207 protein-coding genes and 2 tRNA genes (2 of these 209 only partly in view) are annotated in these 225,655 nt (G+C 68.2%); 103 read left to right on the top strand and 106 right to left on the bottom strand.

What is annotated here, in order from left to right; translation table 11 throughout:
- A protein-coding gene (gene cphA / locus ACQY9S_RS11235; RefSeq protein ID WP_428419794.1) for a cyanophycin synthetase crosses the window boundary here: on the top strand, nt 1-1,381 show its 3' portion. 1,187 nt of this gene lie to the left of the window's left edge; the window shows 1,381 of its 2,568 coding nt (coding positions 1,188-2,568); its start codon lies beyond the left edge, outside the window; its stop codon occupies nt 1,379-1,381.
- A gap of 106 nt (nt 1,382-1,487) precedes the next feature.
- On the opposite strand, the gene ACQY9S_RS11230 is transcribed toward cphA, so the two are convergent.
- From ACQY9S_RS11230 to ACQY9S_RS11215, 4 genes are all read right to left on the bottom strand, one after another.
- Complete coding sequence (locus tag ACQY9S_RS11230) at nt 1,488-1,706, bottom strand: YbdD/YjiX family protein (RefSeq protein ID WP_428419793.1); 219 nt, start codon at nt 1,704-1,706, stop codon at nt 1,488-1,490.
- A gap of 14 nt (nt 1,707-1,720) precedes the next feature.
- The gene (locus tag ACQY9S_RS11225; protein ID WP_428419792.1) at nt 1,721-3,781 is read right to left on the bottom strand and encodes a carbon starvation CstA family protein; all 2,061 of its coding nucleotides are present in this window, start codon (nt 3,779-3,781) and stop codon (nt 1,721-1,723) included.
- A 224-nt stretch (nt 3,782-4,005) separates the two neighbouring features.
- On the bottom strand, nt 4,006-4,647 hold the full coding sequence (locus tag ACQY9S_RS11220) for a response regulator (protein ID WP_428419791.1): 642 nt from the start codon (nt 4,645-4,647) through the stop codon (nt 4,006-4,008).
- A gap of 5 nt (nt 4,648-4,652) precedes the next feature.
- Complete coding sequence (locus ACQY9S_RS11215; protein ID WP_428419790.1) at nt 4,653-6,032, bottom strand: cache domain-containing protein; 1,380 nt, start codon at nt 6,030-6,032, stop codon at nt 4,653-4,655.
- 271 nt (nt 6,033-6,303) lie between these two features.
- On the opposite strand from ACQY9S_RS11215, the gene ACQY9S_RS11210 reads away from it, so the two are divergent.
- From ACQY9S_RS11210 to ACQY9S_RS11195, 4 genes are all read left to right on the top strand, one after another.
- Complete coding sequence (locus tag ACQY9S_RS11210; RefSeq protein WP_428419789.1) at nt 6,304-6,810, top strand: polyhydroxyalkanoate granule-associated phasin; 507 nt, start codon at nt 6,304-6,306, stop codon at nt 6,808-6,810.
- A 140-nt stretch (nt 6,811-6,950) separates the two neighbouring features.
- Nucleotides 6,951-8,069, top strand: a complete 1,119-nt coding sequence (locus ACQY9S_RS11205; protein WP_428419788.1) for an NAD(P)/FAD-dependent oxidoreductase — start codon at nt 6,951-6,953, stop codon at nt 8,067-8,069.
- Nucleotides 8,070-8,158: 89 nt separating this feature from the next.
- Nucleotides 8,159-9,841, top strand: a complete 1,683-nt coding sequence (locus ACQY9S_RS11200; protein ID WP_428419787.1) for an AAA family ATPase — start codon at nt 8,159-8,161, stop codon at nt 9,839-9,841.
- A 4-nt stretch (nt 9,842-9,845) separates the two neighbouring features.
- Nucleotides 9,846-10,640: a general secretion pathway protein GspB gene (locus ACQY9S_RS11195; RefSeq protein WP_428419786.1), complete on the top strand. Its 795-nt coding sequence runs from the start codon at nt 9,846-9,848 to the stop codon at nt 10,638-10,640.
- Between the two features lie 45 nt (nt 10,641-10,685).
- On the opposite strand, the gene ACQY9S_RS11190 is transcribed toward ACQY9S_RS11195, so the two are convergent.
- The 3 genes from ACQY9S_RS11190 to ACQY9S_RS11180 all read right to left on the bottom strand — a co-directional run bounded on the left by ACQY9S_RS11190 (nt 10,686) and on the right by ACQY9S_RS11180 (nt 12,835).
- The gene (locus ACQY9S_RS11190; RefSeq protein WP_428419785.1) at nt 10,686-11,534 is read right to left on the bottom strand and encodes a PA4780 family RIO1-like protein kinase; all 849 of its coding nucleotides are present in this window, start codon (nt 11,532-11,534) and stop codon (nt 10,686-10,688) included.
- Between the two features lie 160 nt (nt 11,535-11,694).
- Nucleotides 11,695-11,826: a hypothetical protein gene (locus ACQY9S_RS11185; RefSeq protein ID WP_428419784.1), complete on the bottom strand. Its 132-nt coding sequence runs from the start codon at nt 11,824-11,826 to the stop codon at nt 11,695-11,697.
- Between the two features lie 25 nt (nt 11,827-11,851).
- Nucleotides 11,852-12,835, bottom strand: a complete 984-nt coding sequence (locus tag ACQY9S_RS11180) for a zinc-dependent alcohol dehydrogenase family protein (RefSeq protein ID WP_428419783.1) — start codon at nt 12,833-12,835, stop codon at nt 11,852-11,854.
- Between the two features lie 229 nt (nt 12,836-13,064).
- Between ACQY9S_RS11180 and ACQY9S_RS11175 the strand changes: the two genes are divergently transcribed.
- Complete coding sequence (locus tag ACQY9S_RS11175) at nt 13,065-15,146, top strand: ATP-dependent helicase (protein ID WP_428419782.1); 2,082 nt, start codon at nt 13,065-13,067, stop codon at nt 15,144-15,146.
- A gap of 16 nt (nt 15,147-15,162) precedes the next feature.
- On the opposite strand, the gene ACQY9S_RS11170 is transcribed toward ACQY9S_RS11175, so the two are convergent.
- Together ACQY9S_RS11170 and ACQY9S_RS11165 are read right to left on the bottom strand one after the other, a co-directional pair.
- Complete coding sequence (locus tag ACQY9S_RS11170; RefSeq protein WP_428419781.1) at nt 15,163-16,137, bottom strand: MBL fold metallo-hydrolase; 975 nt, start codon at nt 16,135-16,137, stop codon at nt 15,163-15,165.
- 289 nt (nt 16,138-16,426) lie between these two features.
- Nucleotides 16,427-17,383, bottom strand: a complete 957-nt coding sequence (locus ACQY9S_RS11165) for a hypothetical protein (RefSeq protein WP_428419780.1) — start codon at nt 17,381-17,383, stop codon at nt 16,427-16,429.
- 351 nt (nt 17,384-17,734) lie between these two features.
- Here ACQY9S_RS11165 and ACQY9S_RS11160 point away from each other — a divergent pair, with 351 nt between their 5' ends.
- Nucleotides 17,735-20,920, top strand: coding sequence for an EAL domain-containing protein (locus ACQY9S_RS11160; RefSeq protein ID WP_428419779.1), 3,186 nt, complete (start codon nt 17,735-17,737; stop codon nt 20,918-20,920).
- A 384-nt stretch (nt 20,921-21,304) separates the two neighbouring features.
- On the opposite strand, the gene ACQY9S_RS11155 is transcribed toward ACQY9S_RS11160, so the two are convergent.
- The 7 genes from ACQY9S_RS11155 to ACQY9S_RS11125 form a co-directional block, all read right to left on the bottom strand.
- Nucleotides 21,305-21,811, bottom strand: coding sequence for a YgjP-like metallopeptidase domain-containing protein (locus tag ACQY9S_RS11155; RefSeq protein WP_428419778.1), 507 nt, complete (start codon nt 21,809-21,811; stop codon nt 21,305-21,307).
- 13 nt (nt 21,812-21,824) lie between these two features.
- Nucleotides 21,825-22,427, bottom strand: coding sequence for a DUF1415 domain-containing protein (locus ACQY9S_RS11150; RefSeq protein ID WP_428419777.1), 603 nt, complete (start codon nt 22,425-22,427; stop codon nt 21,825-21,827).
- Nucleotides 22,424-23,773 carry a TolC family outer membrane protein gene (locus ACQY9S_RS11145; RefSeq protein WP_428419776.1) on the bottom strand — a complete coding sequence of 450 codons (1,350 nt, stop codon included), beginning with the start codon at nt 23,771-23,773 and terminating at the stop codon, nt 22,424-22,426. The genes ACQY9S_RS11150 and ACQY9S_RS11145 overlap by 4 nt, the downstream gene beginning before the upstream one ends.
- A 64-nt stretch (nt 23,774-23,837) precedes the next feature.
- Entirely contained in the window at nt 23,838-24,491 is a 654-nt protein-coding gene (locus ACQY9S_RS11140; protein WP_428419775.1) for a protein-L-isoaspartate O-methyltransferase family protein, read from the bottom strand.
- 51 nt (nt 24,492-24,542) lie between these two features.
- Complete coding sequence (locus ACQY9S_RS11135) at nt 24,543-27,812, bottom strand: efflux RND transporter permease subunit (RefSeq protein WP_428419774.1); 3,270 nt, start codon at nt 27,810-27,812, stop codon at nt 24,543-24,545.
- A 19-nt stretch (nt 27,813-27,831) separates the two neighbouring features.
- Nucleotides 27,832-29,013, bottom strand: a complete 1,182-nt coding sequence (locus ACQY9S_RS11130; RefSeq protein ID WP_428419773.1) for an efflux RND transporter periplasmic adaptor subunit — start codon at nt 29,011-29,013, stop codon at nt 27,832-27,834.
- Complete coding sequence (locus ACQY9S_RS11125) at nt 29,010-29,690, bottom strand: TetR/AcrR family transcriptional regulator (RefSeq protein WP_428419772.1); 681 nt, start codon at nt 29,688-29,690, stop codon at nt 29,010-29,012. The genes ACQY9S_RS11130 and ACQY9S_RS11125 overlap by 4 nt, the downstream gene beginning before the upstream one ends.
- Before the next feature lie 257 nt (nt 29,691-29,947).
- Between ACQY9S_RS11125 and ACQY9S_RS11120 the strand changes: the two genes are divergently transcribed.
- Complete coding sequence (locus tag ACQY9S_RS11120; protein ID WP_428419771.1) at nt 29,948-30,772, top strand: undecaprenyl-diphosphate phosphatase; 825 nt, start codon at nt 29,948-29,950, stop codon at nt 30,770-30,772.
- Between the two features lie 349 nt (nt 30,773-31,121).
- Here ACQY9S_RS11120 and ACQY9S_RS11115 read toward each other — a convergent pair whose 3' ends face one another.
- Entirely contained in the window at nt 31,122-31,967 is an 846-nt protein-coding gene (locus tag ACQY9S_RS11115) for a ChbG/HpnK family deacetylase (protein ID WP_428419770.1), read from the bottom strand.
- Nucleotides 31,968-32,022: 55 nt separating this feature from the next.
- Here ACQY9S_RS11115 and ACQY9S_RS11110 point away from each other — a divergent pair, with 55 nt between their 5' ends.
- Nucleotides 32,023-33,561: a phospholipid carrier-dependent glycosyltransferase gene (locus tag ACQY9S_RS11110; protein WP_428419769.1), complete on the top strand. Its 1,539-nt coding sequence runs from the start codon at nt 32,023-32,025 to the stop codon at nt 33,559-33,561.
- Here ACQY9S_RS11110 and ACQY9S_RS11105 read toward each other — a convergent pair.
- The 3 genes from ACQY9S_RS11105 to ACQY9S_RS11095 form a co-directional block, all read right to left on the bottom strand.
- Nucleotides 33,526-33,921 (bottom strand): GtrA family protein, encoded by a 396-nt coding sequence (locus ACQY9S_RS11105; protein WP_428419768.1) that lies wholly within the window; start codon nt 33,919-33,921, stop codon nt 33,526-33,528. The two genes, ACQY9S_RS11110 and ACQY9S_RS11105, sit on opposite strands and share 36 nt — an antisense overlap.
- A gap of 11 nt (nt 33,922-33,932) precedes the next feature.
- Nucleotides 33,933-34,940 carry a glycosyltransferase family 2 protein gene (locus ACQY9S_RS11100; RefSeq protein ID WP_428419767.1) on the bottom strand — a complete coding sequence of 336 codons (1,008 nt, stop codon included), beginning with the start codon at nt 34,938-34,940 and terminating at the stop codon, nt 33,933-33,935.
- A gap of 445 nt (nt 34,941-35,385) precedes the next feature.
- Entirely contained in the window at nt 35,386-36,276 is an 891-nt protein-coding gene (locus ACQY9S_RS11095) for a LysR family transcriptional regulator (protein WP_428419766.1), read from the bottom strand.
- A gap of 70 nt (nt 36,277-36,346) precedes the next feature.
- On the opposite strand from ACQY9S_RS11095, the gene ACQY9S_RS11090 reads away from it, so the two are divergent.
- Nucleotides 36,347-36,631 (top strand): DUF1127 domain-containing protein, encoded by a 285-nt coding sequence (locus tag ACQY9S_RS11090; protein WP_428419765.1) that lies wholly within the window; start codon nt 36,347-36,349, stop codon nt 36,629-36,631.
- On the opposite strand, the gene trmB is transcribed toward ACQY9S_RS11090, so the two are convergent.
- The 11 genes from trmB to ACQY9S_RS11035 form a co-directional block, all read right to left on the bottom strand.
- The gene (gene trmB, locus ACQY9S_RS11085) at nt 36,618-37,319 is read right to left on the bottom strand and encodes a tRNA (guanosine(46)-N7)-methyltransferase TrmB (protein ID WP_428419764.1); all 702 of its coding nucleotides are present in this window, start codon (nt 37,317-37,319) and stop codon (nt 36,618-36,620) included. The genes ACQY9S_RS11090 and trmB overlap by 14 nt on opposite strands.
- On the bottom strand, nt 37,316-37,975 hold the full coding sequence (locus tag ACQY9S_RS11080) for an AAA family ATPase (protein ID WP_428419763.1): 660 nt from the start codon (nt 37,973-37,975) through the stop codon (nt 37,316-37,318). The genes trmB and ACQY9S_RS11080 overlap by 4 nt, the downstream gene beginning before the upstream one ends.
- Before the next feature lie 19 nt (nt 37,976-37,994).
- Nucleotides 37,995-38,627 (bottom strand): nicotinamide riboside transporter PnuC, encoded by a 633-nt coding sequence (gene pnuC / locus ACQY9S_RS11075; protein ID WP_428419762.1) that lies wholly within the window; start codon nt 38,625-38,627, stop codon nt 37,995-37,997.
- A 56-nt stretch (nt 38,628-38,683) separates the two neighbouring features.
- Complete coding sequence (ftsB, locus tag ACQY9S_RS11070) at nt 38,684-38,959, bottom strand: cell division protein FtsB (protein ID WP_428419761.1); 276 nt, start codon at nt 38,957-38,959, stop codon at nt 38,684-38,686.
- Between the two features lie 33 nt (nt 38,960-38,992).
- Nucleotides 38,993-40,291, bottom strand: coding sequence for a phosphopyruvate hydratase (gene eno / locus ACQY9S_RS11065; RefSeq protein WP_428419760.1), 1,299 nt, complete (start codon nt 40,289-40,291; stop codon nt 38,993-38,995).
- A gap of 123 nt (nt 40,292-40,414) precedes the next feature.
- A complete protein-coding gene (gene kdsA, locus ACQY9S_RS11060) occupies nt 40,415-41,272 on the bottom strand; it encodes a 3-deoxy-8-phosphooctulonate synthase (protein WP_428419759.1) in 858 nt (285 codons plus the stop codon).
- A complete protein-coding gene (locus tag ACQY9S_RS11055) occupies nt 41,269-42,933 on the bottom strand; it encodes a CTP synthase (protein WP_428419758.1) in 1,665 nt (554 codons plus the stop codon). The genes kdsA and ACQY9S_RS11055 overlap by 4 nt, the downstream gene beginning before the upstream one ends.
- 94 nt (nt 42,934-43,027) lie before the next feature.
- Nucleotides 43,028-43,867, bottom strand: coding sequence for an alpha/beta fold hydrolase (locus tag ACQY9S_RS11050; protein WP_428419757.1), 840 nt, complete (start codon nt 43,865-43,867; stop codon nt 43,028-43,030).
- Between the two features lie 15 nt (nt 43,868-43,882).
- On the bottom strand, nt 43,883-44,710 hold the full coding sequence (locus ACQY9S_RS11045) for a peptidase (protein ID WP_428419756.1): 828 nt from the start codon (nt 44,708-44,710) through the stop codon (nt 43,883-43,885).
- Nucleotide 44,711: 1 nt separating this feature from the next.
- A complete protein-coding gene (gene mutS, locus ACQY9S_RS11040) occupies nt 44,712-47,324 on the bottom strand; it encodes a DNA mismatch repair protein MutS (protein WP_428419755.1) in 2,613 nt (870 codons plus the stop codon).
- A gap of 36 nt (nt 47,325-47,360) precedes the next feature.
- Nucleotides 47,361-48,344, bottom strand: coding sequence for an inositol monophosphatase family protein (locus tag ACQY9S_RS11035; protein ID WP_428419754.1), 984 nt, complete (start codon nt 48,342-48,344; stop codon nt 47,361-47,363).
- Nucleotides 48,345-48,488: 144 nt separating this feature from the next.
- Between ACQY9S_RS11035 and ACQY9S_RS11030 the strand changes: the two genes are divergently transcribed.
- Complete coding sequence (locus tag ACQY9S_RS11030) at nt 48,489-49,208, top strand: RNA methyltransferase (RefSeq protein ID WP_428419753.1); 720 nt, start codon at nt 48,489-48,491, stop codon at nt 49,206-49,208.
- A gap of 213 nt (nt 49,209-49,421) precedes the next feature.
- The gene (gene cysE, locus ACQY9S_RS11025) at nt 49,422-50,198 is read left to right on the top strand and encodes a serine O-acetyltransferase (protein ID WP_428419752.1); all 777 of its coding nucleotides are present in this window, start codon (nt 49,422-49,424) and stop codon (nt 50,196-50,198) included.
- 85 nt (nt 50,199-50,283) lie between these two features.
- Here the strand turns inward: cysE and mog are convergent, their stop codons facing one another.
- Nucleotides 50,284-50,892: a molybdopterin adenylyltransferase gene (mog, locus tag ACQY9S_RS11020; RefSeq protein ID WP_428419751.1), complete on the bottom strand. Its 609-nt coding sequence runs from the start codon at nt 50,890-50,892 to the stop codon at nt 50,284-50,286.
- Nucleotides 50,885-51,439, bottom strand: a complete 555-nt coding sequence (gene yjgA / locus ACQY9S_RS11015) for a ribosome biogenesis factor YjgA (RefSeq protein WP_428419750.1) — start codon at nt 51,437-51,439, stop codon at nt 50,885-50,887. Before yjgA ends, mog begins: the two co-directional genes overlap by 8 nt.
- A gap of 115 nt (nt 51,440-51,554) precedes the next feature.
- Here yjgA and pmbA point away from each other — a divergent pair, with 115 nt between their 5' ends.
- Nucleotides 51,555-52,922 (top strand): metalloprotease PmbA, encoded by a 1,368-nt coding sequence (gene pmbA, locus ACQY9S_RS11010; RefSeq protein ID WP_428419749.1) that lies wholly within the window; start codon nt 51,555-51,557, stop codon nt 52,920-52,922.
- A 116-nt stretch (nt 52,923-53,038) separates the two neighbouring features.
- Nucleotides 53,039-54,121, top strand: coding sequence for a TRAP transporter substrate-binding protein (locus ACQY9S_RS11005; protein WP_428419748.1), 1,083 nt, complete (start codon nt 53,039-53,041; stop codon nt 54,119-54,121).
- A 38-nt stretch (nt 54,122-54,159) separates the two neighbouring features.
- On the opposite strand, the gene ACQY9S_RS11000 is transcribed toward ACQY9S_RS11005, so the two are convergent.
- On the bottom strand, nt 54,160-55,662 hold the full coding sequence (locus ACQY9S_RS11000; protein WP_428419747.1) for a TRAP transporter large permease: 1,503 nt from the start codon (nt 55,660-55,662) through the stop codon (nt 54,160-54,162).
- A gap of 129 nt (nt 55,663-55,791) precedes the next feature.
- A complete protein-coding gene (locus ACQY9S_RS10995; protein WP_428419746.1) occupies nt 55,792-56,331 on the bottom strand; it encodes a TRAP transporter small permease subunit in 540 nt (179 codons plus the stop codon).
- Nucleotides 56,332-56,678: 347 nt separating this feature from the next.
- Here ACQY9S_RS10995 and ACQY9S_RS10990 point away from each other — a divergent pair, with 347 nt between their 5' ends.
- The 3 genes from ACQY9S_RS10990 (at nt 56,679) to ACQY9S_RS10980 (ending at nt 58,707) form a co-directional block, all read left to right on the top strand.
- The gene (locus ACQY9S_RS10990) at nt 56,679-56,936 is read left to right on the top strand and encodes a hypothetical protein (RefSeq protein ID WP_428419745.1); all 258 of its coding nucleotides are present in this window, start codon (nt 56,679-56,681) and stop codon (nt 56,934-56,936) included.
- 86 nt (nt 56,937-57,022) lie between these two features.
- A complete protein-coding gene (locus ACQY9S_RS10985; protein ID WP_428419744.1) occupies nt 57,023-57,892 on the top strand; it encodes a DUF692 domain-containing protein in 870 nt (289 codons plus the stop codon).
- A complete protein-coding gene (locus ACQY9S_RS10980) occupies nt 57,889-58,707 on the top strand; it encodes a putative DNA-binding domain-containing protein (RefSeq protein ID WP_428419743.1) in 819 nt (272 codons plus the stop codon). Before ACQY9S_RS10985 ends, ACQY9S_RS10980 begins: the two co-directional genes overlap by 4 nt.
- A 314-nt stretch (nt 58,708-59,021) precedes the next feature.
- Here the strand turns inward: ACQY9S_RS10980 and ACQY9S_RS10975 are convergent, their stop codons facing one another.
- Nucleotides 59,022-60,167, bottom strand: a complete 1,146-nt coding sequence (locus tag ACQY9S_RS10975; protein ID WP_428419742.1) for an alpha-hydroxy acid oxidase — start codon at nt 60,165-60,167, stop codon at nt 59,022-59,024.
- Nucleotides 60,168-60,623: 456 nt separating this feature from the next.
- Here ACQY9S_RS10975 and ACQY9S_RS10970 point away from each other — a divergent pair, with 456 nt between their 5' ends.
- The 29 genes from ACQY9S_RS10970 (at nt 60,624) to ACQY9S_RS10830 (ending at nt 88,853) form a co-directional block, all read left to right on the top strand.
- A complete protein-coding gene (locus ACQY9S_RS10970; protein ID WP_428419741.1) occupies nt 60,624-61,718 on the top strand; it encodes a hydrogenase small subunit in 1,095 nt (364 codons plus the stop codon).
- 29 nt (nt 61,719-61,747) lie between these two features.
- Nucleotides 61,748-63,604, top strand: coding sequence for a nickel-dependent hydrogenase large subunit (locus ACQY9S_RS10965; RefSeq protein ID WP_428419740.1), 1,857 nt, complete (start codon nt 61,748-61,750; stop codon nt 63,602-63,604).
- 46 nt (nt 63,605-63,650) lie between these two features.
- Nucleotides 63,651-64,241, top strand: a complete 591-nt coding sequence (locus ACQY9S_RS10960; protein ID WP_428419739.1) for a HupE/UreJ family protein — start codon at nt 63,651-63,653, stop codon at nt 64,239-64,241.
- Nucleotides 64,242-64,289: 48 nt separating this feature from the next.
- Nucleotides 64,290-65,024: a Ni/Fe-hydrogenase, b-type cytochrome subunit gene (cybH, locus tag ACQY9S_RS10955; protein WP_428419738.1), complete on the top strand. Its 735-nt coding sequence runs from the start codon at nt 64,290-64,292 to the stop codon at nt 65,022-65,024.
- Nucleotides 65,025-65,225: 201 nt separating this feature from the next.
- Entirely contained in the window at nt 65,226-65,531 is a 306-nt protein-coding gene (locus tag ACQY9S_RS10950) for a HigA family addiction module antitoxin (RefSeq protein ID WP_428419737.1), read from the top strand.
- Between the two features lie 23 nt (nt 65,532-65,554).
- A complete protein-coding gene (locus ACQY9S_RS10945; protein ID WP_428419736.1) occupies nt 65,555-66,229 on the top strand; it encodes a HyaD/HybD family hydrogenase maturation endopeptidase in 675 nt (224 codons plus the stop codon).
- 11 nt (nt 66,230-66,240) lie between these two features.
- A complete protein-coding gene (locus ACQY9S_RS10940) occupies nt 66,241-66,573 on the top strand; it encodes a HypC/HybG/HupF family hydrogenase formation chaperone (protein ID WP_428419735.1) in 333 nt (110 codons plus the stop codon).
- A complete protein-coding gene (locus tag ACQY9S_RS10935) occupies nt 66,570-67,082 on the top strand; it encodes a hydrogenase (protein WP_428419734.1) in 513 nt (170 codons plus the stop codon). The genes ACQY9S_RS10940 and ACQY9S_RS10935 overlap by 4 nt, the downstream gene beginning before the upstream one ends.
- A 25-nt stretch (nt 67,083-67,107) precedes the next feature.
- Complete coding sequence (locus tag ACQY9S_RS10930) at nt 67,108-67,983, top strand: hydrogenase expression/formation protein (protein WP_428419733.1); 876 nt, start codon at nt 67,108-67,110, stop codon at nt 67,981-67,983.
- A gap of 31 nt (nt 67,984-68,014) precedes the next feature.
- Complete coding sequence (locus ACQY9S_RS10925; protein ID WP_428419732.1) at nt 68,015-68,257, top strand: rubredoxin; 243 nt, start codon at nt 68,015-68,017, stop codon at nt 68,255-68,257.
- The gene (gene hybE / locus ACQY9S_RS10920) at nt 68,254-68,790 is read left to right on the top strand and encodes a [NiFe]-hydrogenase assembly chaperone HybE (protein ID WP_428419731.1); all 537 of its coding nucleotides are present in this window, start codon (nt 68,254-68,256) and stop codon (nt 68,788-68,790) included. Before ACQY9S_RS10925 ends, hybE begins: the two co-directional genes overlap by 4 nt.
- 52 nt (nt 68,791-68,842) lie before the next feature.
- Entirely contained in the window at nt 68,843-70,009 is a 1,167-nt protein-coding gene (locus ACQY9S_RS10915) for a hypothetical protein (RefSeq protein WP_428419730.1), read from the top strand.
- Nucleotides 70,002-70,346, top strand: a complete 345-nt coding sequence (locus ACQY9S_RS10910) for a hydrogenase maturation nickel metallochaperone HypA (RefSeq protein ID WP_428419729.1) — start codon at nt 70,002-70,004, stop codon at nt 70,344-70,346. Before ACQY9S_RS10915 ends, ACQY9S_RS10910 begins: the two co-directional genes overlap by 8 nt.
- 11 nt (nt 70,347-70,357) lie before the next feature.
- The gene (gene hypB / locus ACQY9S_RS10905) at nt 70,358-71,425 is read left to right on the top strand and encodes a hydrogenase nickel incorporation protein HypB (protein WP_428419728.1); all 1,068 of its coding nucleotides are present in this window, start codon (nt 70,358-70,360) and stop codon (nt 71,423-71,425) included.
- Between the two features lie 3 nt (nt 71,426-71,428).
- Nucleotides 71,429-72,586: a carbamoyltransferase HypF gene (locus ACQY9S_RS10900; protein WP_428419727.1), complete on the top strand. Its 1,158-nt coding sequence runs from the start codon at nt 71,429-71,431 to the stop codon at nt 72,584-72,586.
- Nucleotides 72,577-72,822 (top strand): HypC/HybG/HupF family hydrogenase formation chaperone, encoded by a 246-nt coding sequence (locus ACQY9S_RS10895; RefSeq protein ID WP_056315715.1) that lies wholly within the window; start codon nt 72,577-72,579, stop codon nt 72,820-72,822. Before ACQY9S_RS10900 ends, ACQY9S_RS10895 begins: the two co-directional genes overlap by 10 nt.
- Nucleotides 72,819-73,961: a hydrogenase formation protein HypD gene (gene hypD / locus ACQY9S_RS10890; protein ID WP_428419726.1), complete on the top strand. Its 1,143-nt coding sequence runs from the start codon at nt 72,819-72,821 to the stop codon at nt 73,959-73,961. The genes ACQY9S_RS10895 and hypD overlap by 4 nt, the downstream gene beginning before the upstream one ends.
- Nucleotides 73,962-74,070: 109 nt before the next feature.
- Nucleotides 74,071-75,126: a hydrogenase expression/formation protein HypE gene (hypE, locus tag ACQY9S_RS10885; RefSeq protein WP_428419725.1), complete on the top strand. Its 1,056-nt coding sequence runs from the start codon at nt 74,071-74,073 to the stop codon at nt 75,124-75,126.
- 23 nt (nt 75,127-75,149) lie between these two features.
- Nucleotides 75,150-75,683, top strand: a complete 534-nt coding sequence (locus tag ACQY9S_RS10880; RefSeq protein WP_428419724.1) for a hypothetical protein — start codon at nt 75,150-75,152, stop codon at nt 75,681-75,683.
- Nucleotides 75,684-75,692: 9 nt separating this feature from the next.
- Nucleotides 75,693-77,492 carry an enoyl-CoA hydratase-related protein gene (locus ACQY9S_RS10875; protein WP_428419723.1) on the top strand — a complete coding sequence of 600 codons (1,800 nt, stop codon included), beginning with the start codon at nt 75,693-75,695 and terminating at the stop codon, nt 77,490-77,492.
- Nucleotides 77,489-78,937, top strand: coding sequence for a sigma-54-dependent transcriptional regulator (locus ACQY9S_RS10870; RefSeq protein WP_428419722.1), 1,449 nt, complete (start codon nt 77,489-77,491; stop codon nt 78,935-78,937). The genes ACQY9S_RS10875 and ACQY9S_RS10870 overlap by 4 nt, the downstream gene beginning before the upstream one ends.
- A 2-nt stretch (nt 78,938-78,939) precedes the next feature.
- Nucleotides 78,940-79,953 (top strand): HupU protein, encoded by a 1,014-nt coding sequence (locus ACQY9S_RS10865; protein ID WP_428419721.1) that lies wholly within the window; start codon nt 78,940-78,942, stop codon nt 79,951-79,953.
- Nucleotides 79,950-81,407: a nickel-dependent hydrogenase large subunit gene (locus ACQY9S_RS10860; protein ID WP_428419720.1), complete on the top strand. Its 1,458-nt coding sequence runs from the start codon at nt 79,950-79,952 to the stop codon at nt 81,405-81,407. The genes ACQY9S_RS10865 and ACQY9S_RS10860 overlap by 4 nt, the downstream gene beginning before the upstream one ends.
- Before the next feature lie 27 nt (nt 81,408-81,434).
- A complete protein-coding gene (gene nikR, locus ACQY9S_RS10855; protein WP_428419719.1) occupies nt 81,435-81,905 on the top strand; it encodes a nickel-responsive transcriptional regulator NikR in 471 nt (156 codons plus the stop codon).
- Between the two features lie 795 nt (nt 81,906-82,700).
- A complete protein-coding gene (locus ACQY9S_RS10850; protein ID WP_428425690.1) occupies nt 82,701-84,770 on the top strand; it encodes a TonB-dependent receptor in 2,070 nt (689 codons plus the stop codon).
- A 101-nt stretch (nt 84,771-84,871) separates the two neighbouring features.
- Entirely contained in the window at nt 84,872-86,251 is a 1,380-nt protein-coding gene (locus tag ACQY9S_RS10845; RefSeq protein WP_428419718.1) for a sensor histidine kinase, read from the top strand.
- A gap of 58 nt (nt 86,252-86,309) precedes the next feature.
- Complete coding sequence (asd, locus tag ACQY9S_RS10840; RefSeq protein WP_428419717.1) at nt 86,310-87,191, top strand: archaetidylserine decarboxylase; 882 nt, start codon at nt 86,310-86,312, stop codon at nt 87,189-87,191.
- 81 nt (nt 87,192-87,272) lie between these two features.
- The gene (locus tag ACQY9S_RS10835) at nt 87,273-88,364 is read left to right on the top strand and encodes an HD-GYP domain-containing protein (RefSeq protein WP_428419716.1); all 1,092 of its coding nucleotides are present in this window, start codon (nt 87,273-87,275) and stop codon (nt 88,362-88,364) included.
- Between the two features lie 24 nt (nt 88,365-88,388).
- Entirely contained in the window at nt 88,389-88,853 is a 465-nt protein-coding gene (locus ACQY9S_RS10830; protein ID WP_428419715.1) for a CreA family protein, read from the top strand.
- A 145-nt stretch (nt 88,854-88,998) separates the two neighbouring features.
- On the opposite strand, the gene fba is transcribed toward ACQY9S_RS10830, so the two are convergent.
- From fba to ACQY9S_RS10770, 12 genes are read right to left on the bottom strand one after another with little or no spacing between them, the layout of a single operon-like run.
- The gene (fba, locus tag ACQY9S_RS10825; protein ID WP_428419714.1) at nt 88,999-90,036 is read right to left on the bottom strand and encodes a class II fructose-bisphosphate aldolase; all 1,038 of its coding nucleotides are present in this window, start codon (nt 90,034-90,036) and stop codon (nt 88,999-89,001) included.
- A gap of 44 nt (nt 90,037-90,080) precedes the next feature.
- Complete coding sequence (locus ACQY9S_RS10820; protein WP_428419713.1) at nt 90,081-91,262, bottom strand: phosphoglycerate kinase; 1,182 nt, start codon at nt 91,260-91,262, stop codon at nt 90,081-90,083.
- A gap of 20 nt (nt 91,263-91,282) precedes the next feature.
- The gene (gene gap / locus ACQY9S_RS10815; protein WP_428419712.1) at nt 91,283-92,302 is read right to left on the bottom strand and encodes a type I glyceraldehyde-3-phosphate dehydrogenase; all 1,020 of its coding nucleotides are present in this window, start codon (nt 92,300-92,302) and stop codon (nt 91,283-91,285) included.
- A gap of 59 nt (nt 92,303-92,361) precedes the next feature.
- Nucleotides 92,362-94,440: a transketolase gene (gene tkt / locus ACQY9S_RS10810; protein ID WP_428419711.1), complete on the bottom strand. Its 2,079-nt coding sequence runs from the start codon at nt 94,438-94,440 to the stop codon at nt 92,362-92,364.
- A gap of 57 nt (nt 94,441-94,497) precedes the next feature.
- The gene (locus ACQY9S_RS10805; RefSeq protein WP_428419710.1) at nt 94,498-95,376 is read right to left on the bottom strand and encodes a phosphoribulokinase; all 879 of its coding nucleotides are present in this window, start codon (nt 95,374-95,376) and stop codon (nt 94,498-94,500) included.
- Between the two features lie 46 nt (nt 95,377-95,422).
- On the bottom strand, nt 95,423-96,496 hold the full coding sequence (locus tag ACQY9S_RS10800) for a class 1 fructose-bisphosphatase (protein WP_428419709.1): 1,074 nt from the start codon (nt 96,494-96,496) through the stop codon (nt 95,423-95,425).
- Between the two features lie 10 nt (nt 96,497-96,506).
- Nucleotides 96,507-97,199, bottom strand: coding sequence for an HAD-IA family hydrolase (locus tag ACQY9S_RS10795; protein ID WP_428419708.1), 693 nt, complete (start codon nt 97,197-97,199; stop codon nt 96,507-96,509).
- On the bottom strand, nt 97,196-97,900 hold the full coding sequence (gene rpe / locus ACQY9S_RS10790) for a ribulose-phosphate 3-epimerase (protein WP_428419707.1): 705 nt from the start codon (nt 97,898-97,900) through the stop codon (nt 97,196-97,198). Before rpe ends, ACQY9S_RS10795 begins: the two co-directional genes overlap by 4 nt.
- Nucleotides 97,897-98,703 (bottom strand): HAD-IA family hydrolase, encoded by an 807-nt coding sequence (locus ACQY9S_RS10785; protein WP_428419706.1) that lies wholly within the window; start codon nt 98,701-98,703, stop codon nt 97,897-97,899. The genes rpe and ACQY9S_RS10785 overlap by 4 nt, the downstream gene beginning before the upstream one ends.
- Before the next feature lies 1 nt (nt 98,704).
- Nucleotides 98,705-99,598: a CbbX protein gene (gene cbbX / locus ACQY9S_RS10780; protein ID WP_428419705.1), complete on the bottom strand. Its 894-nt coding sequence runs from the start codon at nt 99,596-99,598 to the stop codon at nt 98,705-98,707.
- A 21-nt stretch (nt 99,599-99,619) separates the two neighbouring features.
- Nucleotides 99,620-100,039 carry a ribulose bisphosphate carboxylase small subunit gene (locus ACQY9S_RS10775; protein WP_428419704.1) on the bottom strand — a complete coding sequence of 140 codons (420 nt, stop codon included), beginning with the start codon at nt 100,037-100,039 and terminating at the stop codon, nt 99,620-99,622.
- A gap of 24 nt (nt 100,040-100,063) precedes the next feature.
- On the bottom strand, nt 100,064-101,521 hold the full coding sequence (locus tag ACQY9S_RS10770; protein WP_428425688.1) for a form I ribulose bisphosphate carboxylase large subunit: 1,458 nt from the start codon (nt 101,519-101,521) through the stop codon (nt 100,064-100,066).
- 175 nt (nt 101,522-101,696) lie between these two features.
- Here ACQY9S_RS10770 and ACQY9S_RS10765 point away from each other — a divergent pair, with 175 nt between their 5' ends.
- Nucleotides 101,697-102,665, top strand: coding sequence for a LysR family transcriptional regulator (locus ACQY9S_RS10765; RefSeq protein WP_428419703.1), 969 nt, complete (start codon nt 101,697-101,699; stop codon nt 102,663-102,665).
- Nucleotides 102,666-102,869: 204 nt separating this feature from the next.
- On the top strand, nt 102,870-104,480 hold the full coding sequence (locus tag ACQY9S_RS10760; RefSeq protein ID WP_428419702.1) for a methyl-accepting chemotaxis protein: 1,611 nt from the start codon (nt 102,870-102,872) through the stop codon (nt 104,478-104,480).
- Between the two features lie 23 nt (nt 104,481-104,503).
- Here the strand turns inward: ACQY9S_RS10760 and ACQY9S_RS10755 are convergent, their stop codons facing one another.
- Nucleotides 104,504-105,007 (bottom strand): ornithine carbamoyltransferase, encoded by a 504-nt coding sequence (locus ACQY9S_RS10755; RefSeq protein WP_428419701.1) that lies wholly within the window; start codon nt 105,005-105,007, stop codon nt 104,504-104,506.
- 278 nt (nt 105,008-105,285) lie between these two features.
- On the opposite strand from ACQY9S_RS10755, the gene ACQY9S_RS10750 reads away from it, so the two are divergent.
- Nucleotides 105,286-106,029 carry a Crp/Fnr family transcriptional regulator gene (locus ACQY9S_RS10750; RefSeq protein ID WP_428419700.1) on the top strand — a complete coding sequence of 248 codons (744 nt, stop codon included), beginning with the start codon at nt 105,286-105,288 and terminating at the stop codon, nt 106,027-106,029.
- A gap of 39 nt (nt 106,030-106,068) precedes the next feature.
- Here the strand turns inward: ACQY9S_RS10750 and ACQY9S_RS10745 are convergent, their stop codons facing one another.
- Together ACQY9S_RS10745 and ACQY9S_RS10740 are read right to left on the bottom strand one after the other, a co-directional pair.
- Nucleotides 106,069-108,171 carry a PAS domain S-box protein gene (locus ACQY9S_RS10745; RefSeq protein ID WP_428419699.1) on the bottom strand — a complete coding sequence of 701 codons (2,103 nt, stop codon included), beginning with the start codon at nt 108,169-108,171 and terminating at the stop codon, nt 106,069-106,071.
- A gap of 97 nt (nt 108,172-108,268) precedes the next feature.
- Nucleotides 108,269-109,009, bottom strand: coding sequence for a winged helix-turn-helix domain-containing protein (locus ACQY9S_RS10740; protein ID WP_428419698.1), 741 nt, complete (start codon nt 109,007-109,009; stop codon nt 108,269-108,271).
- Nucleotides 109,010-109,279: 270 nt separating this feature from the next.
- Here ACQY9S_RS10740 and ACQY9S_RS10735 point away from each other — a divergent pair, with 270 nt between their 5' ends.
- Entirely contained in the window at nt 109,280-109,501 is a 222-nt protein-coding gene (locus ACQY9S_RS10735) for a hypothetical protein (RefSeq protein ID WP_428419697.1), read from the top strand.
- A 139-nt stretch (nt 109,502-109,640) separates the two neighbouring features.
- Here ACQY9S_RS10735 and ACQY9S_RS10730 read toward each other — a convergent pair.
- The 6 genes from ACQY9S_RS10730 to ACQY9S_RS10705 all read right to left on the bottom strand — a co-directional run bounded on the left by ACQY9S_RS10730 (nt 109,641) and on the right by ACQY9S_RS10705 (nt 117,008).
- Nucleotides 109,641-109,716: transfer RNA gene (locus ACQY9S_RS10730), tRNA-Thr, on the bottom strand.
- A gap of 71 nt (nt 109,717-109,787) precedes the next feature.
- Nucleotides 109,788-111,047 carry a 6-phosphofructokinase gene (locus ACQY9S_RS10725; protein WP_428419696.1) on the bottom strand — a complete coding sequence of 420 codons (1,260 nt, stop codon included), beginning with the start codon at nt 111,045-111,047 and terminating at the stop codon, nt 109,788-109,790.
- Nucleotides 111,048-111,108: 61 nt separating this feature from the next.
- Complete coding sequence (locus ACQY9S_RS10720; RefSeq protein WP_428419695.1) at nt 111,109-112,119, bottom strand: class 1 fructose-bisphosphatase; 1,011 nt, start codon at nt 112,117-112,119, stop codon at nt 111,109-111,111.
- A gap of 26 nt (nt 112,120-112,145) precedes the next feature.
- Nucleotides 112,146-114,836, bottom strand: coding sequence for an aminopeptidase N (gene pepN, locus ACQY9S_RS10715; RefSeq protein ID WP_428419694.1), 2,691 nt, complete (start codon nt 114,834-114,836; stop codon nt 112,146-112,148).
- A 49-nt stretch (nt 114,837-114,885) separates the two neighbouring features.
- A protein-coding gene (prfB, locus tag ACQY9S_RS10710; protein ID WP_428419693.1) for a peptide chain release factor 2 occupies nt 114,886-115,990 on the bottom strand; the annotation gives its coding sequence in 2 pieces (ribosomal slippage) (nt 114,886-115,908 and nt 115,910-115,990; 1,104 coding nt in all).
- Between the two features lie 91 nt (nt 115,991-116,081).
- Nucleotides 116,082-117,008, bottom strand: coding sequence for an alpha/beta fold hydrolase (locus ACQY9S_RS10705; RefSeq protein WP_428419692.1), 927 nt, complete (start codon nt 117,006-117,008; stop codon nt 116,082-116,084).
- A 57-nt stretch (nt 117,009-117,065) separates the two neighbouring features.
- Here ACQY9S_RS10705 and ACQY9S_RS10700 point away from each other — a divergent pair, with 57 nt between their 5' ends.
- The gene (locus tag ACQY9S_RS10700; protein WP_428419691.1) at nt 117,066-117,557 is read left to right on the top strand and encodes an N-acetyltransferase family protein; all 492 of its coding nucleotides are present in this window, start codon (nt 117,066-117,068) and stop codon (nt 117,555-117,557) included.
- A gap of 13 nt (nt 117,558-117,570) precedes the next feature.
- Here the strand turns inward: ACQY9S_RS10700 and ACQY9S_RS10695 are convergent, their stop codons facing one another.
- Nucleotides 117,571-118,332 carry a 2OG-Fe dioxygenase family protein gene (locus tag ACQY9S_RS10695; protein ID WP_428419690.1) on the bottom strand — a complete coding sequence of 254 codons (762 nt, stop codon included), beginning with the start codon at nt 118,330-118,332 and terminating at the stop codon, nt 117,571-117,573.
- Between the two features lie 142 nt (nt 118,333-118,474).
- Here ACQY9S_RS10695 and ybaK point away from each other — a divergent pair, with 142 nt between their 5' ends.
- From ybaK to ACQY9S_RS10680, 3 genes are read left to right on the top strand one after another with little or no spacing between them, the layout of a single operon-like run.
- Nucleotides 118,475-118,960, top strand: coding sequence for a Cys-tRNA(Pro) deacylase (ybaK, locus tag ACQY9S_RS10690; RefSeq protein ID WP_428419689.1), 486 nt, complete (start codon nt 118,475-118,477; stop codon nt 118,958-118,960).
- A 40-nt stretch (nt 118,961-119,000) separates the two neighbouring features.
- Nucleotides 119,001-119,633, top strand: coding sequence for a glycerol-3-phosphate 1-O-acyltransferase PlsY (gene plsY, locus ACQY9S_RS10685; RefSeq protein ID WP_428419688.1), 633 nt, complete (start codon nt 119,001-119,003; stop codon nt 119,631-119,633).
- Nucleotides 119,630-119,989, top strand: coding sequence for a RidA family protein (locus tag ACQY9S_RS10680; protein WP_428419687.1), 360 nt, complete (start codon nt 119,630-119,632; stop codon nt 119,987-119,989). The genes plsY and ACQY9S_RS10680 overlap by 4 nt, the downstream gene beginning before the upstream one ends.
- 50 nt (nt 119,990-120,039) lie before the next feature.
- Here ACQY9S_RS10680 and ACQY9S_RS10675 read toward each other — a convergent pair whose 3' ends face one another.
- Together ACQY9S_RS10675 and ACQY9S_RS10670 are read right to left on the bottom strand one after the other, a co-directional pair.
- Entirely contained in the window at nt 120,040-120,669 is a 630-nt protein-coding gene (locus ACQY9S_RS10675) for an L-threonylcarbamoyladenylate synthase (protein ID WP_428419686.1), read from the bottom strand.
- Between the two features lie 35 nt (nt 120,670-120,704).
- A complete protein-coding gene (locus ACQY9S_RS10670; protein WP_428419685.1) occupies nt 120,705-121,565 on the bottom strand; it encodes a 3',5'-nucleoside bisphosphate phosphatase in 861 nt (286 codons plus the stop codon).
- An 81-nt stretch (nt 121,566-121,646) separates the two neighbouring features.
- On the opposite strand from ACQY9S_RS10670, the gene ACQY9S_RS10665 reads away from it, so the two are divergent.
- Genes ACQY9S_RS10665 through ACQY9S_RS10645 form a run of 5 tightly spaced genes read left to right on the top strand, consistent with a single transcriptional unit; the run spans nt 121,647 to nt 125,964 of the window.
- Nucleotides 121,647-122,297: a thermostable hemolysin gene (locus ACQY9S_RS10665; protein ID WP_428419684.1), complete on the top strand. Its 651-nt coding sequence runs from the start codon at nt 121,647-121,649 to the stop codon at nt 122,295-122,297.
- A complete protein-coding gene (locus tag ACQY9S_RS10660; RefSeq protein ID WP_428419683.1) occupies nt 122,294-123,787 on the top strand; it encodes an AMP-binding protein in 1,494 nt (497 codons plus the stop codon). Before ACQY9S_RS10665 ends, ACQY9S_RS10660 begins: the two co-directional genes overlap by 4 nt.
- Nucleotides 123,784-124,473 carry a TenA family transcriptional regulator gene (locus ACQY9S_RS10655; RefSeq protein WP_428419682.1) on the top strand — a complete coding sequence of 230 codons (690 nt, stop codon included), beginning with the start codon at nt 123,784-123,786 and terminating at the stop codon, nt 124,471-124,473. Before ACQY9S_RS10660 ends, ACQY9S_RS10655 begins: the two co-directional genes overlap by 4 nt.
- On the top strand, nt 124,470-125,270 hold the full coding sequence (locus ACQY9S_RS10650; protein WP_428419681.1) for an SDR family oxidoreductase: 801 nt from the start codon (nt 124,470-124,472) through the stop codon (nt 125,268-125,270). Before ACQY9S_RS10655 ends, ACQY9S_RS10650 begins: the two co-directional genes overlap by 4 nt.
- Nucleotides 125,271-125,310: 40 nt before the next feature.
- On the top strand, nt 125,311-125,964 hold the full coding sequence (locus ACQY9S_RS10645) for a hypothetical protein (RefSeq protein ID WP_428419680.1): 654 nt from the start codon (nt 125,311-125,313) through the stop codon (nt 125,962-125,964).
- 42 nt (nt 125,965-126,006) lie between these two features.
- Here ACQY9S_RS10645 and ACQY9S_RS10640 read toward each other — a convergent pair whose 3' ends face one another.
- The 5 genes from ACQY9S_RS10640 to ACQY9S_RS10620 form a co-directional block, all read right to left on the bottom strand.
- On the bottom strand, nt 126,007-127,356 hold the full coding sequence (locus tag ACQY9S_RS10640; protein WP_428419679.1) for an ATP-binding protein: 1,350 nt from the start codon (nt 127,354-127,356) through the stop codon (nt 126,007-126,009).
- The gene (locus tag ACQY9S_RS10635) at nt 127,353-128,024 is read right to left on the bottom strand and encodes a response regulator (RefSeq protein WP_428419678.1); all 672 of its coding nucleotides are present in this window, start codon (nt 128,022-128,024) and stop codon (nt 127,353-127,355) included. The genes ACQY9S_RS10640 and ACQY9S_RS10635 overlap by 4 nt, the downstream gene beginning before the upstream one ends.
- Before the next feature lie 33 nt (nt 128,025-128,057).
- On the bottom strand, nt 128,058-129,170 hold the full coding sequence (locus ACQY9S_RS10630) for a PQQ-dependent sugar dehydrogenase (protein ID WP_428419677.1): 1,113 nt from the start codon (nt 129,168-129,170) through the stop codon (nt 128,058-128,060).
- A 103-nt stretch (nt 129,171-129,273) separates the two neighbouring features.
- Entirely contained in the window at nt 129,274-131,022 is a 1,749-nt protein-coding gene (gene recJ / locus ACQY9S_RS10625; protein ID WP_428419676.1) for a single-stranded-DNA-specific exonuclease RecJ, read from the bottom strand.
- A gap of 8 nt (nt 131,023-131,030) precedes the next feature.
- Nucleotides 131,031-131,960: a hypothetical protein gene (locus ACQY9S_RS10620; protein ID WP_428419675.1), complete on the bottom strand. Its 930-nt coding sequence runs from the start codon at nt 131,958-131,960 to the stop codon at nt 131,031-131,033.
- A 129-nt stretch (nt 131,961-132,089) separates the two neighbouring features.
- On the opposite strand from ACQY9S_RS10620, the gene soxC reads away from it, so the two are divergent.
- Genes soxC through lolD form a run of 4 tightly spaced genes read left to right on the top strand, consistent with a single transcriptional unit; the run spans nt 132,090 to nt 135,951 of the window.
- On the top strand, nt 132,090-133,418 hold the full coding sequence (soxC, locus tag ACQY9S_RS10615) for a sulfite dehydrogenase (protein WP_428419674.1): 1,329 nt from the start codon (nt 132,090-132,092) through the stop codon (nt 133,416-133,418).
- A complete protein-coding gene (locus tag ACQY9S_RS10610) occupies nt 133,411-133,962 on the top strand; it encodes a c-type cytochrome (RefSeq protein ID WP_428419673.1) in 552 nt (183 codons plus the stop codon). The genes soxC and ACQY9S_RS10610 overlap by 8 nt, the downstream gene beginning before the upstream one ends.
- A gap of 41 nt (nt 133,963-134,003) precedes the next feature.
- Nucleotides 134,004-135,260, top strand: coding sequence for a lipoprotein-releasing ABC transporter permease subunit (locus ACQY9S_RS10605; protein ID WP_428419672.1), 1,257 nt, complete (start codon nt 134,004-134,006; stop codon nt 135,258-135,260).
- Complete coding sequence (lolD, locus tag ACQY9S_RS10600; protein ID WP_428419671.1) at nt 135,253-135,951, top strand: lipoprotein-releasing ABC transporter ATP-binding protein LolD; 699 nt, start codon at nt 135,253-135,255, stop codon at nt 135,949-135,951. The genes ACQY9S_RS10605 and lolD overlap by 8 nt, the downstream gene beginning before the upstream one ends.
- Before the next feature lie 66 nt (nt 135,952-136,017).
- Here lolD and ACQY9S_RS10595 read toward each other — a convergent pair whose 3' ends face one another.
- Nucleotides 136,018-136,998, bottom strand: a complete 981-nt coding sequence (locus tag ACQY9S_RS10595; protein ID WP_428419670.1) for a GlxA family transcriptional regulator — start codon at nt 136,996-136,998, stop codon at nt 136,018-136,020.
- Nucleotides 136,999-137,096: 98 nt separating this feature from the next.
- On the opposite strand from ACQY9S_RS10595, the gene ACQY9S_RS10590 reads away from it, so the two are divergent.
- The gene (locus ACQY9S_RS10590; RefSeq protein ID WP_428419669.1) at nt 137,097-137,399 is read left to right on the top strand and encodes a putative quinol monooxygenase; all 303 of its coding nucleotides are present in this window, start codon (nt 137,097-137,099) and stop codon (nt 137,397-137,399) included.
- A 129-nt stretch (nt 137,400-137,528) separates the two neighbouring features.
- Here the strand turns inward: ACQY9S_RS10590 and ACQY9S_RS10585 are convergent, their stop codons facing one another.
- On the bottom strand, nt 137,529-137,846 hold the full coding sequence (locus tag ACQY9S_RS10585) for a hypothetical protein (protein WP_428419668.1): 318 nt from the start codon (nt 137,844-137,846) through the stop codon (nt 137,529-137,531).
- 17 nt (nt 137,847-137,863) lie between these two features.
- On the opposite strand from ACQY9S_RS10585, the gene ACQY9S_RS10580 reads away from it, so the two are divergent.
- From ACQY9S_RS10580 to argJ, 3 genes are all read left to right on the top strand, one after another.
- Nucleotides 137,864-138,859, top strand: a complete 996-nt coding sequence (locus tag ACQY9S_RS10580; protein ID WP_428419667.1) for a M23 family metallopeptidase — start codon at nt 137,864-137,866, stop codon at nt 138,857-138,859.
- Between the two features lie 223 nt (nt 138,860-139,082).
- Nucleotides 139,083-141,851, top strand: a complete 2,769-nt coding sequence (gene secA, locus ACQY9S_RS10575) for a preprotein translocase subunit SecA (protein ID WP_428419666.1) — start codon at nt 139,083-139,085, stop codon at nt 141,849-141,851.
- Between the two features lie 125 nt (nt 141,852-141,976).
- Complete coding sequence (gene argJ, locus ACQY9S_RS10570) at nt 141,977-143,206, top strand: bifunctional glutamate N-acetyltransferase/amino-acid acetyltransferase ArgJ (RefSeq protein WP_428419665.1); 1,230 nt, start codon at nt 141,977-141,979, stop codon at nt 143,204-143,206.
- 10 nt (nt 143,207-143,216) lie between these two features.
- Here argJ and ACQY9S_RS10565 read toward each other — a convergent pair whose 3' ends face one another.
- Complete coding sequence (locus ACQY9S_RS10565) at nt 143,217-144,812, bottom strand: sensor histidine kinase (RefSeq protein ID WP_428419664.1); 1,596 nt, start codon at nt 144,810-144,812, stop codon at nt 143,217-143,219.
- A 154-nt stretch (nt 144,813-144,966) separates the two neighbouring features.
- A complete protein-coding gene (ugpQ, locus tag ACQY9S_RS10560) occupies nt 144,967-145,716 on the bottom strand; it encodes a glycerophosphodiester phosphodiesterase (RefSeq protein ID WP_428419663.1) in 750 nt (249 codons plus the stop codon).
- 117 nt (nt 145,717-145,833) lie between these two features.
- Between ugpQ and ACQY9S_RS10555 the strand changes: the two genes are divergently transcribed.
- The 10 genes from ACQY9S_RS10555 (at nt 145,834) to ACQY9S_RS10510 (ending at nt 158,803) form a co-directional block, all read left to right on the top strand.
- The gene (locus ACQY9S_RS10555) at nt 145,834-149,748 is read left to right on the top strand and encodes a DUF3683 domain-containing protein (protein ID WP_428419662.1); all 3,915 of its coding nucleotides are present in this window, start codon (nt 145,834-145,836) and stop codon (nt 149,746-149,748) included.
- Nucleotides 149,745-150,200, top strand: a complete 456-nt coding sequence (locus ACQY9S_RS10550) for an HIT family protein (RefSeq protein WP_428419661.1) — start codon at nt 149,745-149,747, stop codon at nt 150,198-150,200. Before ACQY9S_RS10555 ends, ACQY9S_RS10550 begins: the two co-directional genes overlap by 4 nt.
- Nucleotides 150,201-150,231: 31 nt before the next feature.
- Nucleotides 150,232-150,648, top strand: a complete 417-nt coding sequence (locus ACQY9S_RS10545) for a gamma-butyrobetaine hydroxylase-like domain-containing protein (protein WP_428419660.1) — start codon at nt 150,232-150,234, stop codon at nt 150,646-150,648.
- A gap of 8 nt (nt 150,649-150,656) precedes the next feature.
- Nucleotides 150,657-151,388, top strand: a complete 732-nt coding sequence (gene ubiE / locus ACQY9S_RS10540) for a bifunctional demethylmenaquinone methyltransferase/2-methoxy-6-polyprenyl-1,4-benzoquinol methylase UbiE (protein ID WP_428419659.1) — start codon at nt 150,657-150,659, stop codon at nt 151,386-151,388.
- Nucleotides 151,389-151,534: 146 nt separating this feature from the next.
- Entirely contained in the window at nt 151,535-152,491 is a 957-nt protein-coding gene (gene epsE / locus ACQY9S_RS10535; RefSeq protein WP_428419658.1) for a polysaccharide export protein EpsE, read from the top strand.
- Between the two features lie 13 nt (nt 152,492-152,504).
- A complete protein-coding gene (gene epsF, locus ACQY9S_RS10530; protein WP_428419657.1) occupies nt 152,505-153,932 on the top strand; it encodes a chain length determinant protein EpsF in 1,428 nt (475 codons plus the stop codon).
- Between the two features lies 1 nt (nt 153,933).
- The gene (locus ACQY9S_RS10525; RefSeq protein WP_428419656.1) at nt 153,934-154,860 is read left to right on the top strand and encodes a polysaccharide biosynthesis tyrosine autokinase; all 927 of its coding nucleotides are present in this window, start codon (nt 153,934-153,936) and stop codon (nt 154,858-154,860) included.
- A 31-nt stretch (nt 154,861-154,891) separates the two neighbouring features.
- Nucleotides 154,892-156,373 carry a flippase gene (locus ACQY9S_RS10520; protein WP_428419655.1) on the top strand — a complete coding sequence of 494 codons (1,482 nt, stop codon included), beginning with the start codon at nt 154,892-154,894 and terminating at the stop codon, nt 156,371-156,373.
- The gene (locus tag ACQY9S_RS10515; protein WP_428419654.1) at nt 156,370-157,791 is read left to right on the top strand and encodes an O-antigen ligase family protein; all 1,422 of its coding nucleotides are present in this window, start codon (nt 156,370-156,372) and stop codon (nt 157,789-157,791) included. Before ACQY9S_RS10520 ends, ACQY9S_RS10515 begins: the two co-directional genes overlap by 4 nt.
- The gene (locus tag ACQY9S_RS10510; RefSeq protein WP_428419653.1) at nt 157,778-158,803 is read left to right on the top strand and encodes a glycosyltransferase; all 1,026 of its coding nucleotides are present in this window, start codon (nt 157,778-157,780) and stop codon (nt 158,801-158,803) included. Before ACQY9S_RS10515 ends, ACQY9S_RS10510 begins: the two co-directional genes overlap by 14 nt.
- A 48-nt stretch (nt 158,804-158,851) precedes the next feature.
- On the opposite strand, the gene ACQY9S_RS10505 is transcribed toward ACQY9S_RS10510, so the two are convergent.
- Nucleotides 158,852-159,997, bottom strand: a complete 1,146-nt coding sequence (locus ACQY9S_RS10505; RefSeq protein ID WP_428419652.1) for a glycosyltransferase family 4 protein — start codon at nt 159,995-159,997, stop codon at nt 158,852-158,854.
- Between the two features lie 1,193 nt (nt 159,998-161,190).
- Entirely contained in the window at nt 161,191-161,412 is a 222-nt protein-coding gene (locus ACQY9S_RS10500; RefSeq protein WP_428425525.1) for a hypothetical protein, read from the bottom strand.
- Here ACQY9S_RS10500 and ACQY9S_RS10495 point away from each other — a divergent pair.
- Nucleotides 161,405-162,409 (top strand): right-handed parallel beta-helix repeat-containing protein, encoded by a 1,005-nt coding sequence (locus ACQY9S_RS10495; RefSeq protein ID WP_428425523.1) that lies wholly within the window; start codon nt 161,405-161,407, stop codon nt 162,407-162,409. The genes ACQY9S_RS10500 and ACQY9S_RS10495 overlap by 8 nt on opposite strands.
- Here the strand turns inward: ACQY9S_RS10495 and ACQY9S_RS10490 are convergent.
- Both ACQY9S_RS10490 and ACQY9S_RS10485 read right to left on the bottom strand, forming a co-directional pair.
- Entirely contained in the window at nt 162,360-162,488 is a 129-nt protein-coding gene (locus ACQY9S_RS10490; RefSeq protein WP_428425521.1) for a hypothetical protein, read from the bottom strand. The genes ACQY9S_RS10495 and ACQY9S_RS10490 overlap by 50 nt on opposite strands.
- Nucleotides 162,489-163,270: 782 nt before the next feature.
- Nucleotides 163,271-163,537, bottom strand: a complete 267-nt coding sequence (locus tag ACQY9S_RS10485) for a hypothetical protein (RefSeq protein ID WP_428425519.1) — start codon at nt 163,535-163,537, stop codon at nt 163,271-163,273.
- A gap of 7 nt (nt 163,538-163,544) precedes the next feature.
- Between ACQY9S_RS10485 and ACQY9S_RS10480 the strand changes: the two genes are divergently transcribed.
- Nucleotides 163,545-164,495 (top strand): right-handed parallel beta-helix repeat-containing protein, encoded by a 951-nt coding sequence (locus tag ACQY9S_RS10480; protein ID WP_428425517.1) that lies wholly within the window; start codon nt 163,545-163,547, stop codon nt 164,493-164,495.
- Nucleotides 164,496-164,531: 36 nt separating this feature from the next.
- Here ACQY9S_RS10480 and ACQY9S_RS10475 read toward each other — a convergent pair whose 3' ends face one another.
- The 17 genes from ACQY9S_RS10475 to ACQY9S_RS10395 all read right to left on the bottom strand — a co-directional run bounded on the left by ACQY9S_RS10475 (nt 164,532) and on the right by ACQY9S_RS10395 (nt 183,090).
- Complete coding sequence (locus ACQY9S_RS10475) at nt 164,532-165,317, bottom strand: WecB/TagA/CpsF family glycosyltransferase (protein ID WP_428425515.1); 786 nt, start codon at nt 165,315-165,317, stop codon at nt 164,532-164,534.
- A gap of 28 nt (nt 165,318-165,345) precedes the next feature.
- Complete coding sequence (locus ACQY9S_RS10470) at nt 165,346-166,323, bottom strand: aldo/keto reductase (RefSeq protein ID WP_428425513.1); 978 nt, start codon at nt 166,321-166,323, stop codon at nt 165,346-165,348.
- A complete protein-coding gene (locus ACQY9S_RS10465) occupies nt 166,310-167,962 on the bottom strand; it encodes a GMC family oxidoreductase (RefSeq protein ID WP_428425511.1) in 1,653 nt (550 codons plus the stop codon). The genes ACQY9S_RS10470 and ACQY9S_RS10465 overlap by 14 nt, the downstream gene beginning before the upstream one ends.
- A 94-nt stretch (nt 167,963-168,056) precedes the next feature.
- The gene (locus tag ACQY9S_RS10460; RefSeq protein WP_428425509.1) at nt 168,057-169,199 is read right to left on the bottom strand and encodes a glycosyltransferase; all 1,143 of its coding nucleotides are present in this window, start codon (nt 169,197-169,199) and stop codon (nt 168,057-168,059) included.
- A gap of 2 nt (nt 169,200-169,201) precedes the next feature.
- A complete protein-coding gene (locus ACQY9S_RS10455; protein WP_428425507.1) occupies nt 169,202-170,380 on the bottom strand; it encodes a glycosyltransferase family 4 protein in 1,179 nt (392 codons plus the stop codon).
- A 10-nt stretch (nt 170,381-170,390) separates the two neighbouring features.
- The gene (locus tag ACQY9S_RS10450; protein WP_428425505.1) at nt 170,391-171,125 is read right to left on the bottom strand and encodes a polysaccharide deacetylase family protein; all 735 of its coding nucleotides are present in this window, start codon (nt 171,123-171,125) and stop codon (nt 170,391-170,393) included.
- A gap of 1 nt (nt 171,126) precedes the next feature.
- Nucleotides 171,127-172,143 (bottom strand): NAD-dependent epimerase/dehydratase family protein, encoded by a 1,017-nt coding sequence (locus ACQY9S_RS10445; RefSeq protein ID WP_428425503.1) that lies wholly within the window; start codon nt 172,141-172,143, stop codon nt 171,127-171,129.
- Nucleotides 172,144-172,193: 50 nt separating this feature from the next.
- Nucleotides 172,194-173,363, bottom strand: a complete 1,170-nt coding sequence (locus tag ACQY9S_RS10440; RefSeq protein WP_428425501.1) for a glycosyltransferase family 4 protein — start codon at nt 173,361-173,363, stop codon at nt 172,194-172,196.
- Between the two features lie 79 nt (nt 173,364-173,442).
- Nucleotides 173,443-174,579: a DegT/DnrJ/EryC1/StrS family aminotransferase gene (locus ACQY9S_RS10435; protein ID WP_428425499.1), complete on the bottom strand. Its 1,137-nt coding sequence runs from the start codon at nt 174,577-174,579 to the stop codon at nt 173,443-173,445.
- Entirely contained in the window at nt 174,560-175,288 is a 729-nt protein-coding gene (locus tag ACQY9S_RS10430; protein ID WP_428425497.1) for a nucleotidyltransferase family protein, read from the bottom strand. The genes ACQY9S_RS10435 and ACQY9S_RS10430 overlap by 20 nt, the downstream gene beginning before the upstream one ends.
- Before the next feature lie 204 nt (nt 175,289-175,492).
- The gene (locus ACQY9S_RS10425) at nt 175,493-177,178 is read right to left on the bottom strand and encodes an FAD-dependent oxidoreductase (RefSeq protein ID WP_428425495.1); all 1,686 of its coding nucleotides are present in this window, start codon (nt 177,176-177,178) and stop codon (nt 175,493-175,495) included.
- A gap of 126 nt (nt 177,179-177,304) precedes the next feature.
- Nucleotides 177,305-178,312, bottom strand: coding sequence for a GDP-L-fucose synthase family protein (locus ACQY9S_RS10420; RefSeq protein WP_428425493.1), 1,008 nt, complete (start codon nt 178,310-178,312; stop codon nt 177,305-177,307).
- 20 nt (nt 178,313-178,332) lie between these two features.
- Nucleotides 178,333-179,124, bottom strand: coding sequence for a hypothetical protein (locus tag ACQY9S_RS10415; RefSeq protein ID WP_428425491.1), 792 nt, complete (start codon nt 179,122-179,124; stop codon nt 178,333-178,335).
- Between the two features lie 13 nt (nt 179,125-179,137).
- Entirely contained in the window at nt 179,138-180,253 is a 1,116-nt protein-coding gene (gmd, locus tag ACQY9S_RS10410; RefSeq protein ID WP_428425489.1) for a GDP-mannose 4,6-dehydratase, read from the bottom strand.
- A 43-nt stretch (nt 180,254-180,296) separates the two neighbouring features.
- Nucleotides 180,297-180,425, bottom strand: a complete 129-nt coding sequence (locus ACQY9S_RS10405) for a hypothetical protein (protein WP_428425487.1) — start codon at nt 180,423-180,425, stop codon at nt 180,297-180,299.
- Between the two features lie 26 nt (nt 180,426-180,451).
- A complete protein-coding gene (locus tag ACQY9S_RS10400; RefSeq protein WP_428425485.1) occupies nt 180,452-181,654 on the bottom strand; it encodes a hypothetical protein in 1,203 nt (400 codons plus the stop codon).
- Nucleotides 181,655-181,695: 41 nt separating this feature from the next.
- Nucleotides 181,696-183,090 (bottom strand): undecaprenyl-phosphate glucose phosphotransferase, encoded by a 1,395-nt coding sequence (locus tag ACQY9S_RS10395; protein WP_428425483.1) that lies wholly within the window; start codon nt 183,088-183,090, stop codon nt 181,696-181,698.
- 282 nt (nt 183,091-183,372) lie between these two features.
- Here ACQY9S_RS10395 and ACQY9S_RS10390 point away from each other — a divergent pair, with 282 nt between their 5' ends.
- The 12 genes from ACQY9S_RS10390 (at nt 183,373) to ACQY9S_RS10335 (ending at nt 195,822) form a co-directional block, all read left to right on the top strand.
- Complete coding sequence (locus ACQY9S_RS10390; protein WP_428425481.1) at nt 183,373-183,870, top strand: hypothetical protein; 498 nt, start codon at nt 183,373-183,375, stop codon at nt 183,868-183,870.
- On the top strand, nt 183,867-185,444 hold the full coding sequence (ubiB, locus tag ACQY9S_RS10385; RefSeq protein WP_428425479.1) for a ubiquinone biosynthesis regulatory protein kinase UbiB: 1,578 nt from the start codon (nt 183,867-183,869) through the stop codon (nt 185,442-185,444). The genes ACQY9S_RS10390 and ubiB overlap by 4 nt, the downstream gene beginning before the upstream one ends.
- 139 nt (nt 185,445-185,583) lie before the next feature.
- Nucleotides 185,584-185,931, top strand: a complete 348-nt coding sequence (locus ACQY9S_RS10380) for an FmdB family zinc ribbon protein (protein WP_428425686.1) — start codon at nt 185,584-185,586, stop codon at nt 185,929-185,931.
- A 35-nt stretch (nt 185,932-185,966) separates the two neighbouring features.
- The gene (locus tag ACQY9S_RS10375) at nt 185,967-186,617 is read left to right on the top strand and encodes a DUF502 domain-containing protein (protein ID WP_428425477.1); all 651 of its coding nucleotides are present in this window, start codon (nt 185,967-185,969) and stop codon (nt 186,615-186,617) included.
- 103 nt (nt 186,618-186,720) lie between these two features.
- Nucleotides 186,721-188,520 (top strand): aspartate--tRNA ligase, encoded by a 1,800-nt coding sequence (gene aspS, locus ACQY9S_RS10370; RefSeq protein ID WP_428425475.1) that lies wholly within the window; start codon nt 186,721-186,723, stop codon nt 188,518-188,520.
- Nucleotides 188,521-188,672: 152 nt separating this feature from the next.
- Nucleotides 188,673-189,146 (top strand): dihydroneopterin triphosphate diphosphatase, encoded by a 474-nt coding sequence (gene nudB, locus ACQY9S_RS10365; protein WP_428425473.1) that lies wholly within the window; start codon nt 188,673-188,675, stop codon nt 189,144-189,146.
- Complete coding sequence (locus tag ACQY9S_RS10360) at nt 189,143-189,952, top strand: endonuclease/exonuclease/phosphatase family protein (protein ID WP_428425471.1); 810 nt, start codon at nt 189,143-189,145, stop codon at nt 189,950-189,952. Before nudB ends, ACQY9S_RS10360 begins: the two co-directional genes overlap by 4 nt.
- Nucleotides 189,953-189,955: 3 nt before the next feature.
- A complete protein-coding gene (clsB, locus tag ACQY9S_RS10355) occupies nt 189,956-191,269 on the top strand; it encodes a cardiolipin synthase ClsB (RefSeq protein ID WP_428425469.1) in 1,314 nt (437 codons plus the stop codon).
- An 83-nt stretch (nt 191,270-191,352) separates the two neighbouring features.
- Nucleotides 191,353-192,084: a GTP cyclohydrolase I gene (gene folE, locus ACQY9S_RS10350; RefSeq protein ID WP_428425467.1), complete on the top strand. Its 732-nt coding sequence runs from the start codon at nt 191,353-191,355 to the stop codon at nt 192,082-192,084.
- 2 nt (nt 192,085-192,086) lie between these two features.
- A complete protein-coding gene (locus ACQY9S_RS10345) occupies nt 192,087-192,515 on the top strand; it encodes a BLUF domain-containing protein (RefSeq protein WP_428425466.1) in 429 nt (142 codons plus the stop codon).
- A 148-nt stretch (nt 192,516-192,663) separates the two neighbouring features.
- On the top strand, nt 192,664-194,907 hold the full coding sequence (locus ACQY9S_RS10340) for a TonB-dependent receptor family protein (RefSeq protein ID WP_428425464.1): 2,244 nt from the start codon (nt 192,664-192,666) through the stop codon (nt 194,905-194,907).
- 21 nt (nt 194,908-194,928) lie between these two features.
- Nucleotides 194,929-195,822: an EamA family transporter gene (locus ACQY9S_RS10335; RefSeq protein ID WP_428425462.1), complete on the top strand. Its 894-nt coding sequence runs from the start codon at nt 194,929-194,931 to the stop codon at nt 195,820-195,822.
- 36 nt (nt 195,823-195,858) lie between these two features.
- Here ACQY9S_RS10335 and ACQY9S_RS10330 read toward each other — a convergent pair whose 3' ends face one another.
- Entirely contained in the window at nt 195,859-196,959 is a 1,101-nt protein-coding gene (locus tag ACQY9S_RS10330) for a DUF748 domain-containing protein (protein WP_428425460.1), read from the bottom strand.
- 37 nt (nt 196,960-196,996) lie between these two features.
- On the opposite strand from ACQY9S_RS10330, the gene ACQY9S_RS10325 reads away from it, so the two are divergent.
- The 6 genes from ACQY9S_RS10325 to ACQY9S_RS10300 all read left to right on the top strand — a co-directional run bounded on the left by ACQY9S_RS10325 (nt 196,997) and on the right by ACQY9S_RS10300 (nt 201,792).
- On the top strand, nt 196,997-197,866 hold the full coding sequence (locus ACQY9S_RS10325; RefSeq protein ID WP_428425458.1) for a DUF429 domain-containing protein: 870 nt from the start codon (nt 196,997-196,999) through the stop codon (nt 197,864-197,866).
- Complete coding sequence (locus ACQY9S_RS10320) at nt 197,863-198,258, top strand: YkvA family protein (protein WP_428425456.1); 396 nt, start codon at nt 197,863-197,865, stop codon at nt 198,256-198,258. Before ACQY9S_RS10325 ends, ACQY9S_RS10320 begins: the two co-directional genes overlap by 4 nt.
- An 11-nt stretch (nt 198,259-198,269) precedes the next feature.
- Nucleotides 198,270-198,773 carry a thermonuclease family protein gene (locus ACQY9S_RS10315; protein ID WP_428425454.1) on the top strand — a complete coding sequence of 168 codons (504 nt, stop codon included), beginning with the start codon at nt 198,270-198,272 and terminating at the stop codon, nt 198,771-198,773.
- Nucleotides 198,774-198,968: 195 nt separating this feature from the next.
- Nucleotides 198,969-199,340 (top strand): SMR family transporter, encoded by a 372-nt coding sequence (locus ACQY9S_RS10310; RefSeq protein ID WP_428425452.1) that lies wholly within the window; start codon nt 198,969-198,971, stop codon nt 199,338-199,340.
- Nucleotides 199,341-199,382: 42 nt separating this feature from the next.
- Nucleotides 199,383-200,297: an NAD-dependent epimerase/dehydratase family protein gene (locus ACQY9S_RS10305; protein ID WP_428425450.1), complete on the top strand. Its 915-nt coding sequence runs from the start codon at nt 199,383-199,385 to the stop codon at nt 200,295-200,297.
- Nucleotides 200,298-200,361: 64 nt separating this feature from the next.
- Nucleotides 200,362-201,792 carry a UbiA family prenyltransferase gene (locus tag ACQY9S_RS10300; RefSeq protein ID WP_428425448.1) on the top strand — a complete coding sequence of 477 codons (1,431 nt, stop codon included), beginning with the start codon at nt 200,362-200,364 and terminating at the stop codon, nt 201,790-201,792.
- Between the two features lie 29 nt (nt 201,793-201,821).
- Here ACQY9S_RS10300 and ACQY9S_RS10295 read toward each other — a convergent pair whose 3' ends face one another.
- The 6 genes from ACQY9S_RS10295 to ACQY9S_RS10270 all read right to left on the bottom strand — a co-directional run bounded on the left by ACQY9S_RS10295 (nt 201,822) and on the right by ACQY9S_RS10270 (nt 208,553).
- Complete coding sequence (locus ACQY9S_RS10295; protein WP_428425446.1) at nt 201,822-202,883, bottom strand: hypothetical protein; 1,062 nt, start codon at nt 202,881-202,883, stop codon at nt 201,822-201,824.
- Between the two features lie 278 nt (nt 202,884-203,161).
- A complete protein-coding gene (gene rocF / locus ACQY9S_RS10290; protein ID WP_428425444.1) occupies nt 203,162-204,094 on the bottom strand; it encodes an arginase in 933 nt (310 codons plus the stop codon).
- A gap of 14 nt (nt 204,095-204,108) precedes the next feature.
- Nucleotides 204,109-205,014, bottom strand: a complete 906-nt coding sequence (locus ACQY9S_RS10285; protein WP_428425442.1) for an LOG family protein — start codon at nt 205,012-205,014, stop codon at nt 204,109-204,111.
- Between the two features lie 10 nt (nt 205,015-205,024).
- On the bottom strand, nt 205,025-205,789 hold the full coding sequence (locus tag ACQY9S_RS10280; protein ID WP_428425440.1) for a HesA/MoeB/ThiF family protein: 765 nt from the start codon (nt 205,787-205,789) through the stop codon (nt 205,025-205,027).
- 93 nt (nt 205,790-205,882) lie between these two features.
- On the bottom strand, nt 205,883-207,331 hold the full coding sequence (locus tag ACQY9S_RS10275) for a S41 family peptidase (protein WP_428425438.1): 1,449 nt from the start codon (nt 207,329-207,331) through the stop codon (nt 205,883-205,885).
- Nucleotides 207,332-207,458: 127 nt separating this feature from the next.
- Nucleotides 207,459-208,553 carry an ABC transporter ATP-binding protein gene (locus ACQY9S_RS10270; protein ID WP_428425436.1) on the bottom strand — a complete coding sequence of 365 codons (1,095 nt, stop codon included), beginning with the start codon at nt 208,551-208,553 and terminating at the stop codon, nt 207,459-207,461.
- 140 nt (nt 208,554-208,693) lie between these two features.
- Here ACQY9S_RS10270 and ACQY9S_RS10265 point away from each other — a divergent pair, with 140 nt between their 5' ends.
- Nucleotides 208,694-210,307, top strand: coding sequence for an ABC transporter permease (locus ACQY9S_RS10265; RefSeq protein WP_428425434.1), 1,614 nt, complete (start codon nt 208,694-208,696; stop codon nt 210,305-210,307).
- 227 nt (nt 210,308-210,534) lie between these two features.
- Here the strand turns inward: ACQY9S_RS10265 and ACQY9S_RS10260 are convergent, their stop codons facing one another.
- Complete coding sequence (locus ACQY9S_RS10260; RefSeq protein ID WP_428425432.1) at nt 210,535-210,915, bottom strand: tautomerase family protein; 381 nt, start codon at nt 210,913-210,915, stop codon at nt 210,535-210,537.
- Between the two features lie 95 nt (nt 210,916-211,010).
- Here ACQY9S_RS10260 and ACQY9S_RS10255 point away from each other — a divergent pair, with 95 nt between their 5' ends.
- Nucleotides 211,011-211,868 carry a LysR family transcriptional regulator gene (locus ACQY9S_RS10255; RefSeq protein ID WP_428425430.1) on the top strand — a complete coding sequence of 286 codons (858 nt, stop codon included), beginning with the start codon at nt 211,011-211,013 and terminating at the stop codon, nt 211,866-211,868.
- A gap of 64 nt (nt 211,869-211,932) precedes the next feature.
- On the opposite strand, the gene ACQY9S_RS10250 is transcribed toward ACQY9S_RS10255, so the two are convergent.
- The 7 genes from ACQY9S_RS10250 to ACQY9S_RS10220 form a co-directional block, all read right to left on the bottom strand.
- A tRNA-Arg gene (locus ACQY9S_RS10250) sits at nt 211,933-212,007 on the bottom strand.
- Nucleotides 212,008-212,039: 32 nt separating this feature from the next.
- The gene (locus tag ACQY9S_RS10245; RefSeq protein WP_428425428.1) at nt 212,040-216,353 is read right to left on the bottom strand and encodes a translocation/assembly module TamB domain-containing protein; all 4,314 of its coding nucleotides are present in this window, start codon (nt 216,351-216,353) and stop codon (nt 212,040-212,042) included.
- Nucleotides 216,353-218,293 (bottom strand): autotransporter assembly complex protein TamA, encoded by a 1,941-nt coding sequence (locus ACQY9S_RS10240; RefSeq protein WP_428425426.1) that lies wholly within the window; start codon nt 218,291-218,293, stop codon nt 216,353-216,355. Before ACQY9S_RS10240 ends, ACQY9S_RS10245 begins: the two co-directional genes overlap by 1 nt.
- 14 nt (nt 218,294-218,307) lie before the next feature.
- On the bottom strand, nt 218,308-219,489 hold the full coding sequence (locus ACQY9S_RS10235; protein ID WP_428425424.1) for a vWA domain-containing protein: 1,182 nt from the start codon (nt 219,487-219,489) through the stop codon (nt 218,308-218,310).
- Between the two features lie 138 nt (nt 219,490-219,627).
- Nucleotides 219,628-220,227 (bottom strand): GNAT family N-acetyltransferase, encoded by a 600-nt coding sequence (locus ACQY9S_RS10230; protein WP_428425422.1) that lies wholly within the window; start codon nt 220,225-220,227, stop codon nt 219,628-219,630.
- The gene (locus ACQY9S_RS10225; RefSeq protein ID WP_428425420.1) at nt 220,224-220,457 is read right to left on the bottom strand and encodes a hypothetical protein; all 234 of its coding nucleotides are present in this window, start codon (nt 220,455-220,457) and stop codon (nt 220,224-220,226) included. The genes ACQY9S_RS10230 and ACQY9S_RS10225 overlap by 4 nt, the downstream gene beginning before the upstream one ends.
- Nucleotides 220,458-220,465: 8 nt before the next feature.
- On the bottom strand, nt 220,466-221,320 hold the full coding sequence (locus tag ACQY9S_RS10220; protein WP_428425418.1) for an AAA family ATPase: 855 nt from the start codon (nt 221,318-221,320) through the stop codon (nt 220,466-220,468).
- Between the two features lie 83 nt (nt 221,321-221,403).
- Here ACQY9S_RS10220 and ACQY9S_RS10215 point away from each other — a divergent pair, with 83 nt between their 5' ends.
- The 3 genes from ACQY9S_RS10215 to ACQY9S_RS10205 all read left to right on the top strand — a co-directional run bounded on the left by ACQY9S_RS10215 (nt 221,404) and on the right by ACQY9S_RS10205 (nt 225,093).
- On the top strand, nt 221,404-222,066 hold the full coding sequence (locus ACQY9S_RS10215; RefSeq protein WP_428425416.1) for a c-type cytochrome: 663 nt from the start codon (nt 221,404-221,406) through the stop codon (nt 222,064-222,066).
- 154 nt (nt 222,067-222,220) lie between these two features.
- Complete coding sequence (locus ACQY9S_RS10210; protein ID WP_428425414.1) at nt 222,221-223,450, top strand: HD-GYP domain-containing protein; 1,230 nt, start codon at nt 222,221-222,223, stop codon at nt 223,448-223,450.
- A 56-nt stretch (nt 223,451-223,506) separates the two neighbouring features.
- Nucleotides 223,507-225,093, top strand: coding sequence for an ABC transporter substrate-binding protein (locus tag ACQY9S_RS10205; protein WP_428425412.1), 1,587 nt, complete (start codon nt 223,507-223,509; stop codon nt 225,091-225,093).
- A 20-nt stretch (nt 225,094-225,113) separates the two neighbouring features.
- Here ACQY9S_RS10205 and ACQY9S_RS10200 read toward each other — a convergent pair whose 3' ends face one another.
- A complete protein-coding gene (locus ACQY9S_RS10200; protein WP_428425410.1) occupies nt 225,114-225,545 on the bottom strand; it encodes a DUF1841 family protein in 432 nt (143 codons plus the stop codon).
- Nucleotides 225,546-225,604: 59 nt separating this feature from the next.
- On the opposite strand from ACQY9S_RS10200, the gene ACQY9S_RS10195 reads away from it, so the two are divergent.
- Nucleotides 225,605-225,655, top strand: partial view of a sulfite exporter TauE/SafE family protein gene (locus tag ACQY9S_RS10195; protein ID WP_428425684.1) — the 5' end (the start) only. Its footprint extends 705 nt past the window's final position; only the first 51 of its 756 coding nucleotides appear in the window; the start codon lies at nt 225,605-225,607; its stop codon lies beyond the right edge, outside the window.

Raw genomic sequence — 225,655 nt, 5'->3', positions numbered from 1 at the left:
CGCCGTTGCCGCGGCGCAGATGATCGGCCTGCACATCTGCGGCGTCGATGTGGTGTGCGAGACCGTCGGGCGTCCGCTCGAGGAGCAGAGTGGCGGCGTGGTCGAGGTCAACGCCGCGCCCGGGCTGCGCATGCACCTGTCGCCGTCCTTCGGCAAGGGCCGCCACGTCGGCGAGGCGATGATCCATCACCTGTTCAGCCATGGCGACGAGGGGCGCATCCCGGTGGTGGCCGTCACCGGCACCAACGGCAAGACCACCACTGCGCGGCTGATCGCCCACCTGTTCGCGACCAGCGGGCTGCGGGTGGGCATGACCAACACCGACGGCGTCTACGTCGAGGGCCGCCAGACCGACAGCGGCGACTGCAGCGGTCCCAAAAGTGCGCGCAATGTGTTGATGCACCCCGACGTCGACGCCGCGGTGTTCGAGACCGCGCGTGGCGGTGTGCTGCGCGAGGGCCTGGGTTTCGACCGATGCCAGGTGGCGGTGGTCACCAACATCGGCAGCGGCGACCATCTCGGACTCAACTACATCACGACCGTCGAGGACCTCGCGGTGCTCAAGCGCGTGATCGTGCAGAACGTGGCGGCCAGCGGCTATGCCGTGCTCAATGCCGCCGATCCCAACGTGGCAGCGATGGCAGGCACCTGCCCGGGCGACGTGATCTTCTTCGCAACCGACCGCCACCATCCGGTGATGGCCACGCACCGCGCGCAGGGCAAGCGCAGCGTCTATGTCGAAGGCGACGCGCTGATCGCGGTCCAAGGGGCCTGGCGCGAGAAGCTGCTGCTGCGCGACATTCCCGTCACGCGCGGCGGCACGATCGGCTTCCAGATCGAGAACGCGATGGCCGCCGTGGCGGCGGCCTGGGGCGTCGGGCTGGACTGGGACACGGTGCGCCGCGGTCTCGCGAGCTTCGTCAACGACGCCGACAACGCGCCGGGCCGCTTCAACGTGATGGACTACAAGGGCGCCACGGTGATTGCCGACTACGGCCACAACCCGGATGCCATGCGCGCCCTGGTGGCGGCGGTCCAGGCGATGCCGGCGACGCGCCGCTCGGTGGTCATCAGCGGCGCCGGCGACCGACGCGATGACGACATCCGCGAGCAGACCCAGATCCTCGGCGCCGCCTTCGACGACGTGTTGCTCTACCAGGACGCCGCCCAGCGCGGCCGGGCCGACGGCGAAGTGATCGCCCTGCTGCGCGAGGGTCTCGAGGGCGCGATGCGCACGCAGCGCGTCGACGAGATCCACGGCGAGTTCACCGCCATCGACACCGCGCTCGACCGGTTGCAACCCGGCGAACTCTGTCTGGTGCTGGTCGACCAGGTCGAGGAAGCGATGGCGCACCTGGCGCGTCGCGTCGCCGCAGGCTGACGGCTCGCCGCGACCCACCGGACGGCCGGCGCGTCTTGCGCGCCGGCTTCGAGGTCCCGGCTCTCCCGCTCGTGCCGGGAGACCGGGGCAAACCAGGGCGAATGCGTCAGCAGCAGCGGCCGGTGCGCGAGCCGTAGCGGGCCTGCTGGCGCTCGTGGAAGAAGGCCTCGTAGCTCATCACCGGCCGGTCCGGATGGACCGACTTCGCATGGGCCACATAGACCTCGTAGTCGGGCTGGCCGACCATCAGCCGCAGGGCCTGGCCGAGGTAGCGGCCGGCCTTCTCGACGTCGCGCACCAGGCCGGTGAAGCTGCCGTTCGCCATGGCATCGACCCGCTTCAGCCCCGCTGCGGCATCGGTTCGAACGGCGTCTCGCGCACGGTCGGCGACCGGCTGCCCATGGACTTGGAGATGGCCTTGATCGCATAGAACACCGTGCTCACCACCACCAGCATGAACAGCACGCACAGGCTGGCGTTGATGTAGTCGTTGAGCACGATGTGGCGCATCGCGTCGAGCGACTTGGCCGGCGCCAGCACGGTCTCCTGAGACAGCGCGTCGCCGAACTTCTGCGCGTGGGCCAGGAAGCCGACCTTCGCGTCCGGCGAGAACAGCTTCAGCCAGCCGGCGGTCAGCGTGCAGATCAGCAGCCAGGCGGCCGGCGCGATGGTGACCCAGGCGTAGCGCTGGCGCTTCATCTTGAACAGCACCACGGTGCCCAGCGTCAGCGCGACGGCGGCCAGCATCTGGTTGGAGATGCCGAACAGCGGCCACAGCGTGTTGATGCCGCCCAGCGGATCGACCACGCCGGCGTACAGGAAGTAACCCCAGGTCGCGACGCACAGGCCGGTGGCGATCAGGTTGGCCACCAGCGAGTCGGTGCGCTTCATCGCCGGGATGAAGTTGCCCAGCAAGTCCTGCAGCATGAAGCGCCCGGCGCGCGTGCCGGCGTCCACCGCGGTCAGGATGAAGAGCGCCTCGAACAGGATCGCGAAGTGGTACCAGAAGGCCATCATCGTCTGGCCGCCGATCACCTGGTGCAGGATGTGCGCCATGCCGACGGCCAGCGTGGGTGCGCCGCCGGCGCGCGCGAGGATGGTGTTCTCGCCGACGTCCCTGGCGGTCTGGATCAACACGTCGGGCGTGATCACGAAGCCCCAGGTCGACAGCGTCTGCGCCACCGCCTCCGGCGTCGTGCCGACCAGCGCGGCCGGGCTGTTCATCGCGAAGTAGATGCCCGGCTGGATCACCGAGGCCGCCACCAGCGCCATGATCGCGACGAAGGACTCGGCCAGCATGCCACCGTAGCCGATGAAGCGCGCGTGGGTCTCGTTCTCCAGCATCTTCGGCGTCGTGCCCGAGGCGATCAGCGCATGGAAGCCCGACACCGCGCCGCAGGCGATGGTGATGAACAGGAAGGGGAACAGCTTGCCCGACCACACCGGGCCGTTGCCCTGCGCGAACTGGGTCAGCGCCGGCATCTGCAGCGTCGGCGCGACGATCAGGATGCCGATCGCCAGCGCGATGATGGTGCCGATCTTCAGGAAGGTCGACAGGTAGTCGCGTGGCGCCAGCAGCAGCCACACCGGCAGCACCGAGGCGATGAAGCCGTAGCCGATCAGCATCCAGGTCAGGGCCTTGCCGTCGAAGTCGAACAGCGCCGACAGCGCCGGCTGCTCGTGCACCCAGCCGCCCAGCCAGATGGCGGCCATCAGCAGCACGAAGCCGATCACCGACACTTCGCCGATGCGCCCCGGGCGCAGGTAGCGGCTGTAGAGGCCCATGAACAGCGCGACCGGGATCGTCAGCCCGACGGTCACCGCGCCCCACGGCGAGTGCGCCAGCGCCTTGACGACGATCAGCGCCAGCACCGCCAGGATGATGATCATGATCATGAAGGCGCCGAACAGCGTGATGAGCCCCGGCACCGTGCCCATCTCCTGCTTCACCAGCTCGCCCAGCGAGCGGCCGTCGCGCCGTGTCGAGATGAACAGCACGACGAAGTCCTGCACCGCGCCGGCGAACACCACGCCGGCCAGCAGCCACAGCATGCCGGGCAGGTAGCCCATCTGCGCGGCCAGCACCGGGCCGACCAGCGGGCCGGCGCCGGCGATCGCCGCGAAGTGGTGGCCGTAGAGCACGTACTTGTTGGTCGGCACGTAGTCCAGGCCGTCGTTGTGCCGGTAGGCCGGCGTCTGCCGGTTCGCGTCCAGCCCCAGCACCTCGGTGGCGATGAACAGGCTGTAGTAGCGGTAGGCGATGAGGTAGACGCACAGCGCGGCCACCACGACCCACAGGGCGCTGATGGCCTCGCCGCGCTGCAGCGCGATGGTGGCCAGCGCGAACGCGCCGACGATGGCGATGAGCACCCAGACGAGGTGCTTGCGTAGATGGGTCATGGGGTGTCTCCTGAACGCCGGGGATTTGCACCCCGCGGTCGGGCGACCCGGATGCACTGGCATGGGCGTCAGTGTCCGCAGCGGTGCGCACGCAAACAAGCGTCGCACCACGTAGCGGTCTGCGTGAGACCACTTAGGGATCAGACCGGATGGCGACGGTCAACTCCCTCTCCCGCGCCGCGGGAGAGGGGGCAAATCGGCGCGCTGTAGCGGGCCGCCTTTTCTCAGCCGTCGCCGTCTCGGTAGCGCCGGCCGTGCTCGACCGCGTACTTGATCAGCTCGGCCTGGCCTTCGATGCCGAGCTTGCGCTTGATGTTCTGGCGGTGCGTCTCGACGGTGCGCACGCTCAGGCCCAACTGCTCGGCGATCTGCTTGCTCGACAGCCCGTCGGCCAGGCAGGCGAGGATCTCGCTCTCGCGGTTCGAGACCAGCGGCTTCGGTGCCTGGCCGCGGAACAGGCGCTTCGACACCGCCGGGCTCAGGAAGGTGCCGCCGGCACAGACCGCCTCGATCGCCGCGATGATGTCGGCCGACGGCGCGTCCTTCAGCACATAGCCGCGCGCGCCGGCCTGCATCGCCTGCTGCACGTACTCGGGGTTGTCGTACATGCTGAGCACCAGCACCGCGACCGCCGGGTGGCGCTGCGCCAGCATGCGCGTGAGTTCGATGCCGTTGATCTCGCGCATGCCGATGTCCATCAGCACCAGGCCCGGGCGGCATTGCGGTATCAGCTCGAGTGCCTCGCGCGCGCTGCCCGCCTCACCGACGATCTCCAGCCAGGGCATCGCCTGCAGCCGCGCGCGCAGGCCCTCGCGCACCAGCGGGTGGTCGTCGACGATCAGCAGGCGGATCCTTGGCGAGTCCATGGCGCTCAAGCCTCCCGCGGCCGGCGCAGCTGCCGCAGCTGCGTTTCGGACACCTCGGCGACGACCTCGGTCAGGCCGCTGCGCGAGCGGATGGTGAACGAGCCGCCGATCGAGGCCAGGCGTTCACGCATGTTGCGCAGTCCGATGCCGCGGCGCGGGTCGAGCTGCACCGCGGCGAGGTCGAAGCCGCGGCCGTCGTCCAGGATGGCCAGCCGCAGTCCGCTGGGCCGGAACGCCAGCCGGATGCGCACCGACTGCGCCGCGGCATGCTTCTCGATGTTGGTCAGCGCCTCCTGCGTCACGCGGAACAGCACGGTCTTCACGTCGTCCGGCAGATCGGCCGACGGACCGCGCATGCGCATCGAGAACGCCAGACCGCTGTGGTCGCCGAACTCCTGGCCCAGGTGCTGCAGCGCGGCCGGCAGGCCCAGCACGTCCAGCGTCGCCGGGCGCAGCCGGTGCGAGATGCGCCGCACCTCGGTGAGCGCATCGGCCAGCCGTACGGCGGCGCGCTCCAGCGGCTGTGCCGCCTGAGCGGGCTCGCGCTCGATCTGCTCGATCGCCGACTCGATCAGCAGCTTGATCGACACCAGCGTCTGGCTGGTGCCGTCGTGCAGCTCGCGCGACAGGTGGGCGCGCTCCGACTCCTGCGACTGCACCACCTCGTGCGCCAGCTGGCGCAGCTTGGCATCGGCCTCCTTGTGCTCGCTCAGGTTCAGCGCCAGGCCGCACAGCGTGATCAGCGCGATGCCGGACAGCGCGATGCCGGCGATCCACAGGAAGGTGGTCTCGATGTTGGCCGCGACCTGGTGGTCCAGCTGCGCCATCGTGGCCTGCACGTCGTCGAGGTAGAGGCCGGTGCCGAGCATCCAGTTCCAGCGCGGCAGCGCGACCACGTAGCCGAGCTTGGGCGTGGTCTGGCGCGTCGAGGGCTTGCGCCACAGGTAGTCGATGAAGCCGCCGCCGTCGCGCGCCTTGGCGATCAGCTGCTGGATGGTCGGCTGACCGGCGTCGTCGCGCAGTTCCCACAGGTCGTTGCCCACCAGCTCGGGCTGGCGCGGGTGCATCAGGCTCTTGCCCTGCAGGTCGTAGAGGAAGAAGTAGCCGTCGGCGCCGTAGTCCAGCGAGGCCAGCAGCTTCATCGCGGCCTGGCGCGCCGCTTCGCTGTCGTCGCCCGAGTCGTAGAGCGGCGCGATCGTGCTCTGCGCGAGCTCGACATAGTGACGCAGCTCGGTCCGCTTGGAGCTCATGTAGGCGCTCTCGACCAGTTCGCGTTCGCGCACCGCCAGGGCCCGCTCCTGGTGGCGCACGGCCAGGGCGATCAGCACGATCGACGCCAGCAGCGGCGCGACGGCGAGGAGGACGATCTTGCTCTTGAGTCGCATGCTGGGGCAATCGCACCGGGGAAGGACGGCAGGAGACGGCACCCCTGCGATCGATCGCCGGAATGGAGCGTCCGGCACGCCTGCGCGGATGTTAGCCACCGCCGCGCACCCCCAGGCCCGTTTTCGGCACGAGCGAGCCGATCGGCCCGATCCCTTCGCGAAGAACCGGCGCCACCGGCTTTTTTTGCGCGGTGCGTCCCGTTTCCGGTCCGGTGTAAGGTCGGTGTCACGCGGCTCCGCGATACCTGAACCCTCATGCCAGAAAGCGCTCATGAAATCCACCGGCCTTCCGAATTCGATGTTCTTTCCGATCGGCCTGTGGCTGGGCGTGGCCAGCAAGACGCGGGAAATGCTGCTGGCGTCCTCGCAGGTCATCGTGACCCGCAGCGCGCGCCTGGCGACCGCCGGCCCGCTGCCCTCGCAGGCCGACCAGCGCGAGTTCGCGCTGATGAGCAGCGAGAAGGTCGATGCCTTCTCGCAGTCGGCGGCGGCCCTCGGCAGCGCGTGGACGCCGGCGCTGCAGACCCTGGGCGCGCAGACGGTGCAGGGCTGGATGGCAATCATGAACAATGCCTTGTCGCTGGCCGGCAGCCGCACGCCGGCCCAGGCGATGCGCCGCCACAAGGCGCTGGTGAGCACCGTGATGCGGCGCACGCCGACCCTGCAACGCGCCTCCGATGCCGCGGCGCGCGTGACCGACCGCGCCCTCGCGCCGGTGCACCGCACCGCGACCGCCAACGCGCGTCGCCTGGGTGTGCCGAAGAAGACCCGGCGCTGAGCAGCGCCTCCGGCCGCGGCATCCCGCGCCCCCCGTGGGGAGTGGAGGTGGGGCCCGGCGCCCGGCTTGCGGGCGCAACCCGTGTCGGCCTTAGCATCGCGGCTCGGGCCCCGTGGTGAGGGCGATGCGAGGACGGGCGGATGGAACAGGTCGATGCAGTGGTGGTCGGTGCCGGGGTCGTGGGGCTGGCGATCGGCCGCGCGCTGGCGCAGCGCGGGCTCGAGACGCTGGTGCTCGAAGCCGAGACCGCGATCGGCACGGGCACCAGCTCGCGCAACAGCGAGGTCATCCACGCCGGCCTGTACTACCCGACCGGCTCGCTGAAGGCCCGCCTGTGCGTGGCCGGCAATGCGGCGCTGTACGCCTACTGCGCCGAGCGCGGCATCGCGCACCGGCGCTGCGGCAAGCTGATCGTGGCCACCAGCGAGGCGCAGCGCCCGGCGCTGCAGGCGCTGCAGCGCCGCGGCGTCGAGAACGGCGTCGGCGACCTGCAGCCGCTGTCGCGCGCCGAGGCGCTGTCGCTCGAGCCCGCACTGGCCTGCACCGAGGCGCTGCTGTCGCCGTCGACCGGCATCGTCGACAGCCACGGCCTGATGCTCGCGCTGCAGGGCGACCTCGAAGCGGCCGGCGGCGTGGTCGCGCTCGCCTCGCGCGTGGAGCGCATCGAGTGCGGCCGTCCGCACCGCGTGCAGGCGGCCGGCATGACGCTCGGCGCGCGCATCGTCGTCAACGCCGCCGGGCTGTGGGCCCCCGCGCTGACGCAGCGCACCGACGGTCTGCCGGCGGCCTTTCAGCTGCGCGCGCATTTCGCGAAGGGCAACTACTTCAGCCTGCCCGGCCGCGCGCCGTTCTCGCGCCTCGTCTACCCGATGCCCGAGGCCGCCGGTCTCGGCGTGCACCTGACGCTCGATCTCGGTGGCCAGGCGCGCTTCGGCCCCGACGTGCAGTGGATCGAACCCGAAGCGGATGCCGATGCAGAAGGTCAGCTCGACTACCGCGTCGATGCGGCGCGGGCCGAGGTCTTCTATGCCGAGATCCGCCGCTACTGGCCGGCGCTGCCCGACGCCGCATTGCAGCCGGCCTACAGCGGCGTGCGGCCCAAGCTCGCGGGGCCGGGCGCGCCGGCGCCGGACTTCCGCATCGACGGGCCCGCCGAGCACGGCGTCGACGGCCTGGTGAACCTGCTGGGCATCGAGTCGCCCGGCCTGACCTCCTGCCTCGCGCTGGCCGACGAAACGCTGCGGCGCCTGCCGCTGTAGGCAGCGTCGATGCCCGGCGAGCCCGCGCGGCAACTCGCGCCGAAACGGCCCGGGCGCCACCGGGTGGCCCGGAAAGTATCCTCCGCACCATGTACGCGCAATTCTTCGGCCTGAACCAGGAGCCTTTCTCGATCGCGCCCGACCCCCGCTTCCTCTTCATGAGCGAGCGGCACCGGGAGGCGCTGGCGCACCTGCTCTACGGCGTGCGCGGTGGTGGCGGCTTCGTGCTGCTGACCGGCGAGATCGGCGCTGGCAAGACGACGGTGTGCCGCTGCCTGCTCGAGCAGGTTCCGAAGCGCTGCAACGTTGCCTACATCTTCAACCCCAAGCTTACCGCCGAGGAGCTGCTGAAGTCGGTGTGTGACGAGTTCGGCATCCCTTACGCGCACCCGGGGCCGGGCGCGACGACGGTGAAGGACTGTCTCGATCCGCTCAACCAGTTCCTGCTGAAGACCCACGCCGTCGGGCAGAGCAACGTGCTCATCATCGACGAGGCGCAGAACCTCTCGGCCGACGTGCTGGAGCAGTTGCGGCTGCTGACCAACCTCGAGACCAACGAGCGCAAGCTGCTGCAGATCGTGCTGATCGGCCAGCCCGAGCTGCGCGAGATGCTGGCGCGACCCGAGCTCGAGCAGCTGGCGCAGCGCGTGATCGCGCGCTACCACCTGGAAGCGCTGTCGGAGACCGAGACGCTGCAGTACGTGCGGCACCGCCTCACGGTGTCGGGCCTGAACCGCGCGCTGCCCTTCGACCGCGAATCGGTGCAGCGCATCCACCAGCTCTCGCGCGGCGTGCCGCGCCGCATCAACCTGCTGTGCGACCGCGCGCTGCTCGGCGCCTATTCGACCGGCGCGCACCGGGTGCGGCGCGAGATCGTCGACAAGGCCGCGCGCGAGGTGTTCGAGACGCCGTCGCCGATGAATCCCCGGGGTTGGCTGCAGCGGCGAGCGGCGGTGCTGGGCCTGGGCCTGGTCGGCGGCGCGGCGCTGTCCGCGGCGGTGAGCTGGGCCCTCAGCGGTGGGCTGGCGTCGCCGGGGCGTCCCGCTGCGAGCACGATGGCGGCGGCCGCGTCGGCGCCGGCACTACCGGTGTCGAAGCCGGCGGTCCTTGCTGCCGTGGCGGCCTCGGCGGCTGCGCCCGCTGCATCCGCGGCGTCGGCGCTGGTGGCGCTGGCCGCGACCGACCTGGCGGCGCAGTTCAAGACCCTGGTCCGCGATCCGAGCGAGGCGCTGCGCGAGCTCGCCCCGGCGTGGAAGCTGAGCCTCGCCGACGACGGCGACCCCTGCCTGCTCGCGCTGGCGCAGCAGGTGCATTGCCACGCGGGGCGCAGCAACCTCGCGCTGGTGCGGCTGCTCGGCCGGCCCGGCATCGTGAGCCTGAACGATGCGGCCGGGCAGCCGGTCTATGCGCAGCTCACCGGCCTCACGGCACAGAGCGCGACGCTGCGCATGGGCGGCGTTGCGCAGACCGTCACGCTCGGGTCCTTCACGCGGCTGTGGCGTGGCGACTTCACGACCTACTGGCGCGTGCCACCGGGCTATGCCGCGGCGGCAGGCAGGGCCGTCGTGCCGGCCGACTGGCTGGCCGCGCAGATCGCCACCGCGAGCGGCGACCCGGCGCCGGGCGAGACGAGCCCGAGCGCGCTCAAGTCGCGCATCGCCGCCTTCCAGGGCACGCAAGGGTTGGCGCCGGACGGCCTGGCCGGTCCGATCACGCTGATGCAGCTCAACCGCGCCGCCGGCGTCGACGAGCCACGCCTGCAGACCGAGTGAACCGATGTCCTACATCCTCGAAGCCCTCCGAAAAGCCGATGCCGAGCGCGATCGCGATCGCGGGGCCGTGCCCGACCTGCATGCGCAGCCGGTGCCGCTCGACGCGGCCGCGATGGCGGCCGCGTCGCCGGCACGGTCGCGGCCCTGGCTGTGGATCGTCGTCGGCGCATCGGTGGGCCTGATCGGCCCGCTGCTGTGGCAACTGTTCGGTCGCAACCCGGCCGACGTCATGCCCGACGAGGCGGCCCTGCCGCCTGCCGGGATCACCTCGCCGCCGCTGCTGCTGCCGCCGGTCGTGGCCGCCGCGCCCACCGTGGCCGCGCCAGCGGTCGCGCCGCTACCGGCGCCCGCCCCCGTTCCTGCAATGGCGGTGCCGGTCCCGGCTCCACCCCCTCAGGCCGATGCGCGGGCCTTCGCCATCGCGCCGCCCGCACCGGTGGCGCCGCGCAACACGGCACCGACAGCGGTTGCCGAGAAACCGGCTCCGGCGGCCGAGGCCAGGAAGCCACTGCCCGCGGCACCGGCTTCCGCCGCCACGGAGCAGCCCGCCGCCGGCGCGGCAGCGCAGGGCCGCGTCCATGCGATCGCCGAACTGCCCGACGACATCCGCCGCCAGCTGCCGACCATCGCGGTCGGCGGCTCGATCTATTCGGAAGAGGCGGCCAACCGCTTCCTCATCATCAACGGCCAGATCTTTCACGAGAAGGACAAGCTCGGCGCCGATCTCGTGCTCGAGCAGATCAAGCTGAAGGCTGCCGTGCTGCGCTTCAAGGGCTACCGCTACGAGATTACGTACTAGGGGCCGGCAACGCCGTAGCGCAATGCAGCGGCCGACCCGGCCGCACTACCCGACCGTCTGCAGGCGCAGGCGGCGCGCCGCCTCCTCGGCACGGGCGTCGTCGATCTCGCGCAGCACGCTGCCCAGATCCACGGCCGCGGTCTTGCGCTCGAAGCGGCCGGTGAGCATCACCTCGGGGTGCAGCACACCGCGTTGATACAGGTCCCAGATCTCGGGGCCGAAGTCGGTGTGCAGCAGTTCCGGCGCGAAGCGTCCGAAGAAGCCGCTCAGGTTGGCGACATCGCGCAGCAGCATGCGGCTCGCGTGGTTGTTGCCGGCGGCGTCCACTGCCTGGGGCAGATCGATGATGACGGGGCCGTCCGCGCCGAGCAGGATGTTGAACTCCGACAGATCGCCGTGCACGACGCCGGCGCACAGCATGCGCACCACCTCCGTCAACAGCGTCGCGTGGTGCGCGCGCGCCTGCTCGGGCATGAACTCCACATCGTTGAGCCGCGGGGCCGCGTCGCCATGCTCGTCGGTCACCAGCTCCATCAGCAGCACGCCGTCGTGGAAGTTGTGCGGCCGCGGCACGCGCACACCGGCGGCGGCCAGGCGGTAGAGCGCATCGACCTCGGCGCTCTGCCAGGCCGCTTCCTGGGCCTGGCGGCCGAAGCGCGTGCCCTTGGCCATCGCGCGGGCCTGGCGGGTGTTCTTGACCTTGCGGTTCTCGGTGTAGTCCACCGCCTGCCGGAAGCTGCGCTGCGTGGCCTCCTTGTAGACCTTGGCACAGCGGGTCTCGTCGCCGCAGCGCACCACGTAGACCATCGCCTCCTTGCCGCTCATCAGCTGGCGCACCACCGTGTCGATCAAGCCTTCTTCGATCAGCGATTGCAGTCTCTTGGGTGGTTTCATGCTGCCATTTTGCGCCGCAGCCGTTCGCGTGCGTGGGGAGGCAGAGGTTCGAAGGGGCCACCGGCCGCCCGCGCAGGCCTTCAAGCCCCGACAGGCCGCGGTGGTGGCAGCGCTGGATCGGGTCGTTGTATGGCGTGAAGTAAAGACACCGTTGTGCCTGTCAAGCCTGTTGGGGCTTCGGATGGTGGGTGTCGAAGGGTTTGCCCGAGCGCAGGACACCGTACACGATGGCCAGCAGCTTGTGCATGCAGGCCACCACGATCACCTTGCCGGGCCGGTGCTGTGCCTTCATGCGCTCCCACAGGGCGCCCGCCTGCTCAAGGCACGAGAACCGCGGCGCCTTCGAACCGGCCGGCCCGGAGGTCGGCCAGGGCCTGGTTGGCTTCGACCAGCGGATAGCGCGTGGTCTCGGTGTCGATGCCGATCTGCGGCGCCAGCCGCAGGAAATCGATGCCGTCCTGCCGCGTGAGATTGGCCACCGAGACGAGTTGCCGCTCCTCCCACAGCAGCCGGTAGGGGAAGCTCGGAACGTCGCTCATGTGGATGCCCGCGCAGACGACGCGGCCGCCTTTGCGGACCGCCTTCAACGCCAGGGGCACCAGATCGCCGACGGCCGCGAAGAGGATCGCCGCGTCGAGCGGCTGGGGCGGCGGCTCGTCCGAGCCACCCGCCCATGTCGCGCCGAGCCGCCGGGCAAAGGCCTGGGTGGCCCCGTCGCCCGGCCGCGTGAAGGCGAACACCGATCGCCCCTGCCACGCGGCGACCTGCGCCACGATGTGGGCGGCGGCCCCGAAGCCGTAAAGCCCCAGCCGCTTGCCGGCGCCTGCGATCACCAGCGAACGCCAGCCGATCAGGCCGGCGCACAGCAGCGGAGCGAGCGCCTCGTCGCTGCCGGCCTCGCCGAGCGGGAAGGCGTAGCGCGCATCGGCGATGGTCGCCGTCGCGTAGCCGCCGTCGCGCGTGTAGCCGGTGAAGAGCGGGCGGTCGCACAGATTTTCCTGCTGCCCCGCGCAATACGGGCAGACGCCGCAGGTGTGGCCGAGCCAGGGAAGGCCGACGCGCTCGCCGACACGCCGGCCCTCGACGCCGGCCCCGATCGCATCGATGCGGCCGACGATCTCGTGGCCGGGGATGATCGGCAGCTTCGGCTCGGGCAGTTCACCGTCGACGACATGCAGGTCGGTGCGGCACACGCCGCAGGCGGCGACCTTCACCCGGATCTCGCCCGGCCCCGGCCACCGGTCGGCGAGATCGGACCATTCGAGCGCCGCCCCGAGCGTCTTCAGCACCATCGCCTGCATGGCGTTCTCCGGCCCCGCGCGGGAGGCCCGGATTCAGTGTGACACGAGCGAGCAACGGTCGAGGCGTCCTTCATTCGAGGGGTTCGTCCACCCGACTCGAATGCACGGTGCGCGCGGTCGGATCCAGCGCCGGTGCACTGGCGCACTCGGCCGGTGTGCGCTCGGCTTGCCATCGTCCCGGCCCGGAATCCGATCGCCCTGCCGGGCTGGATGAATATACAGTCAGGCGATGCGCCTGCACGATCCTGTCCGCACCGATCCGTTCGCCCTGCTCAACGAGGCGCAGCGCAACGCCGTCGAGCATGGCCTGGAGGGCGATCCGCGGCAATCGGCGCCCTTGCTCGTCATCGCCGGCGCCGGCAGCGGCAAGACCAGGACGCTGGCGGCCCGGGTCGCGCGCCTCGTGACGGCAGGCGCCGACCCGCAGCGCATCCTGTTGCTCACCTTCTCGCGCCGCGCGGCGGCCGAGATGACCCGGCGCGCGGGCGCGCTGGTGCAGGAAGCCCTGGGCCTGCCCGGCGGCGGCCCGCCCCCCGCGCTGCCCTGGGCGGGGACCTTTCATGCCATCGGCGCGCGGCTGCTGCGAGACCATGCCGCCCACATCGGCCTGAGCGAGTCCTTCACCATCCTCGACCGCGGCGACGCCGAGGACTTGATGGGGCTGGTGCGCCAGGAGGGAGGATTCAGCGAGACCGGGAAGCGCTTTCCGCTCAAGGGCACCTGCCTGGGCATCTACTCGCGGGTGGTGAACAGCCAGGCCGCCCTGCGCGAGGTGCTGGACGACAGCTACCCCTGGTGCGCCGACTGGGAAGAACCGCTCCGGCGCCTGTTCCGCGCCTTCGTGGCCGAGAAGCAGAAGCAGCAGGTGCTCGACTACGACGACCTGCTGCTGTACTGGTCGCAGATGATGACCGAGCCCACGCTGGCCCGGCACGTCGGCGCCCGGTTCGACCATGTGCTGGTCGACGAGTACCAGGACACCAACCGGCTGCAGGCGGCCATCCTGCAGGCGCTGAAACCGGACGGCCGCGCGCTCACGGTGGTGGGCGACGACGCGCAGTCCATCTACGCCTTTCGTGCGGCGGAAGTGCGCAACATCCTCGACTTTGCGGGCCGGTTCACGCCACCGGCCCGGGTGGTGACGCTCGATCGCAACTACCGCTCGACGCAACCGATCCTGGCGGCCGCCAATGCCGTGATGGCGCAGGCCGTGGAGCGCCACGTCAAGCTGCTGTGGACAGACCGGGTTTCGTCGCAAAGGCCCCAGCTCGTGACGGTCGAAGACGAGGCCGCCCAGGCGCGCTGGGTCGCCGACCGGGTGCTCGAACACCGCGAGCAAGGGCTCAGGCTGAAGAGCCAGGCGGTGCTGTTCCGCAACTCGCATCACAGCGCCGCGCTGGAGCTCGAGCTGGCGCGGCGCAATATCCCGTTCGTCAAGTTCGGCGGCCTGAAGTTCCTGGAAGCCGCGCACATCAAGGACGTGCTGTCGGTGCTGCGCTGGGCGGAGAACCCCCGCAACCGGCTGGCGGGCTTTCGCGTGGCGCAGCTCGTGCCGGGCATCGGCCCGGCCCGCGCGCGGCGGTTGCTCGACGCGATGGACGCCGCACCCGATCCCGCCACGGCGTTCACCGCTTTCGAGCCGCCGCTGTCGGTGCGCGACGAGTGGCGCGCGCTGCATGCGCTGGTGGACACGCTGCAGGGGACCGGCAGCGATTGGCCCGGCGACCTGGAGCGGGTGCATCGCTGGTACCTCCCGCAGCTCGAGCGTCTGCATGACGATGCGCGCGTGCGGCAGGCCGATCTGCTCCAACTCGTGCGCATCGCCGGCGGCTGTTCGAGCCGCGAGCGCTTCCTGAGCGAGCTGGCGCTGGACCCGCCGGACGCCACCAGCGCCGAGTCGGGGCCGCCGCACCGCGACGAGGACTACCTGGTCCTGTCGACCATCCACTCGGCCAAGGGCCAGGAGTGGCAGTCGGTGCACCTGCTCAACGTGGTCGACGGCTGCATTCCGGCCGACCTGAGCGCCGGCACGCTGCGGCAGATCGAGGAAGAGCGGCGCCTGCTGTACGTGGCCATGACGCGTGCGAAGCAGCATCTGCACCTGCTGGTGCCGCAGCGCTTCTACGTGACGCAGCAAAGCGGTGTCGGCGACCGGCACGTGTACGGGTCGCTGACACGGTTCATTCCGGCTGCCGTCGCCGCTGCGTTCGAGGCGGTGGGGCCGGTGCGGCCGGCGCCAACCGAGCGCATGACCGCCGCGCCGGGCCTGGTCTCGGTGGATGTCGGGGCCCGACTGCGGTCGGCCTGGTGACCGGGCCGGCGCGGCGTCAGGGCACCAGCCGGCGACCGTCCTCTGCGAACACGACCGGCCCCTGGAATGCCTGTGTGATCGACGCCTCGACCGCAGCGCGGGACTGGTCGAGGAACGGCGACAGGTGGCTGAGCAGCAGTTGCTTCGAGCCGCTGTCCCGCGCCACTTCACCGATTGCCTTCGGCGGTGTGTGCAGTGTGTAAAGGATGGCCGGCGACCCGGGCGGGTCGAGCACCACGCTGTTGAAGACGAGCAGGTCGCTACCCTTCGCGATGCGCCGCAAGCCGGGCAGGCCCTCGGCATCGATGTCGCCGCTGAACGTGATGCTCTTGCCGCCGTGGTCGATGCGATAGATCACCGCCGGCGCATCGCGGTGATGGCCGGCCACAGCGCGGATCACGAGGTCGCCCTCGCTGTGGATCACCTTCGGCTGCGGGTTCGGCAGCAGCGCGGTGCCGATGTCTGTCGCCTTGATCGTCAGAGGAGCAGAGAAGTCGCGCAAGTAGCCGAAGGCACCCTGCGGGCCGAACAGCAGATCAATCAGGCGGCGCGTCGACGGAAAGCTGGCATCGCCGCGCTTGGCGGCACGCCGCCCCTCGGGTCCGAAGACCTGCGCGGCGATCGGGCCACGGCTCGACACGGCGCGGGCCTTGAGCAGCCCTGGTAGCTCGCCGACGTGGTCCACATGCAGGTGGGTCAGCAGCACGAGATCGGTTCGGGCGAGCGACAACTTCGCCTCGCCGAGTCGAGCAAAGGAGCCTGGCCCGGCGTCGACCAGAATGCGCGGCACGCCGTCGACCAGCACCATGTAGCACGACGCCGCCCGGCCGGCGGCTCCCGGCCCTCCCGAGCCAAGGACCACCAACTCCAGCGGCGGCGAGACCGCCAGCTCGGTGGCAGTCTGCGCCGCCGCACCGGCGGCACCCAGGCCGAGGCCCGCGCACAGCAGCACGGTCTGGAATCGCAGGAAGAAGCGGCGGTCCGGGTTCATCGGGCGATCCTCGGGGTGTGAGAGCGGGGGGCCTGGGACGGGCAATTCGACCCTCGCACCATGGTCGAAGAAGGGCGGTCGGTCTTACGGCCGGTCAGCCCCGCTTCTTGGCGAGCTTTGCAGCCTCGAGCTTGAGCTCCCGACTGAACTGCCTGCTCGTTCTCTCATCATTCTGCGTGACGCGGCAAAGTGGTTTTGGCAACCAGCACGTGTACGGGTCGCTGACACGGTTCATTCCGGCCGCCGTCGCCGCTGCGCTCGAGGCGACGGGTCCGGCGAGGTCGGCCCGCTACAGGTACAGCGCGACCACCTCGACCACCGCGTCTTCCCACACCACGGGGATCGTCAGCAGCGCCGTCGCCCCGATGGCCACCGCGGCGGCGGCGGGTGCGCCAGGTTCGTCGGCCGGGTAGTCGTTGATGACGGGCATGCCACTGCGCAGTGCCTTGGCGAGCGAGCTGCCGGTCGATGACAGCGGCAGGTGCGCCTCGTCGGACGACCGGCCGCCGTGCAGTTCGCTGAAGGCCTCGACGCGGCGCAGTTGCGCCGTGGCTTCGTCGGGCACCCAGCGCTCGATGCGGCGCGCCAGCGGCAGCCGCGCGCTCGCCAGGAAGGCCACGACATGCCGGTCGGCGAGCCGCGAGCCCACCGGAATCGCCAGGCCGCGCAGCAGGCCGGCCGCGGCAGCCTCTTCGGCGCGCAGGAAGCGGCCGGGCGTGGCCGGCAGGTCAGCAACGAACACCGCTGCGCCACGCTGCCAGGCCAGGCCCGGCAGGCCCACCCCGCGCGGCAGGTAGGTCTGCTGCGAAATCGCTTCGAAGTGCTGCGTGTCATCGCCGTAGGCGCCGTCGACGAGCGTCATGTCGGTGGTGATGCGCGGGTCGTGGTGCCACAGCTCCAGCGCGCCGGACTGACCGGGCACGTGGCCGCAGAAGACCACCAGCACCGAGGTGAGCCGGTCGTGCAGGAACAACGGCAGCGCGAGGGCGCAACTCAGGCCGGCGGCGTGGGCCGCGGCGGTGCGCTGGAAGACCGTCCCCTCGAACTGGCGCAACAGCACGGGGCGCCCCTCTTCCCAGGCGCGGCCGGGCAAGCCTTCGCCGCGGCCGAAGCACATCGAACGGCTGAGGCTCGCAAAGCGACGGGCCGGACCGAAGCCGCCCGAGCCGAACTCGAGCAGCGTGCCGTCGGCGCTGGGCACCCAGACTTCGGCAGCCTTGATGAAGGTGGGGGTCATCGGTGTCATGGGTTGATTCCCGAACTGTGCAAGTTGCAGGCCAAGGGCTGGCCGGCAACGGGCCTTCGAGACGGGGTTGGCGCCCGGCGGCGCCTGGCCCGTGCACCGGCATGCCGCACTTCGGCGCACCAAGACCCGGCGTGAACGCGTCGACAGGCCGACCCGCCCGAGGCGCTCGGGTCCGTCACCGACCGTGCGTCCGACGTGGTGCAGTCAGTGAACGTGGCATGGGTCTTGCCCCGTTTGCGTCAAGTGCGCGCTGCAGGATCAAGTCCACGCCGACGCGGCCGAAAACTGGTCGAGTGCAAGGCCGACGCGACGGCCGAGCACGCCGCCAGCCCGAAGAGTCCACACCGCGACATGACGACCGCCAACCCTTTCAGCCGTCTGCTGGCCCGCCTGAGCGTCGGGCGCAAGCTGATGCTGATCTACCTGCTCGACCTCACGGCGGTGATCTTCGTCAGCAGCATCCTCATCAACGAGAAGTTCATCGCGATCGACTTCGCCCGCAAGGAGATCGCGGGCAATGCCTATGTCGCCGAGATGCGAGACGGCCTGGTCGATGCCGCGCTGTGGGCGGCCGGCGTCGCAGCCACTGCACCGGGCCTCGCCGAGCGGCAGGCGGCGCTCGCTCGCACCGAGGCGGCGCACGGCGCGGGCATGCGGAGCGGCGAGCCCAGCGCCGCGCTGGCCGCCGCCTACGGCACGCTCGCCACGGCGCCGCCGGACCAGCGCCGCGCTGCGTTGTCCGACCTGCTGGCGCGCGGACGCGACCTGATCACGCGCGTCGGCAACCAGTCGAACCTGATCCTCGACCCCGACCTCGACAGCTACTACACGATGTCGTTGATCGTGCTGCGCTACCCGGAGCTGCTCGAGATCGTCGACGGCGTGGGCGTGCAGCTCGCGGCCCGGGTCACGGCCGGCGCCGGGATGGCCGAGGCGCGCACGCAGTACCTCATTCTCGAAGGCAAGCTCGACGCGACGCGGCAGGGCATCGACACCGACCACAGCGAAGCCTATGCGGCAGGAGGCCCGGCGCTGAAAGAACGTTTGGCGCCGTCGCAGCAGCGCCTTCAGACCGCTCTGGAAGACTACCGCCGCAGTGCCCGCGCGCTGATCGACAGCGGCGCCACGCCACGCACGCTCGCGTCGGTGCAGGAGGCGCAAGCCGTGCTGGTGCACGAACTGCGAGGCGCCTGGGCCACGGCCGGGAACGCGCTCGAAGGCTTGCTGCACACCCGTGTGGCGAGCCTGTACCAGCGCATGTGGATCCATCTCGGCACCGCGCTGGGATTGCTGTGCGCGATCCTGGCGATCGTCTACTTCGTGGCCCGCCAGATCGCGATGCCGCTGCGGCACCTGGCCGAGGTCACCGACGCCGTGCGCCGCACCGGCGACCATTCGCGGCGTGCCGAGTGGAACAGCAGCGACGAAATCGGCCGCCTCGTCGTCGGCTTCAACGGCATGCTGGCACAGCTCGACAGCGAGCGCGAGACGCAGAAGGAGCTGGCCGCCAGCGCCCGGGCCGCCGAAGCGCAGCGTGCGCTGGTGGAGGCCACGCCGATCCCGCTGGTCGTGACCTCGATCCCGGGCCACGAGGTGCTGCACGCCAACCCGCCGGCAGAGGCCTGGCTCAACGGCCACCGCGCCGACCCGTGGAGGCACGGCCTCGAATCCGCGGTGCGTGCGCGTTTCTTCCAGCAGCTGTCCGACCGCGGCGCGGTCGACGAGTTCGAAGTCCGCTGGTGTGCCGGCACCGAGCCGGCCTGGGCGGTGCTGTCGGCGCGCCGCGTCCGCTACCAGGGCCAGGACGCGGTCCTGACCGCGTTCGCGCCGATCAACCACCTCAAGCTCATGGAGCGCCGGCTCGAGCTGTGGGCCAAGGTGTTCGAAGCCTCGAGCGAGGGCATCCTGATCGTCGATGCCGAGCGTCGCATCCTCACCGCCAACCAGGCCTTCTCGCGCCACACCGGCTACGAGCTGCAGGAGGTGGTGGGCGAGAAGCCGTCGCTGATGCTGGCCTTCGGCGAGCTCGAGGAACGCACCGGTTCGTTCTGGCAGGTCGTCGCCCAGCGCGGCACCTGGCAGGGCGAGTTGCAGGTGCGCCGACGCAACGGCAGCGAGTACCCCGCGTGGTTGATGGTCAGCGCGGTGCGGCAGTCGCAGGGCGACATCTCGCACTACATCTTCACATCGATCGACATCAGCGACCGCAAGAAGAGCGAGCAGCGCATCCGCTTCCTGGCCGACCACGACGTGCTGACCGAGCTGCCGAACCGATCGCTGTGCACCGAGCGCCTGCGCATGGCGGTGCAGCAGGCGCAGCGCAGCGGGCAGAAGGTGGCGGTGATGTTCATCGACCTCGACCGCTTCAAGGACATCAACGACTCGCTGGGCCACCACATCGGCGACGGCCTGCTGCGGTCGGTCGCGCGCTGCCTGCTCGAAGCGGTGCGGGCCGGTGACACGGTCAGCCGGCTCGGCGGCGACGAGTTCGTCATCGTGCTCAACGGCGTCCAGGACATCGGCGAGATCGCTCACATCGTCGATCAGCGGCTCATCCCGCTGATCCGCCAGCCGCACCTGGTGGAGGGCGCCGAGCTACATGTCTCGTGCAGCGTGGGCATCGCGGTCTTCCCCGACGACGCGATCGACATCGACGAGCTGATGCGCCATGCCGACACGGCGATGTACCAGGCCAAGGCCGGGGGCAGGGATGCGGCGCAGTTCTTCACCGCCGAGATGACCGAGCGCGCGGAGTCGCGCATGCAGCTCGAGGCCCATCTTCGGCGTGCGGTCGAACTCCGCCAGCTCCAGCTCCATTGGCAGCCGCGCGTCAGCGCCGCCACCGGCGCCTTGCTCGGCGTCGAGGGCTTGCTGCGTTGGGAGCATCCGGAGCGCGGCATGGTGTCGCCTGCAAGCTTCATCCCGCTGGCCGAGGAAACCGGGCTCATCGTCCCGATCGGCGCCTGGGTCATCGAAGAGACCTGCCGTCAAGTGGCTGCATGGCGCGCGCAGGGGCTGCCACATTGGGGGGTGTCGATCAACCTGTCGGCCCGTCAGCTGCGCGACGAAGGCCTGACCGACCTCGTGCGCAGCGCCCTGCAGCATCACGGCGTGCCGCCCGGCGTGCTGGAGCTCGAGCTGACCGAGTCGATGGTGATGGAAGACGCCGAACGCAACCTGCGCCAGATGCACACGCTGCGCGCGCTGGGGGTGGGCCTGTCGATCGACGACTTCGGGACGGGCTACTCCAGCCTGGCTTACCTCAACCGCTTTCCGATCGACAAGCTGAAGATCGATCGCTCGTTCGTGCACGACATGCTCGCCGACCCGACCGACCGGGCCATCACGATGGCCATCATCGGTCTCGGCCACACGCTCGGCCTCCAGGTGGTGGCCGAGGGGGTGGAGGAGCCCCGCGCGGCCGCGCTGCTGCGCGAGGCCCGCTGTGACGAACTGCAGGGCTTCCTGTTCGGCCGCCCGATGCCGGCCGACGTGTTCGTGGAATGGGCAGTGCAGCGCGAACAGGATGCTGCCTGATACCGGCCCGCATTCGACCCTCTCGAATCACCCGGCGTCGTTCGGCTCCTTGCAGCCGTTCGTGTGCGTGGGGTTGTCGAGGTTCGAGGCGTCCGCCGGCCAGCCGCTTGCGGGTACCGCGCGGTGCTGGCGAGGCCGCCGGGCGAGCGACTCCGCTCATGTCCCCCGGTGCCGGCCTCACGGCCGCCCCCTCCTCCTTAACTTCGCTACGCCGCTCACCCGACGCCCTCGCCAGCACTCACCATCGCCGCTCGCGCAGGCCGTCGAGCCCCGACGGGCCGCGGTGGTGGCAGCGCTGGGACGGGTCGTTGTGTGGAGTGAAGTAAAGGAGGAGGGCCGGGCGCCAGCCCGGCCCGGGGGACATGAACGCAACACAGCGACCCGTCACAGCGCCCCCGCCGCAGCCTGCTCCATCGTCGTGAGCCACAGCCGCAGATCGAACTCCAGCTGGTGGTAGTCGGGCTCCATGTGCGTGCACAGCGCATAGAAGGCCTTGCCGTGCTCGCGCTCCTTCAGGTGTGCGAGTTCGTGCACGACGATCATCTTCAGGAAGGCGGCCGGTGTTTCCTTGAACAGGCTGGCGACGCGGATCTCGCGCTTGGCCTTGAGCCGGCCGCCCTGCACGCGCGACACCGCGGTGTGCGTGCCCAGCGCGTTGCGGATGATGTGCAGCCGCTGGTCGTAGGCGACCTTGCTCAGCGGCTCGGCGTTGCGCAGGAAGCGGCTCTTCAGCGCGGTGACGTAGTCGTACAGCGCGCGGTCGGTGCGCACGTCGTGCGCTTCGGGGTAGCGTGCGCGCAGCGAGTCGGCCAGGCGGCCCTGCGCGATCGCCTGCCGCGCCTGGGCCTGCAGCGCCTCGGGGTAGTGCGCCAGGTAGGGCAGGGTGGACATGGCGGGCGCCGGCTCAGCGCGCGCTGCCGTCTGCCGTCGGGGCTGCACCGCCGTGCGCGTCGCGCTCGATCGCAGCCTGCACCTCGGCCCAGCCCTCGGCGCCCAGCTCGCGCAGCGTGCGGATGTTGGTCTCGTAGATCGCCTCGGCCTCGGGGAAGGCGGCCACCGCGCGGTCGACGCTCGCTTCGCGCAGCAGGTGCAGCGTCGGGTAGGGCGAGCGGTTGCTGGCGTTCTCGATGTCGTCCGGCGCGCTGCCGGCGAACTGGTACTGCGGGTGGAAGCTTGCCACCTGCAGCACGCCGGCATAGCCCAGGCCTTCGATCGCCGCATCGGCCTGGTCGAGGAAGTCGTTGTAGTCGAGGAAGTCGGTCAGCACCTGCGGGTGGATCAGCAGCGTGGTGTCCAGCTCGTCCGGGTCGGCTTCGGCCAGGCGCGTGAGCTCCTGGCACAGCGTGTCGAGCAGGTCTTCGGGGTGGGTGTCGTCGCAGACCACATAGCGCACCTGGCCCTTGGCCTCGACCGCCTTCGCGAACGGGCAGAGGTTCAGGCCGACGACGGCGCGCTGCAGCCAGGCGCGGGTGCGCGCGATCGCGAGCTCGGGCCCGGGAGTCGTCATGGCACGAGCAGCTGGTTGGCGGCGCTCACGTCCTCGGCCCTCAGCGTGCCGGCCGCCTGGCGCAGGCGCAGGTTGCCGAGCACCACGTCGTAGCGCGCGCGGGCCAGGTCGCGCCGGGTGGTGTAGAGCTGGGTCTGCGCGTTCAGCACGTCGAGGTTGACGCGCACGCCGACCTTGTAGCCGAGCTGGGTGGCCTCGAGCGCGAGCTGGTTCGAGGCCTCGGCGGCCTCCAGTGCCTTCACGGTGGCCAGCCCCGACTGCACGTTGAAGTAGGCCTGGCGCGTGGTCTGCGTGACGCTGCGGCGCGCGAACTCCAGGTCGTTGCGCGACTTCTCCTCCAGCGACAGTGTTTCCTTCACGCGGTTCTGGATCGAGTAGCCGGCGAACAGCGGCAGGTTCATCTGCACGCCGATCTGGGCGCTGGTGGTGTTGCCGGTGAGGCCGGTGCCGGTGGTGCGGCCGGTGTTGCGGTTCTCGCCGACGCCGCCCACCAGGTCGACCGTCGGCAGGTGGCCGGCGCGGGCCTTGGCGGTCTCGAGCTGTGCGATGTCGTAGGCGAGCCGGGCCTTGCGCACGCTGGGCGACTCGATGGCCCGCGTGACCCAGTCCTCCACGTTGGCCGGCAGCACGTCGGGCAACCGGGCCGGGATCGTCAGCGGCCGCGGCTCCACGTCGGTGCGACCCACCAGCTGGTCGAGCGCGATGCGCTTGTTGCGCAGGTCGTTCTCGGCGCCGATCTCCTGCGCGGTGGCGAGGTCGTAGCGGGCCTGGGCCTCGCGGGTGTCGGTGATGGTCGCGGTGCCGACCTCGAAGTTGCGCTTGGCCGAGGCCAACTGCTCGGAGATGGCGGTCTTGTTGGCGCGCGTCGTCGCCAGCGTGTCCTGCGCGGCGAGCACGTCGAAGTAGGCCTGGCTCAGGCGCACGACGAGGTCCTGCTCGGCGGTCTCGAGGTCGGCCATCGAGATCACGTAGTTTTTCTCGGCCTGGTCGATCGAGGTGCTGTTCGTGCGGTTGAACAGCGGCTGCAGTGCCGAGATCTGAGCGCCGGTGCTGCTGCCGCCGGCGCGTCCGATCGGGGTGTCGGTCTCGGTGCGTGTGCTGCTGGCGCTCAGGCTCACGCTCGGGCGGTTGAGCGCCTTGACCTGCTCGTTGCGGTACTGCGCGGAGTCGGCCAGCGCCCGGGCGGCCAGGTAGGTGGCGTCGTAGCCGCGCGCGGCGTCGTACAACGCCTGCAGGCTCTGCGCGCCAGCGGCTGCGCTGCCGAGCATGAGTGCTGCCGCCAGCGCCCGGGCCAGGCGGTGCCGCCGCGGGGCGTGGATCGGGCGAGGCGGGGAGCGCTGCAGCATGAGGGCCTTCCTTCGGGGGTGACCGCCGGGCACGGGCCGGTGGCCGGCGAGCCGCGAGAGCGGCTCAGAAGCTGAACTTCGAGGGCTCGCCGAAGCCCTCGAGTCGCGGGGCGACGGTGTCGAACAGTTCGACGCGGTGGAAGGCGCCGGTCGCGCTGCGCGTGACGAGCACGGCGCGCATCACCGGCTCCTCGCCGACGATGGCGGCGAGCCGGCCGCCGACCTTGAGCTGATCGAGCAGGCCTTGCGGGATCTCGGCCACCGAGCCGGACAGGGCGATCACGTCGAACGGTCCCTCGTCGGCGAGCCCGCGCGACCCATCGGCCTGGCGCACTTCGGCGTTGACGATGGCGGCGCGCTGCAGGTTGATCTTGGCCTGCAAGGCCAGCGCGGGGCGGATCTCGAGACTGATCACCTCGCGTGCCTTGTGCGCCAGCAAGGCGGCCATGAAACCCGAGCCGGTGCCGACCTCGAGCACGCGCTCGTGCTTGTGCACCGCCAGCTCCTGCAGCAGCCGCGCCTCGACCTTGGGCGACAGCATGCACTGCCCTTCGGGCAGTGGCAGGTCCATGTCGGTGAAGGCCATCGCACGGTAGGCCGGCGGCACGAACTCCTCGCGCCGCACGATGGCGAGCAGCGACAGCACCGACGAGTCCAGCACGTCCCAGGGGCGGATCTGCTGTTCGATCATGTTGAAGCGGGCTTGTTCGATGTTCATGAGACTCTCGCAGAAGGAGGTTTCGCAGGGCCGCGCATTCTATTTCGCGGGTCAGCGGGCCGCGGCTTCGATCGGCAATGCACGGCTGCCGAAGCGGCGCCGCGCCCAGTTCGCCAGGTCGTCGAGGTAGCAGTAGATCACCGGCACCACCACCAGCGTCAGCAGCGAGGAGGTGATCACGCCGCCGATCACGGCCTGGCCCATCGGCGCACGCTGCTCCGAGCCCTCGCTGAGCGCGAAGGCCAGCGGCACCATGCCGAAGATCATCGCCAGCGTGGTCATCAGGATCGGCCGCAGCCGCACCCGGGCGGCGTGCAGCAAGGCGTCCTCGCGGCTCATCGGCGCGTGTTCCCCGGCGGCTCCGTGCGTTCCCTCGCGTGAGCGGATCGCGAAGTCGACCAGCAGGATCGCGTTCTTGGTCACCAAGCCCATCAGCATCACGATGCCGATGATGCTGAACATGTTGAGCGTGGAGCGAAAGGCCAGCAGCGCGAGCACCACGCCGATCAGCGTCAGCGGCAGCGAGCTCATCAGCGCCAGCGGCTGCAGGAAGCTCCTGAACTGGCTGGCGAGGATCATGTAGATGAACACGACCGCCAGTGCCAGCGCGCCGATCGCGTAGTTGAACGACTCCTGCATGTTCTTGGTCGAGCCGCCGAAGCTGTAGCGGTAGCCGGGCGGCCAGGCCACGCCGTCGAGCACCTTGCGGATGTCGGCCGACACGTCGCCCGAGCTGCGGCCGAAGGCGTTGGCGTCGATGTTGATCTCGCGGTTCAGGTCGCGGCGGTTGATCTGGTTGGGCCCGGTCGACGGGCTCACCTCGGCCACCTGCGACAGCCGCACGATGCGCGGCGAGCCGTCGGCGGCGGCCGTCACGTTGAGCGGCAGGCGCGCCAGGTCGGCCGGCGAGCGGCGGCTGTCGGGCGTGAGGCGCACGTTGACGTCGTAGTTCTCGCCGTCGGGGGCGCGCCAGTTGCCCACCAGGGTGCCGGCCACCAGCGTGCGCAGGCTGCTGGCCAGCGCATCGACGTTGAGGCCCGCGTCGGCGGCAGCGTCGCGGCGGACTTCGATCGAGACGGTGGGTTTGTCGGGCTTGAGCGTGCTGTCCAGATCCACCAGGCCGGGGATCTCGCGCAGCCTCGCCGAGATGAGCTTGGACAGGCGTTCGAGCTCGGCCAGGTCCGAGCCCTGGATCGAGAACTGCAGGCTCTTGCCGCCGCCGAGGTCGGTCTGGCCGATGTTGGTGACGGTGATGCCGGGGATGCGGGCAAGGCGCTCGCGCAGCGGCACCGCCAGCTGCGCGACGTCGCGCTCGCGGTCCTTGCGGTCGACCAGCCGCACATAGACCGCGCCGTAGATCTTGCCGAGCGCCTGGCCGCTGTTGATGGTGGTGACGGTGTAGCGCACTTCGGGCATCTCGCGCAGTGCCGCGTCGATCTGCCGGGCGCGTTGTTCGGTGAGTTCGAGCGAGGAGCCGACCGGCGTGTAGAAGTTGAGCTGCGTCTCGGAGAAGTCGGCCTTGGGCACGAACTCGGCGCCGAGCAGCGGGATGACGAAGAAGCTGCCCGCGAAGGTGGCGGCGGCCACGCCCAGCGTCGCGAGCCTGTGCGCGAGCGACCAGCGCAGGATGCGCTGGTAGCCGTTCGACAGCCATTCGGTGAAGCGGTCGAAGGCGCCGGTGACACGGCCGATGCTCTTGTCGTACAGCGTGACCGGCGGGTCGCGTTGGACGCCGTGGGCCTGCCGAATGTCGCCCCCTGGGCGCTGCGCGCCGTCCCCCCGAGGGGGAGCGACCCCGCCTTCGGGCGACCGTGCGGCGGGGTCGTTCCACACGCTCGACAGCATGGGGTCCAGCGTGAAGCTGACGAACATCGAGATCAGCACCGCCGCGACGATGGTCAGGCCGAACTCGTGGAAGAACTTGCCCACGATGCCGCCCATGAAGCCGATCGGCAGGAACACCGCGACGATGCTCAGCGTGGTGGCCAGCACCGCGAGGCCGATCTCCTGCGTGCCGTCGAGCGCGGCCTGGTGCGGGCTCTTGCCCATCTGCACGTGGCGCACGATGTTCTCGCGCACGACGATCGCGTCGTCGATCAGCAGGCCCACGCACAGGCTCAGCGCCATCATCGTGATGGTGTTGATCGTGAAGCCGAAGGCGTACATGAACAGGAAGGTGCCGATCAGCGCGATCGGCAGCGTCAGGCCGGTGATGACGGTCGAGCGCCAGGAGTTCAGGAACAGGAACACGATCAGGATCGTCAGCAGCGCGCCCTCGATCAGCGTGCGCTTGACGTTGGCCACCGACACGCGGATGGCGCGCGAGTTGTCGCGGTTGATCTCGGTGCGGATGCCCGGCGGCGTCACGTCCTTCGCGTTCTCCAGCGCCCGCATCAGGCCGTCGACCACCTCGATGGTGTTCTCGCCCTGCGACTTCTGCACCGACAGCAGCACGGTGCGCTGGCCGTTGTAGAGCGCCAGCGTCTCCAGCTCCTGGGGCCCGTCGACCACGTCGGCCAGCTGCCACAGCCGGATCGGCGCGCCGGCGCTCGGGCCGCCGCCGGTGGCGCCCTTGCGCGCGACGACGATGTCCTTGAAGTCCTCGGGCGTCTTCATGCGCGCGTTGATCTGCACCACGCGCTCCTGCTCGCGCGAGCGGATCGCGCCCATCGGCAGTTCCTGGTTCTCGCTCTTCACCGCGGCGACGACCTGGTCGACGCCGACACCGAGCGCTTCCAGCGCGTCGGGTTTCAGGTAGATGTTGATCTCGCGTTCGAGCCCGCCGATCACGGACACCGCGCCGACGCCGCGCACGTTCTCCAGCCGCTTCTGCAGCACCTGGGTGGCCCAGGTGGTCAACTCCTGCGTGCTGCGTTTGCCGTCGTCGGACAGCACCGCCACGTTGAAGACCGGCTGGCTGGCCGGGTCGAAGCGCGAGACGCGCGGCTCCTTGACCTCGTCGCGCAGCAGCGGGCGCACCAGCGCCACCTTCTCGCGCACGTCTTCGGCCGCCTTGCGGCCGTCGACGTCGAGATTGAACTCGATGATGACGACCGAGCTGCCCTCGTAGGAGCGCGAATAGAGCGAGTTGATGCCGGCCACCGTGTTGACCGCTTCCTCGACCTTCTTCGTCACCTCGCTCTCGACGATCTCGGGCGAGGCGCCGGGGTAGTCGAACTGCACCACGACGGTCGGGAAGTCGATGTTCGGGAACTGGTCGACCGACAGGCGCTGGTAGCTGAACAGGCCGAGCACCACGAAGGCGAGCATCACCATCGTGGCCATCACCGGGTTGGCGATCGAGATGCGGGTGAACCACATGGTGCGCGCGGAGCCTCGTTCAGCGGGCTGTCGCGGCCGAGGCCGCGGCGGTGGCCGGCGCTGCCGCGTCAGGCGCCCCCGGCAGGCGCACGCGGGTGCCTTCGCGCACCGCGCCGACCGTGCCGCGCAGCACCGTGCTGCCGTCGGCCAGGCCCGATGTCACCTCGACCAGGGCCTCGTCCCTGTTGCCGGGCTGCGCCGATGCATCGCCGCGCAGGCCCAGGCTCACCACACGCTGCACGACCTTGCCGTCTTCCACGGCCAGCACATAGGGCCGGGCCTGATCGATACGCACCGCGGCGGCCGGCACGCTGGGCGCGGTCTTGCGTGCGAGCTCGATGCGGCCCTTGGCGAACAGGCCCTGGCGCAAGCCCGGCTGCGGCGCAACCTCGAGATAGACCATGACCGAGCGGGTGCCCGCCTGGGCGGCCGGGTTGATGCGTGCCACGCGGGCCAGCACCGGCGCGCCGATGCCGTCGACCTGCAGCCGTGCCGATGCGCCGATGTGCACGGCCCCCACGTCCTCGGGCGCCACCGCCGCCTCGATCTCGATCCGCGACAGGTCGACGATCTCGATCAGCTTCGCGTCGACGGCCACACGCTCGCCGGGTTGCACGGCGCGCTGCGAGACATCACCCGCGATCGGCGCGCGCAGCACGGTGTCGTTCCGGGCCTTGCGTGCCAGCTCGGCAGCCGCATTGGCGGACTGCAGCGCGGCACGGGCCGAGGCCGAATTCGACACCGAGGTGTCGAGCGCGTTCTTCGAGATGAAGCCCTGGTTCACCAGGGCGCGGTTGTTCTCCAGCGCCCGCTCGGCAATGTCGAGCTGGGCGCGGGCCTGAGCCGACTGCTCCTCGGCCTGGCGCAGCTTCCAGTCGTATTCGGTCGCATCGAGCCGGCCCAGCACCTGGCCCGCGGCCACGCGGTCGCCCTCGCGCACCGTCAGCTGCTGGACCTCGGCCGCCACCTTGGCCTTGACGACGGCCGAGTTCACCGCCTTCAGCGCGCCGGTGATCTCGAGCGTGCGCAGCAGCTCGCGCGGTCGCAGCTCGGTCAGGTCGGCCGGGGCCAGTTCGAGCGCCACCGCGGGCCGCGCCGCAGGCGCCTGCTCGGCCTTGCGCGCCAGCAGGCCGCGGCCCAGGAGCAGGCCGAGTGCCAGCACGGCGGCCGTCACGACCGACCACTTCAGCGAGCGTTTCATGGCAGCGTCTTGCGGGCCGGCCGGCCGGTCGGCTTGCGGGCGGTCAGGCCGTTCAGCATCAGGTCGATCTGCACGGCGATCAAGCCCTGCGCATCGATGTGGCGCCCGAGGTTCGGGCAGGCGCCCAGTGAATGCTTGTGCAGCATCAGGTACAGCATCGGCGCCATCAGCGCATGCACGACGTCGTCGACCGGCACCGGCCTGAACTCGCCGCGGCCGATGCCGCGCTGCACGACGCTGCCGATCATGCGTTCCGCGGGCAACACCACCTCGTCGAGGTAGAACTGCGCGATGTCGGGGAAGTTGCGCACTTCCGACAGGATCAGCTTGCAGATGCCCGAGGCGCGCGTCTCGCCGATGCGGCGCCACCATTCGGCCATCAGGTAGGCCAGCAGCTCGGCGGTCGGCCCGTCGAAGCCGCGCACGATGTCCTGGCCCTCGGCGATTTCCCGCGAGATGTTCTCGCGGATCACCGCCTTCAGCAGCTCTTCCTTGCTCGGGTAGTAGAGGTAGAGCGTGCCCTTGGAGACGCCGGCGCGCGCCGCCACCTCTTCCGAGCGTGTCGCGGCGAAGCCTTTCTCGACGAACAGGTCGAGCGCGGCATCGAGCAGTTCCTGGGGACGGGCTTCCTTGCGGCGCTGGCGCGTGGACGGGGCGGGGTCGGCAGATCGGGACATGATTTTACTGACTGATCGGTCATTAATGTAGCGCCAGCCTCCGAGGGGGTCAAACCGCCCGCGGCATTGCCCGACTGCGCTGCACGGCATGCTCAGCGGGGCTGCCGTGCCTGTGCCCCATCATCGACGACGAGGTAAAGACCGGTGAAGTCTGCAGGCACCCCCGCGATCGCGCGGGCCTGTAGCGGACGACCGGTCAGCTCGAGCCGCAGCCCGGCGGCTAAGATCGCCCGCTTTGCTGCACCGGAGGCGAATTCTTGGACATCCTGCTGCTCGTGAAGGCCGCGATCATGGGCATCGTCGAGGGGCTCACCGAGTTTCTGCCGATCTCCAGCACCGGGCACCTGATTCTCGCGGGCTCGTTGCTCGGGTTCACCGACGACAAGAGCAAGGTGTTCGACATCGCGATCCAGACCGGCGCGATCATCGCGGTGATCATCGTCTACAGCCAGCGCCTGCGCGAGACGCTGGCCGGCCTGGGTTCGGATCCGAAAGCACGGCGCTTCACCCTCAACGTCGCCATCGCTTTCGTGCCGGCCGTGGTGCTCGGGCTGCTGTTCGGCAAGGCCATCAAGGAGCACCTGTTCACGCCGGCGGTGGTCGCGACGACCTTCATCGTCGGCGGCCTGATCATCCTGTGGGCCGAAGGCCGGCAGCGAAGCGCGGCGCGCATCGAGTCGATCGACGACATGACGCCGGTCGATGCGCTCAAGGTCGGCCTGGTGCAATGCCTGGCGATGATTCCCGGCACCAGCCGTTCGGGCGCCACCATCATCGGCGGCATGCTGCTGGGCTTGTCGCGCAAGGCCGCCACCGACTTCAGTTTCTTCCTCGCGATCCCGACCCTGATCGGTGCCGGTGCCTACAGCCTCTACAAGGAGCGCGCGCTGCTGAGCCCGGCCGATCTGCCGCTGTTCGGCGTCGGCCTGCTGTTCTCCTTCCTGTCGGCCTGGGTCTGCGTGCGCTGGCTGCTGCGCTACATCGCCAGCCACACCTTCGTGCCGTTCGCCTGGTACCGGATCGTGTTCGGTCTGGTCGTGCTTGCGACCGCCTGGAGCGGTGTCGTGCGCTGGGTCGACTGAGACTCGCTCGCGCCCAAACCTGTCAAATCAGCCGGCGTCCTTCGGCCCGTTGCAGCCGTTCGTGTGGGGGGCTGAGGTTCGAAGGGTCCGGCCGCCTGCAGGTACCGCGCATTGCTGACGAGGCCGCCGGGCGAGCGGCTCCGCTCATGCCCAGCCGCGATACCAGCGGCTGGGCATGAACGCAACACAGCGACCCGGCGCAGCGCCCCCGCCGACCCTCGGACTGTTGGCTTTCCGGACAAGACACCGAACACCGCAACCAGCCCCGACCCCAGCTTCAATCGAATGCGTGTGAATGCAATGCCGTATGAGCCCGCGACTGCATGTCCGAGGCCGGGCCGGCGGGCCGTCACTGCGTGATGCGGTAGAGCTCGCTGCCGCGCACGAGGTGCCGCCCCGCGTGGTGCAGCAAGGCCGCGAACCGGTCGCTCGCGAGCACCCCATGCTCCGCGACACGCGCGGCGGCGATCGGGTCCGCGGCGCCGGCACGGAGCGCCGGGTGCGTCATCAGCAGTGCACCGTCGGGCGCGTCGGCGAGCCAGCGTTGCAGGCGCGCCCGGTAGCCGGCCGCATCCGCCTCGAAGCCATAGACGCCGATCAGGTTCGGGTTGGTCGGACAGCGCGCCTGCTCCGCCAGGCGCGCGAAACGGCGTGCGCCCAGCGCCTCGATGACGCGGGCCTTGGCGCTCGCCCCCGGAGGGGCGAGGGCGCAGCGCAGCCAGGGCCGTTGCGCACCGCGCCACCACGTCTCGATGCAGTCGAACAGCGCCTCGCGAACCTGGGGCAGTTGCTGCACGTGCTGGTGACCATCGACATGATCGGGCAGCCGGCCGGCATGGCGCACGAAGGCGTCGAGCTGCTGGTCGATCGTCGTGCGCAAGGCCTTCGGGTCGAGACGGCGTGCAATGGCACGCAGGAGGAGCGTGCTCAGGCGTGGCGCGGGGCGGCCATCGAAGCGGTGTGTCAGGTTCAGGTGCAGCCCGAGATCGATCGTCGAACACTCGATCAGCGTGCGTGCGTGGCGCGGCCAGTGCGGCGACTCGACCATGGCACTGGTTGCACTCACCCGACCCGCGCGGGCGAGCGCCAGCACGGCGTCGGTCACGCCGTCGTCGAGCGCGGCGTCGTCGACGCAGACGACCAGCGGGCGATCGAGGGCGGCGGGCGGTGAGCCGCCTTCAGCTGGAATGAACATTCGGTTTCTATTATCGGCACCCCTCAACGATGCGCGCACCCCGCGCCGATGCCCGATGGCTTCGATTCCATCCGATCCGAGCGGTTCGCGCCGTCAGGGGCTGCTCGTCGCGGCGCTGTCGATCGTCTGGTGGGTGTGGTCGCTGGGACTGCGTCCGATCTCGCTGCCCGACGAGGGGCGCTACGCCGGCGTGGCGCGCGACATGCTCGCTCATGGCGACTGGCTGGTGCCGCGCCTGAACGGTTTGCCGTTCTTTCACAAGCCGCCGTTGTTCTACTGGATCGATGCCTTGGCGATGGGCGCGTTCGGTGTCGGACCGGTCGCCGCGCGCACGGCTTCGGCGTTCGGTGCGCTGCTGGCCTGTGCCGCGCTGGCCTGGCACGCACGGCGTCTGGCCGGGCCCCGCTTCGCGCTCGCGGCCCTGGCGGCCCTGTCGCTCCAGCCGCTGTTCTTCTTCGGCGGCCAGTTCGCGAACCTCGACATGCTCGTCGCCGGGTGCATCACGGCGACGGTCGTCGCCTGGGCGCACGGACTCGCGGCGCCCGACGGCGAAGGGCGCACGGCGCTGCGCATCGGCTGGGCCGCGGCGGCGTGCGGCGTGCTGGCCAAGGGCCTGATCGGCTGGGTGCTGCCGGCGCTCGTGGTGCTGCCGTGGGCGCTCGTGATGCTCGAGCGGCCGCGCCTGCGCACGCTGATGCGGTGGGCCGATCCGCTGGGCGTGCTGCTGACGCTCGCGATCGCCTTGCCCTGGTTCGTGCTCGTCGCGCGGGCCCACCCCGGCTTCCTCGACTATTTCGTGCTCGAGCAGCATGTGCGCCGCTATGCGACCGCGCATTTCAACAACCGCCAGCCGCCGTGGTTCTACGTCGCCGTGCTGGCGCTCGGCGCCCTGCCTTGGACGCTGGCACTCGCCGGCCTGCGCGGCGCCTGGCGTGCCGCCGAAGCCGCCCAGCGGCGCTGGCTGGTCTTGTGGGCGTGGTGGGCGCTGGCGATCGTGCTGTTCTTTTCGCTGCCGCGCTCCAAGCTGGTGGGCTATGTGCTGCCGGTGCTGCCGCCGCTGGCGCTGCTGGTGGCCTGGGTCCTGATGCACCGTGTGCGTGGCCCGCGGTGGGAGCGCATCGCCGCCGCGCTCGGCGTGATCCTGTGCCTGGGCGGCTTGTGGGGCGCCCGGCAGTTCGACCGCAAGGCACTGCGCTCGATACCGATCGAGGTCGAGACGATGCTGCAGGCCGATCCGGCGTGGCGCGATGCCCAGCCCGTGTACATCGACAGCCCGCGCAGCGAGATCGCGCTGCGCGCGCCGCTGTCGCACCTGCCCTGGATCGTCAGCGACTGGGACGACCCGGCGATCGCCGCCGGCGACAGCTGGCGCAAGGAACTCACCGATGGCGCGCGTTTCGATCCGGACACCGGGGCGCGGCTGCTGCTGCGGCCGGCGCAGCTGCCGGCGCGACTGGCCGAGGTCGAGCGGGCATGGATCGTCGCGAACGCAGCCTGGCAACCACCGCCCGGCAGTCATGGAAGTTTCGAGCCGGTGCTGCGCGAGCGCGAGGTGCAGCTATGGCGCTGGCGGCGCGGGCCGGAAGGCCCATAGCCGGCTCGCGAGGTAGGTGCCGGCGGCGACCGTGAGCAGCACCAGCGCCAGCGCTGCTTCGGGCGGCAGCAGCTGCGCGCTCAACAGCATCTGGTACAGCAGCCCGTTGAGCGAGAACGCCGACAGCGCGACCACCGCGAAGCGCGGCAGCGCGTCGCGGTGGCGCGCGCCGCTGCGAAAGCTGTAGCGCTTGTGACCGGCGTAGCTGACACCGAAGGCGAGCACGAAGCCCGCGAGATTGGCCAGCTGGGGCGGCCAGGCCAGCCCCCGCATCGCCGCACAGGCCAGCAGCCAGTGCACGGTGGCCGCCACTGCCCCGACGATGACGAAGCTCAGCGCCCGTCGGCCGCGGTGGTGCATCGCTCTCGGGCTCAGGCGGCGCGCACGCCGGCACTGCCGGTCGAGGTGAGCCCCTGGCCCCTGCGCTCCTCGACCAGGTAGAGCGGCCGGCGCTTGACCTCCTCGAACACGCGGCCGAGGTATTCGCCGAGGATGCCGATCGAGATCAGCTGCACGCCGCTGAAGAACATCAGCCCGACGGCCAGCGTCGTCCAGCCCGGCAAGGGGTGTCCTTCGATGTAGTGCTCGACCAGCAGGTAGACCGCATACAGCAGCGCGCCGAGCGCGAAGCCGGCGCCGAGCGCGCTCCAGACCCGCAGCGGCAAGGTGGTGAACGCGGTCAGCCCGTCGAATGCGAGCCGCACCAGTCGCGCCATCGGGTAGTGGCTGCTGCCGTGCGAGCGGGCGTCCGGCGTGTAGGGCACGGCCGTGCTGCGAAAGCCCACCCAGGCGTACAGGCCCTTCATGTAGCGATTGCGTTCGGGCAGGTTGCACAAGGCATCCGCGACACAGCGGTCCAGCAGCCGGAAGTCCCCGGCGTCCCGCGGCATGTCGACGCCGCTGAGGGACCGGATTGCCCGGTAGAACAGCGCGCTGCCCAGCCGCTTGAGCGGCCCTTCGTCGTCGCGACGCGTGCGCACCGTGTAGACCATGTCGGCGCCGTCCGACCAGCGCGCCAGCAGTTCGGGGATCAGTTCCGGCGGATGCTGGCCGTCTGCGTCCATCAGGCAGACCACGTCACCTGCGGCCTGATCGAGCCCTGCGGACAGTGCGATCTCCTTGCCGAAATTGCGCGACAGCCGCAGATGCATCACGGCGCCACGCCGCACATAGGGCGCGAGCACGAGTGGCGTGTCGTCGCGGCTCCCGTCGTCGACCACGATCACTTCGTGGGCCGCCGCCGTGCGGCGCAGCACCGGCAGCAAACGCTCCAGCAAGGCCGGCAGGTTGCCGGCCTCGTTGTAGGCGGGCAGCACGACGCTGATGCGCGGTCGTTCCGTGCGGCGGCGCTGGGGTGGAGCAGGGGTCTGGTTCGACATGTCGAATGCGCTAGCCGGTCACTCGCTTTGCGGGCACCGCGGCGGGTGCGATGCAGAGCACCCGGCAGCATGAACCGCCAGTCTTAAGCGCAGATTTCGGCGCGCCGCGCGTCAAACCCGTGCAAGCCGGCGCACCTGACCGCCTCATGCCAGCTCGCGTTCAAACCTGTCAAATCGCCCGGCGTCCTTTGGCTCGTTGCGGCCGTTCGTGTGCGTGGGGTTGCCGAGGTTCGAAGCGTTCACCGGCCAGCCGCCTGCAGGTACCGCGCGGTGCTGGCGAGGCCGCCGGGCGAGCGGCTCCGCTCATGTCCCCCAGGCCGGCACCGGGGGACATGAACGCAACACAGCGCCCCGCCAACGTTTGACGGTCAGCTTTCCGGACAAGACACCGAACACCGCAACCAGCCCTGGCCCGACCTTCCATCTGATGCGTTTGAATGCCGTATCAGTGCTGCCTGAACTGCCCCAGCGCCCCCAGCACGATCCGCGTCGCACCGTCCAGCGACGAGAGTGCTCGGTGAGCGACGCCCAGGCTGCGGGTGAGCGCCGGCCTGAGCGGGATCACCTGCAATTGATCGTGCCCCGCCGGCACTGAAGAGTCCTCCAGCGGCAGGATGGCAGCTCCGTAGCCGGCCGCCACCAGGCTCTTCATCGCTTCGGTGTAGTTCAGCTCGATGCGCGCCCGCGGTGCCTGGCCCGCCGCCGCGAACCACTCCATCGTGAGCCGGTACATGCGGGTCGTCGCGTCGTTGAAGATCAGCGGCTGCGCGGCCAGCCATTTCGGCGTGGCCACCTTCGGTGCCTTCCAGCGCGGCGGCACGAAGGCCCTCATCGGGTCGTTGCGCCAGTGCGTCACCACCAGGTCGCGCACCGGCGACTGCGGCAGCGCCACCAGGCCGATGTCCAGCGTGCCCGCGGCCAGCCGCGCCATCGTGTCGTTCGAGCCCAGGATGCTGACTTCGACGTCGATGCCCGCATGAGCCTGTTCCAGCGCTTTCAACACCTGGGGCAGCAGGTGCACGATCACGCCGGTCGAGGTGCCGAGCCTCACGCGTCCGGCATGCCCCTTGGCGTGGCGCTTCACGGTGTCGATCGCCTCGTCGGCGTCGCGCAACAAATGCCTCGCGCGTTCGATCAGGGCCGCGCCGGCGGCGGTCGGGGCGACCTGCCGGCTGCCGCGCACGACCAGCTGGGCTCCCAGCCGCGATTCCAGTTCGCTGATGTGCAGGCTGACCGTGGGCTGCGCCAGGTGCAGCGCGCGCGCCGCAGCCGAGAAATTGCCCAGGTCGGCGATGGCCACCAGGGTGCGCAGTTGGTCGAGGTTGAGCGAACGCATCAGAAATTCTGATAAGACATCTCAGTAATCTCAATTTCCACGATAGCACGCGCCGTTGCACGATGGCGGCATGAACACCGGAGTGATTGCCATGACACCGATACCCCATATCGAACCGAGCCGCCCGCTGCGGGCCCTGCGCCGGCTGCTTGCTGCGTGGACTTCGATGCGCGCGCGCCGCGCCGCCGCACGCGAACTGCAGGGCATGTCCGAGCACGAGCTCAAGGACCTCGGCATCGGCCGCTCGGAGATCCCGTCGCGGCTGGCGTGCCGGCCCGGGACGCCGGCCGCGGAGAACTGCGAGCGATCGACGCTGCGTGCGCGCTTGGCCGGGCTCGACGTCAGCGGCGCGTGAACACCAGGTCCCAGACGCCGTGGCCGAGCTTCAGGCCGCGGTGCTCGAACTTCGTGAGCGGGCGGTAGTCGGGCTTGGGGGCGTAGCCAGCGGCAGTGTTCCGCAGCGCCGGCTCGGCCCCCAGCACCTCCAGCATCTGTTCGGCATAGGGTTGCCAGTCGGTCGCGCAATGCAGATAGCCGCCGGGCACAAGCCGCGTGACGAGCTGCGTCACGAAGGCCGGCTGGATCAGCCGCCGCTTGTGGTGCTTCTTCTTGTGCCAGGGGTCGGGGAAGAAGAGGTGGATGCCGGCCAGCGAGGCTGGCGCGATCATGTGCTCCAGCACCTCGACCGCGTCGTGCTGCACGATGCGCAGGTTCGTGAGCTCGCGCTCGCCGATCTGCTTGAGCAGCGCCCCGACGCCGGGCGTGTGCACTTCGCAGCCGATGAAGTCGGTGCCAGGCCGGGCGGCGGCGATCTGCGCGGTGGCGTCGCCCATGCCGAAGCCGATCTCGAACACCAGCGGCGCGCGGCGGCCGAACACCGCCTCGGGGTCCAGCCGCGCGGTCTGGAACGGCAGCACGAAGCGCGGGCCCAGTTCGGTCAAGGCACGCGTCTGGCCGCTGCCCATGCGCCCCGCCCGCAACACGAAGCTGCGGATCGGACGCGGCGGGTGGGGCGGCGCGGGTGGCAGGTCGGTGTCGCTCATGGCGGGCGGGTCTTCGCTGCGAGCCTGGAGGCGAGATGTTCGCACTCGGGCAGCAGGCATTCGCGGCAGCGGGCGCGCAGGCGCACGCCATCGCCATCGCCATCGTTGGTGGCGGGTGCCGGGGGCAGCTTCAGCAGCGGGCGCAGCGCGGCCAGGGCCGCAGCCTTGCGCGCCGGGCCTTCGCCGTAGACCACCGAGTAGGGCAGCGCCGCCGACGCCAGCGCGTTGCGGATCAAGCCGTCGACGGGCCCGCGCACCTGGGCGCCGTCGCGCTGCAGGCCGTCGGGCTGCCAGGCCAGGTCGAGCCCGGTCAGCAGCGTGTGGGCGCAGCGGTGCTGGCGTTCGATCGCCTGCGCATAGAGGCTGCGGTCGCCGAACACGAACTCGCTGTAGACCGCGATCATCAGCGGCGTGGTGTCGGCCAGCACGATGCTGCCGTCCTGCGCGGCGGCTTCGATGCGGCGCCATTGCTCGTCGGCGATCGGTCCCTGCTCTTCGGGCCGCGGTGTGCGGCCCTGCGTGTCGCAGAACTCGCGCAGGTACTCCGCGACCCGCGCGGCCGGGCGGCCGAGTGCGCGCAGCTCCAGCGCCAGCGTATGGGCCAGCGTGGTCTTGCCGGTGCTCTCGGCGCCGACGAGGGCGATCACCGGGCCCATGCGCTGGTCCTGGAGGGAATCATGGGGTGCTCACCCGCAGCGCGGCGCGGGCCCAGGCCCGCCAGCCGATCCCCGCCAGCAGCGCGAACAAGGCATAGAGCCCGACGGTGAGCCACAGCCCCTTGTAGGCGAACAGCGTCACGCCGACGACATTGACGATGATCCACACCGCCCAGTTCTCGACGAACTTGCGCCCCAGCAGCGCCTGGCCGACCACGCTGCCGGCGGTGGGAAAGGCATCCCACCAGGGCACGTCGGTGTCGGTGCCGTGGCGCAGCAGCAGCGCGGTGGCGGGCCACAGCAGCGCAAAGGCCAGCAGCGTGCGCGCGCGCCCGCGCGGCGTGAGGTGGCGCACGGTCAGCGCCGTGCCGTCGGCCCGGGTGCCGCGCAGCCACTGCCACCAGCCCCAGAAGGCCACCGCGATGAACAGCAGCTGCAGTGACGCATCGCCGTACAGCCGGGCCTGCCAGAACACCAGCAGATAGAGCAGCGAACTGATGATCGCCAGCGGCCAGGCGAGCGGGTCGACACGCAGGTTGCACAGTACCATCCAGACGCCGAGCAGCGCACCGGCCAGCTCGGCCCAGCTGGCGGCCAGCGGGCCGAGCACGAAGGCCGGGGCATTGAGGAAGTCGATCAAGGAGGTGAGCATCACGAGGCGCGCGCTTGCGCGCCGAGGCGAGGGGCTGGCGGGCGCGGGGCGCGGCCCTAGCGCCGCGGCGCGTACTGGACGTAGATTTCGTCGGGCTTGAGCATGCCCAACTCGGCGCGTGCCTTCTCCTCGACCATCTCGAGGCCTTCCTTCAAATCGCGCACCTCGGCCGAGAGCCGCTCGTTGCGCGTCTGCGCCGTGTCGTTCTTCGCCTGCTGCGCCTGCAACTGAGCCTGCAGGCCGACCACCCGGCCGACCCCGCCCTTGCCGAACCACAGCTCGGCGTGGACCAGGGCCAGCAACGCGACCAGCGCGAAGGTGATCAGGCGCATCGCATCGGCGGTCGGTTCGCGAGACGCCTGGGGTCAGCGCAGGTTGTAGAACGCGGCGCGGCCGGGGTAGACCGCGATGTCGCCCAGGTCTTCCTCGATGCGCAGCAGCTGGTTGTACTTGGCCACGCGGTCGCTGCGCGACAGCGAGCCGGTCTTGATCTGGCCGGCGTTGGTGCCCACCGCGATGTCGGCGATGGTGCTGTCCTCGGTCTCGCCCGAGCGGTGCGAGATCACGGCGGTGTAGCCGGCGCGCTTGGCCATCTCGATCGCGGCGAAGGTCTCGGTCAGCGTGCCGATCTGGTTGATCTTGATCAGGATCGAGTTGGCGATGCCCTTGTCGATGCCTTCCTGCAGGATCTTGGTGTTGGTGACGAACAGGTCGTCACCGACCAGCTGCACCTTCTTGCCCAGCACCTCGGTCAGGTGGGCCCAGCCGGCCCAGTCGCCCTCGGCCATGCCGTCCTCGATGCTGATGATCGGGTACTTGTCGACCCAGCCCGCGAGCATGTCGGTCCATTGCTGGGCCGACAGCGACAGGCCTTCGCCGTCGAGCTGGTAGGCCAGCGAGCCGTTCTTGCCCGGCTTGTAGAACTCGCTGGCGGCGCAGTCCAGGCCCAGCGCGATCTGGGTGCCCGCCGTGTAGCCGGCCTTGTCGATCGCCTCGAGGATCATCTGGATCGCCGCCTCGTGGTTCTCGACGCTGGGCGCGAAGCCGCCCTCGTCGCCGACCGCGGTGCTGATGCCCTTGTCGTGCAGGATCTTCTTCAGCGCGTGGAAGGTCTCGGCGCCCCAGCGCACCGCTTCGCGGAAGCTCGGCGCGCCGACCGGGATGATCATCAGCTCCTGCAGGTCGAGGTTGTTGTTCGCGTGCGCGCCGCCGTTGACGACGTTCATCATCGGCACCGGCAGCATCATGCCGCCCATGCCGCCGAAATAGCGGTACAGCGGCAGGCCCGATTCCTCAGCCGCCGCGCGTGCCACCGCCATGCTGACCGCCAGCGTGGCGTTGGCGCCGAGGCGGGCCTTGTTGTCGGTGCCGTCGAGGTCGATCAGCGTCTTGTCGAGGAAAGCCTGCTCGGAGGCGTCCAGGCCGAGCACCGCTTCCGAGACCTCGGTGTTGACGTGCTCCACCGCCTTCAGCACGCCCTTGCCGAGGTAGCGCGACTTGTCCCCGTCGCGCAGCTCGATGGCTTCTCGCGAGCCGGTCGAGGCGCCGCTCGGCACCGCGGCGCGGCCCATCACGCCGCTCTCGAGCAGCACGTCGCACTCGACGGTGGGGTTGCCGCGGCTGTCTAGGATCTCGCGCCCGACGATGTCAACGATGGCACTCATGGCGTTGCTTTCAATAAGGAAGGGAAGTATTCGAAGAGTGGACGCCGCGGATCCGGCTTCGCCGGTCCGCCAGCGTCGCTCCCTCGAGGGGGAGCGGCGTAGCCGCAACGGGGGTGGTCAACATCAGCAGGAAAAATCGTTCTCGAGCAGCGGCTGCGCCTTGACCACGCGGTCGATGCTGAGCAGCTGCTCGAGCAGCGCCTTCATGTGCTTGAGCGGCACGGCGTTCGGGCCGTCGCTCAGCGCCTTGGCCGGGTCGGGGTGTGTTTCCATGAAGATGCCGGCCACGCCGACCGCGATCGCGGCACGCGACAGCACCGGCACGAACTCGCGCTGGCCGCCCGAGCTGGTGCCTTGGCCGCCCGGCAGCTGCACGCTGTGGGTCGCGTCGAACACGACCGGCGCGCCGGTCTCGCGCATGATGGCCAGGCTGCGCATGTCGGAGACGAGGTTGTTGTAGCCGAAGCTCGCGCCGCGCTCGCAGGCCATGAAGAGGTCTTCGCTCAGGCCCTTCTCGCGGGCCGCGTCGCGCGCCTTCTGGATCACGTTCTTCATGTCGCCGGGCGCCAGGAACTGGCCCTTCTTGATGTTCACCGGCTTGCCGCTCTGCGCGACGGCGCGGATGAAATCGGTCTGGCGGCACAGGAAGGCGGGCGTCTGCAGCACGTCGACATGCCGCGCCACTTCGGGAATCTCGGCTTCGCTGTGCACGTCGGTCAGCACCGGCACGCCGAGCTCCTTTCGGACCTTGGCGAGGATCTCCAGACCCTTGTCCATGCCCGGGCCGCGGAAGGACGTGCCCGAGGACCGGTTGGCCTTGTCGTAGCTCGACTTGAAGATGAACGGGATGCCGAGCGCGGTGGTGATTTCCTTCAGGCGGCCGGCCACGTCCATCTGCAGCTGCTCGCTCTCGACCACGCAGGGGCCGGAGATCAGGAAGAACGGCCGGTCGAGGCCGATCTCGAACCCACACAAGTTCATGCCGCCACCTTCTGCAAACCACCGGATGCGCCGCGCTCTGCCTGATGAGCGAGCGCCGCCTTGACGTAGCTGATGAACAGCGGATGCCCGGCCCAGGGCGTGGACTTGAACTCGGGGTGGAATTGCACGCCGACGTACCAGGGGTGCACGCTCTGCGGCAGCTCGACGATCTCGGTCAGCTTCTCGCGCTGGGTGATCGCGCTGATCACCAGCCCGGCCTGCTGCAGCCGGTCGAGGTAGTGCTCGTTGGCCTCGTAGCGGTGGCGGTGGCGCTCGGTGACGACCGGGCCGTAGATCTGGTAGGCCAGGGTGCCGGGCTTGACGTCGGAGCTCTGGGCGCCCAGGCGCATCGTGCCGCCGAGGTCGGAATGGGCGTCGCGTTTCTGGACCGAGCCGTCGGCGTCCTGCCACTCGTCGATCAGCGCGATCACCGGGTGCTTTGTTTCGGGCTCGAACTCGGTGCTGTTGGCGTCCTTCAGGCCGGCCAGGTGGCGCGCGACTTCGATGGTCGCGACCTGCATGCCCAGGCAAATGCCGAGGTAGGGGATCTTGTGCTCGCGCGCGTACCGGGCGGTGAGGATCTTGCCTTCCACGCCGCGCTTGCCGAAGCCGCCGGGCACCAGGATGGCGTCGAAGTCGGCGAGCTGGTCGATGTTGGATTCGTTCAGCAGTTCGGAGTCGACGTAGACGATCTTGACGCGCGCATGGTGGTGGATTCCCGCGTGCCGCAGCGCCTCGTTGAGCGACTTGTACGAATCCGACAGGTCGGTGTACTTGCCGCACATCGCGATCGTCACCTCGTGCTGCGGATTGGCCACCTCGTGCACCAGGCGGTCCCAGCGGCGCAGGTCGGCCGGCTTGGTGAGCAGTTGCAGCTTCATGCAGATCAGCTCGTCCAGGCGCTGCTCGTGCAGCATGCGCGGGACCTTGTAGATGGTGTCCACGTCCCACATCGAGATCACGCCCTGCAGGCCGACGTTGGTGAACAGCGAGATCTTGTCGCGCTCGTCTTCCGGAATCTCGCGGTCGGCGCGGCACAGCAGCGCATCGGGCTGGATGCCGATCTCGCGCATCTTCTGCACCGTGTGCTGGGTCGGCTTGGTCTTGAGCTCGCCGGCCGCCGCGATCCAGGGCACGTAGGTCAGGTGCACGAAGGCCGAGTTGTTGGGACCGGCGCGCAGCGCCATCTGGCGCACCGCTTCCAGGAAGGGCAGCGACTCGATGTCGCCGACGGTGCCGCCGATCTCGACGATCGCCACGTCGACGTCATTCGCGCCGCGCTTGACGAACTCCTGGATCTCGTTGGTGACGTGCGGGATCACCTGCACCGTCTTGCCGAGGTAGTCGCCGCGGCGCTCCTTCTCGAGCACCGACTTGTAGATCTGGCCGGTCGTGAAGTTGTTGCTGCGCTTCATGCGGGTGCTGATGAAGCGCTCGTAGTGGCCGAGGTCGAGGTCGGTCTCGGCGCCGTCGTCGGTGACGAAGACCTCGCCGTGCTGGAACGGCGACATCGTGCCCGGATCGACGTTCAGATAGGGGTCGAGCTTGATCAGGGTGACCTTGAGGCCGCGCGATTCCAGGATGGCCGCGAGCGATGCCGACGCGATGCCCTTGCCGAGTGAGGACACCACACCGCCGGTGACGAAGACGAACTTGGTCATGACATGCGGCACGTTGTTTCCAAAAGTGCCGTGGTGGTAAAGGGAGAGTATATCGGCCGGGCTGGTGCGTTCCGGCGGCCCGGCGGCCTCGGTGTCAGCCGGTTGCGCGGTGGGCGCAAGCCAGGCTGCGCAACTGGGCGAGTACCGCCTCGGCGGTCTCCTGCGGACGCTCCATCGGGAACAGGTGGCCGCCTTCGATCCAGCTCACCCGGCCCTGGGCGAGGCGCTCGGTCGCGTGCAGGCCCACCTGGCGCACCTCGGCCGATGCCGTGCCGCCGATGAAGGCCACCGGGCAGGCCAGCGGATGCGCTCGCAGCACCCGCGGCAGGTGGTGCGGCAGGGTCCGGTAGATCTCGGTCTCGACTTCGCGCTGGAAGCTCAGCGTGCGCTGCGAACCGGCCGGTTCGGTGCCCGCGGCGATGTAGTCGCGCAGCACCTCGGCTTGCCAGCGCGCGAACACCGGCTTGCTGGCGAAATGCTCGAAGGCCGCCTGCGCGCTCGGCCAGTGTTGACGCCTGCGCTTCGATGCGGCGGCCGGCGTGAAGCGCTCGCCGATGCCGGTCGCCTTGGCGAGTTGCAGTGCGCGCGCCTTCCAGCCGCTGATGATGGGGGAGTCCAGCAGCACCACGCCGCGCGCCAGGTCGGGCCGCCGGGCGGCGGCCAGCACGCTGAGGAAGCCGCCCAGCGAGTGCCCGACGAACCAGCCGGGCGCGTCGAGCGTGCGCTCGGCAAAGTGGATCAGCTCGTCGCGCAGGTGTGGCCAGTTGCTGGTCACGGGGTAGGCAGCCACATGGCCGAATTTCTCCACCGCGTGCACCGCGTAGCCGGCAGCCCGCCAGTGCTCGAACAGCAGCCGGTAGGTGCCGGCCGGGAAGCCGTTGGCGTGCGAGAAGACGATGGCGCCGGGCTTCCTGCGCCCGCGTCCGTCATTCACGCTCGCCACCCATCGTCAGACGATGCGTTCGTTCGGGCGGGTGATCTTGCGCATCGGCTCGCAGCTTTCCCGGCCGGTGCGCAGCGGATGGGTGGCGGCGCCGCCGCTGTCCCACTGCGGCGCGTCGATGCTCTCGAAGGCGGCGCGCAGCTTCTGGCCCCAGCTGCCGCGGATCATGCGGAAGTACTCGTTGTGCTCGTCGATGCAGACGATCTGCTCGGTCTGGAAGCGGCCGTCCTGGTAGACCAGCAGGTCCAGCGGCAGGCCGACCGAGAGGTTGGACTTCAGCGTGGAGTCCATCGACACCAGCGCGCACTTGGCGGCCTCGTCCAGGCTGGTGGCCGGCGTGATCATGCGGTCGAGGATGGGCTTGCCGTACTTGCTCTCGCCGATCTGGAAGTAGCAGGTCTCGCGCGTGGCCTCGATGAAGTTGCCGGCCGAGTAGACCAGGAACAGCCGCATCGCCTCGCCGGCGATCTGGCCGCCGAAGATCATCGAGGCGTTGAAGTCGATGCCGGCCCGCTTGAGCGAGGCGCCGTCCTGCTCGTGCACGCGACGCACCGCGCTGCCGAGTACGCGCACTGCGTCGAACATGCTGGTGGCGTTCCAGATCGTGATCGGCGGCTTGTCGCCGTTGTCGAGCTTCTCGACCTGCAGGATCTCGCGCACCGACTGGCTGATGGAGAGGTTGCCGGCCGACAGCAACACCATGAAGCGGTCGCCGGGCTTCTCGTAGACCATCATCTTGCGGAAGGTGCTGATCTGGTCGAGCCCGGCGTTGGTGCGCGAGTCGGACAGGAACACGAGGCCGGCATTGAGCCGCACGCCGACGCAGTAGGTCATGTCAGTTTTCCTTGGAACGCTCGTGGAGCGATTTGAGGCGGTAGAGCGCGTCGAGCGCTTCCCGCGGTGTCAATGTATCGGGTTCGACGCCGGCCAGGGCCCGCTCGAGCTCGGTGGTTTCGCGCGGTGGCGGGGGCGGCGGCGCGGCGAACAGGTCGATCTGCGAGGAACTCGCCGCCTGCTGGGCCTCCAGCGCCTCCAGCGTCGCGCGCGCCTGGCGCAGCAGCGGCGCCGGCATGCCGGCCAGCCGCGCCACCTGCACCCCGTAGCTGCGGCTGGCCGGGCCGGGCTGGATCTCGTGCAGAAACACGATGTCGTCGCCGTGGCCGGTGTGCGACTCGGCCGCGCTGACGTGCACGTTCAGCGCGCGCGGGTGCTTCTCGGGGAAGGCAGTCAGCTCGAAGTAGTGCGTCGCGAACAGCGTGAAGGCGCGGTTGCGGTCGTGCAGCTGGCTGGCGATCGCGCCCGCCAGCGCCAGGCCGTCGAAGGTGGAGGTGCCGCGGCCGATCTCGTCCATCAGCACCAGCGAGTGCTCGGTGGCGCCGTGGACGATGGCGGCCGCCTCGGTCATCTCGAGCATGAAGGTCGACTGCGCGTTGGCCAGGTCGTCGGCCGCGCCGATGCGGGTGTGGATGGCGTCGACCGGGCCGAGCCGGCAGGCCGTGGCCGGCACGTAGGAGCCCATCGCGGCGAGCAGCACCACCAGCGCCACCTGGCGCATGAAGGTCGACTTGCCGCCCATGTTGGGCCCGGTGATCACCAGCATGCGGCGGCCGGCGTCGAGCCGGCAGTCGTTGGGGATGAAGCCGCCGCCGCCGGTCTCGGCCAGCCGGGCCTCGACGACCGGGTGGCGGCCCTGCTCGATCTCGATGCAGGGCTGGCTCACGAACTCCGGGCAGCACCAATTGAGCACCGCCGCGCGCTCGGCCAGCGCGGCCAGCGCGTCCAGGCTGGCCAGCGCGCGCGCCACGGCACCGAGCGCGGCCAGCTGCGGCTGCAGCGCGTCGAGCACGCCGTCGTACAGCAGCTTCTCTCGCGCCAGTGCACGCTCCTGCGCCGACAGCGCCTTGTCCTCGAAGGTCTTCAGCTCCGGCGTGATGTAGCGCTCGGCGTTCTTCAGCGTCTGGCGGCGCTGGTAGTCGGCCGGCACCTTGTCGACCTGGCCCTGCGTGACCTCGATGTAGAAGCCGTGCACGCGGTTGAACTGCACCCGCAGGTTGGCGATGCCGGTGCGCGTGCGCTCGCGCGCTTCCAGGTCGAGCAGGTAGCTGTCGCAGTTCTGTGCGATGCCGCGCAGCTCGTCGAGCGCCGCGTCGTGGCCCGTCGCGATGACGCCGCCGTCGCGCAGCAGCACTGCCGGCTCGTCGGCGATGGCGCGCAGCAGCAGCTCGGCAATCTCCGGCGGCGGGGCCAGGTGCCGCGCCAGATCGGCCAGCAGGCGGCTGTCTCCGGGCACCGCGTCGCGCAACGCCGGCAGCGCCTGCAGCGTGGCGCGCAGACCCGTCAGCTCGCGCGGGCGCACCTGGCGCAGCGCGATGCGCGCCGTGATGCGCTCGACGTCGCTGACGCCGCGCAGCGCCTCGCGCAAGACCTCGCCGCCGCGTTCCATCAGCGCGCCGATCGCCTCATGGCGAGTGCGGGCCGCGGTGCGCACGCGCGCGGGGTGCGTGAGCCAGTGGCGCAAGGCGCGCGAGCCCATGCCGGTGCGGCACACGTCGAGCAGCGACAGCAGCGTCGGCGCGTCTTCGCCGCGCAGCGTCTGTGTCAGCTCGAGATTGCGGTGGGTGGCCGGCGGCAGTTCCAGCAGGTCGCTCGCGCGCTCCACCACCAGCGTGGCCACGTGGGCCAGCGCCTGGCCCTGGGTGTGTTCGGCGTAGCTCAGCAGCGCGGCCGCGGCGGCCTGCGCGATAGGCAGGTCCTGGGCGTTGAGGCCGGCGAGGCTGGCGACGCGCAGTTGTTCGCACAGCTTGCGCTGGCCCAGCGCGGTGTCGAACTGCCAGGCGGGCCGCCGCGTGAGCGCCGCGTGGGCGGAGGCCAGCGCGACCGACAGCGGCGCGTCGTCGCGGTCGTCGACCAGCACCTCGGCCGGGCCCAGGCGCGCCAGCCAGCCCGCGAGCTCGCGCTCGCCGCATTCGCTGAGGCCCAGCGTGCCGCTGCTCAGGCCCAGCCAAGCCAGACCGTAGCTCGCGCGCTGGCGCGTCACCGCCAGCAGCAGGGTGTCGACGCGCTCCGACAGCAGCTCGGTGTCGGTCACGGTGCCCGGCGTGACGACGCGCACCACCTTGCGTTCGACCGGGCCCTTGGCGGTGGCCACGTCGCCCACCTGCTCGGCGATCGCGACCGATTCGCCGAGCTTGACCAGCTTGCCGAGGTAGTTCTCCAGCGCATGCACCGGCACGCCGGCCATCACGACCGGCTCGCCGGCGCTCTGGCCGCGGCTGGTGAGCGTGATGTCGAGCAGGCGGTGCGCCTTGCGGGCATCGTCGAAGAACAGCTCGTAGAAGTCGCCCATGCGGTAGAGCACCAGCGTGTCGGGGTGCTCGGCCTTGATGCGCAGGTACTGCTGCATCATGGGGGTGTGACCGGGCTCGACGCGGGCGGGGTCGGCGCTCATGCGGGCTCGCGGGCAGGGCGACGCAACGACGGCGTCTCAGAACGGGGTGTCTTCGTCCTTGGCCTTGGCGAGGTCGGCCTTGCGGATGCGCACCGGGGGCTTCTTCGGCGCGGCGGCGGCCGGAGCCTCCGCCTCGGCGCTCGCGACGAAGGCCGCAGTGGCGTCGGGTGCGGCTGCCGCAGCGGCGGTGTGCGAGGCCGGCTCGTCGTCCTTGATGACGCGGGTGTAGGGCGTGAGGATGCTCACCAGCTGCGCATAGATCTTCGGGTTGCCGGCGACGATCTCGCGCTGGTAGAGGTAGTCCGACTCGCCGGTGAAGTTGCCGATCAGGCCACCGGCCTCGGTGATCATCAGCGAGCCGGCCGCGATGTCCCAGGGGTTCAACCCGGTCTCGAAGAAGCCGTCGTACCAGCCCGCAGCCACGTAGCACAGGTCCAGCGCCGCAGCGCCGGGGCGGCGCAGGCCGGCGCAGTGCTGCATGACCTCCTCGAACATCTTCAGGTAGCGCTTGAAGTTGTCGCCCTTGCGGAACGGGAAGCCGGTGCCGATCAGCGACTCCAGCAGGCGGCTGCGCTTGCTGACGCGCAGGCGCTTGTCGTTGAGGAAGGCGCCGCGTCCCTTGGAGGCGTAGAACAGGTCGTTGCGCGACGGGTCGTAGACCACCGCCTGCTGGATCTGGCCGCGAAAGGCCAGTGCGATCGAGACCGCATAGACCGGAAAGCCGTGGATGAAGTTGGTGGTGCCGTCGAGCGGATCGATGATCCAGAGGTAGTCGCTGTCCTTCGCGCCGTGCGCGCGGCCCGATTCCTCGGCGAGGATGCCGTGGCCGGGGTAGGCGCCGAGCAGGATCTCGATGATCGCGGCTTCCGCCGCCTGGTCCACCTCGGTCACGAAGTCGTTGTGCGACTTGGCCGTCACCGTCACGCGGTCGATGTCCAGCGAGGCCCGGTTGATCAGCGCCCCGGCCGCGCGTGCGGCCTTGACGGCGGTGTTGAGCATCGGGTGCAGGGCTTGGGACATGGCGGGCGCTCGCGGCTGACTGGAACGGAGAGAAGGACTGGCGGGGACAAAGAGCGGGAGCACCGGGGCCGCCTCGAACGAGCGGGCCGGTGCGGCGGGCTGCGAGAGCCCGCACCGATAATCGAATTTTAGCCGCGCCTGCCGATGCAGCCTGCCGATCCGACCCGCTTCATCCTCGTGGGAACCAGCCACCCCGGCAATGTGGGAGCCGCGGCGCGCGCCATGAAGGTGATGGGCTTTTGCGAGCTGGTGCTGGTGGCGCCGCGCTACGCCGACGTGCTGGTGCAGGAGGAGACCGTGGCGCTGGCCAGCGGTGCGGCCGACATCCTGGTGCGTGCGCGCGTCGTCGCGACGCTGGCCGAGGCGCTGGACGGCGTGAGCCACGCCTGCGCCACCGCGATGACGCCGCGCGACTTCGGCCCCCCGACCTTCGCGCCGCGCGCGCTGTTTCCCGAGCTCGTGGCCGGCAATCAGCGCGTCGGCTTCGTGTTCGGCTCCGAGCGCTACGGCCTGGCGAACGAGGACGTCTACCGCTGCCACAGCTGCCTGAGCATCCCGACGCCGGCCGACTACGGCTCGCTGAACCTGGCGCAGGCGGTGCAGCTCATCGCCTACGACTGGCGCCAGGCGCTGGGCGGCTACACCGTCACGGCCCGCACGAGTGACCCGGCGCTCGCCGACGGCGCTGCGGTGCAGGGCCTGCTCGAGCACTGGCAGCGCGCGCTGGTGCACATCGGCCACCTCGATCCGGCGGCGCCGAAGAAGCTGCTGCCCCGCGTGAACCAGCTGCTCAACCGCGCGGCGCTGACGCAGGAGGAGGTGCACCTGCTGCGCGGCATCGCGACCACCCTGCTCAAGCGCTGAAGTGGACCACCCCCGTTGCGGCTTCGCCGCTCCCCCTCGAGGGGGCGACGCCAGTGGCCCGGCAGAGCCGGATCCACGGCGTCCGCTGGGGCCTGGTGGGTCGACACACGGCCGGGCCGGCGAGGTCGCTTGGCCCCGCCGCGATGCCCCCGCAGGCCCAAGGCGGCTGGGCGGCTGGCTACACTGACCTGGCCCAACTTGAAGAGCGACGACATGTTCAGCCGTCTCCGCGAAGACATTGCCTGCATCCTCGAGCGCGACCCGGCCGCCCGAACGGCCTTCGAGGTGCTGACCTGCTACCCCGGGCTGCACGCAATCGCCGTGCACCGGCTCGCGCATGGCTGCTGGGCGCGCGGCTGGCGTTGGCTGGGCCGCTTCCTCTCGCAACTGGGGCGCTTCCTGACCGGCATCGAGATCCATCCCGGCGCCAGGATCGGACGGCGCGTCTTCATCGACCATGGCATGGGTGTCGTGATCGGCGAGACGGCCGAGATCGGCGACGACTGCACGATCTACCAGGGCGTGACGCTCGGTGGCACCTCGCTCTACAAGGGCGTCAAGCGCCACCCGACCTTGGGCAACGGCGTCATCGTCGGCGCCAACGCCCAGGTGCTCGGCGGCTTCGTGGTGGGCGATGGCGCCCGGGTCGGTTCGGGCGCCGTCGTCGTCAGGCCGGTGCCGCCGGGCGCGACCGCGGTCGGCAACCCGGCGCGCATCTTGCACGACGCGGTCGACGTGCAGCGCGAGGCGGCGGCCGCGAAGATGGGTTTCTCGGCCTACGGCGTGAGCCAGGGCGACGACCCGGTGGCGCAGGCCATGAAGGGCCTGATCGACAACGCCTCGGGTCACGAGCACCAGATTGCGATGCTGTGGGCGGCGGTCGAGACGCTGTCGCAGCGCGGTGCTGCGGCAGACTGCGTGCCGAGCGACGCACAGAAGCGCGAGGCGTTCGACGCCGAGGCCCTGAGCGAACTGGTCAAGCCGTCCTGAGCCTCCCTGGGGCCGCCGCTTTGCCGCGGCCAGGGGTTTCCTCGAGAGGCGCGCGGCGCGATCGTCGCGCCGTGCGCCGTGGCCGTCAGGGCCGCGTCGGCCGCAGCGCGCTCTTGGGCCGGAAGGCCTTGCACAGCGCCTCGTCGGTTTCCAGGTAAGGTCCACCGATCAGGTCGATGCAGTAGGGCACGGCCGCGAAGATGCCGTGGGCCGGCGGGCTGGCCTCGGGCAGGCCCTGCAAGGTTTCGGCGATGGCTTTCGGCTGCCCCGGCAGATTGATGATCAGTGTCTTGCCGCGGATCACCGCAACCTGGCGCGACAGGATCGCGGTGGGCACGAAGCGCAGCGAGATCTGCCGCATCTGTTCGCCGAAGCCCGGCATCTCCTTGTGCGCGACGGCCAGCGTGGCCTCCGGTGTCACGTCGCGCGGCGCCGGGCCGGTGCCGCCGGTCGTCAGCACCAGATCGCAATGCGCCGCGTCGACCAGCTCGCGCAGTGTGGCGCTGATGCCGTCCTGCTCGTCCGGGATCAGCCGGGTGACCCAGGTGACCGGATTCCTGAGCGCGCGCGCGAGCCAGTCCTGCAGCGCCGGGATGCCCTGGTCCGGGTAGACGCCGCCGGACGCGCGGTCGCTGACCGAGACGAGGCCGATCGTCACCGGATCGCAGGCCGAAGGCGGGTGGGTGTCAGTCATTGCTTTCCTCCTCGCGGCCGGTCTCGGCGAGCGCGCCGCGCAGTTGCTGGAACAGTTCTCGGTAGGCGCGGCCGTGGCGGGCCGCACCGCCGGGCTGCTCCGGCGCGGCCTCCTTGCGCGCGCTGCGGATCAGGCTGCGCAGCTGCTGGAGGTCGCTGTCCGGGTACTGCGCGATCCAGCGGGTGAGCGCGTCGTCGCCGGCCAGCAACTCGGCGCGCCAGCGCTCGGCCTCGTGCAGCGCGAGGGCGTCCTTCGCATGGCCGAGCTGGAACGCCGCCACCGCCTGGCGGATGGGTTCGGCATCGGCCCGGCGCATCAGCTTGCCGAGGTACTGGACCTGGCGCCGGCGGCCCTCGAAGGACTTGGTGCGCTGCGCGGTGCGCACCGCGTCGCGCAGCGATTCACTCAGGCCGAGGGCATCGATGCGCGTGTCGGGCAGGGCCATCAGCGCCTCGCCGAGCGCCTGCAGCTCGTGCATGGCTTTCTTCAGCGCCGTCTTGCTGGGGCGCTCGGACAGGTCGTCCGGATCGTTCGTTTCGGTGTTCAAGCGGCAAGGGTCGAAAGGGAAGGGGGACCCACGAAAGGGTGCTGGCTATCATAGTTGCGCGCCGCACGTCGTGCCCTGGCGCCCCCCACCCCGCAGTTTCCAGGCCCCACCCACCATGTCCCGCACCCCCGAAGGTTTCGCTCACAGCCGCGCCCAGTTCGAACAGCTGATCGACGATACGCTCGCCGTGGCCAGGCAACTCGGGGCCAGCGACGCGGCGGCCGAGGTCAGCGAGGGCGCGGGCCTGTCGGTCTCGGTGCGCAAGGGCGAGATCGAGACAGTCGAGCGCAACCGCGACAAATCGCTCGGCGTCACGGTCTATCTCGGCCAGCGGCGCGGCAACGCCAGCACCTCCGACTTCTCGCGCGCCGCGCTGGAGCAGACGGTGCGCGCCGCGTACGACATCGCCCGCTTCACCGCCGAAGACCCGGCGGCCGGCCTGCCCGACGCCGCCGACGTCGCCACCCCCGAGGAAGCCGCGCGCGACCTCGACCTCTACCACCCCTGGGCCATCGACGCCCAGGCGGCCATTCCGCTGGCGCTGCGCTGCGAAGCGGCGGCCTTCGCGACCGACCGCCGCATCACCAACTCCGACGGCTGCGGCGTCTCGGTCCAGCAGTCGCATTTCGTGGCGGGCAACTCGCAGGGGTTCCGCGGCGGCTATGCGAGTTCGCGGCATTCGCTCTCGGTGGCACCGATCGCCGGTCGGGGCGGCGACATGCAGCGCGACGCCTGGTACACCTCGATGCGCGACGCGGCCGATCTGGCCGCGCCCGAAGCGGTGGGTCGCTATGCGGCCGAGCGCACGCTGGCCCGGCTGAAGGGCCGCAAGATCGCCACCTGCGAGGTGCCGGTGCTGTTCGAGTCCACGCTCGCTGCCGGCCTGCTCGGTGCCTACGTGCAGGCCACCAGCGGCGGTGCGCTGTACCGCAAGTCCACCTTCCTGGCGGACTGCCTGGGCAAGGCGGTGTTCTCCGATCACATCGACATCGACGAGCAGCCCCACGTCCCCAAGGGCAAGGCCAGCGCGCCGTTCGACGACGAAGGCGTACGCACGCGCGCGCGCAAGGTGGTCGTCGCGGGGTGCGCCGAGGGCTATTTCCTGTCGAGCTACTCGGCGCGCAAGCTCGGCATGCACACGACCGGCCATGCCGGTGGTTCGCACAACCTCACGCTGACGAGCCGTCTCACGGCGCCGGGCGACGACCTCGACGCCATGCTGCGCAAGCTCGGCCGCGGCCTGTTCGTCACCGAGCTGATGGGCCAGGGCGTCAACTACGTGACCGGCGACTATTCGCGCGGCGCCGCCGGCTACTGGGTCGAGGGCGGGCGCATCGTGCACCCGGTGCACGAGATCACCATCGCCGGCAGCGTGGGCGAGATGCTGCGCCGGATCGTCGCTGTCGGCGCCGATGCCTACACGCTGGGCGGCAAGACCATCGGCTCGGTGCTGATCGAGCGCATGAAGATCGCCGGCAGCTGAACGCCGCGCGCAGTCGCACAGGTGCCCGACGGGTAAGCCCCACGCCGGGCGTCGGAGGGGCCTCCTAGAATCTTTTTCGATCCCCCGCCGTTCCATTCCCGAGGAGAAGCATTCCCATGCAACGCCGTTCGTTCGTGCAACGCACCGGCCTGGCCGGCGTGCTGGCCGCGGGCGCCGCGCCGGCGCTCGTCCACGCGCAGACCCACCTGCGCTGGCGCCTGGCGTCGAGCTTCCCGAAGTCGCTCGACACCATCTTCGGCACTGCCGAGGTGTTCGCCAGGAAGGTCGGCGAGATGAGCGGTGGCCGCTTCCAGATCTCGGTGCACGCGGCCGGCGAGCTGGTGCCGGCCTTCGGCGTGGTTGACGCGGTGCAGAACGCCACCGTCGACATGGCGCACACGGCGCCCTACTACTTCTATGGCAAGGACCCGACCTTCTGCCTCGGCTGCGCGGTGCCCTTCGGCCTGAACTCGCGCCAGATGACGGCCTGGATGGTCGACGGCAACGGCCTGAAGCTGATGCGAGAGTTCTATGCCAAGTACAACATCGTCAGCTTCCCCGGCGGCAACACCGGTGCGCAGATGGGCGGCTGGTTCCGCAAGGAGATCAAGTCGATCGCCGACATCAAGGGCCTGAAGTTCCGCTGCAATCCCTTCGCCGGCAAGGTGCTCGAGCCCTTCGGCGTGGTGCCCCAGTCGCTGCCGGGCGGCGACATCTATCCGGCGCTGGAGAAGGGCACGATCGATGCCGCCGAGTGGGTCGGCCCCTACGACGACCTCAAGCTCGGCTTCAACAAGGTGGCACCGAACTACTACTACCCGGGCTGGTGGGAGGGCGGTCCGCAGCTCGACTTCTTCATCAACAACAAGGCCTGGGAGGCGCTGACGCCGGACTACAAGGCCATGATCGAGGCCGCCGCGTCGCTGGCCCATGTGGAGATGCAGGCCCGCTACGACGCGCGCAACCCGGCCGCGCTGAAGCAGCTGGTCGGCTCGGGCACCAAGCTCAAGCCTTTTCCTCCCGACGTGATGAATGCGGCGTTCAAGTCGGCCGAGCAGATCTACGCCGACCTGTCGGCCAGGAACCCGGCCTGGAAGAAGGTCTGGGAGGACTACGCCAAGTTCCGCGCCGACCAGAACCTGTGGTTCCGGTTTACCGAAGCGACCTTTGATCGCTTCATGCAGTCGCAAAAGCTCTGACGACGGACCGCGGCGCTCGTTTCGTACGGCATTCGGTATCAGTGCACCGCCGCCGGGTCGGCTGCCGGCGCACCGTTGCGGAACAGCTCGTCGAGGTCGGGCTCCGAGGCCGCCGGATCCGACGCCTCGGTCGGCATCTCGATCTTCACCTTGTCCAGATCGATCTTCTCCTCCTTGTCGAGGAAGACCGTCACCGTCTGCGGCACGAAGATCACGATCACGACCAGCAGCAGCTGCAGCAGCACCCAGGGGATCGCGCCGAGGTAGATGTCGCGCGACTCGACCTGGCGCGGCAGCGTGCCGGTCTTGAACAGCGTGTCGGCGATGCCGCGCAGGTAGAACAGCGCGAAGCCGAACGGCGGGTGCATGAACGAGGTCTGCATGTTCACGCACAGCAGCACACCGAACCACACCAGGTCGATGCCCAGCTTGGCGGCCACCGGCCCGAGCAGCGGCAGGATGATGAAGGCGATCTCGAAGAAGTCGAGAAAGAACGCCAGGAAGAAGATGAAGACGTTGACCGCGATCAGGAAGCCGACCTGGCCGCCGGGCAGGCCGGTGAGCATGTGCTCCACCCACTTCCCGCCGTCGACGCCCTGGAACACCAGCGAGAACACGCGCGAGCCGATCAGGATGAAGACCACCATCGCGGTGATGCGCATCGTGCCCGACAGCGCGTCGCGCAGCAGCGGCCAGCTCAGGCGCCGGTGGAGCGCCGCGAGGACGAAGGCGCCGACCGCGCCCATCGCGCCGGCCTCGGTGGGCGTGGCGATCGCGTGCTCCATGCCGGGCAGGCCGCCCATGCTGCCGAGCACGGCAAAGATCAGGCAGGCCGAAGGAATGATGCCGCGCAGGCACTTGGCCCACAGCGCCCGGCCGCTCAGCGTGCGGGCTTCCTTCGGCACGCCGGGCACGGCCGCCGGCCGCAGGCGGCCCAGCACGAAGGTGTAGGCGGCGAAGAGCAAGGCCTGCAGGATGGCCGGACCCCAGGCGCCCTTGTACATGTCGCCGACCGGCCGGCCCAGCTGGTCGGCCATCACGATCAGCACCAGCGAGGGCGGCACCAGCTGCGTGATCGTGCCCGACGCGGCCAGCACGCCGGTCGAATAGCGCATGTCGTAGCCGTAGCGCATCATCACCGGCAGCGAGATCATCGCCATCGCGATCACCTGGCCGGCCACGGTGCCGGTGATCGCGCCGAGCACGAAGCCGACGATGATCACCGAGTAGCCGAGCCCGCCGCGCACCGGCCCGAACAGCTGGCCCATCGAGTCGAGCATGTCCTCGGCCAGGCCGCACTTCTCGAGCACCGTGCCCATCAGTGTGAAGAAGGGGATGGCCAGCAGCAGGTCGTTGCCGAGGATGCCGAACACGTTGAGCGGCAGTGCCGACATGAACTCGGGCGGGAACCAGCCCGCCTCGATCGCGATGAAGCCGCACAGCAGGCCGAGCGCCGACAGCGAGAACGCCACCGGGAAGCCGAGCAGCAGCGTCACGATCAGCCCCGCGAACATCAGCGGGGCGAAGTTCTCCATGGTCATGACGGCCCCCCGCCCGGCGAATACGCCGGTCGACCCCCCGGGGGGGTGCGGGCCGGCTTGGGAGCGGCCCGGCGCTCGGCCCGCGATGCCGCGCTCGACAACAACGCCCGCCCCGTCACGCGACTCCCTTCATTGCAGCGGCCGCTCGTAGTGCGTGTCCATCTCGTAGCGGTGCATCAGCCAGCCGATGCGCTTGGCGATCTCGGCCAGCCCCTGCAGCGCCAGCAGCGCGAAGCCGAGCGGCAGCATCAGCATCGCCGGCCAGCGGATCAGGCCACCCGCGCTGCCGGACATCTCGCCGCTCATGTAGGTGCGCCAGAACAGCGGCAGCGCCAGCCACAGCATCAGCAGCACAACTGGCATCAGGAAGGCGATCAGTCCGAACAGGTCGACGAAGACCTTGCCGCGCCCGGACAGGCGGCCGTAGAAGACATCGACGCGCACGTGCTCGTTCAGGCGCAGGACCTGGGAGGCGCCCAACATCACGCAGGCGGCGAACAGATACCACTGGATCTCGAGCCAGGCGTTCGAGCTGTAGTCGAGGCCGTAGCGCACGACCGCGTTGCCGGCACTGATCAGGCAACAGGCGAGCACGGCCCACTGCGCCAACCCGGCGAAGCGATCATTCAGGGCGTCGATCCGCTTCACGATGCTGAACAGGGCGCTCATCGGCGATCTCTCGGGGGGAGGGCGGCACGTCCGGTGTGCCGGTGCTGGGGGCGCGCTGGGCGGTGCGATTCTAGGGGGCTGGGGGATGATTCCCCGGCCCCTGCGTGTTTGCCCTGCTGGACGGGCAGGCGCTCGCTGCGACAGTCGAGCGGCTCGGCTGCACGCACGGTCATGGGGCCACGCGCATCCGAACCGAGCCGGGCTGCGTAAAGGCTTTGCGCGCCAAGTTTCGAAGTCGGTGTAAGTAATGGCCGGCAGGCGCGACCGAAGGGAGCCAGCGCACGGACTTCGAGAAGCTAGACGGTCCGGCCTGCATTTCCGCAACCACCCACCCGAAGGAGATCCACATGATGAACCTCAAGTCTGGCCTGGCTATTGCCTCGGCCGCCGCCGCCCTGTTTGCCATGGGCACCGTCAGCACCACCGTGTACGCGGCCGATGCCGCCGCCGTCCACTGTACGGGTGTCAACAGCTGCAAGGGCACCTCGGAGTGCAAGACCGCCTCGAACGAATGCAAGGGCCAGAATTCCTGCAAGGGCCAGGGCTGGGTCAGCAAGAAGTCGGCCAAGGAATGCACCGACGCCGGCGGCAAGGTCGCGAAGTAAAGGCTCGGCCGATTTGATCGACCGGTGCTGCAGGCTCTGCCTGCAGCACCGGTCGGCATTTTTTGTCAAGTTCGAGTCAGCCTCGCATGAACACTTCGCTCGGTGGTTTCGGTCTCGGCCTGCGCACCGACCATTACCGCGATTTCCTCGATACGGCGTCTGCCGGGCCGGCTGTCGACTGGCTGGAAGTCATCTCCGAAAACTACATGCTGCCCGGCGGTGCGCCGCTGCAGCATCTGGACCGCATCCGCCGCGATTACCCGATGGTGATGCACGGCGTGTCGCTGTCGGTCGGCAGTACCGACGCGCTTGATCCGGACTACCTGCGGGATCTGAAGGCCCTGGCCGATCGCATCGAGCCGGCCTGGATCTCGGACCACCTGTGCTGGACCGGTGTCGACCACCACAACCTGCACGACCTGCTGCCGCTGCCCTATACCGAGGCGGCGCTGCGCCATTTGTGCGAGCGCGTGTCGCGCGTGCAGGACGTGCTGGGCCGGCGCCTGCTGCTCGAGAACGTCTCGAGCTATGTCAGCTTCGCAGCCGACGAGATGAGCGAGTGGGAGTTCGTGGCCGAACTGGCGCGGCGCGCCGATTGCGAACTGCTGCTCGACGTCAACAACGTCTACGTCAGCAGCGTGAATCATGGTTTCGACGCGCAGCGCTACATCGATGCGATGCCGCGCGAGCGCGTGCGCCAGATCCATCTGGCCGGCCACGAGAGCCACGCGGGGTATCTGATCGATACCCACGACCACCCGGTGTGCGACGCGGTGTGGCAGCTCTACGCCTACACCACGCGCCGGCTGGGGGCGGTGCCGGCCATGATCGAGCGCGACGACCACATCCCGCCGCTCGCCGAGCTGCTGGCCGAACTCGACGTGGCGCGGCAGGTGCAGGCGCTGGCCCTGCGCGACGCGCGGCTCGAGCCGCGTGCGAGCGAGGTGGCGGCATGAGTGCTCCGGCGCTGACAGGACAGCCGCTGAGCGACCAGCAGTTGCGGCTGCGCGTCGCGATCGTCGGCGACGAAGCCGCCGCCGCGGCAGTGTCCGGCGGCCTGCTGCGCCCGCGCGCCGGCGGGTCCTTGCTGAACATCTACCGTCATGCCTACCGCGCCCGCCTCAAAGCGGCGCTGCGCGAGAACCACGGACGTCTGCCGCAGGTGATGGGCGACGAGGCCTTCGACGCGCTGGCCGAAGCCTATGTGGCGGAGCATCCGTCGCGCCATCCATCGATCCGCTGGTTCGGTGAGCACCTGGCGGCCTTCATGGAGACACGGCCTGAACTGGCACCACACCCGTCGCTGCCGGACCTGGCGCGCCTGGAGTGGGCCTTGCGCACCGCCTTCGACGCGGGCGACGCGTCGCCACTGCGCGCCGAGGCGCTGCAGACGCTGGCGGCACAGGACTGGCCGGCCCTGCGTTTCACGCCGCTGCCGAGCGCGCAGCTGGTGGCGCTGCGCTGGGCGATCGAGCCCTTGTGGCGTGCGCTGCAGGCGCACGATCCGCACGCCGCGGACGAGCCCGAGCTGCCCGAACCCGAACCGCACGATCACCTGCTGCTGGTCTGGCGCCCGCAACTGGAAACGCGCTGGCGTTCGCTCGATGCGCTCGAGGCGGCGCTGCTGCGTTCGGTCTTCGCCTTGGAGCCGTTCGCGGCGCTGTGCGAGACCGCCGCGGCCCAGGTCGGCGAGACCGACGCCGCCACCGCCGTCATCGCTGCGCTGCAGGGCTGGCTGGCCGAAGGGCTGCTCGCCGCCGTACACACCTAGGGCCTGTTCACGCTACCGGAGGGCACACGCCCGGGTTGCACAGGCCGCAGGGGTAGGCGCGAAGGAGGCGGCGTGCTGTTGCACGCAACGACTGAGCAACGCCGCCCTGCGACCTGTGCAACCCGGGCCCGAAGGGTGACCCATGAAACAAACGCCCTCGGCGTTGCAAAGGCTCGCCGGGGCCCGACCCCGGCTGCGCTTTGCGCCTTGATGGCCTTCGTTTCATGGGTCACGTGTGCCCTCCGGTAGCGTGAACAGGCCCTAGCCGGCGTTCGGTCGCTGCGGCGGGGTCGCCGCCAGGCGATCAGGAATGCTCAATAGGTGCCCGGGACCAGGATGCCGGCGTTGACCGCCCTGATGTCCGTATGCCCCGTGAAGGCCATCGTGATGTCGAGCTCATGGCGGATGATCTCCAGGGCGCGGGTCACCCCGGCCTGGCCCATCGCGCCCAGCCCGTACAGGAAGGCCCGCCCGATCATCGTGCCGCGCGCCCCCAGCGCGACCGCCTTCAGCACGTCCTGCCCCGAGCGGATCCCCCCGTCCATCCACACCTCGATCCGATCGCCCACCGCCTCGGCGATCGCCGGCAGCGCCGCGATCGAGGACGGCGCCCCGTCGAGCTGCCGCCCGCCGTGGTTCGACACCACCAGCGCATCGGCCCCGCTGTCGGCCGCCAGCTTCGCGTCGGCCACCTCCATGATCCCCTTCAGGATCAGCTTGCCGCCCCAGCGCTGCTTGATCCACGCCACGTCGTCCCAGCCCAGCCGCGGATCGAACTGCTCCTTCGTCCACGTCCCCAGCGAAGACATGTCGCTCACCCCCTTGGCATGCCCGATCAGGTTGCCGAAGCTGTGGCGCCGCGTCCCGGCCATCCCCAGGCACCAGCGCGGCTTCATCGCCAGGTTCACCAGGTTCGCCAGCGTCGGCTTCGGCGGCGCCGTCATGCCGTTCTTCAGATCCTTGTGGCGCTGCCCCAGCACCTGCAGGTCCAGCGTCAACACCAGCGCCGAGCAGCGCGCCGCCTTGGCGCGCTCGATCAGCCGCTCCATGAAATCGCGGTCCCGCATCCAGTACAGCTGGAACCAGAACGGCGCCTGGGTGTGCGCGGCGATGTCCTCGATCGAGCAGATGCTCATCGTCGACAGCGTGAACGGGATGCCGAAGGCCTCGGCGGCGCGCGCGCCCAGGATCTCGCCGTCGGCGTGCTGCATGCCGGCGAGGCCGGTCGGGGCGACGACCACCGGCATGGCGCAGTCCTGGCCGGCCAGCGTGGTGCGCAGCGAGCGGCCCTCCATGTTCACCGCCACGCGCTGGCGCAGCAGGATGCGGGCGAAGTCGGCCTCGTTGGCGCGGTAGGTGCCCTCGGTCCACGAGCCCGAGTCGGCGTAGTCGTAGAACATCCTCGGCACGCGCTGCTTGGCCAGCACCCTCAGGTCTTCGATGCAGGTGATCACGGGCATGGGGCGGCCAGGCTTTCTTGCGGCGATGACGACAGCCGGATTGTCGGCCACCGGTGCATCGACCCGAAGCGGCTCGCCAGCCGCGGCAGCGCGGCCGTCGGCATGGCGGCGCGGGTGTGATGGTGGGGATAGAAATTTGCGGCGATGCAGCGATGAGCCCCTGCGCAGCAGCGCGGGCGGCCTTCGATCGGAAGGTGTTCTTTCGGCGAGGCCCCGTCGCCGAAAGGAAGTCTTCCATCTGCTTTTCGACGGCCTGCCCGCGATGGCCGTGCGCTCGAAATTGTCCCAATCGTGACAAGCACTTACGCGTGGCTTCTGGGGTTTTCCCGCGAGCGCAAGCGAGCTGGCCCACGACTTGTGTTGTCTTCATCGCCCGGTGCTCCGGGTCCGCTGCCGGTGCAGCGGACCGGCAGCACGGTCTCAATCAAATCCAGAAGCAACCGGAGACCCTCCCCGATGGAAACCTTTTATGAGGTGATGCGCCGCCAAGGCATCTCGCGTCGCAGCTTCCTGAAGTACTGCTCGCTCACGGCCACGTCGTTGGGGCTGGGCCCGGCCTTCGTGCCGCAGATCGCGCATGCCATGGAAAACAAGCCGCGCACACCGGTGCTGTGGCTGCACGGGCTGGAGTGCACCTGCTGCTCCGAGAGTTTCATCCGTTCGGCGCACCCGCTGGCCAAGGACGTGGTGCTGTCGATGATCTCGCTGGACTACGACGACACGCTGATGGCCGCCGCCGGCCACCAAGCCGAGGCCATCCTCGAAGAGATCATGGTCAAGTACAAGGGCAACTACATCCTGGCCGTGGAGGGCAATCCGCCGCTGAACCAGGACGGCATGAGCTGCATCATCGGCGGCAAGCCCTTCATCGATCAGCTCAAGCATGTCGCCAAGGACGCCAAGGCCATCATTTCCTGGGGCTCGTGCGCCTCGTGGGGCTGTGTGCAGGCGGCCAAGCCCAACCCCACGCAGGCCACGCCGATCCACAAGGTGATCTTCGACAAACCGATCATCAAGGTGCCCGGCTGCCCGCCGATCGCCGAGGTCATGACCGGCGTGATCACCTACATGCTGACCTTCGACCGCCTGCCGGAACTCGACCGCCAGGGCCGACCGAAGATGTTCTACAGCCAGCGCATCCACGACAAGTGCTACCGCCGCCCGCACTTCGACGCCGGCCAGTTCGTCGAGCACTTCGACGACGAATCGGCGCGCAAGGGCTACTGCCTCTACAAGGTCGGCTGCAAGGGCCCGACCACCTACAACGCGTGCTCGACGACGCGCTGGAACGAAGGCACCAGCTTCCCGATCCAGGCCGGTCACGGCTGCATCGGCTGCTCCGAGGACGGCTTCTGGGACAAGGGTTCGTTCTACGACCGGCTCACGAACATCCACCAGTTCGGTATCGAAGCCAACGCCGACCAGGTAGGGGGTGCCGCGGCGGGCGCGGTCGGTGCGGCGGCAGCGGCGCACGCGGCCGTGTCGGCGATCAAGCGCGCCACGCAAAAGGCCGATCCGAAGAAGAGCGAAACCGCCCGGACAGGGCAGTGAAGCGCTGAGCACGAACCAAGGAACAAGACATGGGCGCTTACGAAACTCAGGGCTTCAAGATGGACAACACGGGCCGCCGCGTGGTGGTGGACCCGGTGACTCGCATCGAAGGGCACATGCGCTGCGAGGTCAACCTCGACAGCAACAACGTCATCCGCAACGCGGTCTCCACCGGCACCATGTGGCGCGGGCTGGAGGTCATCCTCAAGGGGCGTGACCCGCGCGACGCGTGGGCCTTCGTGGAGCGCATCTGCGGCGTGTGCACCGGCTGCCACGCGCTGACCTCGGTGCGCGCCGTGGAAGACGCGCTCGGTATCGTCATCCCGAAGAACGCCTACCTGATCCGCGAGATCATGGCGAAGACCTTGCAGGAGCACGATCACGCCGTTCACTTCTATCACCTGCACGCGCTCGACTGGGTCGACGTCGTCTCGGCACTGAAGGCCGACCCGAAGAAGACCTCCGAGCTGCAGCAGCTGGTATCGCCCAGCCACCCGCTGTCGTCGCCCGGCTACTTCCGCGACATCCAGAACCGTCTCAAGAAGTTCGTCGAGAGCGGTCAGCTCGGGCCGTTCATGAACGGCTACTGGGGCAGCAAGGCCTATGTGCTGCCGCCCGAAGCCAACCTGATGGCCGTCACGCACTACCTGGAAGCCCTGGACCTGCAGAAGGAATGGGTCAAGGTCCACACGATCTTCGGCGGCAAGAACCCGCACCCGAACTACCTGGTCGGCGGCGTGCCGTGCGCGATCAACATCGACAAGGATGGCGCGGCCGGGGCCCCGGTGAACATGGAGCGCCTGAACTTCGTCGAGGCGCGCATCAAGGAGATGATCGAGTTCAACAACAACGTCTACATCCCCGACGTGCTGGCCATCGGCACCATCTACAAGCAGGCCGGCTGGCTGTACGGCGGTGGCCTGTCGGCGACCAACGTGATCGACTACGGCACCTATGAGAAGGTGATGGGGAACCACAGCACCCAGCAGCTGCCGGGCGGCGCGATCCTCGACGGCAACTGGGACGTGATCCACCCGGTCGACCCGCGCGACCCCGAGCAGGTGCAGGAGTTCGTGCCGCACAGCTGGTACAAGTACGCCGACGAATCCAAGGGCCTGCATCCCTGGGACGGCGTCACCGAGCCGAACTATGTGCTTGGGGCCAACACCAAGGGCACGCGCACCGACATCAAGGAGCTCGACGAGAGCGCGAAGTACTCCTGGATCAAGTCGCCGCGCTGGCGCGGCCATGCGATGGAGACCGGCCCGCTGTCGCGCTACATCCTGGGCTATGCCCATGCGAAGCAAGGCAACAAGTACTGCCAGCGCGTCAAGGAGCAGATCGACACCTCGGCCATGATCATCAACAGCGCCTACCCCAAGGCGCTGGGTCTGCCCGAGACGCAGTACAGCGTCAAACAGCTGCTGCCCACCACGATCGGCCGCACGCTGGCGCGGGCCCTCGAGGCGCAGTACTGCGCCGAGATGATGCTCGAGGACTTCCATGAGCTGGTCGCCAACATCAAGGCCGGCGACACCAGCACCGCCAACGTCGAGAAGTGGGATCCGGCCACCTGGCCGAAGGAAGCCAAGGGCGTGGGCACGGTGGCGGCCCCGCGGGGGACCCTGGGTCATTGGATCAAGATCAAGGACGGCCGGATCGAGAACTACCAGTGCGTCGTCCCGACCACCTGGAACGGCAGTCCGCGTGACAACAAGGGGCAGATCGGCGCCTTCGAGGCCAGCCTGATGAACACACCGATGGCCAACCCCGAGCAGCCCGTGGAGATCCTGCGCACGCTGCACTCCTTCGATCCCTGCCTCGCCTGCTCGACACACGTGATGAGCCCGGACGGGCAGGAACTCATCAGCGTCAAGGTGCGTTGACAGCACCGGCCCCACAACATCCCCCTGCGTTCCGAGGAGACACTCCATGTCGAAAAGCACTTCCCTGCGCTGCGCGCTCGCCGGCGCCCTGCTGATGGTCGCATCCGTCAGCCAAGCACACACCGGTCACGGTGTGCACGGTCTGGCAGACGGTCTGGCCCATCCCTTCATGGGTCTGGACCATCTGCTGGCGATGGTCGCGGTCGGCCTGTGGTCGGCCGCGGTCCTGCCGGCGGGTCGACGGCTCCTCGGGCCGGGCACGTTCGTGGCGATGCTGCCGGTCGGTGCCCTGCTGGCATGGGGCGGGATGCAACTGCCGGCGGTCGAGTCCGGGGTGGCCTTGAGCGTGGTGTTGCTGGGGGCCATGCTGCTCGCGGGCCGGCGCATGCCGGCCTCGCTGGGCCTGGCGGTCACGGGCGTCGCGGCCTTGTTTCACGGCTACGCACATGGCAGCGAGCTGGCTGTCGGCGCGTCGGCGGCTGCCTACGCGGCGGGCTTCATGTTCGCGTCGGTGCTGCTGCACGGCGCGGGCATTGCCGCCGGTGCCGGTCTTCTGCGCCTCCCGGCCCGGGCCGGGCAACTGGCTGCCGCGGTGGTCGGCGGTGCCGGCATGGCGCTGCTGGCCGCGCGTCTGTGACGGCGGCCGAGCGAGCCGCATCACCCCAGCCCGAAGAGGAGACGCCCCATGTCCGCGATACCCGCCAAGAACCTGAACACCCCCGCCGCGGGAACCGACGCCCACGAGCTCGTCCACGCGCAGTCGATCAAGTCGGTCTACGTCTTTGAGGTGCCGGTGCGCATCTGGCACTGGATCAACGCACTCGCCATCACCGTGCTGGCGGTCACCGGCTACTTCATCGGCTCGCCGCTGCCGACGATGCCGGGCGAGGCCAGCGACCACTACGTGATGGGCTACATCCGCTTCGCCCACTTCGCGGCGGGCTACCTGCTGGCGGTCGGGCTGGTGGGCCGCCTGTACTGGGCCGTGGTCGGCAACCACCATGCGCGCGAGCTGTTCTGGGTGCCGGTGTTCCAGCGCGCCTACTGGGTCGAGGTGTGGGGAATGATCAAGTGGTACGCGTTCGTGAGCGCGCGGCCGGGCAAGTACGTCGGGCACAACCCGCTGGCGCGCTTCGCGATGTTCTTCATGTTCTTCCTGACGGCCGTGTTCATGGTCGTCACGGGCTTCGCGCTGTATGCCGAAGGCGCCCAGGCGGGTTCCTGGGCCGCCATCCTGTTCGGCTGGGTGATTCCGCTGTTCGGCCAGTCACAGGACGTGCACACCTGGCACCACCTCGGCATGTGGAGCTTGATCGTCTTCATCATCGTGCACGTGTACGCCGCGATCCGTGAAGACATCATGGGCCGCTCGAGCGTGGTGAGCACGATGATCTCGGGCCACCGCACCTTCAAGGACTGAAGGGCCATGAATCCGCAGGACGTCTCTCGCCGCTCCTCCTGGGGCACGGGCAGGCCCGCCGCAGCGGCGGCCGGGGAGCGTCTTGCGTGGAGCGGCCCGGTGCGGCAGGTCCGTGCGCAGGGGGAACACCTCGCCGCGAGCACGCGTGCGGCGTCGGGTGATGCTGCGGCAGGTCGTGCGCGGTCACTCGCGACCACCACGATGCTGCTGCCCCCCGGCGTGCCGGCGCGCACACCATGGCACCCCGGTCGCTTTCTCCGGCGCAACTACCTGGCGCCGCTCGGACTCTCGCAAACCGAAGCCGCTCGCCTGCTGGGCGTTTCGCGCCGGCGCCTGCATGAAATCGTCCACGGCCAGCGCGGCATCACGGCCGACACGGCCATCCGCTGCGCGCTGGTGTTCGGCAGCGACGCTGCGTTCTGGCTGGCGCTGCAGTCCGCCTGGGACAGCTTTCACACCTGGAAGCTGCTCCGCATCCAGACCCGCCGCACGCGCGGCACCCACTGAAATCCTGACGGAGTGATCACCGCATGAGCGCCATCTCGTCTGAAAACGCCTGTCACGACTCGGGTGACAGTTCCGGGGCCGAGACGATCTGCGTGCTGGGCATCGGCAATGTGCTGTGGGCCGACGAGGGCTTCGGTGTGCGCTGCATCGAGGCCTTGCAGCGGCGCTACGAATTTGCGCCGAACGTGCAGTTGATCGACGGCGGCACGCAGGGGCTCTATCTCATCCAGCATGTGCAGGCGGCCGGGCGGCTGCTGATCTTCGACGCGATCGACTACGGGCTGCCTCCCGGCACGCTGAAACTGATCGAGGACGACGACGTGCCCCGCTTCATGGGCGCCAAGAAGATGAGCCTGCACCAGACCGGCTTCCAGGAGGTGTTGATGCTCGCGCTGCTGACCGAGAAGTACCCGAAGCAGGTGCTGCTGATCGGTTGTCAGCCCGAGGAACTCGAAGACTACGGCGGCAGTCTGCGCCCCAGCGTCAAGCAGGCCCTGGAGGATGCGCTCGCCCACGGCGTGGACACCTTGAGGCGTTGGGGTGCGATGCCCGTTCCGCGCAGCACGCCGCTGAGCGAGTGCGAGTCGGTGACCTTCTCCGAGCTCGATATCGGCCGTTACGAAGGCCAGCGTCCGGCGGAGGAGGTTGCATGCCGCGTCGGTGACGAGCGCTTCTTTCCTCCGGCTGCGACGGCCTGAGCTTCGACACCATGTGCATCGGCCTTCCCATGCAGGTGCTGCTCACCGAGCCCGGTCACGCGCAGTGCCGAGGGCGCGGCGAGTTGCGGCGCGTTCGGACGGCGCTCGTCGGCGACGTCGCCCCCGGTGAGTGGTTGCTGGTTTTCCTCGACAGTGCCCAGGAGCGCCTGACACCGGACCGCGCGCAGGAAATCGAGGCCACGCTCGACCTGCTCGAAGCGGTCATGCGCGGCGACGCCTCTCAGGGTGACGCGGCATTCGTGTTGCCGTCCCAGATGAACCGAGAACAGGTCCTTGCGATGGCAGGGGCTGCAGCCAGTCCACCTTTGGAGAAACTCACATGAGCACCGACACCTCAGACCACGAAACCCTGGTGAAGCTGCCCGTGCAGCCTCCCAAGACCACGATGGCGCTGCCCGAGACCTCGCCCCTGATCGAGCGGCTCGTGAGCGATCACGGCGCCACGTGGGTCGACCAGACCAGCATCGATGCCTGGGCCGCGCAAGGCGGCGATCGCGTCGTGCTGTTCGCCGGCGACCCGGTCCGCTTTCCCGAGGGCCTGGACGTGGCCGTGGTGCTGCCCGAACTGCAACGCAGCTTTCCCGGGCGCTTCGTCGTCGGCGTCGTGCCGCGTCAGAGCGAAGAGGCCGTGGCGCGCCGCTATGGATCGCAGCGCTGGCCGACGCTGCTGTTCCTGCGCGACGGGCAGTACGTGACCACGATCTCCGGCATGCTGGACTGGGACGAGTTCGTCGAGCGTGTCGCGCAGGCGCTCGCCATGCCGGTCTCGCGCGCCCCCACCATCGGCATCCCGGTCGTCAACGCCAGTGCGGCCGGCTCGTCCTGCCACTGAACCAGCTCCTTGCACGGAAGACCCCATGAAAGACTTTCCGATCCCGGTGGTAGGCCTAGGCATCGGCCCTGGCAGCCAACCCGAAGAGGGTGACAACCTTCAGTACATGCCCATGCCACAGGGCATGGAGACCTTCCGCCCTCCGGTGCTCCCGGAACCCGAAGAGATCGCGGCCTGCGTGCAGGCACACCGCGCCTTGCGCGACGCCCTGGTGGCGCTGGACGATGTGCGCCGCAACGGGCTCAACCGCAGCGTCGATCTGGTGGGCCTGTCCGCCGCCGACCTGCAGCTCATCAACCAGGTGCTCGGCGAAGGCGAGGTGAGTGCGCTGGTCAGGAAGGACGGCGATGCCCAGCACGAACTGCGCGTGCAGGAGTCGGTCTTCGCCGGCGTGTGGCGTGTGGTCAGTTCGGTGGACGGGCAGGTCGTGTCCGACACCATCGAACTCGGCCCCGTGCCCCGTGCCCTCAAGGCGGCTGCCAGCGACGACGTGTGGGCCGAAGTGCCGCGCTGGAAGGGCGACCTGCCGCCGAACGTGCAGAACGCACCCTCGTTGCTGGCCGAGATCGAGGACCAGTGGCGCATCTGGCGTGCAGGCCAGCCGGCCCACGTGGTCAACCTCACGCTGTTGCCCATGTCGAACGAGGACATCGGCTTCCTGGACCACCATCTGGGCACGGGGCGGGTGCTGATCCTGTCGCGCGGCTACGGCAACTGCCGCATCACCAACACCTGCATGCCCAACTGCTGGCGCGTCGTGTACTACAACTCGCAGGACGTGGTCATCCTCAACACCGTCGAAGTCGTCGAGCTGCCCGAAGTGGCCCAGGCGGCACAGGAAGACCTCGACGATTCGCACGAGCGACTCAAGGAGGTCCTGGAATGGGTGGAGCACGCATGAAGAACTCGCCGGTCCGGCGCGAGGGGCGGGCGTGAAATCCAGCAGCCCGCCGCGCTTCGAGGGCAGCTACCTGGGCAACAGTGCCAGGCTGCCCGCGGGCGCCCGTCTCGAGTGCAAGATCTGCTGGTGGGTCTACGACCCGGCGCTCGGCGACGCGGTGTGGCAGATCGATGCCGGCACGCCCTTCACCGAACTGCCGTCGCACTGGCGCTGCCCGCAGTGCGACGGAGATGCCGAGCAGTTCATGGTGCTCGACGACAGCGCCGGAGCATGAACACCCTGCCCACGCCGCCCTCCGCCGTGCTGGCGCGACGCGTCCGCGAACTGGTGGATCTGTTTCGCGACATCGAACGCAGCCGCATGGCAGGGGTGCCGGTGCTGCACCCTGGGCTGCACGTGGACGCCGCGGGTTTCGAGCTCGAGTTCGAGCCAGTCGCCGAAGCCGCGGCGACCGGCGACGACGCGCAGGCGATCGGCATCCTGATCACGCCCTGGTTCATGAATCTCGTCGTGTTCCCGCTGGCGCGCCGCGATGACACGGCGGGTGTCGGTCGCTCGCAGGCGCGGGCGGTCGGGTGCGAGAACTTCGACTTCATCGGTGCGCATGAACCGAGCTTCGGCTCCTACGCGGCCTGCTCGCTGTTTTCCCCGATGTTCGAGTTTGCCGACCACGCCGCCGCCAGCGCGACCGCACAGGCTGTGCTGGCGACCCTGCGGGCCCCTGTGGCGGGTGTCGACCGGGCCAAGTCGCCGGCGCGCCGCTCCTTCTTGCTCGGGCGTTCCAGCGCCGCCGGAGCGGCCCCATGAGCGCGATGCCGCGCCGTCCCGATCCGCTCGCGTGCCACCCCGGGGCCTGCCAATGAGCGCCACGCGTCTCGCCGACCTCGGCGGCGCCCTGCTGGTGCGGCCGGGTCGCGCCCGACCGCACAACCTCGTCAGCACCCGCCCCGAGCTGACCGACATGCTCACTCGCGGCAGGCCGGCTGCCGCGGTGGCCGACATCCTGGCCAGCCTGTACAGCCTGTGCGGCCATGCGCATCGCTTGTGCGCGCGCAGGGCGGTGGCGGCAGCGAGCGCAAACGTCGATACCGAACCGTCCGACACCGGGGCCGCCTTGCAGCAAGGCACTTTGCGTGAGCATTTGCGCAGGCTGTGGATGGACTGGCCGCGCCAGTTGGCTGCCGCCCCCCGTTGCGCCGCGTTCTGCGATCAGGCGCTGGGCCAGTTGCAGCACTGCCCGGCGTTCGCCGCACCGTCGTTCCCTGCCGCGCCGGACCAGGGCGAAGCCATTCCCGGCCTGCTGCACTGGTTGCAACAGACCGTGCTGCGCATGCCGCCGGACCAGTGGCTCGCCGCCTGGGAGCGTGATCCGCGTGCCTGGCTGCTTGCATGGGGCCGACAGTCCGAAGGCTGGATGGCCGAACTGCTGCGTGAGATCCAGTCGATCGGCGACAGTGCCGTGCCATCGCGGAACTTGCGTGCCCACGCGGATGCGGCCTCGCTGCGGGAGATCGCCGACTCCCTGCGCTGCGTCGCTGCCTTCACGCGCCAGCCGCAATGGCGCAACGAATGCGCCGACACCGGTCCGTGGAGCCGCCTCAACCAGCCGGCGGGCATGGCCCTCGACACGCCGTGGCTGCGCCTCGGTGCCCGGTTGGCCGAAGCGGTCCGGCTGGCCTTGCCCGACGAGCCCCGGCGTTGCGGAACGCAGTGGCTCGCGAGCGGGGCGCTCGCGCTCGGTCCGGGCGAAGGCCTGGCCTGGGTGGAAATGGCGCGCGGCCTGCTCGTGCACCATGTGCAACTCGATGGCGAAGGGGATGACGCGCGCATCGCCGCGTGCCGCGTGCTCGCGCCGACGGAATGGAACTTTCACCCGCAAGGCGCACTGGCGTTCGCGCTGGAGCGGCTGCCGTCGCGTGTCACGCCGGAGGTCCGGCGCGAAGTCGGTGTGCTGATGGCAGCCTACGATCCCTGCGTGCCGTTCGAGATCGAGCCGGCCAGGCAAGAGGAGACGGCCCATGCATGAAGCCAGTCTGGCCGGTGGCATCCTGAAGCTCGTGGAAGATGCTGCGCAGCGCGAGGGTTTTCGCCGCGTGACGGTGTTGCGGATGGAAGCGGGTCGCCTCGCCGGCGTGGAGGTGCGTGCGCTGCAGTTCGCTCTCGAATCGCTGGCGCCCGGCACCTGCCTGCAGGACGCTCGCTTCGAGTTCGATGAACCCATCGGGCGGGCCTGGTGCCTGAACTGCAGCCAGACTGTCGACATCGCGCAGCGCGGCGACCCGTGTTCCCTGTGCGGCAGCTACCAGCTGCAGGCCACCGGTGGCACCGAACTGCGCGTGCTCGACATGCTGGTAGATGACTAGGAGGACTGAACATGTGTGTCGTTTGTGGGTGCGCCGGTGCCGGCGATTCGAATGCGGCGAACCGAGCCGACGAGCATGCCGCGTCGCATGCTCATGCGCATGAACATGAGCACGGACACGACCAGGGTCATGCCGGCCCGGCCCCGGGTGCGCACGTCCACGTCGACCCGCACAGCGGCGACCTGCACTACGGCGCCGGCGCGGCGCGCGTGTCCGTGCCGGGCATGAGCCAGGCGCGCGCCATCAAGCTCGAGACCGACATCCTCGGCGAGAACAATCGCATCGCCCGCCAGAACCGCCAGCACTTCGAGTCGCACGGCGTGACGGCCCTGAACCTGGTGTCCAGTCCCGGCTCGGGCAAGACCACGCTGCTGTGCGCGACGATCGAGGCCCTGCGCCAGCGCCACCCCGGCCTGAAAGTCGCCGTCATCGAAGGCGACCAGCAAACCAGTTTCGACGCCGAGCGCATCCGCGCCACCGGCGCGCCCGCCATCCAGATCAACACCGGCAAGGGCTGCCACCTCGACGCTCCGATGGTGGCCGAAGGGTTCTCCCGGCTGCACGCGCACGATCACCATCACGAGCACCACCACGACCGTCAAGACGAGCGCAGCCTGCTGTTCATCGAGAACGTCGGCAACCTCGTGTGTCCGGCGGTCTGGGACCTGGGCGAGGCGGCCAAGGTCGCGATCCTGTCGGTGACCGAAGGTGAGGACAAGCCGCTCAAGTACCCCGACATGTTCGCGGCGTCGTCGCTGATGGTGCTGAACAAGATCGACCTGCTGCCGCACCTGAACTTCGACGTGCAGCGTTGCATCCAGGCTGCCCGGCGCGTGAACCCGGCCATCGAAGTGATCCAGTTGTCGGCCACCACCGGCGCCGGCATGGGCGAATGGCTGCACTGGCTGGAGCATGCGCTGTCACCACACGACGACAGCGGGCACCACCACCACGGCGCTGCGCACGCACCGCAGAGTGCGAAGGAGGGGCAGGCCACCGAGGCGATGCTGCGCCGGCGAGTGGCCGAGCTCGAAGCCGCGCTTGCCGCGGCCTCCTCGCGCAAGGCGACGGCCGGCTGAGCCATGCGCACGGAACTGCCGACCATCCTGGCCTGCGGCGCGTGGCTGAAGAACGCCGCGTGCCTGCTGGACGCCGGGGCGCCCGTCTGGTCGGCGGTTCACGGCGATCTGGGCGAGCCGAGCGCCTGCCGGGCGCTCGAAGCCTCGGTGCGGGATCTGGTGCGCCGTGCGCGCCGGCCGGTGGTGGCGGTGGCGCACGATCTGCATCCCGACTTCTTCAGCACCCGCCTCGGCGTCGCGCTGGCCGGCGAGTTCGGCGTTCCCGCGATCGGCGTGCAGCACCACCATGCCCACATCGCCGCGGTGATGGCCGAGCACGGCGTGCACGAAGCCGTGCTCGGTCTGGCGCTGGACGGCGTGGGCCTGGGCACCGACGGCACCGCTTGGGGCGGTGAACTGTTGTGGGTCGATACCACCGCATGGCGGCGCCTCGGCAGCCTCTGGCCGCTGGGGCTGCCTGGCGGCGATGTGGCGGCGCGCGAGCCCTGGCGCATGGCCGCCTCGGCGCTGCACGCGCTGGGTCGCGGGGGCGAGATCGGTGAGCGCTTCGCCGGCGTCGTGGGCGCGAGCGCAGCGCGCCTCGTGCAGCAATTGCTCGCCGGCGGCTTCAACTGCCCGTCGACCAGCAGCGCCGGGCGCTGGTTCGATGCCGCTGCCGCCGCGCTGGGGCTGAGCGTTCGCCAGGCGCACGAAGCCGAGGCCGCGATCGCGCTGGAGCAGCAGGCGCGCACGTGGATCGCCGCGCACGGGCTGCCGGCGCGGACGGGCATCGTCGATGCGAGCCGGATCGATCGCCTCGACCTGCGCCCCTTGCTGGCGCGATTGCTCGATCACGGCGATGCCGCTGCCGGCGTGCCCGCCGAGGCCGCCTGGTTCCATGTGGCGCTGGCCGAAGCGCTGGCGGGCTGGGCCGGTGCGGCAGCCCGCGAGAGCGGCGCGCGCACCGTGTGCCTGGGGGGCGGCTGCTTCTGCAACGCCGTGCTCACCGAACACGTGGTCGCCGGCCTGCAGCGGCAGGGCCTGAAGGTGCTGAGGCCGCAAGCCCACACCTGCGGCGACGCGGCACTGGCGCTCGGGCAGGCCTGGGTGGCCGCACACCAGCTGCACGCCGGCGGCCGGCCCCTTTCCATCGAAGTCAACGAGAGCCTCTCATGTGCCTAGCCATTCCCGCCAAGCTGATCGAACTCAAGCCCGCCGACCAGGCCGTGGTCGACCTCGGCGGCATTCGCAAGGAGATCTCCGTGGCCCTGGTGCCCGGCGTGGCCGTCGGTGACTACGTGATCGTGCACGTCGGCCATGCCATCGGGCAGATCGATCCGGCGGAGGCCGAGCGCACGCTCGCGATGTTCGGCGAAGTCGCCCGCCTGCCGGCGTCCTCGGGAGCCGCGCTGTCATGAAGTACATCGACGAGTTCCGCGACGGCGGCGTCGCCCAGAAGATCGCCGAGCGGCTGCGCCAGGAGGTGCGTCCGAACCGCAGCTACAGCTTCATGGAGTTCTGCGGTGGCCACACCCACGCGATCTCGCGCTACGGCGTCGGCGAACTGCTGCCGGCCAATGTGCGCATGGTGCACGGCCCGGGCTGCCCGGTCTGCGTGCTGCCGATCGGCCGCATCGATCTGGCGATCAAGCTCGCACTCGAACACGGTGCCATCGTCTGCACCTACGGCGACACGATGCGCGTGCCGGCGTCCGACGGCCTGTCGCTGGTGCGCGCCAAGGCGCGCGGCGGCGACATCCGCATGGTGTATTCGGCGGCCGATGCGCTCCAGATCGCGCGCCAGAATCCGCAGCGCGAGGTGGTGTTCTTCGCGATCGGCTTCGAGACCACCACGCCGCCCACTGCACTGGCGATCCGCGATGCGCACAAGGAGGGGCTGGCCAATTTCAGCGTGCTGTGCTGCCACGTGCTCACGCCGTCAGCGATCACGCACATCCTCGAGTCGCCTGAAGTGCGGCAGTTCGGCACCGTGCCGATCGATGGCTTCGTGGGGCCGGCGCACGTCAGCATCGTGATCGGCTCCGGGCCCTACGAACACTTCGCGCAGGAGTACCGCAAGCCGGTGGTCATCGCCGGCTTCGAGCCGCTCGACGTGATGCAGGCGGTGCTGATGCTGGTGCGCCAGGTGAACGAGGGGCGTGCCGAGGTGGAGAACGAGTTCACCCGTGCGGTCAACCGCGACGGCAACCTCAGTGCGCAGGCACTGGTGTCCGACATCTTCGAGCTGCGGCCGAGCTTCGAGTGGCGCGGCCTCGGTGAAGTGCCGTACAGCGCGCTCAAGATCCGTCCCGGCTTCGCCGCCTTCGATGCCGAGCGGCGCTTCCAGCTCGGCTACCAGCCGGTGGCCGACAACAAGGCCTGCGAGTGCGGCGCCATCCTGCGCGGCGTGAAGAAGCCGACCGACTGCAAGATCTTCGGCACCGTGTGCACGCCGGAGAATCCGGTGGGGTCGTGCATGGTGTCCAGCGAGGGCGCCTGCGCGGCGCACTACTCCTACGGGCGGTTCAAGGACATTGCGATCGTGGCGGCAGCATGAGACATCCCGCACCAGCCTGTTTCACACGGGCCGCCGCGCCGGGCCGCCCCAAGCAAGGCACGACCCTCTCGGAGGGTCGCGCGCCGGATACGACGAGCGGGGTGCTGTCATGAGCATCGTCAAGAAGGACTACATCCGCCCGCTCGACATCAAGAACGGCCGCATCGACATGGGGCATGGCGCCGGCGGGCGCGCGGCGATGCAGCTGATCGAGGAGCTCTTCCTCACGGCCTTCGACAACGACTACCTGCGCCAGGGCGACGACGGCGCGGCGTTTGCCATCCCCCAGGGCGAGCGCATGGTGATGGCGGTCGACGGCCATGTGGTGTCGCCGCTGTTCTTCCCGGGCGGCGACGTGGGCTGCCTCAGCGTGCACGGCACGATCAACGACGTGGCGATGTCCGGCGCGCGGCCGCTCTACCTGGCGGCCAGCTTCATCCTCGAGGAGGGCTTCCCGCTCGCCGATCTCAAGCGCATCGTCGAGTCGATGGCCACCGCGGCGCGCGAGGCCGGCGTGCCGGTCGTCACCGGCGACACCAAGGTGGTCGAGCAGGGCAAGGGCGACGGCGTGTTCATCAGCACCACCGGCGTCGGCGTGGTGCCGGCCGGTGTCTGCATCTCCGGCAGGAACGCGCGCCCCGGCGATGTGCTGCTGCTGTCCGGCACGATCGGCGAGCACGGCGTGGCCGTGCTGTCGCAGCGCGAGTCGCTGGAGTTCGAGACCACCATCGAGTCCGACACCGCCGCGCTCCACACCCTGGTGGCCGCGATGCTGCAGGCCGCGCCGGGCGGCGTGCGCGTGCTGCGCGATCCGACCCGCGGCGGCCTGGCCACGACGCTCAACGAGATAGCCCGCCAGTCCGGTGTCGGCATGCTGCTGCAGGAGGAAGCGATCCCGGTGCTGCCGCAGGTCGATGCCGCCTGCGAGCTGCTGGGGCTGGACCCGCTGTACATCGCCAACGAGGGCAAGCTGGTCGCGGTGTGCGCGGCCGAGGCAGCCGACGCGGTGCTGGCGGCGATGCGGGCGCATCCGCTGGGCGCGCAGGCCGTGCGCATCGGCTGCGTCACCGAGGACCCGCACCGTTTCGTGCAGATGGACACCCGCTTCGGCGGGCGCCGCGTCGTCGACTGGCTGAGCGGAGAACAGTTGCCGCGCATTTGTTGAAACCTCCGCGATGAGAGGCTGCGATGGACGATCCCGGAGAGCGCGTGTACCGCAAGACCGGCCAGGGCGCGGCGGAAATCAGATCGCGCTCCGGGGGGCTGTCGGCACGCGCGCGCACGGCGCTGATCCTCGTCAACGGCGTCGACAGCGTCGCCGCGCTGCGCGGCAAGATCGGGCCTGACGCGGACGCGCTGATCGAAGGCCTCGCCGCGCAGGGGCATGCGGAGCGGGTCGAGCCGCGACCGCGGGCCGCGGCTTCGCCGCCTGCGCCCACCCCGCAGCCGGCGGTGGTGGACATCGCCGTGGAGGCGGGGGCGCCGAGCGAGCCAGAACTGTCCGAAGCCGAGGTGCGCGAACGCCTGGCACCGCTGCGCCGCGAGGCGCTGGCGCGGCTGGGACCGCACTACGGCCCCGACGCCGTGGTCGTGGCCGGCCCGCTGCTGCAGGCGGGCACCATCGCGGCCTATTGCGCGGCACTGGACGCGCTGGAAACCAAGGTGTCCGTCTACATGGGGCGCAAGCAGGCCGTGAAGCTGCTGACGGGACTGCGGCCCTGATCGCCTCCGATGCGCATCCTCCTGCTCTGCCACAGCTTCAACAGCCTGACCCAACGACTCTTCGTCGAACTGGAAGGGCAGGGCCACAGCGTGTCGGTCGAGCTCGACGTGGCCGACTCCGTGTGCGAGGAGGCCGTCGCGCTGTTCCGGCCCAACCTGGTGCTCGCGCCGTTCCTGAAGCGGCGCATCCCGGCCTCGGTGTGGCGCGCAGTGGCCTGCTTCATCGTCCATCCCGGCCCGCCCGGGGACCGCGGGCCGTCGGCGCTGGACTGGGCCGTGCTCGAGTCCCGGCCGCAGTGGGGCGTGACGGTGCTCCAGGCCAACGACGACTTCGATGCCGGGCCGGTGTGGGCGCACGCGAGCTTTCCGATGCGCGAGGCCAGCAAGGGCAGCCTGTACCGCGCCGAAGTCACGCAAGCCGCCGTGACCGCCTGTCTGCAAGCCATCGAGCGCTTCGAGCACGGTCGGACCGCCGGCGCAGCGGAGCCGGAGCCGGAGCTGCGCTGCGCCGACGGCGACGGCGACGGCGACGGCGACGGCGACGGCTGGCGCCCGCTGCTGCCGCAGTCGGCGCGGCGCATCGACTGGGCGCGCGACAGCACGGCCCGCGTGCTGGCCAGGCTGCGCAGCGCCGACGGCCAGCCCGGTGTGCGCGACGAGATGTTCGGCCTGGACTGCCACCTGTTCGACGGCCACCCGGCGACGCCGGCCGCGCTTGCCGCCGTGCCCGCCGCGCCGCCGGGCAGCGTGCTGGCGCGCCGCGAGGGCGCGCTGCTGCGCCGCACCGTCGACGGCGGCGTGTGGATCGGCCAGGCCCGCAATCCGCTCGCCTGCGGCGACGGGCCGGCCTTCAAGATGCCGGCGGCGATGGCCTTCGCGGCACAGTCTGCCGAGCTGCCGCTGCTCGACGTGCCGCTGGACCGTGACGCGCAGGAGTGGGGCGAGATCCGCTACCGTGAACTCGGGCCCGCGGGCGCGCGCGTCGGCTGCCTGTCCTTCGACTTCTACAACGGCGCCATGTCCACCGACCAGTGCCGTCGCCTGCTGGCGGCACTGCAGGCCGTGCGGCGCCGCGACACGCAGGTGCTGTTGCTGCTCGGCGGTCGCGACTTCTTCAGCAACGGCATCCACCTGAACTGCATCGAGGCCGCCGCGCACCGTCCCGACGACAGCGCGGCCGACGAGTCCTGGCGCAACATCCAGGCGATGGACGACGTGGCGCTGGAACTGATCACGCTCACCGACCGCCTCACCGTCGCGGCCCTGCGCGGCAACGCCGGGGCCGGCGGCGCCTTCCTGGCGCTGGCGGCCGACGAGGTGTGGGCGCACCAGGGTGTGATCCTGAATCCGCACTACAAGAACATGGGCAACCTCTACGGTTCCGAGTACTGGACCTACCTGCTGCCACGGCGGCTGGGCGCGGCCGGCGCTGCGGCGCTGATGCAGCAACGTCTGCCGGTCTCGGCGGTGGCGGCGCAGCGCTCGGGCCTGATCGACCGCTGCTTCGACACGGGCGCGCTCGCCTTCGAAATCGAGGCAACTACCCATGCGCTCGCGCTCGCGGCGGCCCACAATCTGGCCGAGCGCGTGGCCCGCAAGCGGCACGCGCGAGACACCGACGAGGCCCGGCGGCCGCTGGCCGCCTACCGAGAGCAAGAGCTGTCCCGGATGCACCGCAATTTCTACGGCTTCGACCCCAGCTACCACGTCGCCCGCTATCACTTCGTGCACAAGCTGCCGCATGCCTGGACGCCGAGGCATCTCGCGGTCCATCGCGAGGCCGCTGCCGGCAGCGCGGAGCGCGCATGAGCGAGGTCGCCAGCCTGCCGACCGTCCTGCTGGTGGACGACGAGGTGCGCTCGCAGGACGCGATGCGGCGCACGCTCGACGAGGACTTCACGGTGCTCACCGCGAGCCACGCCGACGACGCCCGCCGGCAGCTCGAGCGGCACGAGGTCAGCGTGATCCTGTGCGACCAGCGCATGCCGGGGCTCACCGGCGTCGAGTTCCTGAAGGAGGTGCGCGAGCGCTGGCCCGACACCGTGCGCATCGTGATCTCCGGCTACACCGATTCCGAGGACATCATCGCCGGCATCAACGACGCCGGCATCTACCAGTACATCCTCAAGCCCTGGGTGCCCGACCACCTGCTGGACACGGTGCGCACCGCGGCCGAGGCGCGCATCCTGCAGCGCGAGATGCACCGCCTCGACCTGGAGCTGCGCACCAGCACGCCAGTGCTGCGCCAGCGCGCGGCGCACAAGTTCGAGAAGGCGCGCAGCACCTTCGACTTCGACCGCATCGAGCGCGCCCCCGGCAGCCCGCTCGACAGCGTGTGCGAGATGGCCGCGCGCGTGGCACGCTACGACCTGAGCGTGCTGGTGCTGGGTGAATCCGGCTCCGGCAAGGAGCTGCTGGCGCGTGCGATCCACTACGCCAGCCCGCGCGCCGGCGGCGCCTTCGTCGTCGAGAACTGCGCAGCCATCCCCGACACGCTGCTGGAGTCGGAGCTGTTCGGCCACAAGCGGGGCTCGTTCACCGGTGCACATGAAGACCACCCGGGCCTGTTCCAGCGTGCCAACGGCGGCACGGTGTTCCTCGACGAGATCGGCGAGACCTCGCCGGCCTTCCAGGTGCGCCTGCTGCGCGTGCTGCAGGAAGGCGAGGTGCGGCCGGTCGGCGGCGCGCGCACCGTGCCGGTCAATGTGCGGGTGGTCGCCGCGACCCACCGCGACCTGGAGCAGCGCGTGCGCGAGGGCCTGTTCCGCGAAGACCTCTACTACCGCATCGCCGGCGTGTCGCTGACGGTGCCACCGCTGCGCGAGCGCGGCGGCGACATCGAACCGATCGCGCGCCGCCTGGTGCGCGAGGTGAGCGCCGAGTTGGGCCGTCCGGGCGCCGAACTGAGCGACGAGGCCATGGCCTGCCTGATGGGCTACCCCTGGCCCGGCAACATCCGCGAGCTGCGCAACGAGATCGCGCGTGCCGTGGCGCTGAGCGCGACCGAGTGCATCGAGGCCCAGGCCTTCTCGCTGCGCGTGCTGCACGGCCAGGCCGGCCTGTCGGCGACCGCCCAGGCCACACCGCTGCCGCGCAACGGCACACTGGGCGAGCGGCTCGATGCCATCGAGGCGATGATCCTGCGCGAGACGCTGCTGCGCCACCGCTGGAACAAGACGCGTGCGGCCAAGGAGCTCGGCCTGTCGCGCGTCGGGCTGCGTGGCAAGATGCTGCGGTTCGGTCTGGAGGGTTGAAGATGGGCACCACGGCGGGGTTCAATGTCCTGTGGCTGCAGTCGGGCGGTTGCGGCGGCTGCAGCATGTCGCTGCTGTGCGCCGACACCACCGACTTCCACGGCCAGCTGCGCGATGCGGGTATCGACCTGCTGTGGCATCCGTCGCTGTCGATCGAGAGCGGCCACGAGCTGATCGGCATGCTCGAGCGCATCGCGGGCGGCAGCCTGCGGCTGGACGCGTTGTGCATCGAGGGCTCGCTGCTGCGCGGGCCGCACGGCAGCGGCCGTTTCCACGTGATGGCCGGCACCGGCATCCCGATGATCCACTGGGTCACCCGGCTGGCGGCGCAGGCGCGGCACGTGGTCGCGGTCGGCAGCTGTGCGGCCTGGGGCGGCGTGACCGCCGGCGGCGACAACCCCACCGATGCCTGCGGCCTGCAGTACGAGGACGACCGCCGCGGCGGCCTGCTCGGCGCCGACTTCCGCTCCCGCAGCGGGCTGCCGGTGATCAACATCGCCGGCTGTCCCACGCACCCGAGCTGGGTGATCGACAGCCTGATGGCGCTGGCGGCCGACAGCTTCACGGCCGCCGACCTCGACACGCTGGGCCGGCCGCGCTTCTACGCCGACCAGCTGGTGCACCACGGCTGCACGCGCAACGAGTACTACGAGTTCAAGGCCAGCGCCGTGAAGCCGTCCGACCTCGGCTGCATGATGGAGCACATGGGCTGCAAGGGCACCCAGGTGCACGCCGACTGCAACACCCGGCTGTGGAACGGCGAGGGCTCGTGCACGCGCGGCGGCTATGCCTGCATCGCCTGCACCGAGCCGGGCTTCCAGGAGCCGGGCCACCCCTTCCACGAGACGCCCAAGCTCGCCGGCATCCCGATCGGCCTGCCGACCGACATGCCCAAGGCCTGGTTCGTCGCGCTGGCCTCGCTGTCGAAGTCGGCCACGCCCAAGCGCGTGAAGCTCAACGCGGTGGCCGACCACCTGGTGATCACGCCGGTCGCGCGCAAGACGCGCCTGAAATGACCCGCCTGCTCGTCGGCCCGTTCAACCGCGTCGAAGGCGATCTCGAAGTCACGCTCGACATCGCCGACGGCCGGGTGACGTCGGCACATGTCAATGCGCCGATGTACCGCGGCTTCGAGCAGATCCTGCGGGGCAAGAACCCGCACGATGCGCTGGTCTATGTGCCGCGCATCTGCGGCATCTGCTCGGTGTCGCAGTCGGTGGCCGCTGCGCGGGCGCTGGCCGACCTCGGCGGCCTCGAGATGCCGCCCAACGGCCAGCATGCGACCAACGTGATCCTGGCGACCGAGAACCTGGCCGACCACCTCACGCACTTCTACCTCTTCTTCATGCCGGATTTCGCCCGCCCGGTCTACGCGCGGCAGGCCTGGCACGCCGAGGCCGAGCGCCGCTTCGCGCCGCAGACCGGCGAGCAGACGCGCGCCGCGATCGCGGCGCGCCAGCGCTGGTTCACACTGCTCGGCACGCTGGCGGGCAAATGGCCCCACACGCAAAGCATCGAGCCCGGCGGCTCCACGCGCCCGATCGAGGCCGCCGAGCGCGTGCGCCTGCTGGCGCGCGTGCGCGAGTTCCGCGCTTTCCTCGAGCGCCAGCTGTTCGGGGCGCCGCTCGAGCAGGTGACATCGATAGCCAGCGAAGCGGCCTTGTGGGCCTGGCATGCGCAGGATCCCTGGCGCGGTGACTTCCGCCTCTTCCTCAGCATGGTGCGGGACGTGGCGCTCGAGGGCCTGGGCCCGGGGCCGGGGCGCTATCTCAGCTACGGCGCGTACCCGCAACCGCAGGGCGGTTTCGAGCTGGCGGGTGGGGTGTGGCATGCGAGCACCGCGGCGCTGGCAGCGCTCGATGCGTCGGGCATCCGTGAAGACGCGACCCACGCCTGGCTGTCCGACGACGCGGGCCCCCGCCATCCGCTGGACGGCCTGACGGTGCCCGACGCCGACAAGCCCGACGCCTACACCTGGAACAAGGCACCGCGCCTGGCCGGCGAGGTGATCGAGACCGGCGCCATCGCGCGCCAGCTCGCGTCGGCGCAGCCGCTGGTGTGCGATGCCGTCGGCCGTCACGGCGGCACCGTCTACACGCGGGTGCTGGCACGGCTGATCGAGTTGGCGCGCGTGGTGCCGATGATGGAGCACTGGCTGCAGCAACTGCAGACCGGCGAGGCTTACTGCGTGCCCGGCCCGCACTACACCGAAGGCGTGGGCGTGGGCCTGAGCGAGGCCGCACGCGGCAGCCTCGGCCACTGGATCGTCGCCAGCCGCGGCCGCATCGCCAACTACCAGATCGTCGCGCCGACCACCTGGAACTTCTCGCCGCGCGATGCCGCCGGCACGCCGGGTGCGCTGGAGCAGGCGCTCGAAGGCGCGCCGGTGCGCGACGGCGAACTGACGCCGGTGGCCGTGCAGCACATCGTGCGCTCCTTCGATCCGTGCATGGTGTGCACGGTGCACTGAAGCCTTCGTCCTGCCCGGGCTGCCGCCATGGAACGTTTCACCATCTCGCTCGACGACAAGCTCGCGCACGAGTTCGACCACTGGATCGCCGACCGCGGCTACGCCAACCGCTCGGAAGCCGTGCGCGACCTGCTGCGTGCGGAGATGGAGCGCACGCGCCAGGAGAAGGACGAGTCGGTGCATTGCGTGGCCTGCCTGTCGTACATCTTCAACCACCACCAGCGTGAGCTGACCGAGCGCATCACCGAGCTGCAGCATGACCACCACGACCTCGCGGTGTCGACCATGCATGCCCACCTGGACCACGACCACTGTCTGGAAACCGTGATCCTGCGCGGCCCGACGCAGGCGGTGCGCCAGTTCGCCGATGCGGTGTGCGCCGAGCGCGGGGTTCACCACGGCAAGCTGAACCTGATCAGCGTGGAGCTGCACCACGCCCACAAGCACGGACGCGGCGCGCATCACGCGTCGCACGTGCATCCCAAGCCGGCGTCCTGATACCGACTCGCTCTCAAACCCGTCAAATCAGTCAGTGTCCTTCGGCACCTTGCAGCCGTTCGTGTGCGTGGGTTTCCGGCGTGAGAAGCGGCCACCGGCTGGCTGCTTGCAGGTACCGAGCGGTGCTGGCGAGGACGCCGGGCGAGCGGCTCCGCTCATGTCCCCCCGGGCGCCAGCCCGGCACGGGGGACATGAACGCAACACAGCGACCCGGCTCAGCGCCAGCGCCAACGTTTGGCGGTCGGCTGGGCTTGAATGCAATGCGTATGAGACACCAGCTCCCGCCGGATGACGCGCCGCCCTGTAGCCGACTGTGCGTTTCGGTCGCCCCGCTGGAAGCGGTGTGATCGGCCCTCTCTGCGCGAGCCCGTGGCGCACTCTGGCGAATGCCAGCGGTCGAATACGGCACGAAAATTGTATGAGTATTATTTAAAAGATCATACTTTTGGTCTGCTGACGTTTCCAGTCACGCTCTTTGTCGAAGGTTGCGTGCACTGCGGTCATGAAGCCGCATCCGCTGTCGAGTTCTTGACGTAGTGCAAGAAGCCCATCGGGCCGTGCCCTTGGTGCCGCAGTGGTTCTTGCGCACCTTTCCCAGGCGTGCCCGCGGCACGAAGCAACACAGGGCGCGCTCCGGCCTTGCCGGATGAACGACACGAAGGAGACACCACCATGTATCGACATCGTGAATGTCCGACTGTCCTGGGGCGCGCGCTGTCCCGCCGGCGCGCCTCCCGCCACGAGGAACTGGCCGGCGAGGCGTACCACGGCGTGCGGGCCAAGCCGGGCGGCTGGATGGTCGCCATCGCCGCGCTCGGTGGTTCTGCGCTGGCCCAGACCGCGACGCAGGCGCCCGCGCAACTCGACCCGGTCGTCATCCAGGGCAACTACGACAATTCAGTGGGCAGCTCGGACGCGGCCAGCCAGGGCACCGTCACGTCGAAGTTGATCGAGAACCGCCCGACGCTGCGGCCGGCCGAGGTGCTCGAGTTCGTGCCCGGCGTGATCGTGTCGCAGCACAGCGGCGACGGCAAGGCCAACCAGTACTACCTGCGCGGCTTCAACCTCGACCACGGCACCGATTTCGCGAGCTTCGTCGACGCGATGCCGGTGAACATGCCCACCCACGCGCACGGGCACGGCTACAGCGACCTCAACTGGCTGATTCCTGAACTGGTGAACCGCATCGACTACAAGAAGGGGCCCTACTACGCCGACGAGGGCGACTTCGCGTCGGCCGGCGCCGCGCACATCCGGCTGTTCGACGCCCTCCCCAAGGGCATCGCGTCGGTCACGCTGGGCGAGAGCGGCTACCGCCGCGGGCTGATCGCAAACTCGAGCGCGCTCGGCGAGGGCCATCTGCTCTACGCGTTCGAGGCCGGACACAACGACGGTCCCTGGGACAACCCTGAGAAGTTCCACCGCGTCAACGGCGTCCTGCGCTACAGCTTCGGCGACGCGAGGACGCATTCGGCGATCACGGCCATGGGCTACTCGGCCGCCTGGAATTCGACCGACCAGATTCCGCAGCGCGCGGTCGATCAGGGCTTGATCGGGCGCTTCGGTGCGTTCGACCCCACGGACGGCGGCCGCACCGCGCGCTACAGCCTGTCCTACGACCTGCAGCACCGGAGCGACGACGGCGTGTTCAAGTTCAGCGCCTACGCCATCCAGTCGCGATTGAACCTGTTCTCCAACTTCATCTTCTTCCTGGAGCACCCGATCGACCTGGACCCGGCGGCCACGAACGGCGACCAGTTCGAACAGGCCGAACGCCGCAAGGTGCTCGGCCTGACGACCAGCCGCAGCTGGAACGCTTTGCTCGGCGGGCGCGAGATGGTCAACACCATCGGGGCGCAGCTGCGCCACGACCGGCTCGACCCGGTGGGCCTGTACGGCACCGTGGCGCGCGAACGCGTCGCCACCACCCAGGAATCCCGTGTGCGCGAGACGAATGTGGCGCTGTACGCGGAGAACGCGACGCAGTGGCTGCCCTGGCTGCGCAGCGTGGCGGGCGTGCGGTTCGATCGGTTCGCGTTCGACGTGGACAGCTCGATTCCGCAGAACAGCGGCAAGAAGAACGACAGCATCGCGTCGCCCAAGCTGTCGTTGATCTTCGGCCCGTGGGCCAGGACCGAGTACTTCGCGAACTACGGCTACGGCTACCACAGCAACGATGCGCGCGGCACGACCGCGACGGTCACCGCGAAGGACCCGACCGTGGCCATCGACCCGGTCAATCCGCTGGTTCGCTCCAAGGGCGGCGAGCTCGGCTTGCGGACCGAAATCATCCGGGGCCTGCAAAGCTCGCTGGCGCTGTGGCAGCTGACCCTGGCCTCGGAACTGCTGTTCGTTGGCGACGCCGGCGAGACCGAACCCAACCGCGCCAGCAAGCGCTACGGCATCGAGTGGAACAACCACTATGTTGTCCGGCCCTGGCTGCTGTTCGATCTGGATCTCGCGGCCTCGCGTGCGCGCTTCAGCGAGGACGACCCCGATCCGACGGTCGGCAACGACATCCCGGGCGCCGTCAACAGGGTCGCTTCCCTGGGCGTGACCGTGGCCGACCTGGGGCCTTGGTTCGGGCAGTTCCAGTTGCGCTATTTCGGTCCCCGGCCGCTGATCGAGGACAACAGCGTGCGATCGCATGCCACGACCCTGGCTTACCTGCGGGTCGGCTACAGGATCACCAAGGACGTGCGGCTCGCGCTGGACGTGTTCAACCTGTCCGACCGCCAGGCGAGCGACATCGACTACTTCTACACATCGCGCCTGAAGGGCGAGCCGGCGGCCGGCGTCGACGACCTCCATTTCCACCCCGCGGAGCCGCGCAGCCTGCGCGCGACGCTGACGGCGAATTTTTGAACGGTGCTGCAGCTTGATGGTCAAATGAGGGCGTGTTCGATGCCGACGCGGCGTGGTTTTTCGCTTCGTGCCGCTCGCCCGAAAGACTGCGCCTGCACCCCATGGCCGATTCGCCGCCTTCACGCCCCCTCGTCCCCCCTGGGCCTCCCGCGCTCGAAGATCCGTCGCAGCACGGCCAGATGGAGGGCGTCGACGAGTCGACCTGGATGGACGTCATCCAGAAGATGGACGAGGTGTACTCCCAGCTCGTGCTCGACGAAATCGAGCTCGAACAGAAGAACACCGAGCTCGAGCAGTCGCAGCAGTTCATCTTCAGCGTGCTGTCCGCGATGTCGGACGTGCTGCTGGTGTGCGACGAGAACGGCGTGATCGAGGAAACCAATGCCGCGCTGCGCGAGCTGGTCGGCCGCAGCGATGCCGACCTGCGCGGCACCGCGATCCACGACCTGCTGGCCGACGAAGCCAGTGCCGTGCGCGTGCAGCTCGTGCTGGCCAATGCCGCGCCGTCGCGGCAGGGCGAGGGCGTGGAGCTGAACCTGTTCGACGCCCAGCGGCAGAGCGTGCCGGTCGATGCCAACTGCACGCCCCGCATCTCGCCTCACGGGCGGCGCGTCGGCACGGTGTTCGTCGGCCGGCCGACCGCCGAGATCAAGCGGGCCTTTCACGAGCTGCATGCGGCCCACGAGGCACTCAAGCGCGCGCAGCAGCAGCTGCTGCACTCCGAGAAGATGGCGTCGCTGGGGCGGCTGGTCGCCGGCGTGGCGCACGAGCTGAACAACCCCATCAGTTTCGTACTCGGCAACGTGCACGCGCTCAGCCGCTACAGCGATCGCCTGGGCCGCTACCTGGCCGCCGTGCACGCCGGTGAGGCGCCGGCGCAGCTGGCCGAGATGCGCACCAGGCTGCGCATCGAACACCTGCTGAGCGACCTGCCGTCGCTGATCGAAGGCACGCTCGAAGGCGCGCAGCGCACGGCCGACATCGTCAACGGCCTCAAGCGCTTCTCGGCGATGGACCCCGAGGCGCGCGCGTCGGTCCCGCTGAACGACGTGATCGAGCGCGCGATCCACTGGGTCAGCAAGGGCACCGCGCCCAGTTTCGAGATGAAGTGGCAGCCCGGCCCGCCGTGCAGGGTGACCGCCAGCGCCGGGCAGTTGCAGCAGGTGCTGATGAACCTGCTGCAGAACGCCTGCGACGCCGCCGCGAGCCGGGGAGGCGGTCACCCGGTGCTGTGGATCGATACCGAGCAGGACGGCCCCTGGGTGCGCCTGCGCCTGCGCGACAACGGCCCCGGCATCCCGCCGGAGCACCTGACGCGCATCTTCGACCCCTTCTTCACCACCAAGCCGGTGGGCAAGGGCACGGGACTGGGTCTGTCGATCAGCTACGGCATCGTCGAGCAGCATGGCGGCAAACTGAGCGCGCGCAACCACCCGGACGGCGGCGCGGAGTTCACGCTGGAGCTGCCGCTGGCGGGGTGAGCGGGCGCGCGGCGGCGCTCGCTACACTGCACCGCCCTACCGCCACCGCATCGCGCCCGTGTCAGACCGCCTCCATGTGCTGCTGCAGTATCTGTTGCCCAAGCGGGCGCTGACGGACTTCGCCCGGTTCGTGGCGTCCAGCCGGGGCGGGCTGGTGACCACCGCCATCATCCGCCGCTTCGTGCGCAAGTACGGGGTCGACATGAGCGAGGCGGCCGAGCCCGACATCACCCGCTACGCGACCTTCAACGCCTTCTTCACCCGCGCGCTGCGGCCCGGTGTGCGCCCGCTGGCGACGGCGCAGCTGATCTGCCCGGTCGACGGCGCAATCAGCCAGTTCGGTGCGATCGACCGGGACCGGATCTTCCAGGCCAAGGGGCACCACTATTCGACCCGGGCACTGGTCGGCGGCGACGGCGAACTCGCCGGCCGGTTCCAGGACGGCCACTTCGCGACCCTCTACCTGAGCCCGCGCGACTACCACCGCATCCACATGCCCTGCGACGGCCGGCTGCTGCGCATGATCCACGTGCCGGGCGATCTGTTCTCGGTCAACCCGGCAACCGCGCGCGGCGTGCCCGGGCTGTTCGCGCGCAACGAGCGCGTGGTCTGCGAGTTCGACGGCGCGCTGGGGCCCTTCGTGCTCGTGCTGGTCGGCGCCACCATCGTGGGCAGCATGGCCACGGTCTGGCACGGCCGGATCAACCCGCCGCGCGTGAAGCAGCTGCGGGAGTGGCGCTACGGCGACCAGAACGTGCGCCTTCGGCAGGGCGAAGAGATGGGCCGTTTTCTGCTCGGTTCGACCGTCGTGATGCTGTTTGCGCCGCGGCCGAACACGCCGCTTCGTTTCGATCCGGCGTGGACGCCGGGACGTGCGATCCGCTTGGGAGAGGCCATGGCCTCAGGGCCCGGGCCGGCAGGGGAAGCGCTCGCCCGGTGAGGCGGGCGTCCGTCGCGACGGGCTCGACAAGGTGCCAGAATCGACGGTGACCGACTGAACCGCGCCACCAGGCGTCCTCCCTTGAACCCGCCCCGCACCACCGCAGACGTCGCCGAGTCGATCGCCCCGACCCATTCGGAACCCGAGGGCGCCTCGGGCGAACCACCGGTCCCCGCGACCCCTGCCGCGGCGGGCGATCTGCCGGATCGCAGCGACGGCCCTCCCGCACAGGTCGACGGCACGGAGCGCACCGCCGCCCGCCCGCTGCCGCTGCCCTCGGAGCTGGCGGCCTTGCAGCACCAGTTGGCCACCGCGCTGGGCGCGCCGCTTGCCGAGACCGGCTGGCCTTCGCTGATCGAGGGGCTGATGCGGCGTTGTCGTGCACTCGTGCAGCGCGACGCCGACTCGCTGCTCTACCTGCTGGTGCAGGGCGCGAACCGGCCGCAGGAGCACTACAGCAGCCAGCACGCGCTGTTCTGCGGCGTGGTCGTCGAGCTGTGCCTGCAGCATCTGGAGTTCAGCGACGCCGAACGGCAGGCGGTCGTGCTCGCCGCGCTGACCATGAACGTCAGCATGACGGAACTCCAGGACGAACTGATCCATCGCGAACGGACGCCCACGCTGGACCAGCGTCGTGCCATCGATGGCCACCCCCAGGCGAGCGCCGAGCTGCTGCGCCGTGCCGGCATCCGCGACGAGGCTTGGCTCGAGATCGTGGCCTTGCACCACACCGATCCGGCGCCCGAGCTGCCGTACGGGGCGCTGAGCGCGACGCAGCGGCTGGCCAGCGTGCTGCGCCGGGCGGACGTCTTCACGGCGAAGATCAGCTCGCGCAGGTTCCGTGCGGGCATGCCGGCCACGCTGGCGGCGCGTGCCGCCTGCCTGGGTCCCAACGGCCAGCCGGACCAGGTGGGCTCCGCTGTCATCAAGTCGCTCGGCATGTACCCGCCGGGGAGCTATGTCAGGCTGGCCAGCGGCGAGGTGGCCGTGGTCACGCGGCGCGGCGCGAAGACCAACGAGCCCATCGTGGCCAGCCTCGTGGGCCGCGATGGCAGGGCCTTGCCGGCGGCCACGCCGCGCGATACCGCCCAGCGGGCCTATGCGGTGACGGGCGTCGCCAGGGCGGCCGAGATCCGCGTGCCCACCGCCCCGCTGCGCATGGGTACGGACTGACCGCTTTCCGGGGACTCGTCGAGGATGAACAAGCTCCTGCCCCTCGGCCTGCTCTGCGCCGGCCTCCTGGCCCAGGCGGAACCGGTCGGCGAGGTCGATACCGTCTTCAAGCTGATCGGGCCGGACCACAAGATCGTCGTCGATGCCTACGACGACCCCAAGGTCCACGGCGTGACCTGCTACGTGTCGCGCGCGAAGACCGGAGGGATCAAGGGCGCGTTCGGCCTCGCCGAGGACAAGTCCGAGGCCTCGATCGCCTGCCGGCAGACCGGTGTGATCGCCTTCGCGAAGCCCTTGCCGGTGCAGGAAGAGATGTTCAGCGAGCGAATTTCACTCGTCTTCAAGCGGCTGAGGGTGGTGCGCATGGTGGACCGGCAGCGCAACACGCTGGTCTACCTCACCTACTCCGATCGCGTGATCGAAGGCTCGCCGCAGAACAGCGTGACCGCGGTGCCGGTGGACCGCGCGCTGGTGATCCCCGTCAAATAGGCGCGACAACCCCGTGGTGCGACGCTTGCCGGCTCCCTCTCCCGCCCTGCGGGAGAGGGTTGGGGTGAGGGCCGACCGGTACACCCCAGCCCTCTCCCCCGTAGCCGGTGGAGAGGGAGCAAGCCCCGCGGGGGGCTCCACTCGTTCAGGCGTAGCGTTTCGCGCCCGCCTCGAGCGACACCGGCTTGATCTTCGACGCCATGCCGGCGCAGCCGAAGGCCTGGAAGCGGTCGATGCAGACGTCGCGTGCGGCGGCGGTCGCGTCCTTCAGGAACTTGCGCGGATCGAACTCGCCGCGGTCGCGGCCCATCGCGCGGCGCATCGCGCCGGTCATCGCGAGGCGGATGTCGGTGTCGATGTTGACCTTGCGCACGCCGTGGCGGATGCCTTCCTGGATCTCCTCGACCGGCACGCCGTAGGTTTCCTTGATCTCGCCGCCGTGCTCGCGGATGATCGCCAGCCACTCCTGCGGCACCGACGAGGAGCCGTGCATCACCAGGTGGGTGTTCGGGATGCGCGCGTGGATGGCCTTGATGCGGTCGATCGCGAGGATGTCGCCGGTCGGCTTGCGGCTGAACTTGTAGGCGCCGTGGCTGGTGCCGATGGCGATCGCGAGCGCGTCCACACCCGTCTTCGCGACGAAGTCAGCCGCTTGCTCGGGGTCGGTCAGCATCTGCTCGTGGGTCAGCACGCCCTCGGCGCCCACGCCGTCTTCCTCGCCGGCCATGCCGGACTCGAGCGAACCCAGGCAGCCTAGCTCGCCTTCGACCGACACGCCGATGGCGTGCGCCATGTCGACCACGCGGCGCGTCACGTCAATGTTGTACTCGTAGCTGGCCGGCGTCTTGGCGTCCTCGAGCAGCGAGCCGTCCATCATCACGCTGGTGAAGCCGGAGCGGATCGACTGGATGCACACCGAGGGGCTGGCGCCGTGGTCCTGGTGCAGCACGATGGGGATCTCGGGGTACATCTCGGCCGCCGCCTCGACCATCTTGCGCAGGAAGGGCTCGCCGGCGTACTTGCGCGCACCGGCCGAGGCCTGCAGGATCACCGGGCTGTCGGTCTTCTGCGCGGCCTGCATGATGGCCTGGATCTGCTCCAGGTTGTTCACGTTGAAGGCCGGCACGCCGTAGCCGTGCTCGGCCGCGTGATCGAGCAGTTGTCTCAGGGAAATCATGGCCATGGTGTGACTCCGGTTGCTTGGATGAAAGGGGTGAGGGCGCGGCCTCAGGCGGCGCGGTCCTCGAGCGCCTTCACGGCGGGCAAGGTCTTGCCTTCGAGGAACTCGAGGAAGGCGCCGCCGGCGGTCGACACGTAGTCGATCTGGCGCGCCACGTCGAAGCGGTTGATGGCCGCCACGGTGTCGCCGCCGCCGGCGATCGAGTAGGCCGTCGACGCGGCGATCGCGGTGGCCAGCGTGCGGGTGCCGTAGGAGAACTGTTCGATCTCGAACACGCCCAGCGGGCCGTTCCACACGATGGTCTTGCACGGCGCGAGCCGCTCGACCAGGGCCTGCATCGACTGCGGGCCGAAGTCGAGGATCAGGTCGTCGGGGGCCACCTCGTTCAAGGTCTTGATCGCCGGGATCGCACGATCGGAGAACTCGGTCGCGGTGACCACGTCGATCGGCATAAAGAGCTCGGCACCGCGTGCGCTCAGCGTTGCAGCCACTTGCGCGGCGGTCTCGACCATCTCCGGCTCGCACAGCGACTTGCCGACCTGCTGGCCGGCGGCCAGCAGGAAGGTGTTGGCCATGCCGCCGCCGACCACCAGCAGTTCGACCTGGCCCGCCAGCGCATTGAGCACCGACAGCTTGGTCGAGACCTTGGAGCCTCCGACGATGGCCGCGAGCGGGCGCGCCGGCTGCGCCAGCGCACGGCCGAGCGCGTCCAGCTCCGAGGCCATCAGCGGACCGGCACAGGCCACCGGAGCCACCCGCGCCAGCGCTTCGGTCGTGGCCTCGGCGCGGTGCGCGGTGCCGAAGGCATCGTTCACGTACACGTCGCACAGCGCCGCCATGCGCTGGGCGAGTTCGGTGCTGTTGGCTTTCTCGCCGGGGTTGGCGCGGCAGTTCTCCAGCATCACGACCTGCCCGGGCGCGACGTCGAAGCGCCGCGTCAGCCAATCGGTCACCAGCGGGACCTCTTGCCCCAGCAGTTCGCCCACGCGACGGGCCACCGGCGCCAGCGAGTCGGCCGGTGTCAGCGCGCCTTCGCGGGGCCGCCCCAGGTGCGACGCCAACATCACGCGCGCACCCTGTGCGAGCGCGTGGCGGATGCCGTCGATGCCGGCGCGGATGCGCGTGTCGTCGGTGATGCGGCCGGCCGCGTCGAGCGGCACGTTGAAGTCGCAGCGGATGAACACCCGCTGCCCGCGCAGGTTGATCTGGTCCAGGGTCTTGAAGGCCATGTCGCGCTCCGCGTGCGGTTTCAGGCCCGGGCCATCGCCTGGGCGGTGTCGAGCATGCGGTTGCTGAAGCCCCACTCGTTGTCGTACCAGGCGCAGACTTTCACGAGCCGCCCCGAGACCTTGGTGCAGGTCGCGTCGAACACGCTGGAGCGCGGGTCGTGGTTGAAGTCCACCGACACCAGCGGCTCCTCGGTGTAGCCCAGCACGCCGGCCAACGGCCCCTGCGCGGCGGCGGCCTTCAGCAGCGTGTTGACCTCGCCGGCGCTGGTGTCGCGGTTGGCGGTGAACACCAGGTCGACCAGCGAGACGTTGATCGTCGGCACGCGCACCGCGAAGCCGTCGAGCCGGCCGGCCAGCTCCGGCAGCACCAGGCCGACGGCGGCGGCGGCGCCGGTCTTGGTCGGGATCATCGACTGCGTGGCCGAGCGGGCGCGTCGCAGGTCCTCGTGGTAGACGTCGGTCAACACCTGGTCGTTGGTGTAGCTGTGGATCGTCGTCATCAGGCCGTTGGCGATGCCGATGCCGTCGTTCAGCACCTTGGCCACCGGGGCCAGGCAGTTGGTGGTGCACGAAGCGTTCGAGACGACGGTGTGCTCGGCGCGCAGCACGCCGTGGTTGACGCCGTAGACGATGGTGGCGTCGACGTCGGCGCCGCCCGGCGCGCTGATCAGCACCTTCTTCGCGCCGGCGGCGAGGTGGGCCGAGGCCTTGGCCTTGCTGGTGAACAGGCCGGTGCACTCCAGCACGATGTCGATGCCGTGCTGCTTCCACGGCAGCTCGGCCGGGTTGCGGATCGAGCTGACATGGATGCGCCGCCCATCGACCACCAGGTCCGAGCCTTCGTGGCTGACCGGGAAGCCGAAGCGGCCGTGCACGGTGTCGAAGCGCGTCAGGTGGGCGTTGGTCTGGGCGTTGCCCAGGTCGTTGATCGCGATGATCTCGATGTCATGGGCCGTGCCGGCGCGTTGCGACTCGAACAGGGCACGGAGAACGTTGCGGCCGATGCGGCCGTAGCCATTGATGGCGATGCGTGTGGTCAAGGCGGTCTCTTCTTGGGATGGAAGGGAAGGGGACGCTGGCGCAGGACAGCCGGCGCGGCTCAGTTCGACGACAGCACGGTGTTCGGCTCGATCGCGAGCTCGCCGTCTGTTGCGGCGGGCAGATGCGGGTGGACCAGCCTCTTCGCGCGCTCGGCAGCCGCCTCGGCGGTGATGCCGAAGAGTTTGAACAGCTGGGCCGCCGGTGCCGATTCGCCGAAGCGGTCGAGTCCTATCACGTCGCCGTGCTCGCCGACGTACTTCCACCACAGGCCGGTGCTGCCGGCCTCGATGGCCAGACGCGGCAGGTGGCGCGGGATCACCGTGTGCCGGTAGGCGGCGTCCTGGCGTTCGAACACGTCCATGCAGGGCACTGAGACGACGCGTGCCGCGATGCCATCGGCCGCCAGCAGCGTGGCGGCCTGCAGTGCGATGCCGATCTCCGAGCCGCTGGCCAGCAGCGCGACGCGCTCGCCTTCGGGCCGCCGCAGCACGTAGGCACCGCGCGCGATGTTCTCGATGCGCTCGCGCCCGTCGCCGCCGTGCGGCAAGGCCTGGCGCGACAGCAGCAGGCAGCTCGGCCCGTCGGCGCGGCGCAGCGCCTGCCGCCAGGCGACGGCCGTTTCGGTGGCATCGGCCGGACGCCAGACGTCGACGTTCGGGATCAGCCGCAGGCTCGATGCGTGCTCGATCGGCTGGTGGGTCGGACCGTCCTCGCCGAGCCCGATGGAGTCGTGCGTGAACACGTAGATGACCGGCAGCCGCATCAGCGCCGACATGCGGATGGCGTTGCGCGCGTAGTCGGCGAAGGTCAGGAAGGTGCCGCCGAACGGCCGGTAGCCGCCGTGCAGCGCCACGCCGTTCATGATGGCGGCCATGCCGAACTCGCGCACGCCGTAGTGCACGTGGTTGCCGGTGGCCGTGCCCTTCAGCGGACGGTGGCCCTTCCAGTCGGTGAGGTTGGAGCCGGTCAGGTCGGCCGAGCCGCCGAGCAGTTCGGGCATGGCCGGACCGACCTCCTGCAGCACGTCCTGCGAGGCCTTGCGCGTGGCCACCGCAGCACGCTTGGTTTCGGCGCTCTGGATGGCCGCGGACAGCGCGGTTTCGGCGGTGCCGCCGAGCGCGGTGTCGTCGCTGTGGCGGCGCAGCAGCTCCTGGGCGAGGTCGGGAAAGGCCTGGGCGTAGTCACCGAACCTTGCCTTCCAGTCGCGCTTGCGTGCCGCCCCGCGCTCCAGCGCCGACCAGGCGCACTCGACCGCTTCGGGGATCTCGAACGGCGCCGCGGTCCAGCCGAGCTTCTCGCGCGTGAGCGCGATCTCGGCCTCGCCCAGCGCCTCGCCGTGCGCCTTGGCGGTGCCGGCGCGGTTCGGCGAGCCCTGGCCGATGTGGGTCTTGCAGCAGATCAGCACCGGCTTGTCGGCCGTGTGCGCCTGCGCGATCGCGCGGTCGAGCGACGCGAAGTCGTGGCCGTCGACATCGCGCAGCACGGTCCAGCCGTAGGCTTCGAAGCGGCGCGGCGTGTCGTCGGTGAACCAGCCCTTCACGTCGCCGTCGATCGAGATGCCGTTGTCGTCGTAGAAAGCGATCAGCTTGTTCAGTTGCCAGGTGCCGGCGAGCGAGCAGGCTTCGTGGCTGATGCCTTCCATCAGGCAGCCGTCGCCCAGGAAGACGTAGGTGCGGTGGTCGATCACCGCGTGACCCGGGCAGTTGAACTCGTCGGCCAGCAGCTTCTCGGCCAGCGCCATGCCGACCGCGTTGCTGATGCCCTGGCCCAGCGGGCCGGTGGTGGTTTCGACGCCCGGCGTGACATCGACCTCGGGATGGCCCGGCGTGCGCGAATGCAGCTGGCGGAAGCGCTTGAGCTCGTCGATCGGCAGCTCGTAGCCGCTCAGGTGCAGCAGCGCGTACAGCAGCATCGAGCCGTGGCCGTTGGAGACGACGAAGCGGTCGCGGTCGATCCACTTCGGATCGGCCGGATCGTGCTTCAGGTGGTGGCGCCACAAGGTCTCGGCGATGTCGGCCATGCCCATCGGCATGCCGGGATGGCCGGAATTGGCTGCCTGCACCGCGTCCATCGCGAGGGCGCGGATGGCGTTGGCGCACTGGGTGCGCAAGGCCAGGTGGTTGGTGTTCTCGTTCATGGGAGGACCAGGAAGGTGGATGGGTTCTGCTCGGCGATCGACAGGGGCGGGCGCGCTTCAGGCGGCCAGCAGCTTCTTGCGCCGCTCGACCAGGCGCATGACCATCGGCGTGAAGATCAGCTGCATCGCCAGCTCCATCTTTCCGCCCGGCACCACCAGCGTGTTGGCGCGCGACATGAAGGAGTCGTGCAGCATGCTCAGCAGGTAGGGGAAGTCGAAGCCGCGCGGGTCGGCGAAGCGGATCACCACCAGGCTCTCGTCGGCGGTGGGGATGGTGCGTGCGATGAAGGGGTCGGAGGTGTCGACCACCGGCACGCGCTGGAAGTTGATGTGCGTGCGCGTGAACTGCGGGCAGATGTAGTGCACGTACTCGTGCATGCGGCGCAGGATCACGTCGGTCACCGCCTCGGTCGAATAGCCGCGGGTGCTGCGGTCGCGGTGGATCTTCTGGATCCACTCGAGGTTGATGACCGGTACCACGCCGATCAGCAGGTCGGCGTGGCGGGCGACGTCGACCTTGTCGGTCTTCACGCCACCGTGCAGGCCTTCGTAGAACAGCAGTTCACTCTCGGGCAACGGCTCCCAGGGTGTGAAGGTGCCCGGTTCCTGCTTGTAGGGCGCCGCCTCCTCGGCGTTGTGCAGGTACTTGCGAGACTGGCCGGTGCCGGTCTCGCCGTAGCAGCGAAACAGTTGCTCGAGTTCAGCGAACAGGTTCGCGTCTTCGCCGAAGTGGCTGAAGTGCTGGTTGTCGACGGCTTCGGCCTCGGCCATCGCCAGCTTCATCGACTGGCGGTCGTAACGGTGAAAGCTGTCGCCCTCGATGACGGCGGAGCGGATGCCTTCGCGGCGGAAGATGTTCTCGAAGGTGCGCGTCACCGACGTGGTGCCGGCGCCGGAGGAACCGGTGATGGCGATGATGGGGTATTGGGCAGACATGGCGGCAGCTCCGAAGAGGTGGGATGGGGCGCGGACGGGCGCTGGCTCAGCCAGCGTCCGCGAACAGGCCGCGCTTGCCGAACAGCGGCGAGCTGTAGGTCGCGGGCGGCTCGTCGCGGTGGTAGCCCTCGATGCGGGCAACCTCTTCGCTCGAGCCGAACACGAAGCCGATGCGCTGGTGAATCGACTCGGGCTGCACCTCCAGCAGGCGCTTGCGGCCGGTGCTGGCCATGCCGCCGGCCTGCTCGATCAGGAAGGAGACCGGGTTGGCCTCGTACAGCAGCCGCAACCGGCCCGCCTTGCTCGGGTCCTTGCTGTCGCGCGGGTACAGGAAGACGCCGCCGCGCATCAGGATGCGGTGCGTCTCGGCGACCAGCGAGGCGATCCAGCGCATGTTGAAGTCGGCGCCGCGCGGCCCGGTGCTGCCGGCCAGGCACTCGTCGACGTAGCGCTTGACCGCCGGCTCCCAGAAGCGGCTGTTCGAGGCGTTGATCGCGAACTCGCGCGTGCGCTGCGGGATGCGCAGGTTCGGATGGCTCAGCACCCACTCGCCGAGTTGCGGATCGAGCGTGAAGGCATGCGTGCCGTTGCCCAGCGTCAGCACCAGCATCGTCGACGGTCCGTAGATCGCGTAGCCGCCGCAGACCATCGTGGTGCCCGGCTGCAGGTAGTCCTGTGGCTGCGGATCCTGGCGCGGCTGCGGTGCGCGATGGATCGCGAAGATGCTGCCGACGGTGACGTTGACGTCGATGTTCGAGGAGCCGTCGAGCGGGTCGAACATCAGCAAGTACTTGCCGCGCGCGTACTGCGGCGGGAGCGTGTACGGCGCTTCCATTTCCTCGGACACCATGCCGGCCACGTGGCCGCCCCATTCGGTGGCACGCAGGAACATGGTGTTGCTCAGCACGTCGAGCGTCTTCTGCTCTTCGCCCTGCACATTGCCCGAGCCGGCGCTGCCGAGCACGCCGGCCAGGCCGCCGAAGGCCACCTTGCGCGAGATCGCCTTGCAGGCGAGCGACACATCGGTGATCAGCGCGTTGAGCTCTCCGGTGGCCTCGGGGTGCTTGCGGCGTTCCTCGATGAGGAACTGCGTGAGGGTGGACTTTCCTCCGGTGGGCATGACGGTCTCCTTAGGTGTTCTGTTCGCAAGGGGCGCTCTGGTGCAGCAGGCGGGTCAGCAGGTGCCGGGGCGTCGCCACGCGCCACGCGTCGACGCTCTCGGGCACGGCGTGATGGCCATAGCCCCAGAGCACCAGCGCGGCCTGCGAGCCGGCGGCGTGCGCAGCCCTCAGGTCGAGGATGCTGTCGCCGACCATCAGCAGGCGGCCCGGCGAGACCCGGAGCCGGTCGGCGGCCTCCTCCAGGAGCAGCGGCGAGGGTTTGCGCTGTCTCTTCGTGTCGGCGCCGTGGACCGCTGCAAAATGGCCGAGCAGTCCGGCTGCCTGCAGCACGGCGCAGGCGAGCCGCGTGGGCTTGTTGGTGACGACCACCAAGGGCCGCAGCGCCTGCAGCGGCGTGAGCAGGGCGGCGATGCCGTCGTAGACCATGCCGTGCCGCAGCGGTGCTGCGAGCGTGATGACATCGAAGGCAGCGCGAACGCGGGAGGTCACGACGGCGGTGCTGACGGCGTCCAGGCCCTGTGCGCTCATGGCACGGGCGATCAGCGCGTCGGGGCCGTCGCCGATCCAGCTGCGCACGCGGTCGAGGTCGAAGCTTTGCAGGCCGGCTTCGTGCAGCCCGGTGTTCAACGCGTGCGCGATGTCGGGCGCGCTGTCGACCAGCGTGCCGTCGAGGTCGAAGGCGATGGCGTCGAAATCCGTCATGCGCCTGGCCCGCCGAGCGCCTTGGAGGATTGCTGGCCGCGCTGCGCGCTGTCGCGGATGCCGGCGATCGCCTGCCGGTAGGCGCCGCCATTGAAGACCGCCGAGCCGGCGACCAGAGTGTCGGCGCCGGCGGCGGCGATGCGCTGCGCGTTGTCGACCTTCACGCCGCCATCGACCTCGAGCCACACGTCGCGGCCGCTGCGATCGATCAGGCGGCGCAGCGACTCGATCTTCGGCAGCGTGCCTTCGATGAAGCTCTGCCCGCCGAAGCCGGGGTTGACCGACATCAGCAGCACCAGGTCGAGCTGGTCCAGCACGTGGTCCAGCACGCTCAGCGGCGTGGCCGGGTTCAGCACCAGGCCAGCCTTGACGCCGTGCGAGCGGATCAGCTGGATCGTGCGGTCGACGTGCTCGCTTGCCTCGGGGTGGAAGGAGATGATGGCGGCACCGGCCTGCGCGAACATCGGGATCAGCGCGTCGACCGGCTTGACCATCAGGTGCACGTCGATCGGCACCGTGGCATGGGGCCTGATGGCCTGGCACACCAGCGGGCCGATGGTCAGGTTGGGGACGTAGTGGTTGTCCATCACGTCGAAGTGGATGAGGTCGGCGCCGGCCTCGATGACGGCGGTGACTTCTTCACCGAGGCGGGCGAAGTCGGCCGACAGCAGGCTGGGAGCGATGCGGATCGCGCGGGTCATTGGGGGACTCTCCGGTACAGGGCCTGCACGGCATCGAGGGGCGCCGGCGGCCGTGCGTGGCGCGCCAGCTCTTCGAAACTCAGCCAGGCGACTGACTTCAGCTGCCGGCCGGGTTCGTCGTTCAAGGGCTTGTGCGGATCGCCGAGGCGCGGCAGCACGAGCCCGGCGGCCGAGAAATCGCTGCCCTCGGTCCAGAAGGTCGGCGTGATCACGGTCCACAGCCCGGCAGCCACCGCGGCACGCAGCCCGTTGGCGGAGTCTTCGAGGGCGACCGCCCGGTCGGGCGTGAGACCGAGCGTGCGCAGGGCCAGCTGGTAGATGTCGGGTGCCGGCTTCTTGTGCTTCACCTGGTCGCCGCAGGCGATGACGCTGAACATCTCGAGTCCGCGCGGGCCCAGGGTGGAATGCAGCAGCGCGTCGACGTTGATCGCGCTGGTGGTGCTGGCGATCGCCAGCCGGCGTCCGGCGTGCAAGGCCTCGTCGAGCAGTCGGGCGACGCCGTCGCGCAGTGCGATGCCGCCGTCGTTCACCATCGAGCTGTAGAAGCGTGTCTTCTCGCGATGGATGTGCGGCACCAGGTCCAGCAGACGCCGGCAGTCTGCCGCGGCAAGCGGAAGCGACTGGATGTAGCCTGCAATGCGCTCCTTGCCGCCGGTGACATCGAGCAGGCCACGGTACTCGGCGCGGCTCCAGCTCCACCCGAGGCTGTAGCGTTCGAACGCGAGGTTGAAGGCCACGCGATGCGCTTCTTCGGTGTCGGCCAGCGTGCCGTCCACGTCAAAGATCAGAGCGTCGATGCCCATGTCAGTCCTTGTCGATGCCCGCGGTGTCGAACACGCGGCTGGACAGGATGTCCTGTGCCTGCAGCGTGCAGAGCTGCTCGCGCGTCAGCGTGCCGTCGTCGTCGAAGAGGCGCGTCGCGTGGCGCAGGCGGATGCGGTCCAGGGCGTTGCGCACCGAGCGGGCATTGGCAAAGTGCGGCTGCTGGCGCCGCAGACCGACATAGCGCTCGAAGGCCGGCTCGGCTTCGTCGTCGAAACGGTAGTTCAGGCCCTGCAGCATCAGTGTCGCGATCTGCATCAGCTCCGGCTCGCTGTAGTCGGGGAAGTCGATGTGGTGGGCGACGCGCGAGGCCATGCCCGGGTTGCTGCCGAAGAAGGTGTCCATGCGGTCCTTGTAGCCAGCGAGGATCACCACCAGGTCATCCCGGTGGTTCTCCATCGTCTGCAGCAGGATCTCGATCGCCTCCTGGCCGTAGTCGCGCTCGTTCTCGGGGCGGTAGAGGTAGTAGGCCTCGTCGATGAACAGCACGCCGCCCATCGCCTTCTTGAGCACCTCCTTGGTCTTGGGCGCGGTGTGGCCGATGAACTGCCCGACGAGGTCGTCGCGCGTCACCGCGACCAGGTGGCCCTTGCGCACGTAGCCCAGTTGCTTGAGCACCTCGGCCATGCGCATCGCCACCGTCGTCTTGCCGGTGCCCGGGTTGCCGGTGAAGCACATGTGCAACGAGGGCGGCTGCGACTGCAGGCCCTGTTGCTGCCGCAGCTTGTCGATCACCAGCAGCGCGGCAATGTCGCGGATGCGACCCTTGACGGGCGCCAGGCCGACCAGCTCCGCGTCGAGCTGCTCGAGCAGCGAGCGCACGCCCGAGGCCTCGAACAGCGCACGCGGCGAGGTGGCGCAGGAGGTGTCGTCCATGTCAGTGGTTCGCCCGGACGATCAGTAGCGCGCGCCTTCCGGCTTGGCCTGCACGGCGTAGCTTTCGATGCTGTAGCGCAGCGTGCGCCCCGGTTCTTCGGTGCGGATCAGGCGGAAGCCGGGCTCTTCGCTCGGACGGTTGACGATGAAGGACAGCACCACCGACTCGGTGCCGTGCGACGAGTCGAAGGCGGTCAGGCGGATGTAGTGGTTGGGGAAGGTCTTGCGGCAGCTGGTGACTTCGAGCATGACGCCGGCGGCGTCTTTCACGTCGAACATCGGGTTGCCGAACATCTCCCAGTAGGTGTTGCGGGGATGCGGGTCGTCGGTGTACTCGAGGCCGATGGCCCAGCCCTTGTCGAGGCAGTAGTTCACCTGGCGGGTGATCTGCTCGTCGGTGAGGTCGGGCAGGAACGAGAAGGTGCCTTGTGTGATGCGCATGTCGTAGCTCCTTGGATGGCGTGCTCAGGCAACCGACGGCGTGGGCACGAAGTCCGACGTGTCGGTGGAGGTGTAGTTGAAGGTGATCTCGCCCCAGGTGTCGAGCGCGGCGGCCAGCGGACTGCAGCTCTTGGCGGCGTCGCGCAGGATCTGCGGGCCTTCGTTCTTGATGTCGCGGCCTTCGTTGCGGGCCAGCACCATGGATTCGAGCGCAACGCGGTTGGCGGTGGCGCCGGCCTGGATGCCCTGCGGGTGGCCGATGGTGCCGCCGCCGAACTGCAGGACCACGTCGTCGCCGAACAGGTCGAGCAGCTGGTGCATCTGGCCGGCATGGATGCCGCCCGAAGCGACCGGCATGACCTTGCGCAGCGCGCCCCAGTCCTGGTCGAAGAAGATGCCGCGCGGCAGGTCGACCTTGGTGTGCGTGTCGCGGCAGACGTTGTAGTAGCCCTGTACCGTCATCGGGTCGCCTTCGAGCTTGCCGACCGCGGTGCCGGTGTGCAGGTGGTCGCAACCGGCCAGGCGCAGCCACTTGGCGATGACGCGGAAGCTCACGCCGTGGTTCTTCTGGCGCGTGTAGGTGCCGTGGCCGGCACGGTGCATGTGCAGCAGCATGTCGTTCTGGCGGCACCAGTTCGACATCGACTGGATGGCCGTCCAGCCGATCACCAGGTCGACCATGATCACGACCGAGCCCAGTTCCTTGGCGAAGGCGGCGCGACGGTACATCTCCTCCATCGTGCCGGCGGTCACGTTCAGGTAGCTGCCCTTCACTTCACCGGTCGCGGCGGACGCCTTGTTCACGGCATCCATCACGAACAGGAAGCGGTCGCGCCAGTGCATGAAGGGCTGCGAGTTGATGTTCTCGTCGTCCTTCATGAAGTCGAGGCCGCCCTTGAGGCCTTCGTACACCACGCGGCCGTAGTTGCGGCCGGACAGACCCAGCTTGGGCTTGGTGGTCGCGCCCAGCAGCGGCCGGCCGAACTTGTCGAGCCGTTCGCGCTCGACGACGATGCCGGTCGGCGGGCCGGGGAAGGTCTTGACGTAGGCGACCGGGAAGCGCATGTCCTCCAGGCGGGCGGCCTTCAGTGGCTTGAAGCTGAAGACGTTGCCGATGATCGATGCGGTGACGTTGGCGATCGAGCCTTCCTCGAACAGGCTCAGGTCGTAGGCGACGTGGCAGAAGTACTGGCCCGGGTTGTTGGGCACCGGGTCGACCTTGTAGGCCTTGGCGCGGTACATGTCGCAGGCGGTGAGCCGGTCGGTCCACACCACGGTCCAGGTCGCGGTGCTCGACTCGCCGGCCACCGCGGCGGCGGCCTCGATCGGGTCGACTCCGTCTTGCGGCGTGATGCGGAAGATCGCCAGGACGTCGGTGTCCTTCGGCACGTAGTCGCTGTCCCAGTAGCCCATCTGGGCGTACTTCAGGACGCCGGCGGAATAACGCTTCTTGGCGTCGGTGATCTGCGTTGGTTCGTTCATCTGGCCCACGGCACTCTCCTTGCTCGACTGCTGGTTTGGTTGGCTGATCTGGATGCAAGGGCTTGGCGAAGAAGACGTTGCGAAGACCTGCCAGACCCGTTGATGCATCGAAATATACGAACTGGAACAAACATAGAAAAATTAATTATGTTCAGTGATACATTTGCATTTACTAATGCTTAGGAACGCTACCCTTCGCCAGCTGGCGGCCTTTCACACCGTTGCCCGGCTGGGCAGCGTGTCGCGCGCCGCCAGCGAGCTCTACCTCACGCAACCGGCGGTCTCGATCCAGCTGAAGCTGCTGGAGGAATCGGCCGGCACGCCGCTGCTCGAGCGCGAGGGCCGCGGCGTGAGGTTGACCGCGGCAGGCGACCTGATGGCCTCGTACGCGGGTCGCATCCTCGACCTGTGGCGCGACGTGGGCGACGAGATGGCGACGCTGCGCGGCGTGTTCTCCGGCACCCTGCGGGTCGGTGCCGTGACCACCGCCGAGTACCTGCTGCCGCCGCTGCTGGTCACGTTCGCCAACGAGCTGCCGAACGTGAAGGTGAAGCTGCGCGTGGGCAACCGCGACGAGATCGCCCGCATGCTCGCCAGCCAGGAGGTCGACCTGGTGGTCATGGGCCGCCCGCCGAGCGAGCTGAAGACGGTGGCGACCGCCTTCGCCAAGCACCCGATGGCCTTCATCGCGTCACCGCGGCATGCGCTGATGGGGCAGAGCAGGCTCGTGCTGGCCGATCTCTCGGGCGCGAACCTGCTGGTGCGTGAGCGCGGCTCCGGCACCCGCACGACGCTGGAGCGGCTGTTCAAGGACGAAGGCATTTCGCTGCGCATCGGCTCGGAGCTGTCGAGCAACGAGGCGATCAAGCAGATGTGCGTGGCCGGCTTCGGCGTGGCCTTCCTGTCGCTGCACACCTGCCGGCTCGAACTCGATGCCGGCCTGCTGCAGTTGCTGCCGCTCGCCAGCAACCCGGTGGAGCGCGAATGGTTCGTGATGCACCTGGCCTCGCGGCAATTGCCGCAGGTCGCGGTGGCGTTCGAGAAGTTTCTGGTGACGCAGGGCCAGAGTCTCATCCGCGGCCAGTTGCCGCAGCCCGTGGCGGTGGTGCCGCAGGGACGCGCCCGCAAGCCCCGCAAGCGCTGAGCGCGGTGACATCGAATCGTCCGCTTGACGTGATGGGTTGAAAGGCGGCTTTCCGCCTGGGCGCCGCCCGACCCCGTGACGTTGCCGGGTTCGAAGCTTGCGTGCCATGCCGCGGCAACCCTGCCGTGCGGCGACCCCCTTGCGGCCGGTCTGCGCGGTGGCGGCAAACGACAACAGCGTCAAGCGCGCGGACCGGGAGACACCTTGAATCACACCCACAGCCAACACGGCGGCGAGGCTGCAAGCGTGGAACTGGCGGATCGAACGCCGCTGATCACGACCACCGACCTGCAAGGCACGATCAGCTTCGCGAACACCGCCTTCGTGCGCACCTGCGGGTTCGCGATGGAGCAGGTCCTCGGCGCCTCGCACAACATCGTGCGGCACCCCGACATGCCGCCGAAGGTGTTCGCGGACATGTGGGCGGCATTGAATGCTGGTCGGCCATGGACCGGGCTCGTCAAGAACCGCAGCAGCAGCGGCGCGGCCTACTGGGTCAAGGCCAACATCATTCCGATGTTCAAGGACCACCGGACGGTCGGCTTCACCTCGGTGCAGAGCCGGGCCGACGAATCCGAGGCGCGCCGCGCCGAGCAGGTGTACCGCCTCTGGCAGGCCGGCGATGGCGCGCAGTACGTGCTGCGCTCGGGGCGCATCGTCGAGACCGGCTGGCGCGCACTGATCAAGGCCGTGAAGAACCCCCTCGACCTGCCGGTGCAGTGGCGCATGCAGGGCACGGCCGCGATCCTGGGCGCACTGTTCTGCGCAGTGCTCGCGTGCGCGTTGGCGCCCGCTGCGGCGGCAGGACTGATGAACGCCGCCGGCGGCTGGCGTGTCTGGGCGCTGGTCGGCGGCTCGGTCGGGCTGGCGGCGTCGACCGCGGTCGCGCTGTACTTCCTGAGCCGCGTCGTCGCACCCTTGAAGAGGTCGCTGGAAACCGCGATGGCCATTGCGGGGGGCGAGATCACGCGGCAGTTCGACGACACGCGCACCGCCGGGGAACTGCTCGACCTGAATCTGGCACTGGGGCAGATGGTGGCCAAGATGGCTGCGGTCCTCGGTGATTCGCGCGACCACGCCGCGGAGGTCGCGTCGGTGGTGGACGGCCTGGCCGAAGGCGCGCGCCGTCTGGCCGAGCGCTCCGCGGGCCAGGCCGGCGACGTGCAGGCCGTGACCCGCAGCACCGCGGACATCGACGTTCTGAGCCAGCGCAACACCGACGCCGCCGGCCAGGCCAGCCGGTCGGCCCACCAGGCCTCCGAGGAGGCCGACGCGGCCTGCACCGCCGCCGGCGCCATGCACACCGCGATGCACGACATCGCGGTGTGCAGCCGGCGTATCGGCGAGATCAGCCACGTCATCGACGAGATTTCGCTGCAGACTGGCATCCTGGCACTCAATGCAGCCGCTGCCGCCAGCCGAGCCGGCGAGCAGGGCCGCACCTTCAACATCATCGCCGGCGAGGTGCGCACCCTGGCGCAGCGCAGCGGCGCGGCGGCGAAGGAGATCAAGCTACTGGTCGGCGAATCCCAGCAACAGACCAGTGCCGGCGAGAAACTGGCCTCCCAGGTGGGGGCTCGCATCAATGGCGTGGCGCAGCAGGTGAAGGAGGTCAGCGCGATGATTTCCCAGATCAGCCTGGCCGCTCAGGAGCAGTGCGCCGGCGTCGAACACATCAACGTCAGACTGCAGACGCTCGACGCGGCGACCCGCCAGAACGCCGAACTGGCGCGCGAGAGCGCCTCGTCCAGCTCGGACGCGATTCGCGAGGCGCGCCGACTTCAGGCGGCACTGGGGGTCTGGAGCCTCGAGTAGGGGGGCGCACCCTGCCGCCCCGGTCAGGCCATCGTGCTGAGCAACACGGCCTGCAGCACGAAGCGCCGGTTTTCGTCCGGCGATGCACCGCCGCCCAGCAGGTCGGCGAGCCTGGCGGTGAAGTGCGACGGCCGCGCGACGCCATCGTAGACAGGTATCCCGGCCTCCTGGCTGATCCGCTGTACGAGTTCGGGCGCGACGCCCTGACATTCCACGCCGTCGTACAGCCGGCCGAGCAGGCGTGCGGTGTGCTCCACCTCCTGGGGCGGGCTCAGCGCCGACAGGCTCGGCGCAATGTGCGCCACGTGCGCGCCCAGCGCCTCGGCGGCACGGCGGAAGTAGACCGCGTCCATGTCGTCGTCCGCCGCGCACAGCAATCCGAGGTTCTTGCCCCGCAGCAGCGCCTGCGGCGTGCCTGCTCGGGCGGCCTGCTGCAGTTTGCGGGCGTTGTCCAGCAGGCAACTGGCGTCGCGCGGCGACATGTTCTCGGAGGCCAGCAGGCTGCGGTGATCGACGGTGGAGAACATGGGGGGCGCGGTTGGGTCCGGCAACGAAGGATGTCGCCCGATGGCGGCAGCCTAGCGACCCGCCCTGAATGGGCCTTGATGCCGGTCAATACGGACCGCGACGCCCCGTGCAGATACGCAGCGGACACAAACCGGTCACGCAGCGTTACCGAGCGATGCACGGCGTTGTCACTGAATTGCCGGGTGATTCCTAGCATCCACAGCATCGAATGCTCGTCAGCCAGGAGTCCATGATGCTCAGTACCGCTCCCGTCGCCGCTTTGCACCCCGCTCGGACGATGCCGACCGTCTTCGCGCCACCCACCAAGTTCGACAACGTCGACCAGCGCACCGGTCAGCGCATCGGCGAGACGCTCGGGCTGCTGTGTGACACGCTCTCGCCTCAACGGCGTCTGGTCCGTGCCAACGAGCCGGTCTACCGGGCGGGCGACCGCTTCGAGCACCTCTACATCCTGAACGCCGGCTGCTTCAAGATCGTCAACCTGTCGCCCGACGGGCGTGAGCAGGTGGTCGGGCTCAGGTTCCGCGGCGACTGGCTGGGCTTCGACGGCATTGCGCGCGGCCGCTATGCGAGCGGTGCGGTCGCAATGGACACCGGCGAAGTCTGGGCGGTGCGTTACGACGCGGTACGCGCTGCCTGCGCAGACCATCCGGCGCTGCTGACGGCCCTGCACGAGGCGATGAGTCGCGAAATCGCCGGCGATCGCGATTCGCTGATGTCGGTCTGCACGCTGCCCGCCGATGCGCGGGTGGCGGACTTCCTGCACCACTGGGCCGAGTCGCTGGCCATGCGAGGCCTGCGCACCGACCAGATCACCTTGCGCATGACGCGCGCCGAGATCGGCAACTACCTGGGCATGTCGCTGGAAACCGTGAGCCGTGCCCTGTCGCGCCTGGCGCGCTGCGAGCTGATCCACTTCACCGAGAAGGGGCGCCGCGACATCCTCATCCCCCGCGTTGAAGCGCTCGCCGACTTCGTGCAGGGCTGTCTCACCCCGGCGGCGTCTGCGGTGCTCCAGTGACCCGGGGCGAACCTGGCCGCGCGCCGACGTAGCGGTGCGCTACGCGGCGCCGGTACCGTGACCCGCGGCCAGTCTGGTGATCGCCCGGGCCAGCTCCGGGCGGCCAAAAGGCTTGCGCAGCAGCTCCCAGGTGGGCGGTGCGTCGCGGTCGGCGTCCAGCAGTTCGACCGAGAAACCCGACATCAGCAGGATCGCCAGCCCCGGATGGCGCCGCTGGGCTTCGGCCGCAAGCTGCGTGCCGCGCATCCCGGGGCCCAGTGCAATGTCGGTGAGCAGCAGATCGAAATGCGCATCCGGCCCCAGCGCCAGCAGCGCTTGCTCGCCGCTGACGGCGCTGCTGACTTCGCAACCCAGCGTGACGAGGAAGGTGTGCACGACGCTGCGCACCTCGGCGTCATCTTCCACCAGCAGCACCCGCAGGTCCGCGGGAACGGCCTCGCCGGTGGCGGCCGGGTCCTCGGCCGGCGCATCGGCATGCCAGGGGCGCGGGAGGTACAGCGTGACCGTGGTGCCTTCGCCGGGCGCGCTGTCGATCGCGATGGCCCCCCGGGTCTGCTTGACGAAGCCGTACACCGTGCTCAAGCCCAGGCCGGTGCCGCGGCCCGCTTCCTTCGTCGTGAAGAAGGGTTCGAAGGCGCGCTCCCTGACCTCGTCGGGCATGCCGGTGCCGGTGTCGGAGATCGCGATCGCGACGAAGCGATCGACAGCGGCGCTCGGATCGTCCAGCTCGCGGCGCACCTCGGCCGGCAGGCTGCTGCAGGCTGCGGCGCGAAAACCCAGGGAGCCGCCTTCGCGCATCGCGTCACGGGCGTTGATGGCGATGTTGAGCAAGGCCGATTCGAGCTGGCCCGGGTCGGCGAGCACCAGCAGGCACGCGGCAGGTGCGCTGACCTCGATGCGGATACGCTGGTCCAGTGTTCGGCGCAGCATGTCGGACAGCGAATGCAGCATCGCACCGACGTCCAGCGGGCTGGGCTGCAGCACCTGCCGGCGCGCGAAGGCGAGCAGCTTGCCGGTGAGCTCGGCGCCGCGCCGCGTGGCCCGCGCCGCGGCGCCGACCAGCTGCTGACCGTAAGCCTCGCCCGCCAGCACCGGCAGTTCCTCCAGCACCTGCAGATTGCCCTGGATGACGGTGAGCAGGTTGTTGAAGTCGTGGGCGATGCCGCCGGTCAGCTGGCCCACGCTCTCCAGGCGCTGTGCATGATTGAGCGCCTCTTCGCTCTGGGCGCGCTGCAGGCTGGTGGCCAGCAGGCTGGCGAGCGCTTCGAGGAAGCGCGCCTCGTCGTCGCCGAAGCGCTGGGCGCTGGACGAGCGCACGGTGAGCGCACCGATCGCACGGCCGCGGTCGGACAGCGGTACCGCCAGCGCGCTCGTGAGACCGGCATCGAGGTAGGCCGGCGGCACGACGAAGCGCTGCTCGCTGCGGTAGTCCGCGACAACGACCGGCCGGCCTTCCAGGAGCACGAAGCCGGGCGAGGTGTCGGGCCGGTTGGGCACCAGCTCACCGACGGCTTCACCCGGCACCGTGCCCGCGGCGCCGGCGATGCGGAAATGCAGGCGGTCGCTTTCGAGCAGGAACACCATCGCCACCTCGACATGCAGGGCCTCGGCAGCGATCGCCGGCACGTGCTCCAGCAGCACCTGCGGGTCGCGCGTGTCGACCGCCAGGCGACCCAGCTGCGCGAGATGCTCGCTGTAGCGCGCGCGCTGCAGCGCCTGTTTCACGCGGGGGTAGGCGCCGATGTCGCGGATGGCCGCCACGACGAAGGGCAGGCCGTGCTCCTGCAGCGGGCTGAGTGCGATCTCGACCATCACCTCGCTGCCGTCCTTGCGCTTGGCCACCAGCTCCATCTGGGTGCCCATGGGTCGGGAGCGCGGCGCATGGGCATAGGCGGCGCGGTAGGAGGCGTGGCGCGGCCGGATGCTGTCGGGCACCAGCGCGTCGACGTTCATCCCCGTGAGTTCGTCCAGGGTGTAGCCCAGCAGCTCGGCCGCTATCGGGTTCGCGAGCACGATGGCGCCGCTCTGATCGACCAGCAGCAGCGAATCGGGGTAGGCGACGAACAGCGAACGAAACACGCTGCGCTCGTCGATGCCCGCGGGAAGCACGGCGGGAAGTCGCAGCAACGGCGCCGGGGTCATGCGGCCGCCTCGTTCTCGGTCGACCGCGGCCGTCGCGGCATCGGTGCCGCAATCCGCGTCGGGCCTGCGATCGCGCTGGACACCGGCACGCCCATGCTCAGCCGGCCGTGACCGGCGCCACCAGGATGTAGCCGGCCCCGCGCACCGACTTGATGATCTGCGGGTCCTCGGCATCGGCCTCCAGCTTCTTGCGCAGGCGCCCGACCTGCACGTCGATCGTGCGGTCAAAAGGGCCGGCTTCGCGGCCGCGCGTGTGCTCGAGCAGGAAATCGCGTGACAGCACACGGCCCGCGTGCTGGGCGAAGGTGCACAAGAGGTCGAACTCGCCGGCGGTCAGTGCCACGTCCTGCCCCTGGGGGCTGGTGAGGCGACGCGCGGCGGTGTCCAGCACCCAGTCCGCGAACCGAAGCCTGCCCGGCGGCGCGGGGCCGGCGGGCGCTTCGCCAGGCACCAGACGCCGCAGCACGGCCTTGATGCGCGCCAGCAGCTCACGCAGGTCGAAGGGCTTGGTCACGTAGTCGTCGGCACCGATCTCCAGACCCACCACCTTGTCCACCGCATCGCCGCGGCCCGTCACGATGACCAGGCCGCAGTGCCAGTGTTCGCGCAGCTGCCGCGCGATCGAGAAGCCGTCTTCTCCGGGCAAGCCCAGATCCAGCAGCACGAGCGCCGGCGCGTCGCTGGACATCAGCGCCATCAACGCACTGCCGCTGTGCACCTGGGTGATCCGAAAGCCGTGACCGTGCAGGTAGCCGGCCAGCAGCTGCGTGATGTCGACTTCGTCGTCGAGGATGGCGAGGTGCGGCGCGGAATTCACACGAGGCGGGAGGCTGGACACGGTGCGAGCATCTTGAATTCGGGCTGCTCAAGCGTAGCAGTTTTGCGTGCACCGCCTGCGCATGCGGGTGAGCCCCGGGGCGCGGACGCCACCCCGCCGCGCGCCGCCGGGTGCTTGCGGCTCGATACAGGTGGACATCGGGCGTTCACGCACTGTTGCACGGCGTTTCCCGTCGTTGGCGCGGCGTTTGATCGGCTCGCCTACCTTGTCTTCAGGGCGATGCGTTTCGCCGCCTGATCGAGTTGACCACCCCCTGCGACGGAGTTCACCATGTGCGCTTACCCACTGCCTCTCACGGCACTCAACGGCTTCGAGTTGCGCTTTCGCTCTCTCTTCGACGAGGGGCGTGGATTCAGCTTCCCATGCGACGCGTCCGGCCGGGTGAACATGGACGCCCTCAGTGACCGTGCGCGCAGCAGCTACCTTTACGCGCGAGCGCTGATCGGACGCGAACTGTCGACGCCGGTGGTGCAATGTTGCGACATGCACTGAGTTCCGGGCCAGGTTTCGCTGCGCGACTTGGCCAGGCCCTCCCATCCGGCCTCGCGACATTGGTGGGCCGGTTGCAAGCGAAAGGGGTCAGCGCTCGCGCACATGACCCCTTGTGGCGCGGCATCGAACGCCGCAGATCTGGTGCCGGTGAGAAGAGTCGAACTCCCGACCTTCGCATTACGAATGCGCTGCTCTACCAACTGAGCTACACCGGCGTGGTCTTTTCAGACCGTCGAAGTGGGCTCGCCACTCCGACAAAACGGAAATTCTATCCGATGGCGGCAGCCTACTTGAGCTCGAAGGCCGGCAGCTTCTTCGCCACCGCCAGGTTCTTCAGCGTCACGTACAGCGGCAGTCCATTCTTGTATTTCGGGTGGTCCTCGCCCCGGATCAGCGGCGCGAGGTAGCGCCGGCATTTCTCGGTGATGCCGAAGCCGTCCTTCGTGATGAAGTCGCGCGGCATGAACTTCTCCACGTTGGCGACCTGGGCCAGCGGTGCCATGCCGATCCGGTACTTGTATGGCGCGTCGGCGAGGCGCTCGATCGTCGGCATCACCGCGTTGTGGCCCTTCAGCGCGAACTCGACCGCCTTGCACCCCAGCTCGTAAGCCTGCTTCACGTCGGCGGCCGAGGCGATGTGGCGCGCCGAGCGCTGCAGGTAGTCGGCCACCGCCCAATGGAACTTGTGGCCCAGCGCCTGCTTGACCAGGTTCGCAACGACCGGTGCCGCGCCGCCGAGTTGCGCATGCCCGAACGCGTCGCGCGCGCCCTGCTCGGCGAGGAAGCTGCCGTCCGCGTGGTGGCAACCCTCGGACACGACCACGGTGCAGTAGCCGTGCTCCTTGACCAGCCGGTCGACGCGCGCGAGAAACTTCTTCTCGTCGAACACGATCTCGGGGAACAGGATCACCACCGGGATGCCCTGGTCCTCGACCAGGCCACCGGCCGCGGCGATCCAGCCGGCATGGCGGCCCATGACCTCGACGACGAACACCTTGGTCGAGGTCTTGGCCATCGAGCGCACGTCGAACGAGGCTTCGAGCGTCGACACCGCCACGTACTTGGCCACCGAGCCGAAGCCGGGGCAGCAGTCGGTGGCTGCCAGGTCGTTGTCGATCGTTTTGGGCACATGGATCGCCTGCAGCGGGTAGCCCATCGCCTCCGACAGCTGGCTGACCTTGAAGCAGGTGTCGGCCGAATCGCCGCCGCCGTTGTAGAAGAAGTAGCCGATGCCGTGGGCCTTGAAGACCTCGATCAGGCGCTCGTACTCGCGCCGGTTCGCCTCGAGCGACTTGAGCTTGTAGCGGCAGGAGCCGAACGCGCCCGACGGCGTCGAGCGCAGCGCCGCGATCGCCGTGGCCGACTCCTTGCCGGTGTCGATCAGGTCTTCGGTCAGCGCGCCGATGATGCCGTCGCGGCCGGCATAGACCTTGCCGATGCGGTCCTTGTGGCGGCGCGCCGTTTCGATCACGCCGCACGCGGAGGCGTTGATGACGGCCGTCACGCCACCCGACTGGGCGTAGAACGCATTTGCCTTCGTGGCCATGGATGGATCCTCCGTGAGCTCGGGCGGCCGTTCGGACCGGACCGGCAGATTCGTCTCGCCGTCAGCCCGCTTCCAGATGGTAGGCGGTCGCGCGCTCGACCTCGTTCTTCGAGCCCAGGATCACGCTCGCGCGCTCGTGCAGCTGGCCGGGCTGCAGGTCGAGGATGCGCAGCTTGCCGTTGGTGGCCGCGCCGCCGGCCTGCTCGACGATGAAGCCCATCGGGTTGGCCTCGTACATCAGCCGCAGCTTACCGGGCTTGGACGGCTCGCGCTTGTCCCAGGGGTAGATGAAGACGCCGCCGCGGCACAGGATGCGGTGCACGTCGGCCACCATGCTGGCGACCCAGCGCATGTTGAAGTCCTTGCCGCGCGGGCCGTCCTTGCCCTGCAGGCACTCGTCGATGTAGCGCTGCATCGGTGGTGCCCAGTGGCGCTGGTTGCTCATGTTGACCGCGAACTCCCGCGTGTCCTCGGGGATGCGCACCTCGTCGGCGGTGAGCACCCACGAGCCCTGCTCGCGGTCGAGCGTGAACATCGCGACGCCGTCGCCGACGGTCAGCACCAGCGTGGTCTGCGGGCCGTAGACACAGTAGCCGGCGGCCACCTGGGCGCTGCCGGGCTGCAGGAAGTCCTGGGTGCTGACGCCGGGGGTGTCGCTCGCCTTCTTCAGCACCGAGAAGATGGTGCCGATGCTGACGTTGACGTCGATGTTGCTCGAGCCGTCGAGCGGGTCGAACAGCAGCAGGTACTCGCCCTGGGGGTAGCGGTTGGGCACGACGTAGATGCTGTCCATCTCCTCGCTGGCCATGGCCGCGAGCGCGCCGCCCCATTCGTTGGCCTCGATCAGCACCTCGTTGGCGATGATGTCGAGCTTCTTCTGCACCTCGCCCTGCACGTTCTCGCTGCCGGCGCTGCCGAGCACGCCGCCGAGGGCCCCTTTGTTCACGCTGATGGCGATGCCCTTGCAGGCGCGGGCCACCACTTCGATCAGCAGGCGCAACTGCGCCGGGATGCGGCCGCGTTCGCGCTGCTCCTCCACCAGGTATTGCGTGAGGCTGATGCGTCGGGTCATCGTGTCGTTCCTTTGTTCTGAAAGTGTCAATCCTGCAGTGCACGCGTGACGATCTCGCGCGTGTCTTCGGACAGTTCGGGTTTCGCGGCCACGCGGGCGATCGCCTCGCGGGCCGCGCCGCGGTAGGGTTCGGCGAGCGAGCGCCAGCGGTCGAGCGCGCGCGCCAGCCGCGAGGCGAGCTGCGGGTTGATCGCATCGACCTCGCACACGCGCTCGGCCCAGAACACGTAGCCGGCGGCGTCGCGGCGGTGGAAGGCGGCCGGGTTGTTGAGAAAGAGCGTCGCCAGCACGCTGCGCGCCCGGTTCGGGTTGCGCAAAGAGAAGTCGGCATGGTGCAGCAGCGCCTTGGCCCGCGCGAACACGCGGCCGGCGCGCTCGCCGACCGGCTCGCTTGCGCCGGCCTGCAGCGCGAACCACTTGTCGATCACCAGCGCCTCGCCCTTGAACAGCGCATGGAAGCGCTCGAGCGCCGGCGCCGCGAGTTCGGCCTGCGCGTTCACCAGGGCCGACAGCGCGCCAAAGCGGTCGGTCATGTTGCCGGCATCCTTGAAGCGCTGGTAGGCCCGGCCGGGCCAGACGGTGTCGCCGCTGGCGCTGGCGTCCAGCACGAGCATCGAGAGCGCGAGGTTGGCGAGTGCGCGCAGGCCGCTGCTGTGGGCGTCGGGCGAATAGCCGCCGGCGGGCTGGTGGGCATCGTAGGCCCAGACCCAGTCGTCGCGCAGCGCCTGCGCGAGCTGCAGGCGGGCGGCCTCGCGCACCGCATGCAGATGCTGCGGGTCGATGCCGTCGCGCAAGCGCTCGCCGATGTAGGTCTCGCTCGGCAGGGTGAGCGCGAGTTCCTTGAATGCGGCGTCGAGCGCCGGGTCGCGCAGCAGGCTGCGCATCGCGGCCAGCAGGCGATCGTCGAGCACCGGCGCATCGTCACGACCGTGGGCTGCGGCGAGCAGCCGCCGCAGCGTCAGCTGCTGCCCGGCCTCCCAGCGATTGAAGGCATCGCTGTCGTGTGCCAGCAGCGTCAGCAGCTGTTCGTCGGACAGGCCGGCATCCAGCACCACCGGGGCCGAGAAGCCGCGCAGCAGCGAGGGCACCGGCTCCACGTCGACGTCGACGAAGCTGTAGACGGCGCTGGCCTGGTCGAGCACCAGCACGCGCTCGAAGCCGGCAGCGGCCGGCTCGCCGGCAAGCCGCAGCGGCAGCGCGCGGCCGTCGGCGCCGACCAGCCCCATCGCGACCGGAATCACGCAAGGCAGCTTCTCGAGCTGACCCGGCGTCGGCAGCCCTTGCTGCATCAGCTCCAGCGTGTAGTGGCGGTTCGCGGCGTCGTAGCGGCCGCGGGCGCCGAGCTGCGGTGTGCCGGCCTGGGCGTACCAGCGCTTGAAGGTCTCGAGGCGGCCGGCCAGGGCACTGTCGGGGTTGGCGTCGGCGATTGCCTGCGCGAAATCGTCGCAGGTCACGGCCTGGCCGTCGTGGCGCTTGAAATAGAGCGTCATGCCGGCGGCGAAACCCTCGCGGCCGACCAGCGTGTGCATCATCCGCACCACCTCGGCGCCCTTCTCGTAGACGGTGGCGGTGTAGAAGTTGTCGATCGCCTGGTACTGGTCGGGCCGCACCGGGTGGGCCATCGGGCCGGCGTCCTCGGGGAACTGCACCTGGCGCAGCAGGCGCACGTCCTGGATGCGCTGCACGGCGCGGGCGCTGGCGACGCCTGCCATGTCCATGCTGAACTCCTGGTCGCGGAAGACCGTCAGACCCTCTTTCAACGACAGCTGGAACCAGTCGCGGCAGGTCACGCGGTTGCCGGTCCAGTTGTGGAAGTACTCGTGGCCGACCACGCTCTCCACGTGCGCGAAGTCGAAGTCGGTCGCGGTCGCGGCGCTGGCCAGCACGAACTTCGTGTTGAAGATGTTCAGGCCCTTGTTCTCCATCGCGCCCATGTTGAAGTCGCTGACGGCGACGATCATGAAGCGCTCCAGGTCGAGCGACAGGCCGAAGCGCGCCTCGTCCCAGGCCACCGAGGCGATCAGCGAGTTCATCGCGTGCTCGGTCTTGTCGAGGTCGCCGGCGCGCACGTAGACCTGCAGTAGGTGGTCCTTGCCCGAGCGGCTGCGGATCTTCTGCTCGCGCATCACCAGGTCGGCCGCGACCAGCGCGAACAGGTAGCTCGGCTTGCGGAAGGGGTCGTGCCATTTCGCGTAGTGCTTGCCGCCGTCGAGCGCACCCTGCTCGATCAGGTTGCCGTTGGACAGCAGCACCGGGTAGGCCTTCGCGTCGGCCTTCAGCGTGACGGTGTAGACCGCCATCACGTCCGGGCGATCGAGGAAGTAGGTGATGCGCCGGAAGCCCTGTGCCTCGCACTGCGTGAAGAAGCCGCCCCCCGAGGTGTACAGCCCCGACAACTGGGTGTTCTTGCCCGGCGCGCAGGTGTTGCGCAGCTCGAGCGTGAAGCGTCCCTCGGGCAAGGTGTCGAGCACCAGCTGCTGGCCTTCGACCCGGAACGACACGCTTTCGCCGTCGACCAGTACGCGCGTGAGGTTGATGTCCTCGCCGTCCAGCCGCAGCGCCTGCGCCGGCAGGTCGGGATTGCGCTCGATCGCCATCCGGTTGATGACCAGCGTCTTCAGCGGGTCCAGGTCGAACGTCAGGTCGACGCTGCGAATCCAGTAGGCCGGGGCGCTGTAGTCCTCGCGGCGGACGAGGTGGGCGGTGCCTTCGCGCATGTGCAGTGTCTCCAGTGGTCTTTGTCGTGGTGGCGCGGCGGTGCGGCGTTCAGACGCCTTGCTTCAGGCTGGCCTCGATGAAGGCGTCCAGGTCACCGTCCAGCACCTTCTGCGTGTTGGAGATCTCGACATTGGTGCGCAGGTCCTTGATGCGGCTGTTGTCCAGCACGTAGGAGCGGATCTGGTGCCCCCAGCCCACGTCGGTCTTGGTGTCCTCCAGCTTCTGCTGCGCTTCCATCTTCTTGCGCATCTCGAAGTCGTACAGGCGCGAGCGCAGCCGCTTCCAGGCCACGTCGCGGTTGCTGTGCTGGCTGCGGCCGTCCTGGCACTGCACGACGATGCCGGTCGGGATGTGCGTCAGCCGCACCGCGGAGTCGGTCTTGTTGATGTGCTGGCCACCGGCGCCCGAGGCACGGAAGGTGTCGGTGCGCACATCGGACGGGTTGATCTCGATCTCGATCGAGTCGTCGACTTCAGGGTAGACGAACAGCGACGCGAAGCTGGTGTGGCGCCCGCCCGAGGAGTCGAACGGGCTCTTGCGCACCAGGCGGTGCACGCCGGTCTCGGTGCGCAGGTGGCCGAAGGCGTAGTCGCCCTCGACCTTGATCGTCGCGCTCTTGATGCCGGCGGTGTCGCCCTCGGTTTCTTCCTCGATGGTGGTCTTGAAGCCTTTGCGCTCGCAGTACTTGAGGTACTGGCGCAGCAGCATGCTGGCCCAGTCGCAGGCCTCGGTGCCGCCGGCGCCGGCCTGGATGTCGATGAAGCAGTTGCTCGGATCGGCCGGGTTGTTGAACATGCGGCGGAACTCGAGCTGCTCCACCTGCGACGCCAGCCCCTGCGTCTCGGCCTCGATCGCGCGCAGGCCGTCCTCGTCGCCCTCTTCCTTGCTCATTTCGTAGAGCTCGGCGTTGTCGGCGAGGTTGCGCTCCAGCGAGGCGATGGTCTCCACCACCGTTTCGAGCGACTTCTTTTCGCGGCCCAGGGCCTGGGCGTTCTTCGGGTCGTTCCAGACCGTCGGGTCTTCGAGCGCGGCGTTGACCTCGCTCAGGCGGCGTGACTTTTCATCGAAGTCAAAGATACCTCCGGAGGTCGGCCGTGCGCTGGCTCAGGTCGGTGAGCTGCGCACCCAGGGCGTTGATGTGTTCGATGTCCATGAGGGGTCCTTCGTGTTCGGGGGCGGGCGCCAGGATGCGCCGGCCGAAGGACCGATTTTCTCACGCGGGGCCCCGGCCGCGCCCTGTGCGTTCAGCGGGCGTCCAGGAAGCGCTCGATGTGCTCCGCCAGCACCTGCGGTTGGTCATGGTGGAGCATGTGGCCGGCGTCCTCCAGCATCACCCGCTCGATCGCCACCGTCCGGGCCAGTGTCGCCATGCGCTCCTCGAAATCGCTGCGCGGGTAGCGGTCGCCCCACCACTTGGACACGTCGGTCTGCCGGCCCTCGACCCACAGCAGCGGTGCGGCGATGCGCGCCCAGCAGGCCAGGACCTCGTCGACGCGGTACAGCACCGGGTTCGTGCGCTTGTGCGCCGGGTCGCCCTGGATGTCCCAGCGACCCGAGGCTCCCTGTCGCGCCCAGTGCGGCGCGAGCCAGGCCGCGCGGTCCGCGGCGAGGCGGGGGTTGTTCCTGCGCAGGCGCTCCGCGACCTCGTCGAGACTGCCGTAGTCGCGCAGGCCCTGCGGCGCCTTCAACTCGTCGAGCCACGTCGCATAGCGGGTGGGAGCCTGCGCGGGCAGGCTGCGCGGCATGCCGAAGCCCTCCAGGTTGACGAGGCGGCGCACGCGCTCGGGCCGCACGCCCGCATAGATCATCGCGACGTTGCCGCCCATGCTGTGGCCGAGCAGGTCGACCGCCCGGCCGGGGGAGAAGTGATCGAGCAGCGCGTCGAGGTCGCCCAGGTAGTCGGCGAACCAGTAGCTGTCGGTGGCCGGCGCGATCTCGGTGCGGCCGAAGCCGCGCCAGTCGGGCGCGATCACGTGGCGGTTGTCGGCCATCGCGTCGACCACGAACTGGAACGACGCGCCCACGTCCATCCAGCCGTGCATCAGCAGCAGCGGCGGGCGGTCCGGCTCGGTCGGTGCGGCGCCCCACACGTGGGCGTGGTAGCGCAGACCGCGCACGGCGACGAACTCCGAGCGCGCCGTGCGGCGCGCGGTGTAGGCGGACAGGCTCATCCGGCCACTGTAGCGGGCCGTGCTTGCGGCTGCCGTCGCCGCGGAGACAATCGCGCGATGAGTCAGGACCCCGCCTTCACCCTGCGCGCCGCCGAGCCGCGCGACCTGCACGAACTCGTGCGCCTGATCGGCGCATTGGCCGACTACGAGCAGCTCACGCACCTGCTCGAGGTCACGCCCGAGAAGCTGCAGCCGCATCTGTTCGGCGAACGTCCGGTGGCCGAGGCGATGGTGGCGGAGGTCGACGGGGCGGGCGTGGTCGGCTTCGCGCTGTTCTTCACCAATTTCTCGACCTTCCTCTGCAGGCCGGGGCTCTACCTCGAAGACCTGTTCGTGCTGCCGGCGCACCGCGGCTGCGGCATCGGCAAGGCCTTGCTGCGCGCCCTGGGTGCCCTGGCGGTCCAGCGCGGCTGTGGCCGTTTCGAATGGAGCGTGCTCGACTGGAACGAGCCCGCGATCCGCTTCTACGAGGCGATGGGCGCGAGCGTGCTGCCCGACTGGCGCATCTGCCGCGTCAGCGGCGAGGTGCTGCAGGGTTTCGTGCGGTAGGGGCGACCCGGTATCAGTCAGGTGCCTGGAAGCCGCCGCTGCGGTAGGTCAGCACCAGCGTGTCCCGGTGACCCTTGACCTGGAGGTCCGCCGGGTTCTCGGGCAGCAGCGGTGTGCTCTCGTGCACCACCTGAACATCGTCGAGCAGCAGCGTGGTCCACGGCTGCTCCAGCGTGAAGCGCACGCCCAGCGGGCCCGCGGCGTCGAACACCCGCGTCTCGCCGCCGCGCACACCCTGGCGGCCGACGAACACCACCGCCACGAAGTCGACGCCGTCGCGGTGCGCGCCCTCGGGCGTCGGCCGGCCGACACCGCCTTCGGTATCGATGCGGAAGGGGTGGGCTTCGATGTACCAGCGGCCGCCTTTGGGCGCGCGCAGCTTGGCGAACAGCTCGCCGAGGGCGATGAGCAGTTCGCTCCATGCCGGCAAATGGATCAGCTCGGTCTGCAACGGCTCGAACCAGCGCTCCATGCCGCCGTGCAGGGCGTTGTAGGTGGTCGGCTGCCAGTGGGCGCGGTGCGGTACGGCCTCGATCTGCGCCGGCTGCAGCGTCTGGACGAAGCAGCCGTGGCGGCGGTAGCGGTAATGGCCACCATCCTTCAGGTGCAGGTCCGGCGGCAGGTCGTCCCAGAACGGCAGCATGGGATCGAAGGCGTCGAGCGGCAGGCCGGTCAGGGTTTCGAGGGCGGCAGGCGTCAACACGCAGAAACCTTGCGCGCGCAGGCGTTGCAGCGCCGTGGCGCGGCCGAGGGGCAGTTCGATGTCGACGTGCATGAGGGCGGGGTCGGGGCGGCGGTCGTGGAGGCAGGCGCAGAAATCTAGCATGCAGGCCGGGCACACCGTCTCCCCAGGTCCTGTGGCGCGGGCCGGGCGCGGTGGTCGTCCGGCGGCGGCGCAAGTCGTGCAGACTGTGAACATGAGCCGAAAAGACCACGCCAGCGAGACGCCGGCCACCGCCTGGCTGAAGCGCGAAAAGCTGAGCTACACCGAACACCTGTACGACTACGTCGAGCGCGGCGGCACCCGGGAGTCGGCGCGCCAGCTCGGGGTCGACGAGCACCACGTCGTCAAGACACTGGTGATGCAGGACGAGCACGCCAAGCCGCTGATCGTGCTGATGCACGGCGACCGTCAGGTCAGCCTGAAGGCGCTGGCGCGCGAGATCGGTTGCAAGAAGGTCGAAGCTTGCGTGCCCGAGGTGGCACAGCGCCACAGCGGCTACCTGGTCGGCGGCACCTCGCCGTTCGGCACGCGCAAGGCGATGCCGGTCTACGTCGAGGCCGGCGTGCTCGAGCTGCCGACCATCTACATCAACGGCGGGCGGCGTGGCTACCTGGTCGGGTTGGACCCGCGGCGCGCGGCCGAGTTGCTCGGCGCGAAACCGGTGCATTGCGGCAGCTGACGCCGGGCGTGCGGCCGGTGCGCGGCGGCAGAATAGGCGCATGCTGCCCTTCTATCCTGTGCTCGCCGCGATCGCGGCCTACCTGCTCGGCTCGTTGTCGTTCGCGGTGATCGTGAGCCGCAGCCTCGGCCTGGCCGACCCGCGCAGCTACGGCTCCGGCAACCCCGGCGCGACCAACGTGCTGCGCTCGGGAAACAAGGCCGCCGCCATCGCCACCCTGCTGCTCGACGCGATGAAGGGCGCCGTGCCGGTGCTGCTGGTCGAGCGCTTCGGTGCGCCCTACGGCCTGGAGGAAGGCACGCTGGCGCTGGTCGGACTGGCGGCCTTCGTCGGTCACCTGTGGCCGGTGTTCTTCGGCTTCAAGGGCGGCAAGGGCGTGGCCACCGCGGCCGGCGCGCTGTTCGCGCTGAACCCCTGGCTCGGGCTCGCGACCCTGCTGAGCTTCGTGATCATCGTGGCCTTCTTCCGCTATGTGTCGCTGGCGTCCATCGTCGCCGCGGCGTTCGCGCCGTTCTATCAGTTGCTGGTCTGGGGCGGTGGCCCGGTCGCGATCGCGATCACGGTGATGAGCCTGCTGCTGGTCTGGCGCCACGGCGCCAACATCAAGAAACTGATCGCCGGCACCGAGAGCCGGCTCGGACAAAAGACTTCACGACCCCAAGGACATTCATGAGCATTCAACGTTTCGATGTCGGTACCCGCCTGTCCGAGATGACGGTCCACCGTGTGGGCGACGGCGGCACCGTCTACCTCGCCGGGCAGGTCGCAGGCGATGCGAGCCAGGACATCCGTGGCCAGACCCGACAGGTGCTGGCGGCGATCGACTCGCTGCTGGCGCGCACCGGTTCCGACAAGAGCAAGCTGCTGCGGGTCGAGATCTTCATCGCCGATCTGGCGGACTTTCCGGCGATGAACGAGGTCTGGGAAGCCTGGCTGCCGGCCGGCGCGGCGCCACCGCGCGCCACGGTGCAGGCCGCGCTGGCGAAGCCGCAATGGAAGGTCGAACTGCTGGTCACCGCGGCGCTTTGATTCGCACCGGCGGGCCCGGCCCGGGGTGCAGGAAGCCGCGCTGACGGCGCTCAGTCGGTCAGCCCCAGCGCCGTCGGATCGCCGCGTCCGCGGCGCACCAGCACCGGCTCGTCGCCGCTCAGGTCGATCACGGTGGTCGGCTGCATCGGGCAGGCGCCGGCATCGACGATCGCCTGCAGCTGTTTTTCGAACTGCGCGCGGATCTCGTGCGGGTCGTTCAGGGGCAGGTTCGCCCCCGGCGGGATCAAGGTGGTGGCGAGCAGCGGCTGGCCGAGCAGCTCGAGCAGGGCCTGCGTGACCGCATGCGCCGGCACGCGCAGCCCGATCGTGCGGCGCGACGGGTGCGATACGCGACGCGGCACTTCCTTCGTTGCCTCGAGGATGAAGGTGTAGGGTCCCGGCGTGCCGAGCTTGAGCAGCCGGTACTGCTTGTTGTCGACGCGCGCGCAGTTCGCCAGCTCGCTGAGGTCGCGGCACAGCAGCGTCAGGTGGTGCTTGTCGTCGACGCCGCGGATGCGGCGCAGCGTCTCGGCCGCCGCCTTGTCGTCGAGGTGGCAGACCAGCGCGTAGCTGGAGTCGGTCGGGATCGCGGCGATGCCGCCGCCATGCAGGATCTGCACCGCCTGCTTCAGCAGGCGCGGCTGCGGATTGTCCGGGTGGACCTCGAAGTACTGCGACATCGCTCAGTCGCCGCATTCCGGCGTGCGGCCGTGCTTCACGGTTGCTGCACCCGCTCGGCAATCGCTTCCCAGACGGGGGTCAGCCGCCCCGGCAGCCACGGCAGCGCACCGAGGTCGGTGCGGCTTTCCTCCGGGGCGTGGAAATCGCTGCCGCGCGAGGCCAGCAGGCCGAACTCGACCGCCATGTCGGCGTACTTCTCGTATTCGGCGACGGTATGGCTGCCGGTCACGACCTCCACGCCGCGCCCGCCATGGGCGACGAATTCACTGAACAGCGCGTACTCCTCGGTCGGCGTGAACTTGTAGCGCCCCGGGTGCGCGATGACGGCGGTGCCGCCGGCCTGTGCGATCCAGTGCACCGCGTCGCCCAGGCCGGCCCAGCGGTGCGGCACATAGCCCGGCTTGCCTTCGGTGAGGTATTTGCGAAACACGCTGTTGGTGTCGGGGCACACGCCCGCTTCGACCAGGTAGCGGGCGAAGTGGGTGCGCGAAATCAGTTCGGGGTTGCCGACGTACTGCAGTGCGCCCTCGTAGGCGCCGGCAATGCCGACCCGTGCCAGCGCCGCCGCCATCTCGCGTGCGCGCTGCTCGCGTCCGCCGCGGGTCAGCGACAGCCCGGCAGCGAGCGGCGCGTCGTCGACATCGAAGCCGAGGCCGACGATGTGCACCGTGCTGCCGGCAAAACTGACCGAGATCTCGGTGCCCGTGAGGTAGGGCAGGCCCAGCGCGCGGGCAGCGTCGCGGGCGCGCTGCTGGCCGCCGAGCTCGTCGTGGTCGGTCAGGGCCCACAGTTCGACACCGTTCGCCTTGGCACGTGCCGCCAGCGCCGCCGGCTCGAGCGTGCCGTCGGACACGTTCGAATGACAGTGCAGATCGGCGTTGAGGATGGTGACCACGCCTTCGATTGTAAGGACCGGTAGCTCCTTAACCACCTCATAAGATGGTGTTGTCAGAATGGCGTTCTCAAGGGAGGTTCGATGCGCATTGCCAGTTTTGCCGCCGGCCCGGCCTGCAGGGATGCCGGCGTCTCGCTCCAGGCGCCGTGCTTCGCCTGGCACCCTGCCGGCGATCCCGGCCGGCCGCAGGTCGAGGCCTTCATCCGGCGCGTCTACGCCGAGCGCTACGGCGCGCAGGTCCGCCAGTTCGCGCCGGTGCTCGTGAGCCTGCGGGAAGGCGAGGGCAGCGCCGCCTCGGTCGTCGCTGCCGCCGGCTACCGGATCGCCACGCAGCCGCTGTTCCTCGAGCACTACCTCGACGAGCCGATCGAACGCGTGCTCGCTAGGCAGACGGAGCAGACGGAGCAGCCGGCGCGCGAGCGCATCGCCGAGGTCGGCCACCTGGCGGCCACCCGTGCCGGTGAAGGGCAGCGCCTGATCCTGCGGCTGGCCCAGCACCTCGCGGGTCTTCGGGTCGAATGGGTGGTCAGTACGCTGACCGAGGAACTGCGACACCTGTTCACGCGCATGGGGGTCGTGCCGACCGCGCTCGGCCCTGCCGATCCCGCCCGGCTGGGCGACGGTGCGCGCGACTGGGGGCGCTACTACGAGCACCACCCGGTGGTGCTCGCCGGCAGCCTGCCGCTGGCCATGCGCCGGCTGGCCGAACGGCTGCCGGCCGGCGAGCGATGAAGCTCATTGAAACCCTGGCGCCGACCGGCATCGACGCATGGTCCGCCGAGCGCTTCGAGGCCGCCGCGAGCTCGGCCGCGCAGGCCCTGCAGGATCGTGGCGTGCGCGTGCTGGCCACGCTGCTCGACAACGGCGCGCCCTGGTTGATCGCCGACGCGGCGGCGGCACGGGCGGGCGTCGTGCACGTGCCGTTGCCGGGCTTCTTCACCCCGCAGCAAGTGCAGCATGCACTCGGCGCGGCCGGGGTCGACACGCTGTGGACGGTACCGGCCGCTGCGGCCGGCTTCGCCGGCAGCCGGCCCGAAACGCTGCCACTGGGTGACACAGCCGAGGCGATAGCCTCGTTGCGGCTGCCGGCATTGCCGGTCCCGCTGCCGGCGGGCACCACGAAGATCACCTTCACCTCGGGCACCACCGGCACGCCCAAGGGCGTGTGCCTCGGCCAGGACGCGATGCAGCGCGTGGCCCGCGCCATCGGCGATGCCACGGCCGGCCTGCAGATCACCCGCCATCTCAGTGCGCTGCCGTTCGCCGTGCTGCTGGAGAACATCGCAGGCGTGCTGGCGCCGCGCCTGCGCGGTGCGACCTGCATCGCGCTGCCGCTCGCCGCGGTCGGATTGCAGGGTTCGTCGCGCTTCGATCCGGCGCTGCTGCAGGCGGCCGTCGAGGCGCACCAGCCGCACAGCCTGATCCTGCTGCCGCAGATGCTGCGCGCCTGGGCGATGTGGCTGCGTGCGGCCAACCGGCGCGCGCCCACCTCGCTGCGGCTGGTGGCCGTCGGCGGCGCCGCGGTGGGGGCCTCGCTGCTGCAGTCGGCGCGCGCGGTGGACATCCCGGCGTTCGAGGGCTACGGTCTTTCGGAGGGCGCTTCGGTGCAGACGCTGAACCTGCCGGGCGCCGACCGGCCCGGCAGCGCCGGCCGGCCGCTGCCGCATGCGCGGGTGCGCATTGCCGCCGACGGCGAGATCGAGGTCGCGGGTTCGCTGTTCCTCGGCTACCTCGGCAGCAGCACGCCGCCGCCGGCCTGGTGGCCGAGCGGTGACCTCGGCGAGATCGATGCCGACGGCTTCTTGCACGTGCGCGGCCGCAAGAAGCAGGTGCTGGTCACTGCCTACGGTCGCAATGTCTCGCCCGAGTGGGTCGAAACCGCACTCCAGGGCGCCGGCGTCGGCGGCCTGCCGCCGATCGGCCAGGCGGTCGTGTTCGGCGACGGCCAGCCCGCGCTGTCGGCCGTGCTCTGGCCGCTGCGCGCCGACCTGCCGGACACGGTGCTGCAAGCGGCCGTCGATGCGGCGAACGCGGCGCTGCCCGACTACGCACAGGTGCGCCGGTGGGTGCGCGCTCGCGCGGCCTTCGACGCGGGCACCGGCCTGGCCACCGCCAACGGCCGGCCGCAGCGTGCCGCGATCGAGCAGATGCACCGCGACGCGTTGCTGGCGGACTGCTCGTCGGCTTCCCTGCCTTCCTTGCGAGAACCCTCCATCCCATGAGCTTTCACGCCCGACTCCTGAGCGACACCGCCGCCGATCGCGCGGCGCTGGTGGACATTCCCATCATCCAGGGCTGCCTGCGCGGTGACGTCGCGCTCGACAGCTACGTCGCCTTCCTGACACAGGCCTACCACCACGTGCGCCACACGGTGCCGCTGCTGCAGGCCTGCCGCGACAGGGTGCACGCGCTGCCGCGGCAGGCCTGGCTGATCGAAGCGCTGGACGAGTACATCGAGGAAGAACAGGGCCACGACGAGTGGATCCTCGACGACATCGCGGCCTGCGGCGGCGACAAGGAAGCGGTGCGCCGCGGCGCATCAGGCCATGCCGCCGAGGTGATGGTGGCGTACGCCTATGACACCATCGCGCGCGGCAACCCGCTGGGCTTCTTCGGCATGGTGCATGTGCTCGAGGGCACCAGCGTGTCGCTGGCCTTGCTGGCGGCTGATCGCATCCAGGCGAACCTGCAGCTGCCCGACGCCGCCTTCAGCTACCTGCGCTCCCACGGCACGCTGGACCAGCGGCACACCGCGCACTTCGAGTTGCTGATGGACCGGCTGGAAGACCGCGCCGATCAGGACGCCATCGTGCATGCGGCGCGTGCCTTCTACCGGCTGTATGGTGACGTGTTCCGCAGCCTGCCGCTGCCGCGTGCCGCGCAGGCCGCCGCCTCGCGGGCCGCATGATGGGCATGAAACTGGAGCATGCCAGTGTCGTTCTCACCGGTGCCGCCGGCGGGATCGGGGCGCCCACCGCGCGAGCGCTGTTCGCCGCCGGCGCACGCCTGTTGCTCGTCGGCCGGCACGCCGGCCGGCTGGCAGCGCTGATGCGTTCGCTGGATCCGCAAGCCGGCGACCGTTCGCGGGTGGACGTGCTGGCGGTGGACATCGGCACGCCGGCGGGCATCGAGGCCGTGCGCAGCGTGGCGCTGGCGCGGCATGTCAATGTGCTGATCAACAACGCCGGGCTGGCGAGCTTCGGGCGCCTCGGCGCGCTCGACGAGGCGCACATCCTGCAGGCGGTGACGACCAACCTGGTGGCGCCGATGCTGCTGACGCGTGCATTGCTGCCGGGGCTGCAGGACCAGCCGGCAGCGGCCGTGCTCAATGTCGGCTCGGTGCTCGGGCGCCTGGCGCTGCCGGGCTTCTCGGTCTACAGCGCCACCAAGTTCGGTTTGCGCGGCTTCAGCGAAGCGCTGCGCCGCGAGCTGGCCGGGACCAAGGTGCGTGTCCAGTATTTCGGGCCGCGCGTCACGCAAACCGGGTTCAACTCGCCCGAGGTGGAGGCCTACAACCAGGAAACCGGGGCGGGCACCGACCCTCCGGAAGTGGTGGCAGCCGCGCTCCTGACGCTGCTGCGCAGCGGCGCGGCCGAGCGCTTCCTCGGCGTGCCGGAGAAGTACGCGGTGCGCGTCAACGGCCTCGCTCCCGCGGCGCTCGACGCCGCATTCAAGCGGCATCGCCTGGCGCTGCCGGACGCCTGAGTCGCGGCTCCCATCCCATCGCATTGCAAGGAGAACAACAATGTCTGCACGCCCCCTGTTCATGCTGGCCGCGCTCGCCGTGACGGCCGGTGCCACGCTGGCCCATGCCGGCCCGGTCGAGGACGCCGTCGTCGAAGTCCAGCATGAGTGGGAGGTGACGCGCTACCAGACGCCGGCGAAGGAGCGCGAGAAGCGCTACGAAGCGCTCGTCGCCAAGGCCCACCAGTTCAGCGAGGCCAACCCCGGCCGCGGCGAGCCGCTCGTGTGGGAGGGCATCGTCGTGAGCTCGCTGGCGGGCGAGAAAGGCGGCCTCGGGGCGCTCGGCCTCGTCAAGCAGGCCAAGGCCCTGTACGAGCAGGCCCTCAAGATCAGCCCGGAAGCGCTCGACGGTTCGGCCTACAACAGCCTCGGCGTCCTCTACTACAAGGTGCCGGGATGGCCGATCGGCTTCGGCGACAAGAAGAAGGCCGACGAGCTGCTGCAGGCCGCGCTGAAGCTCAACCCCAGGGGCATCGACCCCAATTTCTTCTACGGCGAATTCCTGCTCGAGCAGAAGAAGCCGGCCGAGGCGATCCCCTACCTCGAGCATGCGCTGCAGGCGCCGCCCCGGCCCGGCCGGCAGATCGCCGATGCCGGGCGCCGCGAAGAGGCGAAAGAACTGCTCGACAAGGCGCGTGCCCAGTTGTCGAAGTGAATCCCGAGCCGGGCCACGGTGCGCCGGCCGCACCCTGCGCGGCTAGGTGGTCGAGCGGCTCAGCCGCACGATGAAGCCACTGTGGTCGCTGCGGTTGGCCCAGTCGACGCGCAGCCCGTGCAGGTAAGCGATGCGCCGCACGATGGACAGGCCCAGCCCGCTGCCCGATTCGGCCTGGCCCGCGGGCCGGTAGAAGCGGTCGCCGAGCCGCGCCAATTGCTCGGGGGACACGCCGGGGCCGTCGTCCAGAATTTCCAGCGCGTCGTGGCTGAAGCGCAGCGTCAGTTGCCCACCGTCGGGGCTGTAGCGCAGGCCGTTGTCGAGCAGGTTGCGCAGCAATGCGGCGAGCAGCGGCGGTGCGCCGTGCAAGGGCAGGGGCAGCGCACCGCCCTCGGGCCATTCGCAGGCCAGCTCCACGTGCCGGCGCTCGGCCAGAGGCAGCACATCGGTGAACACTTCGCCGACGAGCGCGGCCCAGTCGACCGCGACTTGCGGGCTGACGCTGTCGAGGTGGTCGATGCGCGACAACTGGAGCATCTGCGTGACCAGCCGGCTCAGCCGCGCCAGCCCCTGGCCGAGCTTGTCCGCAGTTTCGGCCGCAGTCGCCGTGCCCGGGCTCAGGCGTGAGGCGTCCCACTGCGCCTGCAGTGCCGCGAGCGGCGTGCGCAGCTCGTGTGCGGCATCGGCCGTGAAGCGGCGTTCGCGTTGCAGCAGCTTTTCGGTGCGCTCGAACAGGGCGTTCATCGCGTCGACGAGCGGGCGCAGGTCGGCGGGCAAGTCGGTGCCGCGCAGCGGCTTGAGATCATCGGCGGCGCGCCCTTGCAATTCCGCGCTGAGCGCGGCGACCGGTTGCAAAACGCGCCTGAGTCCGGCGGCCATCACCAGCAGCAGCACCGGCAGCGTCAGCAACCAGGGCAGCAGCGGCCCGGCGGTCAAGGTCCACACCAGCTCGCGGCGCTCCTTGTGTCGCTGGCCCGAAGCCACCAGCCAGCGGCCCGAAGGCGAGGGCAGGTAGTAGGCGCGCCACGGCCGCTTGCCGAGCGTGATCTCCACGAACCCTTCCTGTGCCGGCAGGTAGGGCATCAACAACCCTTCACGGTCGACGAGCACCTGTCGGCCGTTGCGATCCCAGACCGCCAGCAACAGATCGTTCGGCTCGGCGTCGCCCTCCTTGCCGGCCAACGGCCGCGGCATCGACGCGGTGTCGATCGGCGCGTCCAGGTTGGTGCTCGGCAGTGTGGCCTGCAGCTGGCGTGCGAGTCGCACCAGTTCGGTGTCGAACATCTCGTTGATCTCGTGGTGCGCGCTCAGGAAACTGACCGCCATGGCGCCAGCCCACACCGCCGGCGTGGCCAGCAGCAGCAGCAGCATGAGGCGCCGACGCAAGGTCAAGTCAGGTCCCCCACGGCGCCGAGCGCATAGCCCACGCCGCGCACCGTGCGCACCAGCTTCGGGTCGATCTTGCGGCGCAGGTGGTGCACGTGGACTTCGACCGCGTTGCTGTCGATGTCCTGCTCGAAAGCGTAGAGCTTCTCCTGGATCAGCGGCTTCGGCAGCACGCGCTGGGGGTTGGACAGCAGCAGTTCGAGCAGCGAGCATTCGCGCGCCGTCAACACCACCGGCTTGCCGCGCCACAACGCGGTCTTGGCGGCCGGCTGGTAGCTCAGCGCGCCGTGCTGCCACACTGATTCGGGGCGGCCTTGGCTGCGCCGCACCACCGCGCGCAGCCGCGCCGCCAGTTCGGTCGTCTCGATCGGCTTGATGAGGTAGTCGTCGGCGCCGCTGTCGAGCCCGGTGATGCGCTGCTCGACGCCGTCGCGCGCGGTCAGGATCAACACCGGCACGCGCTGCGAGCGGCTGCGCCAGCGCGCCAGCCAGACGAGGCCGTCGCGGCCGGGCAGGCCGAGGTCGAGCACGATGGCGTCGTAGGGCGTGGTGGCGAGCGCCGCGTCGCCCTGAGCGCCGTCGGTGAACCAGTCGACCGCGAAGCCGAGCGCGCGCAGCCCCACGGCCAGGCCATCGCCGAGCAGGCGGTCGTCTTCGACGATCAGGATGCGCATACCGCGTTCATACCATGCCCGCGGCCGGCCGCCTCAGGGCTCGATGCGCCACACGCGGCCGTCTTCATCGTCGTCGCTGAGCAGGTAGACCAGTCCGTCCGGGCCCTGGCGCACGTCGCGCACGCGCAGGCCCAGCTCGTGCCGGTGCTCGCGCACGACGCGCGTGCCGTCGAGCTCGAGCCGCACCAGCAGCCTGGCCTTCAGCGCACCGACCAGCAGCTGTCCTCGCCAGGCCGGGTAGCGCTCGCCGGTCACGAAGGCCATGCCGCTGGGAGCGATCGACGGCACCCAGGTGGTCAGCGCCGGCACGACGTCGGCACGGGCCGTGCCCTCGCCGATCGGCAGGCCGCTGCCGTACTCGCGCCCCTGGGTGATGACCGGCCAGCCGTGGTTCGCGCCACGGGTCGCGATGTTGAGCTCGTCGCCGCCCTGCGGGCCGTGCTCGTGCACCCACAGCGCACCGCTCGCCGGGTGCAGTGCGGCGCCCTGCAGGTTGCGGTGGCCGTAGCTCCAGATCTCGGGCAAGGCACCGGCCTGCTTGACGAAGGGGTTGTCGGCCGGCACGCTGCCGTCGTCGGCGATGCGCACGACCTTGCCGTGGTGGTTGTCGAGCGTCTGGGCGTCGGCGCGCCGGCTGTAGCGGTCGCCGAGCGTGACGAACAGCGTGCCGTCGCGCGCGAACACCAGGCGCGAGCCGAAGTGGGCGTCCGACTCGACCTTCGGTGCCTGGCGAAACACCACCTGCACGTCCCTCAGTGCCAGTGCCGCGAGGTCGAGCCGCCCGCGTGCCACGGCGGTGCTGTTGCCGCGCTGTCCCTGCGGCGCCGGCTCCGAATAGCTCCAGTAGACGAGCCCGTTGCGCTCGAACCCGGGGTGCAGCGCGATGTCGAGCAGGCCGCCCTGGCCACGTGCCACCACCGGCGGCAGGCCCCGGATCGGTGCCGAGAGCCGCCCGTCGCGCTCGACCACGCGCAGGCGCCCCGGCCGCTCGGTGACGAGCAGGCGCCCGTGTTGCTCGAAACCGGGCAGGAAGGCCAGGCTCCATGGGTTCTGCAGCCCTGCGGCGACCGGGGTCAGCCGCAATGCCTGCGCCGCCGCGAACGGACCGAGCAGGGCGAGAGCGAGCGTGACGAGCAGGGTGCGCATGGGTGTCGTACGGGCAAAGACCCGGGGACCACACCATAACCAAGCCGGCGCGCCGACCGCGCCGCGGGGCTGTTGCCTGGCCTGCACGGGCCCGTCGATGCGCTCAGCTTGCCGCTTCCACGATCATCTGCACGCGCTGCCGTCCGTTGTATTCGTCGACGCGCAGCTGGTAGGCCAGCACCACGTGCTCGCCCACCGGTTCGCTGTGGCCGAACCAGATCGCGTCGCGCACCGCGCCGCCATGGCGCACCGCCAGCTTCAGGTGCTTTTCGCCGACCAGCCGCTGCGAAATCACCTCGACCCGGTCGCAGAAGACCGGTGGTTCGAAGGCCTGGCCCCAGACCTGCGCTTCGAGCGAACGCACCGTGTCGGCGTTGAAGTATTCGGCGCCCAGCGAGCCGTCGGTGCGCAGCGTGCGCTGCAGCGCTGCGGCGTCGAGCCACTCGCTGGCCACCTGCGCGAGCGCAAGTCCGAAGCGGCCGAAGTCGGCCTCCGCCAGCGTCGCGCCCGCCGCCATCGCGTGGCCACCGAAGCGCTTGAGCACGCCGGGGTGGCGCTTGCTCACGAGGTCGAGCGCGTCGCGCAGATGAAAGCCGGGGATCGAGCGGCCCGAGCCTTTCAGCAATCCGTCCTGCCCGCGCGCGAACACGAAGCTCGGGCGGTGGGTGCGGTCCTTGAGCCGCGAGGCGACGATGCCGACCACGCCCTCGTGGAAATCCGGGTCGTAGATCGCCAGCGCCGCGGGCGGATCGCCGGCCGCGTCGTCGCGCTGCAGCAGTGCTTCGAGCATCGCCTCGGCCTGCTCGCGCATGCCGCTTTCGACCTCGCGGCGCTCGCGGTTGATCGCGTCGAGCTGCTGGGCGAGCTCCGTCGCGCGGCCGGGGTCGTCGGTCAGCAGGCACTCGATGCCCAGCGTCATGTTCTCCATGCGTCCGGCCGCATTGAGCCGCGGCCCGAGCGCGAAGCCGAAGTCGAAGCCGCTGGCGCGCACCGGGTCGCGGCCGGCGGCATCGAACAGGGCCCGCACGCCTGGCTGCATGCGGCCGGCACGGATGCGCTTGAGCCCTTGCGCGACGAGGCGGCGGTTGTTGGCATCGAGCTTCACCACGTCGGCCACGGTGCCGAGCGCGACGAGGTCCAGCAACGCATCGAGCTTCGGCTGGCTTGCCGCGTCGAAGCGGCCGCGCGCGCGCAGCTCGCCGCGCAGCGCCAGCAGCACGTAGAACATCACGCCGACGCCGGCCAGGGCCTTGCTCTCGAAGCCGCAGCCGGGCTGGTTGGGGTTGACGATCACGTCGGCGGCCGGCAGCTCGACCCGGTCGCCCTCGGGCGTGGATGCCAGTGCCGGCAGGTGGTGGTCGGTCACCAGCACCTGCAGGCCACGCGCCTTGGCGTGGGCCACGCCGTCGATGCTCGCGATGCCGTTGTCCACCGTCACCAGCACGTCGGGCGGCTGCGCGCCGAACACGCCGAAGGCCAGGTCGACGATCGCCGGCGTGAGCCCGTAGCCGTGCAGCTTGCGATCGGGCACCACGTAGCCCAGCGTGTCGGGTGCCGCGCCGAGCAGGCGCAGGCCGCGCAGTGCCACGGCGCAGGCGGTCGCGCCGTCGCAGTCGTAGTCGGCAACGACGACGATGCGCCTGCCTGCACCGATGGCGTCCGCCAGCAACCGCGCCGCCTCGGTGGCGCCTCGCAGCGCGGTGGGCGCGATCAGCCGGGCCAGCGAGTCGTCGAGCTGCTCGGCGCCGGTGATGCCACGTGCGGCGAACAGCCGCGCGAGCAGCGGATGCACGCCGGCCTGCTCGAGCGACCAGGCGGTGCGGGGCGGTACGTCGCGGACGATGATCTGCATGAGGGGCTTCAAAGCGCGCCCAACAGCGCCGCCGCGTGCGGGCGCTGAAGACGGCTGCGCAGCGCTGCCACGACGCCGCGCGGCTGCAGCACGAAGTCCTGTGCATGGCGCTCCCCGCACAGGCTGAGTCGCAGCGGCTCGCCACGGCGCGCGCGTGCCAGCGCCGCGCGCAGCGGCCCGTCGTCGATCGAGCGCCAGGCCTCGGCCCAGGCGGCCCAGTCCTCGCGCAGTGCCGGGGCGCGCAGCGCATCGAGTCGCTGCGGCGTCTCGCCCCGTGCCGGTTGGTGCACGCCGCAGCCGCTGAGCCAGAAGCTGTTCAGCGGCTCCTTGTCCGCTGCCTCGCGCGCATCGTTCAGCGCGTGCGTGTACAGCAGCATCTGCACCTCGCTCTGCAGCCGCTTCACGAAGCGCGCGCCCGGGTGCTCGGGCATCCACAGGTCCGGGTTGCGGCCGATCACGCGGTCGAGCGAGGCGGTCGGCAACGCGGTCAGCGACGCGTGCGCGACGTACCAGCGCGTCGGCGCGCCCCAGGCGCACAGCCAGCCCTCGCTCTCGAACAGCGGGCGCACCGCGTCGAAGCCGGCACGTGATTCGCGGGCGTCGATTCCCAGCGCTTCGGGGTCACCCATCGTCAGATGCTCGCGGCCGACCTGCCAATGCACGGGGCTCAGCAGGCCCCAGGCCAGCTCGCCGGTGTCCAGCCCGTCGGCCGCGGCCGCGCGCGCGGCCCAGGGCAGGGCGCCGTCGGCCCCTTGCCAGCCCAGTGCCCGCGCGAGCACCCGCTCGTGCGGTGGCGAGAGTCGGTACTCGTCGCCCTCGTCGCGATCGCCCGGCGTGAGCCGGGCGAGCAGGGCTGCGAGCACGGGCAGCGCGAGATCGCGCAGCGTGTGCTGGCCGGCTTCCGACAAGCTCGAGGCGAACGGGATCACGAGGTGCATGCAGGGATTATCCGGGGCGCATGCCGGGCGCCACGCAGCCTCGGCTCGGCGGTCGTGCGGTGACGCGCATCGCGCCGAACGGCGGGAGGATAGAGTGCGATGCGCACTCTTTTCCTTTCGGCCCCTCGAATGCCAAACCCCCCGAGCGTCGATCCGCATCCGACGGGCGACGACCTGCAGCCGGTTGCCGGCGGCGGGCTGCTGCACCGCCGCGTGTTCATGCGCCGGGGCGTGGTGCTGGTTTCGGCCTTGGCGGCCGAGCCGGCGCCGGCGCCGGCCGCGGCCGCAGGGCCGTCGGCAGACCTCGCGGCGGATGAGGCCGCCATGCCGCCGTCGGCGCAGGAGCCGGGCGGCGCATTTTCCGAGTACGGCCTGCCGTCGGTCCACGAGCAGCGGGTGATCCGCCGGATCGGCATCAACTACCGCCAGGTGTCCGGCAACGGCGCGGCCTGGACACCGATCGACCGGCTCGAAGGCAGCCTCACGCCGAACGGGCTGCACTTCGTGCGCAACCACAGCGGCGTGCCGGAGATCGATCCCGCACACCACCGGCTGCTCGTTCACGGCCGGGTGCGGCAGCCGTTGACCTTCGGCATCGACACGCTGCTGCGCTACCCGATGCGTTCGCAGCAGCTCTTCCTGGAGTGCGCCGGCAACAGCAGCGCCGGCTGGTTCGAGGAGCCGGTCGAGCGCCCGGTGAACCTGGTGCACGGTCTGGTGTCGTGCAGCGAGTGGACCGGCGTGCCGCTCGCGGTGCTGCTGGACGAGGCGGGTATCGAGCCCGGCGCGAACTGGGTCGTGGCCACCGGTGCCGATGCCGGCGCGATGCACATCAGCCTGCCGCTGGACAAGGCACTGGACGATTGCCTGGTGGCGCTGTACCAGAACGGCGAGCGCCTGCGTCCCGACAACGGCTACCCGGTGCGGCTGATCGTGCCGGGCTGGAAGGCGGTGCTCAGCGTCAAGTGGCTGCGCAGCCTGCAGCTCGGCGACCAGCCGGCGATGGCGCGCAACGAGACCGCGCGCTACACGGAGTTGCTGCCGTCCGGCCAGGCGCGTCAGTTCGCGTTCGTGATGGAAGCCAAGTCGGTCATCACCTCGCCGTCCCATGGGCAGAGTCTGCAGGGGCCGAACCTGTACGAGATCCGCGGTCTGGCCTGGAGCGGACGGGGGCGCATCCGCCGGGTCGAGGTGTCGGCCGACGGCGGCGCGACCTGGGCGGTGGCGGCTCTGCAGGAGCCGGTGCTGCCGCGCTGCCTGACGCGCTTTCGCGCCGCGTGGCGCTGGGATGGGCGGCCTTGCGTTCTGCAAAGCCGCGCCACCGACGAGACCGGCCACGTGCAGCCGACGCGCGGTGCGCTGGTGGCCGCGCGCGGGCGCCAGGGCTTCTACCACTACAACGCCATCGTCTCGTGGGAGGTCGATGCCCATGGCTACGTGAGCCACGTCTATGCCTAGGCGGGTCCGCTGCGCGGTGGCGCTGCTGTCCATCGTGGCGGCGCCGGTGCTCGCGCAGACCCCCGCGCCGGCATCGCCGCGGCTTGGCCGGCCGATCACGGCCGCCGCGGCGGTGCAGGCCGATCCTGCCGTGTTCCCCGACGGCCGGGGGCTGCCGGCCGGTCGCGGGACCGCGATCGATGGCCGCCGGGTCTACGACCGCCGGTGCGCCAGCTGCCACGGCGCGGATGGCAGCGGCGGCAACAGCGTGCGGCTGGTCGGCCGGGCCCCGCTGACGGCCAGCCCCTGGCCGGACAAGACCGTTGGCCAGTACTGGCCGTTCGCGACGACCGTCTTCGACTATGTGCGTCGCGCGATGCCGTTCGAGCGCCCCGGCTCCCTGACCGACGACGAGGTGTACGCGGTCACCGCCTACCTGTTGTTCGCCAACGGCATCGTTGCGGAGCGCGACGAGATGAGCGCCAGCACCTTGCCCGCCGTGAGGATGCCCAACCGCGAGGGTTTCATCCGGCTCGACCGCACCTCCGCCGCGATCGGTCCCTGATCGTCCCCCGCCGGAACGCCTCGGGTAGCATCCCGCTGCTCATGCACTGGCCCTACGAACTCACCATCGGCTGGCGCTACACCCGCGCCGGCCGCAGCGGGCGGCGCAACGGCTTCATCTCCTTCATCTCCGGCGTGTCGATGCTCGGCATCGCGCTCGGGGTGGCGGCGCTGATCATCGTGCTGTCGGTGATGAACGGCTTCCAGAAGGAGGTGCGCGACCGCATGCTCAGCGTCATCGCGCATGTCGAGATATTCGAGGCCCACGGCAACGCGCTGCCCGACTGGCGCGCCACGGCGGCGGCGGCCCGCAGCCACCCCGAAGTGCTGGGGGCAGCACCCTTCATCGCGACGCAGGCGCTGATCGCGCGCGGCGAGGACATGCGCGGCGCCGTCGTGCGCGGCATCGATCCGGCCGAGGAGGCGAACGTCACGCCGCTCGCGGCGCGGTCGCTGGACGGCGCTTTTGCCGGGCTCAAGCCCGGTGCCTGGGGCATCGTGCTCGGCGGCGAGCTGGCGCGCACGCTGGGGGTGAAGGTCGGCGACCCGGTCACGCTGGTCACGCCGAACGGCCAGGTCACGCCGGCCGGCGTGGTGCCGCGGCTTAAGCAGATGACGGTGGTGGGCACCTTCAACGCCGGCCACTACGAGTACGACAGCGGCCTGGCGCTGATGCACATCGACGACGCGGCGCGGCTGTTCCGCGTCGACGGACCGACCGGCGTGCAGCTGCGCCTGCGCGACCAGCAGCAGGCGCGACGCGTCGGCTTCGAGCTGGCCGAGCAGCTCGGCCCGGCGGTCAGCGTGCGCGACTGGACGCGCACCAACCGCAACTGGTTCGACGCGGTGCAGCTCGAGAAACGCATGATGTTCATCATCCTCACGCTGATCGTCGCGGTGGCCGCCTTCAACCTGGTCAGCACGCTGGTGATGACGGTGACCGACAAGCAGGCCGACATCGCGATCCTGCGCACGCTGGGCGCGAGCCCGCGCTCGATCATGGGCATCTTCATGGTCCAGGGCGCGGCCTCGGGGGTCATCGGCACGGCGGCCGGGCTGGCGCTGGGCCTGCTGGTGTCGCTCAACATCGACGTCATCGTGCCGGCGCTGGAGCACCTGTTCAATGCCAGCTTCCTGCCCGGCAGCATCTACCTGATCAGCCGCATGCCGAGCGATCCGCAGTCGGCCGACATCGTGCCGATCGGGCTGATGTCGCTGCTGCTGGCCTTCGTCGCCACGATCTATCCGAGCTGGCGCGCCAGCCGCGTGCAGCCGGCCCAGGCCCTGCGCTATGAGTGAGCCGCTGTCGGCGCCGGGCGCCGCCGTGCTGCAGGCCCGTGGGCTGCACAAGCGCTACACCGAGGGCGGGCTCGACGTGACGGTGCTGCGCGGCGTGGACCTGCAGGTGACGCGCGGCGAGACGCTGGCGGTGGTGGGCGCGTCGGGCTCGGGCAAGAGCACGCTGCTGCACCTGCTCGGTGGGCTCGACACGCCGAGCGCCGGCAGCGTGCAGCTGATGGGCCGCGACTTTGCCGCGATGAACGCCGCCGCCCAGGGCGCCTGGCGCAACCGGCACCTCGGCTTCATCTACCAGTTCCACCACCTGCTGCCCGAGTTCAGCGCGCTCGACAACGTGGCGATGCCGCTGCTGATCCGGCGCCTGCCGCGCGAGGCGGCCCACGAGCAGGCGCACGCGATGCTGGCGTCGGTGGGCCTGACCGCGCGCATGGCGCACCGGCCGTCCGAGCTGTCGGGCGGCGAGCGCCAGCGGGTCGCGGTCGCGCGGGCGCTGGTCACGCGACCGGCCTGCGTGCTGGCCGACGAGCCGACCGGCAATCTCGACCGCGGCACCGCCGACGGCGTGTTCGCGCTGATGCTCGAACTCGCGCGCGCCCAGGGCACGGCTTACGTGATGGTGACGCACGACGACGCGCTGGCGGCGCGCTGCGGCCGGCGCGTGCGGCTGGACCGCGGGACGCTGCAGCCTTAGAGCCCGTTCACACTGGCTTGCCTGGTGTGAACAGACCCTAGCGGGGCGGCGGGCCGCAGCGCAGGCTCAGCCCGCAGCGCCGATGGCGTTGGCACGCAATTCACGCACCCCGCGCCCGAGCTTGCGGCGCAGCAGGCTGCGCAGCGTCACGCCGTCGGCATAGCCGACCTGTGCGGCGATCTGCTCGACGCTGTAGCGGCTGGTTTGCAGCAGGTGCACGGCGCGTTCGACGCGCAGCTCCTGGAAATAGGACAGCGGTGTCTTGCCCAGCACCGCGTGGAGCCGGCGCGCGAGCGTGCGCTCGCTGGCGCCGGTGGCGCGGGCCGCGTCGGCAAGCGAGAAGCCGCGGGCCATGCGCTGCCGCGCCCAATGCTCGAAGCGCTCGACCAGCGGGTCGGCATGTGCCAGGTGGTCGGGAATCACGAACGCGGCCTGCGAGGGCCGCGGGTCGACCACCAGGTAGCGCGCGGTCAACGCGGCCAGCGCCGGGCTGGCACGCCGCACCAGCCACAGCGCGAGGTCCAGGTGGGCCAACGCGGCACCGGCGGTCACGCAGTGCGCCGAGCTCACCAGCATGCGCGACTCGTCGAGCGCGACGCGCGGGTAGAGCTCCCTGAACAGCGGTGCGAGCCACCAGGTCGTGGTGGCCGCCTTGCCCTCGAGCAGCGCACTGCCCGCGAGCACGAAGGTGCCGGTGCAGGCGGCGCAGGCGAGCGTGCCTCGCCCCGCCCACTCGCGCAGCAGTGCGCCGGCCTCGAGGATGTCGGGCCGCGCGAGGCGGTCGCGCAAGGGCCCTGGCTGCTTGGCGCCGAGCGCCGGGATGACGACCGCGTCGGGCGGTGCGCCGCGCCTGACCGGCGTCACCGGCACCGCCAGGCCCTGGCCGGTGCGCACGCTGCGGCGCAGGCCCATGACCGTGACCTCGAACGGTGTTGCCCTGGGCTCGCCGCCGGCCGCGGCCAGCTCGTTGGCGGTGGACAAGGTGTCGAGCACGGTGGCCAGGCCGGTGTCGAACAGGCCATCGAAGGCAAGCACGTGAATGCGCATGGCAGGAATAGTATCGCCAATGTCAGTCTTGCCACTGGCTCCGTGCAGGTTCCCGGTTCAGACTGGCGGCTCCATTTCAATCCTTCAGGAGCAAGGCCATGGTCAAGTTCGCACTGCTCGTCCGCCTCGAAGCCAAGCCTGGCAAGGAGGCCGAGGTCGAAGCCTTTCTGAAAGGTGGCCTGCCGCTGGCCCAGGAGGAAGCGTTCACGCCGGTGTGGTTCGCGCTGAAGCTGGGGCCCTCGACTTACGGCATCTTCGACGCCTTTGTCGACGAGGCTGGCCGCCAGGCACACCTCGGTGGCCGGATCGCCGCCGCCCTGATGGCCCAGGCCTCCGACCTGTTGGCCATGGCGCCGCAGATCGAGCAGGTCGACGTACTCGCCGCCAAGCTGCCCGGCTGAGCGGGCGCGCAGCCCCGCCGGGAGGGCGGGGGCGCCCGCACTTTCCAGAGCCTGGCGGGTCATGGTGGTGCTCGGCTCGAAGGCGCTGCTGCGTGTGCAGTATTGCGGCTTGTCCGCCCAGCGCCCGGATCAGCTCGATTGAACCCGGATGCGGATCGGGTTACCCTTCCAGCCCTGCTGCTGCAGCGCGGCCTCGAAACGGGGCAGCAACTGCCGCAACTTGGCCGCCACGGCCGCGTTGCCTGCAAGCAGCGCCCAGCCTTGCTCGTCCACCGGCCCCGGCCGTACGTGCGTGGCCAGCGCGGCGGGGAGCAGCGGGCGGATCACATCGAAACGCGCGTTCGATTCGCGCAAGAGGGACTGCAGCCGCACGAGCGGCTCCGACCGCGAGAGGGCCTCGCCGATCGGCAGCGCGATCGGCAGGCTGGAGTTGGGATGCAGGGCCATGGGCTGGAGGAGACCGTATGCAGATCATAGTGACCCACGGCCGCTACGCGCGCACCCGCGCGCTCGACCTGCCGGCCTGGAAGCTGACGATCGTGTTGACCTTCCTCGTGGCGCTGCTGCTGGCGCTGTCGGGCGCCATCTATCACTTCGTGTTCCTGAAGGCCGCGCGTGAGGGCTGGCCGGTGGTCAGCCAGGTGGTCAAGCTGGTGGTGCGCGACGAGATCGCGCAGCGCGATCGCTTCATGCGCGAGAACCTCGACGCGATGGCCTCGAAGGTCGGCGAGATGCAGGCGAAGCTGATGAAGCTCGAATCGATGGGCGAGCGTGTGTCCGGGCTGGCGGGCCTGAAGCCCGAGGACTTCCGCGGCCTGGACCGGCCGTCGCCGGCACCGTCGGGCTCGGCCCTGGGCGACGGTCGCGGCGGCCCCTACCTGCCGGTCGAATCGCCCTCGATGGTGCAGTTGAACCAGGCGATCGCGGCGCTCGACGAAGGTGCGGACCGCCGCAGCGACGTGTTCACGCTGGTCGAGTCGCGCCTGCTCGAGACGCGGCTGCGGGCGCTGATGGTGCCCAGCTCGGCACCGGTCGACGGGCCGGTGGGCTCGGGCTTCGGCTTTCGCACCGACCCGTTCACCGGGCGAGGCGCGCTCCACACCGGTCTCGATTTCCCGGCCGACACCGGCACGCCCATCCTGGCGGCTGCCGGCGGCGTGGTGCTGAGCGCCGAGACGCACCCGGCTTATGGCCGCACGGTCGAGCTGGACCACGGCAACGGCCTGGTGACCCGCTATGCGCATGCGGCCAAGTTGCTGGTGGCGCCCGGCGACCTGATCCGCCGCGGCCAGAAGATCGCCGAGGTCGGCAGCACGGGCCGCTCTACCGGGCCGCATCTGCACTTCGAGGTGCTGGTCGACGGGGCGCCGCAGGATCCGGCGAAGTTCCTGGCACAAGCCGGCCGGCTGCCGGCGAACAGCGTGGCGCGGGCGACGACGCACGCCGCGCAGGCTCGCTGACGCGAGGCCCGGCATGCCCCGCAGACGGGGTGGGGGCTCTCGGGCCGGGTGGTAGAGTTCTGGGCTGAGTGCGGCGCCGATCGGGCGCCGCTCTTGTATTCCGGAGTGCCGTCCGCAGTTGCCAGCAAGCCTGCGGCAGCGCTGTGGCGCGGTGCGATGGCCCGGCGGTTGCGGTGCATGCCGCGCTGCGGGCCGCCTCACCCTTCATCGATCGATTCCCCGCATGTTGCCCAAGCTTCTCACCTCGATTTTCGGCAGCCGCAACGAACGGCTCCTCAAGCAGTACCGGCGCGTGGTCGAGCAGATCAACGTGCTCGAGCCGCAACTCGAGGCACTCGGCGGCGACGAGCTGCGTGCCAAGACCGAGGCCTTCAAGCAGCGCGTGGCCGATGGCGAATCCCTGGATCAGCTGCTGCCCGAAGCCTTTGCCGTCGTGCGTGAAGGCAGCAAGCGCGTGCTGAAGATGCGTCACTTCGACGTGCAGCTGATCGGCGGCATGACGCTGCACAACGGCAAGATCGGCGAGATGCGCACCGGCGAAGGCAAGACGCTGATGGCCACGCTGCCGGTCTACCTGAACGCGCTGGCCGGTCAGGGCGTGCATGTGGTCACCGTCAACGACTACCTGGCGCGCCGCGATGCCGAGTGGATGGGGCGTCTGTACAACTTCCTCGGGCTGACGGTAGGGGTCAACGGCCCGCAGATGACCCGCGAGGCCAAGCAGGCCGCGTATGCCGCCGATGTCACCTACGGCACCAACAACGAGTTCGGCTTCGACTACCTGCGCGACAACATGGTCAACGAGGTGGTCGACCGCGTGCAGCGCGCGTTGAGCTTCGCGATCGTCGACGAAGTGGACTCGATCCTGATCGACGAGGCGCGCACGCCGCTGATCATCAGCGGCCAGGCCGAGGACCAGACCGAGCTGTACCTGCGCATCAACGCGGTCGCGCCGCAGCTCAAGAAGCAGATCGGCGAGGCCGACCCGCGCACCGGTGAAGGCGTGATCGAGCCGGGCGACTTCACCGCCGACGAGAAGACCCACCAGGTGGTGTTGACCGAGGCCGGCCACGAGCGCGCCGAGGCGCTGCTGGCCCAGGCCGGGCTGCTGGTCGAGGGGGCAAGCCTCTACGACGCGGCCAACATCACGCTGATGCACCACCTGTACGCGGCCCTGCGCGCGCGCCATCTGTTCCACCGCGACCAGCACTACGTCGTCCAGCAGGGACCGAACGGCGGCGAGATCGTGATCGTCGACGAGTTCACCGGCCGTCTGATGACCGGCCGGCGCTGGAGCGACGGCCTGCACCAGGCGGTCGAGGCCAAGGAGGGCGTGCAGATCCAGCCCGAGAACCAGACGCTGGCGTCGATCACTTTCCAGAACTATTTCCGCATGTACGGCAAGCTGGCCGGCATGACCGGCACGGCCGATACCGAGGCCTACGAGTTCCAGGAAATCTACGGCCTCGAGACGGTGGTGATCCCGCCCAACCGGCCGACGCAGCGCCGCGACGAGCTCGATCTCGTCTACAAGACTTCGCGCGAGCGCTACGAGGCGGTGGTCAAGGACATCCAGGACTGCTTCGAGCGCGGCCAGCCGGTGCTGGTGGGTACCACGTCGATCGAGAACTCCGAGCTGATCTCCAAGCTGCTCGAGAAGTACAAGCTGCCGCACGAGGTGCTCAACGCCAAGCAGCATGCCCGCGAGGCGGAGATCATCGCCCAGGCCGGCCGGCCGAAGGCGGTGACGATCGCCACCAACATGGCCGGCCGCGGCACCGACATCGTGCTGGGCGGCAACGTCGAGAAGCAGGTGCAGTTCATCGAGGCCGACGAGGCGATCCCGGCCGACGAGAAGGCGGGTCGCATCCAGCAGCTCAAGAACGAATGGGCCGGCCTGCACGAGCAGGTCAAGGCCGCCGGCGGCTTGCGCATCGTGGCCACCGAGCGCCACGAGTCGCGCCGTATCGACAACCAACTGCGCGGCCGCTCGGGCCGCCAGGGCGACCCCGGCGCCTCGCGCTTCTATCTGTCGCTCGAGGATCCGCTGATGCGCATCTTCGCCGGCGACCGCGTCAAGGCGATCATGGAGCGCCTGAAGATGCCCGATGGGGAGGCCATCGAGGCCGGCATCGTCTCGCGCAGCATCGAGGGCGCACAGCGCAAGGTCGAGGCGCGCAACTTCGACATCCGCAAGCAGCTGCTCGAGTACGACGACGTTTCGAACGACCAGCGCAAGGTGATCTACCAGCAGCGCAACGACATCCTCGAATCGAAGGAACTCACCGCCCAGATCGCCCACCTGCGTCGCGGCGCGATGACCGACGTGGTGCGCAGCTTCGTGCCGCTCGAGAGCGTCGAGGAGCAGTGGGACATTGCGGGCCTCGAGAAGCTGCTGCGCGACGAGTGGCAGCTCGACGTGCCGGTCGCCGCCCAGGTCGAGAAGAGCGATGCGATCACGGACGAAGACCTGGTCGAATCGGTGGTCAAGGCCGCGGACGAGGCTTATGCCGTCAAGGTGGCCATCGTCGGCGAGGAACAGTTCGCGAGCTTCGAGCGCGCCGTGCTGCTGCAGTCGATCGACACCCACTGGCGCGAGCACCTGGCGGCGCTCGACTACCTGCGCCAGGGTATCCACCTGCGCGGCTACGCCCAGAAGAACCCGAAGCAGGAATACAAGCGCGAAGCCTTCGAGCTGTTCTCGACGCTGCTCGACACCGTGAAGATGGACGTCACGCGCCTGCTGATGACAGTGCGCATCCGCAGCACCGAGGAGGTGACGCAGGCGGCCGAGGCGCTGGAGGAGAAGGCCGAGGCGATCAGCAACGTCACCTACACCCACCCGACCGAAGACGGCGGCGTGGCGGTCGAGGCCGACCTCGCCAGCGAAGTGGCCGCCCGCATGGCCGAGGTGCCGCGCGTCGGCCGCAACGACCCCTGCCCCTGCGGCAGCGGCAAGAAGTACAAGCAGTGCCACGGCCGGCTGGCCTGATCTGCCGGCACACGGGGGGCAAGACAAGGAGCCGAGGCTCCTTGTTTCGTTTCTGCCCCGGGGAGCGTGGGCACCGTCTCGAGCGCTGCCTACAATTCGCGGCCACGCCGACCCGAAAGACCGCCATGCCCGTGAACCTCGCCGCTCCGAACCCAGCCGACCTGCACCCCGTGCCGGGGGTCGAGATCGGCATCGCGATGGCCGGCGTGCGCAAGGCCGGTCGGCGCGACCTGAGCGTGATCACGCTGGCCGAAGGCGCGGTGGTGGCCGGCGTGTTCACGCAGAACCGCTTCTGTGCGGCGCCGGTGCAGCTGTGCCGCCAGCACTTGGCCGCTGACGTCGGCGTGCGCGCGCTCGTCATCAACACGGGCAATGCGAACGCCGGTACCGGCGAGGACGGCCTGGTGCGCGCGTTCTCGACCTGCGTCGCGCTGGCCCGCCGGCTCGAGATCGCGCCCGAGCAGGTGCTGCCGTTCTCGACCGGCGTGATCATGGAGACGCTGCCGTCCGAGCGCATCGAGGCCGGCCTGCCGGCGGCGCTGGCCGACCGCAAGGCCGACAACTGGGCGGCGGCGGCCGAAGCCATCATGACCACCGACACCGTGGCCAAGGCCGCGTCACGGCAGTTGCAGATCGGCGGCCGGACGGTGACCGTGACCGGCATCGCCAAGGGTGCCGGGATGATCCGCCCCAACATGGCGACGATGCTCGGCTTCGTGGCGACCGATGCGAATGTCGCCCCGCGGGCCCTGCAGATGCTGGTGCGCGAGGCGGCCGACCGTTCCTTCAACCGCATCACCGTCGACGGCGATACGTCGACCAACGACAGCTTCATGCTGATCGCTTCGTGCCAGGCCGCGCACGCCGAGATCACGGCGCTGGAGTCGCCCGAAGGCGCGGCGCTGCGCGAGGCGGTGATCGCCGTGTCCCAGCAACTCGCGCAGGCGATCGTGCGCGACGGCGAAGGCGCGACGAAATTCATCACCGTGCGCGTCGATGGCGGTCGCACCAAGGAGGAGTGCCGGCTGGTGGCGTATGCCATCGCGCATTCGCCGCTGGTGAAGACGGCCTTCTTCGCGAGCGACCCCAATCTCGGCCGCATCCTCGCGGCGGTGGGCTATGCCGGCATCGCCGACCTCGACCCGTCGCTGATCGACCTGCACCTCGACGACGTGCACGTCGCCACGAAGGGCGGCCGCCACCCCGCCTACCAGGAGGCCGACGGCCAGCGCGTGATGAAACAGAGCGAGATCACCGTCAAGGTCGACCTGCACCGCGGCGCGGCCCACGCCACCGTGTGGACCTGTGACCTCTCGCACGACTACGTGACGATCAACGCCGACTACCGCAGCTGAGCGTTGCCGCTCAACTGCGGGTCATCGGCAGCGCGAAGTAGAAGGTCGCGCCGCAGCCCTTCTCGGATTCGGCCCACAGCCGCCCTCCGAGCTTGTGGATCGCGCGGCGCACGATCGCCAGCCCGATGCCCGTGCCGGGGAATTCGGCGTCGCTGTGCAGGCGCTGGAACGGCTCGAACAGGTGCTGCGCCAACGCCATGTCGAAGCCGGCGCCGTTGTCGCGGATCTGGCACACGAGCTGACCGTCGGCCGTCGGCGCGCCGTTGAAGTCGATCTGCGCGTCGGCCTGACGGGCGGTGTACTTCCAGGCGTTGGACAACAGGTTCTCGAGGACCAGGCGCAGCAGGCTCATGTCGCCGTCGACCTTCAGACCCGATCCAATGCACACCGTCATGCCGGCACGCGGGCTCTGCTCGCGCATCGCAGTGACGATCTCCTGCGCCAGTTGACCGAGGTCGACCGGCCGATGCCGCACTTCGCTGCGCGCCACGTGGGCGAGCTTGAGCAGGTCGTCGATCAGCGACTCCATGCGGCGTGCGGACTTGCAGACGCGGTCGAGGAAACCCTGGCCCTCGGCATCGAGGCGGTCGCGGTGGTGGTCGACGAGCAGGCCGCCGTAGCCACCGATCGCGCGCAGCGGCGCCCGCAGATCGTGCGCGACGCTGTACGAGAACGCCTCCAGCCCGGCATTCGCTTCCTCGAGCTCGATGGTGCGTTGCTGCACACGCTGCTCGAGCCCGTGCAGCAATTGGACGTTCTCCATTGCGACCGACGTGGTGTCGGCAAGCGCCTGCAGCAGCGAGACCTCTTCGGATCCCAGCCGGCGCGGCCGAGCCCAGTAGTTGCCGATCGCGCCGATCGGCGACTCGCTGCGGATCGGCACCATGACCATGCTCTTGACGAAGGTCGGGCGGTAGGCGTCGATCGGCACGCGCGGGTCCTGATAGATATCGGGGATCACGGCGGGCTCGCGGTTGAGCATGACCCAGCCGCTGACGCACGCCGCCATGGGAAAGCGCCGCCCCTTCCAGAGCGGACCGATCGCCTCCTCGTCCGCGTAGTGGCATTGCTCGCCGTCACGCAGGATGAAGGTGGCACCGTCGGCCTGCGTCAGCTCGCGCGCGCCGTGCCGCACGATGGCCATGATCTGCGTCAGGCTGCGTGCCAGTGACAATTGCCTGACGATGTCGACCAGCAGCGCCTTGCCGTGCATGCGTTGCGCCAGCCGCTCGCGCTCCGACCGCGCCCGCAGGTGCTGCAGGGCCGGGGCGAGTCGCCACAACTGATTCTTGGGCACGTGGTCCATGGCGCCCGCGGCCAGCGATTGCTGCGCGCTCTGCTCGTCGGCGTGGCCGCTGACGAAGATGAACGGTGACTCCGGCTGCTGCGCCCGTGCCAGCTGGAGGGCTCGCAGGCCTTCCAGACCCGGTACGCTGCTGTCGCTCACGATCGCGTCGAAGCGCCCCTCGGCAAGGGCCCCGGTGTAGTCGTCCGCGGTGGCGACGCGGCGCCACTCGACCACGATCCCGAGGCGCTGCACGGCGCGGTGCACCAGATCGGCTTCGAACTCGTCGTCCTCGAGGTGCAGGAAATGCAAGTGTTCCATCGGGAGTGTCTCCGTTCGACGGGCTGAATCGGCCTCTGGACGAAGGCTGCGAGGGGCGACAGATCCGTGCCGCCATCGCGGTCGCCATGGTAAGGGGCCGAGGAGCCCCGGGCCCATCCCCTGTGTGTCAAACGGCAAGCGGGCGCTGATGGCCTCAGACCGGTGCTCCCAGGTCGAAATGGTCGATCGCATCCGTGATCAGCCCATCGATGCCGGCGGCGCGCAGGCGGTGGGCCTCGGGGGTGGTGTTCACCGTGTAGGACAGCACGCGCAGTCCGGCGTCGTGGGCTCCGGCGATGGCCGCGGCGTCGAGCGCGCCGTGGTGGCCGACCACGGCGACGCAGCCCAGCCCGAGCGCCGTGTCGAGCCAGCCGGGCTCCAGGCGCTTGAGCAGCAGGGCGCGCGGCAATGCAGGAGCCGTCTCGCGCGCCGCCTGCAGCGCCTCGGTCTCGAAGGAACTCAGCAGCGGCGGTGTCAGCCCGACCCACAGGCGCGCTGCCTCACGGGCCACCACCTCGCCGGTGCGGACGGCCCGGCCGGGGCTGGGTTTGATCTCCAGGTTCAGCAGCAGGCCGCTGGCGCGGGCATGGTCGGCCAGCGCACTCAGCTGCGGCAGGCGCTCGCCGCGGAAACCCGGGCCGTGCCAGGCGCCAGCATCCAGGCCGGACAGCGCCGACCACGGCAGGGCGGCGGTGGGGCCGTGACCGTCGGTCGTGCGCTCGAGCGTGGCGTCGTGCAGCAGGAAGGCTTGCTCGTCGGCGCTGAGCGTCACGTCGCACTCGGCCATGCGGAAACCGCGTGCCTGGCCTGCACGGAAGGCGGCCAGGGTGTTCTCGGGTGCGAGCTTGCCGGCGCCGCGGTGCGCGATCCAGAAGGGGTAGGGCCAGGGCGGCAGGGAGTGCATCCGGGCATGGTAGCCACCGTGCGGCCGCGGGCGCGACAAGTCCTCGGCGGCGTGGTCCTTGCTGCGCTGCGATAGCATTCGGGCCCAGGCGTGACTTGTCGTCGTCGGCTGGTGACCATGAATGCACCGCTCCCTCTCCATAGCATGATCCAGGCCGCCTCCGGCCAGACCGCGCGACTGCGCGAAATTCCGTACAACTACACCTCGTTCTCCGACCGCGAGATCGTGCTGCGACTGCTCGGTACCCGGGCCTGGGAGATTCTCGAGAAGTTGCGCGCCGAGCGCCAGACCGGCCGGTCGGCGCGCATGCTCTACGAGGTGCTGGGCGACGTGTGGGTGGTGCAGCGCAACCCCTACCTGCAGGACGACCTGCTCGACAACCCGAAGCGGCGCCGGCTGCTGGTCGAGGCGCTGCACCACCGCCTCGGCGAGATCGACAAGCGCCGCTCGGCGGGTGCCGATGACGCGGCCGCGCAGCGTGACGCGGTCGTGGGCGAGTTGCTGGCGGCGGCGCGCGAGGCGGTTCAGCGCTTCTCGCTCGGCTTCGACACCGTGGCCGAGTTGCGTCGCCACGCCCTGCGCAAGCTGGGGCGGCACACGGCCAAGGACAACGTCAAGTTCGACGGCCTGTCGCGCGTGTCGCACGTGACCGATGCAACCGACTGGCGGGTCGAGTATCCGTTCGTCGTGCTGACGCCCGACACCGAGGCCGAGATGGCCGTGCTGGTGAAGGATTGCGTCGAACTCGGCCTCACCATCATCCCGCGCGGCGGCGGTACCGGCTACACCGGCGGCGCCGTGCCGCTGACGTGGAAGAGCGCCGTCATCAACACCGAGAAGCTGGAGGCCATGAGCGAGGTCGAGTGGGTCTCGCTGCCCGGTCTCGACCAGCCCGTGCCGACGGTGTGGACCGAGGCCGGCGTCGTGACCCAGCGTGTCGCCGACGCCGCCGAGCGTGCCGGCCAGGTGTTCGCGGTCGACCCGACTTCGGCCGAGGCGAGTTGCATCGGCGGCAACATCGCGATGAACGCCGGCGGCAAGAAGGCGGTGCTGTGGGGCACCGCGCTCGACAACCTGGCTTCGTGGCGCATGGTCACGCCCGACGCCCAGTGGCTCGAGGTGGTGCGCCTGAACCACAACCTCGGCAAGATCCACGATGCCGAGCTGGCGAGCTTCGAGCTGCGCTACTTCGAGGCCGACGGCAAGACGCCGATCCGCACCGAGCGGCTCGACGTGCCGGGCCCGCGCTTTCGCAAGGAGGGTCTGGGCAAGGACGTGACCGACAAGTTCCTCGCCGGGCTGCCCGGCATCCAGAAGGAAGGCTGCGACGGGCTGATCACCAGCGCGCGCTGGATCGTGCACAAGATGCCGGCCCACACGCGCACCGTGTGCCTGGAGTTCTTCGGCAACGCGAAGGACGCGGTGCCGAGCATCGTCGAGATCAAGGACTTCATGTTCGCCGAGCAGCGCGCGGGCGGCGCGATCCTCGCCGGCCTCGAGCACCTGGACGACCGCTACCTGAAGGCGGTCGGCTACGCGACCAAGAGCAAGCGCGGCGGCCTGCCGAAGATGGTGCTGGTGGGCGACATCGCCGGCGAAGACCCCGACGTGGTGGCGCGCGCAGCGAGTGAGGTGGTGCGCATCGCCAACTCGCGCAGCGGCGAGGGCTTCGTCGCGGTCAGCGCCGACGCGCGCAAGAAGTTCTGGCTCGACCGCAAGCGGACCGCGGCGATCAGCAGGCACACCAACGCCTTCAAGATCAACGAGGACGTGGTGATCCCATTGCCGCGCATGGGCGAGTACACGGAAGGCATCGAGCGCATCAACATCGAGCTGTCGCTGCGCAACAAGCTGCAGCTGCTGGAGGCGCTGGAAGTCTTCTTCGAGCAGGGCGAGCTGCCGCTCGGCAAGACCGACGACGCCAGCGAGATCCCGAGCGCGGAGTTGCTGGAAGATCGCGTGCAGCAGGCCCTGGCGCTGCTGCGCGAGGTGCGCACGCTATGGCAGGGTTGGCTCCACGGTCTGGACGCGGTGCCGGCGGACGGCGGTCGTACCCTTTTCGTGCAACTGCAGGACCACGGCCTGCGCGCCTCGTGGAAAGTGCAGGTGAGGGCGCCGCTGCAGGCGCTGTTCAGCGGCGGCGCATTCGCGGCGGTGCTCGACGAATGCAGCCGCATCCACCAGGAGGTGCTGCGCGGCCGCGTCTGGGTGGCACTGCACATGCATGCCGGCGACGGCAATGTGCACACCAACATCCCGGTCAACAGCGACAACTACGAGATGCTGCAGACCGCGCACGAAGCGGTGGGCCGCATCATGGCGCTGGCGCGCCGGCTCGACGGCGTGATCTCCGGCGAGCACGGCATCGGCATCACCAAGCTCGAGTTCCTGACCGACGACGAGATCGCCGACTTCACTGCCTACAAGCAGCGCGTCGACCCGCAGGGGCGTTTCAACAAGGGCAAGCTGCTGCGCGGTGCGGCCCTGAAGGGCCTGGGCGACGATGTGCTGGCGGCCGATCTGAGCCATGCCTACACGCCGAGCTTCGGCCTGATGGGGCACGAGTCGTTGATCATGCAGCAGAGCGACATCGGCGCGATCGCCGATTCGATCAAGGACTGCCTGCGCTGCGGCAAGTGCAAGCCGGTGTGCGCGACCCACGTGCCGCGCGCCAACCTGCTCTACAGCCCGCGCAACAAGATCCTCGCGACCTCGCTGCTGGTCGAGGCCTTCCTGTACGAGGAGCAGACGCGACGCGGCATCAGCATCAAGCACTGGCAGGAGTTCGAGGACGTGGCCGACCACTGCACGGTTTGCCACAAATGTCTGTCGCCCTGTCCAGTGAAGATCGACTTCGGCGACGTGTCGATGAACATGCGCAACCTGCTGCGCAAGATGGGGCAGAAGAGCTTCCGTCCCGGCAATGCGGCGGCGATGCTGTTCCTGAACGCGAAGAACCCGGACACGATCAGGTTCATGCGCAGCGCGATGGTCGGCGTCGGCTTCAAGGCCCAGCGCCTGGCGAACGACCTGCTGCGCCGGCTCGCGAAGAAGCAGACCGCGGCGCCGCCCGCCACCGTGGGTGCGGCACCGATCAAGGCGCAGGTGATCCACTTCATCAACAAGAAGATGCCGGGCGGCCTGCCGAAGAAGACCGCGCGCGCGCTGCTCGACATCGAGGATGCCGACTACGTGCCGATCATCCGCGACCCGCAGGCCACCACGACCGACAGCGAGGCGGTGTTCTATTTCCCCGGCTGCGGCTCGGAGCGGCTGTTCTCGCAGGTCGGCCTGGCGACCCAGGCGATGCTCTGGCACGCCGGTGTGCAGACCGTGCTGCCGCCGGGCTACCTCTGCTGCGGCTATCCGCAGCGCGGCAGCGGCCAGTACGACAAGGCCGAGAAGATCATCACCGACAACCGCGTGTTGTTCCACCGTGTCGCCAACACGCTGAACTACCTCGACATCAAGACGGTGGTGGTCAGCTGCGGCACCTGCTACGACCAGTTGCAGGGCTACCAGTTCGACAAGATCTTCCCGGGCTGCCGCATCGTCGACATCCACGAGTTCCTGCTCGAGAAGGGCATCCGGCTCGACGGCGCCGGTGGCTACCTGTACCACGACCCCTGCCACAGCCCGATGAAGCTGCAGGAGCCGATGAAGACGGTGAAGGCGCTGCTTGGCGACAACGTGCTCGAAAGCAAGCGCTGCTGTGGCGAGAGCGGCACGCTGGGTGTGACGCGACCGGACATCTCCACGCAGATCCGCTTCCGCAAGGAGGAGGAGTTGCGCCAGGACGAGGCGGCGCTGCGCGCGACCGGCAGCGTCGATGCCCAGGGGCCGCTGAAGATCCTGACATCCTGCCCGAGTTGCCTGCAGGGCTTGAGCCGCTATGGCAACGACCTGAACAATGGCCTGCTGGAGGCCGACTACATCGTGGTCGAGATGGCACGCAGGATCCTCGGTGAAGAGTGGCTACCGGCCTACGTCGAGCGCGCCAATGCGGGTGGCATCGAGCGGGTGCTGGTGTGAACCTGCCACGTCAGCCCGGCTGCGAGCTGTGCGAGCAGCCGGGCGGTGTGCTGGTGCATCAGGGCCCCGAGTGGCGCGTCGTGCGGGTCGTCGACGCGGCCTTCCCCGGCTTTTACCGAGTGATCCGGCAGGGGCATGTCGCCGAGTTCACCGATCTCGATGCCGCGGCGCGCCGGCAGGGTATGGAGGTCGTGGCGGTCGTCGAGCAGGTGCTCAGGGACCTGTTGCAGGCGACGAAGATCAATCTGGCGAGCTTTGGCAACGTGGTGCCCCATCTGCACTGGCACGTGATTGCCCGTTTCGGCTGGGACAGTCATTTTCCCCAGCCGGTCTGGGGCCAGGCGCTGCGGGTTGTCGATCCACCGCCCGAGCGGCGCCTGCCGGTGACGCTGGAGGCCCTGGACGCCCGGATGGCGAAGGCGCTCGACGCACAGCCGGCTGCAGGCGACTAAACTTTGCTCGAACTCTTGTGGCGATGACGACATGGCTGGCCTGACCTCCGACACCCCGACCCCGACCTCCCTGACGGTGCACCAGCAGTCGCGGGTGCTCGAGATCGCGTTCTCCGATGGGGCGCAGTTCCGCCTGCCCTTCGAACTGCTGCGGGTGTACTCACCTTCGGCAGAAGTGCAGGGCCATGGTCCCGGGCAGGAGGTGCTGCAGACCGGCAAGCGCAACGTCGAGATCGTCGAACTCGAGCCGGTGGGCAACTATGCGGTGCAGCCGACCTTTTCCGATGGCCACAGTTCGGGCCTCTATGCCTGGGACTATCTGTACCACCTCGGCGTCCAGCAGGCGGCGCTGTGGCGTGCCTACGAGGCCCGGCTCGCAGCCGCCGGCGTGGACCGAGACGCGTCGATGGCCGAAGCGGGCGGTTCGGCCTGCGGCCATCATCACTGAGCGCATCGATGGGCAACACGCATTTCGGTTTCCAGAACGTCGACGAGGACGAGAAGGCAGGCCGCGTGCGCGGCGTGTTCGATGCCGTCGCGTCGAAGTACGACGTGATGAACGATCTGATGTCGCTCGGCCTGCATCGTGCCTGGAAGGCCTACACGGTCGCCGTCGCGAACGTGCGCGACGGCCAGCGGGTGCTGGACATCGCAGGCGGCACCGGCGACCTCGCACGTGCTTTCGCGCGCAAGGTCGGCGCGAGCGGGCTGGTGGTGCACACTGACATCAACGAAGCCATGCTGCGCACCGGTCGTGACCGGCTCATTGACGAAGGATTCGTTCTGCCGACCACGATCTGCGACGCGGAGCGCTTGCCTTTCGCGGGCGGCAGTTTCGACGTGGTCAGCGTGGCCTTCGGTCTGCGCAACATGACTCACAAGGATCTGGCCCTGGCCGAGATGGCCCGGGTGCTGAAACCCGGCGGACGTCTGCTGGTGCTCGAGTTCTCCAAGGTCGCCAAGCCGCTGGAGAAGGCTTACGACTGGTACTCGTTCAATGTGTTGCCGCGGCTCGGCCAGTGGGTCGCGGGCGATGCCCAGAGTTACCGTTATCTGGCTGAGTCCATCCGCATGCATCCCGATCAGGCGACCTTGAAGGCGATGATGAAGAATGTGGGTTTCTGTCATGTCGATGTGCATGATCTCACTGGTGGAGTGGCTGCACTGCATGTCGGGCTGAAGGTTTGAGTTGAGTACTTTGGCATCCCGGCGCGGCGCGCTGCGGGACGATGGTGAGTACCGAAGACGAACTGCGCCGCGGCTTCGTGCTGAAGTGGGCATTCGAGCGGCTTGTCCCCCTGACTCAGGGACTGGGGCGCTGATCCGGGCTGCTTATGATTCAGGTTGCTGTTGTGGCAGGCAAAGCGGCGCTGGCGGCGACATTTCACGAGGGCTTGAAAACTGATGATCTGCATGACAGTGAGTGCTCAGGATCGGTGGCGATTGGAGGTTTTATGAGGTGGTCTTTGAACGGCGTATGGCGACTTGCAGGCATGGTTCTCGTTTGCTCGCTGTCGCTTTTCGCTTTGCGTCCCGTGGGGGCGCAGGCGGTTCCGCCGATCTCGAAGGAGGAATACCGCCTGGGCATAGGGGATGTCCTGCGAATCACGGTGTTTCAGAACCCGGAGCTGACCCTGGAGGCCCGCGTATCCGAGAGCGGTGTCGTGAGCTATCCGCTGTTGGGTTCTGTCAAGCTGGGGGGGCTGTCGCTCGGTCAGGCCGAAAAACGGATCGCCGATGGACTGCGTGACGGCAATTTCGTCAAGCAGCCGCAGGTTTCGATCCTCGTTGTGACGGTCCGTGGCAGTCAGGCGTCAATCCTGGGTCAGGTGAACAAGCCTGGTCGTTATCCGCTGGAGCAGGCGGACACCAAGCTCAGCGATCTGCTCGCGCTCGCTGGAGGCATCGCCCCCAATGGCTCGGACACTGCAGTGGTGTCCGGGCAACGCGATGGCAAGACCTTCCGCAAGGAGGTCGATGTGCCGTTGGTGCTGGCTGGGCGGCAAAGCGAGGACATGATCATCCAGGCCGGCGATGTGGTCTTCATCGATCGCATGCCCATGGTTTACATCTACGGAGAGGTTCAAAAACCAGGCGCATTCCGGCTCGAGCGTGACATGACATTGATACAGGCGCTCGCCGCTGGAGGTGGCCTGACCGTGAGGGGCACCGAGAAGGGGCTGCGCGTCAATCGCCGTGGGCCGGACGGCAAGGTGAAAACGCTGACCCCGGCCATGGATGACACCTTGCGCGACGGCGATGTTGTCTATGTTCGTGAAAGTCTGTTCTGAGGCAGGTGCTGCTATGACGTTCGGCCAATTCATCTCCATACTGCAAGCCCGCTGGAAGTTGGCGTTGGCAGTCGTGCTGACGATCGTGACGACGGCGGCTGTGATCAGCCTGCTGCTGCCGAAGCAATATACGGCGAGTGCTTCGGTGGTACTGGATATCAGCCCGGATCCGTTGTCGGCCGCGGGCTTTGGCGGAATGGCTTCGCCGGCTTACATGGCAACGCAGATCGACATCTTGCAGAGCGATCGGGTTGCGCGTCGCGTGGTCGGTATGCTGAAGCTTGCCGAGAACACTGACCTGCGTGGCAAGTGGATGCAAGCCACCGAGGGCCGGGGTGACCTGGAGGCGTGGGTTGCAACATCTCTGCGCCAGGGGCTCGACGTCAAGCCGGCACGTGAGTCCAACGTGATCAACGTGGCTTTCCAGGCTCCCGATGCGAGCTTCGCAGCGACAACGGCCAATGCCTTTGTCAAGGCATACATCGACACAGTGCTCGATTTGCGTGTGGACCCTGCAAAGCGCTACACGAACTTCTTCGATACGCGGTCCAAAGAGCTGCGGGAACAACTGGAGGCCGCGCAAGCCAAGCTGTCGGAGTACCAACGTCGCAAGGGATTGATCGCGACCGAAGAGAGGTTCGATTTCGAGACCTCGCGGTTGGCGGAGCTTTCCGGCCAGATCATGGCAGCGCAATCCATCGCGGCTGAATCGACTGGGCGCCAGACTGCCGCTCAGGGTCGTTCTGCAGACCAATTGCAAGATGTGCTCACGAATCCTGTGGTCGCGGCGCTGAAAGCCGATCTCGCCAGGGGAGAGGCTCGCTTGCAGGAACTGAACTCAAGGCTGGGTGACGCACATCCGCAGGTGGTGGAAGCCAAGGCCAACAATGCTTCGCTGCGCAGCCGGCTTGAAAGTGAAATCCGGCGTGTCACCAGCGGTGTCGGCGTTACCAATACGATCAATCGGCAGCGTGAAGGCGAGTTTCGCGCCGCGTATGAAGCTCAGCGCCAGAAGGTGCTTCGCATGAAGGAGCAGCGCGATGAGGCCGCCGTATATCAGCGAGAAGTGGAGAACGCTCAGCGCGCTTACGACAGCGTGCTGAACCGTTACAACCAGACATCGTTGGAGAGCCAGACGACGCAGACGAACATCGGGGTGCTGACTCCTGCGGTTGAGCCGTCGTGGCCTTCGTCACCCAAGTTGGCTTTGAACGTCGCCCTTGCCGCATTTGTCGGCGCGCTTCTGGGGATCGGCTTGGTGGTCAGCCTAGAGATGATGAATCGGCGTGTCCGCAGCATCGACGATGTCGTCCAGACTTTGGGCTTGCCTGTGCTCGGCGTTCTTTCCGGTCCTGATCGAGGCGCTCGCTCACAGACCCAGTCGTTGTTGGCCCGCCAGGTGCTGGGTCAGCTTCCGATGTCCGCCTCGAAGAAAGCATGACATGGCAAGAATGCGCGACTCCCGTATCATTCCTCTTGATCGGGGCATTGCAGATGCCTCCTCTTCGCCTGTTTCGGTGGGACCTGATTCCATCCATGACCGATCCATTGGCGATATCCTGCAGCAGACGCGAGACCTGACGGCCGATCAGATCGCGACCGTCCTGCAATATCAGCGTGACCGCGGCATGCGGTTCGGTGAGGCGGCGATCGCACTCGGGCTGGTGTCGGACAAGGACGTCCTTTTTGCTCTCTCGCAGCAGTTTCATTACCACTATGCGCCGGATGAGCAGCGTCGTTTCAGTGACGAGCTCGTGGTTGCGAACCGGCCGTTTTCTCAACAGGCGGAGTCCTTTCGCGCCATTCGCAGCCAACTGACGATGCGTGTATTCGGCCACGAGGGGCCGAGACCGGCGCTTGCGATCGTCAGTCCCGATACGGGCGATGGCAAGACGTTCTTCTCCGCCAATCTCGCGGTTGCATTGTCGCAGTTGGGTGGCCGCACGCTCTTGGTCGACGCCGATATGCGTGGTCCACGGCAGCAGTACTTGTTCGGCATCGAAAATACTGCTGGCCTGTCGGGCCTGCTTTCAGGCCGCTCCGACGCCCATGTGATTCAGCAGGTCGCCGACCTGCCCAGTCTGTATGTGCTGCCTGTGGGCACCATGCCACCGAATCCGCTCGAACTCTTCGAGCGCCCTGCGTTCGGTTTGCTGCTGCGAGAATTGACCAGCAAGTTCGACTACGTGATCGTGGACACGCCTGCTGCCGTCTATGGAGCTGATGCCAACGTGATCGCGGCCAAGTGCGGAGCTGCGTTGGTCGTGGCTCGCAAGAACTCCTCACACGTGAAGGCGCTACAGGATCTGGTGCGAATGATCGCCGAGGGTCCCGCAAAGCTGGCCGGGGTCATTGTGAATGAGTACTGAGTCGTCGCCCCGGGTTGCCTGAAGAATTGCGATGTCGCTACAGAAAATCGGAAGGAATTCAGCTTGGAACCTGTTCGGGCAGGTTGCGCCGGTTTTCCTCGCGCTCGGCATTATTCCGCTGCTGCTCAAGCACCTTGGGGCTGACCGCTATGGATTCCTGACGCTGGTCTGGGTATTGATCGGCTACGTCGGGGTTTTCGACCTGGGTGTAGGTCGAGCGATGACACGCGTCGTTGCTGAGCGCCTCGGAGCGGGAGATCGTCCAGCTGCCGAGGCGCTTGCTCAATCAGCAATGTCCTTCTTGCTGATCCTGGGTGGGGTATTTGCGATTGCTCTGCTTTGCACGGCGGAGATTGTGGTCACCTACCTTTCACTGCCTGCGCACCTGAGCAGCGAAGGTACTTGGGCGCTCAGAATACTCGCCATGGGTTTGCCGTTCGTGATGCTCACGTCCGGCTACCGGGGTTGTCTGGAAGCTTTCGGGCGCTTTCCCACCGTCAATATGATACGGGTGGGTATGGGTTTTTTCACATATCTGGCCCCACTCATGGCGGTGATGGTTTCGCCTCGGCTTGAAGTCATGGTCGGCGCGGTGGTGCTCATGCGTGTAGCTGCCAATATCGTTCACCGATGGGCCTGCCGCCGTGATTGCGGCTTTGTCATGGTTTGGCGGATGCCGGATCGAGCCCGTCTTTTGCATTTACTCGGATTTGGGGGCTGGATAACTGTTTCCGACATTGTCAGTCCACTGATGAATTCTCTCGATCGGCTGATCATTGGTGGGTTCGTGCCCGTGGCAACGGTGGGCTACTACGCTACTGCATATGACATTGTGAATAAGGTGGTGATGATGCCGTATTCAGTCATGTCGGCTGCATTCCCTGTGGTTGCCGGGTGTCAAGATCAAACGCAAGCGAGATCGCTATATGCGCTATTGTTCAAGTGTGTTGTCATCGCCGTTCTGCCCGTATTGTTGGGAGTTGTTGTATTTGCCGAAGTGACCTTTAGACTGTGGTTGGGACCTGATTTTTCGAAGGTCGCCACGCCCGTTGCACAGATCTTGGCGGTAGGTTTATTTTTTAATTGTGCTGCGCAGGCCCCGGCCATGCTGATTCTCAGTCGGGGTAAGCCGAAATGGATGGCGCTATCGCACTTGTGTGAGGTGCCTGTTTTCATCGGCGTGCTGTTTGCGCTGACACGAGAATACGGCATCATCGGTACGGCGATTGCGTGGTCACTCAGAGCTGCGGTCGATGCAGTCATCCTGTTCGGTATCGTTGAGGTGAAGCTACTGCAAGGTGGTCTTGGTTTTCGTGCGCTGTTCGTCTCAACTGCCTTGGCGACTCTTGCGTTTGCGGCAACCTTGTCGGTGAGTGGCTTGGAAGCAAAGGCAATATCTCTTGGTTCGTGTCTGGTCTTGCTCTTGCCGCTATTTTGGTTCGGATTGCTAGACCAAGAAGAGCGTCCCCACGTGATCGACGTATTTCGTCGGCGGCGTGAGGCCAGCGCATGATGATCTACTCATCCGGAAATGCGAACAGGTCCGAGCTCCTGTTTCTCGCGCTGGGACTTTGCGTTGCAAGTTTGCTGGGTCTACTGATTCCGGTAACTCCGTTGTTGCCGTTGGTATTGATCATCATCGGTCCTGTGCTTCTTTTGCTGGGGGCGCTATGGCCTCTCGCTGGACTGTTTGTAACTGCAGCGCTGGCCTTCGAGATCATTCCCGCTGGTCTGGTGATGTCGCTGGGCAGCTTCAGGCCCCATGAATTGATGATTGTATATCTCGCCTTGATTGTCATACTCAGGACAATTTTGCGGCGAGAACCAGTTTTTGCGCCACTTGCACAGTTCCGTTGGCCAATGCTTTTTCTGGTGGTCTGCGTTTCTTCGTCGGTTGTATATGTTCGTTATTTTGCGCCAAACGAGTTTCTTTTGGCGGATCTTCGTAATTTTGTTTCGTGGTTGTTGTTGCCTGTCTTGGTTCTCGCGGTGCGGACTTCTGCGGACCACCGCTTCTATTTTAGAGGGATGATTGTTCTCGGCTTGGCGATGTCGTTTATCGTTATTATTCAATCCGTTTTTGATATACGTATTCTCACTGAAGCTCGAGTTGAATCGCTGGACAAGGGTGGAAATTCGGACGTTACTCGTTCGATTGCTGGCGGGGCAACATACATCATGATCTTCGGTCTCTATTACTTCATGAATTTACTTGCTCGTCGCAAAGGATCACCATTGTTGCTGGTGATTGGTAGCTTTATATTTGCGGCGGGTTTGGCGGTGACATTTGGCCGCGGTGTTTGGGTTGCTACGGCTGCAGGTCTTCTGCTGGCAACGTTCGTCAATCGTGGTATTCGAGGTGTCGTGATCACGGGAATACTTGGTGCTGTCGTTGTTGCCGGAATGCTTGGCCTTGGTGCATTGGTAAAACCGCGGTTGGTGGAGGCCATCGTTGATCGTGCCACAGGCGTGGGTGAAGAACTCAATCGGGGAGGATCTTTTGCGTGGCGGGCTTTGGAAAATCGTGCGGCGCGTATCGCCATAGAAAGACGGCCGCTGACGGGGGTGGGCTTGGGCGGCGAATACAAGAAAACCATCAGTGCCGTTGATTCATTCAAGAATGAGACTTGGTATATCCATAATGCTTATATGGCGTATGCGGTCAAGATGGGTGTTTTTGCCGCATTATTTCCGATCTGGATGATTTTGACTTTTGCCGTAGCCGCTCGGCAGATCTTGCAAAATAGCAGTGCTAACAACAGGCCGTTGCAGGCGGCATTGATCGGTGCATTCATTGTTCCGGTGATTACCAGCTATACGCAACCGGAATGGTTCGATGGACGGAGCGTCGTTGCCTTCTGCCTCGTGATCGCTGGGTTGCTCATCAGTTCGCAGGCGCGTTTTCAGGAGATGGAAGATGTCCGCCGCTGAAAACACAGCAGTTATTCTTGTCAATTGGTGCGGCTGGCGAGATACGCTCGAATGCTTGGGTTCATTGCTATTGTTGAGGGCGCCCCCGGCATCCATCATCGTCGTTGAAAACGCCTCTCCCGACGATTCGGCTCAACACCTCGGCGCTTGGTGTCGAGGAGAAACCGAGCAAGCTCCGGAACGGGAGCAGGAAGCGATCGCCGTGTTGAGACGTGCTCCAGCGGATCTTGACTGGCTCGAGTTGTGGGAAGACGAGCCAATGCCACTACGGCTTCCCCGTGTATTGATTCTTCGTTCGCGTACCAACGGCGGGTTTGCAGGTGGAAACAACCTTGGCTTGCGTGTTGCCTATGACGCTGGATTGAGCAAGTTCTGGTTGTTGAACACAGATACCGTCGTGCCGCCAGACGCACTTGAACAACTGTTGGTGCGTGCGAAGGCGAAGCCCGAAGCCGGCATGGTGGGCTCAACGTTGATCTACTATTGGCGACCTGATCAAGTTCAGGCGTTGGGCGGCGCCTCGTTTGATCCAGCGACCGGAGTGGGGCGGCATCTTGGTGATGGCAAGTCCGTTGATTCCGTACCCCAGAATCCAATGAGCATCGAGAGCCAGATGGGGTATGTTGTGGGAGCCTCTATTCTGGCAAGTCGCGAATTTATTCGCGATATCGGGCCAATGTGCGAGGATTATTTTCTATATTTTGAAGAGATCGATTGGGCGTTGAGGGCGCGGGGTAAGTATGGTTTGGCATATGCACCTCTGAGTCGTGTCTATCACAAGGTGGGCGGGAGCAGCATGAAGTATGAGTCGCGCTCGTCTTTGAGGTATCTCTACCGAAACCGGCTTCGTCTTGTCGGTCGATTCTTTCCAAAAGCCAGGGGCCGGGCGCTAGCCTATATGTTCGTTCAAGTCCTGCAACACGCTCGTCGTCGACATTGGGCGGACGTGCGTGAGCTGTTGGGTGCAATAGCGCACTCTCGTCAGCTTTTCGCGCTGGAAGCATCAAAATAGGCAGAATGCGTCGATAGAAAGTATTTCGATAAAGTCGACACACTGCATTTATTTCAGACGGTTGCCTTTGACATAAGGTTGCGCCGCCAAGCAACCAAGCGTTCCTGTCACGAAATGCGCAGCCATGTTCTGAATGGTATAGTTTGCAGCGCTGGAAGTGCATCCGCGACGAAGTTCCTGCAGTAGTTCGTCGTTTGTCAGGACATTGCAGACAGTTTCAGCGTAGGCTTCAAGAGTATTCGGCGTCATCATCCCGTTGCCCCCATGCTCGAGATAGCAGATCTCGGGGCTGTGCAAACCGCAGTCGGTGGTCAGCATGGGTACTGCACAGGCGAAGGAATCAAGGATTCCCAGTCCGACAAGGCCCGGGTTGATCATGACCTTCGCTAGCGCGAGGACCTCCGCTTTGTCCTGACCTTTGCGGACCCCCAAATATTTGGCCCAGGAGTTCTGGGTACAGAAGCGATCGACTGTCCCGCTCTCCGGTCCTGCACCGACGATGACGAATTCAAAGGTAGGTAGCCGCGCCTTGATGACGCTGGCCGCTTCCAGCATGAAGTGGATTCGCTTTTCCTCGTAGAGGGAGCCGATGAAAATGCCGACATCGGTGCCCGCAAGGCCGAATTCCCGGCGCAATGCCTCAAGCCGCTGTGGGGGCGTGCCGCGCCACATGTCGCCCAGTTCTGTCGTATCGACCGAATTGTTGACGACCGTGATACGTTCGGGCGGGAATCCGAAGCGCTCGATGAGCGGGACGCTCATGTCGGTATAGGCAAACCACCAGTCGACTCGATTGGTGGTCCAGCCCTTGAAGCGCTCCTTGAGTCCGTCCGGATGCGCGGACTGCATGTTCGCGCCATGGCCCCAGAAGGCGATGCGTCGCGGCCTGCTGACCGTGAGCGCAAGAAGATTGCACAGCAGCTTGTTTTCGTGATTGACGATGATGAGATCGTCGGTACGCGTCTCCCGCTGGAACGGCTGGATGCAGATGCGGCCATCGAGCAAGTAGCGGGTCGGGAGCAACTCTGCCCATGGCAGATGACCTTCGTCACGCTTCTTGAGTTCCGCGGTAGTGGGGATCCCATGCAGCAGGCGCATCCGCAGCCCCTGCCGTTGAAGCTGCTCGCGTAGCACTTCGAAAAGCGGGACCCGATAGTGGGTCAAGCGTCGTTCGATCACGGTCACTGTTTTCATTCTGTTGCGTAGAACACGGGTTTGTAGAACAGATCAACATGTTGGCATGAGCGCGGTTCCGCGCGGGAAGATCAGCGGTCGCCCGTTGCGTCTTCACTGGCAGATGCTGGTAGATAGCGCCGCGAACGTTTCTCGACCACATGATGCATGGCCAGGGGCCGTCGCCCTTTCGCCTTGACGGGCTCGTGCCCCACGCCCACTGATTCAACGCGATCCGGACCGCGACCCTCGCCAGGCTCGCTCTGACCGACGCATCGCGCTGCGATGAACGATCGCCGGCTGTGATGCCCGGCGGCCGGATGCGTATCAGTGCGCAACTGCTGCCCGGTCTTCAGGCACGACGCATTTCACGGCGCGCACTCATGCGCAAAGCGACAGGTCGTGTCGAACTTCTCGATATTTCTGTCGCATCCCCCCTGATCGAGAGCTTGCCAGCCTTTCATCGATCGGCTAGGGCGGGCGTGGCCAAATCTTATGTTGTTACTTCTAACGGGAGGCGCTTACAAGCACCTCGTGGGAGTACCGAATACTCCACTCACCGAAAAGCGAGGGCGGCGATTTGTGTCGATACCTTTCGCGTGCGGCCGATTATCAAGTTAGCTCAAGGTCGTGGATTTTGCTATCCGTGGTTGGTATTTGGGTTTTGCCTTGGTAGTGTTTATGGCATCGTTTTATATTGGTTTAATTGTCATGTTTAAAATTCTCCTTGCCGATTTAAAGATACTGACGGCATGCTTTGCTGTTTCATTTCTGGTTGCAGGCTGCGGCGGAGGTGGCGCTGCTGCGACACCTGAGACCGCAGCAGCCGAACAAGCTCCGACCACGGCGGCGAACGTCTCCGAGGTCACGTCCGACAGAACCGCCAGCCCCAGCGCTACCACGACGACGTCCGTTACCTGGGTGCCATGCGGCCGGGAAGGTACCGTCTGCACATTCTCCGGAACACGGGCGGTGCGCTACGGTACGAGCACCAGTGCTGTGACGAAAGTGTTTTCCGGCAGTGCACTGTGCGAGAACAGTGTTTTCGGTGACCCCGCGCCGGGAACTGCCAAGAGCTGTTCGTACGCCAGCACCGCGACGGCCGTCGTTGTGCCGAGCACGACCCCGCCTGCGACGACGCCCACCACCACAACCTGGGTGGCATGCGGCCGGGAAGGCACCGTCTGCACGTTCTCTGGAACGCGGGCAGTACGCTACGGCACGAGCACCCTTGCAGTGACGAAGGTATTCTCCGGCAGCGCGCTGTGCGAGAACAGCGTTTTCGGCGATCCGGCGCCAGGAACTGCGAAGAGCTGTTCGTACGCCAGCGCCGCGACGGCCGTCCCTGTGGTGCCCGTGGTGCCTGTCGTGCCGAGCACGCCTTCTCTTGCGACGACGACACCAGTCCCGACTCCTGTGGCGGGATCAATGCCCACGCCTGCCAGCATCGCCGGCAAGCCGGTGGTCGGTCAGATGTACGTCAATTCGAGCCGCGTGATCGAGAACGTCCACGTGACCAATCCGAACGGGCCTTGCATCGTCATCGACGGCGCGAGCGATGTCGTGATCCGCAACAGCGAGATCGGGCCGTGCGGGCAGAACTCGGACAACGTGGACAACGTGGGCATCCTGATCGCCAACGGCGCCACCAACGTCACCATCGAGCGCAACGTGCTGCACGACGCCTCGACGCTGATCCGCGCCAGCGGTGCGGTCCACCCGGTCACGATCAGCAAGAACCTGTTCTACAACATCCGCGGCTACAGCTGGGCGTTCCAGGCGATCCAGTTCGCCGAGACGCGCAACGCCACGGCCTCGACCCGGATCACCTGCAACGTGATCGACGACACGTTGGTGCAGCAGTATCCGATGGCCGGCGGCAAGAGCCGTCTGGTCGAGGACCACATCAACTTCTACAACTCGGGCGGCACGGCGCAGTTCATGGTGGAGCTGGCCTATAACCGCATCCGCGGCAACCCTGACGGTCTCGGAGGCATCAGCGGCACGGCCATGCAACTGGGCGACAGCCCGGCCGGCGGCGGCGGCTCAGGCTCCAACGTGCCGGGCTACTTCAACGTGCACGACAACATCGTCAAGAACGTGAACGGCCAGGGTGTCGCGATTGCGGGCGGTGTCGGCTCGGTGGTGAGGAACAACAAGGTCGACAACCGCGGCACGCGTGCCGACAACACGGGGTGGTCCTTCGGGCTGCGCAACTTCGACAGCAGCAAGTCCGCCAGCGTGACGTACAGCGGCAACAAGGGCATCTCGAACCTGTGGGCCTTCGACAACGATGGTCACCTGCAGCCGCCGTTCTCGACGGTGTGGGCCGGCTCGGGCTTCGCCGTGACCGACGGTGGCGGCAACGACTGGCAATACAACTTCACCACCGACGTGTGGAGCGAGCCGCTGAACGCAGCTTGCGCCGGTTGAGCGTTGCGAGCCAGTATCGTGACAGGCACTCGTTGTTTCGGAAGCGGCTGTTGAATCGCTCGACATAGGCGTTCTGCACCGGCAATGCTCGCCGTAGCTCAGGCTACGGCGAGCATTTGCGCTTGATGGCGGCTGCTTCCTGTGATGCGCGCCCTTCCGTCGCGTTGACTGACCCTGGCCGGGCAGGGCGACAGTGTTACGCCGGGCCGGTATTCGTATCAGTGCGCAACCGCAACCCGGCCTGCAAGCACCGCGAACTTCACGGCGCGCTCGTTTGCCTGGCGGCACAGGACGTGTCGAACGTGGCCGTAGCCCTGGCATCCCCCCTAATCAGGAGGTTGTCGGACAGCCTCCAGTCGGATAGGGCAGGCGCAGCTGATCTTCATGTTGTTACTTCCGACGAAATGCGCTTACAGGCACTCGGTGGGGGTGCCGAATACTCCGCTTCATCGAAAAGCGTGGGTAGCGATTCCAGTCGACACCTTCCGCCTCCGGTTGATTTTTCCCCTGGCTCCTGATTGCGGACGCTGTCATCGGTGGATGGCATTTGCGCTGTGACCGAGGGGTGCTCCGAACACCGTCTGGTATTGATCCCATTGCCATGTTGAAGATTTCCCTGACCGATTTGCAGATGCTGGCGGCGTTTTTGGCCGTTTCCTTCCTGGTTGCAGGCTGTGGTGGAGGTGGCGCTGCGGCGACACCTGAGGCCGCAGCAACCGAACAAGCTCCGACAACGTCGACGAATGTGTCCAACGGAACCACCCCTTCTACCGGGTCTTCCGCCACGACGTCATCCGCTACTTGGGTGCAATGTGGCAGTGAAGGTACCGTCTGCACATTCTCCGGAACGCGGGCGGTGCGCTACGGTACGAGCACCAGCGCCGTGACGAAGGTGTTCGCCGGCAGTGCGATGTGCGATAACAGCGTCTTCGGTGATCCGGTGCAGGGAAGCGCCAAGAGCTGTTGGTACGCCAGCAGCACGACGACCGCGCCCGTGGCGGCTGTTGTGCCGAGCACGTCTATCGCTCCGACCCCTGTCTCAACGCCTTCGACACCCGCTGCCACAGTCTCGGCAGGATCGGTGCCTACGCCTGCCAGCATCGCCGGCAAGTCGGTGGTCGGCCGCATCGACGCAGTGTCCGGTCAGATCATCGAGAACGTCCACGTGACCAACCCCACGGGCCCGTGCATCGTCATCGATGGCGCGAGCGATGTCGTGATCCGCAACAGCGAGATCGGGCCGTGCGGGCAGAACTCGGACAACGTGGACAACGTGGGCATCCTGATCGCCAACGGCGCCACCAACGTCACCATCGAGCGCAACGTGCTGCACGACGCCTCGACGCTGATCCGCGCCAGCGGTGCGGTCCACCCGGTCACGATCAGCAAGAACCTGTTCTACAACATCCGCGGCTACAGCTGGGCGTTCCAGGCGATCCAGTTCGCCGAGACGCGCAACGCCACGGCCTCGACCCGGATCACCTGCAACGTGATCGACGACACGTTGGTGCAGCAGTATCCGATGGCCGGCGGCAAGAGCCGTCTGGTCGAGGACCACATCAACTTCTACAACTCGGGCGGCACGGCGCAGTTCATGGTGGAGCTGGCCTATAACCGCATCCGCGGCAACCCTGACGGTCTCGGAGGCATCAGCGGCACGGCCATGCAACTGGGCGACAGCCCGGCCGGCGGCGGCGGCTCAGGCTCCAACGTGCCGGGCTACTTCAACGTGCACGACAACATCGTCAAGAACGTGAACGGCCAGGGTGTCGCGATTGCGGGCGGTGTCGGCTCGGTGGTGAGGAACAACAAGGTCGACAACCGCGGCACGCGTGCCGACAACACGGGGTGGTCCTTCGGGCTGCGCAACTTCGACAGCAGCAAGTCCGCCAGCGTGACGTACAGCGGCAACAAGGGCATCTCGAACCTGTGGGCCTTCGACAACGATGGTCACCTGCAGCCGCCGTTCTCGACGGTGTGGGCCGGCTCGGGCTTCGCCGTGACCGACGGTGGCGGCAACGACTGGCAATACAACTTCACCACCGACGTGTGGAGCGAGCCGCTGAACGCAGCTTGCGCCGGTTGAGCGTTGGCTTGCCCGGTCCGCTGCGCATGGGCCGGGCTAAGGCTTGCGCGAAAACCGATGGACTGTCAGCTGGCGAACCGCTCCCAGCAAGAACAGCGTGTTGGTCACGAGATAGCGCCGCCACAGGCGCCGCGGCTCGCTGGCAAGGCGGTGAGCCCATTCGAGCCCGGCGTGTTGCATCCATCGCGGCGCGCGTGGCACGGTGCCCGCGAGATAGTCGAATGCAGCGCCGACGCCGATCATCACGGCATGGACACGCCCTCGATGAGCTGCCATCCAGAGTTCCTGCTTGGGGCAGCCGAGTCCAACCCACACAACCCCGGCGCCCGACTCGTTGATCCGCTTGACGATGTCCTCGTCCTCCGCTGCGCTGAGCGGACGGAACGGGGGGGATATCGTTCCGGCGATGCGGATCCCCGGATACCGTTCGCGAAGCACCGTGGTGAGGCGTGCCAATGTCGCTTCGGTGCCACCGTAGAGAAAGAGCGATTCGCCGCGCGCGGCAGCTTGTCCGCAGTAGGTGGACATCAGGTCCGGTCCATTGATGCGCGCCTGGCCGACACAACCGAGCCTGCGCAGCATCCACGCGACCGGAGCGCCGTCGGGTGTGGCGAGATCTGAATGCTCCACCACCGCACCGAAAGCTGTCTCACGCGCCGCAGTCACGACGCTGTGGACGTTGCAGATGCAGACGTAGCGCGACTCTCGCTGTGCGGCCCAACGCGCGATGGTGGTGTTCGCGGACGCCCAGCTCACCGCATCGATCGGAATTCCAAGAACGCGGACCCGGTGACGTTGTGCGTCGAAATTCGGTTGACTCATGACTGACTCGTGCTGATACGGGTGTCCATCATTCGTCCGTGACCCGCAGCGTCGACGACAAGCGGGTCAGCTGTTCGTTGAGTTGGACGGCCAGCGGGTCGACGGTCGAATCGCGAGCTGTCACCACGAATTGCTCCAGGCGGTCCGCCCGGGTGGTCGATACCAGCAGTCGACCTTGTGCGTTCTGCAGGAGGCCAGCCCTGAGCAGCAGCAACGGCCCGTGGCCCGGGTCCGCCAGTGCGCGATGCAGCGCATGAAGCGATGCATCCGTCGCCAGCGCCTGTTTGAACTCTGCGCTTTGGATCAAGCGCTTGCCGGTCCGCAGGCTGCGGTGAGTGACCAGCCTGCAATCGTGCGCTCGCAAGCCAGGCACAAAGGCGCCCCAGTAGTGATTCATCTGAAGCCAACTGAAGGCGCCGGGGTGTCGGGCAACGATCTCGACCGTGGACTCTACCGAGGTTCCTGTGCCGATGGCCCGAGCGCGCTGTTGCGAACGCAGCGTCTGCAATGTGCTCAGCAAGTCGTCGTCCACCTGTTCGGGCAGAACCTCGTGCAGCAGCAGGGCATCGACATAGTCCGTGCGCAAACGCCGCAAGCTTTCTGCGACGGACGCCTGGATGACATCGACGCCGAACTGACCGCGCGCAGCCACGGCTCGGTTGGCCTGGCCGGCGGCCGCTTTCCACAGCGACGGGAAGGCAGCCTTGATAGGCAAGAAGACCTTGCGGACCGCACGCAGTCCGCTCACCGCCTTCGGATGGGATATTCCGGCCTTGGTGACAATGGTGACGGTGTCACGCACGGGTGCCAGAACCTCGCCGACGATACCCTCCGCGCGCCCATGGCCGTAGGAGGGCGCCACGTCGAAGTGGCGAAATCCGGCCTCGTAGGCCGCTTCCACGAGTCGACAGCTCGTCTTGTGATCCAACTCGCCACCCAGGCTCCCGCAGCCGAAGCCGAGCCGCAGCGGCGCGTCGGCGGTCGCGGTCGGGTCAGGCAACGGCACGAGCCGCTCCGGACAGGTGCCGACCAAGCCGCAGGCTGAGTGCGATGGCCGTGAATGTGGGATTCGCGAAGCCGGTGCTCGGGAATACCGTGCTGCCCGCGATGAAGAGGTTGTCGATGCCGAACACCTTCAGGTCTGCGTCGACAAAGCCGTCTTCGGTACTCCGCCCCATGCGCGTGCTGCCCATTTGATGGATTGCATCGAAGATCTCGTTCGTGAACGCTGGGTCCTCATTCACGAGCCGTGGGTCGAGAGTGACGGTCGCGAGTCCCTGCTGTTCGAACTCCTCCTTGATCAGCATCCCGAAGCGGCGCATCGTTGCAAGTTCCCGACCATCGATCTGCCAGTCAACCCGGATGCGGCGCAGCCCCAATTCGTCGGTCTGATCACCGAGCTGGATGCGGCTGCGACTGGTGGGAAGCTGCTCGCAGAAGAATCCCAGACTCACCTCGGCGTCGCGCGGCTTGAAAGAGCGACGGTCCTTGAAGTATCGGAGCGCCAACGGCAGGCTCGTCGCGAAGACCGCGGCAATGTGCCCGGGCAATGACAGCAGGGAGACGTGTCCTTCGCCTTCCTTGACCTTGAGCATCTTCATGACCCAGCGGTCGGTGGATCCAACCGACTTGGGGACGCCGCCTTCTTTCAAGGAGCGGACGAACATCTTGAGGTACTCGAGGTGCTCGGAAAAGCGAGTCTTGTAGCGGAATTGCGCGGCGATATCGACGAGCCCTTCCTCGCGCTGCGTCACGGGGGCCAGGCGCATTTTGGGATAGTACTTGTGGCCACCGACGAAGATGTTGTCGAACAATTCTCGAAAGCGCCGGTGGTCCAGTATTTCCACTTCGCCGGCAATGCAGTCGAGGTGGTCGATCAGTGGCGTGCCGAGATGGGCGGAGTCACTCCACGGAGCGTTCGAGCCATCGGCAAGCGGATGCAGCAGCAGTCGCGTGATCTCGAGCGATCCTGACGCGAGAACGAAGCGCTTCGCGGTGACCTCGCCAGTCTTCCCCTTGAGGCTGCGCACGGCAAGTGAGCGCACCGACTTGCGGTCGTCCTGCAGGCGCAGCGCAACGACGTTGGCATGCGTCAGTACCCGCGGTCCCGTCGGTGACTGCAGTTGCTTGGCAAACAACTTGGAGAAGTTTCGGGTCTTGAGCCAGCGTGTCATCACCATCTCGAGTCGATCACCGAGGGCAGGCTTCGGAGTTCCCAGGAGCCCCCACACCTTGTCATCGTCGAGTTCGGCATCTGCGAGACCGAGCAGTGCGTAGGCGTGCTGGAAGTAGCGCTCGAGCTCTTGAGGATCGATGGGCCATGCGGTATGGCCCGCCCATGGGCGCGCTGAAGTGACGAAACGGTCGAAGGGGACGACCTGGCCGCCCCAGAATGTGGTGGTGCCCCCCAGGACACGATAGCGCCCGACATCGATGTTGGGGAAGGGGTGTCCAACAGACTCGCCTCGCTGCAATGCCTGGCTGCGGCTTTCGAGTGTCTGACCCCCTCCTTCGAGCACCAGCACGTCGACTCCGGCGTCAGCCAACGTTACGGCCAGTGCCAAGCCAACGGCACCGCCACCCACAACGCAAACGTCGCAATTCAGTGATGACGCCGCTGCGTCACTGTCAAAGTCCGTGATCAAGTCGATCTCCCGCTCACTGGCTTGGATGTTCGGTTCGCACGCATGGCATCAATCGACGCCAGTGCTGTTGGCGGAGCAATGGGTGCCCAGCTTGTCATGACGCGTAGACGACGGGCAACACCTTCACGGAGTGCTGCCACTCGAAGCATCTACCTGATTCCATGATCGAGCGTCGATCGATGCGCCCGTAGCGATCGACAAGTCGCAACAGCGCGTCTCGGATCTCGTGGCTGCTCATGGGCTCGCAGGTTTCGCCGACTTTCTGGTCGACGTAGTTCCGCAACGCGCCGACCTTGGTGGCAACGATAGGCAGGCCGAAGCGCAAAGCCTGGAAAAGCACTCCACTCTGGTCGATGTGCCGGTAAGGCATGGCCAGCACGTGAGAGCCGGTGAACAGTGGCTCGATCTCGGCCTCGTGCACATACTCGTTCGGCCAATCGATGCTTGTGCGTTGTGGGTGCGCTGCGATCTGATCAGTCAGTTCACTGATGAGCGATGCATCTCGACAAACACCTGCGATCCGGAGCGAAAAAGGGTGAGGGAAGTCGGCCAGCGCATTCAACAGAAGATCGATGCCCTTGTAGCGCATCACTTTGCCGAAGAAGAGAATCTTGAACGGCGCGTCCGGGGTATACGCTTCGAGTACCGAAACCGAGCGCTGCAAAGGTTCCAGGCCATGCTCCATCACGACGATGCGCGACGCATTGATGCCGTGCCGCTCCATCAACTCGTCACGCATTCGTTCGGTATGCACCACCAGACGCTCGGCGATGCGGAACGTCAGGCCGAACAACATTTGATTCATCCGGGTCCAGCGATCGTGCGGAAGCAGGTCGTGGACCGTCAGCACGTAGCGGCGCGTCACGAGGCGAAACCACAGTCCTTCAATCACGCCACACAACAGCGGCGGTTCGATCAGGCCGATGACGTGTACCACCGCGTTCCGATGTGCCAGCGCGTACCACATCAAACGGAGATGGTACTGAACCAGATTGAGAAGCTTCTGCCATTTCCCTCTCGACTCCTCTTGGCTGCCGCGCAGGTTCACCGTCTTTGTTCCTTGGCGCAGACCTGCATAGTCCGTGCGGTCGGAACTGATCAGTGTGAAGGGGATGCCTGCGTCGCTCAGCCCGTTGCAGAAGCCGCGTTCATAAATATTCTCGTATCCGTGCGACACAAGGATCAGGGGCCGTTCTTGTGTTGTCTCGGCGGTCGCGCTGCTGGGACTCGGATACACCGTCAGATTCCTCTGTTGTTCGGTTGGGCGGCGGGCAGGGTATCGCCCAGACCCTCCTGGGTCCAAGCCCGTGCCGCACGCTGGATGGCCCTCAGGATCTCACCGGCCGCGCTGTCATAGGTGTACGCTGCTATTTCTTGCCGTGCGGCCGCTGCGAACCGTTCGTACAGCGCGGCATCTTGCAGCAAGTGGGTAGCGGCCTCGGCCCAGGCCGTCACGTCCAGCGGCAGCACATAGCCATTGATCTGATCCATGATCAGTTCACCGGCGACGCCCGCTACGGGGGTGACCATGACCGGGACACGCGCCGCACAGGCCTCGTTGGCGACGATCCCCCAGGGATCCCAGAGCGTGGGGAACAGCAGAATCTTCGCTGCGGCATAGCGCGTTGGCAGATCGGCTTGTCTGGCAAAACCGAGGAAGTGCGCGTCGACATCCTTGGCCGCAGCGGTAGAACGCATCTCTGCTTCGAGCGCTCCGGCGCCGATGAAGGCGATGGATGCGCGGCGCCCCAGCCTGCGAGACACGGCCGAGACGACTTCGAGCGCGAACAGCGGATTCTTGACCTCGGCGAAGCGCCCGCTGAAGATGAAGTCGTATTGCTTTTCCACCGGAGGCGCTGCGAAGAAGATCTCGTTGTTGGCACACAGCCGTGCCTTGAAGATCAGCTCCTCGGGGATGCCATAGAGTCGATAGAGTTCCGTGGAGCCGTTGCTCGCGCCGACGAAGGTTGACGACCGCGGATAGATGTGTCGGCGCAGCCACTTGTGCACCCTCGTGAGCGTGGTTTCGGAAATCGCCGTGCCATCGGTCCATGGCACATGGTGAATCTTGTGGAGCCGGCAGTACAGGTAAGCGAACAGATACGTCGGATTGAAACCCGTCGTGATGACGACATCAGGCTTGAATCTGCGCAGCGCTGACCAAACGTCCGGGTTGATATGCACTACCTTGTCGTGGAGCATCGTGAAATGTTCCGTGAGGTACTCGTGCGAGAACTCCGACGAAGCGATGTCCCACTGCCTGATTGGTTCGAGGGCGCTGCAAAAGATCACATGCAGCTCGATCGCAGGGTCACGAGCCATCACCTCGAACACCGGATTTCGGTAGGGGGCCGGACAGTTGATGACGATCGCGACTCGTGTTCGCTTTTGGCCCGGCAAGGCTGGAGGGTTTTCCATGTGTGAGCACTCAGTTCAGGACGACCGACGTGGCCTTCACGCCAGCATTGGTCACACGTTCTTGCGGGGGTACGTGATCGGCCGCAAAGGCTAGGAACTCATCGAGCAATCCCCAGCCACGGAAGCTCTCGAGCTCCCAGGAATGTCCCCACAAATGGAACACGCCATCGCGCTCCTGGGCATACAACAGACTGGCCTTCATGAGGGACAAGAAGTCGCTGGATTCCAGCGCCTTCAGTGCCATCGGCAGTCGTTTGCGCCAGCGACCGTACCGCATCCAGTTCCTCATATAGACCGCGCGCGAATGTGGATAGAACTGCAGGGTGGTAGGGCGTTCGAAGTCTTCAAAGGCGCCATCGAACTCGAGATTGACAGTGGTCCTCGCATGGGCAAATCCTTCCGACTCGACCAGCGCGCGATGCTCCTGACGATACTTGCCGCCGGGATAGCAGAATCCACGCACGGCGTGGCCAACAATGCCTTCCAGGGCGGTGCGGCCATCATGGATCTGCTGGCGTGCTGTGTCGGTATTTACCTCGGTCAGATAGCAATGGTCAAGGGTGTGTGAGCCGATTTCACACACGGTGTCAAGCTCCCGCAAGCCGGCTGCCGACAGTACCGGCAGGGAGAAGCGGTCGTTGTTCAAGGGCACGTAGAACGTGCCCTTGAAACCATGCCGGTTCAGCAACTCCGCGAGTCGCAGATCCAGCGGGTGACCGTCGTCCCACGAGCTCGTGAACTGCATCTCAGGCCTTTGCCGCCACGCCGGAGATCTGATAGTTGCCGAAGCGGGAGTTGTTGCGAACATCCGGGAAGATGCCTGCCTGCACTGCTTCCACCACACGCGGCAGATAGGTCTGCACTGAATGGTCGCACTTGAAGCCCAGGCGCTGAGCTATTTTCTCGAACGACACACGATAGTTCCGAGGATCGGTATCGCCGGCGCGGTATTCCACCTGCGTACCCGGCAGGTGCTTCTGGATCTCTTCGACGATCATCCGCTTCGTGAACTGCTGCGATGTATCGCCGACGTTGAATACTTCCCCGCGCACGCGCTCTGAAGGTGCCGTCAGCACGGTCATGATGGCCTTGGAAATGTCGCGGATGTGGCAGTACGGACGCCAGGTGTCGGCGTCGTACACGAGCAGCGGTGCGCCCGACGCGAGCTCCCAGCCGAACTGGGACACGGTGAGGTCGAAGCGCATGCGGGGCGACAAGCCGTATGCGGTGGCAATGCGCAGCACGGTTCCGCAAAACTCCGCCTGCTTGGTGCTCTTGAGCAGATGCTGCTCGACGTCGATCTTCGTGCGTGCGTAGAGCGACTGCGGATTGAGTTCGCTGCCTTCGTCGGCCAAGGTCGCCGGATCGTGGATGCCGTAGTTGCTGCACGTCGAAGTGAAGACGAAGCGCTTCACGCCCAGCTTGTCGAGCGACTCGATCATGCGGATGGCGCCGTCCTGGTTGACGCTCACCGCGAGTTCCGGATACTTCTTGCAGATCGGGTCGCCGACCAGCGATGCCAGCAGCACGACATCGGTGGCACCCTTCGCTGCCTGCGCGAAGGTCGCTTCGTCCCGCAGGTCGCCACGCACGAAGCGCAGGCGCTCATGGTCGAGAAGGTGCTGGATGGCGAATCCATTGTCGTAGAGCAGTTGGTCCAGCAGAGTCACCTTGGCCCCTGCGTTCAGCAGCAACGAGGCCAACACGGAGCCGACGTAGCCGGCGCCCCCCACGATCAAGACATTGCGGTCACTGAAGTTCATTTGGTGGTCCTTTCAAGGCTGTTCAAAATGGCATAACAGATAGCACGCCGCTATGGGCGCAGGGCGGCAACGGCGTCGTGGTACACCTCTACGAGTCGTTCATAGTTGGCTTCAGGTGTGTAGCGCTGCAAATAGGTTTCGCGTGCGCGCTGGCCCATCTCGGCCATGCGCAGTGGGTTGTCTCGTGCCCAGCGCACCTTGGCGGCCAGGTCCGCTTGGTCGCCAGCGTTGAAGTGCAGTCCGGTGCGACCGTCTTCCACAAGCTCGGCGAGTGCGCCGAGGCGCGAGGCAATGATGGGCAATCCCGCTGCAAAGGACTCGGCGACGACCATCGGGAAGCCTTCGTAGACCAAGGAAGGCATCACGATGAAGGCCGCTCGGCGCATCACCTGGGTCAATGCATCGTCGTCGACGAAACCGACCGGCCGGAAATGCTTCGACGCCGCAGCCCGAACCTGGTCGGACAAGGGGCCCCCACCGCCGACGACGTCGAGATCCACATCGAGCGACCTCCAGGCTTCGATGAGTACCCGAAGCCCCTTCTCTTCGCTGAGGCGCCCCACGAACAGTCCGCCCCCGCGAACGGCATTCAGATCAGCATCCGTGTGGCGATCCCGGGTGAAGTTCGGCTTGACCACCACACGTTCTGGCGGTAGCCCCGCCTGCAACATCTTCTCGCGTGCGAACTGGCACAGGGCAATGTAGCGAGTGACCTTGCGGCTCCAGGTTCCGATCGCCTTGTGCAGTGAAAGCGACACCACCACAGCGGCAGATGCGGGGCGACTCTCCCGATAGCATTTGTAGCGGATGGCGGGCCATGCGATCGTTCGACCGACGCACTCTTCGCAAACCGCCGAATCACGCAGAAGAAGCCCGTTCGGGCAAAGCAGGCGGTAGTTGTGCAGTGTCTGCACCACGGGGACTGCGTGCCGCGCGGCCGCATAGTAGACCGACGGGGAGACCTGCGGCAGCGTGTTGTGGACGTGTACGACATCCGGCTTGGAGCGTTCGATCAGCCGGGCTACTTCAGAATAGCTGTCGGAGGCCCAAACAGAGTTCGCCGCAAGTTTGACAAGGCTCGCGTTGTCGATCTGCCGATTGTCCTTCGTGTATTCGATCACCTCGTGGCCGTTCGAGCGCAGGAGATCGCATTCCTGGTCGAACACCGCATCTTCCCCACCACGGATCGAATAGCGGTTGTGTACAAGAAGAATCCTCATGGGCTGCGACGCGGTGACGTGCTCCGCGACATGGAACGGATCTCGGTGTCTTGCAGCAACTCGGAGCACGTCACGCGCTTCACGCTTCGAGCGCCTTGCCCAGGCTGGCGACGACCCGCTCCACATCGCCGGTGGACAATTGCGGGTGAAGAGGGATGGTGAGTTCGCGTTCGCAGTACCGCTCGGTTTCAGGCAGTACGATGCCGGGGAATCTGTTTCGGTAGTACTCGAAATGATGAATGGGGGGGTAATGCATGCTGCTTTGCACCCCCTGCGCCCGCATGCGCTCCATGACCTGATGCCGGTTGGTGCCCTCTGGCAGGAGCACCGGCATGATGTGCGCGGACGTCTCGTGGTCGGGCTTGAACGGCACTTGTACCGAAGGCAGCGTCCGCGCGAAAATCTTGCGGTAGTGCGCCGTCAGTGTGCGTCGCGTGTCATTCCAACCGAGCAGCCGTTCGATCTGCACCAGTCCCATCGCGGCGCGCAACTCGTCCATCCGGTAGTTGTGGCCGCAATCGACCACGTCATAACCGACAGCTCTGCCGCGTGCACGGTCCAGCGTGCTGGCCGTCATGCCATGCGCGCGCAGCACGCGGGCGCGCTGACGCCGCTTCTCGTCGCGCACGATCATCATGCCGCCTTCGGCGGTGGTCATGTTCTTGTTGGTGAAGAAGCTGTACGACGCGGCTTCGCTCAGCGTTCCGGTACCGCGCATGCCGGCGGCATGGGCGGCGTCCTCGAACAGCAGCAGCCCGTGCTGGTCGGCGAACTCGCGCCACCGCGCGGCATCCATCAGGTAGCCACCATAGTGCATCAGCATCACCGCGCGCGTGCGCGGGCTGAGTTTGCGGCGCGCGTCTTCGAGCGACAGGTGTGGACAGCTCACGCCTTCGATGTCGACGAAGATGGGTGTGGCCCCGCTGTGAAGAATCGTGTTGGTGGTCGCCACGAAGGTGAGCGACGGCACCAGCACCTCATCACCCGGGCCGATGTCGAAAGCTTGCAGGCTCAACTGAAGCGCTGCTGTTGCCGAGTGAACAGCAACGGCGTCGTCGGCGCCATGCATCTCCGCAAAAACCTTCTCGAAGCGGCGCACACGGTCACCCATGGTGAGCCAGCCGTCGTCGATGACGGCGCACAGCGCCTGTTTCTCGGGTTCGCCCAGGCAAGGCGCACCCAGTTCGATCAATGGCTCACTCGTCGGCTGCGGCATTTGCGCTCCTGAGAATCTGTGAAGCGGCTTGCTCTTGCGCGCGGCGCAAGTCTTCGATGCGGCCAATGTCGATCCACTGACCCGGGTGCGGGTAAGCCGATACGGGGGTGGAACTGCCGAGCAGGGAGCGGATCAGTTCGTCGAACCCGAACGGAACGTCACGCGGGATGAAATCGAAAATGCCCGGCTCCATGCAATAGATGCCGGTGCTGACGCAAAAGCGCTCGGTCGGTTTTTCGCGAAAGCCGACGACGCGACCCGCCACGTTGTCGAGTACACCGTATTCGATCTTCACGGTCTGGTCGATGACCACGACAGTGAGCAGCGAACCTTTGGACCGATGATCCGCCAGCAGGGCAGGAATATCGAGGTCAATGTAGATGTCGGAATTGGCAACGATGAAACTGCCGTCGAACAGATCGCGAATGGGGCTCAGCGGTCCGATGGTTCCGAGAGGCTTGTCCTCATCGATATACTGAATGTCGATATTCCAACGGCTGCCGTCACCGCAGTAACTGCGAATCAAGGGGCCAAACTTGCTGACGGTGATGAAAACCGTCGATACTCCCGCTTCGCTGAACAGTTTGAGCATGTTGTCTATGACAGTGCCTTCGCCGATTGGCATCAGTGCCTTGGGCAACACGGTCGAATAGGGAGCCAGGCGGGTGCCGCGTCCGCCGGCCTGAATCACTGCCTTTAGTTTGCTCATGTCATTCCTTTGTGCATTAGTACCGAGGTCTGGAGACCCAGCGCTCGTTCGATCGGTCGATCGAAGACTTCGTCCAATGCTGACAATACGTTATCAAAGTCTACGAAGGGTATCCCGCAATACCAATCGCTCATACAAGGGGGCGCTGTGATCGAATGCACGGCGCGTGACTGCAGCGACAGCCTGCCACCTTCACGCGCAGCTTCAGGCCGTCTGCGACAGTTCGGCCGCGGGTGCCGAATGGCCCGGAAGCTCAGCCTCGGTCAGGCGCAGTTGTCCCGCAAGGTGATCGGCCAACCGCAGGCTGAGCGCGCAGATGGTGATGGTGGGAAAGTTTGCTCCGCACGTCGGAAATACCGAACTGCCCGCCGCATAGAGATTCGACATGCCATGAATGCGACAGTCGCGATCCACCACCCCTCGGCGTGGTGAGTCATTCATCCGCGTCGTGCTCATGTGGTGCCAGGTTCCAAGGTTGTCGGTCGGCGTCCCTCGCGTGTAGGGCCACTCGCCGCCTTCGATCGGCGGCGGCAGGTCGACATCGGCCACTTCGGCCACGCGCAGTTCGTCGGCGAAGACTGCAAGCGATCGATCGACGGTGCGCTTGACTTGATCACCCAATCGCCAGTCCATGCGAATGCGCGGGACGCCAAGTGCGTCACGCTGGTCAGACAGCGTCACGCGGCTGTTGCGGTCAGGTGCAGGCTCGCAGATGACGGTGATCTTGATCTCCTTGATCAAGGCCTCCGGCTGGAGCAGGCGGGCGAGCACGAAGCTGCTGGTGTTGATCGGGTGCCGGGCCAGCAGGGACAAGTCGCCCAGGAGGGTGTAGTCCGGGTCGGCCTTTGCATGCAGGCGGTGCTTCATCCTGATGACGGCCTCCGCCTCGTCGGTCCCGTCGCCTGGGAACACCGACGCGAACCACAGCTGCGAATTCAGAAGGCCTTCGCGCTCCTGCAGCTTGGGATCGAGCGAGAACTGTGAAGAGACATAGGTCCCGTTGGCCGACACGGCACGATTGAGGAAGTGGAACTTGATGTCATAGAGCTTGTTCCTCTTCCACTGAGGCCTGAAGCGCACGTTCCCGACATGGACGCGCGGATGATCGGCGAAGTAACGACCGACCAGGTCGTTGGCGTTCCCGAGGCCTGCTGCTTGCGCCTTGTTGGACGCGAGCAGCAGGCGCGCGTTCTCGATGCCGCCACAGGCAAGCACGAACTGCCTGGCTTCCACGGTGAAGCGGCGGCCGGTCAGGGTGCGGACATGCACCCGTCTTGCCGTCGTGGCACCGGGATCTGTCTCGATGTCGACCACGTTGGCATGCAGACAGATCCTGACGTGCTGCGAGCGCTTCAGATCGTCGTGGTAGACATCTCCCAGTCTGGACGGTGAGCTGAACTGCGAGAGGATGTCGTGCACGCGCCCGGTCGGCAGCGGAATGCGGCGCACATCCTTGCGATCGATCGCCGACACCCAATGCTTGATGTCGTAGTTGTATGGGCCGAGCCGAAGTATCGGATGGGCCCGCTCATAGTAGGGGTCGAGGCTGCTGCGTTCGAATGGCCAGCCGCTGTCGGGAATCCATTCGCGGGTTTGCATCTCATGGGCACGCAGCGGCCCGCACCATCCGCCCCAGCAGTTGCTGCTGCCGCCGAGAAAGCGCGATCGTGCGCCGTCTGCCCATGCAAACCGCAGGCCGATGTTCTCACCACGGTTCAGGTCGCGTGTTTCATCGTCGGCCACGAGGCCGCCGCTCTCCAGCAGGATCGCGTCGATGCCCTGACGTTCGAATTCCAGCGCGAGCGTGATGCCCGCGACGCCGCCGCCGACGATGCACACGACGCTGCGCAGCGTCGTGCCTTCCGCTACTTCTCGCGCGTCAACAAACATCCGCACCCCCTTGTTTGCTCGTGCTCCACCCGCTCTGCAAGGTTGAGGTGGCGGCTGGTCTGACTATCGGGCCCAGGCCGGCTCGGTATGTCGCGCAGCTCGTTGACGGCCCGCTCCGATGCGTACTCATGGGTGCGCCCGATCCCCGATGCCCGCTCCGTGCATTCGAACAAAATCCGCGTAGGCCTGTTGCATCCCGCTGGACAGCGGTGTGCTCGCCTGCCAGCCCGTACTGGTGAGCAGGCCCGTGTCCATCAGCTTGCGCGGTGTGCCGTCGGGCTTGCTGCTGTCGAAGATGATGCGTCCCGTGAACCCGGTCGTCGACTTGACCAACTCCGCCAATTCCTTGATCGTGACATCGGTGCCAACGCCGACGTTGACCAGGGGTGGCTCGAAGCGACCGGAGATGCTTTCATCGCTCCCGAGCAAACGCGTGTAGGCGTCGTCTGGCAGCGACATCAGATGCACGCAGGCGGAAGCCATGTCTTCGCTGTACATGAATTCGCGGCGTGGCGTGCCCGAGCCCCAGACGCTCACGCTTGGATCACCGCGCAGCTTGGCCTCATGAAACTTTCGCAGCAGTGCCGGTATGACGTGACTGTTCTGAGGATGGTAGTTGTCACCCGGTCCGTAGAGATTGGTCGGCATTGCCGACAGGTACCGAGTACCGTACTGCCGGTTGTAGCTCCAGCACATTTCTATGCCGGCGATCTTCGCCAGTGCATAGGCGCGGTTGGTCGACTCCAACGGGCCCGTGAGCAGGTAGGACTCTTTCAGCGGCTGCGGGGCCAGTCGCGGATAGATGCAGCTCGAACCCAAGAAAAGCAGACGGTTGACACCCGTGCGCCAGGCAGCATGGATGACGTTCGTCTGAATCGCCAGATTCTCGCGAATGAACTCGGCCGGATAGGTGTTGTTGGCGACGATGCCGCCGACCTTGGCCGCTGCAAGAAACACGTACTCAGGCCGCTCGCGCTCGAAGAAGGCTTCGGTCTGCCCCGCATCAGAGAGTTCGAGGTCGGCGTGCGTGCGGGTAAGCAGTTGCTTGTATCCCTTGGCTTGCAAATGACCCAGGATCGCCGACCCGACGAGGCCGCGGTGGCCGGCAACATAGATGCGAGCGTTCGTGTCCATACGGTTGCAGCGCTCCTAGGTCATGCGCTGAATGGCTGGTCCGCCGTGCCGCGCGCAGCCTCGCTTGCAGCAGGGGCCGTGACTCCAAGGGCTGCAAGGTGCTGAGCCAAGGTGCGAACCGGCAGCCCCACATGCTTCGCGTGCACCAACAGGTCATGCAGCATGGCGTTGTGCTCTGCTGTATGCCCTGCGGCACCGGGGTGCAACATCAGGATGGGCCAGCAACGGCCCTGAGCGGCTTGCTCGATGACGCGGACGAACCAGTCTTGTGTGCGAACCGAACGGCCCGTGAAGGCGCCGAAAGCAATCCGACGCAAGGCATAGCGGTTGACGGTGCCCTCGTTGAGCCCGAACCAAGGCACGCTGGCCGACGCGAACAGCGGCTGAACCTGCTTGCGCGCAGCTCGGGTGCTCGTTCCCCAGCGGTAGATGAGATTGGAGATCGACAGGCCCTGCGCCCGCAGCCGCGTTGCGCCAGCAAGCAAGTCGGCCCGCAACGCGTCGCCGTCGGGAAACAGGTCGAACGGAACCCGCGTGCGACCGTGAAAGGCGATCTCGTGGCCTGCCTGCTGCAACTCGAGCAGATGCGCATAGCCGAGGAAGCCGGGCCGTCCCACGAAATCGTCGGCGACAGCAAGGCTTGCCACAGCACCGGTTTGACCGAGGAGGTTGGCCAGCTCGAGATTGCGATCCTCGCCGTCATCCGACACCAAGGTCAGCGCCCCCTGCGTGATCTCGAGTCGTTCGGATTCGAGCAGACCCAGTGCCTTCTCTTCAGCCCGGGCGGCCCAATGCTTGATCCGCATCATCATGATTGACTCTGACTCACTCGTTGTAATCGTAGGCTTGGAAGCCGGCCAGCTTGACCAAGCTGTCGCGGCGTGCCGCCTCGTAATCGCTGTTGACCATTTCCGCGACCAACTCGGCCAGCGTGGTTTTCGGCACCCAACCCAGCTTGCGCTTGGCTTTGCCGGGATCACCCAACAGCGTTTCCACTTCGGTCGGCCGGTAGTAACGAGGGTCCACTCGCACGATCACGTCGCCCACCTTGCACCTGGCCTTGCGGCCTTCCACCTTGCTGACGCGCCCGATCTCGTGTTCGCCTTCGCCCTCGAAAGCGATCGTCACGCCCAGTTCGCCGGCGGCAAACTCCACGAACTGCCGAACGCTGTACTGCACGCCGGTGGCAATCACGAAGTCCTCGGCCTGTTCCTGCTGCAGCATCAGCCACTGCATCTCGACGTAGTCTCTTGCATGGCCCCAGTCGCGCAGTGCGCTCATGTTGCCCAGGTACAGGCAGTCCTGCAGTCCCAGCGCGATGCGCGCCATCGCCCGGGTGATCTTGCGCGTCACGAAGGTTTCGCCGCGCAGCGGGCTTTCATGATTGAACAGCACGCCGTTGCAGGCATACAGGCCATAGGCTTCACGGTAGTTCACCGTGATCCAGTAGCCGTACAGCTTGGCCACTGCATAGGGGCTTCTGGGATAGAAGGGCGTGGTCTCCTTCTGCGGGGTCTCTTGCACCAGGCCGTAGAGCTCGCTGGTCGAGGCCTGGTAGAAGCGCGTTTTCTTCTCCAGTCCGAGGATGCGAATGGCCTCCAGAATGCGCAAGGTGCCGATGCCATCCGCGTTGGCGGTGTATTCCGGGGTCTCGAAGCTCACCGCCACATGGCTCATCGCAGCGAGGTTGTAGATCTCGTCCGGTTGCACCTGCTGGATGATGCGAATGAGGTTGGTCGAGTCGGTCAGGTCGCCGTAGTGCAAGACCAGGCGCTGGTTGTCCACATGCGGATCCTGGTACAGGTGATCGATGCGGTCCGTGTTGAAGAGCGAACTGCGGCGCTTGATGCCATGCACTACATAGCCCTTGGCGAGCAACAGTTCGGCCAGATAGGCACCGTCTTGACCAGTGATGCCTGTGATGAGCGCGGTTTTCGTCATGTCGTAGGGGGCGCAGAAGCTGCGCTCGAGCAGAAGAAGAATGTCATCGGCCGGGCACGATGCCCGGTTGGGTTCGTGCTTTGCCTGCACCCACGGTCAGCACGCACGGCATCGATATGACGCCTTCCAACCGACGAAGCCGGTCGCGCCGGTCGAGCAGGAGCATTGCCATGGTGTCTCTAATGTCGCTTCAGCCTGCTACTGCAGAATGAACTGGGCTGAGCAAGCAGCTACGTCTGCCGTGTACGGAACCGGCGATCCGCCGCCCCGCTTCTCGTAGGCGAAGCTGCAGCCGAGACGCCAATTGCGGGCAGGCGCATAGTTCGCCCCGATACTCGCGTAACCGGTCTTGTCCGAGCCGGAAGGCAGAAGGTCGCTCTTGACATACCGCCCGTCGACTTCGAGGTTGATCTTCGCCGTCACTTCGTAGAGCGCTCGCAGGCGAAGCGCCGTTGACACCTCGTTGTTGTTGCCGGTGGGGTTTGCGCCTGTGAACACATAGCCGTTGAAGGCAGCTTCAGCACCGGTGTCGCGGACGAATTCGGTGGTGAAAGTCAGCTTGCCCGTGGGCTTGTATTCCCAGGTCAGTGCGCCGGTGACGCCGGAAAAATTCCGAGCGACGATCAGGTCGTGGTCTTCGTGGCTGTAGCTGAGCCGGGCCGCCACCTTGCTGAACCCGGAAGGTGTCCACACGGCGGTCAAGTCGAAATCGTTTCGATCGAACTTGTCCGCTGTGAATGGCCCGGGCGCCGCGCCGACCGCGAAGGGGTAGCGGCCACGCGAGCCGCGCACTGCCGCACCCAGCGTCAGAAGGCCGCTCGGCCGGTACAAGGCGCCGAGACTCAGCGTGTTCTGATCGAACTCATTGCCGACGAAGGCAGCAGCCGAATATTCCCGCTTGCGATAGATGTAGGTCGTTTCCAGCGACAGCCGCGATTGCGCTCCCAGTTGCCCGCGGGCAAGAAACTGCTGATTTCGCTCCCGATTGGCTGTCGTGGTGACCGTCGCCCCCGAAAAATCGCTGAAGCTCGCGAGGCTTTCATTCACGGAATAACTAAGCGTTCCGGAAAGGTTATTCACCGTGGCCCAGTCCCAGCCTGCGTTCAATCCATAGCCTGTATTGTTGAGCTGGTCGTTGGTGTTGTATCTGTTGTAACGAACCGCTGCGTCACCGAAGAAGCGCTGTCGGCTCACGGGTTGATTGAAGCCGGCAAGGAGGGAGGTGGTCGAAATCGTGTCGCTGGTTTCCGACCCCTTCGGAGCTCGAAACAGATTGGATTCATGGGTGAATCCCTGCGAGGCACCCAGGTAGTAAGGGTTCGGCTCGGCCACCACGGCACTTGCGGATGCAATTCCGGCGGTGACTAGCGCGAGATGAGAGAGCGTGCGGTTTGCATTCATTTGTGGATCTCCAAGGGGGCGGGCGGCTCCGGCGTCAACAGCTAGTATGCTTGGCGGTCGAAGAATACCAACCGAATGGTACGCACAACGATCTGCAAGTCGAGCCCCAAGGACCAGTTGCGCAAGTATTCCAAGTCGTACTCGACGCGCGCCTGCATCTTTTCGATCGTGTCTGTCTCGCCGCGGTGACCGTTGACTTGTGCCCATCCGGTGATGCCGGGCTTGACTTTGTGCCGAACCATGTAGGCCTTGATCAGGCGCCGGTACTCCTCGTTGTGCGCCACGGCGTGCGGGCGTGGCCCAACGATGCTCATGCGGCCCTGAAGCACGTTGATGAACTGCGGAAGTTCGTCGAGTGACGTGCGCCGAAGAAAAGCCCCGAAAGGCGTGATACGGCTGTCGTTGCGAGTCGCCTGCCTGACGACGGCGCCGTTGTCCTGGGCCCTCATCGAGCGAAACTTGTAGACCACGATCTCGCTGCCGTCCAGGCCGTTGCGGCGCTGCCTGAAGATCGCCGGCCCGGGCGAACTGAGCTTCACGCCGATGGCGATTGCCACCAGCAGCGGTGAAATCAACACGAGGATGATGGAGGAGAGAACGATGTCGCTGATCCGCTTGACCAGGTCGTTGGTGCCGGTGAAGGGGGTTTCGCAGATGCCCACGACCGGCACGCCGTTCACGTCCTCCAGCCGTCCCTGGATGATGCTGATGCCGAACACGTCCGGAACGAAATACAGCGACGCCGTGGTGCCTTGTACCGATTCGAGCAGTTCGACGATGCGTGGCTGAGAACCCAGCGGCAGCGTGATGTAGACCTCGCGGATGCCGTAGGTCGAGACATACGACGCGACATCGGCCAGACCACCCAGGCGCTTGGCCATGCCATCGACGTGGACGCGCTCGTCGGTCCGGTCGTCGAAGTAGCCGACAAAGTCGATGCCGGCGTTGTTCTCCGTGGTCAGTGCCCGGGCGACCTTGACACCCAGCGGGCTGGCACCGATCACGACCGCCGTGCGCCGCGCTTCAGGGAGCGCGGCGCGCCTCTGGATGATGATCTTGCCGATCCAGACCGCAATCCACTGCAGGACAGGGGTCGCCAGGCCCCAGGCGATCAGCACATCGCGGTTGAAGAACTGCAGGCTGCGTGTCGCGTAGCCGCACAGCGCCAGAATTGCCAGCAGCACGAGCCATGACGAAACGATGTCGACACCCGCGGCCACGAGATGGTCGCGGAACCGGTTGCGTCCGGGGAACGTCAGCACGAAGACCAGCAGGCACAGCGTCAGCGACGAGCGCAGGATGGGGTCGTCGAACCAGTGGGCGACCGCAACATAGGTCATCACCGAAACCGTCGGTTCGAGAAACGCCGCGATCAGCGAGGTCACCGACTGCGGCGCGCTGTAGAACGTTCTCTTGTAGCTGCGGTCTTCGAACATCGGTGTTTGTCAGGGGCTATCGCGTCGGGGGCTGCCGCAGTGCCATGTCCTTCCGGACCTTGCCGGCGGACGCCGCAATGGCATCATCGCCTGCAGCGAGCGCACTCGAATGAAAGCCCGCGCCACCCGGGCCCATCCGTTCGGATTCTCGCGCAACTGGTTGGGTCGCCAGACCCTCATCCTCGGGGCGCAACGCCGGGGCTTGCCTACAATTCGCAAATGCTTCACGCTTTCGTCTCGCCGCTGCGCGCTGCCGCGGCCTCCACCGTCGGGCCGGCAGTCGTGGCGCGGCTGACGCTGTGGATCAATCATCTCATCGCTTCCGAGCCCGCTGCCATCGAACACCTCGTGCGGCACGCTGGACGGAGCGTCGAACTGCAGGCCGATGCGCTGGCGCCGTGGGTGCCGGCACCGCCCGCCCTCGTGTTCCGGGTGACGCCCGCCGGGCTGCTCGAGTGGGTCGGTGACGCGTCGGTGCCCGTCGGCAGCGATCTCCAGATGGTTGTCGACGCCTCGAATCCGGCCCAATCGATGCTCGCCTGGCTGGGAGGGCGCCGCCCCGGCGTGGTGATCAAGGGTAATGCGGGATTTGCCGCTGACATCAACTGGGTCGTCGAGAACCTGCGATGGGACGCGCAGGACGATCTGGCGCGTGTGTTCGGTCCCGTCGTGGCCGACGGGCTGGCCCGTTGGGGCGCGATGCTCGCGGCCGGCCTGCGACGCACCGTGCGCTCGACCACCACCTTCTTCGACGGCGCGAACGGGCCGCTGTCGCGATGAGGCAACTCGCGCGACTGGTCTACATCGTCTTCATCGTCCTCCGCTACGGGCTCGACGAACTCGCGCTGTCCAGCTTCAGTCAGCGCTGGATTCGCGGTCTGGCGCGGCTCATCGCGATCGGGCGGCGCCTCGATGCACCCCGAGGTGCGCGGCTGCGCGTGGCCCTCGAGCGGCTTGGTCCCATTTTCGTCAAGTTCGGCCAGGTGCTGTCGACCCGCCGCGACCTGTTGCCCATCGACGTGGCCGACGAACTGGCCAAGCTGCAGGACGACGTGCCGCCTTTCCCCGCCGAACAGGCCATGGCGCTGGTGGAGGCTGCATTCGGTCGGCCGCTGGACCAGCTGTTCGCCAGTTTCGAGCGCGAGCCGGTGGCCAGCGCATCGATCGCGCAGGTGCATTTCGCAGTGTTGAACGATGGCCGCGAAGTGGCGGTCAAGGTGCTGCGCCCCGCCGTGCTGCAGGTCATCGATGCAGACCTGGATCTGCTGCGCGTGCTGGCCGGCTGGGTCGATCGCTACTCGGCCGATGGCAGGCGCCTCAAACCGCGCGAGGTGGTGGCTGAATTCGACAAATACCTGCACGATGAACTGGACCTGGTGCGCGAGGCGGCGAACGCCGCGCAGTTGCGCCGCAACATGGCCGGTCTGGATCTCGTGATGGTGCCCGAGATGGTGTGGGATTTCTGCACGTCGGGTGTGATAGTCATGGAGCGCATGAAGGGCGTGCCGATCAGCCACACGGCCAGGCTGGTCGAGGCCGGCGTGGATTTCAAGAAGCTCGCGCGGGACGGCGTGACGATCTTCTTCACGCAGGTGTTCCGCGACGGCTTCTTCCACGCCGACATGCACCCCGGCAACATCCAGGTCAGCCTCGCGCCGGAGACCTTCGGGCGCTACATCGCGCTCGATTTCGGGATCATCGGCACGCTGACGGAGTCCGACAAGGACTACCTGGCCCAGAACTTCATCGCCTTCTTCCGCCGTGACTACAAGCGCGTGGCCGAATTGCACCTGGAGTCCGGCTGGGTGCCGGGCGGCACCCGCATCGACGAACTCGAAGGGGCGGTCCGAGCCTGCTGCGAGCCTTACTTCGACCGGCCGCTGAAGGAAATCTCGCTCGGTCAGGTGCTGTTGCGCCTGTTCCAGACGTCGCGCCGTTTCAATGTCGAGATCCAGCCGCAACTGGTGCTCCTGCAGAAGACGCTGCTCAACGTCGAAGGTCTGGGGCGCCAGCTCGACCCCGAACTCGACCTGTGGAGCACGGCCAAACCTTTCCTCGAGCGCTGGATGGACGAGCAGATCGGCTGGCGCGGTCTGCTGGAGCGCCTCAAGGACGAGGCACCGCGCTACGCGAAGATGCTGCCCGAGTTGCCGAGACTGCTGCACGACGCGCTCGCGGCACAGGCTCGGACCGGCGCCGCCGGCCGCAGCGACGCTGAGTCGGGCGCGCTGCTGAGCGCCCTGCTGGTCGAGCAGCGTCGCACCAACCGCCTGCTGCAGGCCGCGCTCTACGCCGGTGCGGGCTTCCTCCTGGGCCTGCTCGCCACGCAGATCTGGCAGCACTGGCGGGGATGATCGGCGCGCGCGCCGGGAGCCCTCGGAAACCGCCACGGCTGGCGCCATGGCATCGCTGGTCCGCGCGCCCGAGGCGCCAGCCGGCTCGGCCGTGCCCTGCGGCCTTTACAATTCTGCTTTTCGAATCAAGGGCTTAGCCATGCCGATCTACGCTTATCGCTGCGAGTCTTGCGGCCATGCGAAGGACGTGCTGCAGAAGATTTCCGATCCGCTGCTCACCGTCTGTCCTGCGTGCGGGGCCAGCGCCTACAAGAAGCAACTCACCGCCGCGGGCTTCCAGCTCAAGGGCTCGGGTTGGTATGCCACCGATTTCCGCAACGGGGCCCAGCCCGCTGCGAGCGCCGTTGCACCCAAGACGGACAGTGCCGCCGCTGCGGCACCTGCCGCGCCCGCCACCGGCAGCGGTGGCGGCAGTGATGCGGGCCCTGCGGCGTCGGCTTCCGCCTCGGCCGCGGGCGGTTGCGGCACGTCGTGCGCCTGTCACTGACCCCTGCCGGCTTGCGTCCTGTCGGAAAGCGCTGAGTGAAGAAATACCTGATCGCCGGCCTGCTGGTCTGGCTGCCGCTGGCCATCACCATCTGGGTCTTGCATTCGGTGCTCGGCCTCTTGGACGGCGTGTTTGCCTGGCTGCTCAGTGCCTCTCAGGCCGTGCTGCCGACGGCGGCGCATTCGCCGCTGGAGATGCTCAAGCAGATTCCCGGTCTGGGCGTGATCGTCATGGTGGCCGGGCTGCTGTTGACCGGCATGTTCGCGACCAACATCGTCGGTCAATGGTGGCTGAGCCAGGGCAGCCGGCTGCTCAACCAGATCCCGATCGTCAAGTCGATCTACAGCTCGGTCAAGCAGGTCTCGGACACGCTGTTCTCGAGCAGCGGCAATGCCTTTCGCGAGGCGGTGCTGGTGCAGTACCCGCGGCAAGGATCGTGGACCATCGCCTTCGTCACCGGCCGGCCCGGCGGCGAGGCCGGCGAGCACCTGAGCGGCGACTATCTGAGCCTGTACGTGCCCACCACGCCGAACCCGACCTCGGGCTTTTTCCTGATGGTGCCGCGCGCCGACGTGATTGCCTTGGCGATGAGCGTCGACGAAGCCCTGAAGTACATCATCTCGATGGGGGTGGTGGCGCCACCGATGCACCTGCCGTCTCAGACGACGCGAAATCTGGCGGGTTGAACGCCGCGGCCCGCGTTCAACCCCGAGGGCTTGCGACACAGCCCCCAGCGCCCAACATTGCGCCGCCGCGGCGGCCTTCGATCCAAGAGTTCCGGAGCTTTCCATGCGTACCACCTACTGCGGCCTCGTCAGCGAAACGCTGATGGGCCAGACCGTGACCCTGATGGGCTGGGCCCACCGACGCCGCGACCACGGCGGCGTCATCTTCATCGACCTGCGCGATCGCGAGGGCCTGGTGCAGGTCGTCTGCGACCCCGACCGCGCCGAGATGTTCAAGGTGGCCGAGGGCGTGCGCAACGAGTTCTGCCTCAAGATCGTCGGCAAGGTCCGCGCCCGGCCCGCCGGCACCGAGAACGCGAACCTCGTGAGCGGCAAGGTCGAGCTGCTGTGCCATGAGCTCGAAGTGCTCAACCCTAGCGTCACGCCGCCGTTCCAGCTCGACGACGACAACCTCAGCGAGACCACGCGCCTGACGCACCGCGTGCTCGACCTGCGCCGCCCGGCGATGCAGAAGAACCTGATCCTGCGCTACCGCGTCGCGATGGAGGTGCGCAAGTTCCTCGATGCCAACGGTTTCATCGACATCGAGACGCCGATGCTGACGAAAAGCACGCCCGAGGGCGCGCGCGACTACCTGGTGCCCAGCCGCGTCAACGAGGGCATGTTCTTCGCGCTGCCGCAGAGCCCGCAGCTGTTCAAGCAGTTGCTGATGGTGTCCGGCTTCGACCGGTACTACCAGATCACCAAGTGCTTCCGCGACGAGGACCTGCGCGCCGACCGCCAACCCGAGTTCACGCAGATCGACATCGAGACCTCCTTCCTCGACGAGGAAGAGATCCGCGGCATGTTCGAGGGCATGATCCGCACCGTGTTCCGCGTGGTGATGAACGTCGAGCTGCCGGGCTACCCGGTCATGAAGTACGCCGAGGCGATGCACCGCTACGGCTCCGACAAGCCGGACCTGCGCGTGAAGATGGAGTTCACCGAGCTCACCGACGTGATGAAGGATGTCGACTTCAAGGTGTTCTCGGCGCCCGCGCAGTCCAAGGGCGGGCGCGTCGTCGCACTGCGCGTGCCGGGCGGCAGCGAGATGAGCCGCAGCGAGATCGATGGCTACACCGAGTTCGTCAAGATCTACGGCGCCAAGGGGCTGGCGTGGATCAAGGTCAACGACGCGAGCAAGGGCCGCGAAGGCCTGCAGAGCCCGATCGTCAAGAACCTGCACGATGCGGCGATCGCCGAGATCATCGCGCGCAGCGGCGCATGCAACGGCGACCTGCTGTTCTTCGGCGCCGACAAGGCCAAGGTCGTCAACGACGCCATCGGTGCGCTGCGCGTCAAGGTCGGCCACAGCGACTTCGGCAAGGCGGGTGGCCTGTTCGAGGACAAGTGGGCGCCGCTGTGGGTGGTCGACTTCCCGATGTTCGAATACGACGAGGAGGGCGATCGCTGGGCCGCCGTGCACCACCCATTCACCGCGCCGAAGGACGGTCACGAAGACCTGATGGACACCGATCCGGCCAAGTGCATCTCCAAGGCCTACGACATGGTGCTCAACGGCTGGGAGCTCGGCGGTGGCTCGGTGCGGATCCACCGCGCCGAAGTGCAGAGCAAGGTCTTCAGCGCGCTGAAGATCGGTCCGGAGGAAGCGCAGCTGAAGTTCGGCTTCCTGCTCGATGCGCTGCAGTACGGTGCGCCACCGCACGGCGGTCTGGCCTTCGGTCTCGATCGCCTGATCACCCTGATGGCCAAGGCCGACTCGATCCGCGACGTCATTGCCTTCCCGAAGACGCAGCGCGCCCAGGATCTGCTGACGCATGCGCCGAGCCCGGTCGACGAGAAGCAGTTGCGCGAACTCCATATCCGGCTGCGCAATCCGGCTGCGGGGCAAGGTGGGGTCTGACGCCGTGACGCCCGGGCTGCGGTCGACCCCTGCCGCCCCCGTGGGAGGGCGCAGCCAGCGTGGGGCGGCCAGGCTCGTCTGAGCCCTGTGCCTTGCCGCACAATCGAGGGGCGCCGCCGGGCGCCCCTTTTTTTCTGTCCGCCCACGACGACGTGACGACCCCCCGACCCCCCAAAGTCCCCGAATCCGTGCTCGTCGTGATCCACACGGCCGCGTTGGAGGTGTTGCTGATCGAGCGCGCCGACCATCCGGGTTTCTGGCAGAGCGTCACCGGCTCCAAGGATGCGGCCGACGAGCCGCTGGTCCGGACCTGCATCCGCGAGGTGGCCGAGGAAACCGGTATCGAGGTCGGCTCGCCGGCGGTGCCGACGACGAATCTGCGCGACTGGCAGCTGGTCAACGTCTACGAGATCTATCCCGTCTGGATCCATCGCTACGAACCGGGCGTCACCCACAACACCGAGCACGTGTTCGGGCTGACGGTGCCGCGCGACATCCCGATCCGGCTGTCCCCGCGCGAGCACCTGCAGTACCAGTGGCTGCCGTGGCGTGAGGCGGCCGACCGCTGTTTCTCGCCGTCGAACGCAGAAGCCATCCTGCAGCTGCCGCGCCTGGGGGCGCCATGAACCCGTTGCAGTCCTCGGTCCTGCCGCCGGCCTCGGGCGAAGACCGGTTGCGGGTGGCCACCTACAACATCCACAAGGGCGTGCGCGGCATCGGTCCGGCCAAACGGCTGGAGATCCACAACCTCGGCCTCGCCATCGAGGCGCTCGATGCCGACCTGGTCTGCCTGCAGGAGGTGCGCCGTTTCCACCGGCGCGACGCGCGGCGTTTCGATCGCCCCTCGTTCGGCTGGCCGCAACAAGGTCAGGCCGAGTTCCTGGCGCCCGAGGGCTACGACGTTGCCTACCGCACGAACGCCGTCACGCGCCATGGCGAGCACGGCAATGCGCTGCTGTCGCGCTGGTCGATCGGGGAGCCGCGGCACCACGACGTCTCGGACCACCGCTTCGAGCAGCGCGGCCTGCTGCACGTGCAGGTGAACTGGCAGGGCAGGGCGGTCGACGCGATCGTCGCGCATTTCGGCCTCAGCCATACCAGCCGCTTGAGGCAGGTACAGCGGCTCGCGGCCTTCGTGCAGCAGGAACTCGACCCCGCCGTGCCGCTGCTCGTGGCGGGCGATTTCAACGACTGGGGCGAGCGTCTCGACGGCGCGATGCAGGAGGCCGGCCTCACACGTGCGATCGCCCCGGCGGGGGGCGGCCTGCAGCGCAGCCTGACCTTCCCGTCGCTGGCGCCGGTGTTCGCGCTCGACCGCGTCTACACGCGCGGCTGGCGTTGTGTCTCGACGTTCGTGCCGCGTGGCGCCTCCTGGGCGCGCATGTCCGATCACTTGCCGCTGGTGGTCGAGTTCGAGCTGCTGGAGGCCTGAGGAGTGGTCCCGCAGGCGGGCGCGCCACCGCCGCAAGCCCGCGCGCTGTCCGAGGCCCTGGCCTGGTATGCGCATGCGCGCGCCGTGTTCAGTGGCGGCAACGAGGTGCAGTTGCTGCGCGGGGGCGACGCCCTGTTCCCGGCCATGATCGAGGCGATCGACCACGCCCTGCGCGAGGTCTGGCTCGCCACCTACATCTACGAAGACGACGCGGCGGCCCGGGCCGTTTCGGCCGCGCTCGAGGCGGCTGCCCGGCGCGGCGTGCGCGTGCGCGTGGTGGTCGACGGCTTCGGGTCGCAGCATGCGCTGGCGGCGCTGCGGGAGTTGCTCGAGCCCGCTGGCGTGGCGCTCGCCGTGTTCAGGCCGACGCAGCGCTGGTGGAGCTGGCTGCAGCCGGGTCAGCTGCGGCGGCTGCATCAGAAACTGTGCGTCGTCGACGGACAGATCGGCTTCGTCGGCGGCATCAACGTGCTCGACGATCGCCACGACATCCACCATGGCTGGGGCGACGTGCCGCGGCTGGACTACGCCGTGCGCTTGCGCGGGCCGGTGGTCGGTCCGGTCGAGCAGACCGCGCGTGCCATGTGGACGCGTGCCGCCTTCGGCCGCGACTGGCGCGACGAGGTCCGCGAGATCGCGCGCAGCCGCCGGCCGATGGCCAGCGCGCGCCGGCTGCTGCGCCGCCTGCGCATCGCCGTGCGGCGCCGCTCGCAAGGCAGCGTCGGCGAGTCCGCGCTGCAGCCGGTGCGGGCGGCCTTCGTGGTGCGCGACAACCTGCGCCAGCGCCGCAGCATCGAGCGCAGCTACATCGATGCGCTGCGCCGTGCACAGCAGCGCATCGACATCGTGTCGGCCTACTTCTACCCGGGATTCGAGTTCCGGCGCGCCCTGCTGGGCGCGGCGCGGCGCGGCGTGAGCGTGCGCCTGCTGCTCCAGGGCAAGGCCGACTACCGCCTCGCCGCGCTCGCAGCGCAGGCGCTGTACGACGAACTGCTGGCCCATGGCGTGGGCATCTTCGAGTACACGCCGGCCTTCCTGCACGCCAAGGTGGCGCTGGTCGATCAGCGCTGGGCCACCGTCGGCAGCTCCAACATCGATCCGCTGTCCCTGCTCGTCAACCTCGAGGCCAACGTGTTCGTCGACGACCGTGAATTCGCAGCGACCTTGTCGCGTGAACTGGACCGCGACTTCGCTGCAGCCCGCGAGATCACGGCCCCGCTGCCGCTCGCCGGCTGGCAGCGCTGGCTGCGCCGCGGCTTCGTGGCCTGGGTGGCGCGCCTGTACCTGCGCGCGGCCGGGGCGAGCGGGCGCTACTGAGAAGCACCGCCGGGTTTCAGGGCGATCCGACAACCGTTAAGCTACGTGACCGTAGATGCGCTGCTCGCCCGCGAGATGTTCCGATGAACGCACCCCACACCCTGCCCAGCCTCAGAGCCGTGCCCGACGACGAAGGCGTCCCGGTGTCCGTGAAGATCCGCGAGCGCATCAAGGCGCAGCGCGAGCGTTTCCACGCCAATGACAACATTGCCGACTTCATCGAGCCCGGCGAACTGGAGAAGCTGCTCGACGAGGTGGCCGGCAAGATGCGAGGGGTGCTCGACAGCCTGGTGATCGACACCGAGAGCGACCACAACACGCAGGACACTGCGCGCCGCGTCGCCAAGATGTACCTGACCGAGGTGTTCAAGGGCCGCTACGTGCGCGAGCCGGCGGTCACGGAGTTTCCGAACGTCGAGCACCTGAACGAGCTGATGATCATCGGCCCGATCACCGTGCGCAGCGCCTGCTCGCATCACTTCTGCCCGATCATGGGCCGGGTGTGGATCGGCGTGATGCCCAACGAGCACTCCAACCTGATCGGCCTGTCCAAGTACGCGCGGCTCACCGAGTGGATCATGAGCCGGCCGCAGATCCAGGAGGAGGCGGTCACGCAGCTGGCCGATCTGCTGCAGGACAAGGTGAGCCCCGACGGCCTGGCGATCGTGATGGAGGCCGACCACTTCTGTATGCAGTGGCGCGGCGTGCGCGATCTCGACGCGAAGATGATCAACAGCGTGATGCGCGGCGTGTTCCTGAAGGACGCCAGCCTGCGCCGCGAGTTCCTCGCGCTGGTCAACAACAAGAAGGGCTGAGCATGCTGGTCCGTCTTCTGTACGCGAGTCGTGTCGTGGCGCCGGTCACGCCCGAGCTGATCGACGGCATCCTCGGCCAGTGCCGGGCGCACAACCCTGCGTTCGGCATCACCGGCATCCTGTGCCACGGCGGCGATGTGTTCATGCAGGTGCTCGAAGGTGGTCGTGGCGCGGTGAATGCGCTGTACGCGCAGATCGTGCGCGACCCGCGCCACCGCGACATCGCGGTGCTGCATTTCGAAGAGGTGACGGAACGCCGCTTCGCCGGCTGGACCATGGGGCAGGTCAACCTTGCGAAGATCAACCCGTCGATCGTGCTGAAGTACAGCGAGCGGCCGGTGCTGGACCCGTTCAGCGTGTCGGGCAAGGTGTCGATGGCGCTGCTCGAGGAGTTGATTGCGACGGCGTCGATCATCGGGCGGGCGGGATAGCGGGCGACGCGGCGCAAGCCTCGCCAAAGCCGCCGCTTGCGCCTCGTCATTCCCACTCCCTTTTGCAGATTTTCTCTATTGGGACGGGGTGGGGCCGCGGTTAGAGTCCGCGCGCTTTTGCACTCACCCGATACCCAGAGGAGATTCCATGTTGCCAGTCCAGCGTCGCACCCTTTCATTGCGGGTGAAGCCGGTGGTCGCCGCCTGTGCCCTGATCGGCCTCGTCCCCGCCCTGCGGGCGCAGGAGGCGGCGGCTCCCGAGGGGGCGAGCAAGACACTTGCGCCGGTCGTCGTCACCGGCAAGGGCTTCGAGCAGCGTGCGTTCGACACGCCGTACTCGGTGACCGTCGTTGACGAAGAGGCGCTGCGCGACGCCGGGCCGATGATCAATTTGTCGGAAGCGATGGCGCGGGTGCCGGGTCTCGTCGTCGCCAACCGCAACAACTACGCGCAGGACCTGCAGATCAATTCACGCGGTTACGGGGCCCGATCGACCTTCGGCGTGCGCGGCCTGCGGCTCTACAGCGACGGCATTCCCGCTTCGACGCCCGACGGGCAGGGGCAGGTGTCGCACTTCGACCTTGCCGGGGCGCAGCGCATCGAGGTGCTGCGCGGTCCGTTCAGCGCGCTCTATGGCAACAGTTCGGGCGGCGTGATCGCGCTGGTGAGCCAGCCGGTGCGCGAGCGCTACGGCGAGCTCGATGCCGACATCGGCAGTTTCGGCCTGCAGCAGGGGCGCGTGACGGTGCAGGCGCCGCTCGGCGACGAGCCGGGCCGCGGCTTCGACCTGCGCTTTGGCGCGAGCTACATGGACTACGACGGCTTTCGCCCGCAGAGCAGTGCGCGCCGCACGCTGGCCAACCTGCGTCTGGGCTGGACCGGCGAGCGCGACACGGTGATCGTCAGCGTCAGCCACATCGACCAGCCAGCCGAGGATCCCTTGGGCCTGACGCGCGCGCAGTTCGATGCCGATCCGCGGCAAACCGCAGCGGTCGCGACCCAGTTCAACACACGCAAGACCTTGTCGCAGGACCAGGTCGGGATGAACTGGCGGCATCGGTTCGAGAACCTGGGGCCGCTGAGCGAGAGCTCGTTCACGACCTACGCCGGTCAACGGTCGGTCACGCAGTGGCAGGCGATCCCGACCTTGACGCAGAGAAACCCGACCCCGCCGCCGAACACCGCGCGCCATCCAGGCGGTGTGATCGACTTCGACCGAGACTACCAGGGCTTGGATGCCCGGCTGGTCTGGCGCTGGGCGCTCGAGGGCGATCGCACCGCCCAGTTCATCGCCGGCGCTGCAATCGAGCGCAGCGGTGAAGATCGCTTCGGCTACGAGAACTTCATCGGCGATCCCACTGCGCCCACCGCGCTCGGCGTCACGGGCAACCTGCGTCGCGACGAGAAGAACAGCGTGCGCAGCAGTGATGGCTATGCGCAAGGCGAGATCGAGTTCGCGAAGAACTGGCTGGCAACCCTGGGCGTGCGCAGCGGCTCGATCCATTTCAAGACCGAAGACCACTACATCTCCGGTATCAACGGCGACGACTCGAGCACGCTGAAGTTCAGCTACACCAACCCGGTCGCCGCGTTGCAGTGGCGCGGGCTGCCGGGCTGGAATTTCTACGCCAGCGCCGGTGAAGGCTTCGAGTCGCCGACCCTGGGCGATCTGGCCTACAAGCCGGACAACACGGGCGGCTTCAACACCGCACTGCGGCCGCAGACCAGCAGGCAACTCGAACTCGGCGCCAAGTGGCGGGATGACGAGCGCGGCCTGACGGCGGACCTCGCGGTGTTCGAGGCCCGCACCGACGACGAGATCGGCGTGGCCACGAATGCCGGCGGCCGCTCGACGTTCCAGAACGTCGGCTCGACGACCCGCCGCGGCGCCGAGCTGGGCGCAGGCTGGAGCATCGACCCCCACTGGCGCACCGCGCTGGCGCTGACCTGGCTCTCGGCGACCTACGACGACAACTTCACCACCTGCACCGCCGCGCCCTGCAACGCCGCCAATCCACAGAACCAGGCGGTGGTCCCTGCCGGCAACCGCATTGCCGGCACCAGCCCGCGCAGCGCGTTTGCGGAATTGGCGTGGCGTCCCCTCGGCACGGCAAGCACCGAGCTCGCCGCCGAACTGCGGGCCCAGGACCGGGTGGCCGTGAACGACCGCAACACCGACTTCGCCGGCAGCTGGGCGACCTGGGCGCTGCGTGCCACGCAAAGCTGGAAGCTCGCCGAGGGCAGCCGCATCGACGCGCTGATTCGCGTCGACAACCTGTTCGACCGCGACTACGCCGGCAGCGTGATCGTCAACGACGGCAACGGGCGCTACTTCGAGCCCGGGATGCCGCGCAACTGGTTGCTGTCGGTGAAGTGGCGGCAGGCGTTCTGAACACTTCCGAGCCGCCGCCGCTTGCCCGCCGCCGCCCTTGCCCTCGTCCTGACCGCCGCGCTGCTGCACGCGCTGTGGAACCTCGCCGCCAAGCGGGCCGGCGGCGACCAGCGCTTCGTGCTGCTGACGGCGCTGATGGTCGCGGCGCTGTGGGCACCGGTCGGCGTCTGGGCGGCCTGGGGCGAGTTGTCGCGCTGGGGCCCGCTGGCGTGGGCGGCGGTGCTGGCCAGCGGGCTCACGCACCTGGCCTACTTCACGATCCTGCTGCGCGGCTACCGCGCGTCGGACCTGACGGTGGTCTATCCGATTGCACGCGGCACCGGGCCGCTGCTGTCGGCGCTGGGTGCCGTGTTGCTGCTCGGCGAGTCGCTCTCGGCGATCGGCGCGGGCGGTGTGCTGGCGGTGACGACCGGCATCGTGCTGATTGCCGGCGGGCCGCGGCTGCTGAGGGCGTTGAGCGGTCGCCACGCCGCCGGTGATACGGCGGCGCAGCGCGCGCGTGCCGGCCTCGGCTGGGGCATGGCCACCGGTGCCACGATCGCTGCCTACACGCTGATCGACGGCGCGGCGGTGAAGCTGCTCGCGGTCTCGCCGATCCTGGTGGACTACTTCGGCAACCTGCTGCGCATTCCGTTCATGCTGCCGATGCTGCGCGACCGTGAGGCGCTGCTGACGGCCTGGCGCGCGCAGTGGCGGCATGCGCTGCTGGTCGCGGTGTTCAGCCCGGCCGCCTATGTGATGGTGCTGTACGCGATGCAGCTCGCGCCCCTGTCGCACGTGGCGCCGGCGCGCGAGGTGTCGATGCTGTTCGCGGCGCTGCTGGGCGGGCGGCTGCTGGGCGAGGGCGAGCCGGGGTGGCGGCTGGCCGGGGCGGCCTGCATCGCCCTCGGGGTGGCGGGTCTGGCGCTGGGCTGAGCGTGACTGCGCGCCAGGGGCCCGCGCGCGGCCCGGTCAGCGCCCGAACAGGCCCTTGACGACGCTGCCGACGCCCTCCACCACGCCTTCCACGCTCAGGCCCACCACATTGCCCAGTGCGGAGGCGACGCGCGTTGCCAGGTTCTCGTTCAGCGAGAACGCGGGGTCGTCGAGCCGGCCTTCGAGCGTGAAGTCGAGCTCGATGCGATCGTGCTTGCCCATGAAGGCCACCATCGCCTTGCGCGGCAAGCCGGCGAAATTGCCGTCGCCCAGCTCGAGCCGGCTCAGCGTCATGTGCCCGGGCGCGTGCAACTGCTGGCGCTTCACGGTGGGCGCGAGGTCGAGGTCGAGCGTGCCGCGCTTCACACCGCCTTCGGCCACCTGGTTCACATAGGGTTGCAGCGCCAGCAGGTCCACGCGACGCAGGCCGAGCTTCAGTGCGGCGTCGCGCGTGGTGCCGGTCACGCTGCCCCGCAGTTCGAGCCGGCCGTCCTGTCCTGCTTTGCTGCCCTTGACCACCACCACCATGTCGATCTGCGTCGGCTCGTCGAGGGCCGGCAGCGCGAGCGGGCCGATCTGCGCCTGCATGTCCACCAGCCGCAGCGCCAGCGGCGGCCGGCGCACCGAGGCGTCGTAGAAGGCGATCTCGGTGCCGCGCAGCTGCACCTCACCGATGCGTACCGTGGGCAGGCTGCCGCCACTGCGTTCAGCCGCCGGTTTGGCGCGCCGGCCCAGCAAGGCCGGCAGCACCTGCAACTGGCCGTCGCGAGCGCGCAGCAGCGAGATGTAGCCGTCTTCGATGCGGACGCTGCGCACGCCGAAGCGGCCGCGCAGCGCGGCCCAGAGATCCGGTGCGACCACCACGCGCGGCGCGCGCAGCTCGTCGGCCGCGGGCCAGCCGCTGCCGGGGGCCGCCGCGATGCGCAGGCCGAGGATCTCGACCCCACCCCAGGCCAGGCCCACCGATTCCACCTCGCTGCGCGGCCCCAGCGCCGCGACGATCTCCCGCTGCAGCCGGTGCGCGGCCAGCTGCCACACCACCGCCAGCGCCGCCAGCACCCCGGCCAGGCCGATCAGCGCGCCGCGCGGCAGGCGGCGTGGGGCGGAGCGGGCGGGGGACTCGGAGACGGGCGTCATGCCCGAATTGTCGCGGGCCGTTAGAGTCCCAGCGTCCATGTCAGAACCCACCCTCGCTTGCCCTGACGCGCCGCTGCCGCTGCTGGGTGTCGACTTCAGCAGCGCGCCCACGCCCCGCAAGCCCATCGTGCTGGCGCGCGGCCACGCGGTCGGCGGCTTGCTGCGCCTCGATGCGATCGAGCCGCTGCCGGATCTTGCGGCCTTCTCGGCGACGCTGCAGCAAGCCGGGCCCTGGCTCGGCGTGTTCGACCTGCCGTTCGGCCTGCCGCGCGAACTGGTCGCAGCGCTCGGCTGGCCGCAGGCCTGGTTGCCGCTGATGCGCCACTACGCTGCGCTGTCGCGCGCCGAGATCCGCGCGTGCTTCGCCGCGTTCTGCGCGGCGCGGCCTGCAGGGGCCAAGTTCGCCCACCGCGCCACCGATGGCCCGGCCGGTTCGAGCCCGTCGATGAAGTGGGTCAACCCGCCGGTCGCCTACATGCTGCATGCCGGCGTGCCGCGGCTCCTCGAGGCCGGGGTCACGCTCGCGGGGTTGCATACCGCTGATCCGCAGCGCGTGGCGCTGGAGGGCTACCCCGGTCTGCTGGCGCGCGAACTCATCGGCACGCGTTCCTACAAGAGCGACGAGCGCGCGAAGCAGACGCCGGAGCGCCTGATCGCGCGCAAGGATCTCGTCGACGCGCTGGAGCAGGGCCGCTCGAGGCTCGGCCTGCGCCTGAAGCTGCGCCATGCGCAGCGCGACGCGCTGGTGGCCGACGCCCGCGGCGACCGGCTCGACGCCGTGCTCTGCCTCGTGCAAGCGGCCTGGGCCTCGACGCAGCCCCGCCACGGCCTGCCGCCGGTGCCGGACCCGCTGGAGGGTTGGATCGTCACGGCGCCGTGGGCCAAGGCTTGCCGGAGCGCCGCATGAAACCGGGCGCTCTGTTCGGCGCCGCGAACCGCGCGCGGCTCGCGGTCCACCTGCTCGTGCTGTGGAAACTGTTCAAGCACCCGGACACGCCGCGGGCACCGAAGCTGGTGGCGATCGCGGTGCTGGCGTATGCGCTCAGTCCCATCGACCTGATCCCCGATTTCATCCCGGTGCTGGGCCTGCTCGACGATCTCCTGCTGCTGCCGCTGGGCATCGCGCTGGCCGTCAAACTGACACCCGAAGCGCTGTGGCAGGCGCGGTTGCGCGAAGCCGAGGCAAGCCCCGAGCGGCTGCCGAAGATGCTGTGGGGCGCGGCACTGATCGCGCTGTCGTGGCTGCTGTGCGCGGGCGCATTCGGCGGGTGGCTGTGGCACCTGTGGGGCGCTGCGTGACGCAGCGGCTCATGCGCCGCATCCGATGGGGTCTGTTGCTCGCCGGGGGCCTGCTCGGCATGGGCGCGGCGGCGAGCGAGGTCCGTTTCGAAGGGGTCGTCACGCGCGTCACCGATGGCGACACGGTCTGGGTGCGTCCCGCTGCCGAGGGCGGTGGGGGCCGCCGCAAACCGGTCAAGGTGAGATTGCTCGGCCTCGATGCGCCGGAGCGCTGCCAGGCGCATGGCAGCGAGGCCGGTGCCGCGCTGGCGGCGCGCGTGCAGGACCGCCATGTCACGGTGCGTCGCCGTGCGACCGACGAGTACGGCCGCGCCGTCGGCACGCTATGGCTCGGGCACGACGACGTTGGCGCCTGGCTGGTCAGCGAAGGCCACGCCTGGTCGGCGCGCTACCACGGCGATCCGGGCCCCTACGCCGACGAGGAGGGGCGCGCCCGCGCGGCGCGGCGCGGCCTGTTCGCGCAAACCAGGCCGGAACTGCCGCGCGATTTCCGACGGCGGCACGGGCCGTGCTGATTCGCGGCATCGGCAAATAGCTGACGCATCGCTGGCAGACGGTCACCGCGAGCAGCGAATTGCCAACGCCACGCACGGCGGTCAGCGCAGCGTCAAGATGGAATCGCCGCGCGCTTGCGGAACAGGCGCAACATTGCCCGCGAGCCGTGTCCGGGACCACGGGAATCAGACCATGGGTGAAGCCGCGTATCGATCATGACCACTGTCAGCTTTGCCCTGATCCTGATCGGCGTGCTCTTGAACGCAGCGGCTCAATTGATGCTGAAGGCGGGCACCAATGTCATCGGTGTCATCGGTGCAGGTCAGGGTGCCTGGATATCGCAGATCCAGAACATTGTTCTGCAGCCGTTCATCGTCGGCGGGCTGACTTGCTACGTCTTCAGCGTCGCCATCTGGATCGCGGCACTGTCCCGGGTTCCCGTCAGCGTTGCATACCCGATGCTCTCGATCGGCTACGTGGTGAACGCGATGGCCGCCCGCTACTTGTTTGGTGAATCTCTTTCCGCGACCAAGCTCGGCGGGATTGCGGTGATCATCGTCGGTGTCTGGCTCGTTTCCAAGTCTTGACACGGCGACATTCATCGCAGGCCATCAAATGACTGGCGCTCGATGAAGATACTCGTCACCGGCGCAGCCGGCTTCCTGGGGCGGGCATGCACCGAACTGCTTGGCGGGCGAGGTCATGGCGTCGTGACGACCGACCGGCAAGGCGCCGTCGAGTTGAAAGGGGATCTGCGCGATCGCGCTTTTGTCTCCAGCTTGCCGGCCGTCGACGCCGTATTGCACGCCGCCGCGGTCCAGTACGTGTCGCGAGACCTGCCGCTGATCAAGCGGAAGAATTACTTCCACGACAACAACGTGGTCGCAACGGCACGATTGTGCGAACGCTATGCCGGCGAACCGACGCATTTCGTGAATGTCGGCACCAGCATGATGTATGAGCAGAACAGGTCGACGTCGTACGGGACGACGAGCGAAATGGCGGGTCAAGGCGTCTACAGCATCTCGAAGCTGGCAGCACTCGAGCACGTCCGATCCCTGAGCAATCGAAGCGCTACCGTGATCCCCTGCATCATCGGTGGGGTCGGACGCGAAGGCCTGTTCCGCTCCTTTGTGTCGACGATGAAGAACCATGGCCTGGTCATGATTCCCGGCTCCGGCACACACGCGACGAGCATGGTGCACGTCAGGGATGTGGCGTCGCTGATCGCACGCATCATCGAAGTGTCGGCCGTGGGGTTTTTCAACGCGGCCGCGCCATCGCCGCTCTCCATTCTCGAATGGGTTGACGAAATAGAGGATGAACTCGATCTCGAGCCCGTGAGGCGAATCAGGCTGCCACTCGCCCCTGTTCATCTGGTTTCTGCCGCAACGGGGTTCAGGTTGCTGGCCAGGGAGCAACTGTTGATGCTCTCTCAGGCGCACGTGCTGTCGATCGACGAGTCACTCGAGATCGGGTGGCAACCGGAGTTCGACAACGCGCGGATCGTTCGGGATATAGCCAGGTACATCTCGGGACCTTGAGCATGCCCGTCGTTCGCATCCGCTTGGCCGCTGGTGTCGTCGGGTCGACACGATGGGAGCATCGATGACCACGACGCTCCCACCCAATGTCTACGTCGATCTCGACGGGACACTCATCGCGACCGACCTGTTGCATGAATCCGTGCTGAAACTGTTGCGGGCCTCGCCCCTCGATGCCCTGCGGCTACCGGCGTGGCTGATGCGCGGCAAGGCCTACATGAAACAGCAAATCGCGCAGCGAGTGAGCTTCGACTGGGCGCTGCTCCCGTACCGGCCCGAAGTGCTCGACCTGGTTCGTCGTGCACGTGGTCAAGGCCGTCGCGTCGTGCTGGCCACCGCCTCCGACGAGTCGTTTGCCGCTGCGGTCGCCCGGCATCTGGGGCTGTTCGACGCGGTTCTCGCTTCCGACGGGTCCACCAATCTCTCGGGCCGCCGCAAGCTGGACGCGATTCGGGCCGATGCCGCGGGGCAACCGTTCTGCTATGTCGGTGACGGATTCGTCGACTTGGCCGTATGGTCCGGCGCGGCATCCGCCGTGGTCGTCTCGAATTCGGCCGCACTCGGGCGGCGGGTGCGCGAATCGACCCCCATCGAGGCCGAGATCGGGTTGCCGAAGGCGCGCCTGCGAGACTATCTCTACGGCATTCGACTCCATCAATGGTTGAAGAACCTCCTGGTGTTCGTCCCGCTGCTGCCGATCCTGCGTTCGGCCACGCCTTCGATGGATGTCAGCGAGCTATGGATGTTCATCACCTTCGGACTGTGTGCGTCGTCCATCTACGTATTCAACGACTTGCTGGACCTCGAGGCCGATCGGCAGCATCGGCGCAAGCGCAACCGTCCCTTTGCATCCGGCGTGATCCCGATCGCACACGCGATGCTCATCGGGCTTTCGCTGCTTCTGTTCGGAGTGGCCTGGGCCTTCCTTGCCCTTCCGATGCCGGCGGCCCTGATGCTTCTTGGCTACCTGGCGCTGACGACGGTCTACTCGCTGTGGCTCAAACGCAAGATGCTGCTGGACGTCTTCGCGCTGGCTTCGCTCTATACCGTTCGCATCCTCGCCGGCGCGGCTGCCATCGAGGTGGAGTTCTCGTTCTGGATCCTCGCCTTTTCGATCTTCATCTTTCTCAGTCTGGCGCTCGCCAAGCGTTATGTCGAGATCGACGAACTGAAGGGCGGTGGTCGCTCGAGCATCAAGGGTCGCACCTATTCTTCCGGTGACGGTCTGTTCGTGCTCGCGGCCGGCGTGACCGCCGGTGAGATATCGATCCTGACCATCTCCTTGTACATGAACGACCCCTTGATCGCTCTGAAGTACCGGCATCCGCACATCCTCTGGGGATTGTGTCCGCTGCTGCTCTACTGGATCGTTCGCATCTGGATGAAGGCCTACCGCAACGAACTGCATGACGATCCGGTCGTGTTCACCGCCAAGGATCACGTGAGCCAGTTGATCGTCATTGCCAGTGTGCTGCTGGTCTACGGTGCGTCCTGAAGTGGGCAAGCTTTTCGATGTTCTGCGGATCAAACCGCAGGAGTCGATCCGGTCGGGGCGCGATTCGCAGCGTCCAGCGCCTGTTCGAGTTTCATCAGCGAGACGGCCGAAAATGCCGCAAAAATAGGCGTCAGAATCGCGCAGATCCGCCCTACGTTGCCGCCGATGCCGGCCAGGATGCCGAGCACGAATATCACCAGGAAAGTCACTGTCAGTGCAGGCATCCAAAAACGATGCTCCGGAACCAACTTGAAAACGGCCACCGAGACAATAAAGTACAGGATGATGACGTTCTGGGCAAAGAAGCCGTTGAATATGATCTGCTTGTCTATCGGGAATGCCAGCAAGGCCGCCAACAAGGCCGCGGGGCTCGTCTGATTCTCGTAACCACTGATGCCGGAAAACTTTCGCATCACGAAATAGCCGGCGAAGCATGCGATAGAAATCAAGAGTACCTTGTAGTTGAACGGGCGCTGCGTCCGATCGAACACCATGCCGGCGGCACTTATCACTGCGAACGCAACGCTCACCGACTCACGCTGCACGATCGACAGCACTAATATGATCGCCAACACACCGACACGCCGCCCGAGGTAGGCAACAAAAGCAGCGGCCACAAGAAACCAGGTCATTCCTTCTGTATATCCGGTGAGCACGGCGAACTGCGTATAGTAGGAAAGGAAACACAATGTGCCGGCTATCAACGGATACACGAGACCGCGCGTCCCGGTGATGATTTTCACCGCTTTGCCTGCGAGCCAGGCCGCACCGGTCAGGCACAGGAAGTTGGAGAACAGCGCAGCGAAGAACATGCGCTGGGTGTACCCCGGCTCGTGAAATACGATATCTGCCGGGTAATAGATACCAATCGCGTAGATGGCGTGTGTGAACAAGGCGCTGAGGCGACGAAATGTGAACGGCGCCATGGCTGCGGCCGGATCGAACGGCCGCAGGTACATTTTATGGTACTCTATGAAATCATCATGCCACGGAAATGGGTTGTAGAACTTGTATGAAAAATACAATGCCCCAAAGCCGATGATGAGAATCAGAAGGTAGAGTGCCAACCCGGATCTGAAGAATTTAACCATTGGCAAGCCTCATCTGGAGTTTGACAATTCAATGAATATTCAGGCGGGTGGGCGAGGGCAATCAAGATCGCACACGGACGCGGCGCTCCCGAGAATCGGATGAGCGAGCGTAAAGGTCAAATAGAATTTGGGCGCCGTGTGAGGTGACGCCCTGTCGGGAGTATTTATAGCCCAGACACGGGCCAAAACCCTGACGGGAAGCAGCACCGCCCTCACATGGTTTTGGGGGCGACCGCAGAGCTGGTATGTGGGGCCACGGCCCCGGGCTTCGCGTCTTCCTACTTGCGCATCAAGGTGCTCTTGCCGAACAGCGACTCGACCAGGTCCACCGCGAGCACGGCGGTGGCGTTGCGCACGTCGAAGGCCGGGTTCAGCTCCATCACGTCGAGCGAGGCCAGGCGGCCGGTGTCGGCGATCATCTCCATGCACAGCTGCGCCTCGCGGTAGGTCGGGCCGCCGTTGACGGTGGTGCCGACGCCGGGCGCGATGGGCGGGTCGAGGAAGTCGACGTCGAAGCTCACGTGCAGGTGGGTGTTGGCGTCCAGCGTCGCGAGCGCGAGCTCCATCGTGTGGCGCATGCCCATCTCGTCGATGTAGCGCATGTCGAACACCTCGAGGTCGACCTCGTGCACCAGCCGCCGCTCGCCGGCGTCGACGCTGCGGATGCCGATCTGGCGCACCCACTTCGGGTTGATCGCCGGCACCTGGCCGCCGATCTCGATCAAGGCCTGTGGGCCGCGGCCGCACAGGCAGGCGACCGGCATGCCATGCACGTTGCCGGTGGGCGTCAGCACGTTGGTGTTGAAGTCGGCGTGGGCGTCGAGCCACAGCACGCGCAGTTTCTTGCCGGCCTCGCGGCAGTGGCGCGCCACGGCGCTGATGCTGCCGATCGCGAGGCAGTGGTCGCCGCCCAGCAGGATGGGCAGCCGGCCGCGGCCGAGTTCGGCGTGCACCGCCTCGTGCACCGCGAGGTTCCAGGCGACGACCTCGGTCAGGTGGCGGTAGCCCGCGGTCGGCGGCAGCCAGGGGTTGCTGGGGCCGGCGAGGTTGCCGCGGTCCACGACCTCCAGGCCGTGCGCCTCGAGCGTGTTCTGCAGGTTGGCGACGCGCAGCGCTTCGGGGCCCATCGACGCGCCGCGGGCGCCGGCGCCGATGTCAGTGGGCGCGCCGATCAGCGAGATCTTCGGAGCGAGGCTCGTGTCGACGCTCATGTCCCCTCCGGGATTCAAATGTCCTCGGCGAACGCGCCGGTCAGGGTGTCGACGGCGTCGAGCCCGTAGTGGCGTTCGATCACACCCCAGGCCTCCTCGGCGCTCTCGACGAAGTGGAACAGCTTCAGGTCCTCGGCATTGATCATGCCGGTGCCGACCAGCAGGTCGAAGTTGACCAGCTTGGTCCAGAACTCGCGACCGAACAGCAGCACCGGGCGGCGGCGGATCTTGCCGGTCTGCATCAGCGTCAGCGCTTCGAAGGTCTCGTCGAGCGTGCCGAAGCCGCCCGGGAAGCACACCAGTGCGATCGCGCGCATCAGGAAGTGCATCTTGCGCAGCGCGAAGTAGTGGAACTGGAAGCACAGCTCCGGCGTGATGTAGTCGTTCGGTGCCTGCTCGTGCGGCAGCACGATGTTGAGGCCGATGCTCGGGCCGCCGGTTTCGAAGGCGCCGCGGTTGCCGGCCTCCATGATGCCGGGGCCGCCGCCGGTGACGATGGCGATCGGCTCGTCGAGCTGCTTCGACGCCGTTGTCACGATGCCGGCGAAGCGCCGCGCTTCCTCGTAGTGATGCGACATCGCCAGCTGCATCTCGGCACGCTTGATCGCGGCCGCATCGCCCAGTGTCTGGGCGGCGGCGACGCGCTGCTGGGCTTCGTCGCGCGGCAGGATGCGTGCGCTGCCGAAGATCACGATGGTCGACTCGATGCGGTGCTCGCGCTGTACCAGCTCGGGCTTGAGCAACTCGAGCTGCATGCGCACCGGGCGCAGTTCCTCGCGCAGCAGGAATTCCCTGTCGTCGAAGGCGAGGCGGTAGGCGCTTTCGGGGCCTGCGTAGCGCGAGACGGGGGTGGCCGCGGCCACGTCCTCCTGCGCCGAGGGGAAGTTGCGTGCGCGCAGATCGTGGGTTGATTCGTCCATGGTGCTCAGCTTACCCCGCGCGTCCGTGCCGGGGCCCGCACACGGCGCAGTCGGCCCGGCGCGCGATGCGGATCTCGGTCCATTCCATCGCACGGCCGTCGAGCATCTGCAGCCGCCCGGCCAGCGTCGGTCCGATGCCGGCCAGCAGCTTCAGCGCCTCGGCCGCCTGCATGCTGCCGATGATGCCGACCAGCGGCGCGAACACGCCCATCGTCGCGCAGCGCACCTCCTCGAAGGCGCTGTCTTCGGGGAACAGGCAGGCGTAGCAGGGGCTGGCGTCGTCGCGCACGTCGTAGACCGAGATCTGGCCGTCGAAGCGGATCGCCGCGCCGGCCACCAGCGGTTTGCGGTGCGTGGCGCAGGCGCGGTTGACGGCGTGGCGCGTCGCGAAGTTGTCGCTGCAGTCGAGCACCACGTCGGCCTCGCGCACCAGCGCGTCGAGCCGCGCGGCGTCAGCGCGCTCGGTCAGCGCCTGCACCCGCACCTCGGGGTTGATCGCCGCGATGCTGCGCGCGGCCGACTGCGCCTTCGGCGTGCCGATGCCTGCCATGTCGTGCACGATCTGGCGCTGCAGGTTGGTCAGGTCCACGGTGTCGTGGTCGGCCACGGTGATCGTGCCGACGCCGGCGGTACCGAGGTAGAGCAGGGCGGGCGAACCCAGCCCGCCGGCGCCGATGACGAGCGCGTGCGCGTCGAGGATGCGCTGCTGGCCCTCGACGCCGATCTCGTCGAGCAGGATGTGGCGGCTGTAGCGCAGCAACTGGTCGTCGTTCATGGCGCGAGGATAGCGTTGCCGTCTTGCGGTCGTGTGGCGGGCCGCAAACAAAGAGCCCGCCGAAGCGGGCTCTTTGCGAGGCGGGAAACTCGCTCAGTTCGTCTTGGTGTCTTCGGGCTTGCGCTCGGTCTGGGTCTTCGAGGCCAGCACCGTCTTGCCCTTCAGGCGGTTGAGCGCCTGCTGCAGCGGGAAGTCCTCGGCGCTGCCGAACTCGGGCAAGGGCTTCGGCGCCTTGTCCTTGTCCTTTGCGTTCGCATTCGCTTCCTCGAGCTTCTTCAGTGCTTCTTCGCGCGCCTTCTCGCGGGCCGGGTCCTTGACCTCCGGGCCCTGGCCGCTGGAGATGTGCTTTTCCAGATCGGCCTCGCGGGTGCGGATCGCGGCGAACACATTGCCCTCGGCCGTTTCGTCGAGCCACACGTCGGGCACGATGCCGGTCGCCTGGATCGAGCGGCCGCTCGGCGTGTAGTAGCGCGCGGTCGTGATCTTCAGCGCCGTGTCGGGCGAGAGCTGGCGCACCGTCTGCACCGAGCCCTTGCCGAAGGTCTGGCTGCCCATGATGGTGGCGCGCTTGTGATCCTGCAGCGCACCGGCGACGATCTCGCTGGCCGAGGCCGAGCCCTCGTTCACTAGCACGATCAGCGGCACGTTCTTCAAGGCCTCGGGCAGCTTCTTCAGCGGGTCGCTGCCACGGCGCGTGTAGAACTCCGGGTTGGCCTTGAACACCGCCTTCGATTCGGCGATCTGGCCATTGGTCGAGACCACCGTCACGTCCTTGGGCAGGAAGGCCGCCGAGATCGCGACCGAGGCTTCGAGCAGACCGCCCGGGTCGTTGCGCAGGTCGAGCACCAGGCCCTTGAGGGCCGGGTCCTGCTTGTACAAGTCGTTCAGCTTGGTGGCGAAGTCTTCGACCGTGCGGTCCTGGAACTGGCTGACCCGCAGCCAGGCGTAGCCCGGCTCGATCACCTTCGAGCGCACGCTCTGCACGCGAATCTCCTCGCGCGTGATCGTGACCGGGAAGCTGCGGCTCTCGGCCTTGCGGAACACCGTCAGCATGACCTTGGTGTTGGGCTCGCCGCGCATCTTCTTGACGGCCTGGTCCATCGTCAGGCCCTTGACGAAGCTGTCGTCGATCTTGGTGATCAGGTCGCCGCTCTTGAGCCCGGCGCGGAAGGCCGGCGACCCCTCGATCGGCGTGACGACCTTGACCAGCCCGTCTTCCATGCCGATCTCGATGCCGACGCCGACGAAACGGCCGCTGGTGCCTTCGCGGAATTCCTTGAAGGTCTTCTTGTCGAAGTACTGCGAGTGCGGGTCGAGGCCGGCCACCATGCCGCCGATCGCGTCGGTGATCAGCTTCTTCTCGTCGACCGGCTCGACGTAGTCGCTCTTGACCATGCCGAACACCGCGGCAAGCTGCTGCAATTCCTCGAGCGGCAGCGCCGCCGACGGGTTGCGCGCGGTCGCGGTCAATTGCATCGTGGTCAGTGCGCCTGCAACCAACCCGAGGGTGATCCACCCAGCCACTTTTGTCTTTGCACCCATGACGTCCCGCGTCCTTTTCGATTGCTGCGATCCAGTATAGGACTGGCTTCGTTCCTATGAGTCGGTGCGGTGTTCCGAAGTTGCCTGCTTTGGAAGACTTTGCAGGCTTTTACCTACGTTCCCGGGTTCATGTGGATGCCCGGCGCGGGAATGTCACCACGTGATCGACCTCGGCGCGGATGCCGATCCATTCGCCGAGTTGGTGGTCGTGGTGCGACGGCACATGGGCCAGGACCCGCTCGCCCGTGGCGAGTTGCAAGGTGTAGAGGAACTCGGAGCCCCGGAACGCCTTGCGCTCGATGCGGGCCTTCACCGGCGAGCTGTCGTCGTGGACGATGTCGTCGGCGCGCAGCAGCACGTCGCATTCGCCGCCCGGGTAGGCGCTCGGCAGGGGGCATTCCTCGACATCGTTCAGGTCGCCCACCGGGGTGTGCACCAGCGGGCCGTCGCTGCCGGCGACGATGTGCGCCGCCGTGAACACCCCGTGCCCGATGAAATCGGCGACGAACCGGGTCGCCGGTCGGTGGTAGAGCTGGTAGGCACTGTCCCACTGTTCCAGGCGACCATGGTGCATCACGCCGATCCTGTCGCCCAGCGCAAAGGCCTCGAGCTGGTCGTGGGTGACGAACAGGGCCGTGGTGCCGGTCTGCTTGAGGATGGCGCGCAGCTCCTGGGCGAGGCGCTCGCGCAGGTCGACGTCGAGGCTGGAGAAGGGCTCGTCGAGCAGCAGCAGCCTGGGCGCCGGCGCCAGCGCCCGGACCAGCGCGATGCGCTGCTGCTGCCCACCCGAGAGCTGGTGCGGCGCCCGCCTGGCGGCGCTGCCCAGCCCGACCAGGTCGAGCAGTTCCGCCACCCGCGGCTCGCGCTGCGCGCGCGGCAGGCCGGTCAGGCCGAAGGCCACGTTCTGCGCCACGCTCAGGTGGGGAAAGAGCGCGTAGTCCTGGAACACCATGCCGATGCGGCGCTGCTCGGGGGCGAGGTGCAGGCCGCTCGCGGCGTCGCCGAGCCGTTCGTCGCCGAGCGAGAGGCGACCGCCGGCCAGCGGCTCGAGCCCGGCCACGGCGCGCAGCAGCGAGGTCTTGCCGCAGCCCGACGGGCCGATCAGCACGCCGATCTCGCCCTCGGCGAGGCCGAACGAGACCCCATCGACTGCCGGGCGCTCGCTGCCGGCCGGGTGCGCCGCGGGGTAGCGGATCGAGACGTTTTCGAGGCGCAGCAGCATCGTCCTATGATACCGGGCTGACCTCAAATGAAATTCGTTCGCATTCGTGTGCCCCTGCTCGCTGGCGGCCTCCGGTCATGTCGTCTCGCGGGAGAGCGGCAGCGCCGCGGCGCCGGCGCGGCACGGAGCCTTGACTGAGCATGCGGCGCCTCGCCGTCGTGCTGTGTGCGCTGCTGGCGCTGCCGCTGCTGGGCGTGTTCGGCGCCTGGCTGTCACCCCAGGCGCAGAGCCTGGAGTTGCTGCGCCATCAGGCCGGCACCGTGTTGCCGGGCTACGCGATGAGCTCCGTGCTGCTCGCCGCGGGCGTGGCGGTGGGGGTCGCGCTGCTGGGCGGGGCGACCGCGGCCGCGGTCAGCCTGTTCGAGTTCCCGGGGCGGCGCGTCTTCGAGTGGGCGCTGCTGCTGCCGCTGGCCATGCCGGCCTACGTATTGGCGTTCGCGACGACCGATTTCCTGCAATACAGCGGCCCGCTGCAGACTGCGCTGCGGGCGCTGACCGGTGTCCGGGGCCCGCTGTGGCCCGACGTGCGCAGCCTGCCCGGCGCCGTGGTGCTGTTCACGCTGGCGCTCTACCCCTACGTCTACCTGCTGACGCGCGGCGCCCTGATGGAGCGCGGCCTGCACCTGATGGAGGCCGCGCGCCTGCTCGGCGCCGGCCTGGGCCGCCGCGTGCGCGCGGTGGCACTGCCGCTCGCGCGGCCGGCGCTGGCGGCCGGCGTGGCGCTGGCGCTGATGGAGACGCTGGCCGACTACGGCGTGGGCTCCTACTTCGGCCTGGCCACCTTCACCACCGGCATCTACAAGGCCTGGCTGGCGATGGACGACCGCATTGCCGCAGCGCAACTGGCGACCGTGCTGCTGCTCGTCGTCGCGCTGCTGCTGTGGGCCGAGCGGCGCGCGCAGGCGAAGCTGCGCTATGCCAGCGGCCGTGCTGGTGCGGCGGCGCGCGAAGCCCGGCCGGTGGTGTTGAGCGGGCACCGCGCGGCACTGGCTTTCATGCTGTGCGCGATGCCGGTGCTGCTCGGCTTCGTTTTGCCGGTGGCGGTGCTGCTGCGCGCGGTGTGGCTGGAAGCCCGCCACGGCGAGTTCGGCCTGCCGTGGCTGCGCTTTGCCGGCTGGGCCTGGACCAGCCTGCAGCTCGCGACGATCGCGTCGCTGGCCGCTGTGGCGCTGGCCGTGCTGCTGGGCTTCGTGCTGCGCAGCCGCTCCGGCGGGGCGGTGCGGCCGCTGGCGCGCCTGGTGTCGCTGGGCTATGCGGTGCCCGGGGCCGTGATTGCGGTCGGCCTGCTGCTGCCGGTGGGCTGGGTGCAGGCGGCGGCACCGGGCTCCAGCGTGGCCGGCTGGGTCACGGCGGCGGTCACCGGCAGCATCGGCGGCCTGCTCTATGCCTACCTGGTGCGTTTCTCGGCGGTGGCGCTGCAGTCGGTGGAAGCGGGCTATGCGCGCATCCCGGCCAGCTTCGACGACACCGCGCGCACGCTCGGAGCGGGCGCCTCACGGCTGTTCTTCGGCGTGCATGCGCCGCTGCTCACACGCTCGGCGCTGGCGGCGGCGCTGCTGGTGTTCGTCGACGTGATGAAGGAGCTGCCCGCCACGCTGGTGCTGCGGCCCTTCAACAGCGACACGCTGGCCGTCGTGGCCTACCAGTTCGCGCGCGACGAGCGCCTGGCCGAGGCGGCGCTGCCATCGCTGGCGATCGTGGTGGTCGGGCTGATCCCGGTGCTGCTGCTGTCGCGGGCGATGCGGGTGCGGTGAGTGGCAAGGGCAAGCTGGCGTCCAGCAAACCGGCTGCAGCCCAAGTCCTATCGGCACAAAAGCGAGCGATGTAGCCCAGAAGCACGAACATCACCACCGCGGCCGCGAAATGGATTGGCCGCTGAGCTTGCTGGCTTGCCTGGATGGTGGCCAACAGAGAGCATGTGCAGGCCTGCGCTCAGGCGCTCAGCAGCCCGCAAAATGCGGCCGCGTTCGACAGAATCACCTCAAGCGTATTGCGCGAGGCCGTTGCCAAGCGACCAATTCTCTTTCGCGACCTCGACAAGGCTCACGAACACGTCCTCTGGCCGGACGCCGGGGCGTTCGCCGAGCAGCTCCGCGATCCGCCGGAACAGCTCTTTCTTCTGTTCCACGGTGCGGGTGTTGTTCGCGGTGATCTGGATAAACACGAGATCGTCGCTCCGGGCGATGCCAAGATAAGACGCGCCGTAGCGGAAGTTCGCAGCGTCATGCTCCGTGATGGTCATGAACTGGTCGTCTTCGGGCACGTTGAACGTTTCGTGCATCGCGCGGTAAAGGCTGTCGAAGATCGCTTGCCGGTAGGCTTCCGGCTTTCCGGCGCGCAGGGAGAGGTGTAGCAGCGGCATCTGGGGTCCTTTCAATTCAATCCGGGCTCAACAGTAAATGCCGCCTGACTATTTCAGCAAGCTATGAAAGTTGATATCAAAGATAATCATCAGAAATGATCGAGCGCCCCCTCGACTTGGATGCCGTCCAGGCTTTCGTGCGCATCGCCGAGCTTGGCAGCTTCACGCGCGCGGCCGAAGCCATGCAGACGACGCAGGCCGCGGTCAGCCTGAAGCTCAAGCGGCTCGAAGAGCGGCTCGGTTGCCGGCTCGTGGAGCGGACGCCCCGCTACGTGCAGCTTTCGGCGCGGGGCGCAGCCTTCCTCGAACACGCCCGCGAACTCTTGGCGGCACACGATCGGGCGCTCGCCGTGTTTGTCGAAGCCCGGCAGCGCCTCACCATCGGCATCAGCGACCATGTTGCGGGGCCGGATCTCCCCGCGCTGATCGCGCGCATGAACGCGCAAGACCCGCAGCTGTTGATCGAAATCCGCATCGGATCGTCGGGCGATCTGCTTCAAAGCTTCGACCGGCGGGAACTCGACACGGTGATCGTCCGCCTGCATGCCGGGCGCAGCGACGGGGAACTTCTTACCGAAGAACAGTTCGGCTGGTTCGCGGCGCCAAGCTGGCAGCAGCGCGCGGGCGAGCCCCTGCCGCTTGCCACGCTTGCCGAGCCCTGCGGCGTGCGTGTGATGGCCGGGCAGGTTCTCGATGCGGCAGGCGTGCCCTGGACAGAAATTTTCGTCGGCGGCGGCGTTGCGGCGGTCGCTGCGGCCGTCATGGCCGGGCTCGGCGTTGCTGCATTGGCTCCGCGCATGCTGCCATTTGGCGCCGTTGACGTAGGCCCCAAGCTCGGACTTCCCGATCTACCGCGCTTGCCGGTTCTGCTTCACTCGAGGGTCAAGGACGGCCGGCCGCGCGATGCGCTTGCTGCGCTTTCGGCTGCCTTCCGGAGCGCGGTGCGAGGCTAGCTGCCAACGTGGGACGCGCCGGCCGGCCAGTCGCGTCGGCTTCCCAGGCTGTGGAGGTGGGTTCTGGTGCCTCCGACAGGAATCGAACCTGTATCTGCCGCTTAGGAGGCGGCCGTTCTATCCGTTGAACTACGGTGGCGGCGGGCTGGATTGTAGGAGGCCGGGCCGCCTTCAGTTCCAGCGGAAGATCCAGATCAGGTCCACCGCCGGGTCTTCGCCCGACTGGGCGCGCAGCGTGAAGCGCCGCGCGATGCGGTAGATCAGCTGCCAGTTGCCGGCCGTCGCGTTCAGGCCGCGCTCGTAGCCGACGTAGACGCGGTCGGAGATCTGCTTGCCGACCGTGACCACGGTCTCCTTGACGGCGCCGTCGCTTTGCCGCACCGACAGCTCGTCGAGCTGCAGCAGGCCGGCCACGTCCAGCGGGTTCTTGCCGTCGGCGCCATCGCCGGCCAGCAGCGCGAAGGCGGCGCGCTGCAACAGGAGGATGTCGCCGCCGGCGAGGCTGTCGTAGCTGCGGCCGGTGACCAGCAGCGCGAGCTTCTCGGTGCCCGGCAGCTCGGGGTCCGAGAACAGCCGCACCCGCGGCGACTGCACGTTGCCGCCGACGATGACGCCGACGCGGGTGTCGGTGTTGGCGCGCACCGCCTGGATGTCGAGCCGCGGGTTGGCGATGTCGCCCACGAAGGTGATCACGCCGCGCTCGATGGCGAGCTTCTGGCCGTAGGCCTCGTAGGTGCCGGCGTCGGTGCGGATCTCGCCGTGGGCGGCGAGCTTGCCGCCAGGCGTGGTGAGGCGCAGGTCGCCTTCGATCCGGGTGTCTAGGCCGCGGCCGCGCAGCTTGAAGCGCGGTCCGAGGTTCAGCGCGAGGCGCAGGTCGACGGCGCGCGGCGCGCGGCGTGGTGCGGCCTCGGCGTCGGCTGCGTCGTCGGCACGGCGCACGGTCACGTCCTCGCCGAGCGTCGGCGCGTCGCTGCGGCTGATGTCGACCAGGCCCTCGTCGGCCCGCACGTCGCCGTCGATCTTGATCGTCTGCGCGTCGAGCGTCAGGCTGGCCTTGCCGCTGACGACGACGCGCCGGTCGACGCGGCCGAGCACCGTGGCGCGTTCGGCGCTCACCTGCAGCTGGGCCTGCGGCTGCTCGCCGAGGCGCGCGTCGCCGCTGGCGCGCAATTCACCCTCGCCGGCCTTGAAGCGCAGCGTCGTCAGCCGTGCGGTGCCGCCCTCGAAGCGGGCATCGAGCGCGCCGTCGGACAGCGCCACGCCTTCCAGCGCGTTGCGCAGTGCGAGCTGCCGGCCGGTGACTTCGCCGGTCAGGTCGGGCCCGCCGAAGCGCCCGCCGACCAGCAGCGTGCCGTCCAGCTGTCCACCCAGCCGCCAGCCGGCGGGCACCCAGGCGCCCCAGGCGCCCAGGTTCTCGACCTGCACCCGCAGCGCGCCTTCCACCGGCGCATCGGCAGCGGGCCACAACAGGCCCGGGGTGGTGTGCACCGTCTGCGAGCCGACCACGCGCCCCAGGTTGCTGCCCGCAACCAGCTGCGTGAAGCGCCACACGCCGGCGTCGGCGGTGAATTCGATGCGTGCGTCGCTCAGGCCCAGCGGCTGGATGCTGCCGAACTCGTTGATCTGCAGGTCGCCGCCGGTGCGCACGATCTCGATGCGCGCGCTCACCGTCGGGTCGCTGTGCACGCGGAGCTGCGCGCCGACGCGCAGGTCGCCGACCCAGCCGAAGTCGGGCTGCAGGCGCTGCAGCAGGCGGGCCACCTCGAAGGGCTCGACATCGGCCTGCAGGTCGAGCTGCGGCGCGGCGTCGCCGCGGCGCTCCCAGCGCAGCGTGCGCCAGCGCAGCACCGCACCCAGCACGTCGGCGCTGCCCGGCTCCATCTGCCAGCGCAGCAGCCGTTCGTCCTGCTGCAGCTCGAAGGCGAGGTCGCGCGCCACGACCAGCGGCAGCGGTGCAGGGCGGGTCGTGCTGATGGCGTTGCCATCGCCCGCTGAGGCGGTTGTGGCGGGAGCGGCCGGCTTTGCCGGAGCCTCGGGCGCGGGCAGCAGGGCCAGCTCGGGGAGGCTCACGCGCCAGATGTTGGGCGCACCGGCTTCGCCCGCGCGCCAGCCGCCGGCGAGGCGGGCGACCAGGCTCAGCGGCGCCGGCTCGGCGCCGCCTTCGCTGCCGGGCGTTTGCAGCTGCCGCAGCGTGGCGTGCAGGCTGGCGCGGTGTTCGCCGAGCGTGCCGTCGGCCTGCAGCGTGGCGTTCGGCAGCAGCAAGCCCGGCAGGCGCAGGTTGGCGGCCGCCAGCTGGGCCTGCAGCGCGGTCCGCGCCAGCGCGCTGCCGCCGGCGTCGCTGCCGGGCAAGGTGGCTTCCCACTGGCCGTTCGCCGTCTCGACCTGGACACTGCCGACCTGAAGACGATCGAACTTGAAGCTGCCGCGCGTGACGAGCGCAGCGCGTGCCGTGCCGCCGAGCAGCCAGCTGCCGAGCGCGCCTTCGGCGTGGGTCTCGAGCTGGGCGCCGCCGGCCAGCGCACCGAGCCCCAGCGCATCGGCCAGCGGCGCCAGTTGCGCGAGGGCGGGTGCGTCGAGCCGCAGCGTCAGCTGCTCGTCGCCGGTGGCCGGCGCCCCGCTGCCACGCACCGGTGCGCGCAACCGCAGGTCGAGCTGGGCCTGGTTGTCGGCGGCACTGGCGTTCACCTTGGCGCTGAGCTGGCCGCGGCCGTCGGCGTCGGCCTCCAGCTTCAGCGCGAGCGGCTGGCCGGCGAAGGCGCTGTCGCTCAGGTCGGCGCGCAGTGTGCCGCGCAAGCCGTTCAGCAGGGCGGCGGTATCGGCGGCGACCGCCGGCAGCTGAGCGCGCAGGCTGGCCTGGCCGTTGAGGGCATTGCGGCTGCGGCGCCAGGTTGCCGCGGGCTCGCCCGGCAGCCACGCCGCCGGGTCGAAGGCCGAGAGCTTCAGGTCGGCCTCGGTGTCCCAGCGCTCGCCGGTGCGCTGTGCGCGGCCTTTGCCGTCGAGCCGGGCCGCGCCGGCGCGGGCGCTGAGCGTGTCGATGACGGCAAGCGTCGGCGTGGCGCTGCCGCGCAGCGCGAGTTGCACGCTGCCGCGCAGCGGCGCAGGCGCATTGCGCTGGGCCGGACCGAGCAGCGCGCCGTCGAGCCGCGCGTCGAATTCGAGGCGGCCGAAGGCCGGCGCGGGGTCGAGTCCGGCGGCCGGCGGCACATGCTTCAGGTCGACCGGGCCGCTCAGCCGCAGCGGCGGGCCGCGCAGGTCCAGCCCTTGCAGCAGCACGCCGTCGAGCTTGAGCTGCGCCTGCGCGTTGCGGCCGTCGATGCGGCCGCTGGCCTCGATGCGGCCGGCCGGGGTGCGTGCGTCGGATGCCAGCTGCACGTGGGCGCGTTCGATCTCCCAGGCCGTGCCGCGGCCTCGCAGCAGCAGGTCGATCTCGCGCAGCGGCGCGCGCCGCTGGTCCCAGCGGCCCGGTGCGTCGTTGCGCACCTGGGCCCGCAGCACCAGCGGCTGATCGGCGTCGAGCTGGACCACGGCGCTGCCGCTCAATTCGGTGGTCGGCGGCGGGCTGCCGGTGGCCGGCACGAACGGAGCGAGCAGCCGCGCCAGGTCGAGCTGCGCGAAGCGTGCGTCGAGCTGTGACACCGGCAAGGCGTCGAAGGGCGTGACCTGGGCCTTCGCGTCGATGCGTTGCGCCTGCATCACCACGGTGGCTTGCGCATCGAAGCGGCTCAGTGGCCCGGCGGCCTGCAGCGCCAGCGTCACGTCGCGGGCCCAGGCCGGCACCTGCGTCTCGGTGGCGCCGGCGGCGCTGTGCAGTGCGAAGCGGGCACGCAGCTGCAGTGGCGCGGTGGCCTCGATCTGGCCGCCGCCTTCGGCCTGCAGGCCGTTCCAGCGCAGTGCCAGGGCCTCGATGCGGTGGGTGGCGCCGGCCTCGAGGCGGGTGCTCAGGGCCTCGATCGGTGTGCCGAGCCCCGGCAACTGAAGCCGCTCGATGCGCAGCGCGTCGATGCGTGCCGTCAACGGCAGTTGCAGCTGCACGGGCGCGCTCGCCGGCGGCGCCGGCTCGGGCGAGGGCGCGAGCTCGACCACCACGCTCCGGGCTGCCAGCGTGCGGGCCTGCAGGTGGACAAACGGGGCTTCGATGCGCCAGTCGCCGAGCTGCAGGCCGCTCGATCGCAGCCCGTCGATGCGCACCGCGCTGCGCCCGACAGTGACCGACAGCCGCAGCAGCGAGAACTCGCTGTCGGGCCCGAGCAGGGCCCCGCGGGGCTGTTCGAGCGCGAGGCCCGGCACATGGAGGGCGGCCTGTTCGAGCCACCAGCGCGTGCCGGCCTCGGTGTGCAGCGCCTGCCACGCGGATGCCACGAGGACGGCCGCGGCCAGCGGCAGCGCGAGCAGCGCGCCCAGCAGCCAGGGCCAGCGGCGCGGGGCGCGCGGCGCGGGCCGGGCCGGGGGCGGCGGGCGCGACGGCGGTGCGCGATCGACCGCCATCAGAAGGTCACTCCCACGCTGATGTGCAGCCGCGCCGCCTTGACCTGCTGACCGTAGGCGAGGTCGATCCGCAGCGGGCCGATCGGGCTGCGCCAGCGCACGCCGACGCCGTAGCCGATGGCCGGGTCGTAGTCGTCCCAGGTCTGTGCGGCATTGCCGGCGTCGACGAAGACGGCGCCGTACCAGTTGCGCCAGTTCGGCGAGCTGTTCGACAGGCGATGGGCCAGCTCGAGGCTGCCGGTGGCCAGCACCGGACCGCCGACCACCGCGCCGTCGCGCACCGGGCCGAGCGTGCGGTAGCCGTAGCCGCGCACCGAGTCGTCGCCGCCGGCGCGGAACAGCAGCGAGTCCGGAATGCCCAGCGAGTCCTTCTTCAGCACCTGTCCGACCTCGCCGCGCAACTGCCCGAGCCAGCCGCCCGGCAACTGCTGGTACCAGACGGCCTGCAGGTAGAGGCGGCTGAAAGGGCCGCGGTCGTTGTCGGAGTCGTAGGCCACGCCGGCGCCGCCCTGGGCGCTCAGGATCAGGCCACGGGTCGGGAACACCAGGTTGTTGACGTCGCGGTGCACCCACTCGTAGTTGGCGAGCAGCGCGCGGTCGGTGCTGCGGGCGGTCGCGGTCTCGAGCGTGGTGCGGTTGTATTCCAGGTAATAGAGGCGGTCGACCCGCTCGCTGTCGCGCGTGCGGCCGACGCGCACCCGCTGGGTCTGCGTCAGCGCGCCGCCGGCGTCGAGGTAGTCGGCACTCAGGCCGAGCAGGTTGCGGTAGCCACCGGGTTGCGGATAGGTCAGCAGGTCGAACGAGGCCGTGCGTTCGTCGCGGCCGATCTTGAGCTTGGTGGTGGCGACGAGGTCGTGGCCGAAGACGCGGCGGTGCGTGTGCTCGATGCCGACCCGCGGCCCGGTGTTGCTGGAGTAGCCGACGCTGAGCGTGGCGTTTTGCACCTTGTTCTCGCGCAGCTTGGCGTAGACGATCGCATGATCGGCGCCCTCCGGGCTCTGATCGAGCTCGACCGCCACGCCTTCGTAGAGTCCCGACTTCTGCAGCGCTTCCTGGTAGTCGAGCAGCTTCTTCTCGGTGTAGGTCGATCCGATCTCGAAGGGCAGGACGTTCAGCGCCGCCTCCTGGGGGGTGCGCTCCAGTCCCTCGACCCGCACCTCGCCGATGCGGTAGAGCGGCCCGCTGTCGACGACGACGAACAGCCGCACCCTGTTGTTCGGCGCGTCCACCTCGGCACCGGTGCCCGAGAGACTGGCGTTTGCATAGCCGCGCGTTCGCAGGTTGGCGAGCAGCGTGTTCTTGGCCGCCGTCCAGGCCGACTGGCTGAACGGCGCACCGGTCTTCAGCGGCCAGCGCGCGGTCAGGCGTTGCCACCGGGTGTTCAGCTCCTTGTCGCCGGCGTTCATCGCGTCACCGAACGGGCCCTGTATTTCGAGCTGCACGCGGCCGACCCGCGCCGGCGTGCCGGGATCGACCCGCAGTCTCACGGTCGGCGGGCCGCCGGCCGGGTCGTCGTCGCGCTTCACCTCGACACGGGCGTTGAAGTAGCCCTCGGGCTCGAGCAGGCTGCGTGTCTGGTCGGGCGCGGCGGCGATCAGGCGGCCGACCTCGACCACCGAGATGTCGGCCTGCTCGCGAAAACGGGCCAGATCGAGGTGGCGCACGAGCAGCGTGCGCAGCGGGTTCGGTGCACGCACCTCGAGCCGGTAGGCGGCGTTGGCACCGGCCTCCAGCGTGGTGACGCCGGTGTCGAACACCGGCGCCTTGTCGGCCTCGGCCTTGTCCTGGGTGGCCTCGTCGAGCGCCCGGTCGGCCCGGGCGTCGGCACGGGCCGTGTCCTCGTCGTCGGCCTGGGCGCGAGACAGCTGCGGCAGCAGCACACCGCAGCCGCAGGCGGCGGCCAGCAGCAGCGGTCCGAGGCCCTGCAGCAAGGCGCCCACCGGCCCCGGCCTGCTCACTTGCTCAGCAGGCGCATCGCAGCCTCGAGTCCCTGCAGCGTCAGCGGGAACATGCGCTGCTGCATCAGTTGCTGGATGATCGCGATGCTCTGCCGATAGCCCCACACCCCCTGCGGTTCCGGGTTGATCCAGGCGTAGTTCGGGAAGGCGTGGGTCAGGCGCTGCAGCCACTCGGCGCCCGGCTCCTCGTTGTTGTACTCGACGCTGCCGCCGGGCTGCAGGATCTCGTAGGGGCTCATCGTCGCGTCACCGACGAAGACGAGCTTGTAGTCGCGGTTGTACTTGCGGATCACGTCCCAGGTCGAGTGCTTCTCGCTGAAGCGGCGCCGGTTGTGCTTCCACACGAAGTCGTAGACGCAGTTGTGGAAGTAGTAGAACTCGAGGTGCTTGAACTCGGTCTTGGTGGCGCTGAAGAGCTCTTCCACGCGGTGGATGTGTTCGTCCATCGTGCCGCCGACGTCCATCAGCAGCAGCACCTTAACCTTGTTGTGGCGCTCGGGCACCAGCCGGATGTCCAGCAGGCCGGCATTGGCGGCGGTGCGGTGGATGGTGTCGTCGAGGTCGAGTTCGAGCTCGTTGCCCTCACGCGCGAAGCGGCGCAACCGGCGCAGCGCGACCTTGATGTTGCGCGTGCCGAGCTCCCTGGTGTCGTCGTAGTCCTGGTAGGCGCGCTGCTCCCACACCTTGACGGCGCCCTGGTTCTTGCCCGCGCCGCCGATGCGCACGCCCTGCGGGTTGTAGCCGGAGTGGCCGAACGGCGAGGTGCCGCCGGTGCCGATCCACTTGGCGCCGCCCTCGTGGCGTTCCTTCTGCTCCTCGAAGCGCTTCTTCAGCGTCTCCATCAGCTCGTCCCAGCCCATCTTCTCGATCGCGGCCTTCTGTTCCGGCGTCAGTTCGAGCTCCAGGGTGCGGCGCAGCCAGTCGAGCGGCACGTCCTGGGTGAAGTCGGCCAGCCTCTCCACGCCCTTGAAGTAAGCGGCGAAGGCGCGGTCGAACTTGTCGAAGTGGGCCTCGTCCTTGATCAGCGTGGTGCGGGCCAGGAAGTAGAACTGCTCGACCGAGGGCTGGCCGTCGCGCTCGGCCAGGCCGGCCTGCAGCCCCTCGAGCAGCGTGAGGTACTCCTTGATCGAGACGGGCAGCTTCGCACTGCGCAGCGTGTAGAAGAAATCGATCAGCATGACGTCACCCGAGGGTCGCGGGCGCGATGCGCGCCGGCCGATGAGCGTCGATGGTAGCCCTGGCGATTGCGGCGCGGGCGGCCATCAACCCGCTTGCGGCTGCGGGCACCCAGCCCCGGCCGCGGGCCGATCCGAAGTTCAGCGCGGTCGCTGCAGCTGCCACTGCAGGTGCGCCTTCACGGTCGGCCATTCCGCCGCGGTGATGCTGTAGACCGCGGTGTCGCGCAGTGTGCCGTTGGCGGCGCGCTGGTGGGCGCGCAGCACGCCGTCGAGCTGCGCGCCGAGCCGTTCGATCGCGCGCCGGCTCTGGGTGTTGAGCCGGTGGGTGCGGAACTCGACCGCGATGCACGCCAGCGTCTCGAAGGCGTGCGTCAGCAGCAGCAGCTTGCACTCGGTGTTGAGCGCGGTGCGCTGCACGCGCAGCGCGTACCAGGTCGAGCCGATCTCGACGCGCCGGTTCACCGCGTCGATGTTCATGTAGGTGGTCATGCCGACCGGCGCGCCGGCGGCGTCCAGCACCGTGAAGGGCAGCATCGAGCCGGCGGCATGCAGCGCCAGCCGGCGGGCGATCTCGGCCCCCATGGCCTCGGGCGCCGGGATGGCCGTGTACCAGAGCCGGTGCAGTTCGCCTTCCCCACTGGCCTGCGCGAGCGCGGTGGCGTGCGCGGGGGAGAGCGGCACCAGGCTGGCCTGCGTGCCGGCAAGCGTGACCGGCGACGTGATGGGCGTGGCGCTCATTGGGGTAGCTTCGTGAAGGTTCGTGCCAGCGTGCGCGCCAGCCACTTGCCGAGGCCGCAGCCCAGCACGATGAACACCAGCCCGACCATCTGCGACGTGCCGTAACCGGCAGCGCCGACGAAGTCGAAGCCCAGCAGCCGGCCCAGGCCCCAGCCGGCCAGGGCGCCGAGCGTGAAGCCCAGCGCATCGGCCACGCCGATGACGAGCGCGCGACGGGTGTCGTTCTGCATGCCGGCGCTCAGCGGTTGCGCTGCTGCATGAACACCAGCTTCTCGAACAGGCTCACGTCCTGCTCGTTCTTCAGCAGCGCGCCCAGCAGCGGCGGGATGGCGACCTTGTCGTCCTGGCTCTGCAGCGCGGCCAGCGGAATGTCCTCGGCCACCAGCAGCTTGAGCCAGTCGAGCAGCTCGCTGGTGCTGGGCTTCTTCTTCAGGCCGGGCAGGCCGCGCAAGTCGTAGAAGCTCTTGAGCGCCGAGGCCAGCAGCTCCTTCTTGAGGTTCGGGAAATGCACGCCGACGATCTTGCGCATCGTCTCGGCCTCGGGGAACTTGATGTAGTGGAAGAAGCAGCGGCGCAGGAAGGCGTCGGGCAGCTCCTTCTCGTTGTTGGAGGTGATGAACACCAGCGGCCGGTGCCGCGCCTTGACCAGCTCGCGCGTCTCGTAGACGTGGAACTCCATGCGGTCGAGCTCGCGCAGCAGGTCGTTCGGGAATTCGATGTCGGCCTTGTCGATCTCGTCGATCAGCAGCGCCACCGGCTGCTCGGCGGTGAAGGCCTGCCACAGCACGCCCTTGACGATGTAGTTGCGGATATCGCGCACACGCTGCGCGCCTTCGACGTCGGAGAGCTGGCTGTCGCGCAGGCGGCTCACCGCATCGTACTCATACAGGCCCTGCTGGGCCTTGGTGGTGCTCTTGACATGCCACTGCAGCAGCGGCAGCTCCAGCGCCGCCGCCACTTCCTCCGCCAGCATCGTCTTGCCGGTGCCCGGCTCGCCCTTGATCAGCAGCGGGCGCTGCAGCGTGATCGCCGCGTTGACCGCGAGCATCAGGTCGGGGGTGGCGACGTACTGGTCGGAGCCTGCATATTTCATGGCGCGGGGAGTCGGCTGAAGGTGGCCGATTCAGTATAGGGGGCCCGTATACTCCGCCGCTGAACTCAACCCACCGCCGGACCATGAAGACACTGTTCCCCGCGATGATCGCGCTGCTCCTGACGGGCTTCGCCGCTGCGACGCAAGCGCAAGACAAGGCCGGCGATGCCGCTGCCGGCCAGAACAAGAACGCCATGTGCATCGGCTGCCACGGCATCACCGGCTACCAGGCGAGCTTCCCGGAAATCTACAAGGTGCCGATGATCGCCGGCCAGAACGCCAAGTACATCGTGGCGGCGCTGAACGCCTACAAGAAGGGCGACCGCAAGCACCCGACCATGCGCGGCATCGCCGACTCGCTGAGCGAACAGGACATGGCCGACCTGGCGGCCTACTACGAGACCCAGGGTGGCCCGCGCGCCGAACTGCCGGCCACGCCCGTCAAGGTGCCGGGCCCGGAGGTCGCCGAACTGCTCAAGAAGGGCAGCTGCGCGGCCTGCCACGGCGAGAACTTCAGCAAGCCGATCGACGGCAGCTACCCCAAGCTGGCCGGCCAGCACGGCGACTACCTCTACGTCGCCCTGAAGGCCTACGGGACGCAGGGCAACGCGAACGTGGGGCGAGCCCACGCGATCATGGGCGCGCAGGTCAAGGCCTTCAGCCACACCGAGCTCAAGGGCCTGTCGGGTTACATCGCTTCCCTGCCCAGCGACCTGAAGACGGTGCCGCAGTCGAAGTTCAAGTAGGACGCCCCGGCGCTGGCGCCCGGGCCGAGCCGCCGACCGTGAGGTCCGGCGGCTTTTTCCTGTCTGTGGTGTGATGGGCTGCGGCGGCGGGCACTTCAGTCCTGTCGCAGCGGGCCGATACAGGGGCAGGTACGACCCACCGGAGCCCCCAGGCATGTTGAAGCGAATAGCGACCGACCAGCTGCGGCCCGGGATGTACCTGCACGAACTCTGCGGTTCATGGATGGATCATCCGTTCTGGCGCTCCAGGTTCGTGCTGAAGAGTCTGGCGGACATCGAGAAGATCCGCAGCAGCGGCATCAGCGAGGTGTGGATCAACGTCGAGGTCGGCATGGACGTCGACGGCGGCGCCAACGAGACCGAGGTGCGCGAGGAGATCGAGCGCGAGCTCGAGGCCGCGGCCACGGCGCCGAGCCCGCTGATCGACTTGCCGCGTTCGCGAGACGAGCAGTTGGCGCAGGCGCGCAAGCTGATTGGCCGCTCGCGCGAGGCCGTGACCTCGATGTTCGCCGAGGCGCGCCTGGGGCGCGCGATGGACGTCGGCCAGGGGCGTCGGCTCGTCGAGGAGATCGCCGGTTCGGTGATGAGCAATCCCGGGACGCTGCTGAGTCTGGCGCGATTGAAGACCCAGGACACCTACACCTACCTGCATTCGGTCGCCGTGTGTGCGCTGATGGTGTCGTTGGGGCGTCAGCTCGGGCTGTCCGATGCGCAGGTGCGCGAGGCCGGCCTGGCCGGGCTGATGCACGACCTCGGCAAGGCGGTGATGCCGCCGCCCGTGCTCAACAAGCCGGGCCGCCTGACCGACGAGGAGTTCGCGATCATGCGCACCCACCCGGAGCGCGGGCACGCGCTGCTGCTGGAGGGCGGCAGCGCGCCGCCCGAGGTGCTGGACGTCTGCCTGCACCACCACGAGAAGGTTGACGGCAGCGGCTATCCGTACCAGCTCGCCGGCGATCAGATCTCGCTGCTCGCCAAGATGGCTGCCGTGTGCGACGTCTACGACGCGATCACGTCGGACCGACCGTACAAAATGGGCTGGGACCCGGGCGAGTCGCTGCGGCGGATGGCCCAGTGGAAGGGGCATTTCGATCCACTGGTGTTCCAGGCTTTCGTCAAGACGGTCGGCATCTACCCGGTCGGCTCGCTGGTGCGCCTGCATTCCGGGAGCTTGGCCGTCGTGATCCAGCAGAACCCGGCATCGCTGCTGACGCCCAAGGTCAAGGTCTTCTTCAGCACCAAGTCGAACCAGCGCATCGTGCCGGAGGAAATCGACCTGGGCAGCCCGTGGTGCAAGGACAAGGTGATGGGCTGCGAGCCGCCGGACAAGTGGTCGTTCAAGGACATCGACCGGCTCTGGGCCGGGGAGGCCGCCAGGCCCTGAGGGACTTGCGGTGCCTGTCTACACTCGGCGGTCGTCCGCTCGAGCGAAGAACCGCCATGCCGTCCCTGTTCCGATTCCCGCTGGCGCTGCTGCTGGCCGCGCTGGCTTCGTCCGGCCCGGCCCAGACGCTGCGCTGGGCCAGCCAGGGCGACGTCCAGACCCTGGATCCGCATTCGCAGAACGAGTCGCTGACCAACCAGATCAACGGCCAGGTCTACGAGTCGCTGGTCAACCGCGACAAGCAGCTCGCCATCGAGCCGGTGCTCGCCACCGAGTGGCAGCAGCCGGCACCGACGCTGTGGCGGCTGAAGCTGCGCCCGAAAGTCAGCTTCCATGACGGCAGCCCGTTCACGGCCGACGACGTGGTGTTCTCGGTGCTGCGCGCGCGCGCGGCCTCGTCGGGGATCCGCGTCTATGCCAGCGCGCTCGGCGAGCCCAGGCAGGTCGATGCGCTGACGGTCGAATTCAGGCTGGCGCAGGTCAACCCCATCTTCCTGCAGCACCTGAGCACCGTGCAGATCATGAGTCGCGCCTGGAGCGAGAAGCATGGCGCGACCCGGCCGCTGGACTTCAAGAACAAGCAGGAAGGCTATGCGTCGCTGAACGCCAACGGCACAGGCCCGTTCATGCTGGTCTCGCGCCAGCCCGACGTGAAGACGGTCTACAGGCGCAACCCGGCCTGGTGGGGCCGCTTCGAGGGCAACCTGCAACAGGTGGTCTACACGCCGATCAAGAGCGACGCCACGCGCTCGGCGGCGCTGATCTCGGGCGAGCTCGACTTCGTGCTCGACCCGGCACCGCAGGACATCGCACGGCTGCGCAACACGGCCGGTGTCCAGGTCATCGACGGGCCGGAGAACCGCATCCTGTTCATCGGCATGGACCAGGCGCGCGACAAGCTGCTCTATGGCCGGGTGCCGGGCGACCGCAACCCGTTCAAGGACCTGCGCGTGCGCAAGGCGCTGTACCAGGCCATCGACATCGAGACGATCAAGACCCGGCTGATGCGCGGCCAGTCCCTGCCCACCGGCGGCATCACGCCGTCGCCGCTGGGCGCCTACAACGACCCGCTGCTGGAGAAGCGCCTGCCCTTCGACCTGGCGGCCGCGAAGCAGCTGATGCAGGCGACCGGCTATGCCGACGGCTTCGGGGTCACGCTGGACTGCCCGAACAACCGCTACATCAACGACGAGGAGATCTGCCTCGCGCTGGCCGCGATGTGGGCGCAGCTCAAGGTGAAGGTGAGCGTCAACGCGATGCCGCGCAGCACCTACTTCGCGAAGCTGGAGAAGCTCGACACCTCGATGTACCTGCTGGGCTGGGGCGGCTCGATCACGGACGCCGAGACCACCCTGACGCCGGTCTTGCGCAGCCGCACGCCGGGAGACCAGAGCGGCGTGGGCAGCTGGAACTTCGGTGGCGCGAAGGACGCGAAGCTCGACGAACTGGCCGCCGCCTCGAGCCGCGAGTCCGACGCGAAGAAGCGCGAGGCGCTGGTCAAGGCGGCGCTGGCGCGGCACAACGAGCTGGTGCTGAGCCTGCCGCTGCATCGCCAGATCGTGCCCTGGGCGGCGCGCGGCAACGTGACGGTGGTCCACCGGGCCGACAACTGGCTCGAGTGGTCCTGGATCAGCGTCAAGTGACGCGTCCGGTGAACCGGGCTTCAGCGCGTCGCGCGCCGCCGTACGCAGTCGATATAGGCCTCGCCATCCGGCGGCAGGCCGCTGCGCTGCGAGGCCCAGACCATCTCGCCCAGGCACTCCATCATCTCGTGCTGCGCCTCGTGAGCCGAGCCGCGCCGGGCGGTCAGCAGCTCGAACGCCTGCTTGATGCCGCGCGGCTGGTCGACGCTGACCTGCTCGGTGATCGACAGGTGCATCGACAGGTGCAGGAAGGGGTTGGTGCGGCCCTCCTCGACGCTGTAGCTGGCCACCACCGCGGCGTCGGCGTCGGCGAGGTCGGCGTAGTACTCGGGATGCTCGAGAACCCAGTCGGACGCCATCGCCTCGATCGGCGACAGCACCTCGCCGGCGCGCTGCTTACGATGCGCCTCGCAGAAGAAGCGCCGCACCTCGTGTTGGGAGGGTGTGAACATGCGGCGATTGTCGCCGTGCCCGCGCCGCGGCCGGGCCGCCAGGGGCTTGGCCGGTGACGATGCCACCCGTCATCACCGATCCCGCCTTCTATGCCGTGGCCGTGCCCGCG

It is taken from the genome of Methylibium sp., from assembly GCF_965279545.1.
In the GTDB taxonomy this organism is placed as follows: Bacteria; Pseudomonadota; Gammaproteobacteria; order Burkholderiales; family Burkholderiaceae_C; genus Methylibium.
This window is presented reverse-complemented; position numbering and strand designations above follow the sequence as displayed.

Coding starts and splice junctions, on each gene's coding strand:
- ACQY9S_RS11230 (WP_428419793.1), bottom strand. CDS start 1,706: ATGGCGAACGGCAGCTTCACCGGCCTGGTGCGCGACGTCGAGAAGGCC.
- ACQY9S_RS11225 (WP_428419792.1), bottom strand. CDS start 3,781: ATGACCCATCTACGCAAGCACCTCGTCTGGGTGCTCATCGCCATCGTC.
- ACQY9S_RS11220 (WP_428419791.1), bottom strand. CDS start 4,647: ATGGACTCGCCAAGGATCCGCCTGCTGATCGTCGACGACCACCCGCTG.
- ACQY9S_RS11215 (WP_428419790.1), bottom strand. CDS start 6,032: ATGCGACTCAAGAGCAAGATCGTCCTCCTCGCCGTCGCGCCGCTGCTG.
- ACQY9S_RS11210 (WP_428419789.1), top strand. CDS start 6,304: ATGAAATCCACCGGCCTTCCGAATTCGATGTTCTTTCCGATCGGCCTG.
- ACQY9S_RS11205 (WP_428419788.1), top strand. CDS start 6,951: ATGGAACAGGTCGATGCAGTGGTGGTCGGTGCCGGGGTCGTGGGGCTG.
- ACQY9S_RS11200 (WP_428419787.1), top strand. CDS start 8,159: ATGTACGCGCAATTCTTCGGCCTGAACCAGGAGCCTTTCTCGATCGCG.
- ACQY9S_RS11195 (WP_428419786.1), top strand. CDS start 9,846: ATGTCCTACATCCTCGAAGCCCTCCGAAAAGCCGATGCCGAGCGCGAT.
- ACQY9S_RS11190 (WP_428419785.1), bottom strand. CDS start 11,534: ATGAAACCACCCAAGAGACTGCAATCGCTGATCGAAGAAGGCTTGATC.
- ACQY9S_RS11185 (WP_428419784.1), bottom strand. CDS start 11,826: ATGAAGGCACAGCACCGGCCCGGCAAGGTGATCGTGGTGGCCTGCATG.
- ACQY9S_RS11180 (WP_428419783.1), bottom strand. CDS start 12,835: ATGCAGGCGATGGTGCTGAAGACGCTCGGGGCGGCGCTCGAATGGTCC.
- ACQY9S_RS11175 (WP_428419782.1), top strand. CDS start 13,065: ATGCGCCTGCACGATCCTGTCCGCACCGATCCGTTCGCCCTGCTCAAC.
- ACQY9S_RS11170 (WP_428419781.1), bottom strand. CDS start 16,137: ATGAACCCGGACCGCCGCTTCTTCCTGCGATTCCAGACCGTGCTGCTG.
- ACQY9S_RS11165 (WP_428419780.1), bottom strand. CDS start 17,383: ATGACACCGATGACCCCCACCTTCATCAAGGCTGCCGAAGTCTGGGTG.
- ACQY9S_RS11160 (WP_428419779.1), top strand. CDS start 17,735: ATGACGACCGCCAACCCTTTCAGCCGTCTGCTGGCCCGCCTGAGCGTC.
- ACQY9S_RS11155 (WP_428419778.1), bottom strand. CDS start 21,811: ATGTCCACCCTGCCCTACCTGGCGCACTACCCCGAGGCGCTGCAGGCC.
- ACQY9S_RS11150 (WP_428419777.1), bottom strand. CDS start 22,427: ATGACGACTCCCGGGCCCGAGCTCGCGATCGCGCGCACCCGCGCCTGG.
- ACQY9S_RS11145 (WP_428419776.1), bottom strand. CDS start 23,773: ATGCTGCAGCGCTCCCCGCCTCGCCCGATCCACGCCCCGCGGCGGCAC.
- ACQY9S_RS11140 (WP_428419775.1), bottom strand. CDS start 24,491: ATGAACATCGAACAAGCCCGCTTCAACATGATCGAACAGCAGATCCGC.
- ACQY9S_RS11135 (WP_428419774.1), bottom strand. CDS start 27,812: ATGTGGTTCACCCGCATCTCGATCGCCAACCCGGTGATGGCCACGATG.
- ACQY9S_RS11130 (WP_428419773.1), bottom strand. CDS start 29,013: ATGAAACGCTCGCTGAAGTGGTCGGTCGTGACGGCCGCCGTGCTGGCA.
- ACQY9S_RS11125 (WP_428419772.1), bottom strand. CDS start 29,690: ATGTCCCGATCTGCCGACCCCGCCCCGTCCACGCGCCAGCGCCGCAAG.
- ACQY9S_RS11115 (WP_428419770.1), bottom strand. CDS start 31,967: ATGTTCATTCCAGCTGAAGGCGGCTCACCGCCCGCCGCCCTCGATCGC.
- ACQY9S_RS11110 (WP_428419769.1), top strand. CDS start 32,023: ATGGCTTCGATTCCATCCGATCCGAGCGGTTCGCGCCGTCAGGGGCTG.
- ACQY9S_RS11105 (WP_428419768.1), bottom strand. CDS start 33,921: ATGCACCACCGCGGCCGACGGGCGCTGAGCTTCGTCATCGTCGGGGCA.
- ACQY9S_RS11100 (WP_428419767.1), bottom strand. CDS start 34,940: ATGTCGAACCAGACCCCTGCTCCACCCCAGCGCCGCCGCACGGAACGA.
- ACQY9S_RS11095 (WP_428419766.1), bottom strand. CDS start 36,276: ATGCGTTCGCTCAACCTCGACCAACTGCGCACCCTGGTGGCCATCGCC.
- ACQY9S_RS11090 (WP_428419765.1), top strand. CDS start 36,347: ATGAACACCGGAGTGATTGCCATGACACCGATACCCCATATCGAACCG.
- trmB (WP_428419764.1), bottom strand. CDS start 37,319: ATGAGCGACACCGACCTGCCACCCGCGCCGCCCCACCCGCCGCGTCCG.
- ACQY9S_RS11080 (WP_428419763.1), bottom strand. CDS start 37,975: ATGGGCCCGGTGATCGCCCTCGTCGGCGCCGAGAGCACCGGCAAGACC.
- pnuC (WP_428419762.1), bottom strand. CDS start 38,627: ATGCTCACCTCCTTGATCGACTTCCTCAATGCCCCGGCCTTCGTGCTC.
- ftsB (WP_428419761.1), bottom strand. CDS start 38,959: ATGCGCCTGATCACCTTCGCGCTGGTCGCGTTGCTGGCCCTGGTCCAC.
- eno (WP_428419760.1), bottom strand. CDS start 40,291: ATGAGTGCCATCGTTGACATCGTCGGGCGCGAGATCCTAGACAGCCGC.
- kdsA (WP_428419759.1), bottom strand. CDS start 41,272: ATGAACTTGTGTGGGTTCGAGATCGGCCTCGACCGGCCGTTCTTCCTG.
- ACQY9S_RS11055 (WP_428419758.1), bottom strand. CDS start 42,933: ATGACCAAGTTCGTCTTCGTCACCGGCGGTGTGGTGTCCTCACTCGGC.
- ACQY9S_RS11045 (WP_428419756.1), bottom strand. CDS start 44,710: ATGACCTACTGCGTCGGCGTGCGGCTCAATGCCGGCCTCGTGTTCCTG.
- mutS (WP_428419755.1), bottom strand. CDS start 47,324: ATGAGCGCCGACCCCGCCCGCGTCGAGCCCGGTCACACCCCCATGATG.
- ACQY9S_RS11035 (WP_428419754.1), bottom strand. CDS start 48,344: ATGTCCCAAGCCCTGCACCCGATGCTCAACACCGCCGTCAAGGCCGCA.
- ACQY9S_RS11030 (WP_428419753.1), top strand. CDS start 48,489: ATGCAGCCTGCCGATCCGACCCGCTTCATCCTCGTGGGAACCAGCCAC.
- cysE (WP_428419752.1), top strand. CDS start 49,422: ATGTTCAGCCGTCTCCGCGAAGACATTGCCTGCATCCTCGAGCGCGAC.
- mog (WP_428419751.1), bottom strand. CDS start 50,892: ATGACTGACACCCACCCGCCTTCGGCCTGCGATCCGGTGACGATCGGC.
- pmbA (WP_428419749.1), top strand. CDS start 51,555: ATGTCCCGCACCCCCGAAGGTTTCGCTCACAGCCGCGCCCAGTTCGAA.
- ACQY9S_RS11005 (WP_428419748.1), top strand. CDS start 53,039: ATGCAACGCCGTTCGTTCGTGCAACGCACCGGCCTGGCCGGCGTGCTG.
- ACQY9S_RS11000 (WP_428419747.1), bottom strand. CDS start 55,662: ATGACCATGGAGAACTTCGCCCCGCTGATGTTCGCGGGGCTGATCGTG.
- ACQY9S_RS10995 (WP_428419746.1), bottom strand. CDS start 56,331: ATGAGCGCCCTGTTCAGCATCGTGAAGCGGATCGACGCCCTGAATGAT.
- ACQY9S_RS10990 (WP_428419745.1), top strand. CDS start 56,679: ATGATGAACCTCAAGTCTGGCCTGGCTATTGCCTCGGCCGCCGCCGCC.
- ACQY9S_RS10985 (WP_428419744.1), top strand. CDS start 57,023: ATGAACACTTCGCTCGGTGGTTTCGGTCTCGGCCTGCGCACCGACCAT.
- ACQY9S_RS10980 (WP_428419743.1), top strand. CDS start 57,889: ATGAGTGCTCCGGCGCTGACAGGACAGCCGCTGAGCGACCAGCAGTTG.
- ACQY9S_RS10975 (WP_428419742.1), bottom strand. CDS start 60,167: ATGCCCGTGATCACCTGCATCGAAGACCTGAGGGTGCTGGCCAAGCAG.
- ACQY9S_RS10970 (WP_428419741.1), top strand. CDS start 60,624: ATGGAAACCTTTTATGAGGTGATGCGCCGCCAAGGCATCTCGCGTCGC.
- ACQY9S_RS10965 (WP_428419740.1), top strand. CDS start 61,748: ATGGGCGCTTACGAAACTCAGGGCTTCAAGATGGACAACACGGGCCGC.
- ACQY9S_RS10960 (WP_428419739.1), top strand. CDS start 63,651: ATGTCGAAAAGCACTTCCCTGCGCTGCGCGCTCGCCGGCGCCCTGCTG.
- cybH (WP_428419738.1), top strand. CDS start 64,290: ATGTCCGCGATACCCGCCAAGAACCTGAACACCCCCGCCGCGGGAACC.
- ACQY9S_RS10950 (WP_428419737.1), top strand. CDS start 65,226: ATGCTGCTGCCCCCCGGCGTGCCGGCGCGCACACCATGGCACCCCGGT.
- ACQY9S_RS10945 (WP_428419736.1), top strand. CDS start 65,555: ATGAGCGCCATCTCGTCTGAAAACGCCTGTCACGACTCGGGTGACAGT.
- ACQY9S_RS10940 (WP_428419735.1), top strand. CDS start 66,241: ATGTGCATCGGCCTTCCCATGCAGGTGCTGCTCACCGAGCCCGGTCAC.
- ACQY9S_RS10935 (WP_428419734.1), top strand. CDS start 66,570: ATGAGCACCGACACCTCAGACCACGAAACCCTGGTGAAGCTGCCCGTG.
- ACQY9S_RS10930 (WP_428419733.1), top strand. CDS start 67,108: ATGAAAGACTTTCCGATCCCGGTGGTAGGCCTAGGCATCGGCCCTGGC.
- hybE (WP_428419731.1), top strand. CDS start 68,254: ATGAACACCCTGCCCACGCCGCCCTCCGCCGTGCTGGCGCGACGCGTC.
- ACQY9S_RS10915 (WP_428419730.1), top strand. CDS start 68,843: ATGAGCGCCACGCGTCTCGCCGACCTCGGCGGCGCCCTGCTGGTGCGG.
- ACQY9S_RS10910 (WP_428419729.1), top strand. CDS start 70,002: ATGCATGAAGCCAGTCTGGCCGGTGGCATCCTGAAGCTCGTGGAAGAT.
- hypB (WP_428419728.1), top strand. CDS start 70,358: ATGTGTGTCGTTTGTGGGTGCGCCGGTGCCGGCGATTCGAATGCGGCG.
- ACQY9S_RS10900 (WP_428419727.1), top strand. CDS start 71,429: ATGCGCACGGAACTGCCGACCATCCTGGCCTGCGGCGCGTGGCTGAAG.
- ACQY9S_RS10895 (WP_056315715.1), top strand. CDS start 72,577: ATGTGCCTAGCCATTCCCGCCAAGCTGATCGAACTCAAGCCCGCCGAC.
- hypD (WP_428419726.1), top strand. CDS start 72,819: ATGAAGTACATCGACGAGTTCCGCGACGGCGGCGTCGCCCAGAAGATC.
- hypE (WP_428419725.1), top strand. CDS start 74,071: ATGAGCATCGTCAAGAAGGACTACATCCGCCCGCTCGACATCAAGAAC.
- ACQY9S_RS10880 (WP_428419724.1), top strand. CDS start 75,150: ATGGACGATCCCGGAGAGCGCGTGTACCGCAAGACCGGCCAGGGCGCG.
- ACQY9S_RS10875 (WP_428419723.1), top strand. CDS start 75,693: ATGCGCATCCTCCTGCTCTGCCACAGCTTCAACAGCCTGACCCAACGA.
- ACQY9S_RS10870 (WP_428419722.1), top strand. CDS start 77,489: ATGAGCGAGGTCGCCAGCCTGCCGACCGTCCTGCTGGTGGACGACGAG.
- ACQY9S_RS10865 (WP_428419721.1), top strand. CDS start 78,940: ATGGGCACCACGGCGGGGTTCAATGTCCTGTGGCTGCAGTCGGGCGGT.
- ACQY9S_RS10860 (WP_428419720.1), top strand. CDS start 79,950: ATGACCCGCCTGCTCGTCGGCCCGTTCAACCGCGTCGAAGGCGATCTC.
- nikR (WP_428419719.1), top strand. CDS start 81,435: ATGGAACGTTTCACCATCTCGCTCGACGACAAGCTCGCGCACGAGTTC.
- ACQY9S_RS10850 (WP_428425690.1), top strand. CDS start 82,701: ATGGTCGCCATCGCCGCGCTCGGTGGTTCTGCGCTGGCCCAGACCGCG.
- ACQY9S_RS10845 (WP_428419718.1), top strand. CDS start 84,872: ATGGCCGATTCGCCGCCTTCACGCCCCCTCGTCCCCCCTGGGCCTCCC.
- ACQY9S_RS10830 (WP_428419715.1), top strand. CDS start 88,389: ATGAACAAGCTCCTGCCCCTCGGCCTGCTCTGCGCCGGCCTCCTGGCC.
- fba (WP_428419714.1), bottom strand. CDS start 90,036: ATGGCCATGATTTCCCTGAGACAACTGCTCGATCACGCGGCCGAGCAC.
- ACQY9S_RS10820 (WP_428419713.1), bottom strand. CDS start 91,262: ATGGCCTTCAAGACCCTGGACCAGATCAACCTGCGCGGGCAGCGGGTG.
- tkt (WP_428419711.1), bottom strand. CDS start 94,440: ATGAACGAGAACACCAACCACCTGGCCTTGCGCACCCAGTGCGCCAAC.
- ACQY9S_RS10805 (WP_428419710.1), bottom strand. CDS start 95,376: ATGTCTGCCCAATACCCCATCATCGCCATCACCGGTTCCTCCGGCGCC.
- ACQY9S_RS10800 (WP_428419709.1), bottom strand. CDS start 96,496: ATGCCCACCGGAGGAAAGTCCACCCTCACGCAGTTCCTCATCGAGGAA.
- ACQY9S_RS10795 (WP_428419708.1), bottom strand. CDS start 97,199: ATGACGGATTTCGACGCCATCGCCTTCGACCTCGACGGCACGCTGGTC.
- rpe (WP_428419707.1), bottom strand. CDS start 97,900: ATGACCCGCGCGATCCGCATCGCTCCCAGCCTGCTGTCGGCCGACTTC.
- ACQY9S_RS10785 (WP_428419706.1), bottom strand. CDS start 98,703: ATGGGCATCGACGCTCTGATCTTTGACGTGGACGGCACGCTGGCCGAC.
- cbbX (WP_428419705.1), bottom strand. CDS start 99,598: ATGGACGACACCTCCTGCGCCACCTCGCCGCGTGCGCTGTTCGAGGCC.
- ACQY9S_RS10775 (WP_428419704.1), bottom strand. CDS start 100,039: ATGCGCATCACACAAGGCACCTTCTCGTTCCTGCCCGACCTCACCGAC.
- ACQY9S_RS10770 (WP_428425688.1), bottom strand. CDS start 101,521: ATGAACGAACCAACGCAGATCACCGACGCCAAGAAGCGTTATTCCGCC.
- ACQY9S_RS10765 (WP_428419703.1), top strand. CDS start 101,697: ATGCTTAGGAACGCTACCCTTCGCCAGCTGGCGGCCTTTCACACCGTT.
- ACQY9S_RS10755 (WP_428419701.1), bottom strand. CDS start 105,007: ATGTTCTCCACCGTCGATCACCGCAGCCTGCTGGCCTCCGAGAACATG.
- ACQY9S_RS10750 (WP_428419700.1), top strand. CDS start 105,286: ATGCCGACCGTCTTCGCGCCACCCACCAAGTTCGACAACGTCGACCAG.
- ACQY9S_RS10745 (WP_428419699.1), bottom strand. CDS start 108,171: ATGACCCCGGCGCCGTTGCTGCGACTTCCCGCCGTGCTTCCCGCGGGC.
- ACQY9S_RS10735 (WP_428419697.1), top strand. CDS start 109,280: ATGTGCGCTTACCCACTGCCTCTCACGGCACTCAACGGCTTCGAGTTG.
- ACQY9S_RS10725 (WP_428419696.1), bottom strand. CDS start 111,047: ATGGCCACGAAGGCAAATGCGTTCTACGCCCAGTCGGGTGGCGTGACG.
- ACQY9S_RS10720 (WP_428419695.1), bottom strand. CDS start 112,119: ATGACCCGACGCATCAGCCTCACGCAATACCTGGTGGAGGAGCAGCGC.
- pepN (WP_428419694.1), bottom strand. CDS start 114,836: ATGCGCGAAGGCACCGCCCACCTCGTCCGCCGCGAGGACTACAGCGCC.
- ACQY9S_RS10705 (WP_428419692.1), bottom strand. CDS start 117,008: ATGAGCCTGTCCGCCTACACCGCGCGCCGCACGGCGCGCTCGGAGTTC.
- ACQY9S_RS10700 (WP_428419691.1), top strand. CDS start 117,066: ATGAGTCAGGACCCCGCCTTCACCCTGCGCGCCGCCGAGCCGCGCGAC.
- ACQY9S_RS10695 (WP_428419690.1), bottom strand. CDS start 118,332: ATGCACGTCGACATCGAACTGCCCCTCGGCCGCGCCACGGCGCTGCAA.
- ybaK (WP_428419689.1), top strand. CDS start 118,475: ATGAGCCGAAAAGACCACGCCAGCGAGACGCCGGCCACCGCCTGGCTG.
- plsY (WP_428419688.1), top strand. CDS start 119,001: ATGCTGCCCTTCTATCCTGTGCTCGCCGCGATCGCGGCCTACCTGCTC.
- ACQY9S_RS10680 (WP_428419687.1), top strand. CDS start 119,630: ATGAGCATTCAACGTTTCGATGTCGGTACCCGCCTGTCCGAGATGACG.
- ACQY9S_RS10675 (WP_428419686.1), bottom strand. CDS start 120,669: ATGTCGCAGTACTTCGAGGTCCACCCGGACAATCCGCAGCCGCGCCTG.
- ACQY9S_RS10665 (WP_428419684.1), top strand. CDS start 121,647: ATGCGCATTGCCAGTTTTGCCGCCGGCCCGGCCTGCAGGGATGCCGGC.
- ACQY9S_RS10660 (WP_428419683.1), top strand. CDS start 122,294: ATGAAGCTCATTGAAACCCTGGCGCCGACCGGCATCGACGCATGGTCC.
- ACQY9S_RS10655 (WP_428419682.1), top strand. CDS start 123,784: ATGAGCTTTCACGCCCGACTCCTGAGCGACACCGCCGCCGATCGCGCG.
- ACQY9S_RS10650 (WP_428419681.1), top strand. CDS start 124,470: ATGATGGGCATGAAACTGGAGCATGCCAGTGTCGTTCTCACCGGTGCC.
- ACQY9S_RS10645 (WP_428419680.1), top strand. CDS start 125,311: ATGTCTGCACGCCCCCTGTTCATGCTGGCCGCGCTCGCCGTGACGGCC.
- ACQY9S_RS10635 (WP_428419678.1), bottom strand. CDS start 128,024: ATGCGCATCCTGATCGTCGAAGACGACCGCCTGCTCGGCGATGGCCTG.
- ACQY9S_RS10630 (WP_428419677.1), bottom strand. CDS start 129,170: ATGCGCACCCTGCTCGTCACGCTCGCTCTCGCCCTGCTCGGTCCGTTC.
- recJ (WP_428419676.1), bottom strand. CDS start 131,022: ATGCAGATCATCGTCCGCGACGTACCGCCCCGCACCGCCTGGTCGCTC.
- ACQY9S_RS10620 (WP_428419675.1), bottom strand. CDS start 131,960: ATGCACCTCGTGATCCCGTTCGCCTCGAGCTTGTCGGAAGCCGGCCAG.
- soxC (WP_428419674.1), top strand. CDS start 132,090: ATGCCAAACCCCCCGAGCGTCGATCCGCATCCGACGGGCGACGACCTG.
- ACQY9S_RS10610 (WP_428419673.1), top strand. CDS start 133,411: ATGCCTAGGCGGGTCCGCTGCGCGGTGGCGCTGCTGTCCATCGTGGCG.
- ACQY9S_RS10605 (WP_428419672.1), top strand. CDS start 134,004: ATGCACTGGCCCTACGAACTCACCATCGGCTGGCGCTACACCCGCGCC.
- lolD (WP_428419671.1), top strand. CDS start 135,253: ATGAGTGAGCCGCTGTCGGCGCCGGGCGCCGCCGTGCTGCAGGCCCGT.
- ACQY9S_RS10595 (WP_428419670.1), bottom strand. CDS start 136,998: ATGCGCATTCACGTGCTTGCCTTCGATGGCCTGTTCGACACCGGCCTG.
- ACQY9S_RS10590 (WP_428419669.1), top strand. CDS start 137,097: ATGGTCAAGTTCGCACTGCTCGTCCGCCTCGAAGCCAAGCCTGGCAAG.
- ACQY9S_RS10585 (WP_428419668.1), bottom strand. CDS start 137,846: ATGGCCCTGCATCCCAACTCCAGCCTGCCGATCGCGCTGCCGATCGGC.
- ACQY9S_RS10580 (WP_428419667.1), top strand. CDS start 137,864: ATGCAGATCATAGTGACCCACGGCCGCTACGCGCGCACCCGCGCGCTC.
- secA (WP_428419666.1), top strand. CDS start 139,083: ATGTTGCCCAAGCTTCTCACCTCGATTTTCGGCAGCCGCAACGAACGG.
- argJ (WP_428419665.1), top strand. CDS start 141,977: ATGCCCGTGAACCTCGCCGCTCCGAACCCAGCCGACCTGCACCCCGTG.
- ACQY9S_RS10565 (WP_428419664.1), bottom strand. CDS start 144,812: ATGGAACACTTGCATTTCCTGCACCTCGAGGACGACGAGTTCGAAGCC.
- ugpQ (WP_428419663.1), bottom strand. CDS start 145,716: ATGCACTCCCTGCCGCCCTGGCCCTACCCCTTCTGGATCGCGCACCGC.
- ACQY9S_RS10555 (WP_428419662.1), top strand. CDS start 145,834: ATGAATGCACCGCTCCCTCTCCATAGCATGATCCAGGCCGCCTCCGGC.
- ACQY9S_RS10545 (WP_428419660.1), top strand. CDS start 150,232: ATGGCTGGCCTGACCTCCGACACCCCGACCCCGACCTCCCTGACGGTG.
- ubiE (WP_428419659.1), top strand. CDS start 150,657: ATGGGCAACACGCATTTCGGTTTCCAGAACGTCGACGAGGACGAGAAG.
- epsE (WP_428419658.1), top strand. CDS start 151,535: ATGATTCAGGTTGCTGTTGTGGCAGGCAAAGCGGCGCTGGCGGCGACA.
- epsF (WP_428419657.1), top strand. CDS start 152,505: ATGACGTTCGGCCAATTCATCTCCATACTGCAAGCCCGCTGGAAGTTG.
- ACQY9S_RS10525 (WP_428419656.1), top strand. CDS start 153,934: ATGGCAAGAATGCGCGACTCCCGTATCATTCCTCTTGATCGGGGCATT.
- ACQY9S_RS10520 (WP_428419655.1), top strand. CDS start 154,892: ATGTCGCTACAGAAAATCGGAAGGAATTCAGCTTGGAACCTGTTCGGG.
- ACQY9S_RS10515 (WP_428419654.1), top strand. CDS start 156,370: ATGATGATCTACTCATCCGGAAATGCGAACAGGTCCGAGCTCCTGTTT.
- ACQY9S_RS10510 (WP_428419653.1), top strand. CDS start 157,778: ATGTCCGCCGCTGAAAACACAGCAGTTATTCTTGTCAATTGGTGCGGC.
- ACQY9S_RS10505 (WP_428419652.1), bottom strand. CDS start 159,997: ATGAAAACAGTGACCGTGATCGAACGACGCTTGACCCACTATCGGGTC.
- ACQY9S_RS10495 (WP_428425523.1), top strand. CDS start 161,405: ATGCCCACGCCTGCCAGCATCGCCGGCAAGCCGGTGGTCGGTCAGATG.
- ACQY9S_RS10485 (WP_428425519.1), bottom strand. CDS start 163,537: ATGCGGCCGACCACCGACTTGCCGGCGATGCTGGCAGGCGTAGGCACC.
- ACQY9S_RS10475 (WP_428425515.1), bottom strand. CDS start 165,317: ATGAGTCAACCGAATTTCGACGCACAACGTCACCGGGTCCGCGTTCTT.
- ACQY9S_RS10455 (WP_428425507.1), bottom strand. CDS start 170,380: ATGGAAAACCCTCCAGCCTTGCCGGGCCAAAAGCGAACACGAGTCGCG.
- ACQY9S_RS10450 (WP_428425505.1), bottom strand. CDS start 171,125: ATGCAGTTCACGAGCTCGTGGGACGACGGTCACCCGCTGGATCTGCGA.
- ACQY9S_RS10445 (WP_428425503.1), bottom strand. CDS start 172,143: ATGAACTTCAGTGACCGCAATGTCTTGATCGTGGGGGGCGCCGGCTAC.
- ACQY9S_RS10440 (WP_428425501.1), bottom strand. CDS start 173,363: ATGAGGATTCTTCTTGTACACAACCGCTATTCGATCCGTGGTGGGGAA.
- ACQY9S_RS10435 (WP_428425499.1), bottom strand. CDS start 174,579: ATGCCGCAGCCGACGAGTGAGCCATTGATCGAACTGGGTGCGCCTTGC.
- ACQY9S_RS10430 (WP_428425497.1), bottom strand. CDS start 175,288: ATGAGCAAACTAAAGGCAGTGATTCAGGCCGGCGGACGCGGCACCCGC.
- ACQY9S_RS10425 (WP_428425495.1), bottom strand. CDS start 177,178: ATGTTTGTTGACGCGCGAGAAGTAGCGGAAGGCACGACGCTGCGCAGC.
- ACQY9S_RS10420 (WP_428425493.1), bottom strand. CDS start 178,312: ATGGACACGAACGCTCGCATCTATGTTGCCGGCCACCGCGGCCTCGTC.
- ACQY9S_RS10415 (WP_428425491.1), bottom strand. CDS start 179,124: ATGATGATGCGGATCAAGCATTGGGCCGCCCGGGCTGAAGAGAAGGCA.
- gmd (WP_428425489.1), bottom strand. CDS start 180,253: ATGACGAAAACCGCGCTCATCACAGGCATCACTGGTCAAGACGGTGCC.
- ACQY9S_RS10405 (WP_428425487.1), bottom strand. CDS start 180,425: ATGGCAATGCTCCTGCTCGACCGGCGCGACCGGCTTCGTCGGTTGGAA.
- ACQY9S_RS10400 (WP_428425485.1), bottom strand. CDS start 181,654: ATGAATGCAAACCGCACGCTCTCTCATCTCGCGCTAGTCACCGCCGGA.
- ACQY9S_RS10395 (WP_428425483.1), bottom strand. CDS start 183,090: ATGTTCGAAGACCGCAGCTACAAGAGAACGTTCTACAGCGCGCCGCAG.
- ubiB (WP_428425479.1), top strand. CDS start 183,867: ATGAGGCAACTCGCGCGACTGGTCTACATCGTCTTCATCGTCCTCCGC.
- ACQY9S_RS10380 (WP_428425686.1), top strand. CDS start 185,584: ATGCCGATCTACGCTTATCGCTGCGAGTCTTGCGGCCATGCGAAGGAC.
- aspS (WP_428425475.1), top strand. CDS start 186,721: ATGCGTACCACCTACTGCGGCCTCGTCAGCGAAACGCTGATGGGCCAG.
- ACQY9S_RS10360 (WP_428425471.1), top strand. CDS start 189,143: ATGAACCCGTTGCAGTCCTCGGTCCTGCCGCCGGCCTCGGGCGAAGAC.
- folE (WP_428425467.1), top strand. CDS start 191,353: ATGAACGCACCCCACACCCTGCCCAGCCTCAGAGCCGTGCCCGACGAC.
- ACQY9S_RS10345 (WP_428425466.1), top strand. CDS start 192,087: ATGCTGGTCCGTCTTCTGTACGCGAGTCGTGTCGTGGCGCCGGTCACG.
- ACQY9S_RS10340 (WP_428425464.1), top strand. CDS start 192,664: ATGTTGCCAGTCCAGCGTCGCACCCTTTCATTGCGGGTGAAGCCGGTG.
- ACQY9S_RS10330 (WP_428425460.1), bottom strand. CDS start 196,959: ATGACGCCCGTCTCCGAGTCCCCCGCCCGCTCCGCCCCACGCCGCCTG.
- ACQY9S_RS10325 (WP_428425458.1), top strand. CDS start 196,997: ATGTCAGAACCCACCCTCGCTTGCCCTGACGCGCCGCTGCCGCTGCTG.
- ACQY9S_RS10320 (WP_428425456.1), top strand. CDS start 197,863: ATGAAACCGGGCGCTCTGTTCGGCGCCGCGAACCGCGCGCGGCTCGCG.
- ACQY9S_RS10315 (WP_428425454.1), top strand. CDS start 198,270: ATGCGCCGCATCCGATGGGGTCTGTTGCTCGCCGGGGGCCTGCTCGGC.
- ACQY9S_RS10310 (WP_428425452.1), top strand. CDS start 198,969: ATGACCACTGTCAGCTTTGCCCTGATCCTGATCGGCGTGCTCTTGAAC.
- ACQY9S_RS10305 (WP_428425450.1), top strand. CDS start 199,383: ATGAAGATACTCGTCACCGGCGCAGCCGGCTTCCTGGGGCGGGCATGC.
- ACQY9S_RS10300 (WP_428425448.1), top strand. CDS start 200,362: ATGACCACGACGCTCCCACCCAATGTCTACGTCGATCTCGACGGGACA.
- ACQY9S_RS10295 (WP_428425446.1), bottom strand. CDS start 202,883: ATGGTTAAATTCTTCAGATCCGGGTTGGCACTCTACCTTCTGATTCTC.
- rocF (WP_428425444.1), bottom strand. CDS start 204,094: ATGAGCGTCGACACGAGCCTCGCTCCGAAGATCTCGCTGATCGGCGCG.
- ACQY9S_RS10285 (WP_428425442.1), bottom strand. CDS start 205,014: ATGGACGAATCAACCCACGATCTGCGCGCACGCAACTTCCCCTCGGCG.
- ACQY9S_RS10280 (WP_428425440.1), bottom strand. CDS start 205,789: ATGAACGACGACCAGTTGCTGCGCTACAGCCGCCACATCCTGCTCGAC.
- ACQY9S_RS10275 (WP_428425438.1), bottom strand. CDS start 207,331: ATGGGTGCAAAGACAAAAGTGGCTGGGTGGATCACCCTCGGGTTGGTT.
- ACQY9S_RS10270 (WP_428425436.1), bottom strand. CDS start 208,553: ATGCTGCTGCGCCTCGAAAACGTCTCGATCCGCTACCCCGCGGCGCAC.
- ACQY9S_RS10265 (WP_428425434.1), top strand. CDS start 208,694: ATGCGGCGCCTCGCCGTCGTGCTGTGTGCGCTGCTGGCGCTGCCGCTG.
- ACQY9S_RS10260 (WP_428425432.1), bottom strand. CDS start 210,915: ATGCCGCTGCTACACCTCTCCCTGCGCGCCGGAAAGCCGGAAGCCTAC.
- ACQY9S_RS10255 (WP_428425430.1), top strand. CDS start 211,011: ATGATCGAGCGCCCCCTCGACTTGGATGCCGTCCAGGCTTTCGTGCGC.
- ACQY9S_RS10245 (WP_428425428.1), bottom strand. CDS start 216,353: ATGGCGGTCGATCGCGCACCGCCGTCGCGCCCGCCGCCCCCGGCCCGG.
- ACQY9S_RS10235 (WP_428425424.1), bottom strand. CDS start 219,489: ATGCTGATCGATTTCTTCTACACGCTGCGCAGTGCGAAGCTGCCCGTC.
- ACQY9S_RS10230 (WP_428425422.1), bottom strand. CDS start 220,227: ATGAGCGCCACGCCCATCACGTCGCCGGTCACGCTTGCCGGCACGCAG.
- ACQY9S_RS10225 (WP_428425420.1), bottom strand. CDS start 220,457: ATGCAGAACGACACCCGTCGCGCGCTCGTCATCGGCGTGGCCGATGCG.
- ACQY9S_RS10220 (WP_428425418.1), bottom strand. CDS start 221,320: ATGAAATATGCAGGCTCCGACCAGTACGTCGCCACCCCCGACCTGATG.
- ACQY9S_RS10215 (WP_428425416.1), top strand. CDS start 221,404: ATGAAGACACTGTTCCCCGCGATGATCGCGCTGCTCCTGACGGGCTTC.
- ACQY9S_RS10210 (WP_428425414.1), top strand. CDS start 222,221: ATGTTGAAGCGAATAGCGACCGACCAGCTGCGGCCCGGGATGTACCTG.
- ACQY9S_RS10205 (WP_428425412.1), top strand. CDS start 223,507: ATGCCGTCCCTGTTCCGATTCCCGCTGGCGCTGCTGCTGGCCGCGCTG.
- ACQY9S_RS10200 (WP_428425410.1), bottom strand. CDS start 225,545: ATGTTCACACCCTCCCAACACGAGGTGCGGCGCTTCTTCTGCGAGGCG.